This is a genomic window from Pseudomonas sp. TCU-HL1 (genome assembly GCF_001708505.1).
Classification (GTDB): Bacteria; Pseudomonadota; Gammaproteobacteria; order Pseudomonadales; family Pseudomonadaceae; genus Metapseudomonas.
The window spans coordinates 1,359,300-1,583,231 of the sequence record NZ_CP015992.1; the positions used below are offsets into that span (position 1 = coordinate 1,359,300).

Here is a 223,932-nt window from a genome sequence, read left to right on the forward strand (position 1 = left end):
ATCGCGCAGGCGCTTCAACTGGCTCCAGCCAAATGGCGTGGTGCCGAAGTCGGTACGCAGGTCGTATTGGGTCCGGAACAGCCAGTCGCCCTGGCCCTGCACCAGGGTGGTGAAGAAGCTCAGGTACTTGGTGTTGTAGTTGGCCGGATTCTGGGCGACGGCGCAGAGCGGGCCGGTGCGCTGCACGCTGTATTCGGGCGCGGCCTGCGCGCCTTGGGCAGCGGCCAGCAGGGCGGCGGCCAGGGCGGAGGGGGTGAACCACTTGCGGGAGAGTCTGTGCATGAATTGCTACCTCAATCCTGGAGTTCGGCCTGGGTTTCGACGGGGTCGATCAGCACCGCCTGCTTGCGGCGCACCATCAGGTCGAGGATTTCGTCCTGCTTTTCGCCGAGTACGCCGGCGAAGCTGATGCCGGTGGACTTGCTCGGCGCGAGGAGTTCGACGTTGTAGAGCTCGACCGACAGCGGCGAGTCGATGGACAGCGGCGAGGAGCCGTTGCCGGCGAGCTTGCCGCCCACCAGGATCAGCGAGACCTTGGTGTCGAAGGGGTCGAGCTTGATGTTGCGGTCGGTGTTGGAGAGGTCCTTGATGTGGCCGTAGACGCCGGTGAGGCCATTGGCCGCGGAGAGGTTCTCGTAGAGGCGGATGTTCACGCTGTTGCGCACGCGGATGCCGTGGCGCTGGTTGCTGAGGATCTTGTTGCCCCAGAGCAGGTTGTTCGAGCTCTCGTAGAGGGTGATGCCGTCGGAATGGTTCTGATACACCTCGTTCCAGGCCACGAGGTTGTTCACCGAGTTACGGTCGATGACGATGCCGGAGAGCTTGTTGTCGTAGCTCCGGTTGTTGACGATCCAGCTGTCGTCCACCTCACGGGAGATGATGATGCCGTGCTTCTTCCGGGTCCCGTGCACGGTGTTGTCGGCGATCAGCAGGCGGCGCGAACGGTCGTGCGGGTCGATGCCGTAGACGATGTTGTCGCGGTAGGTGTTGCCCTTGATGACCACATCCTCGGCCTCGAAGCAGTAGAAGCCGTACCAGTGGTCGACGAACTCCGAATCCAGCAGCCAGCCGGTGGGCGCCGGACGCTTCAGGCGCTTGGCCTGGCCCGGGGTGTACTGGGTGATGGAGACGCCATAGGACTTGGAGTTGTCGTAGCCGAGGCTGGTGACTTTGCTGTCGACTATGTACAGCTCGCTGCCGCCCCAGGACACCAGGAACGGACGGAACTCCTCGGGCTTGTTGAACCAGGCCGGGGATTTTTTCGATTCACTCCAGGCGGTGAGCCGGGTGCTGGTGATGAACAGCTTGCCGTCGTTGACCAGGAACGCGCCGCGCTCCTGGGACAGGCGGAAATCCTTCGTCTCCTTGCCGATCTGCAGGCTCGCGCCATGAGCCACCACCAGCGGCAGGCGGGCGATGTAGGCGCCCGGTTCGGTCTCGCTGAACTGGCTGTCGGGCAGTGCCCTGGCCAGGTCCGCCGGAGTCACGTAGCCGCCTTCGATGAAGATCGCCTGGGGCATGCCCTGTTGGCGCTTGACCCATTCGCGCAGGCGCTCGTTGCCACCGGTGAAGTCTTTCAACGCATCCTGCTGGAGCATGCGCCTGACTACCACGCGGCCGCGGGTCTGGCGGTCGATCTTCGCCTCCACTGCCTGGGCGGTATAGCCCGACAGTTCCGGCACCTTGGGGGCCTCCAGCTTCAACTGGGATGCGTCGGCGGTGATCACCTTGTAGTTCTTGATTTCCTTGAGCACCTGGACCTGCTCCGCGCCCTGTACCCAGGGCGCGGCGAACTGCAGGGCGCCGAGCATGACGCCACCCGCCAGCAGTGTGGTTCCCATGCCACGTTTCATGGCTGTTCCTCCCTTGCGCCGGATGAGCATCAGAAGCGCCAGATAAAATCGACGAAGGCGCGGTGCATCAGCGAGTCGGTGCCGCTGCCATAGGCATCGCCCGGCTTGAACACGCCGCCACGGAAGCGCACCAGGGCCGAGCGCTCGTCCAGGTGCTCGGCCATGGAGGCCGGCAGCAGGCCCTGCTTGAAGTAGCGGGTGACCACCAGATCCATCTCCTGGCCGATGTCTTTCTCGCCGTCTTCAAGCGGCGCGATGATCCCGCTCTGGCCCACGTCCTGGTTGTCGTCGACCCGCCAGAAGCGGTGGTAAACGACGCTGGCGTCGTAGTCCTCGCCCATCTGCCAGGAAGTGAAGGCAGTGGCCACCTGGAGGTTGCTCAGCTCGCCCCGGAAGGCTTCGCCGAAGCGGTGCATGCGCGCCTCGGTGCCGGTGAAGTTGGAGCGGTTGCTTTCCAGGCCGGTCTGGCGGAACTGCTCGGAGCTGTCGTTATCGCCGCCGCCGCTGCCACGGGCGTAGGCGCCGCCGAGTTTCCACTGGTCGTTGAGGTTCCAGCGCAGGCCGAGGTCCATCGCCCAGGCGTCGACATCGACGTTGCGACTGCCGTTGGCGAGGGTCTGGTTGCCCACGGTCGACTGCTGCAGTTCGTCTACGTCGCCGGTCAGCCAGGTGGCCTGGGCCCAGTAGTTCAGCGGCAGGGTGGAGCGGCGGTCGAAGAAGCCGCCGTCGGCTTCCAGGCCCAGCCAGGTCAGGTCGCCAGTGGTGCGCTTGTCGAGTTCATCCACTTCCTCGCCCACGTTGGGCAGGTCGCCGTTGTCGCGGCTGTGATGCAGCTTGGCGCCGACCCAGTGGCCGGGTCGCCACTGGGTGGAAATGTCGCCGAAGAAATGCTGGCGGTCCTCGTCTTCCGGGGCCAGTTCATCGATATCGGTGCGGTAGTCGCTGAAGCGCTCGGCGACGCCGGCGTGGGCGCGCAGCAGGGTGGTGTCGAAGCTCCAGCGCAGGGCCTCGATGTTGGTGTCCCACCAGGTGCCTTCCTCGCTGCGGACGCGCTGGCGGCCGAAGCGCAGGTGCTCGCCCGGGTAGGCGGTCAGGCCGCCGTAGTCGACCCAGAACTCGCGCATGGCCAGGTAGCTCTTGTCCGGTTCGCGACCGTTGTTGCGCTGGCCGGCGTCGGCTTCGATGTCACCGGATTCCAGGGTGTCGGTTTCGACGATATCGGTGGCGGTGACCGCCTGGCCCATGGCGAAGGCGCTCCAGTCGCCACGCTCGCCGTATACCCAGGGACGCAGGTCGAGGCCGATACCATTGACGTCGCCGCCGTCGCGGGTACCGAGGTCGCGGTCGTCTTCGGATTGGGCGGTGATCTTCACGTCCAGGCCGAAGTTCTTGCCGTCGGGCTCGGCGGCATGGGCGACGCCCGTCGCCAGCAGGGACAGGCCCAGGCCTGCCGTGATCCAGGGATTCTTGTTCATCTTGCTTCCTTCGTTCGCCTTGTTGGGCTTCGCTTCGCTCTGCGCCAACCTGCGGGGGAGCTGCGCACGGATGTTCATAGGCTGCTCATCTGGGTAGCCGGCGCGGGAGCGCCGCGTGTGTCGCGCTCTTCGCGCAGCAGTTGCGCGGCGCGGGCGCGTTCGGCCGGCGGCAGTTGCTGTTCCACGCGTTGCGCCAGTTCCAGGGCCTGCGGGGTGTTCTTGGGCAGGGCCAGTTGGCTGAAGACGTAGGCGTTGACCAGGTTCGGCTGAATGCCCTTGCCCTGGGCGTACATCTGGCCAAGGGCGAAGTCGGCGTTGATCTGGCCGTTGCGGGCGGCACTGAGCAGGTGGTCCAGCGCTTTGTCCGGGGCGATATCGCCCAGGTAGCCGCGCAGGTAGATCTGGCCCAGCAGGTAGTTGGCGGTGGGTTCGGTGGGGGCGGCCTTGAGCAGGTGCTCCTCGGCCTTCTTCGGGTCCAGGGGTACCAGCTTGCCTTCGTAGTAGAGGCGGCCCAGCAGCAGCTCGGCGCGGGGCTGCGAGGCGGCGCGGCCTTTCTCCAGGTAGCCCAGCATCTGCTCGGTGTCGCCCTGGCCCGGGTATTCGTAGATCAGCTTGGCCAGGCTCACCCAGGCGGCCGGGTAAGCGGGCACCAGCGCTTCCAGCAGTTCCTTGGCCTTGTCGTCGTCCGGCTTGCCAATGTCGGCGTCAGCCAGGACCTGGGCCACCGATTCCACGCGCTGGGCGGGGATACGACCGGCACGGTGGCCGGCCATCAGGCCATCCAGCAACTTCTGCTGGGCATCGGCCTTGCCTTGCTTCTGGTAGACGGTGGCCAGTTCGACGTAGCAGACGTCGGCAAGCGACAGGTTGGCGGTACAGATGCGCTCGATCTCGGCCAGGTGCTGATCGTAGGTGCCCTGGGTGCGATAGAAGAGAATCTGCGCCAGCTCCGCCTGTGTGTGGCCCTCGACGCGCCACTGGGCGATGCGCGCCGGCACGTTCACCGACGGGAAGTCCTGCGGGTATTGCAGGTAGAGCATCACCAGCGGCAGCAGGCTGCTTTCTTCACCGGCTTCGAAGGATTCCTCCAGCAGTTGCGCGGTTTCGCGGCGCTCTGCCTGGCTCAGCTCGGTCTTGCGCGCCAGCAGCTTGCCGAGGCGGGCCTTGGCGCGGGGCGACTGGTCCATGGCCTGGCGATAGGTCTGCTCGGCCTTCTGCAACTGCTCGGGGTCGCCGCTGGCCACCTGCAAGTCGGCCAGGCCGACCGCGGCATCGGCATAGCCGAGCTCGGCCAGTTGACGGAAGTTCTGCTCGGCGGTGCTGTTGTCACCGCGTTTCAACGCTTCGCGGGCGAGGCGTTCGTCGGGCAGTCCGGCGCAGCCGGCCAGGGCGATTGCCGCGGCCAGCAGCAGGACGGGAGTGGCGTGATGGGCCATGGCTGTGCCCTCCTCAGAAGCCTGCCGCCAGGGCACGGTCGATCAGCCAGTCGAGGGACGGGCCGCGATCGATGCTGACGTCCACCGGCTGGCCGGCGAGGTTGCTGGGCAGCGGCTCGTCGGGCTGGATGGTGGCGCGGATGTCGGCGGACATGCTGCCGTCATGCAGGTTGCTGCTGAGGATCTTGCCGTGGCGCGCCTGGTCTTCGCCGGCCACCTGGAAGGTGACGCGTGCCCCCGGCTTGGCCTGGGCAATGTTGCGGAAGGGGAAGCGCGCCTGCACGGTGGCGAGGCTGTCCTGGGGCACCAACTCGAAGATCACGTCGCCCTTGCTGGCGAACTGGCCGTCGGCGACGAGCTGACGGGCGATCTTGCAGTTGCAGGGGCTGGTGAGGGTGCCCTTCATCTGCTTGCCGAACAGTTCCTCGACGTTTTTCGGCGTGAGCTGGTCGTCGGTCAGGTGGCCCTTGAGCATCTCCAGCATGGTGGCGCTGAAGGAGGCGATGGGGGCGCCTTTCTCCACGCTCGCATCCGGTCCCACCAGGCTCTGCACGGTGCCTTCTCGGGGCATGGTGACCTGCATGGACGGCACCGCCACCATGGCCGAGTCGGCGTGGGTGACGAAGTAGAGGCCGTAGAGGGAATTGAGAATGTAGGCGAAGGCGCCGACGCCGACGCCGAAGATGCCGGTACTGAAGGTCACGGCCTTCAGGCGGGCCAGGGGGCCCATGCCGCCACCGGCGCCGCCCTTGCGCGGCTTGGTGAAGTTCTCACGTTGCAGGGTATTGAGCAGGTCGCCCGCGCTGACCAGTTCGCCCGAGAGGTGGGCGCTGATCAGGTAGCGCAGGGTGGCGATGTCTCGTGGCTGCAAGCTGTGGAAAACGCAGCCGACGCGTTCGTGGCGAGCATCCACCGCACGCACCTGGAACTCGATGTCCAGGCCCAGGCTGAGGCCGTCGATCTGGAACATCAGGCGGCCCTTGTGATGGTCGCCAACGTTGGCGCTGGAGCGCCCGGCGGTGAAGGCGAAGCCACCGGCGGAGACGTCCAGCAGCGATGCCTCGAAGCGCTCGCCACGGGCGATGTAGCGGATCTTGCCGGGGATTTTCACCCGCGCGTGCTGGCGCTGGGCTTCGGACTCATGCACCACATTGAGATTGACGGCTGTATTCATGGCTTCGATTCCTGTCAGGTTCCTTGTGCTCACACGATCGCCAGCAGCGTGGCGATGAATACGCTGGTTGCGGAAAAGGTCATGGCGCGTGAGGACCAGGTGTTGAACCAGCGCGAGAAGCTGGCGAGGTCACGGTTGAGCTTGGTGTTCTGGCGGGTCCAGGACTGCTGGTCGAGGCGGAAGAAGACGTAGATCTTCACCAGCGCCCCGACGATCTGGTTGTAATAGAGGATCAAGGGATAGGCCGGCCCGATCCGGTGGCCGCTGATGCTCAGGAGCAACGTCAGGACCAGCCGGGTGAGGCCGATCCACAGCAGGTACACCAGCAGGTAGGCGATGCTGTACTTCAGGCTGGCGATGATCGCCACGGCCAGGCCCAGCAGGCAGGTCCACATCGAGGCGCGCTGGTCTGACAGCACCACGGTGGTGAACCAGCCGAGGCGGCGGGGCCCCAGCGCCAGGGCGCGGGAGTTCTGCCGCAGGTTGTTGCCGTACCAGCGGAACATCAGCTTGCGGCTGGCCTTGATGAAGCTCTTCTCCGGTGGGTGCTCGACCGTGTTGATGGCGGCATCCGGCACGTAGAAGGTGTCGTAGCCCAGGCGCATCAGGCTGTACCAGCTGGACTTGTCGTCACCGGTGAGGAACTGGAAACGACCCAGGCGCCAGTGGTCCAGGTGATCGCTTTCCACATCGGCGATGAAGTCCGGGTCGGTTACCACCTGGGCACGAAACACCGACATGCGACCGGTCATGGTCAGCACGCGCTTGCTGAGGGCCATCGAGCACATGTTGAGGTGGCGCTGGGCGAAGCGCAGCTTGTGCCACTCGCTCATGATGTAGCTGCCGCGTACCTCGCAGAACTCGTTGGTGGTGAGGCCGCCGACATTGGGGAACAGTTTGAACCAGGGCACGGTCTTCCTCACCACGCCTTCGGCCAGCACCGTGTCGCCGTCGATCACCGCCACCACCGCGTCAGGCGCCGGCAGGTGCCGGGAAATGGCACGGAAGCCGTAGGCCAGGCCGTCGCGCTTGCCGGTACCGGGAATGCGCACGAAGTCCAGCTTGACCCGCGACGGTGGTGCGAGCTTCGCCCAGAGGTTTTTCACCAGCAGCTCATCGGACAGCTCGACGATGGAGCAGACGACGGTGGTCGGGTAGCCGCAGTCGATCGCTTCCTGGATCACCGAGCGGTAGACCATGGCGGTGGTCAGCGCTTCGATGCGGAAGCTCGTCACCATCAGGAATACGTGGGACGGGTCCGCCGCGTCGCCGAGCCTGGCCAGGCGCCGCTTGTACCAGGGGTAGACGATGTAGAGGAACAGCGTGCCGCGCACGAAGTGCAGGGCACCCATGGAATAGCGCCAAATGCCCACAGCCCCGATCAGCAGCAGGAAGTGCCTCGAATCGGGGTCGAATACGGACTTCGGCAGTGCCAGTGCCAGCAGCATCAGTGCGATGAGGTAGAACAGCCAGCCCGAGGCTTCGAGCAGGCCATGCTTGATCTTGTCCATAGAGTCGTCCTGGGCTCGTTGGGCGTGCCCCCTTCCCGACGGAAGGGGGCAGGGCGCTTACCAGCAGATCCCCTCGGCGTTGCCTTGGGTGCCCTTGGGCATGAAGCCCACCAGGTCGATCACCTGCTTGCCGGCTGGCGCCTGTTGCGCCAGTGGAGCGAACAGTTCGTCACGGTTGCCCAGGACGATGATGTCGGCCTTGTTGACCACCGCGTCGAAGTTGCTGTCCAGCAGCGAGGACACGTGGGGGATCTTCGACTCGATGTAGTCCTTGTTGGCGCCGTGGACGCGGGCGTACTCGACATTGCGGTCGTAGATGCTGAGGTCGAAGCCCTTGCCGATCAGCATTTCGGCCAGCTCCACCAGCGGGCTTTCGCGCAGGTCGTCGGTTCCAGCCTTGAAGGACAGGCCGAGCAGGGCGATCTTGCGTTTGTCGTGGCCGGCGATGATGTCGAAGGCCTTCTGCACCTGGCCGGCGTTGCTGCGCATCAGCGAGCCGATCAGGGGCGAATCCACGTCCAGGGAGGTAGCGCGGTAGTTCAGTGCACGCACGTCCTTGGGCAGGCAGGAGCCGCCGAAGGCGAAGCCCGGACGCATGTAGTACTTGGACAGGTTGAGCTTGTTGTCCTGGCAGACCACATCCATCACTTCACGGCCATCGACGCCAACGGCCTTGGCGATGTTGCCGATCTCGTTGGCGAAGGTGACCTTGGCCGCGTGCCAGACGTTACAGGTGTACTTGATCATCTCGGCCACTTCGATGTCCTTGCGGATGATCGGTGCGTCGAGTTCGCGGTAAAGGGTTTCCAGTACGTCGCCGGCGGCCTTGTCCAGCTCGCCGATGACGGTCATGGGCGGGTAGTCGTAGTCCTTGATCGCGGTGCTCTCGCGCAGGAACTCGGGGTTCACCGCCACGCCGAAGTCCACGCCGGCCTTCTTGCCGGAGCAGTCTTCGATGATCGGGATCACCACGTTCTTCACGGTGCCCGGCAGCACGGTGCTGCGCACGACGACGGTGTGGCGCTCGGCCTTGTCGCGCAGGGCAAAACCGATCTCGCGGCAGACGCCTTCGATGTAGTCCAGCGACAGGTCGCCGTTCTTCTTGCTCGGGGTGCCGACGCAGATGAAGGACACCTGGGTGTTGCGAACGGCACCGGCGACATCGGTGGTGCCACGCAGTCGGCCAGACTTCACGCCTTGCTGTAGAAGTTCTTCCAGACCCGGTTCGACAATGGGCGATTTGCCATTGTTGATCAGGTCGATCTTGGTCTGAGAAACGTCGATACCGACAACTTCATGACCACGAGCAGAGAGGCAGCCGGCGCACACTGCGCCAACATAGCCCAAACCGAAGATGCTGATTTGCATCGTATTTACCTCGTCCATTCAGCACGCTGTTTAATATGTGACGTTAGTGCCACTTCCATTTGCACCGTTATGCCGCAGTTGCAACTTGGCAGTGCACAGGCATGAGTAATACCGGACGCCAAAGTTAGGGCGCCTGAACTGGGCATGTCGCAACGCTTGCCCGGGTAGAGTCCTGAGCTGATCGCCGCAATGGCTCTGGCTCGTTGGTTTTGTCCAGTAGGTCGAGTTTGTTGCGCTTCTCCTTAATAAACTTATTTGGCTTTCGCCAGATAAAAACTACCCCTCGGCCTGGCGCCGATAGTTAATAAGGCAGTTTGAGATCACACCGAAAGGTGGTGTGAAGAATTAAGTCACGGGGGTATGAGTGTCTGGCTTTTCGGATAGTTCCTACCGTTCGTCCCGGATTTTACTTATTGCAGTTTTTTGGCTGCGTGCCGTATCTGGCTGGCGGCACTCTCAGAGTTGGCGTGCTCTGGAAAAGTTCCAGGTTATGCAAATTGCAGGTTTTGAGTGATTGCATTTTGCAAGTTGGCCACTATTAGAGAGTAAGTTGGCCAGTATCAAATTAGAGTTTGTGCCGGCCATTTGATTTTGAAGTGATATTGAAATCCACGATGGCCATTTAATTGCGTGGCGGGACGGGTAGGGTGCGCTGTGCGCACCACCGGGGCTTGCGGGATGCGGGCGTGGTGCGCACGGTGTTCAGCCGGGATAGATGGGTAACGCTTGTCGGGAGACATGGGTAACGGGTTGATGATCATGTCTTGCCCGGTCTCAAGTCGACTTGGCGCAGGGTCTTGTGGATGAACACCACATCGTAGACGCCATCGACGGCGGTGGGGCGGAGAGCGACGCGTTCCCCGTACAGCCCCCCGCCGACGAACAGGCTGCGTCCCTGGAAACTGACCTGGCCGACGCGGCCGACCTTGAGCACCCGGTCGCCCGGTTCGTAGTCCAGTTCAGGCAATTGCTCCGGGTAGCTGCGCCGGCTTGGCTGGTAGCGCGTGATCGGTGGCAGTTGGCCCAGCGCCTCATGCGGGCGGTCGTGGTTGTACTGCTCCCGCCAGTGCGCCATCGCCTGCTGGCAGTGCGCCAAGTCGCGAAACGAGCGCTGCAGTAACTCGCGCTTGAGTGTCTGGTGGAAGCGTTCCAGCTTGCCCTGGGTCTGCGGATGATGAGGGCGGCTGTGGCTGACCTCGATGCCGAGCCGCATCAGCCAGACCTCCAGGGCGGACAGGCCGCCCGCGATGTTCGAGCCCCAGGGCGGACCGTTGTCGGCGGTGATCCGGCGCGGTAGGCCATAGCGGCGAAAGACCTGGATCAGGTGCGGTCGAACCAGTTCGAGGCGCTCGCCCTCGCAGGCCTCCAGGCAGAGGGCAAAGCGTGAGTGATCATCCAACAGCGTCAACGGGTGGCAGCGCGACGAGCGGCCGTCGGCGAGCGGGAAGTGGCCCTTGAAGTCCATCTGCCAGAGCTCGTTCGGCTGGCAGTGCTCGAAGCGCTGCGTGGCCGGAGCTTCGGCCTCCTCGGCGTGGTAGCGCACCCGGCAACCATGGCGGCGGAGGATGGCGTCGAGGGTGCTGTGGTGGGGACGCTCGAACGCGGCCGGCAGCAGGCCGCGCAGCTTGCGGGCGCCCCAATACGGGAAACGGTGGTGCAACTGCACCACCGCCTGTTCCAAGTCCGGGTCGCTGCGCCCAGGGCTGTGCAACGGCCGGCGTGAGCGCTCCTGCAACCCCGCATCGCCGTGCTCGCGGTGGCGCTGTAACCATTTGTAGGCGGTTTTCGGGCTGATGCCGTAGCGCCGACACAGCTCCCGCACGTTGCTCTGCGGTTGTTCGGCCAACCGCACAAACTCGCGTCGAATCGACATGGTGGTGCACTCCTGCCACGGCATCGCTCGAACTCCAGAGTCGAAGGATTCCGTAAGCCTAAATGCGTTACCCATGTCTCCCGACACCCGTTACCTATGTCCCCCGGCTGAACACACGGCGCACCCTACGGATGGGCCTGTGCGCGCCGGAAACGAAAACCCCGCCGTTGCGGCGGGGTTCTGTCATTTCACTCCTGCGGTTCGTCGCGCAGGAACACCAGGCTGTCCGGCTTGGAGTGCTCCACGGAGTAGCGGTAGCCCTGGTAGTTGAAGTCCTTGAGGTCTTCCGGGTCCTGCAGGCGCTCCTTGATCACGTAGCGGGCCATCAGGCCGCGGGCCTTCTTGGCGTAGAAGCTGATGATCTTGTACTGGCCGTTTTTCAGGTCCTTGAATTCGGTGTCGATGATGCGGGCGTTCAGGGCCTTGCGCTTGACCGAGCTGAAGTATTCGTTGGAGGCCAGGTTGAGCAGGATGTTGTCACCCTGGGCCGTCAGGGCTTCGTTCAGCCAGCCGCTGATTCGCTCGCCCCAGAAGGCGTACAGGTCCTTGCCGCGCGCGTTGGCCAGCTTGGTGCCCATTTCCAGGCGGTAAGGTTGCATCAGGTCCAGCGGTCGCAGCAGGCCGTAGAGGCCCGAGAGCATGCGCAGGTGCTGCTGGGCGAAATCGAAGTCATTTTCGCTGAAGTCCTCGGCATTCAGGCCGGTGTAGACGTCGCCCTTGAAGGCCAGCAGGGCCTGCTTGGCGTTGTCCGGGGTGAAGTCCGGGTGCCAGCTGCCGTAGCGGGCAGCGTTGAGGCCGGCGAGCTTGTCGGACAGGTGCATCAGTTCGGCGATCTGCGCGGGGCTGAGTTCGCGCAATTGCTGGATCAGCATCTGGGCGTGGTCGAGGAACTCAGGCTGGGTATGGCGCGAGGTGACCGGCGGGGTGTCGTAGTCCAGGGTCTTGGCGGGGGAAATCACCAGCAGCATCGAATCGTCTCCTTCGGGAATGCGACGATTCTAGGGATTTGCGCGTGCAGGCTCCACCTATCCCACCGATAGGCAGACTGGATGCAGCAGCCGGGACGACCGTCGGGAGCGGGAAAGTCGGGGAGATTCGGGGGAAGCGGACTTTCGACTTTAACGGGCGTTTTCCTACCCGCCAAGGGCTTTCTTTCAGGGTGTGAAAAAAGATCCGAACCATTCAAAAAGTTCTTTTTTCTGTCATCCCAAATGGAGTATTAAAAAACCAGACCGCCGAACCCTGCAGACAGGTGGCGGCCATCGGCCCTCACCTTGTTGGCACCTTCTCCCGCCCGGCTTGAATCGGAACGGGGAGGTCGGCGGCCCTCCGCGGCGGAGCGCCTGCCTGGCATTCCGTCGCCTGGCCCTATAAGAAGGTGACCGAGTATGGATGACCACGGACGCTCCCGCCCTACCGCTCCAACCTTGTATGCGCTCGACACCAACGTCCTGATCCACGATCCCAACGCGCTGTTCAATTTCCAGGAACACCACGTCGCCATCCCGATGACCGTGCTGGAGGAACTGGACAAGCTCAAGACCGGCAAGCAGGGCGTTGCCGCGGAATGCAGGCAGGCCATCCGTAACATCGACAAGATCCTCAGTGGCGCCACGCCCGAGGAAGTGGAGCACGGTGTACCCATCCAGCGCGAGAAGAGCGGCCCTTGCGGCTTCCTCTCGATCCTCATGAGCAAACGCGCAGCCCCGATCACCTGGCTGCCGGAAGACCTCAACGACAACAAGATCATCAACCAACTGGTGGAGCTGAAGAGCCGCAAGCCGGGCATGTCCGTGGTGCTGGTGACCAAGGACATCAACATGCGCCTGAAGGCGCGGGCTTGCGGGATCGACTCGGAGGACTACCACACCGACCAGCTGGTGGACGACGTCTCGCTGCTGTCCCGCGGCTACCACGAAATGCCGGGCTCCTTCTGGGACCGCGTGAGCAAGGTCGAGACCCGTCAGGACCACGGGCGTACCTGGCACCGGGTCCAGCTCACCGACAACCTGCCGGCGGTGCACATCAACGAGTTCATCGTCGACGAGCAGGGTTTCGTTGGCTGGATCAAGGGCATCAAGGCCGATGAACTGCTGATTCTCGATCTGCACCAGGAGCCCCTGCTGCACCAGGAAGCCTGGGGCCTGCGCCCGCGTGATGTGTACCAGGCGCTGGCGCTCTACGCACTGCTGGACCCGGATATCCACCTGGTCAACCTCAGCGGCGCGGCGGGTTCGGGCAAGACCATCCTGGCGCTGGCCGCGGCTATCGAGCAGACCATGGTCAGCAAGCGCTATCGCCGCATCATCGCCACCCGCAGCGTGCAGGGCCTGGATCAGGAGATCGGCTTCCTGCCTGGCACCGAGGCGGAGAAGATGGAACCCTGGCTGGGGGCGATCACCGACAACCTAGAAGCGCTGCATATGGAGGACGAGAACACCCACGGCAGCGTGGACTACATCCTCAGCAAGGTTCCGCTGCAGTTCAAATCCCTGAACTACATCCGTGGCCGTAGCTTCCAGCAGAGCCTGATCATCATCGACGAGTGCCAGAACCTGACGCCGCACCAGATGAAAACCATCATCACCCGTGCCGGCACCGGGTCCAAGGTGATCTGCCTGGGCAACCTGGCGCAGATCGACACCCCTTACCTTTCCGCGCCCAGCTCGGGCCTGACCTACCTGACCGAACGCTTCAAGGACTTCCCCCACGGCGTGCATATCACCCTCCAGGGTGTGCCGCGCTCCGTGCTGGCCGAGTTCGCCGAAGCCCATATGTGACCTTCATCTCCCGCCGGGCGGCAGCTGCCGCCCGGTGTGGGTTTCTGTATACAATCTGTCTCCTGTCCGAGGAGACTTGCAGTGCTTACCCATCTCGATTCCCAGGGGCGCGCCAACATGGTCGACGTCACCGACAAGTCGGTGACGTCCCGTGAGGCGACGGCCGAAGCCCGTGTGCGCATGCGCCCGGAAACCCTCTCCATGATCCAGTCCGGCGGCCACCCCAAGGGCGACGTGTTTGCCGTGGCGCGCATTGCCGGCATCCAGGCGGCGAAAAAAACCTCCGATCTGATCCCCCTGTGCCATCCGCTGATGCTCACCAGCGTCAAGGTGGAGCTGGAAGCGGAAGGGGACGACTGCGTGCGCATCGTTGCCCGCTGCAAGCTGGCCGGGCAGACCGGGGTGGAAATGGAGGCGCTGACCGCCGCCAGTGTCGCCGCCCTGACGATCTACGACATGTGCAAGGCCGTGGACCGCGGCATGACCATCGAAAACGTTCGCCTGCTGGAAAAGCTGGGCGGCAAGAGCGGCCACTACCAGGCCGGGGAGTAATAATGATTCGCGTGCAGTATTTCGCCCGTTACCGTGAAGCGCTCGGCATCGAAGGCGAGCAGCTCAACTGGGACCCGGCGTTCGCGAAGCTGGATGACCTGCGTCAGCACCTGCTGGCCCGTGGCGGCGTGTGGGAGGTGCTCGCCGAGCAGAACCTGATGTGCGCTCGCAACCAGGAACTGTGCAGCCTGGACGAGGCCCTGAGCGACGGTGACGAGGTCGCTTTCTTTCCCACGGTTACCGGAGGCTGAGATGGCCGTTCGCGTGCAGGAAACCGCTTTCGATCCCGGTGTTGAGCTCAATGCACTGCACGCGGCCAATGTCGGCATTGGCGCAGTGGTCGGCTTCGTCGGCTACGTGCGCGATTTCAACGACGGCCAGAACGTGGCGGGCATGTTTCTCGAGCACTATCCGGGCATGACCGAGAAGGCCCTGGAGCAGATCGCGGTCGAGGCCCGTACCCGCTGGCCGCTGCTCAATGTGGATATCCTCCACCGCGTCGGCCGCCTGGAGCCGGGCGAGCCTATCGTCTTCGTCGGCACCGCAAGCGCACACCGCCAGGCGGCATTCGACGCCTGCAATTTCATCATGGACTTCCTCAAGACCCGCGCGCCGTTCTGGAAGAAGGAAGACACCGCCCAGGGCCCGCGCTGGGTGGAAGGGCGCTGCAGCGACAAGGCGGCTGCCGAGCGCTGGGAATGACCCGATTGGGGATAGCTTTTCTGTAGGGGCGAATTTATTCGCCAAGGGCTGCGCAGCAGCCCCATGGGTGTCTGAAGGGCGGACCTTCGGCCCGCTTGGCGAATGAATTCGCCCCTACAAGGTTCTGAGCAAGCCTGGCGATTGCCGGGCTTTTTCATGGGTCATTGACGATCTGTACATTTTAGTCCAGCATGGACTCACAAGTACAAGTTAGCGGCGTCCATTATGATCCACAGCCAGCTACCCACCCCATTCCCATGCCGGCCAGCCCTGGCGGCGTCTTCTTCTGCCTCGCAAACCCATTTCGAACCTGCTCGCCCTGTCGTGTGGCGGGCATCCATCCGTACTGCGGGAGTCGCACCATGAAGAAACTCGTTCTGCTGGGCAGCCTTGCCCTGAGCCTGCTGGCATCCAGCGCATTTGCCGCCGACAAGCCCCTGCGCATTGGCATCGAAGCGGCCTATCCGCCCTTCGCCTTCAAGACGCCAGAGGGGCAGATTGCGGGGTTTGACTATGACATCGGCAATGCCATGTGCGAAGAGATGAAGGTCAAATGCCAGTGGGTCGAGCAGGAGTTCGATGGCCTGATTCCCTCCCTGAAGGTGAAGAAGGTGGATGCCGTGCTCTCGTCCATGACCATCACTGACGAACGCAAGAAGTCCGTGGATTTCACGGGCAAGTACTACTACAGCCCGGCGCGCCTGGTGATGAAGAAGGGCGCCCAGGTCGATCCCGAGTTCAAGAGCCTGGTAGGCAAGGCCATCGGAACCCAGCGCTCCACCACCACCGACCGCTTCGCCACCGAGGTGCTGGAGCCCAAGGGCATCAAGATCGTGCGCTACAGCACCCAGAACGAGATCTACCTGGACGTGCTCTCCGGTCGCCTGGACGGCGTGCTGGCGGACGTCTTCCCGCTCAACGAGGGCTTCCTCAAGACCGATAACGGCAAGGGCTACGAGTTTGTCGGCCCGGTTCTGAATGATCCGAAGTACTTCGGTGAGGGTGCCGGTATCGCCGTGCGCAAGGGCGATAACGAGCTGCGCGAGAAGTTCAACAGCGCCATCAAGACCCTGCGTGAAAATGGCAAGTATCAGGCGATCCAGGCCAAGTACTTCGACTTCGATATCTACGGCGAGTAATCGGTCCGCCAATGGGAAAAAGCCGCGCGAATGCGCGGCTTTTTCCATTCTGGTGATCGGCCAATGCATTCGTCCCGACGGACAAGGATCGTAGATTGGGCTGAGTTCGACGAAGCCCAACGATGCTGGGGTGGAAATGTTGGGCTTCGCTTCGCTCTGCGCCAACCTACGAAAAGCAAGGGGAGCTCGAAGGCTGGCTTTTGTGCATGACGTAGGATGGGTCGGGCGGCGTTCCGCGAGCGGAGCGATACCCATCGATTGCCAGTACAGGTCGATGGAAGCCACGAATGAAAAAGGGAGCCCGAAGGCTCCCTTTCTCGTTGTGGCGAACGGCTGTCAGTGCAGGATCTGCCCTAGGAACAGCTTGGTCCGCTCGTTCTGCGGGTTGTCGAAGAAGGCGTGCGGTTCGTTCTGTTCCACGATTTCGCCCTTGTCCATGAAAATCACCCGGTCGGCCACGGTACGGGCGAAGCCCATTTCGTGGGTCACGCAGAGCATGGTCATGCCGTCATGGGCCAGGCCGATCATGGTGTCGAGCACTTCCTTCACCATTTCCGGGTCGAGTGCCGAGGTGGGCTCGTCGAACAGCATGATCTTCGGCTTCATGCACAGCGCACGGGCAATGGCCACGCGCTGTTGCTGACCGCCGGAGAGTTGACCTGGGAACTTCTTGGCCTGCTCGGGAATGCGCACGCGCTCGAGGAAATGCATGGCGATTTCCTCGGCTTGGCGCTTGGGCATCTTGCGGACCCACATGGGTGCCAGGGTGCAGTTCTGCAGCACGGTAAGGTGCGGGAACAGGTTGAAGTGCTGGAACACCATGCCCACTTCGCTGCGGATCGCCTCGATGTGCTTGAGGTCGTTGGTCAGCTCGGTACCGTCGACGATGATTTGCCCCTGCTGGTGCTCCTCCAGTCGGTTGATGCAGCGGATGGTGGTCGACTTGCCGGATCCCGAGGGGCCGCAGAGCACGATGCGCTCGCCCTGCCGCACGTCGAGGTTGATGTCTTTCAGCACATGGAACTGGCCGTACCACTTGTTCACACCCTGCAGACGGATGATCGGCTCGCCGGCAGTTTTCTTGCTTGCTTCAGTCATGGGATGACTCCTAACGCTTGTGGCCGGTGTCCAGCTTGCGCTCCAGGCTCATGGAGTAGCGGGACATGCCGAAACAGAAGATCCAGAACACCAGGGCGGCGAAGACGTAGCCTTCGGTGGCCATCCCCAGCCAGGCCGGGTCGGTGGTGGCTTGCTTGATGCTGTTGAGCAGGTCGAACAGGCCGATGATGATCACCAGACTGGTGTCCTTGAACAGCGCAATGAAGGTGTTGACGATGCCGGGGATTACCAGCTTCAGGGCTTGCGGCAGGATCACCAGGCCCATCATCCGCCAGTAACCCAGCCCCATCGCGGCAGCCGCTTCGTACTGCCCCTTGGGGATGGCCTGCAGGCCGCCACGTACCACTTCGGCGATGTAGGCCGACTGGAACATGATCACGCCGATCAGCGCCCGCAGCAGCTTGTCGAAGGACAGGCCTTCGGGCAGGAACAGCGGCAGCATCACCGAGGACATGAAGAGCACCGTGATCAGCGGTACGCCGCGCCAGAACTCGATGAAGGTCACGCAGATGACCTTGATCGCTGGCAGGTTCGAGCGCCGGCCCAATGCCAGCAGGATGCCCAGCGGCAGCGCGCCAACGATGCCCACGGCAGCGATCACCAGGGTCAGCATCAGGCCGCCCCACTGGCTGGTGGACACGGTGGACATGCCGAGGAAGCCGCCGTGCAGCAGCCAGTAGGCCACGATCGGGTAGATCACCAGGAACGCCAGGCCGTACTTGGCCTTCTGCTGGAAGCGCGGGACGAACAATGGCGCTGCGCCAATGATTGCAATCCACACCGCCAGATCGACTCGCCAGCGCAGGGCCTCGGGGTAGAAGCCGTACATGAACTGGCTGAAACGGACCTGGATGAAGACCCAGCAGGCGCCTTCGCTGGTGCAGTCGGCGCGGGTGGTGCCGTTCCAGTCGGCCTGGAGAAAGGCCCACTGGATCAGCGGCGGCAGGATCAGCCAGACCAGATAGATGGCGAACAGGGTCAACAGCGTGTTGAACCAGTTGGAGAACAGGTTGGCGCGCAGCCAGCCCAGTACGCCGACGCTCATCCGGGGTGGCGGCTGGTCGGGCTTGAATACGTGTGTCGTCATGGCTCGGACCTCACCGCTCGACTAGCGCAATGCGCTTGTTGTACCAGTTCATCAGCAGGGAAATGCTGATGCTGATGGCCAGGTAGACGCTCATGGTGATCGTGATCACCTCGATCGCCTGGCCGGTTTGGTTCAGCACCGTACCGGCGAACAGCGAGACCATGTCCGGGTAGCCGATGCCGGCCGCCAGGGATGAGTTCTTGGCCAGGTTCAGGTATTGGCTGGTAAGCGGCGGGATGATCACGCGCAGGGCTTGCGGAATGATCACCAGACGCAGGGTTTTGGCGGCGGGCAGGCCCAGGGAGCGCGCGGCCTCGGTCTGGCCGTGGCTGACCGCCTGGATGCCGGAACGTACGTTTTCGGCGATGAAGGCCGCGGTGTACACCGTCAGTGCCAGGGTCAGGGCGATCAGTTCGGGGATCACCACCCAGCCGCCGCGGAAGTTGAACCCCTGCAACACCGGCATGCTCCACTCGAAAGGTGAGCCGAATACCAGGGATACCAGCCCGGGAATCACCGCCAGCAGTACCAGCGACGTGATCAGCACCGGGAAGCGCTGGCCGGTGGCTTCACGCCTGGCCTTGGACCAGCGGGCGAGGGCGATGATCGCCAGCAGCACCAGCACGAGGCTGACCAGGAACGGCCAGAAGCCATCGGCCATGGTCGGCGACGGCATGTACAGGCCGCGGTTGTTGAGGAAGAAGTGCTCGCCGATCGCCATGCTCTGGCGCGGCCCCGGCATGGGCAACATCACCGCGAAGTACCAGAAGAAGATCTGCAGCAGCGGCGGAATGTTGCGGAAGGTCTCGATGTAGACGGTCGCCAGCTTGCTCACCAGCCAGTTCGGCGACAGGCGCGCCACACCCAGGATGAAGCCGAGGATGGTGGCGAAGAAGATTCCGATACCCGAAACCAGCAGGGTGTTGAGCAGACCGATGACGAAAACGCGGCCGTAGCTGTTGCTTTCGTTGTAGTCGATCAGGTGTTGGGATATCCCGAAGCCGGCGCTTTGTTCGAGGAAGTCGAAGCCGGACAGGATGCCGCGCTGTTGCAGGTTGTACTGGGTGTTCTGGAACAGGTACCAGCCCAGTCCCACGACCGCGACGACGGCGATGATCTGGAATAGCCACGCACGTGCCTTGGGATCGGTCCAGACCGAACCTTTCGGGGCACGCGGGGCGTTGGCGGGTTTTTGCATGACAGCCCTCTGGGAACCGCTGGCCGGCCGGATGGGGGGCGGCGGCCAGGGTTCGCGTTGAAACGGAACTCGAACCCGGCAGCCACCTCATGTGGCCGCCGGGCGACGGTCAGCGCACTGGCGGTGCGTACTGCAGACCGCCCTTGTTCCACAGGGCGTTGAGACCACGTTCGATCTTCAGGTCGCTACCGGCACCGATGTTGCGATCGAAGATTTCACCGTAGTTACCGACTTGCTTGACGATTTGCACCGCCCAGTCCTTCGGCAGCTTCAGGTCTTTGCCGAACTCGCCTTCAGTGCCCAGCAGACGGGCAATGTCGGGGTTCTTGGTGGTCTTGGCCTGTTCTTCGACGTTCTTCGAGTCCAGACCCAGTTCCTCGGCGTTCAGCATGGCGAACAGGGACCAGCGCACGATGTCGAACCACTCCTCGTCTCCCTGGCGTACGGCTGGGCCGAGGGGCTCCTTGGAGATCACTTCCGGCAGTACCACGTACTCGCCCGGGGCTGCCAGCTTGATGCGCTGTGCATAGAGCTGGGACTGGTCGGAGGTCAGTACGTCGCAACGACCGGATTCCAGCGACTTGGCGCTCTCGTCGGAGGTGTCGTAGGTGATGGGGGTGTACTTCAGGTTGTTGGCGCGGAAGTAGTCGGACAGGTTCAGCTCGGTGGTGGTGCCGGCCTGGATGCAGACGGTGGCGCCATCGAGTTCCTTGGCGCTGGAGACGCCGAGTTTCTTGTTCACCAGGAAGCCTTGACCGTCGTAGTAGGTCACGCCGGTGAAGTTCAGACCCATGGCGGCGTCACGGGAGCTGGTCCAGGTGCTGTTGCGCGAAAGGACGTCGACTTCGCCGGATTGCAGCGCGGTGAAACGTTCCTTGGCGGTCAGCGGGCTGAACTTGACCTTGCTGGCATCACCGAACACGGCGGCGGCAACAGCGCGGCAGACGTCAACGTCGATGCCTTTGTAGTTGCCCTTACCATCGGCATAAGAGAAGCCCGGAAGGCCGTCACTGATGCCGCATTGCACGAAGCCTTTCTTCTTCACCGCGTCCAGGGTGGCGCCCGCTTGCGCGAAACCGCTGACACCGAGAACGGTTGCCGCGGTCAGCACGGCCAGGGTGGATTTCACCATCTTCATCAAAACCTCCAGTTGCTTTTATTGGTGTTGGAGTCTCGGTCCCACCGCCGTACCCTCGTGAGGCAGGTTCAACCTTTCATGCACTGGAAAAGGTCAACCGGGGTGTCGGACCTAAGGAAGGAGTCTAGTTGGCGCTGCTCCGCTCGCCACCGGACGCTTCCTCGCCCATTGGTCAAATGGGCTGGAGACGGATTGCGCCCACCCTTGCACCATGAATGGCGCCAGGTGATCGCCTGCAAGGTAGCAATCGGAGTTGCTACCCAACCCGTTGCACGCCAAGGCAAGTGTTACCGAGCCTTGGTGCGTGATTCAGTCTGGTGCTGGATAGCAAAGGCCGTACCAGCCAGCTGCCAATAGGCCTATTCCGATAGGTCAATAGGTAAAGTTTTAGCCGTGCGACATCTTTTTCAGTTATCAAACCACCCCTTCTGATACCCATGCCCTGCAACTGTGCAGTTGCACCACAACGGAGCCACACATGAGCGACACACTGATCCTCGAGCCCACACATCGCGCCGACGCCTGCGTTATCTGGCTCCACGGCCTGGGCGCGGATCGCTATGACTTCCTGCCGGTGGCCGAAGCCCTGCAGGATGTCCTGGGCACCACCCGGTTCGTGCTGCCCCAGGCGCCGACCCGCGCGGTAACCATCAACGGTGGCTGGGCCATGCCGTCCTGGTACGACATCCTTGCGATGAGCCCCGAGCGGGCGATCAACGAGAGACAGCTGGAAGAATCGGCCGAGCAGGTGATGGCGCTGGTACAGGCACAACTCGATGCAGGCATCGAGCCGCGCCGTATCTTCCTTGCCGGGTTCTCCCAGGGGGGGGCCGTGGTGCTGCACACCGCATTCCTGCGCTGGCCGGAAGCGTTGGGAGGCGTACTGGCGCTGTCGACCTATGCACCGACCTTCACCGACGAAATGACGCTGCCTGATACAAAACGACAACTGCCGGTACTCTGCTTGCATGGCACCTTCGACGATGTGGTGCTGCCCGCGATGGGGCGCGCTGCACATGATCGCCTGGCGGCTGCCGGGGTTCCTGTGGCATGGCGCGACTATCCGATGGCCCACGAGGTATTGCCGCAGCAGATCCGTGACATTGGCACCTGGCTGGTGGAGCGGCTGCACAGCTGATCACTCAACCCTCAGAACAAGAGTCGACCCTGGCGCCGTTCCCTGTCACCGACCTCTGGGACAAGCTGGTGGGCTTGCGTGGCCGATTGCCGGAGCTGGACGGGCCGCTGAAGGCGCAACGGGAAGCGCGTCTGGTCGGCTACTCGGTGAAGTTCCGCCTGATGGCTTGAGGCCATCTATACTATTTCGCGAGGCCGCCCAAGGGCGGCCTTCTGGTCTCAGCCCTTGATGATGATCTTTGCCGCCTGGCGGAAGCCACCAGGGCGTCGGCTTTGTGCGTCCATGATTTTGTTGCGAAATTGTGGCGAATATCAGGAGTTGTCGCGTTCCTTACCGATATCCGGCCGTCTGTCGGCCAAGCTTTTGGTGGTCATTGCCAGGCAAAAAGTGCGGGAATACTGTCGCGCTGGGTTAACAGCTGACACAGGGATCGCTAGCGGTGTCGTCCGCTTCGACTGCCATCCGAGGCCGTTGCAGCCATGAAGCATGTTCACTGGCAAGAAGACCTGGCGTTGTTGAGCCGACTGCGCCTTTTCCAGAACGTTGCGGCGAGCAATCTCGAACGCTTGCTGAAAGAGTTTCGCGCCTGCGATCTGGAGGCGAGTGAGGTCGTGCTGTCGCCGTTCAATCGCAACCAGTACCTCTACCTGGTGCTGAGCGGGCGGCTGAAGGTGTATCTGGGGTCACTGGACAACAGCCCCGTGAGTACCGTCGAACCGGGCGAATGTGCCGGTGAAATCAGCTTCATCGACAACGATCACCCGTCGGCCTATGTGGTGGCCAGCGAACCCACCACGGCCTTGCGCTTGCACCGGCAGTCCCTGGAAAGCCTCTTCCAGCAGTCCCCACAAGTGATGCGGAACCTGCTGGAGCTGCTTTGCGATCGGGTGCGCCAGGGCAATCGCATCATTCTCGACACCGAACAGAACGCCAAGATCGACACCCTCACCGGGCTCTTCAATCGTCGCTGGATGGAGCATCTCTACCAGCGCGAAAGTACCCGCTGTGCCTTCAACGAGCAGCCGCTGTCGATGCTCATGCTCGATGTCGATCACTTCAAGGCCTACAACGATTGCCATGGCCACCTGGCGGGTGACTACGCGCTGTGCCTGGTAGCGCATACCTTGCGCAACCAGTTGCGCCCCAAGGACAGCATGGCGCGATACGGCGGCGAGGAGTTCGTCATCCTCCTGCCCGAAATGGCCAGTGGCGAGGCCCGTGCAATCGGTGAGCGGCTGCGCAGCAGCCTGGAACTGATTCCTTCCTTTTATTCCCCGCTGGGTGTGCTGCCTGGCGTGACCGTTTCCATCGGCCTGTCCGAAATGCACCACCCCGACAGCCTGCAAGGCATGATTTCACGGGCTGACCTGGCCCTGTACCAGGCCAAGCAGGACGGGCGGAATCGCCTCAACGGGTAGCCGAGCCCCGGTCCGGACTCCTGTTGCAGGGTGCGCTGTGCGCACCAGATCCCTAGCGCCGGCTTATCGGTGCGCGCAGCGCACCCTACGCGTGTTCCCTCGAATGAGGTCGCTCCTACATTTCCCGCCTGCTCAAATGTCTGTTTGCTAGAGTCCGTTCACAACAAGACAGCCGGGAAGCTGGACATGCGAAAACTGCTGATCGCTTTGCTACTGCTGGTGGCCGTTGGCCTGGGGGTTTTCTTCTACCTGCCGGGGTTCCTCGACCGTGAGATGAATACGGTAGCCGCACCGCCGCCATACTCTGCCTCGGATGAAGCCGAGGCCCTGCACAAGACCCTGTTCGTCGCTGACTTGCACGACGATGCCTTGCTGTGGAACCGCAACCTGCTGGAGCGTCATGACTTCGGCCACAGCGACCTGCCGCGCCTGCTCGAAGGCCGCGTCGGCCTGCAGGTGTTCTCCACCGTCACCAAGACCCCGCGCGGACTCAACTACGAACGCAACGGTGCGGATACCGACGACATCACCCTGCTGGTCATGGCCCAGCGCTGGCCCCGCGCGACCTGGACCAGCCTGCTGGAGCGCGCCCTCTACCAGGGCAAGAAACTCGAGGAAGCGGCCGCCGGCAGCCAGGGCAAGCTGAGCCTGGTGCGCAGCCGTGACGATTTCACCAGGTACCTCGCGGCCTGGGAGAAGGCCCCGAACCAGGTGGCCGCCATCCTCGCCACCGAGGGCCTGCACCCGCTGGAAGGCAAGCTGGAGAACGTCGACCGCATGTACGACGCAGGCTTCCGCATCATGGGCCTGACCCATTTCTTCGATAACGAAGTGGGTGGCTCCGCCCATGGGCTGGAGAAGGGCGGCCTGACCCCCTTCGGTCGCCGGGTGATCGCGCTCCTGGAAGAAAAGAAGATGCTGGTGGACCTGGCCCATTCTTCACGTGCGCTGATCGACGACGTGCTGAACATGGCCGAGCGTCCGGTACTGGTGTCCCACACCGGCGTCGAGGGCACCTGCCCGGGTACCCGCAACCTGAGCGACGCCCATATCCAGCGCATCGCCGCCACCGGCGGGGTGATCGGCATCGGCTACTGGGACACCGCCGTTTGTGAAACCTCGGTCAAGGCCATCGTCAAGGCCATCCGCTACGTCGCCGACAAGGTGGGCGTGGCCCATGTGGCACTGGGGTCGGACTTCGATGGCGCGGTGCATACGCCCTTCGATACCAGTGGCCTGGCGCAGCTCACCCAGGGGCTCAAGGAGGCAGGATTCAGCGAAGCGGAGATCGCCGCCATCATGGGGGGAAATGTGCGCAGATTGCTTCTGGAGAGCCTTCCTTAGCCCAAGTCAAGTCCTCAAGTGCCCGCAGCTCTTCGCCCTGCGGGCATCTTGCTTTACACTGGCGGCCGTTCATTCCTTAATCAATCGACGAGATCACCGTGCTCAAAGCACTCAAGAAGATATTCAGCAAGGGTGAAGAGCCGCAGACCGGCGCCACCCCTACCGCTCCAGCCCCCGCCCGTACCGAGAAGGAAGAGCGTCCGGCCAAACCGAAGAAAGCGCCTCGCGAAGCAGGCGAGAAGGCCGAAGGCTCCAGCGAACGCCCGCCCCGTGGTGAGAAGAAACCCCGCAGCGACAAACCCAAGTCCGACAAGCCGCGCCGCGAGCGTCCGGCCAAGGCCGCTGCCCCGGTGGATAACTGGAAGCTCGAAGATTTCGCGGTGGAGCCCCAGGAAGGCAAGACCCGTTTCCACGACTTCAACCTCGATCCGAGTCTGATGCACGCCATCCACGATCTGGGCTTCCCCTACTGCACCCCGATCCAGGCCCAGGTCCTTGGCCACACCCTCAAGGGTCAGGACGCTATCGGTCGCGCCCAGACCGGTACCGGCAAGACCGCCGCCTTCCTCATCTCCACCATCACCCAGCTGCTGCAGACCCCGCCGCCGAAAGAGCGCTACATGGGCGAGCCGCGTGCACTGATCATTGCGCCGACCCGTGAGCTGGTGGTGCAGATCGCCAAGGACGCCCAGGCGCTGACCAAGTACAGCGGCCTCAGCGTGATGAGCTTCGTCGGTGGCATGGACTTCGACAAGCAGCTCAGGCAACTGGAATCGCGCTTCTGCGACATCCTGGTCGCCACGCCTGGCCGTCTGCTGGACTTCAACCAGCGCGGCGAGGTGCACCTGGACATGGTCGAGGTGATGGTGCTCGACGAAGCCGACCGCATGCTGGACATGGGCTTCATCCCGCAGGTTCGTCAGATCATTCGTCAGACGCCGTTCAAGGGTGAGCGCCAGACCCTGCTGTTCTCAGCCACCTTCACCGAAGACGTGATGAACCTGGCCAAGCAATGGACCGTCGATCCGGCCATCGTCGAAATCGAGCCAGAGAACGTAGCCAGCGAGACCGTCGAACAGCATGTCTATGCCGTAGCTGGCAGCGACAAATACAAGCTGCTCTACAACCTGATCGCCCAGAACGACTGGACCCGTGTGATGGTCTTCGCCAACCGCAAGGACGAAGTGCGCCGCATCGAGGAGCGCCTGACCAGGGACGGCATCAGCGCCGCCCAGATGTCCGGCGACGTGCCACAGCACAAGCGCATCAAGACCCTTGAAGGTTTCCGTGAAGGCAAGATCCGCGTTCTGGTGGCCACCGATGTCGCTGGCCGTGGTATCCACATCGACGGCATCAGCCACGTGATCAACTTCACCCTGCCGGAAGACCCGGACGACTACGTCCACCGCATTGGCCGTACCGGCCGCGCGGGCGCTAGCGGCACGTCCATCAGCTTCGCCGGTGAAGACGACGCGTTCGCCCTGCCGCCGATCGAGGAGCTGCTGGGTCGCAAGATCAATTGCGAAATGCCCCCGACCGAACTGCTCAAGCCGGTGCCGCGCAAGCATCACTGAGGTTCGGTCGAATGAGAAAAGGCGAAGCATGTGCTTCGCCTTTTTCGTTTGTGCCGGTGCCGGGCCGTTTCGCGAATGAATTCGCTCGCCACCGATGCAAACCTGGCGACGAACTTGTAGGAGCGAGCTCTGCTCGCGAAAGTTTGTTCGCGAGCAAACCTGGCTCCTACGGGAGACCAGCCTTGGCGTTGCTACGGAGTCGCTACCGACGGCAACGGGAGGAAACCGTAGGGTGCGCTGTGCACACCGCCACGGGTTACAGCGCCCCAGCCTTTTTCCATGCCAGGTAACGGCTCACCAGTTGCGGTCCCAGCTCGCTGGGGCGGGCGTCCAGCACGGGCACACCGTGGGCGGCCAGGCGTTCCTGGAGACTGTTGCGGGCGTTGAGGTAGTCCACCGTGCCGCAATAGGCCAGCGCGTCATCGAAGCTCTGAACCGGCGTATGACGCAGACTGTCGAGGACTTCCTCGCGCAGGCTGACCACCAGGAGGCGGTGGTGGCGGCCGAGGCGCTTCACCGCGTTGAACAGTTCGGCATCGTCCTCATCGCGCAGGTTGCTCACCAGCACCACCAGAGCGCGGCGGCGCTGGCGGACCAACAGGGCATCGGCGGCGGCGCTGTAGTCGGCCGGGCGCTGGGTGCTGTCGAGGTCGTAGACGCCGTTGAGCAGCACGCTCAGCTGGGCAGGCCCCTTGACCGGGGCGACGAAGCGGTCGCGCTCGGCGGCGAAGGTGGACAGGCCGACGGCGTCGCCCTGGCGCAGGGCGACGTAGCTGAGCAGCAGGCTGGCATTGAGGGCGTGGTCGAAATGGGAGAGATCGCCGTCCTGGCTGCGCATGCGGCGACCGCAGTCGAGCAGGAAGATGATCTGCTGATCGCGCTCGTCCTGATATTCGCGGGCAATCGGTGTGCGCTTGCGCGCGGTGGCCTTCCAGTCGATCTGGCGCAGGGTGTCGCCGTCGCGGAACTCGCGCAACTGGTGGAACTCCAGGCCAAGGCCGCGGCGTGGGCGCTGGCGAACGCCGAGTTGGCTGAGCCAGTCGTCCACCGCCTTGAGCTGGGCGCCGTAAAGGCGGGCGAAATCCGGGTAGACCCGCGCTTCCCCAGGCAGTTCGAGGACGCGTTTGTGCCGCCACAGACCAAGCGGGCTGGGCAATTGCACTTCGCAGGTGGGGAACAGGAAATGGCCACGCTTGAGCGGGCGAACCCGGTAGCCGAATTCCGTCGACTCACCGGGGTGCAGGGGCACCCGTTGGGGCAGGGGCTCGAACTCCATGGCCGCCGGCACCTGATCGAATACCTCCAGCTCCAGCGTGCGGTCATAGGGATGGTGCAGTGTCAGGCGCACGTCGCTCCAGCGGCCCAGCGCCAGGTTGCCCGGAAGCGCGCGGGCCAGTCGCGGCGAGGGCTGGCGCCGCAGCCAGAGGGCATCGAACAGCGCGAGCACGAGCAGCGTGCCGAGCAGGCCCCACCAGAGCGGCTCGAGTGGCGCCGGCAAGCCGATACCCAGAACGGGCAGGGCGCCGAGCAACAGCGCCAGGCCGAGGAGCCCGGCTACCAGCGCGAGCAGTGCGCGGGAGGGCTTCATAGACGCGGCGCCGGCACCTGGTCGAGGAGTTGCTGGAGTACCTGGTCGACGGACAGGCCTTCGATATCCAGTTCTGGCGACAGGCGCACGCGGTGGCGCAGGACCGCCAGGGCGCAGCCCTTGATGTCGTCCGGCAGCACGAACTCGCCGCCGCGCAACAGCGCGCGTGCGCGACCACCGCGGACCAGGGCAATGGAGGCGCGTGGGCCGGCGCCCATGGCCAGGCCTGGCCAGGTACGCGTGGCGCGGGCCAGGCGCACGGCGTAATCCAGCACCTGGTTGTCTACCGGCAGCTCGCTGGCGATCTTCTGCAGGGCCAGTACATCGCGGGCTTGCAGCAAGGTGCGCAGCGGCGCGATTTCGAGCATGTCGGCACGGGCCGAGCGCGTGACCTGGCGCACCAGGTTGAGTTCTTCGTCGGCGGCCGGGTAGTCCATGCGCAGCTTGAGCATGAAACGGTCGAGTTCGGCTTCCGGCAGGGGGTAGGTGCCTTCCTGCTCGATGGGGTTCTGGGTGGCAAGCACCAGGAACGGCTGGGGCACTGCGAGCGCACGGCCTTCGAGGGTGACCTGGCGCTCCTGCATCACTTCCAGCAGGGCCGCCTGGGTCTTGGCCGGAGCCCGGTTGATTTCGTCGGCCAGCAGCAGGTTGGTGAAGACCGGACCCTTGCGCAGCTTGAACTGCTCGCTCTGCATGTCATACACGGCATGGCCGGTGACATCGCTGGGCATCAGGTCGGGGGTGAACTGGATGCGCGAGAACTCGCCGCCAAAGCAGCGGGCCAGGGCGCGAACCAGCAGCGTCTTGCCGAGCCCGGGCACACCTTCCACCAGCACGTGCCCGCCGGCAAGCAGGGCGGTGAGCACGTCATCGATCACCGCGACCTGACCGACGACGGCCTTCTGCAGTTCCAGGCGCAAGGCCTGGGCCAGTTGGCTGGCGCGCAGGCGCTGGGTGGCGGCCGAGGGCGCGACGGCGCTTGCGGCTTCGGATTGCGACGGGTCGGAAATCTGTTCGCTCATCAAAGGGCATTCCTGAGGGTTTGCAGGTGGGCGACCTGGCGGGTGAATTCGGCGGCGCTGAGCCGTTGCCTGGGCAGCGGCCGCATGGCTTGGCTGATGGCGGTCGGTGGCAAGCGGGTCAGGCGGCCCAGCACCTGCCATTGCTCGGCCACGGGAAGCCGTTCGAAACCGGGATGACGGTGTCGCGCGCGGCGCTGGATATCCCGTTGCAGGCCTTGCAGCAGGCTGGTCTGGCCGCTGCGGCGGAGCAGGAAATCGGCGCTGCCGCGCAGGTGTTCCTCCAGCTGCCGGCGTGCCCGGCTGGCTGGCGCCTGAAGCGGGCCCTGGCGCTGGCCGACGTGCCACAGCGCGAGCACGATGAGCAGGGCCAGGGCGACCAGCGCTTCGGGGAAGTTCTGACCGAGCAGGGTCGCGATGCCGTCGCGTTCGGCGCGGTAGAGCAGGGTGACGGCGCTGTCCTGGGTGAGGTACCAGAGCAGCCAGGCGTTGTCGTATTCGACGATGTCACGGTTCTGCCAGATCCAGCCGTCGGTGAGCACCGTGACCAGGCCATCGCCATGGTTCAGCTGCAGCATGTGGGTGGCCTTGGCGCTGTTGGCCCAGGCGTGGGCGCGATTCTGACTGTCGTAGAGGTGAAATTCCGGGTCGAAGCTGGCGTAGGCCGGCGCCTGCTCGTTCTCCAGATAGAGCTTGGTCAGTTCGGGGAAGGGGTCTTCCTCGTCCTGGGCCTGCTCGTCTGCACTGGCGGCCGTGTCCATGAGCTGTTCTTCAGTCGGCTCGCCGCCTTCCTGTTCTTCCGGCTTGTCGCTTTCGAGGTCCTTGGCCTCGAACTGCTGGATGCCCAGGCGATCGGCGAGCAGGTCGCCGCTCTTGCCATCCTTTTCGTCATAGAGGCGTTCGGCGATGAACAGCAAGTGGCCGCCCTTGCTCGCCCAGTCGAGCAGACGATCGGCCTGGCGCGGAGTCATGCGCGAGCGGCCGCCGAGCAGCAGCAGGCTGTTCCCGGCGCTGGGCAGGTTGTCGAGCACCTCCAGGCCATCGGCTCGGGTGACATTCAGGCCCTGTTTGCGCAGGAAGTGTTCGGCCGCGAGGTAGGGGTTGCCCAGCACCTCCGGCGCGGGGCCGTGCTCGACGGTGTCCTGGTAGGGGCGTAGCTGCCCGGCGACATAAATGGCCAGCAGGCCCACTAGCAGAAGCAGGCCGGCGCCGATGAGGAAACGCGGACGCAGGTTCATGGCGTGGCGCCCCTGGCGAACTGGCGGCGCCAGGCATCGCAGAGCCCTTGGCGCAGTTCGGCGGCGGGCAGGCGATGGCCGTAGGCGAGGTTTTGCCAGTGGCCGGTGAGGGTCTGGCTGAAGCCTTCCAGTTCGGCATTGTCCAGGCCACCGACCAGCTCCAGGACTTCGCCTTCGGTATGGGATTGTCGGAGCGGCAGGCGGAAGTCATGCAGCAGGCGGCTGAGCAGCGCGCGATAGAGCAGCCCAAGGGCTTCCCGTGGCTGGGTGGCCCAGAGGCGCTCGGCTTCACCGGCGACGTCGTCGGGCAGGCTTTCCGGTGCCAATTCCAGGCCGAAGAGCATGGACGGCGCTTCGCGCGGCCGACGCTGGGGCAGGCCAAGGCGTCCGGCAAAGGCGCTGATCCAGTCGCGGTAACGCCAGAGCAGCAGGGCGATGAGGCTGAACAGCAGGCCCCAGAGCAATGCCTTGATGATCAGTGCGAGGGTATCCAGACTGCGCGCGTAGGCGGCCAGTTCGAACAGGTTGCGGATGAAGTCGGCCCAGCCCTCTGCATCTTCGGGTTTCAGGTCCTGATCGGCGTTCTCCTCGCCGAAGTGCCAGCGGGTGACGGTATCGCGGTTCTGGAAGGGCGGAGCGTCGAGCAGGGCAGTGATGTTGTCCCTGGCGGCCTTGCCGGTCAGCGCCTGGTGGGTGAGGCGTTCTGCGTCCGGGCCGTCGAGGAAGGCCTGGGGCGCAAGGCACAGGGTCGGGGCGTCATCGGCCATGGCCGGCTGGGGCAGTTGGCTGAGCAGCAAGCCCAGGCCCAGTAGCAGGGCGTAGGCGGTGCCGGTCATGCGCTGACGCAGACGACGGAACTGCAGTTCGATGTCCCAGCCCTCCAGCGACGTGCGGCGGTTGAGGTAGAGGGTGAAGCCGCACGCGACGTACACCGGCCCCCAAACCATCAGCACCAGCACATACAGGCTGTTGGAGAGGTGTTCCAGCCAGATCCATTCGCCCGAGGCCATTTCCAGGAGTTTCTGCCAGTCCCAGTCGATCACCACCTGCTGGGGCAGCATGAGGTAGAGCAGGGTGATCAGGCCGAACCAGAGCGCCGACTCCAGGTGCACGCCGATCACGGTCAGCCAGGTCGCGCCGCCTGCGTCGCGCTGGCCCAGTACCACCAGGCGCTGGCTGCGGGCCCGACCCGAGAGACCCTCCAGTTGCAGCACCGGCAAGTCGAAACTGCGGGTAGTGCTCAGGCGGCGCCAGGTCAGGCTCGCGAGCAGCTGTGGCTTGAGCAGGCGCGGGTAGGCGCGCAGCGCTTCCTTGAGGGTTGGCGTGTCGCCAAACAACGCGCGGGACAGTATGTACAGCGGCAGCCTTTCATAGGCCGGCTTGAGCAGCCAGAACAGGACGATGGCCAGGCCCGGGTAATTCCAGCAGAGCAGGGTGAGCAGGCCGTACACCGGCAGCGTGACGAGCGCCCAGCTCGCCATCAGCAGGCTGGCGTGGCGGCGCGCCAGCAGCACGCCGAGGTCCATGGCCTCCCAGGCACTGCGCGGGCGGATGGCGACGCTGGAATCAGTCAGGCGCATGCGCCCTCCTGCCGACCAGCCCGAAGTAGAGTCCCACCAGCAGCCAGAGCCCGGTGCCAACCAGGTATTTCACCTGAGGCTCCACCACCCGGATGGAAGACCAGTAGGCCTCGACGAACGCGGCGATCACCAACAGCAGGATGACCCCCGCCACCAGTTGCACGCTGCGCCCGGCTGCCAGGCGCAGGGCCTCGCCACGGGGCAGGCGCCCGGGGGCGAGCAGTGCCCAGCCCAGTTGCAGGCCCGCGGCACCGGCGAAGGCAATGGCGGTCAGCTCGAAGGCGCCGTGGCCGATGACGAAGGACCAGAAGGTTTCGCCGAAGCCGATCTGCGTCAGGTGCCCCGCCACCGCACCGATGTGCAGGCCGTTGAAGAGCAGGAAGAACAGGCTGCCGACGCCGAACAGCAGGCCGCCGGCGTAGGTCTGAAAGGCGATGCCGATGTTGTTCATGATGTAGTGGCCGAACATCATCCAGTCGTCCCCCGAGTCCCGCTCGCTCATGGGCCCGATGCGCCGGGCGTCCGGGTCGTACATGGACTCCATGGAGGACACCTGCTCCGGGTCCAGCAGGCTGTAGACCAGGTCCGGCCAGTTGTGTACCAGCAGACCCATCAGCAGCAGGCTGCCGTAGAACAGCAGGCTGGCGGCGGCGATGCTGCGCCACTGGCTGCGCACCAGGCGCGGGAAGCCGCCGAGCACGAACCCCAGCAGGCGCGCGCCGAGATGGCTGCGGTGCCGGTAGAACTGCTGATGGCCGCGCATGGCCAGTTGTTGCAGGTGCTCCACCAGGTGGCCGCTGTAGCCGCGCTCCTGGGCCAGGGCGAGCTGTTGGCAGATTTGCCGGTAGTCGGCGGCGAAGGTCTGGCACGCGCGAGCGTCGGCTTTGCCGCGTTCGAGGCGGTCGAGCAGCTCGGCGAAGGTCTTCCAGCCTGCCTGGTTCTGGCGTTCGAACAGGTTCTGTTTCATGTCTGCGCGGACCCCAGCAGGCCACGGGCAATGCCGTTGATCCGAGCTTGGGCCTGTTCCGGCGGCACTTCCAGCGGCTCGGCCAGGATGGCAGCGAGTTCGGCGCGGCGAGCCGCCGAGAGGCTGGACTGGCGCTCGGCAAAGCTGAGCAGGGCACGCTGGTCGGCAAGGCTCAGGGGGAAGGGCGCACGCTCGGGTTCGGCGTCGGGCAGTTCCGGGCGTTGGGATTTTTCGTCGCGGTAGACCACCAGGCTGCCGGCGGCGATGTCGCCCAGGCGTTTGAACGTGGGGTGCATCAGACAGCTGAGGGCGCCCAGGGTGTAGGCGAAGGGCAGCAGATCGATGAAGCGCAGCAGATTGCGCACCAGGGAGGCGGACCAGCCGATGGGGGTGCCATCGTCATGCACCACGCGCAAGCCGATCACCTGCTTACCGGGCGAGCGACCCTGGTTGAGCACCTCGAACAGCACCATGTACCACCAGTTGAGCAGGAACATGAGGATCAGCCCGAGACCGAAGCCGAACTGCCCGAGCAGGGTCAGGGCGAGAAACAGCAGGAGCATGATGGCGCCGCGAATCGCCAGGTCGATGGCATAGGCCAGGGCACGCGGCAACAGGCCGGCCGGACGCAGGATCAGGTCGATGCCTTCGGGTGTTTCCACCTGGTAGCGGGTATCCAGCGGCCGGGCCTGGGCCTGGGCGTCGGCGTGAGGGGAACTGGATCGGGGTACGGACATCGCCTGGGCGCCAAGGGGAAAGCCAGATGCTAGCGAGCGGCCGGTATCCAGGCAACCGGGCAAGACAGTGTCATCCCGCATGCTGTGAAGTGCTTGGGGAAATCGACAGGGCAAGCGAGGCGCAGGCATATGCGCGAAGGGCTGTGGGCGCGGGCATGAGGCAGTCCTTGTCGACGCGATCGTCCAGTGGCGGCGATTCTAGGCCCGCTGCAAATGGCGCAGCAAGCCGGTGGAAGCTGAGGGAGGGCAGGCTGCCCGGTGTTAGACTGCCGGGCTCACGAACAAGGGGGCCGCCGTGACATCCAGCATTTTCTGGCACGACTACGAAACCACCGGCATCAACCCGCGCTGTGACCGGCCGCTGCAGGTGGCCGGTATTCGCACCGACGAGGCGCTCAACGAGATCGGCGAACCGATCAACCTCTATTGCAAGCCCAGCGACGACATTCTTCCCCATCCTGCCGCCTGTCTGGTCACCGGCATCCTGCCCGGAACCCTGGCGGAGAAGGGGTTGGGTGAAGCAGAGTTCATGCACCGGGTGCATGCCGAACTCGCGGCGCCGGGGACCTGTGGCGCCGGGTACAACACCCTGCGCTTCGATGATGAGATCACCCGTTACAGCCTCTACCGCAATTTCTATGACCCCTATGCCCGCGAGTGGCAGGGCGGCAACAGTCGCTGGGACCTGATTGACTTGGTCCGTACCGCGTATGCGCTGCGTCCTGAAGGCATCGAATGGCCACAGCAGGACGGGCGCGTCAGCTTGCGCCTGGAACTGCTCACCGCGGCCAACGGCATCGACCATGGCCAGGCCCACGACGCACTGTCCGACGTACGCGCGACCATTGCCCTGGCGCGCCTGCTGCGGCAGCGCCAGCCGAAGCTGTTCGACTACCTCTACCAACTGCGCAGCAAGCACAAGGTGCAGGAACAGGTGAAACTGCTGCAGCCGCTGGTGCATATTTCCGGGCGCTTTTCCGGCGCGCGTCATTACCTGGCGGTGGTGCTGCCCCTGGTGTGGCACCCGCGCAATCGCAACGCCCTGATCGTGCTGGATCTGCAATCCGATCCGGCGCCGCTGCTGGAACTGGACGCCGAACGCCTGCGCCAGCGTCTGTATACCCGCCGCGATGAACTGGCCGACGGTGAGTTGCCGGTTCCGCTGAAATTGCTGCATATCAACCGTTGCCCGGTGGTGGCTCCGCTTGCGGTGCTGCGCGAACCTGATCGGCTGCGCCTGGGCGTCGATCTGGAACTGTGCCTGCGCCGCGCGACCCTGATCGGCGAGCAGGCCAGGGTCTGGCAGGAAAAGTTGCCGGTTATTTATGCGGAAGAAGCTTTCGCCTCGCAGGAAGATCCGGAGCAGCAGTTGTATGACGGATTCCTGGGCGAGCGTGATCGCCGGCTCTGCGAACAAGTGCGGCGAGCCGATCCGCAGCGCTTGTCCCGCGAGAACTGGCCATTCGACGACCCGCGCTTGCCGGAGTTGTTGTTCCGATACCGCGCTAGAAACTTCCCTGAAACTTTGTCGGAAACGGACCAATCACGCTGGACGGAGTTCTGCAGAAATCGGCTGATGAGCCCGGAATTCGGGGCACCTAATACCTTGGCGAGTTTCTTCCGGGCCCTGGATGAAATTCAGGCCAAGGCTGACCCGAAGGAGGAGGCAGTGTTGCTGGAGTGGCGTCGTTATGCGACGGAACTGGGTAGCCGCTACCAGTTGTGATGGCGGCCCTGGAAACTTTCCGGGGATTTACCGATGCCAATAAAAAACGCCAGCAGATGCTGGCGTTTTTTATTGCCGGAGGCTTAGCCCAGAATGGTGGCCCAGCCTTCAACGGTGTCGGCGCCCCACTTGGCTTTCCACTCTTTCAGAGTCTTGTGGTTGCCACCTTTGGTTTCGATGACTTCGCCGGTGTTCGGGTTCTTGTACTGCTTGACCTTGCGGGCGCGCTTGCTGGTTGCAGCGGCCTTGGCGGCGCGCGGTGCCTTGCTGGAGCGGGCGTCCGGATCGAGCAGGGCAATGATGTCACGCAGGGACTTCTGGTATTCGCCCATCAGCGTGCGCAGTTTGCCTTCGAATTCCAGCTCTTTCTTCAGTTTGTCGTCCTGGGACAGGTTCTTCAGGCGCTCTTGGAGCTCCTTGATGGCTTCTTCCGTTGCCCGGTATTCGTTGATCAGCGACATGTCGGCGTCCCTTGTTGGAATCGTATGGTGACTTGCGATTGCGAAGTGTCAGCAATAATAGACAGCGATTATCTGCAAGTAAATAAGCAGGAAAACTTTTGTACGCATTGTTGGCGCCTTCTATTTCATATTAGTCCCATAGCATCGCAAATGCGTATTTGCATGCTGGCTAGCGCTATAACGCAGCCGCCGGGCGACCCTTAGTTGTGCATCGGGAATTCTTTGCTGACCACTGGCAATCCCTTGCGGGCCAGGAGGTGACTGAAGTTTTTGCGCACATTGGCTAGAATGGCCGCTTTTGCGAAGTCTCTGGAGTGTTCCCCCATGCGCACATTTCGTCTGGTGATTGCCTGTCCGGACGGCGTCGGCATCGTAGCCAAGGTCAGTAACTTCCTGGCTACCTACAACGGCTGGATTACCGAGGCCAGCCATCACTCGGATAATCAGAGCGGCTGGTTCTTCATGCGCCATGAAATCCGTGCTGATTCCCTGCCGTTCGACCTGGACGGTTTCCGTCAGGCGTTCGCGCCTATTGCCCGCGAGTTCTCCATGGACTGGCGTGTGACCGACTCCGAAGTGAAGAAGCGCGTGGTGCTGATGGCCAGCCGCGACTCCCACTGCCTGGCCGACCTGCTGCACCGCTGGCATAGCGGAGAACTCGATTGCGAGATTCCTTGCGTCATCGCCAACCACGACGATCTGCGCAGCATGGTGGAGTGGCACGGTATTCCGTACTTCCATGTGCCAGTGGATCCGAAGAACAAGCAGCCGGCGTTCGACGAGGTTTCCCGCCTGGTGGAAGCGCACAACGCCGATACCGTGGTGCTCGCCCGCTACATGCAGATACTCCCGCCGGAGCTGTGCCAGCGTTACGCGCACCAGGTGATCAACATCCACCACAGCTTCCTGCCGTCCTTCGTCGGCGCCAAGCCTTATCACCAGGCCTCGCTGCGTGGTGTGAAACTCATTGGCGCCACCTGCCACTACGTCACCGAGGAGCTGGATGCCGGCCCCATCATCGAGCAGGATGTGGTGCGGGTGACCCACCGCGACAGCGTCGAGGACATGGTTCGCTTCGGCAAGGACGTGGAGAAGATGGTCCTGTCCCGTGGGCTACGCTATCACCTTGAAGACCGGGTGCTGGTGCACGACAACAAGACCGTCGTGTTCGACTGATGCCGTTGGCGGGCACCTGCGTCGGTTCACCGGCAGAGGAGCCCGCCCATGCTCAAGTCGATCAAGGTGCGCGACTACATGACGCACCATCTGGTGACCTTCCGATCCGATACCGACCTTTTCCTGGCAGCCGACCGTTTGCTCGAGCACCGCATCTCCGGCGCGCCGGTGGTGGACTCCCAGGGCCATCTGATCGGCATGCTCTCCGAGGGCGATTGCCTGCGCGCCATCCTTTCCAGCGCGTATTACGACTCCGCTGGCGGTAGCGTCAGCAGTTTCATGTCGACGCAGGTGGAAACGGTGTCTCCGGAGGCCGACATCATCGAGGTCTGCCAACGCTTCCTGCGGGACAAGCGACGGCGCTTCCCGGTGGTGGAGGAGGGGGTTCTCATCGGCCAGATCAGCCGCCGCGATGTGCTGCGTGCCGTGAAGGCCTTTGCCCAGCACGACGCAGATCAACCACCGGAAGTCTGAGGAGCCTGGCCATGGCCGACCCACGTGAGCGCGCCACGTCCAGCCCGCCACCCACCCTGGGTGAGGGCTGTGTGCGGCGCTACGACCCGGACGAGTTGAGCGAGGAAAATGGCACTGAGTTTCCCGAGGCCGCCGAGTTGTGGCGAAAGCTCCAGGAAGAAGAAAAGAAGAAGGCGCCCTAGGGCGCCTTCTTCTTGTTCGCTGTGGGAGCGAAATCATTCGCGAATGAATTCGCTCCCACATGGCTGCCGTCAGATGCGGAAGCTCCCCACCAACTGCTGCAGGCGCGCGGCCTGCTGATCCAGATCGGCACAGGCGCGCAGGGTGGCCTGGAGGTTTTCCACGCCTTCCTGGTTGAGGGTGTTGATCTCGGTGATGTCCATGTTCAGCGAGTCGACCACGGCGGTCTGTTCCTCGGTGGCGGTGGCCACCGACTGGTTCATGCCGTCGATCTCGCCGATGCGCTGGGTCACGCTGCCCAGGCGCGAGCCTGCCTGGTTGGCGATCTCCACGCTCTGCTCGCTGTAGCGCTGGCTCTCGGTCATGGTGGTGACCGCTTCGCGGGCGCCAACCTGCAGCTCCTCGATCATCTGCTGGATTTCCTGGGCTGACTCCTGGGTGCGGTGAGCCAGGTTGCGCACCTCATCGGCGACCACGGCGAAGCCACGGCCGGCTTCCCCGGCGCGGGCGGCCTCGATGGCGGCGTTGAGGGCCAGCAGGTTGGTCTGTTCGGAGATGCCCTTGATCACTTCGAGGATCTGGCCGATGTTCACGGTCTTGCTGTTCAGCGTCTCGATGTTGCCGCAGGAGGCGCGGATCTTCCCGGACAGTTCGTTCATCGCGGAGATGGTGCGCTCCACCACCTGGCGGCCGTCTTCGGCCAGGGTGCGGGCCGAGGAGGCCTGGTGCGAGGCGTCGGCGGCGTTGCGGGCAATCTCCTGGGCGGCGGCGCCCAGTTCGTTGATCGCCGCGGCCACGCTGTTGGTGCGGTTGGCCTGCTCGTCGGAGTTGCTCATCGAGGAGTTGGAGGCGTTGAGCACCAGCTTGGCGACCTGGTTCACCTGGTTGGTGGCCGAAGACACTTCGCGGATGGAACCGTGGATACGCTCGACGAAACGGTTGAACGCGCTGGCCAGTTCGCCGAACTCGTCCTGGGTGTGGATCGTCAGGCGGCGAGTCAGGTCGCCTTCACCCTGGGCGATGTCCTGCATGGCGCGGCCCATCGTGTGCAGCGGTTGCATCAGCACGCGGATCAGCATACCCAGCAGGGCAATGATGAGCACCACGGCGATCACGGTGGCAATGATGGCCGAGTTGCGGAACTCGCTGAGCATCCCGTAGGCCTTGCCCTTGTCCACCGAGACGCCGATGTACCAGTTCACCGAGGGCAGGCCCTTGATCGGGGCGAAGGTCAGGATGCGGGTGGTGCCGTCCACTTCGACTTCGCTGAAACCGGTGTTGATGGACGGTGTGTTCAGCGGGTAGATGTCCCGCAGGGTCTTCATCACCATGTCCTTGTTCGGGTGCACCAGGACCTTGCCGTCGGCGCTGACCAGGAAGGCGTAGCCCATGCCGTCGAAGTCCAGCGAGTTGACGATCTGCACCAGCGTTTGCAGGCTCAGGTCGCCGCCGGCCACGCCAAGGGACTGCACCGGCGTGGCGATGGTCATGATCAATTCGCTGGTGGCCGCATCCACGTAAGGCTCGGTGAGGGTGGTGCCGCCGGCGCTCTTGGCGCCCTGGTACCAGGGGCGGGTGCGCGGGTCGTAGCCTTCGGGCATGGCGCTGTCCGGGCGCATGGTGAACTGCCCGTCCTGGGTGCCGAAGTAGGTGAAGGCGAAGGTGGAGGTCAGTGCGCGCTGTTGCAGCAGGGCTGGCACCGCTTCAGGCGAAGGGTTGGTGGCCAGGGATTCGGCAACGCTTTCCACCAGCAGAATCCGGCCCGAGAGCCAGTTCTGGATATTGCTGGCGGTGACATCGCCCATTTCCTGCAGATAATTTTCCAAATCGTCTCGGAGCGCATTCCTTTGCAAGTAATCGTTGTACAGGGTGAACAGCGAGAAGGCTGCAATGACCACCAGCGAGGCGGCGAGCAGAATCTTGTGGCTGAACCTGAGGTTTTTGATCATGTTTGCTTGCGTCCGGTTGGGTCAGGCACCAGTCTTTATGGCACGCGAGTGCTGAAAAACTGAGTAGAAACGTCGGTTTATATATCGGCGGGGATCAACGAAAGCTTTAACCCGAGGAAGGCGAAATGCCCGATCAACGTTCCCTGATTCTCGGCGCTGACCCAGAGGGCAATGCCGTCTCCCAGGCCATGAAACTGGCCAACCGTCACGGCCTGATCGCCGGCGCCACCGGCACCGGAAAGACAGTGACGCTGCAGCGCCTGGCCGAAGTGTTCAGCGATGCCGGTGTGGCGGTCTTCGCTGCCGATATAAAAGGTGATCTCTGTGGCCTCGGCGCGGCGGGCAACCCCCAGGGCAAGGTGGCCGAACGCATTGCTTCCATGCCCTGGCTGGGCCATCAACCCCAGGCGTATCCGGTCACCCTCTGGGATGTCGCCGGGCAATCCGGCCACCCCTTGCGCACCACGCTGAGCGAAATGGGCCCGCTGCTGCTGGGCAACCTGCTGGAGCTGACCGACAGCCAGCAGGCCGCACTTTATGCCGCCTTCCAGGTGGCCGACCGCGAAGGTCTGCTGCTGCTCGACCTGAAGGATCTCAAGGCTCTGCTCAACCACCTCAAGGATCACCCTGAACTGCTTGGCGAGGACCGCGCGCTGTTCGCCGGTGCTTCGGCCCAGGCCCTGCTGCGCCGCCTGGCCACCCTGGAGCAGCAAGGTGCCGAAGCGCTGTTCGGCGAACCGGCCCTGCAGCTGGAAGACATCCTCCAGCCGGACCGCGACGGCCGCGGGCGTATTCATCTGCTGGATGCCAGCCGTCTGGTCCACGAATCCCCCAAGGTCTATGCCACCTTCCTGCTCTGGCTGCTGGCCGAACTCTTCGAGCAGTTGCCCGAGCGCGGCGATGCCGACAAGCCGGTGCTGGCGCTGTTCTTCGATGAAGCGCATCTGCTGTTCACGGGCACGCCGAAGGCGTTGCAGGAGCGTCTGGAGCAGGTGGTGCGGTTGATCCGCTCCAAGGGCGTTGGCGTCTACTTCGTCACCCAGTCGCCGAGTGACCTTCCGGACGATGTGCTGGCCCAGCTTGGCCTGCGTATCCAGCATGGCTTGCGTGCCTTCACCGCCAAGGAACAGAAATCCTTGCGTGCCGTGGCCGACGGCTTCCGTCCGAATCCGACATTCGACACCCTATCCGTGCTCACCGAGCTCGGCATTGGCGAGGCCTTGGTAGGCACCCTGGAAGAGAAGGGCACGCCGGCTATGGTCCAGCGCGTGGCGATCGCACCTCCGCAGTCGCGAATCGGTCCGCTGAACGACAGCGAACGCGCCGCGCTGGTGCGTGGCTCGCCGCAGGCCGGCCGGTACGACAAGCCGATCGACCGCGAGTCCGCGTACGAAATCCTCACGGCTCGTGCAGCTCCAGCGCCGGTGAATGAGCCTGAGCAGAAGGCTGGCAAGACTGCGACGGACTCGCCTGGGGTCGGTGATCTCGCTGGCGAGCTGCTGGGCAGTTTCGCCAGCCAGGCAATGAAGACGGCGGTACGCCAGGCGGCCAACCAGTTGGGCCGGCAATTGGTGCGCGGCCTGATGGGCTCTTTGCTGGGTGGCAGCAAGCGTCGTTGAGGGGAAATCATCTGTGGGAGCGAATTCATTCGCGAATGAATTCGCTCCCACAGATGATAAAGATCAGGAACGAAAAAGGGCGCCCGAGGGCGCCCTTTTCCATGCTCGTCCGAATCAGACGATAAAGGTGATGGCCACCCAGAACAGCGCGGCGGAGAGCGCGATCGTGGTGGGCAGGGTCAGGACCCAGGCCATCAGGATATTGCGCACGGTGCCGCCCTGCAGGCCGCTGCGGTTGGCGACCATGGTGCCGGCGACGCCGGAAGACAGTACGTGGGTGGTGGACACCGGCAAGCTGTAGATGTTGGCCATGCCGATGGCGCACGCGGCGGTGATCTGGGCGCTCATGCCCTGGGCATAGGTCATGCCCTGCTTGCCGATCTTCTCGCCGACGGTGCGCACTACGCGCTTCCAGCCAACCATGGTGCCGATGCCAAGGGCCAGGGCGACGGCCAGGATCACCCAGAACGGGGCGTATTCGGTCGTGGCGGTCAGGTCCTTGCGCAGCTTCTCCAGGTCCGCCTTTTCGCGGGCCGGTAGTTCGGAGAGCTTGCCCACCTTCTTGGCGGTGTCGTCCAGGCAGAGCAGGTAGCGGCGGACTTCGACGCGGGTGTCATCACTCAGGTCGTTGTAGTTGGCCACGCCATTGAGCTTCTGCAGCAGGGCGTTGATGGTCGGCTCGGTCTGCTTCGGATCGCAGCGATAGAGTTGCGGCATCTCGCTACCATTGCCTTTGCCCAGGGCCAGCATCTCGCCGAGGGTGTCGGTGTGGCGCTGGTAGAACTGGCTCAGGTGAGTCGCCGCGTCGCGGGTACGCTCGATCTGGTAGGTGGTGCTGTTGAGGTCAAGCACGAACTTGGCCGGGACGATACCGATCAGCACCAGCATGATCAGGCCGATGCCTTTCTGGCCATCGTTGGAGCCATGCACGAAGCTCACGGCCATGGCGGAAAGCACCAGCACCAGGCGGTTCCAGAAGGGCGGATGCTTCTTCTCATCCAGCTCCTTACGGGTTTCCGGGGTCTTGTGCATCTTCGACAGCGGATAAATCCACTTCAGGCCGAGGAGCAGCAGGGCGGCGACCAGGAAGCCGGCGGCCGGGGAGAAGATCAGCGACAGGCCGATGTCGATGGCCTTGCCCCAGTTAACGCCCTCGGCCAGCGGCACTTCGGTGAGCACCGCGTTGGCCAGGCCGACGCCGAGGATGGAGCCGATCAGCGTGTGGGAGCTGGACGCCGGGATGCCGAAGTACCAGGTGCCCAGGTTCCAGGCGATGGCTGCGGTCAGCAGGCTGAACACCATGGCGAGGCCATGGCCGGTATTGACGTTGATCAGCAGCTCCACCGGCAGCAGGTGGACGATGGCATAGGCCACGCCCACGCCGCCCAGCAACACCCCAAGGAAGTTGAAGATCCCCGAGAGGATCACCGCCCGATAGGGCGACATGGCCTTGGTGTAGATGACAGTGGCCACCGCGTTGGCGGTGTCGTGGAAGCCGTTGATGAACTCGAAGGTCAGGACGAATGCCAGGGCGAGACAGAGGCTCAGCACTAGCCAGGCATCAAGCCCGCTGAAGAGATCGAACATGAAGGTTATGTGACTGGCTCATGAAGGGGCCGCGATTATGCCAGAAAACCGGCCGTCGCCCAGACCCGGGTGTCGAGCGGTTTCTGGCATCCCCTGCAGAAGTTGTCGCAAATCAATACGAACGATTCCCCGGCGGGCCGGGTGCGACAATTTGTCAGGGTTCCTGCCCGAGTTCTTTTTCGATCTTTTCCAGCTCTTTCTCGAAACTCTTGTCGAGCAGGCTGGGTTTCTTGCGCCAGGGTTTGCGCTCAGGGTCCCTTTGCGCGGCATAGGTAGTGACCTCGCCGCCGTAAACATCCTTGTAACGTTGCGCCTGGCGCTCGAGTTCGGCGCGCAGTTCGTCTTTCGTCACGTGTTCAATCCGTCTCTTTGATCAATGGTCTTGAGGTGGAACGGGCGATTTAGAGAGCTTCGTCTCCACAGCGTCGGTCGCCCGGTCGAGGCCGTCGCTGCGGCCTTCTTGTAGGACAAAGTTCAGTTGTCGCAATTAAAAGGGACTTTCCTACGCACTACGGAAAGGCCTTGCGAACACTCCGGGAACTGAAGTCGATTTCACTGAGATCCCAGTTGAACGTTGGCAATTATAACAAGCAAACAGGAAAGCTCCATTACAGGATAATCCTTCAAGAGTGAAGGATTTCTGCTCTTCAGCAATCAGGAGTTGCCTAGAAGAGACCGGATAATCCTGCCAAGAGTTTCCATTGCCTGTTCGCTGGAGTTGCTCCAGGGATGACCAAAGTTGAGACGGGCGCAATGGCCGAAACGCCGTGTGGCCGAAAAAATCGGCCCTGGCGCGATGCTGATGCCCTGGGCCAGGGCGAGCTGGAACAGGCGCAGCGAGTCGACCTGTTCGGGGAATTCCAGCCAGAGGAAATAGCCGCCTTCCGGCCGGCTGACGCGGGTTTCCTCCGGGAAGTGGCGGGCCACGGCCGCCAGCATGGCATTGCGTTGGCTCTCCAGGGCGTAACGCAGTTTGCGCAAGTGGCGGTCGTAGCCGCCATGCTGCAGGTAGTCGGCGATTGCGGCTTGCGCCGGTACCGAGGCGGAAATGCTGGTCATCAGCTTCAGCCGTTCGATCTGGCTGGCGAAGCGGCCACCGGCCACCCAGCCCACCCGGTAGCCGGGCGCCAGGCTCTTGGAGAATGAACTGCAGTGCATCACCAGGCCTTCGCTGTCGAAGGCCTTCACCGGCTTGGGCGCGTGCTGGCCGAAGTACAGCTCGGCGTAGACATCGTCCTCGATCATTGGCACCTGGTGTTTGGCCAGCAGTGCGGCGAGTTGGCGCTTCTTGTCTTCCGAGAGGCTGGCCCCCAGCGGGTTCTGGAAATTGCTCATGAACCAGCAGGCTTTGATCGGCAGTCGCTCCAGGCTGTCTTCCAGCACGTGCAGGTCGATGCCATCCCGTGGGTGGACGGGAATTTCCACCGCCTTCAGCTTCAGGCGCTCCAGTACCTGCAGGCTGGCATAGAAAGCCGGTGCCTCGATGGCCACCAGGTCGCCAGGGCGCGCCACCACTTGCAGGCATAGGTTGAGGGCTTCCAGCGCGCCATTGCAGATCACCAGTTCCTCGATGGGCAGCGGCAGGCCGCCGACCATGTAGCGCAGGGCGATCTGCCGACGCAGGGCGTGGTTGCCCGGCGTCATGTCGGCGACCGTGGAGCGCGGGTCCATCTCGCGAACGGCATGGGCCATCGAGCGGGCCAGGCGTTGCAGGGGGAACAGCTCGGGGCTGGGGAAGGCCGAGCCGAAGGGAATGGTGTCCGGGTCCTTGATGGAACTCAGCACGGAGAACACCAGCTCGCTGACATCCACCTCGGTGGTCGCCGCCTCCCGAGGTCCCGGCTGGGGTTCCGGCAGCGGCCGGCGCACATGCTCGCAGACGAAGTAGCCGGAACGCGCGCGGGCCATGATCAGCCCACGGCTTTCCAGCAGGTAGTAAGCCTGGAACACGGTGGAGGCGCTGACGCCGTAGGTGCGGCTGGCATGGCGCACCGAGGGCACCTTCTGCCCCGGGGCCAGTACCCCGGTGCGGATCAGTTCGGCGATGTCGTCGGCGAATTTCTCGTAGCGCTTCATCTTTTCCTGGCTTGGTAGCGGCTCGTCGGCGGTGCCCCACTCTAAGCGCTCGTCGCATGCGCCGCCATGCTCCCGGTCCATGGCTCAGCGCCTCGGGCTGACGAAGGTGCTGCCGGCGCTGGCTTCGCTGTCCGGGCGATCCAGGCTGCGAACCACGAAGCGCAATGGGCGTGAACCGGCCTGCCCATTGTCGTCGACCTGCGCCACCGAGACCGGCAGCGAGAGGATCTCGCCAGCACCGATGCTCACCTCATTCTCGCCCTGCAGACGGAAGCCCGGCGCGCCTTCCAGTTCCACCACGTAGCGTTGGGCCTGCTGGGTCTTGTTGATTAGCTTGAGGTTGTAGATGTTCTCGATCTCGCCGGCGGCGTTCTCGCGGAACATCCCACGATCCTTGATCACATCCACCGACAGCTGCGAACGGGTGGCGCCCAGCCAGACGAGGGCGACGATCATCAGCACCAGCGCAGTGGCATAGCCGATCAGGCGTGGACGCAGCAGGTGGGTCTTGCCACCTTCCAGCGCGCGCTCCGAGCTGTAACCCACCAGGCAACGGGCGTAACCCATGCGGTCCATGATCGAATCGCAGGCGTCGATGCACGCCGCGCAGCCGATGCAGGCGATCTGCAGGCCGTCGCGGATGTCGATGCCGGTGGGGCAGACCTGCACGCACATCTGGCAGTCGATGCAGTCACCCAGGCCCTGGACCTTTGGGTCGCTGCCCTTTTTGCGCGGGCCACGGGATTCGCCGCGCGTGGCGTCGTAGGACACGATCAGCGTGTCCTTGTCGAACATCACGCTCTGGAAGCGCGCGTAGGGACACATGTGGATGCACACCTGCTCGCGCATCCAACCTGCATTTATATAGGTGGCCGCGGCGAAGAAGATCACCCAGAACAGCGCATTGCCACCGACCTCCCAGGTCGCCAGGTTCGCCACCAGTTCGCGCACCGGGGTGAAGTAGCCGACGAAGGTGATGGCCGTGGCCAGGCTGATGGCCAGCCAGAGTCCGTGCTTGATGCCACGGCGCAGCAGCTTGCTGGCGCTCCAGGGGGCGGTGGCCAGCTTGATGCGCTGGTTGCGGTCACCCTCGGTGACCTGCTCGCACCACATGAACATCCAGGTCCACACGCTCTGCGGGCAGGTATAGCCGCACCATACGCGGCCGGCGAACACCGTGATGAAGAACAGGCCGAAGGCGCAGATGATCAGGAGCCCCGACAGCAGGATGAAGTCCTGGGGCCAGAAGGTGGCGCCGAAGATGTAGAACTTGCTGTCCTCCAGGCTCCACAGCACCGCCTGGCGGCCATCCCAGTCGAGCCAGAGGGTGCCGAAGAACATCAGGCACAGCAGTCCCGCGCCCATGCGGCGCAGGTCGCGGTAGAGGCCGGTGAAGCGGCGCGTGTGGATAGGTCCGTTGGAGGCGGAAAGGGGTTTGCTTGCAGCGGGTGGCAGGCTGGGAGTGACCTCGATGACCTGCGCCGGAATTCTTTCGCTCATGATCAGTGCCCATCAGGCTGTTACGGCGAGACGGACTATAGGAAGGCACTGATGGGCAAAACAGATTCAGATCAGCCGCTAAAAACCATATCAGATGGATCGGGTCGGGGCGCCAGGCCGCAAGGCACTTGGATTGTGGCGCAGGCGCGGAAAGCTACGGTGCAAGCGCGGCAATCCGTCGCGGGTCAGAAGCGCATGGGCGGGACGTAACAGGATTGAGTGGACGGGTGGCACTGGTTGAGCCCTGCCAGTTGGGGGGGCAGCGGACGCGCCAGAAGGCTCAGGTAGGCAGCGGCGAAGGCGCAGCCGAGGAAGGTGAGGCACAGCTTGGTTTTTATTGTCATGGTCGTTCCTCGAAAGGGATGACGCTGTTCTTGTTCTGAGCGGCAACCCTAGGCGTTGCTGCGACAACCTGCCTCGTCCAAACGGACTAGTGCCATGAACAAGGCTGCAATCGCCCGGGCTTCGTGCAGCTCGCCGGAGGCCACCAGCGCCGGCACCTGCGTCAGCGGCAGGCGGACCACCTCCAGCGGCTCCGGCTCGTCGCCCAGAGCGCTGCAGGGCTCGAGGTTCTCGGCCAGCACGACCTTGCAGCTATGGCACAGGTGCCCCGGCGCCAGGCTCAGCACACCCAATTCATGCAGGCGACCGGCGCGCAGGCCGACTTCTTCCATCAGTTCACGATTGGCCGCCTCAAGGGTGGTTTCGCCCGACTCCACGCCGCCCTTGGGCAGCCCCAGCACCCGTTGTTCCACGCCGACGGCGTATTCACGTACCAGCAACACGTGCTGCGGATCGGGCAGGGCCACCACTAGCACTGATTGGTAGCCCGAACCGCGCAGGCGTTCGTAGACGCGCTGCTGGCCGTTGGCGAATTCCAGGTGCAGCGCCTCGATCTGGAACCAGTCGCTCCTGGCCAGCAATTCGGTCTTGAGAATGGTGGGCAAGCTGCGCATGGCGTGCTCCCGTGGCGGACCGAATGGAGCGTCGCGCGCATCGGTGGTGAGGGCATCGTCTGGATGGACTAGCGGAGCGCCGTGCAGGGCGTTCGAAGACGCGGACAGGCTTCACCTTTCGCGGTTCACCCGAACTTCGTTGGTGGATGTGAAAAGCGACATCCACCCTTGCCACGGCAGTGCCGGGGCGTGCATTCAAGGGTGGACCACGCTTCACCGGTCCACCGTTCGCGGCTGATCTGGACTCCGCTGGTGGATGTGAAAAGCGACATCAACCTTGCGCGCTTCGGGCCGGGGGAGAGGGTTACCCCAGGGTCGCCACGCTCCGCAGAATCAGCCGCACCAGCATCGTCTGGCGGGTCACGCCGGTCTTGGAGAAGGTGGAACGCAGGTGCGCCCGCGCCGTGTTGCGGCTGATGCCCAGGGCGTCGGAGGCCTCATCCAGGGTCAGGCCGTTGGCCAGCAGCATGGCCAGTTGGGCTTCGGCGGGAGTCAGGTCGAACAGCGCCTTGACGATCTCCTGGGGGGCACTGGATTCCTGCTCCGGGTCGCTGATGAAGATCACCACCGACGGGCACTGCTTGCCTTCGTTCCAGGCCGATAGCGGCACCGAGCGCACGATGATGCCGAGGTCCGCCTTGCCCGATGGCCGCTGCACCCGCAAGGCTTCCACCACCGAGGGCAGGTTGTTCTTCTGCGATTGCAGGGCCTGCTTCACCAGGCGGCGAAACTCCTGGGTATCCCGTGGGTTGCCCACCTGCAAACCGTCGTTGACCAGCTTGAGGCCGTCCTTGTCGTGCAGCAGGCGTTCGGCCACGCGGTTGGTCTGCAGCACCTTGCCGTCCTCGTCGAGGATGATGGTGCCCACGGCGAGCTGGTCCACCGCACCGGCGTACAGGTTGCGCTCGGTCTCGATGCGGTTGAGCTGCATGTGGATCTTGATCGAGCGCTCCAGATGCGGGATGAACTGCGCCACCAGGGCCTTGTCGTCTTCGTTGAAGTCCGGGTCCTCGCGCCCACGGCTGACGCGGATGCGGCACTGGGCGCCGTCGCAGGTGCGGATGTCGGCGCCGAGGATATGGAACACCCCCACCGGCTCCAGGAAGCTCTTGAAGAATTCCGACTCCTCCCATTCCGTGCGGGAGAGAAACTCGCCATTGGTGACCACCTGGCGGTTGGGCAGGTCAACGAAGGGGTCGAGGGCGAAGAAGTGCTTGTTGTAGGACGCTGTGACTTCCGAGGAGCTGCCCGTGGTGTTGACCATCAGGCCTTCGGCGTGCTCGCTCGGCGGGCGCAGGATAAAGGTGACGTACTTGCTCTGCAGGTACTGGTTCAGTTGATTGAGGAAGGTCGCCCAGGGGATGTCTTCCAGCGGTCCCTGGTAGAGGTTGCCGAGCAACCCACTGAATTCATCGAGCGTGAGTCTATGTGCCATGTCTGAACCGCTTTTTATTTTTGTAGGGTGCTTCTTACAGACTAACGGGATAGTTCAGCAAGACAGATCGTCCCCCATTGATCGGGAGACGATCGTCCCAGACCGGAATCAGGCGGTTTCGGTCACGTCCAGTACGACGAAGTAGCGGGGTTCGGCGAGGCTGGCCGGCAGCTCGGCGACATTGGTGTAGAACTGGTCGTACCACTTGCGCAGCTGATACACCGGACCGTCGCCATCGCACAGCAGCGGGTTATCCACACGGGTCTTGCTGTGCCAGATGGCCACGTCCTCGTAGAAGGCATCCTGGGCCTGTTTCACATAGGCCTTGGCCATCTCGCGGTTCTGTTCGTCGCTCAGGCCGGGCACCTTCTTCACCAGCACGCCGTAGCGCAGGGTGAAGCTGTCGAGGTCAATGGGGACGTGGCAGTTGAGCAGGATCGAATGGATCGGCACGCCATCGAAGGCCCCGGTCATCTCGGTGATCTGGTAGGCCGGGCCGTAGTAGGTGGCCACGGTGGCCAGTTCGCTATCGCCGGACAGGCGCGCGCTGCTGCCGCGCATCACCTGTACCGCCATGTGACGCTCGAAGGTGTTGCTGAAGTGGTTGAGATCGGTGCCATGCACCGAGTCGAAGTGCGCCATGTCCGAGATGTTGTCGATCAGCTCGCGGCAGTTGGTGTCGATCTTCAACTCGGCCACTTCCCAGTCGGCCCACTTGTCGTCGAAGCAGGCGTCGATGCGCGGGATGGCTTGCTCGTCGATGGGGGCATTGCCTTCCGGATCGTTCCAGACGAACAACAGCCTGTTCTGTTCGGACACGGGCCATGACTTGATCTTCGCCCGTGGCGGAATGCGCTTGGCGTACGGGATGTCGTCGCACACGCCATCGGCACGCCAGCGCCATTCATGGAAGGGGCAACGAATGGCGTCGCCCTCGACGCAGCCCTGGCTGAGGTCCGCACCCATGTGCGGGCAGTAGCCGTCGAGGATGCGTATCTGGCCGTCTTCTCCGGCGAAGGCCACCAGGCGGGTGCCGAACGCATCCAGGCGGTGGGCCTTGCCGTCACGGTATCGGTCGGCCAGGCCCAGGCAGTGCCAGCCGCGGGCGAAACGGGGTTCCAGCTGCTTGGCTTCGATTCGGTGCAGGGTGCTCATCTTCTTGTTCTCCCTTCGGGGTCCTTGGGGCTGCTTGCGGCTCAGGCAGACCGTTGCAGCGGATGCACTGGCCGGATTCTGCGGTGCCTGCATTTCCCGGCATCGTCTGATCGGACGATGGCCGCCGCCGACGCCAGGGTTCTACTGCCGGCAACAAGAACAAAAGCGATGGGAACCCAGCATGCGAATCGAACGAGGCCAGGTGGCGGTGATTACCGGGGCGGCCGGCGGCATAGGCCGCGGCCTGGCGGAAGAAGCCGGTGCGCGTGGATTGCGCCTGGTGCTGAGCGATGTGGACCCGCAGCGCCTGGCGGCCCTGACCGAAACTCTGCAGGGGCAGGGTGTGGACGTCGCCAGCCAGGTGGCCGACGTTGGTGACCTGGCTCAGGTGGAGCGGTTGCGCGACTTGGCCGTGGCGCGCTTTGGCGGCGTCGACCTGCTGTTCAACAATGCCGGCGTGATGCAGACAGGTTTCAGTTGGGAGATTGAGGCCGAGCGCTGGCAGCGGCTGCTGGCCATCAACCTGGGTGGCGTTGTCAACGGTATCCGGGCCTTCGTGCCCCTGCTGCTCGACCAGCAGCGCCCGGCCCAGGTGGTCAATACCGCGTCGCTGGCCGGGCTGGTCTGCAGCCCGATGCTGGGCCCCTACACCGTCAGCAAGCAGGCGGTGGTCGCGCTCTCTGAAACCCTGCATTACGAACTGGCCACGTTGCAGGCCCAGGTCCGGGTGGCCGTGCTCTGCCCCGGTCCGGTGGCCAGCGACATCATGGCCTCCAACCAGGCCGCCAGTGCCGCCACCGAGCCACTGGATGCCCTGCTCGACAGCAGCATCCGCCAGGGCATGGACCCGCGCGAGCTGGCCCGCGAGGTCTTCGCCGGCATCGAGGCCGAACGCTTCTGGCTGCTCCCCCACAAGAGTTTCAAGCCGGCGTTGGAACGACGCCTGGCCAGCATCCTCGACGAGACCAACCCGGTCTTCCAGATGGCCGACGCATAAGGAAAGCCACCATGTCGCTCGACCCCCAGATCGCCGCCGTGCTCCAGCAGTTCAGCCACATGCCGCAGCCGGACTACAGCCAGCTCGACCCGGTGCAGTACCGCCAGTTCTCCGACAACCTGATGCCGCCGATTCCCGGCGAGCGCCTGTTCGAGGTACGCAACCTGCGTCTGGCCGGCGCCGAGGGCGAGCTGGACGCGCGCCTTTATCGGCCGGAAGACAGTGATCGTCTGCCGTTGCTAGTGTTCTTCCACGGCGGCGGTTTCGTCATCGGCAATCTCGACACCCACGACAACCTCTGCCGCAGCCTGGCGCGCCTGAGCGGTGCGGTGGTGGTGTCGGTGGCCTACCGGCTGGCACCGGAAAGCCGCTTCCCGGCGGCGCCTCATGACTGCTACCGGGCCACCTGCGACCTGGTGGAGCGTGCCCGCGAGCTGGGCTTCGATGCCAGCCGCCTGGCCCTGGCCGGGGACAGCGCCGGTGCCAACCTGGCGATTGCCGTGAGCCGCCTGGCGCAGATTCGCAAGGGGCCGCGCATTGCCTACCAGTGCCTGTTCTATCCGGCCACCGATGCCCGTTGCGACAGTGCTTCCCAAGCCGAATTCGCCGATGGCTACTTCCTAACCCGCGAGCAGATGCGCTGGTTCTGGAGCCAGTACCTGCCGCGCCCGGATCTGATCGACGATGCCCTGGCCTCGCCGCTGCGCGCCGAAGACCTGGTTGGCCTTCCGCCCACCACGCTGCTCAGCGCCGAGTACGACCCATTGCGCGATGAGGGCGAGGCGTTCGCCCGGCGCTTGCAACAGGCCGGGGTGCAGGTCCGCCTGGAGCGTTGCGAAGGGATGATCCACGGCTTCATCAGCATGGCCGCCTTTGTCCAGCGTGCGCAGGCCGCGCTGGAATCCGCCGCTGCCGACCTGCGCCGCGCATTGAACTGAAAGGAGTGTCCATGGACAACCCGCAGCGACTGATCGAAGCCATGGCCAGCGGCGGCATGCTGGTGGTCACCGACGACGAGGGAGATGGCGAGGGTTCGCTGGTGATCGCAGCCGGCCATGCCGATGCCGCCGCCATCAACTTCATGGCCCGCGAAGCGCGCGGGCTGATCTGCCTGGCGCTCACCGAGGAGCGCTGCAAGGCCCTCGGCCTGGAACTGATGGTGCCCAATTCGCGGGCCCGTCACGGCATGGGGTTCACCTTGTCCATCGAGGCGCGCATGGGGGTGTCCACCGGCATCTCCGCCGCTGACCGGGCACGCACCATCGCCGTTGCGGTGGACCCGTCCAGCACGGCCGCCGATCTGGTGCAGCCCGGCCACATCTTCCCCCTGCGCGCACAGCCTGGCGGGGTGATGCAGCGTGCCGGTCATGTGGAGGCCGCCTGCGACCTGGCGCGCCTCGCCGGCCTGATGCCCGCTGCCGTGCTGGTGAGCCTCCTCGACGAGGACGGCGAACCGGCCCGTGGTCAGGCCCTGCGAGATTTTGCACAACGTCACGGCCTGCCACTGGGCAGCGTGGCCGACCTGATCCACTACCGCATCCTCCATGAAGGCACCATCCGCCGTTCCGGCGAATACCCGCTACGGACCCGCCATGGCGAGTTCCGCGTCATCACCTACCTCGACGACTACCAGGGGCAACTGCACCTGGCCCTGGTGCGCGGCGAGGTGCGACGCGACACGTCGACCCTGGTGCGGGTGCAGGCGGCGGAAACCCTGCGAGACCTGCTGGACAGCCACCCCAACCAATGGAACCTCGAACGTTCCCTGGCACGAGTGGCGGAGGAGGGCGCTGGCGTGGTGGTACTGCTGGCGCATCAGGAAACACCGGCCAGCGTGATCGAGCAGCTCCAACGGAGCGCGCAGACGCCGCGACCGCCCCATTTCCCCCAGCGCACCCTGGGCATCGGTGCGCAGATCCTGCGGGATGTCGGTGTGCGCAAGATGCGCCTCCTGAGTTTTCCGGTGAACTACAAGGCGGTGTCCGGTTTCGAGCTGGAAGTCACCGAATTCGTCCCCTTCGGTGCTCGGGAGCCGGCATGAGCCCGCAACTGCATGGCCTGCTGCAACCGGCCCGGCTGGCCGGCCTGGAACTGCGCAACCGCCTGATCAAGACCGCCACCTTCGAAGGCATGTGCCCCGGCGGTGTGCCGGGTGAAGACCTGATCCGCCACCATGCGGCCATGGCCCGTGGTGGCGTCGGCCTGACCACGGTGGCCTACTGTGGCGTTTCCCCGGATGGCCTGACCTTCCCCGACCAGATGTGGATGCACGCCGGTATCTTCCCGCAACTACAGCGGTTGACGGCGGTGGTACATGGCGAAGGCGGGGCCATTTCCGCCCAGCTCGCCCATTGCGGTTACTTCAGCCGCAATCGCCCGCTCAACATTCCACGGCCGCGAGGCCCCAGCGCCTGCATCAATCAGTACGGCCTGTTCTCCGGCATCCCTGTTGGTGGCGCCATGGATGCGTCTGACATCGGCCGGACCGTTGCCGAATATGCCGCAGCGGCCAGCCTGGTCCGCGATGCAGGTTTCGATGCCATCGAAATCCACATGGGGCATGGCTACCTGCTCAGCCAGTTCATCTCGCCCGCGCTGAACCATCGACGCGACGCCTACGGTGGTTCCCTGGATAACCGTATGCGCCTGCCTTTGCAGGTGCTGACCGCTGTTCGCGGGGCGGTTGGCCGCGATTTTCCGTTGCTGGCCAAGCTCAACCTCAGCGATGGCTTCAAGGCTGGCCTGCAGATCGAAGAAGCCTGCCAGGCAGCGCGTCTGCTGGAACAGGCCGGGCTCGATGCCATCGTCATGAGTGGCGGGCTGGTCAGCCGCACGCCGATGTTCCTCTTCCGCGGCGCCAGCCCGCTGAAGCAGATGGTGCCGTTGGAGAAGAATCCGCTGCAGCGCACCGCGATGAAATGGTTCGGCGGCGCCAGCTTTCCCGACCTGCCATTCGAGGAACTCTACTTCCTCGAACTGGCGAGGCAGATGCGCCGCACGGTGGACATGCCCCTGGTGTACCTCGGCGGTGTGGCCAGTGCCGAAGGCATGGCGCAGGTGGCGGATGAAGGTTTCGAGTTCCTCGCCCTGGGGCGTGCGTTGCTCCATGACCCGGAACTGCCAAAACGCCTCCAGCACGAAGGCGAAACCTGGCGCAGCGCCTGCACCCACTGCAACCAGTGCGTGGCCAGCATGGGCCTGCCGGGTGGGATTCGCTGCGTGCTCAACGAGCCGACTGCTTTTGCCTGAAGCGGCACTGCCTTGGTGGGAGCGAATTCATTCGCGAGCAGCCCCGTAGATACCGTCTTGTTTAGCCCCGGGCAAGGGCCAGTTGGGCATCGAATGGCTGGCCGGATTTCAGTACGCCATAGGCGATATGCAACAGCTTGCGCATGGCCGCGCAGACGATCTGCTTTCCGGCCTTACCGCGGGCGCGCAGGCGCTGTGCCAGGGCATTGATCGCGGGGTTGTGGGTCATCGAGGTGATCGCCGGCATGTACAGGCCCGCGCGTAGCCGCGCTGAGCCCACACGGGAAATGCGTACGTGCCCTTTATGCTTACCCGAATCCTGTAGCTTCGGATTCAGCCCGGCAAAGGCAGTGATCGCTCGCGCGCTCTCGAACTGCAGCGGATCACCCAGTTCCGCCAGGAGCAGGGCGGCAGTCTGCTCGCCGATACCATCGATGCTGGTCAGCAGATCGCGTTTACCCCGCAGGTCTGGATCATCATCGATATGGTCGCGGATGGTTTTCAGGGTCTCGGCAATCTGCTCTTCGACACGCTGCAGCACTGAGTGAATCGACTCTTGCACGCTGGCATCGGCCACCCCCAGACGATTGCGCTCCATCTGCTCGATCTCCTTGAGATCCTGCAGGCGCCGCACCAGGGCACGCAGACGGCGGATCGCGGCAGGCTCGGGTTGCCAGGCGCGCAGCTCATCTTGATGGTGCTCGCCGTAGCTGGCAATCAGCTTGGCGTCGACCTGATCCGTCTTGACCCGTTGCAACTGGCTTCGCGCGTAATAGGCAATCTGCGCAGGATTCATCACGCAAATCCGGTAGCCCAGCGCGTAAAAGTGCTCAGCCAGCGCCTCGTGGTAGGTACCCGTCGCCTCCATCACGATCCAGGCCCCAGGTTCGCTGTGCTTGTTCAACCACTCCTGCAACACCTGAAAGCCCTCTGCGGCGTTGATCAGCTTGGCCTTGCTGCGGTACTTGCCGTTGGCCTGCAGGGTGGCGATATCGAAACTGTGCTTGGCAATGTCAATGCCGACGATGCTGGACATGCAACCTCCTCAATCCATCCAGAGTGATCATCACTGCACCCGGCCCGGCCTTGTGAATGCGAGCTCTCACTTGAAGTGGGCTCTAGATACCGTTCGAGCTATCTGAGTGAGTGTGGAGGGCCAGGGCACTATCTACGGGTCGGGCTCGAGGCCTAAGGGTGGACACGGCTTCCTGGCTCTCCCCCGATGATCAGTCGGGGACTATCACCCCTTGAGAGGGTGGTAGTCGAGATACAAGGGTGCGCCGCGCGCACCAGGAGACAGACTCGGTTGTCGTAACCATCGCCTTGGTGCGCATGGCGCACCCTACTGCAAAAAAGAAGAAGCCCCGCGTCGGCGGGGCTTCTTGTTCCATCACTCAAGCCTTACGGCGTCACTCCACCCAGCATCAGCTTCGCCTGCGCCTGGACCAGTGGTGAGGCGGTGTAGTTGCCGTCGATGGGGGTGATTACCGCTTTGCCGAGGGACAGCTGGTAGGCATCACCCTGCTTCTGCTCGGCGGTGGGTGCGGACGGGGCGACGAGGTTGACGCGAACCACGCCGTCAGCGCCCTGCTGGGCTGCGAAGACCACGTTGCCCCAGTCGCTGATCGGGGCGAAGGCCACGCCCTTCACCTCGCCCGATTCCATCGCCGGGTAGTTGATGTTCAGCCCGGTGTTGCCCGGCAGGCCGATCACGTTGGTTTCGCAGTGGGCCTTGGCCTTGCCCTGACTCTGCTCGCAGATGCGCCTGGCCTCGGCGCCGACGGCAGCGGCGCGGTTGATCACGCGGACCGCGAAGCGTGCGGTGTCGTCCATGGCGTTGAGGGTCTTCTGGTAGCCGGCCTGCGGGTTCTGGCTGATCAGTGGCAGGTCGATGGCGGTGGACACGGCCACCGCCGGCACGCCCTTGAACATTGCGCGTACCGCTGCGTTGACCGTGCCGGACATCTGGGTCAACGGGCCGACGTTATCGCCGAAGTTGGTGCCGGAAACCACCAGGTCCGGGCGGTTGTCTTTCAGCAGCAGGTCGAGGCCGACGTTCACCGCGTCCACCGGGGTGCCGATGGCCGAGGTCTTGCCGGCCGGCGGCGTGTAACCCGCGGGCGCGCCGACGCAATACTTGTCCTGGGCGAGCTGGGTGATGGCGACGGCCTGGCCGGGCACCACGACGCTGGCGGCGCCGATGCCGCTGCTGTCGTTCTGCGGGCCCACCAGGGTTACCTGGTGGCCGGCGGCGACCAGCGCCTGGTAGACGGCGCCGATGCCGGGGGCGCGGCAGCCGTCGTCGTTGGTCAGGAAGATGTTCAGGGCACTGGCAGGTTGCGCCAAGGTGACGCCGGCAAGGGTCAGGGAGGCGGCGAGCAGTTTTTTCATTGTTATCTCCATGGGTGAGGACTGCATTGACACTCGGGATGGTTCCCCGCGTGAGAGGGCATCCCGCGTGAACTGGCAGAGGGCTGCGTCGTCATGCGGTGGATTCGGGGAATGCATGCCAGGAAGCGCCAACCGGGCGCGGCCGGTTGGCGTATCGAGAGAGGACCGAAGATCAGCGCGTACCCAGCTTGCGCAGGTTCCCCGGGGTGAAGTCGCTGGCGGAGAAGTTGCTGGCGTTCAGCAGGGCCGGCTTCTGCTCGTCGAGCATGCGGTCGACCATGTAGGAACCGGCGATCAGGTCGTGGTACATGCCCAGGCGCGCATGGAAGCGCTGCAGGTCGTAGGCGTAGATCGAGGTCTGCATATTGGTGCGCCAGAACTGCCCGCGGCTGTCGTAGTTGTCGGCCAGGGCGGCGGCCCAGGTGTCCTCGTCGAGGTAAAGCACGCGCTTGGCGTAGATGTGCCGCGCATTTGGCTTGAGCTTGGCTTCGACTACCCAGACGCGGTGTTTTTCATAGCGCATGTAGTCGGGGTTGAGATGCCCGCTACTGGAGAGCAGTTGCTCGTGGGTCACGCTGGGGTCGTCGATCTTGTAGTTGTGATAGGGGATGAAAATCTCCCGCTTGCCGACGATGGTCCAGTCGTAGCGGTCTGGCGCGCCGTTGAACAGGCGGTCCTCGTCATACACGCGGAAACCACCGGCGCCTGTCGGCGAGTCGTAGCCGACGGTCGGGGCCCGGCGGACCCGGCGTTGGCCAGGGGTGTACTGCCAGGCCTGGCGCGGCTGGCTGACCGGGTTGATGTACTCGTGGCCGACGATGATCTCGCCTTTCTTGCGCACGGGTTCCAGGTTGGTCAGGAGAAAGTGCGACAGCACGCCGCCGGACTTGTCGAGGTCGAACTCGGGCGATGACCAGATCGAATAGATCTTGTAGTTGACCTTCTCGAACACCTTGTTGCCGTCGGCATAGTTGACCACCTGCACGTAGTTAGCTTCTTCCTTGGAAGCGCGGCCCTGCATGGTGTGGTTGAGCATCAGCTCATTGCCATTCTTCGGAATGGGGAATGGCGAGGCGCCCCAGGCGTTGGTGGTGCCATAGCCGTCGCTGGACAGTTCGGCGTTCTGGGCGTTCTGCCGGATGTACGTCTCGACCTGCTCGTCCTGGCGGAAGTCGCGGTGGCTCGGGTAGACCGGCATCCTGAAGGTGTCCGGATAGCGCTTGAGCAGCGCCTTTTCGCCGTCACTGAGGTTGTCGGCGTACTGCTCCATGTTCTGTGCGGTGATGACGAACAGGGGCTTTTCGTCGGCATAGGGGTCCGGGTAGGGCGTGCCGGGGCCGGCGAATTTCACCTGGGGCGGCGTGCCACGCCATTTGCCGGTCCAGGCCGGGATGCTGCCATCGGCGTTGCCGGCCTTTTCTGCGCCCATTGGCGTCAGGTCCTGGCCGAGGCGCGCGGCCTCGGTGCCGCTGACCTTGGCATGGACGGCCAGGCTGCTGCCGAGCAGGGCGGTGGCAAGGGCCGCACGGAAAAGGGTAGGGGTGATCATGGACATGCTGCGCTCCTCCATTGGGGCTTCAGAAGCGGTACTTGAAGGTGAGGGCGATGTTGTCGCGGTCCGCGAGTGACGCGTTGTTGGCATTGCCGAGGTAGGCGCTGTAGAGCGCTTCAACCGAGAAATTGCCGAGGTAGCGCCAGTTGGTGCCGATGCTCATGCGGTCGTCGCCCTGGCCGTCGTTGATCGAGCCAAGCAGGGCGCTGTCGTGTTGCGCAGCGGTGCTGTAGGTGACCGGCACGGTCAGGTCCCAGCCGCTGAAGACGTTGTTGTAGTCGAACGAAGCCTGCACGGTGTATCCCCAGGCGTCGCGGTCCTGGACCAGCGTGTCGGTGCCTGCCAGGCTGAATCCGGGGAAGGGGCTGAAGGGTTCCGACTTGTCGTTGTCGAGCACGGTGTTGTAGACCAGCTCGCCGACCAGGGTGGTGTTGTCTGCGAAGGAGGTCGGGCCTACCACGTGGATCACCGACGTCTGTGCTTGCAGGGTCTCTGCACGCACCGCGCTGCTGAAGGCATTGGCGACCATCACTGGCTGGCCATCCCGGTAGCTCACCTCGCCGGCGAAGCTGGTGTCGCCGAGCACCGTGGCGAAGCTCGCGCCGTACTGGTCGATGTCTTCGAAGTAGCGGGCACGGTAGCTTCCCAGGTCCGTCTGGAAATCGAGCACCGGGGTCTTGGCGTGGAAGCGCGAGTAATAGAGGCCGAACTCGGTGTTGTTCAGCGATTCGGCGGTGTAGGACAGGGCCACGCCGTACTGGCCACTGTCGGACGGTTTGTCGTCGTGCAGCCGGCGCAGGAAACCGCTGGCATCGTTGAAGCCGCCTTCGTCGATGAAGTCGGTGGTGGAGAAGTAGCTGCCGACTCCGAACAGCTCGGTCTTTTCCCATTCGTACTGGTAGTACGCCTGCAGGTTCAGGTCGTCGGTCAGGCTGTACTGGGCGAACACCTGGCCGACCGGCAAGAGGATTTCCTTGACCTCGACGCCGGGGCTGGTCGACTTGGTGGCGTCCACCGGGCTCTGTGCGGAGGAGATGCCCTGGTAGAACAGGCTCTCGCCCCAGCTCACCACCTGGTCGCCGACCCGCAGGTTGAAACTGTGTCCGGCGAGGTCCCAGGTGCCGTAGGCGTAGTAGTCGAGGAAGCGCAGGTCGTCGCGATGCTGGTCGATGGTTTCGTCGGAGAAACGATCGGGACGCGAGCACCGGCCACCGGAGAAGCAGTTGGAGGTGCCGGTGCCGTTGTCGTTGCCCTGGTCGTACACCGCATCGTAGAAGCCGGTGGCGCGCACGAACACACCGAAGTCCTCTCGCCAGGCGGCATTGACTTCGGTGAGGAAGCTGGCGCGGTTGTTGATCAGGCTGCCGCGGTCGAAGGCGTTGTCGCCGTCGTTGCCGTTCGGGTTGCGCGCCTGCTCGCTCAACTGATGGTCGCGATCCTCCAGGCGCCAGGCCAGGCCGTAGCTCAGGGTGGTGTCCCAGTCGACCTTGATGTCGGGGTTCGGGTTGAAGCTCATTGCATGGCTCGGAGTGGCCAGCCCGCCCAGCAGGCCCACCAAAGCGAAATGGATCGCCCGGTCGAGCGGTTTTCGAGTGTTGCCGTTTGTTGTTCTTATCATCGGGTCCCTCTCCGGGGAGTCGTGGCGCAGCCGCACGTGGACCACACCTGGGGGTTGGTTGAATGAGGCGGAGTGACTATGTGGTCAGCGCTGGCGGGCAACATCGTCCGAAGGGACTACGCGGCTTGGGCGAGCCGGTGCCCCGGTTCCGTTAGTCCCATCGGACGATGTTGGCGCTCGAGGGGCTGCCGAGAATCGGCCTGGACTGCGCACACAGAACAACAAGGGAGCAACCCGATGAGCGCGAACAACCTGCAATGGGACGACAGCTGCGACGTGCTGGTGGTGGGATCGGGAGCCGGTGCCATGACGGCCGCGCTGCGGGCCCGCGACCTGGGTTCGACGGTGCTGGTGGTGGAAAAGAGTGACCGCTATGGCGGCACCTCGGCGGTGTCCGGCGGGGGAATCTGGATTCCCTGCAACCACCGCATCGAGGCCCTCGGCGGGCAGGATTCGGCGGAAGAAGCCATCGCCTACATCCGCGCCGTGACCCAGGGTGAAATCGACGACGGGCGCATCGAGGCGTACGTGGAACAGGGGCATCAGGTAGTGCGCTACCTCGAAGCCAACTCCCACGTACGCTTCGAGGCCCAGCCGCGCTACGCCGACTACTACCCGGAAGTGCCCGGCGGCAAGCCCGGCTACCGCTCCATGGACCCGCTGCCCTTCGATGCGCGTCTTCTGGGCGACGAGTTCGCCCGTATGCGTGAGCCTTCACCCGGCACCCTGATGATGGGCCGCATGACCATGACCATGAAGGAAGCCCAGGTGCTGCTCTGTCGCGGCCCCGGCTGGTTAGGCCTGACCCTGAAAATTCTCTGGCGCTACTGGCGGGACCTGCCGGGGCGCGTGCGCTCCAAGCGCGATCGTTTCCTGACCTTGGGCAACGCGCTGGTCGCCGCCCTGCGCCGCTCGTTGCTGGAACGCAATGTGCCGTTCTGGCTGAACTGCCGGCTGGAACGGCTGATCGAACAGGAGGGCAGGGTGGTGGGTGCCGAGGTTGTTCGAGAAGGCCGCCGCCTGCTGATCCAGGCCCGTCGTGGTGTGGTGCTCGGCGCTGGAGGTTTCGAGCGCAACCAGGACATGCGCAGCCAGTATCACCCGCAGCCATCCCGCAGCGCCTGGAGTGCCACTCCGCCGTACAACACCGGCGACGCCATTCGCGCCGGCCAGGCCCTGGGCGCCGCGACTGCGCTGATGGGCCACAGTTGGTGGGCCCCTACCACACACGTGGAGGGCGAAGAGAAGCAGCGCGCGCTCTTCGTCGAGCGCACCCTGCCCGGTTGCATGCTGGTGGATTCGGCCGGGCAGCGTTTCGTCAACGAGGCAGCGCCCTACACCGACATCGTCTACGCCATGTACGCCCACGACGGCAAAGGCGCCACCAGCGTGCCCTGCTGGCTGGTGTTCGACGCCGAATTCCGGCGCAAGTACCCCTGCGGCGCCTTGGTGCCGGGCTACGCCATGCCCGACAACCGCTTGCCGGCGCACCTGCAGGGCTACTTCCACAAGGCTGACAGCTTCGTCGAACTGGCCGGGAAGATCGGCGTCGACCCGACTGGCCTGTTGCGCACCGTGGAACGTTTCAACCCGATGGCCGAAGCCGGCCGGGACGAGGATTTCCACAAGGGCGAATCCCTCTTCGACCGCTACTACGGCGACCCGACGGTACAGCCGAACCCCTGCCTGGCGCCATTGCTGAAGGCGCCGTTCTACGCGGTGAAAGTCGACGCTGGCGACATCGGCACCAAGGGTGGATTGCTTACCGATGTCCATGCCCGTGTGCTGCGCGACGATCGCACCCCCATCGCCGGGCTCTACGCCATTGGTAACAGCGCCGCCTCCATGATGGGCCGCACCTATCCGGGCGCCGGCTCCACTATCGGCCCGGCGATGGTTTTCGGCTTCCTCGCGGCCAGCCATATACATGATGGGGAGCAGAAAGCGGTGGGGGCGAATTCATCCGCGAAACAGGCCGAAGGCCTGCCCAATTGACCCTGTTGGGGCCGCTACGCGGCCCTTTCCTCGCTGCCCCGTAGGGTGCGCTGTGCGCACCGGAACACTTGCACGGGTTTTTTGGTGCGCACGGCGCACCCTACCTATCCAGGAGTACCCATGACTACACGCCAACCCCCTATCGCCCTGGTCACCGGCGCCAGCCGAGGCGTCGGCAAGGGCATCGCCATCGCCCTGGGCGCGGCCGGCATGACCGTCTACCTCAGCGGCCGTTCCAGCACCGAAAGCAACAGCCGCCTGCGCGGCCAACTGTTGCCAGGTAGTCTGGCGGAAACTGCTGAAGCGGTGACCCGCGCCGGCGGAGTGGGCATCGCCGTGCACTGCGACCATCGTGACGACGAGCAGGTGCGCGCACTCTTTGCCCGTATCGAACGGGAGCAGGGCCGTCTGGACCTGCTGGTGAACAACGCGGCCTTCCTTCACGAGAACCTGATCGACCCGGGCCCCTTCTGGGCGAAACCGCTGGAGCTGGTGGACATCCTCGACATCGGCCTGCGCTCGGCCTACGTCGCCAGCTACCACGCGGCGCCTTTGCTGGTGCGCAATGGCAGCGGCCTGATTGCCTTCGTGTCCTCCTATGGCGCCGGTTGCTACATGCATGGCCCGGCCTACGGCGCGCAGAAGAGCGGCGTCGACAAGTTCGCCGCGGACATGGCGGTGGATTTCGAAGGCACGGGCGCCAGCGCCGTTTCCCTCTGGCTGGGACCGCAGCGCACCGAGCGCACCGCCATCGCCGGCCAGGCCCGCGCCGAGCAGTACGAGGCCTTCCTGGCCATGGCGGAGACGCCGGAATTCAACGGCCGCGTCATCCACGCCCTGCTCAACGACCCGCAGCTTCCCAGCCTGTCCGGCCAGACCCTGGTGACCGCGGAACTGGCTCAGGGCTATGGCATCAGCGAAGCCGAGGGCCGCCAGCCTCCGTCCTATCGCGAGATGCTCGGCAGCCCGCGCCAGCAGCACCCGGCGCGGGTGATCTGATTGCCCTATGCTCGGGGGTGATGATCCTGTGGGGGCGAAGTCATTCGCTAAGGGCTGCGTAGCAGTCCCATGCGATTTTGCAGGGCAGGCCAGCGGTCTGTATAGCGAATGAGTTCGTCCCCACCACAAACCGAAAGCGTTGATTCACCCTGCCCGCAACACCCGAATCCCCTTGCTGCGGAGCCTCCTCATGTACCAGAAGACCCTTATCGCCGGTTGAGGCGACATGGACTTCAACTCCCACATGCGCAATACCGCCTACCTCGATAAGTCCGCCGACGTGCGCATGATGTACTTCGCCCACCGTGGATTCCCCATGTCCGAGTTCCGCCGTTTGCGCCTGGGGCCGGTCGTGATGAAGGACGAGATCGAGTACTTCCGCGAATGCCACCTGCTCGCCGCGCTGTCCCACAGCAGCGATTTCGCGGTGGGTTGCTACTGCGAGGACGAAAGCCGCTGCCACCGTTCCTTGTTGCGCCAATTGTTCAGCGAGCGGGGCGCCGTTATCAGGTAACCCTCCGCCGTCGACTTCCCTCTGGCGGCCATTCGACCAAAGGCGCAAAATCGCGCCCCGTCGACGGAAGGCGCTGAGTATTTCAGCGCCTTCATTCCTATACTTTGCAGGTATGGGTCCTACGCTTCATTTCCTCTTTTCTTCTTTTTCGTTACTGGACGCATCGTGAAAATTCGTAGTTCGATCGCCAAGCTGTTCGTCCTTGGTTCCTGCCTGTTCGTCCTTGCAGGTTCGCCAGTCCAAGCCCAGGAACTGCCGTTGCCGGTACGCGATCCGGCGCAACTGCACCTGGCCTCCGGCAGCGTCCTGCTGCTGGACCTCAAGACCGACAAGGTCCTTTATTCCCGCAACTCCGACCGGGTTGCACCCATCGCCTCCGTGACTAAGCTGATGACCGCCATGGTGGTGCTGGAAGCCAGGCAGCCGATGGACGAGATCCTCACCGTGACCATCCGCGACAACCCGGATATGAAAGGGGTGTATTCGCGCGTGCGTGTGGGTAGTCAGGTGAGTCGCCACGAGATGCTGCTGATGACCCTGATGTCGTCCGAAAACCGCGCGGCCACTGCCCTGGCCCACGCCTATCCGGGCGGCTACTCCGCGTTCATCAAGGCGATGAACGCCAAGGCCCGCGCGCTTGGAATGACCAGCACCCGTTACGTCGAGCCCACCGGCCTGTCGCTGCACAACGTCTCCAGCGCCCACGACCTGGTGGTGCTGCTCAAGGAGGCGCGCAAGTACCCGATGCTGAGCCAGCTCAGCACCACTCGGGAAAAGACCGTGACCTTTGTCAAACCGCGCTACAGCCTGGGCTTCCGCAACACCAACAACCTGGTGCGCAAGGCTGACTGGAGCATCCAGCTGACCAAGACCGGTTTCACCGACGAAGCTGGCCACTGCCTGGTGATGCTGACCCACATGAACGGCCGCCCCGTGGCCATGGTGCTGCTGGATGCCTTCGGCAAATACACCCATGTGGCCGACGCCACTCGCATGCGCCGCTGGCTGGAAACCGGCAAGAGCGGTCCGGTACCGGCAGCGGCGAAGAACTACCGCCAGTACAAGGACCGCCAATTGCCCCAGGCGACGGTGCAGAACAGCGCGAATCCCTGATTGGGGCAAACCGGTATCCCGTGAAAAAGCCAGCCGTCACCAGGCTGGCTTTTTCATTTCCGGCTGGTCGGCGCGGGGCGCTATCAGGCCTGCGCCACTGCCTCGCCTGACGGGCTGCCGATGCGTGTACGCACTGCCCGGTGCAGCAGGCTGGAGACCATGAAACCGATCACCGCCAGCACGCTCATGAGCCCGAACACATAGGTGTAGCCCTGCTCGCCCGGGAAGTGGTCGAGGATGGCGCCGTAGATGACATACGCGAACATGCCGGGTGCGTAGCCGATCAGGCAGCCGATGCCGAAGGCGGAGCCTGTGATGCGCGAGGGAATGCCGACCTCGCTCATGGGGGCCCAGAACACGCCACGCATGGTGAAGACGATCAGCGCGAACGACAGGGTGGCGGCCATCCCGGCATAGATGAAGCTTTCCCCTTTGGGAATCGTGAGAATCACCGCCATGACTGGCAGTAGTGCCAGGAATGCCCACTTCAGGTAGCGGCTCGGGCTCTGGAAGCCTTTGTCCGCCATGAAACCACCGGCCGGACCGCCGAGCACCTTGAGGAAATACTGGTTGATGATCCCGTAGGCACCGACCAGCGCGACCGGCAATTGGTACATGTCCTTCAGGTAGGGGATGAAGTAGGTCAGGCCGCAGTAGACGATGTAGACCATGAAGACGTTGAGGCTGACCAGCCAGATGCCCGGTACTCGCACGGCTTCCAGCAGGCCGGTCAGGCCGATGGTTTCTGTGCTGGCGGGACCTTTCCGGCTTTCCTTGAGCAAGAACCAGGTGAGCAGGCCGGCGCCGATATCGATCACCGAGTAGAACAGGATGGCGGACTTCAGGCCGGCTTCGCCGGAGCCCATGGCGACGAACACGCCCAGGGCGGAGAAGGCCACCAGGGTATCGACGACGCCGCGGCCGCCTTCCAGGAAACCGAACATCCGTCCTTGCTCGGTATCGTCGCCCAGGTTGCGAATGGCCTTGAGCAATGCGGGCCAGTAGATGCAGTCGGCGCAGATGGCGAACAGGCTGAACACAATCAGCAACTGGCTGTAGCCGGGGAAGGTCGCCAGGTAAAGACCCAGCGCGCCGGTGCCGATCAGGCCCAGCGGGATCAGTTTGCGGGTGTCGAAGCGATCCGCCAGGAAACCACCGACCACGAACAGGGCGGTGGCGATGATGGCGTTCGCGCTGAGCAGGGTACCGATCTCGGTGTGGCTCAGGCCCATGTGTTCCTGCATGGGCACGTAGAAGGCGTCTTTCAGGTTGGCGAGCTTGTAGATGGTGCCGCCGCCGAGGACGAGGATCAGGAATCTGAGCCACTTGGCCTTAGCCTGTGCTGTCATTTTTGTTCTCCACAGTATCAAGGGTGAATTGCTGCCGGCGGGTCAGGCGCAGGATTGGCCGGCCTCGGTCAGCGTGAGTTCCGCCAGCACGCGCAGCTCGGTGAGCAGCCCGCGGACATGCCGGATCTGGTTGTTCGCCCAACGGTGTTCGTCGGCCATCATGCGGTCGGCGGTGTAGCCGGGCGGCAGGGCGGTTTCGCTCATCTCCCGGTAGGGAATGAACGGGTCTTGCGCCTCGTCCGACTGGCGGAACGACGGGGCGATGTAGTGGTTTTCCTGCTCCAGGATGAAGGCGATCACCTGGGGCGCGTGCTCGCCGAGCATCAACAGTTCGAACAACATCCGCGCGCCGGGCAGGTCATCTTCCGGGCTGCCGTGGAGGACGCCGTAATGGCCGAAGCCGTTCTGTTCGGGGACGATGCGTACACCCTTGAGGTGTACCTGGCGGATGTACGGGGAAAGGTCCTGCAGCGCGGGTAGCGGTTGCTCGCAGGCATTGATCATGTTGCCGAAGTCGAACAGTGCGTTCAGGCGCGGGTTGCCGGCCTGGCGCAGCAGTTGCGCAATTTCGCCGCTCTTGAGCTCCTCGTGCTGCTCGAAGTCGAAGTGCAGGTCGTGCTGGTCGGCCAGTTGGCCGAGGTACTGGAGGTCCGTCTCGATCAGCGCCATCACCCGCGAAAGATGACCTTCATAGCGCGAGTAGACGCGGATGTTGCGAGTGCCTATCGCCTGGGCGACGGCCACCACCTGGTCGACGTCTTCACGGCGCGTGCTGCTGATTTCCAGGTGCACGTCCAGTTCCAGGGCGCGGGCCTTGTCGGCGAAGGCGCGGAGTTGCTCCGGGCTCATCCGCGACAGGCTGTTTTCCTCGCCGTCCAGCAGGTGCAGGCTCAGGCCCTGCAGCTCGTGGCGGTAGGCGAAATCCAGCAGGTCCGCGGGCTTGAGCCGGCCGTGGGTCAGGTTGGTCAGTAGCGGGTAGCCGTGGGCGAACAGACGAAGGCTGTCGAGGCGTTCCAGCAGGCGGGTGGCGAGGTCGGGCGTGAGCAGGGGGGGCGGGGCTTCACTGCTGGCGTTCTGGCGCAGCAGCGCGGCAAAGCGTGCTTGGATAGCGTTCATTCTTGTCATTCCTGAAAAGGCTGCCGGGGTGGCCGGCGCTGCCTTTATCTCTCCGGAATGGCGCTATCGATATAGCCATTATTTTTTAATTGTTATGACCACTTTGGCTGCGCTCGGCTACAGGCGATGCCCGAGTTGTTCCAGGGCTCTTGCCAGCGCCTCGACTTTCTCGGCGGCCTGCTCTTCGGGCGTACCGGCAAAGCCCATCAGCAATCCCGGTGGCAGATAACGCTTGATGCAGTAGTCGCCCAGGCCATAGGTGTAGATCTGATGCCGGGCCAGGCCCTGTGCCACGGCGTTGTCGTCCTCGGCTTCATCCAGCCAGCCGATCAGATGCAGGCCTGCTTCCACGGGGGCGACCCGCATGAACCCGCCCAGACGGTGCTGCAATTGTTCGAGCAGGCGTGCCTGGCGTGCCTGGTAAAGCGCACGCATGCGGCGGATATGGCCGAGGAAGTGGCCCTCGACGATGAAGTCGGCGGTGGTTGCCTGGTGCAGCGTGGAGGGGCTGCGATCCATCACCGCACGGATGGCACAGAAGGGCTCCACCAGGGCCTCGGGCAGGATCACGTAGCCCAGGCGCAGCGAGGGATAGAGCACTTTGCTGAAGGTGCCGACGTAAATGACCTTCTGCCATTGATCCATGGCGAACAGCGCCGGTAGAGGGCGGCCGACGTAGCGGAACTCGCTGTCGCAATCGTCTTCCACTATCCATCCGTGGCCACGGCCGGCCCATTCGATCAGTTCCAGGCGCCGGGCGTAGCTCATGGTGGTGCCGAGGGGATGCTGGCGCGAGGGCGTGGTGAAGGCGAGGCGGGCGTCCGGACAGTCGCGCAGGCCCTGCTGCACGTCCAGGCCCTGGTCGTCGATGCGCAGCGGAACCAGTCGGCAGCCCTGTGCCTGGAAGGCGATGCGCGCGGCGATGTGGCCGGGGTCTTCCATCCACACGCCGTCTTGTGGGTCGAGCAGCAGCATGCCGAGCAGGTTGAAGGCCTGCTGGGCGCCGGATACCACGACCACCTGATCCACGCTGCACTCTATGCCGCGGGCGTCGAAGACGTATTCGACGATGGCTTCGCGCAGGCGCAGCAGGCCCTTTAGTTCGCCGTAGCCAAGCAGGGCCTTGGTGGGGTGACGGAGATGGCGGTTCATCAGGCGCTTCCACACCGGCAGCGGGAAGGCGTCGTAGGCCGGGTGGCTGGGCAGGAAGGAGGTCGGGCACTCGGGGGCCCAGGTGGCGTAGGACACGCCGCCGAAAAGCTCGCTGCGCAGGGAATGCACCGATTGACTCAGGCTCGACAGGCGCGGTGGCTTGCGCGGCTCGTCGGCGCGGGCATCACGGCGTTCCCATTCGTCGCCGACATAGGTTCCGGCGCCGGTGCGCGGTGCCAGGAAGCCTTCGGCGGTCAGTTGGTCGAAGGCGTTGAGGATCGTGATCCGCGACAGTTCGAGTTCCTTGCAGAGCGTGCGGGTCGAGGGCAGCCGCGTGCCGCCTGGCAGCCGGCCGCTGAGGATCTGCTTGCGCACCTGCAGGTAGAGCTGGCGGTAGAGGGGCACGGCGCTGGCGCGGTCCAGCTCGATTCCTGTCAACAGCATGCCGCGGGGGGACTTCATTCTGTGCCTGCCTTGTCGTCTCGGATTCAGTGCGGGTTTCTATTGTGCGTCAGCCTGGCCAGGGAGCGTGTCATGGCGTGTCTCAGTCCAAACGTCCCAGTCTTGCTTCCAGCGCTCTGAGCCGCGCTTGCGCCTGCTCATGGAGAACCTCTGTGGCGGTGTCCACCAGCACGGACGACGGCCGGTACTCGGGCCGGATCAGTTGGACCCGGAACGGAATCGAGGTCTGCAACCGCCGCATCTGCAACCCCCGACCGGCCTCGTCCAGGGCGCTCAGCGGGTTGACGATGGCCAGGCCCAGGCCCTGGCGGACCATGGCGCAGACCGAGGCAGCGGTGCTGGTTTCCACCACCATCCGGCGTTCCACCCCGGCGGCGAGGAAGTGGGCGTCCAGGCTCTGCCGGTAGATATCCAGGCCGGCCAGGCTGATGAAGGGCTGGCCATGGAAATCCGCCAGCGCCAGTTCGGCCTTGGCCAGCAGTTCGTGGCCTTCGGGCAGCACGCAGACCATATCCGCCGCGAATAAGGTCGAGCCTCGGGTGCCGCGGGGCAGCAGGTCGGTTTCCGAGAGCCCCAGGTCATGCCGCTGACCGCTCAGGGACTCTTCCAGCAGGGGGGACTCCTGAGCGCTGATGGCCAGTTGCACGCCGGGGTGGCGTTCGATAAAGGCCTGGCAGAACGCGGGCAGCAGCGTCTGGGCGAACACCGGCAGGCCGGTGATGGCCAGTTGGCCCTGGTCGAAGCGGCGGATCGCCTGCGCGGCCCCCACGATGCGCTCCAGGCCGGCATAGGAACGCTGCACCTCGTCGAACAGCGCCAGGCCCTGCACGGTGGGGGACAGGCGACCACCCTCGCGGTCGAACAGGCGGAACCCCAGTAGGTGCTCGAAACGCGCCAGCTCGCGGCTCACGGTGGGTTGCGAGGTGAACAGCAGGCGCGCGGCGCCCGTGACGCTGCCGGCGGTCATCACTGCGCGGAAGACTTCGATATGGCGGATGGAAAGGTCCATTGGGGCGCTCGGAAAAGGCAGTCAGTCCATATCGATAATGAATGACTGATTCATAAATTGGTATTTTATTGAATTGACAGGCCTCGCCATCATGGCGTCATTCCTTTTCCGGAGGCCGCCATGCGCCCGAACATTCCCGCCGCCACCCTCGCCAACCTCGCCCGTGAACACGGCACCCCGCTCTGGTGTTACGACGCCGCGGTGATCCGCGAACGCATCGCCCAGCTCAAGGGCTTCGACGTGATCCGCTTCGCCCAGAAGGCCTGCTCCAACCTGAGCATCCTGCGCCTGATGCGCGAGGAGGGCGTGCAGGTGGACGCGGTGTCCCTCGGTGAAATCGAGCGCGCGCTGCTGGCCGGTTACTCGCCCAAGGGCGAACCGGCTGGCGTGGTGCTGACCTGCGACCTGCTCGACCGCGCCACCCTCAGGCGCGCCGTTGAATTGGGCATCGAGGTCAACGTCGGCTCCATCGACATGCTCACCCAGCTCGGCCAGGCAAGCCCCGGCCACCGCGTCTGGCTGCGCATCAACCCCGGCTTCGGCCATGGCCACAGCCAGAAGACCAACACGGGCGGCGAGAACAGCAAGCACGGTATCTGGCACAGCCAGTTGGGCGCCGCCATGGCGGTGATCCGCGACTACGGCCTGGTGCTGGTGGGCCTGCACATGCACATCGGCTCCGGCGTGGATTACAGCCACCTGGAAGAAGTCTGCGGCGCCATGGTCGGCGCGGTGCGTGAACTGGGCTGCGACCTGGAAGCCATCTCCGCCGGCGGCGGCCTGTCCATTCCCTACCGCCAGGGCGACCCGGTGGTGGATATCCCGCGCTACGCGGAACTGTGGAACCAGGCCCGCCGCGATATCGAAGGCATCGTGAAACACCCAGTGCGCCTGGAACTGGAGCCGGGCCGCTTCCTGGTGGCCGAGTCCGGCTGTCTGCTCAGTGAAGTGCGCGCGGTGAAGGATGTGGGCGGCAACCACTTCATCCTGGTGGATGCCGGTTTCAACGACCTGATGCGTCCGTCCATGTATGGCAGCTTCCATGACATGAGCTTGCTGGATGACGCCGGCAACCCGGTCACCGCCCCGCCCCGCCAGACGGTAGTGGCTGGCCCGCTGTGCGAGTCCGGTGACGTCTTCACCCAGCACGACGGTGGCCTGGTGGCACCGCGTGCGCTGCCGACGGCCCAGGTCGGCAACCTGCTGCTGATCCATGACACCGGCGCCTACGGTGCCTCCATGTCGTCCAACTACAACAGCCGCCCGTTGCTGCCGGAAGTGCTGGTGGATGGCGATGATGTCCGCCTGATCCGCCGCCGCCAGCCCCTGGCCGACCTGCTGGCGCTGGAGCTGTAGGAACGAATTCATTCGCGAAGGGCCGCACAGCGGCCCATGGTCCGCATCGCGAATGAATTCGCTCCTACACAGGTCGCTTGCCAACCCGCACAATGCGGCGCCATGAACTTCGATTCCCCACTCCTCGCGTACCGCCATGCCCTGGAGCAGGGTGGTTTCCTGCCGGACCCGGCCCAGCGCCACGCCGTCGACTGCCTGCAGGCCTGCCATGAGGCCCTGCACCAGGCCGGCCAGGTTACCGGTGTCTATCTCTGGGGGCCGGTAGGGCGCGGCAAGACCTGGCTGATGGACCGCTTTCACCAGAGCCTCAGGGTTCCGGCGCGGCGTCAGCATTTCCATCACTTCATGCGCTGGGTGCACCAGCGCCTGTTCCAGCTCACCGGCACGCCGGACCCGCTGCAGGCCCTGGCCCGTGAGCTGGGTCGGGATGTGCGGGTGCTGTGTTTCGATGAGCTGTTCGTCAACGATATCGGCGATGCCATGCTGCTCGGCCGCCTGTTGCGGGCGATGTTCGAGGAAGGCGTGGCCATGGTCGCCACCTCCAACCAGCCGCCGCAGCAGCTTTATGCTGATGGTTTCAACCGCGAGCGCTTCGTGCCGGCCATCGAGGCCATCGAGCGGCACATGCAGGTGGTCGCGGTGGATGGCGGCCAGGACCACCGGTTGCACCCCGGTACGGCTCATCAGCGCTACTGGGTGGCTGAACCGGGCCGGCTCAGTGCGCTTGCCGAGGTGTTCAATCGTCTGGCGGCGGGGCAGGGGGCATCCAGTGAGCCGGTGGAGCTGGGTCATCGCCTGGTGCCAGTGGTTCGCCAGTGCGAATCCGCAGCCTGGTTCCGCTATGCCGATCTTTGCGAACAGGCGTTGGCGGCGCTGGACTTCATTGCCCTGTGCGACCGCTTCCCGGCCATCCTCCTCGGCGATGTGCCCAACCTCAGCGCCGCCCGGCGCGAAGGACGTATCGCCCGTGGCACCGAAGACGGTGCCGAGCGGGTGGCGGCCGGGGACCGCGAGTTGCCGCAGCTTTCAGTGCATGACGACGGCGTGCGCCGTTTCATCGCCTTGGTGGACGAATGTTACGACCGCCGGGTGCCGCTTTACCTAGAGGCGGCTGTGGACATGAACCACCTCTATACCGAGGGCTATCTGGAGTTCCCCTTCCGCCGCACCCTGAGCCGGCTGAAGGAGATGCAGCTGGCGCGGTTCTGACCGCCGGATCTACTTGAGCTGATCCTTCACCGCTTCGATGCCGGCGGTAGCGCACTGGTCGTCCAGGTGTCCGCCCGGCGCACCACCCACGCCCACGGCGCCGATCACCTCGTCGCCTACCTTCACCGGTATGCCGCCGCCCACGACCAGGAAACCGTCGATCATCGGCAGGTATTGGGCCGCAGGGTTCTTCTGCACGTTCTCCAGCATCTCGCTGGTGCTGCGCTTGGTGGAGGCGGCGGTGTAGGCCTTGCGCCGGGCGGAGTCGAGGGTATGCGGGCCGGCCTTGTCCGTGCGGAGGATGGCGCGCACATCGCCGGCGCGATCCACCACGGCGGCCGTGACGTTGTAGCCCTTGGCGGTGCAGGCCTGCACCGTGGCATTGGCAATCTCGCTGGCGATCTTGAGGGTCATGTTCTTTTCGCTGGCGACTTCGGCTTGGGCTGTCAGGCAGGCAGCGAGGCTGCCCAGGGCGAGGAACTGGAGTGGTTTCATGGGGCGTTCTCCTGTCGCAGCACGCATGGAGCCTTTGCCTTCGGCCGGAAGACAGGGGCGACGGAACGATGTCGTCGGGTAGGCGCTGGCCGTGGCTTACAAGCCTAGCCAGCCTTCTTAACATTTGTTAATGCCGCCTCCGCGAAGGTCCCCAAGAATCGGCGCACAACAACGCGCAGGTCCAGGAGGCCGCCATGCTTGCCCACGCTCCCAGCACTGTCTACGAACTGCTGCAGGCCTCGTCGGCCCGTTACCCGGAACGGACCGCCCTGACCTTTATCCACAGCCTGGGCACGGAAATCGGCGAGCAGAACTTCAGCTACGCGGCGTTCTTCGCGCAACTCAACCGCAGCGCACGCCTGCTGCTGGACCTTGCGGGCACGCGCAAGCCGGTGATTACCCTGTTGCTGCCGAACATTCCGCAGAGCCAGTGCCTGCTCTGGGCGGCCGCCAGTATTGGTATCGCCAACCCGATCAATCCGCTGTTGAACGAAGAGGCCCTGGCCAGCCTGATGGAAAAGGCCGGTACCGACCTGGTGGTAGCCCTTGGACCGGCGGAGGGTTCCGACCTGTGGCAGCGGGCGCTGGGTGCCGCGCTGCGTCTACCCAACCTGCCGAAGTGCGTTTCCGTACTCACCCAGGCGGGCGAATTCCACTACGACAGCCTGCTGGAGAACTACGACGATGACGCCCTGGAGCTGGCATTGCTGCCCCGGCCGGAGGACATCGCCGCCTACTTCCACACCGGCGGTACGACCGGATTGCCCAAGCTGGCCCGGCAGACCCACGCCAACCAGGTGGCCGCTGCCTATGCCTATCGTGCGCGGATGGCGGCCGGCCCGGAGGATGTCGCGCTGAACGGTCTGCCGATCTTCCACGTGGCCGGCGCCCTGGTGAACAGCCTGGGTGGTCTGGCCAATGGGTTGCGCATGCTGTTGCCGACCCTCGGCGGCTTCCGCAATCCGGAAGTGGTTCGCCAGCACTGGCGCCTGGTGGAGCACTACCGCATTACCCTGAGCGGCGGCATTCCCACCTCCGTGGCGGCGATGCTTGAGGTGCCCATCGGCGGGCACGATATCGGCAGCCTGCGTTACATGCTGTCCGGTGGAGCACCGGTGCCGGCGGCGCTCTGCGAAAAGGTGAAAGCGCTGACCGGACTGGAGCTCTACCAGGCCTACGGCATGACCGAATGCACGGGCGTGATTGCCTTGCCGAACCTGGAGAAGCCGGCGATCCCCGGTAGCGCCGGACATGTGGCTGCGCCCATCGAAGTGAAGATCGACGGCGGGGAAATCTGCGTGCGTGGCCCCACCGTCTTCGCCGGTTATCTGGGGCAGGACGTTCCGCCCCTGGAGGATGGCTGGCTACGCAGCGGCGACCTCGGGCACCTGGACGCGGACGGCAACCTCTTCATCACCGGGCGCGCCAAGGACCTGATCATTCGCAGCGGCCACAACATCGACCCGGCGCTGATCGAAAATTGCCTCGAGAGCCACCCGGCGGTGTCGCTTGCCGCCGCAGTGGGCATGCCGGACGAATACGCCGGCGAGCTTCCGGTGGTCTTCGTGCAGCTCCGTCAGGGACAGACGGCCAGCGTTGACGAGTTGCAGCAGTACGCGTTCGACCATATCGCCGAGCGCCCGGCCTGCCCGAAGCGGGTGTTCCTGGTCGACGCCCTGCCGGTGACGGTGGTGGGCAAGATCTTCAAGCAGCGTCTGCGGGAGATGGCGGCGGCCAGCCTGTATGGCGAACGGGTCGGCGAGCTGTGCCCCGACGTGCATTGTGCGGTGAGCCAGGGGGCCGACGGCGGCTTGTGGATAAGCCTGACGGGCGTGCCCGCCGAGCAGCGGGACTTCTGCCTGGAGCGTGCTGCGGCGCTGGGGCTGCGGGTGCGCGCCGTTCTCAGCCCGCCCGCTTGCGCTTGACCCGCGAGAACGAAACCGGGTCCATGCCCAGGTAGCTGGCCAACTGGTACTGGGGCACCCGGTCCAGCAGCCAGGGTTCGTGCTCCAGCAGCCACTGGTAGCGCTGCTCGCTGTTGCGGGTCAGCAGCAGCGCTTCACGGTCTTCGTTGCGCAGCATGATCTGGCGGATGACCTGGTCCTGCATCTGCAGGAGTTGGGGGAAGCGCTCGCCCTGCTGGACGAGGATGGCCAGGGGCAGGCTGGCGACGCGGCATTTCTCCACTGCCGCGATGTTGTAGGTGCAGGGTTGCTGCTTGAGGTGGGCGCTGAGGGAGCCGATCAACTGGCCCTCGCGGAAGAAGGTCTTGTTCCACTGCCGGCCTTCGGGGGACAGGTAGTAGTAGCGCGCGACGCCCGAGAGGATGGCGTAGAAGTGGGTTGGACGTTCACCCGCGCGGATAATCAGTTGGTCGCGCTCGTAGTCGCGCAGCTTGAGTAGCTGCGTCAGGCATTCCTGTAGCGCCGGGTCGGTCATGCCGTGGGCGGTGAAGATGTCCTGCAACTGGGCCTGGATTTCGGCGGGGATCATGGGGTTCGGCCTGGGGGGAGTGGATTCATCTAAGCACAGGTGTGCAGGTTGCCCTCAATCGAGAATTGCCCGCCGCTCCGGCGTGCCTGACACTAGACTCCTTTTTCAGCCCCAACCAAGAAGGAACACCCACGTGTCCCCACGCGAACAAGACAGCTGGGCCCAGATCTGCCTGGCCGCCGGCCTCGATCCGGAGAAGCGCCTGGCCGCCCGTCAGACCGTGCTTGGCCATGCCGATGCCCTGGATTGCACTCTCTACCGTCCTGACGAGAACGACCTGGACGCCGAAGAGGAAGACCTCGGCGACGCGCGCATTCTCTTCACCGGCCCGTTCCAGGCACCGGTCGAGTGGAGTGCCCAGGACCGTGAGGATTACTTCGGTGATATCGAATCCTCCGCCTTTGTCACCGCGCTGATCGAGTGCCAGGCCGACCCGGCGACCCGCAACTTTTTCATCGCGGATGCCGGTGACTTCGTAGCCGTGGTCACGGCCACCGGCGACGTGCAGATGTTCTACCTGTACGACTGCAACGAAGATGATGACGGCCTGCGTTGCGTCCTGGTGCGGGAGGATGAAGAGGGCTGATCTGCGCGTGTGCCGGAGCGTGTCTTTTCGCGAATGAATTCGCTCCCACAACGGGGATTGCATTCGGGCGTAGGGTGGATGGCGCTCTTTCATCCACCATCGGCGCTGGTCTGGGCTCCGGTTGGTGGACAGAAAAGCGCTGTCCGCCCTACGGGGCCGCTGCGCGGCCCTTCGCGAATGAATTCGCTCCCACGAACAGGGCTTGCGATCAGCGCAGGCTCACATGCCGGCTGATCAATGCCCGCAGCGCGGCGGGTTTCACGGGCTTGGCCAGGTAGTCCAGTCCGGCGGCGTGGACTTCGGCCACCAGTTCGGCGCGACCGTCGGCGCTGATCACCACGCCGGGGAGCGGTTCGCCCAGGCGCGTGCGTAGCCAGGCCATGAGCTCGGTTCCGGTTTCCCCTTCGTCCAGGTGATAGTCCACCAGCGCCAGCTGCGGGCGGACGTCCTCGGCCAGCAGGTGTTCGCATTCCAGGCGGTTGCGTGCGGTCCACACCTGGCAGCCCCAGCGTGACAGCAGGCTGTGCATGCCGGTGAGGATGCTGTCTTCGTTGTCGATGCACAGCACCTGGGTGCCGTTGAGCGCCTGGCCGATGGCCTCGGCCTGCTTTTGAAGACTGGGCGACGGTTGCGGGGTGCGGGCCAGCGGTACGGTCACGCTGAACACGCTGCCTTTGCCGGGCCAGGAGCGCACTTCCAGCGTGTGGCTGAGCACACGGCAGAGGCCGTCGGCGATGGCCAGGCCGAGGCCCAGGCCCTTCTCGGCGCGGGTCTGGTGGCTGTCCAGGCGTTTGAACTCTTCGAATATCACTTTGCGCTTGTCTTCCGGAATGCCCGGGCCTCGGTCCCAGACTTCCAGTCGCAGCTGATCGCCCTCACGGCGGGCGCCCAGCAGCACGCGCCCCCTGGCGTAGCGGAAGGCGTTGGTGAGGAAGTTCTGCAGCACTCGGCGCAGCAGTTTCATGTCGCTTTCCACCCGCAGCTTGCTGCCGCGCAGGCGGAAGTCCATGCCCTGTTCCTGGGCCAGCACCTTGAATTCGGCGCCGAGGGTGTCGAACAGCGAGGCCAGCGGGAAGGCGGTGCGGTCGGGGGTGATGCGACCGCTTTCCAGGCGCGAGATATCCAGCAGGTCGGTGATCAGGTCTTCGGCCGAACGCAACGAGCTGTCCAGGTGATTGACCAGTTCGCGCGCCTCGCGGGGCAGGGCGTCCTGCTGGTGGCCGAGGGCGGCGGAGAACAGCCGCGCGGCGTTCAGCGGTTGCATCAGGTCGTGGCTGACGGCCGCGAGGAAGCGGGTCTTGGACTGGTTCGCGGACTCCGCCGTGCCTTTGGCCTCGATCAGCGCCTGGTTGAGCTGGGACAGCTCGAGGGTTCGTTCGGTGACGCGTTGTTCCAGGCCTTCGTTGGCATCCTTGAGGGCCTGCGCAGCCTGCCGGTAGGCTGTGATGTCGGTGAAGCTCATGACAAAGCCGCCACCGGGCATGGGGTTGCCGATCAGCTCGATCACGCGGCCGTTGGGGAACAGGCGCTCGGAGGTGTGCGGCCTGCCCTGGCGCATCCAGAACAGGCGCCGGGCGACATGGGACTCCACCTCGCCGGGGCCGCAGAGGCCGCGCTCGGCGTTGTAGCGGATGATGTCGGCGATGGGCCGGCCAACGCTGATCAGCCCATCGGGGTAGTCGAAGAGTTCCAGGTAGCGACGGTTCCAGGCCACCAGACGCAGGGACTGGTCCACCACGCTGATGCCCTGGGTGATGTTCTCGATGGCGCCTTGCAGCAGGGCGCGGTTGAACTGCAGCACCTCGGACGCTTCGTCGGCGATGCGCACCACGTCTTCCACCTGCATCTCGCGGCCTTCGATGGCCGCCTTCACTACGGCCCGCGCCGAGGAGGCGCCGAGCACGCCGGCGAGCAGGCGCTCGGTGTGGGTAATCCAGTCCTGGTTGGCATTCTGCGCCGGGTTGAAGCTGATCCCCAGGCGATAGGCGAAGCGGATGAAGCTCTGCCGCGCACGCTCTTCACCGACGAAGCGCGACGCCAGCATCAACAGGTCGTCCACCTGTACGGCCAGTAGCGAACGGGAGCTGGCGCGGGCTGGAGCCTGCTGGCCGACGAAGCGGCCAGCCTGCCAGTGCTCGGAGACGCGGGTACGGGAGAACACCGACACCCAGGCGAAGAGAATCCAGTTGCCGGCCAGCGACAGCACAACCCCCTGGGTCAGGGGCTCGATGGGTAGATCCAGGGGGTTTGCCATCAGCCAGGAAAGGCCCGGGAAGTTCTCCAGCGGCAAGCCGAGGCCTCGGGCCATGACCGGCAGCACTAGGGTGTAAGCCCAGAGCGCGGCGCCGGCGGCGAGCCCGGCGAATACGCCACGGCGGTTGGCTTGTTTCCAGAACAGCGCGCCAATCATGGCCGGGCCGAGCTGTGCGATGGAGGCGAAGGCGATCTGGCCGATGGTCGCCAGGCTCGCGGTGGAGCCCAGCAGGCGGTAGCTGACGTAGCCCAGCAGGATGATCACCACGATGCTGACCCGGCGTACCGAGAGCATCCAGTGGCGGAACACCTCGAACGGGCGCTCGGCGTTCTGCCGGCGCAGCAGCCAGGGCAGCAGCATGTCGTTGGAAACCATGGTCGACAGCGCCACGGCTTCCACGATCACCATGCCGGTGGCGGCCGACGCGCCACCGATGAAGGCCAGCAGTGCCAGGGCCGGATGGGCCTCGGCCAGCGGCAGGCTGATGACGAAGGAGTCCGGCATTACGCCGCCGGGCAGCAGCATCTGGCCGGCGAGGGCGATGGGCACCACGAACAGCGCAGCCAGGGCCAGGTAGATGGGGAAGACCCAGCGCGCCTGGCGCAAGTCGCGTGGCTCGATGTTTTCCACCACCGTGACGTGGAACTGCCGGGGCAGGCAGATGATGGCGAGCATGGCGACGCCGGTCTGCACCAGCAGCGATGACCAGTCCATGGATTGCGACCAGTAGTGTTCCAGTTGTGGAGCGCTGCGGGCGCGGGTGAACAGGTCGTCAAAGCCATCGAACAGGCCGAAGGTGACGTAGGCACCCACCGCGAGGAAGGCCAGAAGCTTGACCAGGGACTCGAAGGCAATGGCTAGCACCATGCCGCGGTGGTGCTCGGTGGCGTCGAGGTTGCGGGTGCCGAAGAGGATGGTGAACAGCGCCAGCACGAGGGAGACGATCAGCGCCGTGTCCTGGGCGCGGGTGCCAGAGGATTCGGCGCCGGAGCCGATCAGCAGGTTCACTCCGAGGACGATGCCCTTGAGCTGCAGGGCGATGTAGGGCAGGACGCTGACCAGGCAGATCAGCGCCACCACCACGGCCAGGGCCTGGGACTTGCCGTAGCGCGCGGCGATGAAGTCGGCGATGGAGGTGATGTTTTCCTGCTTGCTGATCAGCACCATCTTCTGCACCACCCAGGGTGCCACCAGCAGCAGCAGGATGGGGCCGAGGTAGATCGGCAGGAAGTTCCAGACCTGGCCGGCGGCCTGGCCGACCGCGCCGAAGAAGGTCCAGCTGGTGCAGTAGACGGCCAGCGACAGGCTGTAGACCCAGGCGCGCATGCGTGGGGACAGCGGCGCGCTGCGGCGGTCGCCATAGAAGGCGATGGCGAAGAGGACGGCCATGTAGAGGAAGGCGACCGTGGCGATCAGCCCGCTGGACAGCGACATTGCAACTCCGGATGGTGCGGTGGCGGGTGGCGCCCGCCGGAATTCGACTTCCGGCAGTTTCGCACCAAAGCAGGCAATTCGTCAGGCTGCTGCGACCAAGGTCGCAGGCGTGCTTGAGCCCCTGCACGGGGGCTGATAGCGTGCGCTTTCGCCCGCGCAGTTCCGTTCATCTCGCGCGGGGCCCTGCACGTCACTTCCGCTTGACGCGACGTTCTCATCCGGCAGGGTTTTTCACGCCTGAGGAGGGCGCAGATGTTCAATCCACAACCGGTCACCCTGCAGCGCGGCGCCTTGCGCCTCGACCCGCTGCTGGAGGCCGATATCCCGGCGCTGGTAACCCTGGCCGAAGCCAACCGCGACGCACTGGTTTACATGAATGGCCCGCTGCGTCCCGACTGGTATCGCCAGGGGCTGGCGGCCCAACGGGAAGGGCAGGCGGTGGTCTTCGCCATCCGCTTGGGTGACAACCTGATGGGCACCACCCGTTTTGCCGATTTCATTCCCAGCCTGCCGGCTGCCGAGATCGGCTGGACCTGGCTGGCCGCCGGTGAGCACGGCACGGGCCTGAATGCCTCGATCAAGTACCTGATGCTGCGCCATGCCTTCGAGGAGTGGCAGCTGGTGCGGGTGCAACTGAAGACCGCCGCCAGCAACCTGCGCGCCCAGCGTGCCATCGAGAAGCTCGGCGCCCAGCGCGAAGGCCTGCTGCGCAACCATCGGCGCCTCGCGGGCGGCCGCCTCGACGACAGCGTGCTCTACAGCATCACTGACCACGACTGGCCAGAAGTGAAACAACGCCTGGAGGCGCTTTTCAGCGCGTGATGGATATGGCGAGCGGCGAGACTACGCGCTTCTGGCAGGCCCGCGAGCTGGGCGGAGTGGAGCTGCTCCATGCCCGCTACATCGAGCAGCGTTTCGCTCCCCATGTGCATGAAGGCTATGTGTTCACCGTGATCGAGTCCGGTGCGCAGCGCTTCCGTCACCGTGGTAGCGACCACCTGGCGCCGGTGGGCAGCATGGTGCTGATCAATCCCGATGAGTTGCACACCGGTTCCAAGGCTCATGAGCAGGGCTGGCGCTACCGGGGGTTTTACCCGGACCTTGAGCGGGTGACTGAGGTACTGGAGGAACTGGATATCCGGATGAACGGCCTGCCGGGGTTCGCCGATAGCGTTATCCAGGACGCCGAGGTAGTGGCTACCTTCCTGCGGTTGCACCGGATGCTGGAGGGCAGCACCCCCGCGCTTCAAGTCCAGGCGGCCTGGCGCGAGGCGATTCTGCTGCTGTTCCGGCGCCATGCGCGTATCGCCGTACCTCGTGAAGCCGGGGTCGAACCACGCGCCGTGGCTCAGGCACGGGAAATTCTCTCCGCGCATCTGGCCGAGCCGCCATCGCTTGAAGAGCTGGCAGCCGAGGTGGGGTTGTCACCCTTCCATTTCGCCCGGACCTTTCGCCGGGCCACCGGCATGCCTCCCCATGCCTGGCTCAAGCAGCAACGCCTGGACCAGGCCCGCGCCCTGCTCAAGGCCGGTTGTGCGCCGGCCAGCGTGGCGGCACAGCTGGGCTTCTCCGACCAGAGCCACCTGACCCGCCAATTCAAGCAGGCCTACGGCGTTGGGCCGGGCGAATATCGCACCGCCTGCGCAAGATCGTTCAATACCCACTGACCGCCAGGCGCTAGCCTTTCGGGACAAGGAGGCCCCATGTCCCGTATCACTGAGTTCATTCACGGCGCCCGAGACATCGTTCCGATGATCCTGGGCGCCATTCCCTTCGGCATCATCTTCGGCACCCTGGCCGGCGGCGCTGGCCTGTCCGGCTGGCAGGCCATGGGCATGTCACTGCTGGTGTTCGCCGGTTCGGCGCAGTTCATTGCCATTACCTTGCTCGGCGGCGGTGCCGGCGTGGCGGTGGTGTTGCTGACGACCCTGGTGGTCAACCTGCGTCATGCCCTCTATAGCGCCACCTTGCAGCCCTTCGTGCGCCACCTGCCGACCCGCTGGCGGATGCCGCTAGCGTTCTGGCTGACCGATGAGGCCTTCGCGGTGGTGCAGCATCGTTACGCCGAGGAGGACGACTCGCCGCACAAGCACTGGTACTTCTTCGGCGCCGCCCTGGCCATGTACCTGAATTGGCAGCTCTGCACCCTGGTGGGCGTGCTCTTCGGCCAGGCAGTGCCCAACCTGGCGGCCTGGGGCCTGGACTTCGCCATGCTTGCGACGTTCATCGGCATTGTCGTGCCCATGCTGCGCAACAAGCCGCAGGTGGCGGCCGCACTGGTGGCCGCTGCCGTGGCTCTGGCCTGCCAGGGCCTGCCCTACAAACTGGGCCTGATGGCCGCGGCTATCAGTGGCATCGTCGTGGGTGTGGTACTGGAACGACGTTATCGTCTCGATCTGATCCGGGAGGACATCTCATGCAAACCTGGAGCTTGATCCTCGGCATGGCGGCGATCACCTTCGCCATCCGCTACAGCCTGTTCGCCTGGCCCAGCCTGAGCTTTCCGCCGGTGGTACGCCAGGGCCTGCACTACGTGCCGACCGCGGTGCTCACCGCCATCGTGGTGCCGGGGATGCTGATGCCCGACGGGCACAACCTGCACCTGGCCCTGGACAACGCCTACCTGCTGGCGGGGCTGGGCGCCATCCTGATTGCCGCGCTGACGCGCCATCTGTTGGCGACCATTCTCGGCGGCCTGGTGCTGTTCTTCCTGCTGCGCTGGGCGCTGGGGCAGTTGCCGATCTGAGCGGCCCCTGCGGCCCTGTGGGAGCGATTTCAATCGCGAATGAATTCGCTCCCACAGGAAAAGAGGTTCGCGAGCAGAGCTCGCTCCTACGATTCAGGTCCACCTATTCGCACAAACATCTTTCCTGCGAGTGTGGCTTTCGGCCACTGTCCTGCTGTCCAATCAGCGACGTGCAGATTCATGCGCACGGGGCCGTATCCCTGCCAATCACCAGGTACCAAGGAAGATGAGCCAACATTCGCAATTCGCCCTGCTGGGCACGCGGCGCTTCCTGCCGTTTTTTGTGACCCAGCTGCTCGGCGCTTTCAACGACAACATCTTCAAGCAATCGCTGATCCTCGCCATTCTCTACAAGCTCGCCATCTCCGGTGACAAGAGCGTCTTCACCAACCTCTGCGCACTGCTGTTCATCCTGCCGTTCTTCCTGTTCTCCGCGTTGGGCGGACAGTTCGGCGAGAAGTTCGCCAAGGACGCGCTGATCCGCGCCATCAAGCTGGCCGAGGTGGCCATCATGGCGGTGGGCGCCCTGGGCTTCTTCTTCGACAGCCTGCCGCTGCTGTTCCTGGCGCTGTTCGCCATGGGTACCCATTCGGCGTTGTTCGGCCCAGTGAAGTATTCGATCCTGCCGCAGGTGCTGCGCGAGGACGAGTTGGTGGGTGGCAACGCCCTGGTGGAAATGGGCACCTTCCTAGCCATCCTGGCCGGTACTATCAGCGCTGGCATCATGATGTCCGTCGAGCGCTACGAGCCGGTGGTGGCCTGTGCCATCGTGCTGACCGCCAGCCTGGGCTACTTGGCCAGTCGCGGCATTCCGCGCGCGGCGGCGGCATTGCCGGCACTCAAGCTGGACTGGAACATCTTCCGCCAGTCCTGGCAGATCCTGCGCCTGGGGCTCGGCCAGCGGCCGTCGGTGTCGCGTTCGCTGGTGGGCAATTCCTGGTTCTGGTTCCTCGGCGCGGTGTACCTGACCCAGATCCCGGCCTATTCCAAGGAGCTGCTGCACGGCGATGAGAGCGTGGTGACGTTGATCCTCACCGTGTTCTCGGTGGGCATCGCCCTGGGCTCGATGCTGTGCGAGCGGCTGTCGGGGGGCAAGGTCGAGATCGGCCTGGTGCCCTTCGGCTCCATTGGCCTGACCCTCTTCGGCCTGCTGCTCTGGTGGCATTCCGGCGAGTTCCCGCAAGGTGCGGTTCCCCACGACTGGCTGGCGCTGCTGGGCCATGGCCAGTCCTGGCTGATCCTCGCCGACATCCTTGGCATCGGCCTGTTCGGCGGCTTCTACATCGTGCCGCTGTATGCGCTGATCCAGGCGCGCACGGCGGAGAACGAGCGCGCACGGGTGATCGCCGCGAACAACATTCTCAATGCGCTGTTCATGGTGGTGTCGGCCATCGCCTCGATCCTCTTCCTCGGCGTTGCCGGGCTGTCGATCCCCGAGTTGTTCCTGGTGGTGTCGCTGATGAACATCGCCGTGAACAGCTACATCTTCAAGATCGTCCCCGAGTTCACCATGCGCTTTCTGGTCTGGCTTCTTGGCCATTCCATGTACCGCGTGGAGCACAAGGGGCTGGAGGCGATTCCAGAGGAAGGTCCGGCCGTGCTGGTATGCAACCACGTGTCCTTCGTCGACGCGCTGCTGATCGGCGGTGCGGTGCGGCGGCCGGTGCGCTTCGTCATGTACTACAAGATCTACCAGCTGCCGGTGCTGAACTTCATCTTCCGCACCGCCGGCACCGTGCCCATCGCGGCGCGCCACGAGGACCTGCTGGTCTACGATGCAGCCTTCAAGAGAATCGCCGAATACCTGCGCAATGGCGAAGTGGTGTGCATCTTCCCCGAGGGCAAGCTGACCGGCGACGGTGAGCTGAACGAGTTCAAGAGCGGTATAGAACGCATCCTCGAGGAGAACCCGGTGCCGGTGATCCCCATGGCGCTGCAAGGGTTGTGGGGCAGCTTCTTCAGCCGTGATCCGGCCAAGGGCTTCTTCAAGCGCTTCTGGTCGCGCATCCACCTGGTGGCGGGGGCGCCGGTATCGCCTGAGCTGGCCGACCGCCAAAGCTTGCAGTTGCAGGTGGCCGAACTGCGGGGCCATGTCCGCTGAATCAGGCGTTCAGCCATCGCGCTGAAGCCACGGTAGGAGCGAGCTCTGCTCGCGAAGGGGGCGGGTTCGCGAGCAGAGCTCGCTCCTACGAGGGATACCGGCCTCAGATAATCAACTTCTTGATGATGCAAAACCCAAAACGCCGCCCTCCTGCTGAAGGACAAGCGGCGTTTTTTTGATTATCCGGTGGGCTGCTTCATTGCGGGGTTCAGTGGCTGAGCTTGAGGCCGATCAGGCCGCTGACTATCAGGGCGACGCTGAGCAGACGCACCAGCGCCATGGATTCGCCGAACAGGATGACGCCGGCGATGACGGTGCCGACGGCGCCGACGCCGGTCCAGATTGCGTAAGCGGTGCCGAGCGGCAGCTCCTTCATGGCGAGGCCCAGCAGGCCCAGGCTGATGAGCATGGCAATGACGGTGAGGGCGGTGGGCAGCGGTTTGCTGAAGCCGTCGGTGTATTTCAGGCCGACTGCCCAGCCCACCTCGAACAGGCCGGCGAAGAAGAGAATGATCCAGGACATAGTGACCTCCAGAGGACGACAGATTGAGATGGGGCCGTCCCCGGTGATCACTCGCAGAGTGGTAAGGCCGTCCTTACGCTGCGCAATATTTTGCACAACCTGACTGCCTGGGCAAGTCCGCCGGGATCGACGGACCTGCCCAGGCAGGAGAACGCCGGTCGGGACCGGCGCGGCAGGGTCAGACGCCCTGCGGAATTTCTTCGCCGCCGAGGGCTTCGAAGAGCTGCGGGATGAACTCGACCAGGGTCAGCATCATCAAGGTGAAGCTGGCATCGAGCTGGCTGAGGGAGTCGTCGCCGCCATCCTGTTCGGCCTTCTCCTGCAGCAGGTCTTCGAAGCGCAGGCGCTTGATCACCAGCTTGTCGTCGAGGATGAAGGACAGCTTGTCCTGCCAGGCCAGGGACAGCTGCGTCACCAGCTTGCCGGAAGTCAGGTGCAGCTGGATCTCGTCGCTGGTCAGGTCCTGGCGCTTGCAGCGCACTACGCCGCCATCTTCGTCGGTGTCGCGCAGTTCGCACTCGTCGAGCACGTAGAAGTCGGTGGCCGCTTGCTGGGTCTTGACCCACTCGGTGAGGGTGGCGGTGGGGGCGATCTTCACCGAAACCGGGCGGACCGGCAGCGAACCGATGGCTTCACGCAGGGTAGAGAGCAGGTCTTCGGCGCGTTTCGGGCTGGACGCGTCGACCAGGATCAGGCCCTGGGCCGGCGCGATGGCGGCGAAGGTCGCGGACTTGCGGATGAACGCGCGCGGCAGGAAGGTCTGGACGATTTCGTCCTTGAGCTGGTCGCGCTCCTTCTTGTAGACCTTGCGCATCTGCTCGGCTTCGATCTCGTCGACCTTTTCCTTCAGGGCGTCACGCACCACGCTGCCGGGAAGAATGCGTTCTTCCTTGCGCGCGGCGACCAGGAAGAAACCTTCGCTGACGTGGACCAGCGGCGCATCCGCGCCCTTGCCGAAGGGCGCCACGAAACCGTAGGTGGTCAGCTCCTGGCTGGCACAGGGGCGGGCGGGTTTGGTGGCCAGAGCGGCTTCCAGCGCCTCGGCATCGATATTCAGATCCTGGGTGAGGCGATAGACAAGCAGGTTGCGAAACCACATAAGGGAAAACCTCCGGACACAAAGCGCGCATTATTCTCATCGGGAGGCGTCGGGCTCAACCCTGAGCTAAGCCTTTGGAAGGCATGAGGAATTTTTTTTGAATGGGGACTTGCCAGGGTCCGGATACCTCTCTAGAATGCGCCCCACTTCGAGAGTGAAGGGTGATTAGCTCAGCCGGGAGAGCATCTGCCTTACAAGCAGAGGGTCGGCGGTTCGATCCCGTCATCACCCACCATCTCGCAGTTACGCGCAGCGGTAGTTCAGTCGGTTAGAATACCGGCCTGTCACGCCGGGGGTCGCGGGTTCGAGTCCCGTCCGCTGCGCCATATTCAAAAGCCCTCAGGTAGTAATGCCTGAGGGCTTTTAATTTAGATGCGGTCCCTTAGGGGTTGCATTTGGGGTGATTAGCTCAGCCGGGAGAGCATCTGCCTTACAAGCAGAGGGTCGGCGGTTCGATCCCGTCATCACCCACCATTTTCGCGGTTTCGCGCAGCGGTAGTTCAGTCGGTTAGAATACCGGCCTGTCACGCCGGGGGTCGCGGGTTCGAGTCCCGTCCGCTGCGCCACTTTGAAAGCCCTCAGGTAGCAATGCCTGGGGGCTTTTTCTTGCTTGCTCGAAATGTCTTACAAACCCGACAGCAATGCCTACGAGATGCGGGGCAAGTCGCTGAACTAATTGCCAAGCCTCTGTTCTTATTGCCCATAGCCACTTCTCGCGGCGGCCTGATAAGCTCGCCGCTCCATCGTATTGCCATCACGGCGACAGACAAGGATTCAGCATGAAACAACATCGGTTGGCAGCCGCTGTGGCCCTGGTGGGCCTGGTTCTTGCTGGCTGCGATTCGCAGACCAGCGTTGAACTGAAGACTCCGGCCCAGAAAGCCTCTTACGGTATCGGCCTGAACATGGGCAAGAGCCTGGCACAGGAAGGCATGGACGACCTCGATCCCAAGGCCGTCGCCCAGGGTATCGAAGACGCCATCGGCAAGAAGGAGCAGCGCCTGAAAGACGAAGAGCTGGTTGAAGCCTTCGCCTTCCTGCAGAAGCGTGCCGAAGAGCGCATGACTGCTCTGAACGCCGAAAACGCCAAGGCTGGCAAGAAATTCCTCGAAGACAACGGCAAGCGTGACGGCGTGGTGACCACCGCCTCCGGTCTGCAGTACGAAATCGTGAAGAAGGCCGACGGCGCGCAGCCCAAGGCGACCGATGTGGTGACCGTTCACTACGAAGGCAAGCTGACCGATGGCACCGTATTCGACAGCTCCGTCCAGCGCGGAAGCCCCATTGACCTGCCGGTCAATGGCGTGATCCCGGGTTGGGTAGAAGGCCTGCAACTGATGCACGTAGGTGAGAAGGTCAAGCTCTTCATCCCGAGCGAACTGGCCTACGGCGAACAAAGCCCGAGCCCGGCCATTCCGGCCAATTCGGTGCTGGTGTTCGACCTTGAGCTGCTTGGCATCAAGGACCCGACCGCTGCCGACAAGCAGTAATCGGCAACTGTTCGTGTAAACGCCCCGTCTCGACGGGGCGTTTTCGTTTCCGCTTGCAGTCCCATCCGAACCGGAAACCGACCTTCTGGTCACAACGGGAGTGGTGCGGCGATAAAGTGTTACGGTTATGCACATGACCCGGTAACCACGGCTGCATCGGCTGCGACCCACAGCCGCATTGCGGACCGCCTGGTCAAATGCTTGATTTTGCTGGTCTTTTGGCGGTGGGCAAAATTTGCCCGATCTGACGGGAGGCCGCATGAGGTGGGCCTTTTCCTGAGTCTGTGGAAAACTGTTCACAAGGTTATCCACAGATTCCGTGGATAACCGCACGAGGCCCTCTAGGCCAAGCTTCTGCCGAGGAGTACCGATGAAAGCCCCTTGGAATTTCCAGCGTTACCTGACCCTGGCGCAGCGCTTCCTCGCCGGTGGGCGATTGCCATCGCTGCTGCTGGCGGTATCCCGCAAGAGTACGAGCCAGAGCGGCCGGCTCGGTGCGGTAAAGGACGACCTGCGACTGTTACTGTCCCTCGCCAACGCCTGGTTGCGTGGCGAGTACCGCCAGATCAACCCCAAGGCCTTCCTTGCCGTGGTGGGGGCCCTGCTCTATTTCGTCACGCCGCTCGATGCCCTGCCGGACTGGCTGGTGGGGATGGGGTTCGTCGACGATCTCGCGGTGCTGGCCTGGGTGCTCAAGACCTGGGGCGGTGAACTGGACGCGTTCCGTGCCTGGAGAGCGGCGCAGACGCCGGAGGTTCGTGCTGCGCTGGAGCGACTGCCAGCACCGGATGGTCAATGATCCTGGGCGTCGGCTCGATGCTGCTCACCCTGCAGTAACCGCTCCACCTCACCGCTATCCCGCAGGTTTTGCAGTGCGGCATCCAGGCGCTCGGCCGATACCGGCAACTGGTTGCCATAAGCGCAGTGGAGGCGATAGCGCTCCACCACCCAGGGGCTGAACAGCAGCGGGGCCTCCGGGCGGCGGGCCAGTTCGTAGGCGAGGGCACGGCGCATGTCGATAATGGCGTCGAGCCGCTTGCGGCTGAGCAGGTTCAAGCTCATGTCCCTGTCGCGCATATCCTTGCGCTCGACATCACGATTCGCGAAGGCTTCCATCAGCGGCACGCTGTACGCGTAGCCCAGGTAGGTGCCCAGTACCTTGCCCTTGAGGTCGGACAAGCTGGTGATGGCCGGGCTGTCGCGGTGCTGGAGGAGGACGTCTTCCTCCTCCAGCAGTGGCGGTGACCAGTGATAGGCCGTGGCGTCCACCATCCATTCGGGGTTCGCGTTGCAGATGAGGTGGATGCGTCCGCTTTTCAGGGACGCTTCAATGCGCTTGTTGGGCGTTTCGACGAAGTTCACTGGAACCGCCAGGTCCTGGCCGATACGCTCGCCAAGACGCTGGATGAAACCGCCGAGCAAAACGTGGTCGCTCACTTCCACATAGGGCATGCCATCAGCGGGGCCGAAGCCCCAGCGCAGCGCTTCGGCTGATAGCAGGCCGGGCCAGAGTGCGGCGAGCAACCAGAAAACCACATGAAAATGCCGTGTCACGAGCCTTCCCCCGCCTGGTGGACGCAGTATAGTTCACCCTTTGCGGGCGCACGGCCTGATAAGATGGCCGCCTGCACGGAGGTGCTGAAGCAGTCGGCACTGCGTTCCACGGGGAGCTTCAATGAGTGTGCAAGTGATCATGCGTGACGGCCAGGCGGAGTACGCGGTACTGCCTTGGGCCGAATACCAGGCGCTGTTGCGCGCCGCTGGCCAGGCCACTGCGGAGCCAGCCGCCGAAGCCGCCAGAACGGCGCTGGGGCAGTTGAAGTCGCTGCGCGAATCCCAGGGGCAGAGCCAGGAGCAACTGGCCCGCGCAGTCGGTATCAGCCCGCACTACCTCGGTTTGATCGAAAGCGGCGAGCGTAAACCCGATGAAGCCATCAAGCGCGCCCTTGCGCGCGCACTCGGGGTGTCCGGTTGGGAGTCCGGATCTTGAGCCTGCGTATCAGCCGCCAGCATTGGCAAGCCTTGTTGAATGAGCTGGAAGACGCCCGTCGCCAGCGGCATCTGCTGACCTATCGGGCGCTGATCGAACGCCTGCAATTGCCATCCCCGGCCATGCAAACCCTCACCGCCGCCCTGGAGCACCTCGCCGCCCTCGATGCCCGCGCCGAGCGTCCGTTGCGCAGTTCCCTGGTGATCAGCCAGGGCGCCAGCCGCCTGCCGCGTACCGGTTTCTTTGAGTGCGTCGAGCGCCTGGGCCGTTTTGCCGGACCGCCGGATGGCATCGCCGCCGCGTCCTGGCACGCCTCGGAAGTGGTGCGAGTCTTCGAGTTCAGTTATCCCGAGGAGCAGTGATGCTCTGGACGCTGCGTGCGCGAATCGGTTACCTGGTGGCGCGTTGGCTCATGCGTTTTCCCGTGCTCGTGGCGCAACCCCGCGCCTGGCAGTGGATGCAGGGCCAATATGCGCGCATGTCGGCCTTGGGCGACTTGTCGGCGCAAAGCTTCTACGGCCACCTGCTGCTGCACCGCGGCCATGGCTTCGGCGCGCGGGAGGAGGGTATTCGTCTGCTACGCCTTGCGGCCCGGGGCGGTGACGGCAAGTCCGCTTATCAATTGGGCGTGCTGAGTCTGGACGGCGATGCCCGCCAGGCGCCGGATGCTGCAGAGGCCGCACGCTGGTGGTGCCTGGCTGCCGATGCCGGCCACCCTCTGGCCGCGCGCAAACTGGCCGAGCTTTACCGAGACGGTGGCCCGGGTCTGGCACCGGATGGCGAGGCCGCCGACCGTGCGGCGCGTCGTGCCGACGAGCTTGGTCTCTGAGCTGCGGTGAGCAGCATTTCACCGGCCTGTTCCTGAACACGCGTCAAACCACTTCGAGGATGTGCAGGCTGTAGCCGGGCACGGCCTTGGCGTGGCGCTTGGCTTCCGAAGCGAGGCTGGCCAGTTGCGAGGCATCCAGTCTGCCGCAGTCTTCCGGTTTGAGAGGTACCACGCCAATGGACAGAGACAGCAGCGGAAACTCTTCGCGCTGACCGTGGCGGTTGTGGGCGACGAAGCAGCCCGCCTGCAGGTGGTCGTTGCGGTAGAAGCGCCGACACTGCCCCTGGAAGTCTTCCAGCAGTTGATTGAGGCGTATGCGCCAGTCTTCCGACCCCAGTACCAGCATGAAGTCGTCGCCGCCGATATGGCCGACGAAATCCCGCGCCGGGTCCACCCGCTCACCCAGGCATTGCGCCAGGCAGAGCAGGACCTCGTCACCCTTGGCGTAGCCATAGAGGTCGTTGAAGGGTTTGAAACTATCGATGTCCACATAGCAGATCACCGACTGGCGACGCTGCTGCAGCAGGCGGGTCAGGCACTGCTGGATAGGCACGTTACCTGGCAGCAGGGTCAGCGGGTTGGCATGGCGCGCTTGCTGGATCTTCAGTTCGGTAATCAGCTTGAGCACGTCGATCACACGTCCCAGGCCCCGGTAGCGGCCATCGAGAATGATGATGAAGTCCTCTTCGATACGTTGCCGTGCACGGCTGGTGATCAGGCGGCTCACCTGTTGCAACGACTGCCCCATTTCCACGGCTAGGAAGTCCGTGCTCATCAGGCGGTTCACCGACTTGCGCGTGAAGAGGTCGGTGGCGAATGGCTTTAGCAGGGCTTCCGACAACAGGTGGCGATGCACGATGCCCACCGGTCGTTCGTGAGCATCCAGCACGGCGAGGGAGTTGAGGTTGGGTTGGGCGCGGAACGCCTCCAGTACCTCATGGACGGGCGTGTCTTCATGCACAGCCGGCTGCTCATTGAGCAAGGCGGAGAGGTCGCTGCTCTCCTCGCTCATGTTGCCTAGCGATTCCAGTGAGGGCAGCAGGGCGCGTGCATCACGGGAGGGATGTTCCTGGGGGCGCCCTAGCAGGTAGCCCTGCACCAGATCGACCCCCATTTCTGCCAGCACGCCCAACTCTTCCGGAAGCTCGATACCCTCGGCGATGACTTGGGCACGCGAGGCCTTGGCCATTCTCAGGATGGATTCGACAAACTCGCGCTTCACCGTATCCTGGTGGATGCCGTCGATGAAGTGGCGGTCGATCTTCACATAGTCGGGGCGCAACTCGGACCACAACCGCAGGCTCGAATAGCCTGCGCCGAGGTCGTCCAGGGCGATGGAGAATCCCATGGCGCGGTAGTGGTGCAGAGCAGTGTCGAGCAGGTTGAAGTCTTCGGTCGGCGTCTGCTCGGTGAGTTCGATCACCACCTGGCTGGGCGGGATGCCGAAGGCCTGCAGCATTTTCAGGGTGCGGCCCGGCTGGTGTGCCGGGTCCAGCAGGGATTCGGGAGACACGTTGAGAAACAGCATCCCGTCGAGCTTGAGTTCCTTGAAGCGGCGGCATGCACTCTTGCGGCAGGCCATTTCCAGTTCGCTCAGGCGCCCTGCGTGGCGTGCCACGGCGAACAGGGTCATCGGTGGGTGCAGTGGGCTGTTGGACGGGCCGCGGGTCAGGGCTTCATAGCCCAGGATGCGTCGTTCCGACAGCGACAGGATTGGCTGGAACAGGCTGTGCAGGTCGCCGTGAGCGAGGATCTGGCCCAGTGCGCTCAACTGCTCGGTGACGGTCATGCTGTTACTCGTGAAAAAGAAAGGGGCCGCAATTGCGGCCCCTGGATTTCACGACAGTCGCATGACAGCGTTATGACATCATTTCAATGTTTCGCTACCGAGGCATTCAGGCCCAGGTAGTCCAGCAGGATCTGCCCGGTTTCGGTGAGGTAGACGTCTTCTTCCGGTTTGGTCTTCTCGTCTTCCACCGGGAGTGCGTCCTCATCCTCGGTTTTGAGCTCCTTCAGCAGCTCTTCGCCCTTGGCCTTGCGGCGGGTGTTCTCCATCGCCAGCTGCTTGGCCTCGATGTCGGCCTGTTCGGCGCGGCGCTTGGTTTCGTTGAGGCTGACGACGGTGTCCTTCATCAGCTTCTGTGCCAGGGCCAGGCGCTCGCGGCTGTAGACGAAGTCCGGGTCCTGCGAGGTGCGCGCGTCATGGCGGGCCTTCAGTTCGGCCAGGAACGGCTTGAAGGGGTCGACTTCGGGCTTGATCGCCGGGCGGATACTGTCCCACGGCATGGCCTCGGGCAGGGCGCTTTCACCGATCTGCTTGGTGTCCACCACCGACGGGTACTCGATATCCGGCAGTACGCCCTGGTGCTGGGTGCTCTGGCCGGATACGCGGTAGAACTTGGCCAGGGTCAGTTTCAACTCGCCGTGGTTCAGCGGCTGGATGGTCTGCACGGTGCCCTTGCCGAAGGTCTGGCCGCCGATGATCAACGCGCGGTGGTAGTCCTGCATGGCGCCCGCGAAAATCTCCGAGGCCGAAGCGGACAGGCGGTTGACCAGTACGGTCATCGGGCCGGTGTAGTACGCGCCGGTATTCTCGTCGGCCAGTACGTCGACGCGGCCGTCGCTGTTGCGCACCAGTACCGTGGGCCCCTGGTCGATGAACAGGCCGGTCAGTTCGGTAGCCTCCTGCAGGGAGCCGCCGCCGTTGTTGCGCAGGTCGATGACCACGCCGTCGACTTTCTCTTTCTGCAGCTCGCCCAGCAGTTTCTTCACATCACGCGTGGTGCTCTTGTACTCGGGATCGCCCGCACGGAAGGCCTTGAAGTCCAGGTAGAAGGCTGGCACTTCGATCACGCCGAGCTTGAACTTGCTGCCGTCATGCTCGAGGTTGAGGACGGATTTCTTCGCCGCCTGCTCCTCCAGCTTCACCGCTTCACGGGTGATGGCAACTACCTTGCTGGTCTGGTCGTTCGGCGCGTTGCTGGCCGGGATCACCTCCAGGCGCACCACCGAACCTTTCGGGCCGCGGATCAGCTTGACCACTTCATCCAGGCGCCAGCCGATCACGTCGACCATTTCGCCATTACCCTGGGCAACGCCGACGATCTTGTCCGCCGGGGCCACCTGCTTGCTCTTCTCGGCCGGACCGGCCGGAACCAGACGCACCACCTTCACGTACTCGTTATCGCTCTGCAACACGGCACCGATGCCCTCGAGGGACAGGCTCATGTTGATGTCGAAATTCTCCGCGTTATCCGGGGAGAGGTACTGAGTGTGCGGGTCGTAGGTCTGCGCGAAGGCGTTGATGTAGGCCTGGAACACGTCCTCGCCGCGCGTCTGGTCGAGGCGGGAGAGCTGGTTCTTGTAGCGTTTGACCAGCAGTTCCTGGATGGCCTTGGGCTCTTTCTTGGCGATCTTCAGGCGCAGGACCTCATCCTTCACGCGCTTGCGCCAGAGGTCGTCGAGCGCGGCACGATCCTTGGCCCACGGCGCTTTCTCGCGATCGGTCTCCAGGCTTTCGTCGACGCTGAAGTCGATCGTGTCGACGCCCTTGTCGAGCATCGCCAGGGCGAAGTCGAGGCGCTCCTTGAGGCGGTCGAGGTGGCGTTTGTAGATCACGAAGCCGGGCTCCAGGTCGCCGCTCTTGAGCAGGTCGTCGAAGCGCGTGCGCCACTTGTCGAACTCGGCGATATCGGCGGCGGTGAAGTACATCCGTGCCGGATCGAGGAGCTTGAGGTAGCCCTCGTAGATCTTCGCCGAGCGCTCATCGTTGAGCGGCGGCTTGTTGTAGTGATGGCGCTTGAGCAACTCCACTACGTTGAGGCTGGCGATCACCTGTTCACGGTCGGGCTGAATGGAGTCCCAACTGTTCGGGGCGGTGGGGGCGGCATGCAACGGCAGGACGCTGACGCTGAGGGCCAAGGCTAGTGCGGAACTGATCAGGGAGCGCTTCATGCTGATTCGACGTCGGGACAGGTGATAACGCATATTAGGCCGTATTTGAGGGCGCCGGGTTCCATCGGCGCAAAGCGAAGGCCCGGCAGCTCGCCGGGCCTGATCCAAGCTCACTATGGAGGCACCGTGAAGGCATTGCAAGGCGTCGAAGGGCGCGTGGAGTGGGGGGAACGGGCCAGTCCGGCCTGTGATGTCGGACAAGTACGGATTCGCGTGGCCGCCGCCGGCCTGAACCGTGCCGACCTGCTGCAGCGTGCGGGGCTCTACCCGCCGCCACCAGGGGCGAGCGACATCCTCGGCCTGGAAGCTTCCGGGGTCATCACCGAAATTGGCGCCGGCAGTGGCGCCTGGCGGGTGGGCGACCGCGTCTGCTGCCTGTTGGCCGGTGGTGGCATGGCTGAAGAGGTGGTGGTCGATGCGCGTCACGTGCTGCCGGTACCAGAGGGGCTGTCCCTGGCCGAGGCCGCCGCGCTGCCGGAAGTCTATGCCACCGCCTGGCTCAACCTGTTCCAGCTGGCGGCGCTGAGGCCTGGCGAGAAGGTGCTCCTGCATGCCGGTGCCAGTGGCGTTGGCTCGGCGGCCATCCAGCTGTGCAAGGCCTTCGGCAGCCCCTGCTGGGTCAGCGTGGGTTCGGCGGAGCGCCTGGCCTATTGCGAGTCACTTGGTGCCCAGGGCGGCGCGCTGCGTGGCGAGGACCTGGAAGGCCTGCGCGACTTCGCGCCCTTCGATGTGATTCTCGACCCAGTGGGCGGCAACTATGCCAGCCTCAACCTCGCCCTGGCCGCCACCGATGGCCGTTGGGTGAACATAGGCCTGATGGGCGGACGCAAGGCCGAGCTGGACATGGCCCTGCTGCTTGGCAAGCGCGTGCAATTGATCGGTTCCACCCTGCGCAGCCGCGACGAGCAGTTCAAGGCCGATCTCATCAGTGAACTGCGCCAGCACGTATGGCCATTGTTCGAGGAAGGCCGCCTGCAGCCACGCCTGGAACGAGCTTTCGCTGCCAAGGACGCCGAAGCGGCTTTCGAGGCCCTGGCCAGTAACCAGGTAGAAGGAAAACTGGTGCTCGTACTGGACGAAAGCCTGGTCTGACGCCTCTCGCTCCGACGCTCAAGGCCCCATGGCTCGGGGCGTCGGGGAGTTGCATTGAGGTAATCAATCGTTCTGATGGGGTCATTCAATATGATCTTTTTGGAATAACCCAATAGTCTTTGTCGGGTAAATTTCTAACCCAACGAGGACGTTGCGATGTCTCTGATCAACACCGAAGTCAAACCGTTCAAAGCCACCGCCTACCACCACGGCAAGTTTGTCGAACTGACCGAAGCCAACCTGAAGGGCAAGTGGTCCGTGTTCTTCTTCTACCCGGCCGACTTCACCTTCGTTTGCCCTACCGAACTGGGCGACCTGGCTGACAACTACGCCGAGTTCCAGAAGCTGGGCGTGGAAATCTACGGCGTGTCCACCGACACCCACTTCACCCACAAGGCCTGGCACGACACTTCCGACACCATCGGCAAGATCCAGTACCCGCTGGTTGGCGACCCCACCTGGGTTCTGTCCAAGAACTTCGAAGTACTGATCGAAGAAGCTGGCCTGGCTGACCGTGGCACCTTCGTGATCGACCCGGAAGGCAAGATCCAGATCGTTGAAGTCAACGCCGGCGGTATCGGCCGTGACGCTCAGGAACTGCTGCGCAAGGTCAAGGCTGCCCAGTACGTTGCCGCTCACCCGGGCGAAGTCTGCCCGGCCAAGTGGAAGGAAGGTGAAGCCACTCTGGCTCCGTCCCTCGACCTCGTCGGCAAGATCTAAAAACGGTCGGGAAGCTGTTGCGCAGCGCTGATGCTGCGTTGAATACAGGCTCGGGCTGCTCATTTACAGCTCGTAAACTCCGCGCCCTGCGCCTGTATTCGTCTTGCCTGAGCGCTTGCTCTCGACGCTTCCCACTCCGTTTGCACCTGTAAGAAGGCAGGTAGATGGTCCCGCGCCATCCGCCTGCATCACACCCCTCATCCCGTTTCGGGCGGTCGGCGACGACCGTCGAGGGGTGACTCATGCCCGCAAAAAGGAAATCGCACATGTTGGACGCCAATCTTAAAACCCAGTTGAAGGCCTACCTCGAAAAGGTCACCCAGCCGTTCGAGATCGTCGCGTCCCTCGATGACAGCGACAAATCCCGCGAGTTGCTCGGGCTGCTGCAAGACATCGTCGGTCTGACCGACAAGATCACCCTGAAGACCGATGGCAGCGACGCCCGTCGCCCGTCGTTCTCCCTGAATCGCCCTGGCGCCGGTATTTCCTTGCGCTTCGCCGGCATCCCCATGGGCCACGAGTTCACCTCGCTGGTGCTGGCCCTGCTGCAGGTTGGCGGTCACCCGTCCAAGCTGGGTACCGATGTGATCGAGCAGATCAGCTCCATCGAAGGCGAATTCACGTTCGAAACCTATTTCTCGCTGTCCTGCCAGAACTGCCCCGACGTGGTGCAGGCGCTGAACCTGATGGCCGTGCTCAACCCGAACATCCGCCTCGTCGCCATCGACGGCGCGCTGTTCCAGGATGAAGTCGAGCAGCGCCAGATCATGTCGGTGCCCAGCATTTACCTGAACGGCGAGCTGTTCGGCCAGGGCCGCATGGGCGTGGAAGAAATCCTCGCCAGGATCGACACCGGCGCCGCCGCTCGCGACGCCGAGAAGCTCAATGCCAAGGCAGCCTTCGATGTGCTGGTGATCGGCGGTGGACCCGCTGGTGCCTCCGCAGCTATCTATGCCGCGCGCAAGGGCATCCGCACCGGCGTGGCCGCCGAGCGCTTCGGTGGCCAGGTGCTGGACACCATGGCTATCGAGAACTTCATCTCCGTACAGGAAACCGAAGGCCCGAAACTGGCCCGAGCCCTGGAAGAGCACGTGAAGCAGTACGACGTCGACATCATGAACCTGCAGCGCGCTGCGGCGCTGGTTCCGGCCAAGGCCGAGGGCGAGCTGCATGAAGTGCGCTTCGAAAGCGGTGCCTCGCTGAAGGCCAGGACCGTGATCCTCTCCACCGGCGCCCGCTGGCGCGAAATGAATGTGCCCGGCGAGCAGGAATACCGTGGCCGTGGCGTGGCCTACTGCCCGCACTGCGACGGTCCGCTGTTCAAGGGCAAGCGCGTGGCAGTGATCGGCGGCGGTAACTCCGGCGTCGAAGCAGCCATCGACCTGGCGGGTATCGTCGCCCATGTCACCCTGATCGAGTTCGACGACAAGCTGCGTGCTGATGCCGTGTTGCAGAAGAAGCTGGCCAGTCTGCCGAACGTCGCCGTGATCAAGAGCGCGCTGACCACTGAGGTGAAAGGCGATGGCCAGAAGGTCAACGGCCTGGTCTACAAGGACCGCACCACTGACGAGCTGCGCACCCTGGAACTGGAAGGCATCTTCGTGCAGATCGGCCTGCTGCCCAACAGCGAGTGGCTGAAGGGCGTTGTGGAGCTGTCCCCGCGCGGCGAAATCATCGTCGACGCCAAGGGCCAGACCAACATCCCCGGCGTGTTCGCCGCTGGCGACGTGACCACGGTGCCGTACAAACAGATCGTGATCGCCGTGGGCGAGGGTGCCAAGGCATCGCTGAGCGCCTTCGATCACCTGATCCGTACGACCTGATTTACTCAGCGTGGTGTGCTGATGTGGCGGAGGCCTGCAAGGGCTCTCCGCTTTTTTTATGTCCGTACGGGTTCCCTGTATTCTTCGCGCTTTCGTTCTTCAAGCGGCAGGGCTCATCTCGTGAAACAGCAACTTATCGAATTGATTACGGCAATCAGCTCCGGCTGCATGGCCGAGGATGAGATCGACCGCGTCGCCTTTGAGGCGGCCCAGGCTTACGCCGATGCGGATGCGTTTCTCGCCGCCAACCCCGATATCAACTACGACGACAGTTTTCCCATTCCCCTGGGCGAATGGGTGGTGGTGGGCAGCCTGCCCGAAACCGTGCTGTTCCAGGCCGACAGCTATGACCAGCTGTTCCAGCAGGTGGTGGACTCCTTCGGCCCCAGCGTCAATTTCGTGCTCAAGCCCAAGCAACTGGTGAAGGTGGAGCCGCTCAAGGCGCTCAACCGCATCCAGGTGCAGATGGGCAGCCTCTACCCGGAAAAGGGCGGCTACGTGCTGGTGGATTTCAGCGAGCCGCTGGATGACGAACTGCAGTGCGTGCTGGTGTACAAGCACGACCTGGAGAAGGTCATGCAACTGGCCGTGGACGTCGGCATCTACGCCGCACCGGCCTATGAGGCCCTCAAGGCCGCGATAGAGGAGGGCGACGACTGAGTCGGCTTTGGCTCCCTCTCCCGCTTGCGGGAGAGGGCGGGGGGAGAGGGTTCTCCATCAGTCGCGCAGCGCTTCACCGGTCCACCATAGGTGCCCTGGCGGGTCCCAATGGTGGATGGAAAGAGCGCCATCCACCCTACAAATGGCCCCGCCTTACAACTGGTAGCCGTAGGACTTGATCACTTCCGCGGCCTTCGGCCCCTTCAGGTAATCCACCAGCGCCTGGGCCGCCGGGTTGGCTTCACCTTTCTTCAGGATCAGCGCGTCCTGCTTGATCGGCTCGTGCATGTCGGCTGGCACGATCCAGGCGGATCCGCTGGTGATCTTGCCGTCCTTGTATACCTGCGACAGGGCAACGAAGCCCAGTTCGGCATTGCCGCTGGAAACGAACTGCAGCGCCTGGGTGATGTTCTGGCCTTCCACCAGCTTGGGCTTCACGGCGCTGGCCAGGCCCAGCTTGTCCAGCACCTGGGTGGCTGCCAGGCCGTAGGGTGCGGTCTTCGGGTTGGCGATGGACAGGTGCTTGTACTGGCCGGTCTTCAGTACCTCGCCCTTGGTATCCACATAGCCGTCCTGTGCCGACCACAGCACCAGGGTGCCGATGGCGTAGGTGAAGCGCGAACCAGGCACGGCATCGCCTTCCTTCTCCAGTTTGGCCGGGGTGGTGTCGTCGGCGGAGAGGAAGACCTCGAAGGGCGCGCCGTTCTTGATCTGGGTGTAGAACTGGCCGGTGGCGCCATAGACGGCCACCAGTTTGTGGCCGGTGTCCTTCTCGAAGTCCTTGGCGATGGCCTGGATCGGAGCGGTGAAGTTGGCGGCGACGGCCACCTGGACCTCGGCGGCTGTGGCGTTGCCGAGGCTGAAGCAGCTGAGCAGGAAAGCGAGGGGCTGGATAAGGCGATACCGCATGATGGACTCCTGGGGAGATGCTTGTATTCGTTATGTACAAAAATATATAGCGCTCGCCATTCTCTGGAATATCTGACCTCGCCGTCAAGTTGCGCCCGGCACAGATGGTTCAGCTCGGATGGGGAGCTGGAACCCTTTGGCTCTGAGCTACAGGCATACGCCCGCCACTGGCGCGGCCGATGAGCGCCGGATCGCGAAGCGATCGGGCCGGGGCGCAGAGAGGGGCTGGGGTGAGGGCAATCAGCTCCAGTCGAGGATCGGCCAGCCAGCTTCCTCAGCGTGGGCCCGCAGGGTCGGGTCGGGGTTGACCGTGTGCGGGTTGGCAACCCGCGTGAGCAGCGGCAGGTCGTTGCGCGAGTCGGAGTAGAAGTAGGCGCCGTCGAGGCTTTCTGCCTGTTCGTCCATCCAGGCGTTCAGGCGGGTCACCTTGCCTTCGCGGTAGGTCAGCACGCCGCGGGTGCGGCCACTGTAGCAGCTGTGTTGTTCCTCCAGGTCGATGGCCAGGACTTCTTCCACGCCCAGGCGCTCGGCGATGGCGCTGACCAGGAAATGTGCCGAGGCGGAAATGATCAGGATGCGATCACCGGCGGCGCGGTGCCGGGCCAGGCAGCGCATGGCATCGGAGTGGATCAGCGGCTCGACCACATCTTCGACGAAGGGCCCGACCACGAACTCCACCTCTTCAGCGGTGCGACCCACCAGCGGCGACAGGCTGAAGGCCATGTAGTCCTCCATGGCCAGCTTGCCTTCGGCATACAGCGCCATGAGTTCATGGTCCTTGCGGACGAAGGATTCCCCGTCGACCCAGCCCAGTTCGGCCATGTGGGCGCTCCACAGGCTGGCGCAGTCGCCGTCTATCAGGGTGTCGTCAAGGTCGAAGATTGCCAGGGCCATCAGGCCACCTCCCGTATTGCGTGGTCGTCTATGCGCAGACCGATGCGTTGGCCTTTGCGGTGCAGATCTTCGGCGGAGCGGTTGAGTACGTCCACCACCAGTTCCACGCCGCGAGCCTCGACGCGATAGCGCACCACGTTGCCCAGCAGGCTGTGGCTGCGCACTTCGGCCTCGATGCCGCCTTCCTGGCTGAGAGCGATGGCTTCCGGGCGGATGGCAATGCGGCCGTTCACCGGGCGTTGCAGCAGGCGACTGGCGGCGTCGGCCTCGAGCAGGTTGTAGTTGCCGATGAAACCGGCGGCAAAGGCGTCCACCGGCGCGGTGTAGAGGGTTTCCGCGTCGCCGCTCTGAACGATGCGCCCGGCGTTCATCAGGAAGATGCGGTCAGACAGGGTCAGGGCTTCTTCCTGGTCGTGGGTGACGAAGATGGTAGTCAGCCCCAGTTCCTGCTGGATGGCGCGGATCTGCTCACGCAGGTGCTTGCGGATGCGCGCATCCAGCGCCGAGAGCGGCTCGTCCAGCAGTAACAGGCGCGGGCGCGTGACCAACGAGCGGGCCAGGGCCACGCGTTGGCACTGACCGCCTGAGAGCTGGTGCGGGTAGCGCGTGGCGAAGTCCGACAGCTCCACCATGGCCAGCACTTCGTCGACCCGCCGTTTGCTGTCGGCGGCGCTGACTTTCTGCATGCGCAGGCCGAAGGCAATATTCTGCTGCACGTTCATGTTGGGAAACAGCGCGTAGCTCTGGAACACCATGCCGATGCCGCGCTTCTGTGGCGACACGGGCACCAGGTCCTGGCCGTCCAGCAGGATCTGTCCGCCGTTCACCTCGGTCAGGCCGGCGATGCAACGCAGCAACGTGGATTTGCCGCAGCCGGAGGGGCCAAGCAGGGTAACGAATTCGCCCTTGCCGATTTCGCAATGGATGTCGCTGAAGATGGCGGTCTGGCCGTAGTGCTTGTGCAGGCCACGGATGGAAAGAAAACTCATGCGTTGTCCTTGTTCATACGGTTGGCTGCCCAGGTGAACAGCAGCACGAAGAAGAAGTAAGAGATCACCAGGGCGCTGTTGAAGTGGCCACTGCTGTTGCGCATGTTGTTCAGGTAGACCTGCAGGGTCTCGTAGCGGGTGCCCACCAGCAGGTTGGCGAAGACGAACTCGCCGAAGAGGAAAGAGAACGACAGGAACAGCGACACCATCAGGCCCTTGCGCAGGTTGGGCAGCACCACCAGGAAGGCGGCCTTCCAGCTGCTGGCGCCGAGCAACTGGGCGGCGTCCATCAGGTCGCGCAGGTTGATCGCCTGCAGGTTGTTGGTGATGGCGCGGTACATGAAGGGCAGGGCGATAGTGAAGAAGCAGCCGATCAGGATCCAGGGCGTGCCCACCATGGCCAGCGGGCCGGAACCGTAGATCTGCAGCAGCCCCACCGAGGACACCACCGGCGGCACCGCGAAGGGCAGCAGGATGAGGATATTCATCAGGCCGTCGAGCCGGGGGAAGTGGTAGTGCACCACGAACAGCAGCGGCAGGATCAGCACCACCGACAGGGCCAGGGCGCCGAAGCACACCAGCAGCGATTGGCCGAAGGCGGTGAGAAAACGCGTGTCGCTCCACAGCGCCAGGTACCACCTGAGCGTCAGCCCGTCCGGGAGGATGGTCGCCGACCAACTGGTGGACAGCGAGTAGAGCAGGGTGCCGGCCAGCGGCAGCAGCAAGATCAGGAACAGCAGCCAGACCACCGTGCGGTGGTAAAGACCGGCGTTGCGGGATTCAGCGCGCGACATGGTAGCTCCTCTTCAGCAGCCACTGGTGCACCACCGTGATCAGCGCCATCAGCCCCACCAGCACCATCGCCAGGGCGCTGGCCAGGTTGGGGTTGAGCGCGATATCGCCGGCGACCATGGCGGCGATGCGGATGGTCAGCACGTTGAAGTTCCCGGTGGTCAGCGCGTAGACGGTGGCATAGGCGCCCAGGGCGTTGGCCAGCAGGATGACGAAGGTGCCCAGCAGCGCAGGGGTCAGCACCGGCAGGCCGATGTGCCGCCAGAACTGCCAGGGGCTGGCACCCAGCAGGGCGGCCGACTCGCGCCAGTCCTCGCGCAGGGCGTCGAAGGCCGGGTAGAGCAGTAGCACGCCGAGGGGAATCTGGAAGTAGGTGTAGAGCACGATCAGGCCGGTCTTGGAGTAGAGGTTGAAGTCCTCGATCACGCCGGACTGCTTGAGGAGGATGGTCAGCGCACCGTTGAAGCCGAGCAGGATGATGAAGGCAAAAGCCAGCGGCACACCGGCGAAGTTGCTGGTCATGTTCGAGAAGGCCATGACGAAGTCGCGCAGCTTCGAATCCACCTTGCGCAGCGAATAGCTGCCGACCACCGCGATAACGATGCCGATCAGGCTCGACCAGAAGGCGATCTGCAGACTGTGCTTGATGGCCTGCAGGTAGAACTTCGAGCTGAACACCTTGGCGTAGTTGCCCAGGCCCCAGCCTTCCGGCGTGTTCAGGCTGTGGATCGCGACCCAGGCCAGCGGCGCGATCTGGAACAGAATGAAGAACAGGGTGAAGGGCAGCAGGCAGAGCAGCGCCAGCCATTTGCCCCGGTTGGTTGAATTCACTTCAGCAGCTCCCGGCAAATGGCCTTGTCATGGGCAACCCCGAGCAACTCGCAGACGGTGCCGCACAGTTCGGTCTGCTTTGGCTGCGCCGTGGTGTCCAGGCTGAAGGCGTCGCCCAGGACGAACATCGGCACTTCACGCTCCTCGGGGAGCATGCCGTTGTGGGAGCGGTCGTTGTTCATGCCGTGGTCGGCGGTCACCAGTACCTGGTAGCCGGCATCCAGCCAGCGCTGCAGGTACTCGGCCAGCAGGATGTCCGCGACCCGCGCGCTGTTGCGGTACTGGGGTGAGTCGAGACCGTGCTTGTGACCGGCGTCGTCCACGTTCATCGGGTGCACCAGGAGGAAGTCCGGGTTGTGGCGCAAGCGCAGGCTCTCGGCATCCGCGAACAGGTGCGAGTCCGGATAGTGGTCGGCGTAATAGAAGTGGCCATGCTGGATCGGCAACTGCGGGGCCTCGGTGTGGCGGTCGCGTGCGGCGTTGAAAGGCGAGTTGTTGTACAGCTCGCTGACCCAGTGGTACGCGGCGGCGGCGGTGGTCAGCCCGGCGGCACTGGCGTAGTGGAAGATGCTGCGCTCCTTCGACAGGCGCGACACATCGTTGTGAACGATGCCGCTCTGGATCGGTGGAACACCGGTAAGGATGCATTCGTAGAGCGGGCGGGACAGCGCCGGCAGCTCGCACTGGAGCTTGTACAGCACCGCCTTGCCGGCTCCGCACCAGGCCTGCAGGTGGCCCAGCGCGTGCCGGGCCACCTCGTAGTTCAGGCCATCCAGAAGCACGAGGATGACTTTGTTCTTCATCATTCCATCTCGATGATCACGTGCTCTTGCCACAGTTGCGGCAGTGCCTTGGAGGTTTCTTCCCAGGCCTTGGCATCCTTGATCGGCTGGACCTTGGCGTACTGCGCGTTAGGCAGCAGCTTGGCCTGGACCTCGGCTGGCAGGGTCAGATGCTCGGCGCGAATCGGGCGGGCGTTGCCTTTGGCCAGGTTGATCTGGCCGGCGTCGCTGAGGATGTACTCACGCGTCAGCTTCGCCGCGTTGGGGTTCTTCGCGTACTTGTTGATGATGGTGGTGTAGCCGGAGATCACCGAGCCATCGGAGGGGATCAGCACGTCGAATCGGCTGGGGTCGATCTGGTCGCGGTAGGACAGGCCGTTGAAATCCCAGACGATACCCACTTCCACCTCACCCTTTTCCAGGGTCTGGATGGTCGGGTTGGACAGCGACAGGCGGCCCTGTTTGGCGATTTCGGCGAAGAAGTCCAGGCCCGGCTGGATGTTCTTCTCGTTGCCGCCGTTGGCGATGGCGGCGGCCAGTACGCCGTTGACGGCCTGGGCGGCGGCGCTGACGTCACCGATGGCGACCTTGTACTTGCCTTGCTTCAGGTCGGCCCAGGACTTGGGCGCTTCCTTCACCAGTTGCTTGTTGACGATGAAGGCGATGGAGCCGGTATAGGCCAGCATCCAGTGGCCGTCGGCGTCCTTGGCCCAATCGGGGATCTGTGCCCAGGTGCTGGGCTTGTACGGCTGCGTCACGCCCTGCTGGACGGCGATGGGGCCGAAGGCCGCGCCCACGTCGCCGATGTCGGCGGTGGCGTTGTCCTTCTCGGCGGCGAACTTGGCGATTTCCTGGGCCGAGCTCATGTCGGTGTCGACGTGCTTGAGGCCGTACAGTTTGTTGAGGTCGACCCAGGTGTCTTTCCAGTTGGCCCAGCTGTCGGGCATGCCCACGCTGTTCACCGCACCTTCCTTGCGAGCGGCTTGTTCGAGACTCTTCAGATCTGCATCGCTTGCCATCGCCTGGGTTCCCAGGACGATGGCCGTTCCCATCAGTGAAGCCAGCAGCAGGCGTTTCATGTGAAGCTCCTTAGCAGGTTTGGAGGTTGGTCTAGATCAGCAAGACCCAGGCCAAATCTAAAAGCCTTGGATGACGGTTTGATTTCAGGGTCTCCGCCCGGTATGGCGGCGGCAAACGCCTGAAAAGCGTAGACCATGGCTAAGTGACTGATTCGGGAGGCTGTCGCGATTGGCGATGGCATGGCGTGTGCAGGCGTGCCTGACTGTCATCCCGCAGTCATCTAGGCTGCCTAGGATGGCCGGAAAGCCCGGCCATGACGCACCCTTGTGGTGCTGGTCTATTCCAGATTGGAGTTTTTCGATGCGCGACGAGGCGCCCCGCACCCTGACCGCCATCTGCACCGCCCTGCAGGCTCAGATCGAACACGGCCTGCTGCCCCACGGCAGCAAGCTGCCAGCCGAGCGCAAGCTGAGCGAGCTGTTCGATACCACCCGCATTACCCTGCGCGAAGCGCTGGGGCAACTGGAAGCCCAGGGGCTGATCTACCGCGAGGAACGTCGTGGCTGGTTCGTTTCACCGCCCCGAGTCGCCTACAACCCCCTGGTGCGCAGTCACTTCCACGCCATGGTGGCCGAGCAGGGACGCACACCGGCGACCGAGGTGTTGGGCGCGCGACTGATTCCGGCCAGTGTGGAAATCTGCGAACTGCTGGAGCTGCCAGCACTGTCCAGCGTCTACCAGATCCGTCGTGCCCGCCGCATCGACGGGCGCCTGGTGCTCTATGTCGAGCACTACCTCAACCCGGCCTACTTCCCCGGCATCATCGATTTTGACCTGACGCGCTCGCTCACCGAGCTGTACGACAGCCAGTACGGCATCCGCTACGGGCGAGTACGCTTCGACATGGTGCCCACTGCCCTGCATCCGGAGGCGGCGGCGCCGCTGAAGGTGTCAGCCGGCAGCCCGGCCCTGCGCATTACCCGGATCAACCGTGACCAGCACGGCAGGCTGATCGACTGCGACCTGGAGTTCTGGCGGCATGATGCGATTCACGTGAGCGTGGAAGTGCCGGAGTAGGGCGCCTTGTAGGTTGGGTCGGGCGGCGTTCCGCAGAGGAACGAAACCCAACATTCCGTGGCCGATGCCGGGACCGTTGGGCCTCGCTGCGCTCGGAACCAACCTACGGGGCGGCTACGCCGCCCTTTGGCGAATGAATCGCCCCCTACAGGATGAAGGGATTGCCCCTCAGGCGTAGTTTTCTGGCGACAGCTTGCGCTCGACCAGTTCGATCAGGATATGCAGGACCTTGATGTGCAACTCCTGCACGCGGTCGGCGAAGTCGCCGCCGGGGGCGCAGATGCAGACGTCGGCCAGGGCTTCCAGGGCTGAACCGGGCTTGCCGGTCAGGGCCACCACCTTCACGCCGATGGCGCGGGCGGCTTCGGCGGCCTTGATCACGTTGGGGCTCTTGCCGCTGGTGCTGATGGCGATCAGCACGTCGCCCGCACGGCCGTGGGATTCCACGTAGCGGGAGAAGATGTAGTCGTAGCCGAAGTCGTTGGCGACGCAGCTGATGTGGCTGGCGTCGCTGATGGACACGGCGGCGATGCCGGGGCGGTTCTTGCGGTAACGACCGGTCAGCTCCTCGGCGAAGTGCATGGCATCGCACATCGAGCCGCCGTTACCGCAGGAGAACGCCTTGCCCTTGTTCTCGAAGCTTTCGATCAGGAGTTCGGCCGCACGCTCGATGCTCTTCAGGGCCTGCTCATTGGCGATGAAGCGGTCCAGGGCGGTCCTGGCTTCCCCCAGGCTGTTGCGGATATGGCTGAGCATGCGGGCTTCCTTCCTTAGCAGGGCAGGTCGTGGCTGGAGTAGAAGGCGGCCAGCACCTTCACCAGGTGGGCCAGGTCATGGCTGCCGGCCAGTTCGCGAATGGAGTGCATGGCGAAGGTCGGCAAGCCGATGTCCACGGTGCGAACCCCCAGCTGGCTGGCGGTGATCGGACCGATGGTGGAGCCGCAACCCATGTCGCTGCGGGTCACGAAGCTCTGCACCGGCACTTCGTTTTCCAGGCACAGGTGGCGGAAGAAACCGGCGGTTTCGCTGTTGGTGGCGTAGCGCTGGTTGCTGTTGACCTTGATCACCGGGCCGGCGTTGAGTTTCGGGCCGTGGTTGCCGTCGTGCTTGTCGGCGTAGTTCGGGTGCACGCCGTGGGCGTTGTCGGCGGAGACCAGCAGGGAGCGCTGGATGACGCGCGCGAAGGCGTCTCCTTCCGGCAGTACGCGGCGCAGGATCTGTTCCAGCATTGGGCCGTCGGCGCCACAGGCGGAGCAGGAGCCTACTTCCTCGTGGTCGGTGCAGACCAGCACGCAGCTTTCGTCGGCTTCGGCGGCTAGCAGGGCCTGCAGGCCGGCATAGCAGGACAGCAGGTTGTCGAGCCGCGCACCGGCGATGAAGTCGCCGCCCAGGCCAATGACTGCGGCGCTCTGGGTGTCGTAGAAGGACAGCTCGTAATCCAGCACGGCGTCAGCGACGACGCCGTGTTCCAGGGTCAGTTGCTCGGCCAGCAGGTCGCGGAAATCACGGGCTTCACCCGCGGCCAGTTGTGCCAGGATCGGCGGCAGTTCGGTCTGGGCATTGATGGCCCAGCCCTGGTTGGCTTCACGGTTGAGGTGAATGGCCAGGTTAGGGATCACGGCGATAGGGGCCTGGAAATCGACCAGCTGGCTTTCCACCATGCCAGCGGCACGGTAGGTGACGCGGCCGGCCAGGGACAGGTCGCGGTCGAACCAGGGCGCGAGCAGGGCGCCGCCGTAGACTTCCACGCCCAGTTGCCAGAAGCCCTGCTTGTGCAGTTCCGGATTCGGTTTGACCCGCAGGCAAGGGCTGTCGGTATGCGCGCCGACCAGGCGCAGGCCGCCTTCGAGGACGGGGCGCTTGCCGAGCTTGATGGCGACGATGGAGGAGTCGTTGCGGGTGACGTAATAACGCCCGCCGTTTTCGATGCGCCAGGCCTCGCGTTCATCGAGGCGCACGTAGCCGGCGGCCTCAAGGCGCTTGGCCAGGCTGCGGGTGGCGTGGAAGGGGGTGGGCGAGGCCTTGAGGAAATCGATCAGGCCCTGGTTCAACTCTTCGCGCATTGTGGGACTCCGGACAGCAGTGGTCGGGAGTTTATCCCATCGCCCCCGGTGATTAGGAGGGCGACCAGCGGTGAATTTTCGCTAACAGGCCGATAGTGAGGGCTGCCGCCTGTACCTGTGGGAGCGATTTCAATCGCGAATGAATTCGCTCCCACAGGGACGGTGGCTCTGGTCAGAGCCGCCGGGCGACCACCGAGAACAGGTGCCAATGCTTGTTGCGGCCCTTGGCGGTGATGCCGTCTTCTTCCTTTTCTTCCAGCATCAGCACGTCCCAGCCGGTCAGCAGTTCTTCCAGCTGCCGGCGGCGCAGGATGGTGATGCCGTTGTCCGCCCAGTCATCCCGTTCGCCGAACAGGTGCCCGGCGAAGAGGCCGCCCACCGGCAGCGCGTTGCAGATGCCCTGCCACAGGTTGGGAAACGCGGCGGGAGGGCAGAGGGGCAGGGCGAAGCTGGAGTTGACCAGGTTGGCTGGCGGTAACGGCATGGACTCGAAGCGACAGCAGAGGCTTTCCAGCCGCACGCGCTTCTCTTCGTCCAGCTGGGCTTGGAGGCGGGCCAGGGCCTCGGGTTCGGCATCCACGGCCAGTACTCGCCAGCCTCGTCGGAGCAGTTCCAGGGTGTCGCGCCCTGCACCGCAACCCAGGTCCAGCGCATGGCCGGGCGGCCCGCTCCAGTTCTCCAGGGCGGTGAGCAGGGTAAAGCGGGCAGGTTGGCCCTCGGTGGCGTTGTAGAACTCGGTGAAGGCCATGATTTCCCCGAATGCGCGCAAGCCTTTTTCTTGAGCCTAGGTCAGAACGGTGCCGGGCACTCGAATCGCAGGCGCTCGCCCGTCTGCGGATGGGTCAGGCAGAGCAGGCTGGAGTGCAGACAGAGCCGGTCGTGAGCCGCCAGGGCCTCGGGGTTGGCATAGAGGCGGTCGCCCAGCAGCGGATGGCCGATGGACAGCATGTGCACGCGCAACTGGTGCGAGCGGCCGGTAATGGGGGTCAGCTCGACGCGGCAGTAGTGCCCGCAGCGCTCCACCACTTGCCAGAAGGTCAGGGCGTGGCGGCCGTGTTCAAAGTCCACCACATGGCGCGGCTTGGTCGGCGGGTCATACCGCAGGGGCAGCTCGATGCGGCCGCTGTCCAGCTCCGGTTGGCCCCAGCAGAGGGCGGTGTAGGCCTTCTCGGTTTCGCGGTCATGGAACTGGCGGGACAGCTCCCGGTGGCTGTCGGCATCGCGCGCCAGCACAATCAGTCCGGACGTTTCCCAGTCCAGCCGGTGGACGATGCGTGCCTCCGGGTAGCCGTTTTCCTGCAGGCGAGTGATCAGGCAATCCTTGTTGTCGTCGGCGCGGCCGGGCACCGAGAGCAGGAGCGTGGGCTTGTTCACCACCAGCAGGGCGTCGTCCTGGTGGATGAATTCGATCTGGGAAAGCGGCATGGGAGTTCCGGAAACGCCGACGGCGGCCAAGGCCGCCGTCATTGCACAGCTGCGTCGATCAACGATCGGGCAGGGTGATGTTGAGCTCGAGGATGGAGCAGCTGCCCTGGTCCTCCAGTATGACCTGGACTTGTTCCTGGTCGATGTTGACGTACTTGCGAATCACATCCACCAGATCCTTCTGCAGGGCAGGCAGGTAATCCGGTTGGCTACGCTGGCCACGTTCGTGGGCAACGATGATCTGGAGTCGTTCCTTAGCGATCGAAGCGCTGTTCTGCTTCTTCCGCTCGCGAAAGAAGTCGAAAATGTTCATTCACGGCCTCCGAACAGGCGTTGTAAGAGTCCTTTCTTCTGCACGTCGAGGAAGCGGTGAGGCAGTTCCTTGCCGAGCAGGCGGTCGACGGCATCGCTGTACGCCTGGCCGGCGTCGCTCTGGTCGTCGAGGATGACCGGAATACCCTGGTTGGAGGCCTTGAGTACCGCCTGGGATTCCGGAATGACACCGAGCAGGTTGATGGCGAGGATTTCCTCGACGTCTTCGACGCCGAGCATTTCGCCCTTGGTAACGCGCTCGGGGTTGTAGCGGGTCAGGAGCAGGCGCTCCTTGATCGGGTCTTCGCCCTTCTCGGCGCGACGGGACTTGCTGGCCAGCAGGCCGAGCATGCGGTCGGAGTCGCGAACGGAAGAGACTTCCGGGTTGGTCACGACGATCGCCTCGTCGGCGTAGTACATGGCCAGGTGGGCACCTTTCTCGATACCGGCCGGCGAGTCGCAGACCACGTACTCGAAGTTCTGCGCCAGTTCCTCGATGACCTTGCCGACGCCTTCGAGGGTCAGCGCGTCTTTGTCGCGGGTCTGGCTGGCCGCCAGGACGTAGAGGTTTTCCAGGCGCTTGTCTTTGATCAGGGCCTGGGTGAGGGACGCTTCGCCATTGATGACGTTGACGAAGTCGTACACCACGCGGCGTTCGCAACCCATGATCAGGTCCAGGTTACGCAGGCCGACGTCGAAGTCGACGATGACGGTCTTGTGACCGCGCAGTGCGAGACCGGTACCGATGGCGGCGCTGGTGGTGGTTTTACCCACACCACCCTTGCCGGACGTGACAACGAGGATCTTGGCCAAGGTGATTCACCCCAAATGATAAGAAAGTCGGGAAGTTATCGGCCCATCCGAGCCGTCCGTCTTCCCTTTCATGTCCCTGAAAATTCGCGGCAGTATCCGTTAAAGGCGGGTGATGTTCAACACGTCTCCCGACAGGCTGACTTGCACCGGCTGACCCCAGAGCGGATCACGTCGCAGGTCGTCGGCAACCTTGTACTGACCGGCTACCGAAACCAGCTCGGCGGCCAGCTGGCGGCAGAAAATTCGCGCCTTGGCATCGCCCTTGATGCCGGCCAGGGCACGGCCGCGCATGGGACCGTACACATGGATGTTGCCGTCGGCGAGAAGTTCCGCCCCGGGACTGACCGCGGCCAGGACCACCAGGTCGCCGCCGGGCGCATAGATCTGCTGGCCGCCACGCACGGGGGTGGTGATGATCTTGGTGGGTTGCACCTCGGGCTTGGGCGGTTCGGCCGGCTTTTCCGGCTTTTTCTTCACCTCGGGTTCCACCGGGTCGATGAGTCGTTCGCGGGCGCCTGACGGTGGCAGCACCGGGATGTCCAGCGCGTCGGCGGCGGCGATGTGCTCTTCGCGTTGGGCGCGGATGGCCAGCGTGCGCAGGCCGTGACGGCGGCAGGTTTCCAGCAGGGCGGGGAGATCCAGCGGCGGCTCGCCCTCAGGCAGCTTGTCCAGCGCCATCACCAGCGGGGTGTTCTGAAAGAAGTTGGGGGCCTGGGCGACTTTTTCGTCCAGCTGCCGATTGAGGCGTGCGAGGTCGTTGTGGGCCAGTTCCATCACGGTGATGGCGAGCATGCTGCCCTTGAGCTGGAACACAGGTTCTTGGTCGAGAAGGTCGGCTTGGCTCATGGTCTGCCTGCAATCGTGAATGGCGAGGACTTATAGCGAGATCGCCCGGCGCTAGCAAGCCGGAGGGTGCAGCGCATTTGGAGTAGAATGCGCGGTTTTCTCGCTCAAGCGGATTCAGAGATGGATAGACCTCAATTTCGCCCACAGTTCCTCCACCCGCGCTATTGGGCGCTGTGGCTGGGTCTGGGCCTGCTCTGGCTGATCACCCTGTTGCCCTACCGGGTGCAACTGGGCCTGGGGCGCATGCTGGGGGCGTTGATGCTGCGGGTGGCCGGTTCTCGGCGCAAGATTGCCCGGCGCAACCTGGAGTTGTGCTTCCCGGAGTTATCCAGCGTTGAGCGCGACCGGCTGCTTCAGGACAACTTCGCCTCCACCGGCATCGCCTTCTTCGAAATGGCCATGAGCTGGTGGTGGCCCAAGCCGCGGCTGGCCCGGCTTGCCCATATAGAAGGGCTGGAGCACCTGCAGAAGGCCCAGGCGGACGGGCAGGGGGTGATCCTCATGGCCCTGCACTTCACCACTCTGGAAATTGGCGCGGCGCTGCTCGGCCAGGTGCACACCATCGACGGCATGTACCGCGAGCACAAGAATGCGGTGTTCGACTTCATCCAGCGTCGCGGCCGCGAACGCCACAACCTCGACGCCACTGCCGTCGAGCGTGAGGACGTGCGCGCCATGCTCAAGGTGCTGCGCGCGGGACGTGCCATCTGGTACGCGCCGGACCAGGATTACGGCCGCAAGCAGAGCCTGTTCGTGCCGCTGTTCGGCATCGAGGCGGCCACCGTTACCGCCACCACCAAATTCGCCCGCCTGGGGCGCGCCATTGTCCTGCCCTTCACCCAGCGCCGCCTGGACGATGGTTCCGGCTACAAGCTGGTGATCCATCCGCCGCTGGCCGACTTCCCCGGTGAAACGGAAGAGGACGATTGCCTGCGCATCAACCACTGGGTAGAAGGTGCGGTGCGCGAGTGCCCCGAGCAGTACCTCTGGGCCCACCGCCGTTTCAAGACCCGCCCGGAAGGCGCGCCCAAGCTTTACTGAAACCTATACTCGCAACAGACCGCCCGGAGAGTCGTCCATGGAAGCCAGCGCCACCGCCAAGAAGCCCGTGACTGGGCTGATCCTCTCGGGTGGCGGTTCGCGGGCGGCTTATCAGGCGGGCGTGCTCGGCGCCATCGCCGACCTGCTGCCGGATGCTGCCTGCAACCCTTTTCCCGTGATTGTGGGGACTTCTGCCGGGGCGGTGAATGCCGTGGGCCTGGCCTGCGGTGCGATGCATTTCAGCCAGGCGATCCGCCGCCTCAACAGCGTCTGGCAGGGCTTTCATTGCGGGCAGATCTACCGCAGTGACTGGCCTGGCGTGATTCGCCAGAGCTCGCGCTTCTTCGGTCACAGCCTGCTCGGTCTTGGCCGTGACATCCCGGTGGCGCTGCTGGACAACGCCCCGCTACGCGAACTGCTGGCGCGTGAACTGGACTTTACAGGTATCTCCGCCGCCGTCCGTACTCGCCAATTGCGTGCCGTGGCGGTGACCGCCTTCGGCTACGAAACCGGCCAGGCGGTAACTTTCTACCAAGGACGCGCCACCATCGATCCCTGGTTCCGCCATCGCCGCGTCGGCGTACCGACCCGGCTCGGCGTCGAGCACCTGATGGCCAGCGCCGCAATTCCCCTGTTGTTTCCGGCCGAGCGTCTGGGCCGCGAATACTTCGGCGACGGCGCGGTACGCCAGACGGCCCCGATCAGCCCGGCGTTGCACCTTGGCGCCACTCGGATATTGGTGGTAGGTGTGAGCGGCAACCCTTTGGGCATGAATCCCACCCAGGAAATGACGCAGGCCCAAGGGGGGCGTCCGCCAACCCTGGCGCAGATCAGCGGGCATCTGCTGAACAGCACCTTCATCGACAACCTGGAAAGCGATATCGAGTTGCTGGAGCGAATCAATCATATGAGCCGAGCCATTCCGACCGAGGCTCGGCCGCGCAATCTGAGTTCGGAACAGGTGGACGTGCTGGTGATTTCGCCGAGCCGGCCGCTGGACGAAATCGCCGCTCGCCACCGACGCGAGATGCCCCGCGCTATTCGCACCTTCCTGCGTGGGCCGGGAGCGACCCGGGCAAGCGGCGCGGGTGTGCTCAGCTACCTGCTGTTCGAACCGGGGTATTGCAACGAGCTGATCGAACTGGGTTACCAGGATGCCATGGCCAAGCGCGCCGAACTGCAACGCTTCCTCGGCCTGGAGACAGCGCCGGTACACCCGCAGGTGACTCCGGCGCTCTGATCCGGCGCCCGTTACTGGCCGAATCGACCATCGCTGGCCAGGTCCAGTGCACCTTTTTCAGAGAGGCGCACCATCCGTCCCTTGCCGATGGCATGGCCACTGACGTGCCCCCCGCCCTTATAGACGTCGAGCATCACCCGCAGGCTGTCGGCCAGTTTCGGTGCTACCCGGCTGTCGCTTGGCAGGTCGAGGTCGAAGATAGGCGGCTCGCTGTGCTTTTCCTCTGGGGGCAGTCCGTGCGCCGCTTACTCGGCAATCTGCAGCTTGCGCGACTCGGTGTAGACGTAGCGCAGCTTCTCGTACTCGAAGGGCGAATTGAGCTGGCCGTAGCGGAACTGGGTGGTATAGCGCTTATCCACCATGCGCAGCGCGGTGATCTCCGGGTGGTCGCTGCTGACTTCCGGCACATTGAGGAAGTTGATCTGGTAGTCCGCCACGTAGTCCACCACCAGCCCGCCGGTGTCTCGCAGGTTGGATGGACCGAGGATTGGCAGCATCAGGTAGGGGCCTTCATTCACGCCGTAGACGCCCAGGGTCTGGCCGAAGTCTTCGATCTGCTTGGGCAACCCTATGCGCGTGGCCGGGTCCCAGAGGCCGGCCACGCCGATGGTGGTATTGAGCATCAGGCGGCCAGTGATTTCCATGGAGCGCTGGCCCTTGAGCTGCAGCAGGCTGTTGAACAGGTTGGGCACGTCGCCCAGGTTGCTGAAGAAGTTGCTCACCCCGCTGCGCACGAAGCCCGGTGTGACGTAGCGATAGCCGCGCACCACCGGCAGGAACACCCATTCGTCGAAGCGGTAGTTGAAGTGGTAGACACGCCGGTTCCAGGACTCGTAGGGGTCGTAGACGTTCAGCGCGTCCAGGGTTGAGCGCTCGAACTCACGCTGGTCCAGGCCGGGATTGAACTTGAGATCCTTCAGCGGCTGGGTGAAGCCGTCCTGATCGGGTTCCTGGGCCTGGATCAGGCCGCTGGCCAGCAGCAGGGCAAGGAAGAGGGCTTTCTTAGCCACGGAAGAACTCCAGCATGGCGTCGCCGTTGACGCGGTAGTTGAGGTTGCCGCAGTGCCCGCCGTGGGGGTACAGGGTCAGCCGGTCGCCCATTGCGCGGCGCAGGAACCCCAGGTCGCCGGGGCCGAGAATGAGATCGTCGGCGTTATGCATCACGGCTATCTTGCTGCTGACCTTGAGGTAATCCTCCAGCGCGTAGAGGCTGACCTGGTTGATCAGCTGGGCCAGGCTGCCGCCGTTGTAGCGGGCACGCCAGTACGGGATCAGCTGCTCGGTGATGTAACAGTCGAAATCGCACTGCAAGGCGCGCTTGTAGAAAGGCGTCAGGCTGGTGCCTTCGTTGATAGGGTACTTCACCGGGGTGATCAGGCCGCGGCGATTGATCAGGTCCGAGGTGAACGCGATATCCGAGGAAGAGAAGCGGAAGGAGGTGCCGATTAGCATCGCCATCTGCTCCTTGGACAGACGCTGCCTGGATTCCTGGAAGTCGAACAGCAGCGCGTCGTTCAGGTCGATGTAGCCCTTCTGCTGGAAGTAGCGGGTCAGTTTGCCGAGCACCACCTGGTAGAAGGTGGTGGTGTCGTCGACGCCCTTGACGCGGGTCTGCACCAGGCGATCGAGGTTAGTCACCGAGGTGTAGAGGTTCACCGGCGGATTGAGCAGCAGCACGCGTTTGAAGTTGAAGCTTCGGCGGGTCTCGTCCAGATGGCTTACGAAGGCTGCTTCCAGGGCGCCGAGGCTGTAACCGGTGAGGTAGAAGTCGGTGATCGGCAGGGCGGGATGCTGGGCGCGTACGGCCTGCATCACCCGGTAAAGGTCGTCGGCGTCTTCGGCGGTCAGGCCCGGCGTGGCATGGCGCGAGGCGGCTGCCATGAAGTCGTAGCTGGTGGGGGAAGAAAGCTGCACCACATGATAACCAGCGCCATAGAACAGCTTCTTGAGGTTCTCGGCATGGGTGCTGGCGTAGTTGCCGCCGGTGCCGGCGATGATGAACACCAGGGGCGCAGGACCTTTCTGCTGGGCCATTCGATAGCGCATCTTCTTCACGGGCCAGAAGTTGTCCGGCAGCGCGCTTTCCCGTTCCGGGCGCAGTTTGAGGTCGTAGTCCGATTGCGTGATGTCATCGTCCGCCGGCACTTGGCTGCGCAGGTCCGGCGGCGTGGTGGCGATGGTCGCCTCGAAGGGGTTGGTGATCGGAAAGCCGTAGCTGGCCGCGTCCACATCCGCAGCCAGCACGTGCGCGCAGAAGGTCAGGCTGCCCAATAGGACGGCGAGGCGAAGACGGAGCATAGGAAAGGGTTCCTGTTCAGGTTCTGTGGAAGCCAGGCCCTGCCAGGCAGCGTCAGCCGCTCCCTCGGCACGCCGGCGAGGCCGGCAGGCTGCGTTCCTTATAAGTGAACGTGATGAGTGAATACCGAGGCTATGACAACTGCAAGTCCGGCAAGTGCGGGCCATCCATCAGGCCGGTACGACTCGGCAGGTTGCAAGGTCCTTGCATACCACGGGCGTGGGGGTATCCTTGGCGCCGCTTACCCATTCGGAGAGAACCATGCCCAGCCGTTCGTCCCTCATCCTGCTGCTGATCCTGCTGCCACTTTGGCTGGCGGCCAGCTACGGCGTTCGTTTCGCCCTGATGGAGGACGGCCAGTGGGTCGGCCTGTGCGTCGACGAGGCGCAACGCTGGGAGTGCCAGGCGCGCGCCGGCCTCGGCCTGTTGATCCACTTCCGCATCATCGCCTGGATCAGCCTCGGCGCCGCCCTTGTCGCCTTCTTCGTGCCTGGTCGCGCTGGTTGGTTCCTGGCCCTGCTGGCGCTGCTCTTCGCCCTGCCGGCCCTGGTGCTCTATACCGCGAGTCTTGCGGTGTTCGCTTGCGTTATCGCCGGCCTGCGCCTGGTGCGCCGCCAGCCGGAACTGGTTGCGGCCAGCGCCTGAGTTTCCAGCGCACAAACAAAAAGGACGCCTTGAGCGTCCTTTTTTGTTTCCGGTGAAGGAGGAATGTCGTGCCTGTGGGAGCGATTTCAATCGCGAATGAATTCGCTCCCACAGGGGCAGAGCACGTCCCGGATCAACCGCGAACCCGCAGGCAACGCCACAGGGCTGCCAGCAGGAGCGTGCTTACGGCAGCCCAGCCGATGGCCTGGACGTTGCCCAGAGTTTCTTCGTAGAGCTGCGGCACGATGCCGGCGCCGATCAGCACCGCCATCAGGGCGACTTCGCGACGGGGTACGGCTACCGGGCGGAACAGGTAGACCAAAGCCGGCAGCAGCAGGGCGGCGCTGGGGAAGCTGCGGTAGCGGGCGTCGAACACCAGGGCCAGCATCAGCACCGCTCCGGCGAAGCCGGAGGCGGCCAGCCACCAGCCACCACGGGCTTCCAGCCAGTCGAACAGACGGCCACGCCCACCCGCACGAGCGGACAGGGCCAGGGCGCCATGGGCCAGGACAACCAGATTGAGGCCAACCAGGAAGGCGGCCCACAGCCACTCGCCGACGAAGCGGCTGGTGACCCGCGCCATTTCACCCCACAGGCCGATACTGGCGGCGCCCACGGCCGCCAGCAGCGGTAGCACCAGGGCGGCGCGAGTGGAGGCCGGCCGGCCGGCGAGCGCCAGGGTAGCGAGGAAGATCAGGCCGGAAATACCCAGCCACATGGGCCAGTAGGGCAGGTTGGTGACGGGGCCGGCGAGCACGCCTTTCTCCTGGCGGTCGGCGTCGAACAGGCCCCAGTAGCCGCCCACGGCGCCTTCGCTGGCGCGCTTCCAGGGCTGGTCGAAGGCTTCGATCAGGTTGTAGCCCCAGCCGTTCTGTTCGGCCATGGCGACGAAGCCGCGAATGAACCTGGCCTCGTTGACGCGGCTGGGGACGGCGGTTTCGCGCTGGCGGCCTTCGCTGGGCCAGCCGGTTTCGCCGATGAAGATGTCCTTGGGTGCGAACTTGTTGCCGAACACCTGGCGGATTTCGGCGGCATGGCGCAGGGCCTGGTCGATGCCGGCGGGGTCGTCTTCCCAGTACGGCAGCAGGTGGATGGTGAGGAAGTCCACCGCCGGGGCAACTTCCGGGTGACGCAGCCAGAATTCCCAGACGTCCGCGTAGGTTACCGGTTGCTTCACCTGGGCCTTGACCTGCTCGATCAGCCTGGCCAACTGGGCGCCGGTGACTTCCTTGCGCAGCAGGGTTTCGTTGCCCACGATCACCGACTGCACCACATCCGGGTTGGCATTGGCGGCTTTGACCAGGGCGTCGATCTCTTTCTGGGTGTCCACCGGGTTGCCGTTGACCCAGGCGCCCAGCATCAGCTTGAGGCCGTGCTTGCGGGCCAGCTCCGGAATGGCTTCCAGACCGGTCATGGAGTAGGTGCGTACGCAGTGGAAGCGGGTCGCCAGCAGGGCGAGGTCGGCGTCCATGCGCTCGGGGCGCAGCACGAAGGGCTGGTCGAACGGCGACTGGTCCTTGTCGAACGGGCTGTAGGACGCGCACTGCAGCTTGTGGCTGGGGGTGGCGGCGTCCGGCAGGATCACCGGCTTGCCGAGACCGTACCAGAGGCCCGCGAGGGCCAATACGGAGATCAGGAAGGAAAACAGGTAGGGGAGTGCAGGGAAACGGGCGTTCTGACTCATGGTGGGCGTGCTTGCGTGAGGGCAAAGCCGCGCATCTTAGCGGATTAGCCCACCTCGCTCCTACGGCCCGGAACGGGAAATTCCAGACAGCGCATTTCGGCGCCGTGCCCCGTCAGGCGTGGTGGTGCAGCCAGGCGTGCTTTGGCATCGGCGGCTTGTCGCCCTTCTCAAAGCGCTTCCAGATCTTTTCGTGGAAGTAGAAACCTACCGAGTTGCACAGCGGCTCCACCGCCGCTACCAGTCCGCCGACCGTGATGCTGCCGGTGAGGGCATAGGCGACGCTGAACGCGATGCAGAAGTGCATGAGGGTGAAGGTCACGGTCTTGAGCATGGTGCACCCCGGTCATTCGAATGGTTATTCGGTGTGATCAGGCTAGGGCTCATTCGCGATACAAGGAAATGTTCATCGGCGATGGTGTCGATAGTTTTGCCTTATGGATCGTGTACGACCTTGGTCGAGAATGGCCCAATGTTCGACTAAGGTCGTCTGTTGCGCTTGTACGGCCGTTTTATTGTTGATTTCACCAGCAACCCGCGCTGTGGAGGACAACAACAATGAACGACAGCACCTACAAGCGGATTCAGGAGAATCCGCGTTTTCAGGAACTGGTTTCCAAGCGAGAACGCTTCGCCTGGATACTTTCTGCCATCATGCTCGGCCTTTACCTGGCCTTCATTCTCCTGATCGCTTTCGAGCCGCAAGTGCTCGGCACCCGCATCAACCCTGACTCTCCGGTTACCTGGGGTATCCCGATCGGTATCGGTCTGATCCTGTCCGCCTTCGTGCTGACCGGCATCTACGTGCGCCGCGCCAACGGCGAGTTCGACCGCTTGAACCACGAGATCCTCAAGGAGGTCCAGTAATGATCGCGCGCATCCTTGCCGTGCTCGGCCTGATGGCCGTGGCCCCCGCCCTCTGGGCAGCCGGTGCCATCGAGGGCGATGTCCAGCGGCAGCCGCTGAACACCTCGGCCATCGTCATGTTCGTCGCCTTCGTCGGCGCCACCCTGTACATCACCTACTGGGCCTCCAAGCGCAGCAAGTCGGCCTCCGACTTCTACACCGCTGGCGGCAGCATCACCGGTTTCCAGAACGGTCTGGCAATTGCCGGTGACTACATGTCGGCGGCGTCCTTCCTGGGTATTTCCGCCCTGGTATTCACCTCCGGCTATGACGGCCTGATCTACTCCATCGGCTTCCTGGTGGGCTGGCCGGTCATTCTCTTCCTGATCGCTGAACGCCTGCGTAACCTCGGCAAGTACACCTTTGCCGACGTGGCGTCCTACCGCCTCAAGCAGAAGGAAATCCGCACCCTGTCCGCCAGCGGCTCGCTGGTGGTGGTGGCCTTCTACCTGATCGCGCAGATGGTCGGCGCCGGCAAACTGATTGAGTTGCTGTTCGGCCTGAACTACCACGTCGCGGTGGTTCTGGTGGGTATCCTGATGGTCTGCTACGTGCTGTTCGGCGGCATGCTGGCCACCACCTGGGTACAGATCATCAAAGCCGTGCTGCTGCTCTCGGGCGCCTCCTTCATGGCGATCATGGTGCTCAAGCACGTCAACTTCGACATCGCTACCCTGTTCAGCGAGGCCATCAAGGTCCACCCGAAAGGCGAGGCCATCATGAGCCCCGGCGGCCTGGTGAAAGACCCGATCTCCGCCATCTCCCTCGGTCTGGCCCTGATGTTCGGTACCGCTGGCCTACCGCACATCCTGATGCGCTTCTTCACCGTCAGCGACGCCAAGGAAGCCCGCAAGTCGGTGTTCTACGCCACCGGTTTCATCGGCTACTTCTATATCCTGACCTTCATCATCGGCTTCGGCGCCATCCTGCTGGTCAGCACCAACCCGGCCTTCAAGGATGCCAGCGGCCTGCTGTTGGGCGGCAACAACATGGCAGCGGTGCACCTGGCCAACGCCGTGGGCGGCAGCCTGTTCCTCGGCTTCATCTCCGCGGTGGCCTTTGCCACCATCCTGGCGGTGGTCGCTGGCCTGACCCTGGCCGGTGCCTCGGCGGTGTCCCACGACCTTTATGCGTCCGTGGTCAAGAAGGGCAAGGCGAGCGAGAAGGACGAGCTGCGCGTATCGAAGATCACCACCGTGGCCCTGGGCTTCGTGGCGATCGGCCTGGGCATCCTGTTCGAGAAGCAGAACATCGCCTTCATGGTGGGCCTGGCCTTCTCCATCGCCGCCAGCTGCAACTTCCCGGTGCTGATCCTCTCCATGTACTGGAAGAAGCTGACCACCCGTGGCGCCATGATCGGTGGCTGGCTGGGCCTGGTCACCGCGGTTGGCCTGATGATCCTCGGCCCGACCATCTGGGTGCAGATCCTCGGCCATGCAACTCCGGTCTACCCCTACGAGTACCCGGCGCTGTTCTCCATCTTCGTTGCCTTCGTCGGTATCTGGTTCTTCTCCATCACCGACAAGTCGGCCGCCGCGGACGAAGAGCGTGCACGCTTCTACCCGCAGTTCGTGCGCTCCCAGACTGGCCTCGGCGCCAGTGGTGCCGTCGCCCACTGATCCACGTTATCCCTTGCAAGACTTGGGGCAGCCTTCGGGCTGCCCTTTTTGTTGTTTGCGGGGTCTGTTGTGTTCGCTTCGTTGGGCTTCGCTTCGCTCAGCGCCAACCTACAAAAGGAAGGGATCCATGCTCGCCCTGTCTTGCGTGATGCTTGTGTAAGGTTCGCATCAGTTACCGCAATCAACCTTCTACAAGGAGCGACAATGGAAACCATGGATTGCAGCAGCCTCGATGAGGTTCGAGCGCAGATCGATTTGCTCGACCGCCGGATAGTCGCCTTGCTCGCCGAGCGAGGTGCCTATGTGCGGAAGGCAGCTCGGTACAAGCGTGACAAGGCGGAGGTCGAAGCGCCGCAACGGGTGGCTGCCGTCATCGCCAGGGTCAGGGAGCTGGCAGTCGAATCGGGAGGAGACGAGGGCGTGGTCGAAGCCGTCTATCGAGCAATGATCTCGGCCTTCATCGAGGCCGAACTCAGCGAGCATTCCCGGCTTCGCCAGGGCAGTAAGTAGGTTGCTCGGCGTTGACGGCTAGATCATGCCGAACAGCAGGAGCACCACCACTATGACCAGCAGCAACCCAACCATGCTCGACGGGCCATAGCCCCAATTGCGGGAATAGGGGAAGACCGGCAGGCCGCCGATTAGCAGCAGGATCAGGATGATGAGCAGCAGAATGGTGATCATGGGCAATGGCTCCTCGGTAGCTGGGATTGCCAGGGCACGTGGCGTTATCGTTGATGGTAAGTCGACCGTGCCCCTGATTACCGACTGACCTCCATTCGAGATGGTTCAAGGAAAACGACCCTGTGGACGCCCCGCCATGAGTGACCGGATCGCCGCCGACGCGGTACTGCTGCTGCACCTGGCCTTCATCCTGTTCGTGGTGGTGGGTGGGGTGCTGGTGCTGAAGTGGCCGCGCCTGGCCTGGCTGCACCTGCCGGCAGTGGCCTGGGGCGCCACGGCGGAATTCCTTCATCTCGTCTGCCCGCTCACGCCCCTGGAAAACCGTCTGCGCCGCGCGGCGGGGGAGCAGGGCTACAGCGGGGGCTTCATCGAGCACTACCTGGTGCCATTGATCTATCCTGCGGGGCTCACGCCGGGCATCCAGCTCTGGCTCGGGGCCTTCGTGCTGCTGATCAACCTGGTGCCCTATTGCCTGCTGGCGAGGCGTTTGATGACGCGCCGCTAGCGGCGTTTGCCCTCATCATTCAGCACCGTGATTCAAGGGTGGTGCCACTATGGCCTTCGCTACACTGCGGCTCATCTACCGCACAAGCAGAAAGGCACCTCACCATGCAAAATCGCATCATGATCACTGGCGCTGGTTCCGGGCTCGGCCGCGAAATCGCCCTGCGCTGGGCGCGCGAGGGCTGGCAGCTGGCCCTCTCCGACGTCAACGAAGCCGGTCTGGCCGAAACCCTCAAGCTGGTCCGCGAAGCCGGCGGCGATGGTTTCACCCAGCGCTGCGACGTCCGTGACTACAGCCAGCTCACCGCCTTCGCCCAGGCCTGCGAAGAGAAGCTGGGCGGCATCGACATCATCGTCAACAACGCTGGCGTCGCCTCGGGCGGCTTCTTCGAGGAGCTGTCGCTGGAGGATTGGGACTGGCAGATCGCAATCAACCTGATGGGCGTGGTCAAGGGCTGCAAGGCGTTCCTGCCGCTGCTGCAGAAAAGCCATGGCCGGATCATCAACATCGCCTCGATGGCCGCGCTGATGCAGGGGCCGGCGATGAGCAACTACAACGTCGCCAAGGCCGGCGTCGTGGCCTTGTCGGAAAGCCTGCTGATCGAGCTGAAGGAACAGGGCGTGGGCGTGCACGTGGTCTGTCCGTCTTTCTTCCAGACCAACCTGCTGGATTCCTTCCGGGGTCCGACCCCGGCCATGAAGCAGCAAGTGGGCAAGTTGCTGGAAGGCTCGCCGATCAGCGCTGCCGACATCGCCGACTACATCTTCCAGGAAGTGGCCGCTGGCGCCTTCATGATCCTGCCCCACGAGCAGGGCCGCATGGCTTGGGCGGTGAAGCAGAAAAACCCGCAGGCGCTCTACGACGAGATGGCCAGCATGGCGGCGAAGATGCGGGTCAGGCACCACAGCGCTCATTGAATCTGGTTGTCCGATCAGTCAGCTTTTGCTGCGTACGGGGTTGCCCGGCGGTCGGACGGGGGAGTAGGGTTTCTCCCCCGGCCTGACCGCCCATCCGGATGGATCCACCGTGAAACCCTTTTCCCGCGCGTTGCTGATGCTGGCGCTGGTGCTAGCCGCCATCAACCTGCGCCCCGGCATCACCTCGCTTGCGCCCCTGATCGAACGCATTGCCCTTGAGCTCTCCCTCAGTCGAAGCCTGATCAGCCTGACCACGGCGTTGCCGGTACTTTGCATGGGCCTCCTGGCGCCCCTGGCTCCGCGCCTGGCAGTGCGATTCGGTCTGGAACGGGTAATCACCGCCTGCCTCGTATTGATCGGCCTTGCCCTGCTGGCGCGCCTGGGCGGCTATGCCAGTACCGTACTGATTGGCAGCGCCGTGGCCATGGGCGCCGGCATTGCCATTGCCGGGCCGCTGTTGTCCGGATTCATCAAACGTCATTTTCACGACCAAATGGGGCGAGTGGTCGCCTGGTATTCCCTGAGCATGACCATCGGCGGCGCTGGCGGTGCGGTGCTGACCCCGCCGGTGACCCAGTGGCTCGGCGACCGCTGGCATTTCGGCCTGGCCTTCTGGTCTCTGCCAGCGTTGCTGGCGGTGCTGTTCTGGCTGTGCCTACCCAACCGCGCCGAACCCGCCAGTGAGGCGGGGCAGGGTGGCCTGCCCTGGAGGGAAGCCAGGGCTTGGTTGATCACGGCCTTTTTCGCGCTTCAGGCGGGTCTCTTCTATGCCCTGACCACCTGGCTGGTGGCCCGTTACCACGAGGCCGGTCTCAGCCTGCTGCGCAGCAACAGCCTGTTCAGCCTCTTCATGCTGGTGGGACTGCCCAGTGCCTTCATCCTGCCCTGGCTGGCCCAGCGCTTCGGCAACCGCTATCAGTTGCTGCTGGCCTGCGGCCTGGTCAGCTCGATCTGCCTGGGGATGATCGCCTTCCAGCCGACCCTGCTGCCGGAAGTCTGGGCCGCCTTGCTGGGCCTGGGGCTCAGCGGCTCCTTTGCACTGTCCCTGGTGCTGCCGCTCTACGAGGCGCACACGCCCCTGGCGGTAAGCCGCTGGACCGCCATGATGCTGTTTGCCGGCTACGGGCTGGGCAGCCTCACGCCTGTCCTTGCCGGCCTCGGACGCGATCTGGCGGGCAATTACCAGGTGCCGTTCATGGTGATTACCGGGCTGGCGCTGATCATGTGCGTACTTGCCTGGCTCCTCGGCCGCGGCAGGCGTTAAGGACTTCGACGCATTTCCTTTCTCCCTTGGCAGTCCTGTGTTAGAAGGCTGCCACTGTTTTACTGGAGTGCCCGCGTGGAGTCCGAATCCATCGTCTATGGCTGCATCCGTGACTGGCCGTCGCTGGACGACCAGGAGCACCGCATGCGCCGCGAGACCAACCGCCACGTGCTGGACAACCTGCCCAGCGGCGAAGCCTGGCCGTTCCTCGGTCGCGAAATGTTCTCCTGCTGCGAACAACCCGGCGCTGGCCTGTTCCGCACGCAAGTGATCCATTTCGGCGCGAGCTATCCGGCGGTGGAGTACGAGTGGACGCTCTGGGTAAAGGCGTTCGAGTCCCTGCTCAAGCAGCTGTACTGGAGCAGCGCGGTGGTCCATCTGGAAACCGAACTCAACGGCCTTCACACCTTCCGCTGGGAAAGCGAGCAGGGCTTCCACAGCCCCCAGGAAGGCAACCTGCGCGTGCGCTGTGCCTGGGAGCGCGAAGGCGGCGTGCACGGCTGATTCCCTGTCCACACTCCCGACCATCAAGGGATTGATCCGATGCTCAACTACCTCTGGTTCTTCCTGGCCGCCCTGTTCGAGATCGGCGGCTGCTACGCCTTCTGGCTCTGGTTGCGGATGGGCAAGAGCGCCTGGTGGGTCGTTCCGGGCCTGCTCAGCCTGACCCTCTTCGCCCTGCTGCTGACCCGCGTGGAAGCGGCCTACGCTGGCCGCGCCTACGCCGCATATGGCGGTATCTACATTGTCGCCTCGCTGCTCTGGCTGGGTCTGGTGGAACGCACCCGACCGCTGGCCAGTGACTGGCTGGGCGCCGCGCTGTGCGTGATGGGTGCCACCATCATCCTGCTGGGGCCGCGCTTCTCGCCAAGCTGACATCGGCCCTGCCGCGCTGGCTGGCAGTGGCCAATGTGCTCGAGGCCTTGCTGCGCTTCATTCCCGAGAATTGCGTCCTGGCCTGAAGTGCGGCTGCACGGATTACTTCAACCTTTCCCCCCAAGCGCTGTCGAATCGGTCATGGCGGCCTGGAAAGTGGTTTTCAGCACGGCTGATCGTCTTTTCAGGCATCGAACCTCCCCCGCGCAGGAGAGTGCTGGATGAATCTGCCGTCATCAGGGACAGCGGCACGTGTCCTGGTGGCGCTTTATTCATCGCTCCTCCTGGCGTGCACGTCGCTGCCCCGCATCAACCCCGACATGGTCCACTCACCGGTTGCACAGGTGCAGCTGGACGGTGCCCGTGGTCCACTTTCGGATGCGCACAGCAAGGCCATCCTCGATCGCCTCAAGGCATCCGGCATGGAGACCAATATCTTCGACCTCCACCTGGCGATCGAAGAAGCTCTGGTGGGCAGCCCGCTTACCGCCGGCAACAAGGTTGATCTGCTGCAGGACGGCCCGCAGACCTATCAGGCGATGCTCTCGGCTATCGAGTCTGCCCGCGACCACATCAATATGGAGACCTACATCCTCGAAGGCGACGAGGTGGGGCAGCGATTTGCCGAGGCCCTGATCGCCAAGCAGCGCAGCGGTGTGCAGGTGAATCTGATCTACGACAGCGTTGGCACCCTGGGCACGCCACCGGCCTTCTTCGCGCGGCTGCGCAAGTCCGGCATCCGGCTGGTGGAGTTCAACCCGGTCAACCCTGTGACCGCCAAGGCCGGTTGGGAGTTGAACCAGCGCGATCACCGCAAGCTGCTGATTGTCGATGGGCGTATCGCGATCCTGGGCGGGGTGAACATCAGCGGGGTCTACTCCGGGGGCTCGTTCGCTCCCGGTTCCCGGCGCCAGGCGGGCAAGGGCCTGCCCTGGCGGGACACGGATCTGCGCATCGAAGGCCCAGTGGTGGCTGACCTGCAGAAGCTGTTCATCAGCACCTGGGATCGGCAGAAGGGGTGCGAACTGGTTGCGCGGCACTACTTTCCGCCCCTAGAACGCAAGGGCAACGAGGTGGTGCGCGCCATCGGCAGTTCGCCGGACGAACCCTACAGCCAGATCTACGCGACCCTGATCTCCGCCCTGCACAGCGCCCAGAGCGAGATCTGGCTGACCAGCGCCTATTTCGTGCCAGACCCGCAACTGCTCGATGCCCTCAAGGCTGCCGTTGCCCGCGGTGTCGATGTGCGCCTGATGGTGCCTGGCAGCACTGATTCCTGGCTGGTGTTCCATGCCGGACGGGCTTACTACGCCGAGCTGCTTGAAGCCGGAGTGCGACTCTATGAGCGCCGCGACGCGCTACTGCACGTGAAGGCGGGGGTGATAGACGGTGTCTGGTCCACGGTGGGCTCCACCAATCTCGATTGGCGCAGCTTCCTGCACAACCAGGAGGTCAATGTGGTGGTGCTGGGGGCTGATTTCGGTGCACGCATGCGCGAGGCTTTCCTCGGCGACGTTAAGGGGTCGCAGGAAATTACCCTCGCGGCCTGGCAGCGTCGTTCCATTCGCGCCCGGATGAGCGAGCGCATCGGGCGCGTCTGGGAGTACTGGCTGTAGATCGTGGTTCCAGCTCATTTGGACCTGGGACGGTCATGAGTCAGCGGCTCTGCCTGTTACGGCCTCGAGAGATGTGGAAGGCGTGCAAGGAGGATCAGGTATTCCTGTCCACCTGCAGCTGGCGTTCCTCCTCCTGCGCACGGCGGTAGGCCGCCTCATGCAGGGCCTGGGCATCGGCCAGCAGGAGGCCGAGGGCGGAGGCCAACCGGGCGGTTTCCTGGGGCAGTACGTCACCGTGGGCGCCGTTCTCCAGTATTTGCAGCAAGTCACCCAGGGCAGCCATGCGCTGGTTGGCGGCTTCGAACAGATGATTGGCGGGCGCGCGAGCGTTGACGAACAGGACATCGTCGTAGGGCTGGGAGAGCGGGAGAAGGGGCTTGAAGTCAGTCATGAGCCATCTCCTGCGGTAGGAGGTGGTTTGCCTGGAAAAGGGGGGAGTGGTGGCGCATATCCTTGTGTCCTCACGTGGTAGAGGAACCGCCCCGTCCGTTACGACACGATAGGGAGGCGGGCCGTGCAGGGGTCGCAAACCGGTTACGCGAGGAAAACCCGGCAAGGCCTCAGCCTTCCCTGCACGGCCTGCCATGGAGCTTGCCAGCCGTGTCCCAGCGTTAAGTTCGGGTTGCGACACCCGGTCGCGGTTCCAGTCGCGACGGTCCGGACTCTAGCGAGGGCTTTTGTAGGCGCTCAAGGTTGAACTGCTGTACGAAATGTCTTGCCGAGTGATGGGATGTTGCGGGGCGTGTCGGAAGGGGATCTGGGCGGCGGACGCGGGAGATTGCCGGGCGTTGCGGTGAGAGTCCTGATCTAGAGATGTTGCGCGCCAGTTCTCCGAAATTGCCGACGAATGGCCCGTTGTTTTTTTGCGCGCTGTCATCATCTCCTAGCAGAGCTTCTACACTCTGAATTCAGAGTCTATTGGTGCTCTGTGCTTTGTTTGGGTCGCCCCGTGGCGGCCTTTTTTGTCCCGCAGTTTATGCCCGGCCTGTCGCTGGTACGGAATAATCGCCACTTCGTCCGCCCACCATGGGCAACCGCGTTGCCCTTGGCCAATGAATCGCCTCTACGTCTCCAGCCACTCCTTGGGGACATCCAGCTTGAGCATCAGCTGGCACAGCTGGCTGTCAGGGTCGTAGACGATCACCGCCTCACCCTTCTTCAGCGCCCGGCGAACCCGTTCTACGCGCGTTTCCAGTGGTGTGTCGTCGCCGTTGTCGGTGCCTTCGCGGGTGACGAAGTCTTCGATGAGGCGAGTCAGGGTGTCGGCTTCGAGCAGATCAAAGGGGATGAGCATGGGGAAATCTCCGGCGGGGGCGAAATGCTAACGCCGCCGCCGGACGCCGTCACCCGTCGACGCTTTGCCGCAGGATGAAACGCTCCAGGGTCGAGAACAGCAGGGCGCTGTCCAGTGGTTTGCCGAGGAAGTCGTCCATGCCGGCGGCGGCCCCCGCTTGGCGATGCTCTTCGAGGATGTGCGCGGTCAGTGCGACGATGGGCACTGGCGGCCAGTTGCGATTGCGTTCGAGGCGGCGTATCTGCCGGGTGGCCTCGAAGCCGTCCATTTCCGGCATCTCGCAGTCCATCAGGATCAACTGGATGCCTTCCGGATCGCGCTGATACTCGTCCACGGCTGCCACGCCATTGGCGACGGTGCGCACCAGGTAGCCACGTTTCTTCAGGAAGCCCTGGACCACCATCTGGTTCACCGGGTTGTCTTCGGCCACCAGGATGCACGGCGTGGCGCTGACCCGGCGGCGTTCTTCCTGCTGCTGGGTGCGTTCTTCCAGCCGCCTCTCGCGGTAGAGCTCCTGCAGGGTCTCGCGCAAATGCGACAGGGCCATCGGCTGGGCCATGGTGCGCAGGCGCAGGCCGGCACCGGGCGGCAGTTTCTGGCAATGCTCTGGCGGGCAGATCAGCATCACCCGCTGGCTGTGTTCGAGGTGCGGGCGCAGTTTTTCCAGCCAGTGTTGCGGATCGCCGGGCCAGGGCGCCTGCAGCACCAGCAGGGGCGGTACGGCGAAGTCGGCCAGGTGTTTGATCAGCCGTTCCGGGTCCTGGCAGCGTTCGCAGCGCATACCCCAGCGCCCCAACAGGCGGCCCAGCGCATCCAGCCCAAGGGCGTCCTGGCTGGCCAGCAGGGCGGTGCGGCCGTCCAGCAGTTGGGTCAGGTCATCGGTCTTGAATTCGCCGGGCTGCAGGGGAATGTCGAAGCTGAAGCGGGTGCCCTGATTGAGGGTGCTTTGTACTTCGATGCGTCCGTCCATCATTTCCACCAGCTCCTTGCTGATGGCCAGCCCCAGGCCGCTACCCCCGAAACGGCGGGTGGTGCTGGAGTCACCCTGGGCAAAGGAGTCGAACAGTTGTGTCAGGGCTTCCGGGCGAATGCCGATTCCACTGTCGCTGACGCTGAACACCAGGTGCGCGTTGCCGGCGGAATTGCGGCGGACACTGAGGTTGAGGGACACATGGCCGTCGGCGGTGAACTTTACGGCGTTGCCCAGGAGGTTCATCAGCACCTGCTTGAGCCGTGTCGGGTCACCCTTGATGCGTCGCGGCACGCCGGCATCCAGGCTGAGGTGCAGGCCAAGGCGTTTGTCCATGGCCTGCGCGGTGAACAGGCCGAGAGTTTCCGACACCAGGTCTTCCAGGTCGAACTCGATGTGTTCCAGTTCCAGCTTGCCGGACTCGATGCGGGCGAAATCGAGGATGTCGTTGATCACAGCCATCAGCGCCGTGCCAGAGCTGGAAATGGTGTCGACGTAGAATCGCTGGCTGCGGTCCAGCGGGGTGTCCTTGAGCAGCTGCAACATACCCAGCACACCGTTGAGCGGCGTGCGGATCTCATGGCTCATCGTGGCCAGGAAGCGGCTCTTGGCCTGATTCTCGAAATGCGCCTGCTCGGCCGCCTGGCGAGAGCGGTAGCCCTCTTCCTTGAGGCTGTTGATGCGGTCGGCCAGTCCGATGGACAGGGTGATCAGCTCGATGGTGACGCCGATCTTGACCACGGTGGCGCCGAACAATCCCAGCACCTCGATGCCCAGTGAGCCGGTGGTGACCTGGATGAAGGCGAACAACAGTACGCCCCAGGCCAGGGTGTAGTAGGAGCCGTAGCGCAGCCCCTTGCGCCAGACGTAGAGGCCGGTGAGCAGGAGGAAGGCGGAAATGCCCGACACCGTCAGGCTGGCCAGGATGTTCCAGTTCTGCAGGCCGATCAGCGGGAAGGAGATCAGGGCGACCAGGGTGGCGACCATCAGCCCGCGCAGCACCTGGTCCAGCCTCGGGAAGTGCAGGCTGGTGTGCAGGAAATGGCGGCTGAACTGCACAGCGGTCAGGCAATGCAGGTACATGAAAATGTAGATGGCCACCGACTGCAGGCCCACATGGTTGGGCAGCAGCTTGAACAGCATGCCGTCGAAACACGCGGCGAGCAGGCCGACATTGAGGTTGTAGGCCAGGTACCAGAGGTAGGCCGGCTCGCGCAGCGACAGGTAGAGGAACAGGTTGTAGAAGAACATGGCAAAGAGCACGCCATAGAAGGCCCCGTTGAACCCCATGAGGTTTTCCTGGGCGGCGGCGCTGGCGCCGAAGGTGCTGAACACCAACGGCACGAAGATCGTGCTGGTGCTTTCCACCCGCAGGATCAGGGTGCTCTGGCCGGGCTCCACGCGCAGGGGGAACCAGAAGTTGCGCACCTGCACCGGTCGCTGGGCGAAGGCGAAGTGGTCGCCGGTTTCCTGGACCTGCACGCGGCCGTCAGGGCCGATGGTGTAGAGGCGGACATCGTCCAGTAGCGGGTAGTTGGCCTCCAGATAACCTTCCAGGGCTTCGGGGAGACGATTGTCCAGGTGCACCCGGAACCACCAGACGGAGGCGTTCTTGCCCAGGTTGGCCTGCTCGCTGCGAAGGGGGCGGAAGGCCGGCTCTGGAAGTTTGCGCACTTGTTCCAGGCTGAGTTCGCCCTTTGGGTCTTCCAGGTAGCCGACCCAATGGCCAAGGGACAGGCGCAACTGATCCTGGTCGAGCGGCACCGCGTCGAGGGCGAAGGCTGGCCGGCAAAGCCAGAAGAGGAGAAGAGCCAGACCGAGTGCGATCGTTCTCGCACAGCCTGAGAGGTGAAGCATGGGCGACCACCCGTGTTGTCATGCGTCCTTGGGTGGCACTTTGCTCCTAGCTTGAGCGCCCTTCAAGGGCTGCCTTCACCCTTTCCCACAAGACTTTCCACGGTAGGGACACGTGTCTCGCTCTCCATCTGCGCGTCATGCTCCAGCTGGTGGCTGAACGGCTCCAGCGATTGCTGGCGGGTTACCGCGTCGGTCGCGAACACCGGCGGGCTCAGCAAATAGGCGCCAAGGAGGCGGGCCAGGGCCTCCAGGCTGTCGATATGGGTGCGCTCGTAGCCGTAGGTGGCGTCGCAGCCGAAGGCCAGCAGGGCGGTGCGGATGTCGTGCCCGGCAGCGACTGCCGATTGGGCGTCGCTGTGGTAGTAGCGGAACAGGTCGCGGCGCAACGGGATGGCATGGGCCTCGTCCAGCCGCAGCAGGTGCCGCGAAAGGTGGAAGTCATAGGGGCCACCGGAATCCTGCAGGGCAACGGTGACGGTGTTGCCGTTGGGGAGTTCGTGCCCGATGGGCACTAAAGGGTCCGCCCCTGTGCGCTTTTGTGAGTTTTATATCGATTGGTTATAGGGCGTTGTCTGTCAGGAGAGGAGCTTCTGTGCGGCCAGGGACAGGCTGACTGCCACCAGCATCAGGGCGAATAGCCGCTGCAGGGTGGCGCCGCGTAGGCGCGTGGCCAGGTGGTTGCCACAGAGCACGCCGATGGCGCCTCCGGCTGCCAGGCCGCCGAGCAGGGCCATGGGCGGCTGGGCGCCGGTGAGGTAGAGCAGGAAGCCGCCGCCGGACACCACGGCGATCACCGCCATCGAGGTGGCGGTGGCGGCAAGCATGGACAGCGGGGTGAACCAGAGCAGTGCCGGCACCACGAGGAAACCTCCCCCCACACCCATTATCCCGGACAGCACGCCAACGCCGATACCGATGGCCACCAGCGGCGCGCTGCGCAGCGCGCCGGACGTGCTCTGTGGCAGGCCGGCGCCGCGCCACATACGCCAGGCGGACCAGAGCACCAGCAGGCAGAAACCGAGGATCAGCGCGAATTCCGGGATGAAGCGCCCCAGCCACTGGCCGAGCGCGTTCCCCGGTAGGCCGGCGAGGGCGAGCAGCAGCACTGGGCGCCAGGCCACAATGCCCTGGAGGGCGCGGGGGATGGCTCCGATGGCGGCGGACAGGGCGACGGCCCCGAGGCTCACGCCGATGGCGTCGCGCAGGGGCAGGTGCAGGCTGAGCAGCAGGGGCAGGGCCACCAGCGAACCGCCGGCCCCGGTCAGGCCCAGCAGCAGGCCGAGGACGGCGCCGATGCCAAGGGCTTCGAGCAGCAGCAGTTCCATGGTCAGGCGTTCTGGCCGCGGATCAGGCGGCGCAAGGCAAAGCGGTTGGGGTGGCAGGCCTCGGCCACGGTGCGGGGCACTGGCAGCGGCTCGCCGTCCAGCCAGGCGGCCAGCAGCTCGCCGGATAGCGGTGCGGTGATCAGCCCGCGCGAGCCGTGGGCGCTGTTCACATAGAGGCCGTCGTACCAGGGCGCCGGCACCTGCGGCACCTGCCGTGCGTCCTTGGCCAGCACCGCATAGGCTTCGGCGAAGGCTTCGGCATCTGCCAGCGGGCCGACGATCGGCAGGTAGTCCGGGGTGGTGCAGCGGAAGGCCGCGCGCCCTTCGAGACGGGCCGGATCCAGCTCGACGGCGTGCAGGCGGCGGCCGAGGTCGGGGGAAATCTCCTCCAGTAGCTGCAGGTTACCCGCATGTTCGCTGACTGTGGGCGTGAGGTCCGTGCTGTGGAAGTCGAAGCTGGCGCCAAGGGTGTGCTCACCATCGCGCGGCGGCGCCACGTAGCCTTCGGCGCAGAGCACGGTGCCCAGGCCCACGCTTTCAGCGGTGGCCGGCAGGCGGCTGATCTGCCCACGGATGCGCTTGAGCTGCAGCCCGGCCGCCTGGGGAAAACGCAGCACCTCGGCGGCACCGGCCAGCACCGCCACCGGTACAGCGGCCAGGGTGCGCTCACCGTCGCGCGCGCACCACAGGCCGTCTTCGCGACGCAGCTCCAGGGCCTCGCTGTGTGTGATCAGGCGGATATTGGGATGTTTGCTCAGCAACTGGCACAGGGCCGGCGGATGAACCCAGCCGGCCTCGGGATAGAACAGGCCGCCGGCAGGCAGCTCGACACCGGCCAGCGCTTGCGCCTGATGCTGGTCGAGGCTGTGCAGCAGATCAGGGGGAAAGGCCTCGGCCAGCCGCGCCTGACGCTGTGCTTCCTTGGCGTCGAAGGCCAGTTGCAGTACGCCGCAGGCTTGCCACTCGCGGCCTTGCTCCAATCGTTGCAGCAGCCGGCGGGTGTGCCCGAAGCCACTGAGGATCAGCCGCGACAGCGGCGTGCCGTGCGCCGAGAGCTTGAGGTAGAGCACGCCCTGAGGATTGCCGGACGCCTCGCGGGCCGGGGCGTCGTGGCGCTCCAGCAGGGTGACCTGCCAACCACGGGCAGCCAGGCTGGCGGCGCTGGCGCAACCGGCCAGGCCGGCGCCGATGATCAGTGCTTCGCGGCGCTCGGGGGCGAAGTTCGGGCGGGCGTACCAGGGCTTGCTGTCATCGGGGGCCTGGCCTTCGAATCGGCCACGGCTCATTTCCCACTTCTTGCCGAAGCCGGGCGTGCGCTTGATGGCGAAGCCCGCCTCCTTCAGCGCGCGGCGCACGAAGCCGGCGGAGGTGAAGGTGGCGAGCGTGGTTCCAGGTCCGGACAGTCGGGCCAGTTGGGCGAAGAGGGCGGGGCTCCACATGTCGGGGTTCTTCGCCGGGGCGAAGCCGTCGAGAAACCAGGCGTCGAAGCGGGCGTCCAGTTCCGGCAGGCAATCCAGGGCATCGCCCACCAGCAGGGTCAGCAACACCCGGCCGCCGGCCAGGCTGAAGTGTTGGAAACCTGGGTGAACCGCCACGTACTGGTCAAGAAGCTGGGTGGCCAACGGCGCCAATTGCGGCCAGAGCGCCAGGGCGCGCCGGAGGTCGTCACGGGTGAGGGGGAATTTTTCCACGCTGACGAACTGCAGGCGGGCATCGGCCGGTGCGCACTGCTCGAACAGCTGCCAGGCACAGAGGAAGTTCAGCCCGGTGCCGAAGCCGGTTTCACCGATACAGAAACGCCCGCCCGCCGGCAGTTCGGCGAAGCGCCGGGACAGGTCGTTGCCATCGAGGAACACGTGGTGGGTTTCGTCGATGCCCGATGCCGGGGAAAAGTAGACGTCATCGAATTCCCGCGATAGCGGTTGGCCCTGTTCGTCCCAGTCGAGTTGGGCGTGGTGGAAGTCGGACATGGAAGTACCCGTGACAGCGAAGGGCGAATGGTAGCCGATGTGGCCGACGGGGCGGCAGTCAGGAGGGCGAGGAGGCGCCGCATCACCAGCTCCCGTAGGGAATGCCGAAGCGTTGGATGTAGCGCTTGGCTTTCTCGCTGGGCTTGTAGGCATAGCGTCCTTCGTTACGTCCCTGGTCCGGCCCCAGGGGCTCCACCTCGGCCTGGGCGCGGGCCACCTTGACCGATTTGTAGCAGCGGTTGTAGACCCAGACCTGAATGACGCCGCCCGGGGCCAGGCCCAGGTAGAGGGTGGCATCGTAGCGTGACACCCGGTGCGGTTTCTCCGGGCAGCGCCAGGCGACGGAATCGCGCATGATCTGCCGGGCTTCCTCCGGGATGTCCACCCAGGCGCGGTAGGTCTGCGGCTCGACGATGGATTGCCAGCGCACGTAGATGCGCTGGGGCAGGTCGGCGCCCACCACTGCGACCCCGCTGGGCCCCGCCCCGCCGCCCCAACCGCGGGCCGCTTCGGTGCCATCTTCCGGCTCATCGCCGGCCGCACTGCCACCACCGGTATTTCGGAACAGGCGGCCTTGGATATCCACCACCGCGCTGTCCTCGACCCAGACCTTCATGTAGGCGGGCTGGACGAAGCCCAGGCTCCACCAGGGGCTGTGTTCATCCTGGGCGCCGGACAGTGGGTCCATGGCCTGGCAGCCACCGGTCAGTAGCAGGGCCAGAAGGGTGAGGAAATGGCGCATCACCAGCTCCCGTAGGGAATGCCGAAACGCTCGATGTAGCGCTTGGCCTTTTCGCTGGGCTTGTAGGCATAGCGTCCCTCGTTACGTCCCTGATCCGGTCCCAGGGGCTCCACCTCGGCCTGGGCGCGGGCCACCTTGACCGATTTGTAGCAGCGGTTGTAGGCCCAGACCTGGATAATGCCGCCGGGGGCCAGGCCCAGGTAGAGGGTGGCCTTGTAGCTTGACACCCGGTGCGGTTTCTCCGGGCAGCGCCAGGCGACGGAATCGCGCATGATCTGCCGGGCTTCCTCCGGGATGTCCACCCAGGCGCGGTAGGTCTGCGGCTCGACGATGGATTGCCAGCGCACGTAGATGCGCTGGGGCAGGTCGGCGCCCACCACTGCGACCCCGCTGGGCCCCGCCCCGCCGCCCCAACCGCGGGCCGCTTCGGTGCCATCTTCCGGCTCATCGCCGGCCGCACTGCCACCACCGGTATTTCGGAACAGGCGGCCTTGGATATCCACCACCGCGCTGTCCTCGACCCAGACCTTCATGTAGGCAGGTTGGGCGAAACCCAGGCTCCACCAGGGATCATGGGGGTCGTTGGCGCCGGACAGCGGGTCCATGGCCTGGCAGCCGCCGGTCAGCAGCAGGGCCAGGAGGGCGAGGAGGCGATGCATTAGCGCTGGCTCCTGTCCGGGGTATGGGGGTGGCGCACGCGCTGGCCATCGGCGGTGGGGGCGTTGACAAAGGTCAAGGGGATACCGGTGCGCGGCGTCTGACCTTGCAGGCGTGCGGGTGGGTTCCAGTGGGCCGAGCAGTGGATGTAGTGCAGTTGCAGCAGACGCTCTTCGGCGGGGGTGGTGCTGTAATCACCCGTCAGAAAGCGCTCGCAGAGCGGTTGGAGTTCTACCGGCAGCTGGGTATCGGAGCGGTCGGGGATATCGTCGAAGTTCACGCCATACTGCCTAGCTAACCGATGCATTAGCCGCAGATACACCCGCGACAGTTCACCGCGCACCAGGCGCTTCAGCTGCAGAGCGGCATAGACCCGCTTGCGCGGCGGCGCCAGGCGATCCGCGGGATCGGGCGGCAGCGGCCGGGCGTCCGGGGTGACGATGGTCAGCATTTCCGTCGGCCAACCCCTGGCCAGCCAGGCGTCCCTGGCCCGCTCGGCCTCGCGGTGGATGGAGGTGCTGCGCACATCGGTCTGCAAGGGGACGTCCAGCGCCTGCATGGGGCTGACCAGCAGGCACTCCTCGGCCTCGGCCAGGTAGCCGCCGCCCAGGTCGGCATGGACGCCGGGCAGGACCCATTCGCAGTGCGTGGGCGCAGTGCGGTTGAGGGCGAAGTTGGTGCGGTGCTCGTCCCGCGCCACCAGATGCACCACCACCGGGAAGTGCTCGGGCCCCAGGTAGAGCTGGAGGCCCGGGGTGCTGGCGCTGCGCACATTGCCCAGGTTGGCCAGGCCGGCGGTGGAGGCCACGGTGTCGAACAGGCCGATGAAAGCCACCTGCACCCCCTCCCCGTAGCGGCCGGTCAGCTTGGCGCTGAACGTGCCGTTGGCATCGGGGAGCATCCAGCCCAGTGGGCCGTTGCGGCCCTTGGCCGCCTGATTGGCGAAGTGTCGGGCCGCCGCCGCGCCGCGGCTGAAGCCGAAGAGATCGAAGGTCAGCGTAGCGATTTCATGCTCGGGGTTTTCGTCGATGAAGTCGTAGCAAACCCTTCGGATGTACTTGAACGCCTCTCTCACCTTCGCTTCCACGCCAGTGGCACCGCGCCCCGTCATGGCACCGAGCAGGTTGTCCTCCTCGCCCGCGCGGGTGCCGATGCCTTCGATATAGACCCGACGATGGGCCTGCTTGGCTGCGGCGGGCAGCTTCCGCGTATCCGGATACAGGTCGTGGAGCACTTGATATTGGTCACACCATTGCCGTAGCTGCTCTCCGGGTCGCGCATATAGGGTTGGCAACTGGCGTCCAGGTCGTCCTCGGTGATGGGGTGCTGGGCGACGCAGCGCTGGCCCTGGGCGGCGTTGGCGGCATTGTTGTAAGTGCCGTCGAAGAACACGCCGAGGCGCAGGTCGACGCGCAGGCGCGGCGTGGACGTCAGTTGGAGGGGTTTGTACTTGGGCGGGGGCAGGGTGTCGGCGGGTGCGGCCGGCGCTGAAACCGGTGCGCCGAAGAAGGCGAGGTCGGCGCGCTTCCAGGCCTCCAGGGAGTGGAAGGGCGTCTTGGTGACCAGCAGCCATTCCCCGTTGCGAACGCAATCGACGATTCGTTTGCGGTAAGGTTCTTCAAGGCAGTTCTCGCGAGTGGCACCGCACTCGAAGATCAGTTCGCTGAGTCCGTTCGGCCAGAAGTAGGAATGGCGCAGTTCCCAGTCGACCTTGCCTGCGGCGAAGAATGGATTTTCCACCTCCTCTTCATTGATGGGAGCGAAAAACGACCGCTTGACCAGCTTCATCCTGTCCATTGCACCGTGCCTCCTGTAGAGCTCCATGGATGAGGGGGAGGCTTTCACAGGTGCGCAGCCATGTGGCCCCGGCAGCGACTGAAGCGATTGTCGGAACGGGCTGCTCTGGTGTGGGGAAATCTTTTGGGGTTGTAGGCGCTTCGGTGGGGGATGAACCCGGCGAGTCGGTGGGCATGACGAAACTGAACAGACAGCCTCCCCGCCATCCGCTACCTTTCCCCCATCACGCCAAGGAGGTCTGCATGTTCGAATCCGCCGAGATCGGCCATTCCATCGACAAGGAAACCTATGAGAAGGCCGTGCTGGAGTTGCGCGAAGCCTTGCTGGAAGCACAGTTCGAGTTGAAGCAGCAGGCGCGCTTCCCGGTGCTCATCTTGATCAACGGCATCGAGGGCGCCGGCAAGGGCGAGACGATCAAGCTGCTCAACGAGTGGATGGACCCGCGCCTGATCAATGTGGAGAGCTTCCTGCGGCCGACCGACGAAGAGCTCTCGCGGCCGCCGCAGTGGCGCTTCTGGCGCAAGCTGCCGCCCAAGGGGCGTATCGGCATCTTCTTCGGCAACTGGTACAGCCAGATGCTCCACGCCCGGGTTGACGGCGATATCAAGGACGCCCGCCTGGACCAGGCCATCAACGAGGCGGAAGCGTTCGAGCGCATGCTCTGTGACGAGGGTGCGCTGATCTTCAAGTTCTGGATCCACTTGTCCAAGAAGCAGCTCAAGGAACGCCTCAAGGCGCTGGAGAAGGACCCCCAGCGCAGCTGGCAGCTCAACCCCCTGGACTGGAAACAGAGCGAGGTCTACGACCGCTTCGTGCGCTTCGGCGAACGGGTACTGCGCCGCACCAGCCGCGACTACGCGCCCTGGTATGTGATCGAGGGTTTCGACGAGCGTTACCGCAGCCTCAGCGTTGGCCGCATCATTCTCGAAGGGTTGCAGGCCGCCCTCAAGCAGGAGGGCAGACCCAAGCCGCAGCCCCATACGGCGCCGCTGATGTCCAGCCTGGACGAGCGCAGTCTGCTGGACAGCCTCGACCTCAGCCGCACGCTCGACAAGGACGACTACAAGGAACAACTCGCCACCGAGCAGGCACGGCTGAATGGCCTGCTGCGCGACAAGCGCATGCGTGGCCATGCGCTGATGGCAGTGTTCGAGGGAAATGACGCCGCCGGCAAGGGCGGCGCCATCCGACGCGTCACCGGCGCGCTGGACCCTCGGCAGTACCGCACTGTGCCCATCGCTGCACCCACCGAGGAAGAACGCGCCCAGCCCTACCTCTGGCGCTTCTGGCGGCATGTGCCGGGGCGCGGCCAGTTCACCATCTTTGACCGCTCCTGGTACGGCCGTGTGCTGGTCGAACGGGTCGAGGGCTTTTGCTCGGAAGCCGACTGGCTGCGCGCCTATGGCGAGATCAACGACTTCGAGGAGCAGTTGCACAACTATGGCATCGTGCTGGTGAAGTTCTGGTTGTCCATCGACAAGGACACCCAGATGCAGCGCTTCAAGGAGCGCGAACAAGTTGCCTTCAAACGCTACAAGATCACCGAGGAAGACTGGCGTAACCGCGACAAGTGGGACCTCTACGTCAACGCGGTGGACGACATGGTCGACCGTACCAGTACCGAGATTGCGCCCTGGACCCTGGTGGAAGCCAACGACAAGCGCTATGCCCGCGTGAAGATCCTGCGCACCCTCAACGAGGCGCTGGAGGCCGCCTTCAGGAAGGGCTGAACACGGGATGGAGACGCATACGCGGGATGAATGATCGTGGTGGGTGAGTATGGGCCGGAACTATGCTCGTCCCACTTTCCATCCCAACAAGAACGAGGTGCGTCATGCGTGAAGTGGTGATCGTCGACAGCGTGCGGACTGGCCTGGCCAAGTCCTTCCGCGGCAAGTTCAACATGACCCGGCCGGACGACATGGCCGCCCATTGCGTGAACGCCCTGCTGGCACGCAACGACCTCGACCCGGCACTGGTGGACGACTGCGTGGTCGGCGCCGGCTCCAACGAAGGCGCCCAGGGGCACAACATCGGCCGCAATGTGGCGGTGCTGTCGGGCCTGGGCATCGGCGTCGCCGGCATGACCCTCAACCGCTACTGCTCCTCGGGCCTGCAGGCCATCGCCATTGCCGCCAACCAGATCGCTTCGGGTTGCAGCGACGTGATGGTGGCTGGCGGCGTCGAGTCCATCACCCTGACCCTGAAGAGCATCAACCAGGACAACTTCGTCAACCCGCGCCTGAAGCTCGAACACCCCGGCATCTACTTCCCCATGGGGCAGACCGCCGAGATCGTCGCGCGCCGCTACAACGTCAGCCGCGAAGTTCAGGACCTCTATGCCCTGCAGAGCCAGCAGCGCACCGCCCGTGCGCAGGCCGAGGGGCTGTTCGACGATGAAATCGTGCCGATGAGTGTGAAGTACTTCGTCGAAGACAAGGCCTCCGGCGAGAAGAGCATTGTCGAAGGCGTGGTGGACCGCGACGACTGCAACCGCGCCGACACTACCCTGGAAGGCCTCGCGTCGCTGAAACCGGTGTTCTCCGAGGATGGTTCGGTCACCGCCGGCAACTCCTCGCAGCTCTCCGACGGCGCGTCCATGACCCTGCTGATGAGCCTGGACAAGGCGCTGGAGCTGGGTCTGAAGCCCAAGGCGTTCTTCCGTGGTTTTGCCGTTGCCGGTTGCGAGCCGGATGAGATGGGCATCGGCCCGGTATTCTCGGTACCGAAGCTGCTCAAGGCCAAGGGCCTCTCCGTTGACGACATCGACCTGTGGGAACTGAACGAAGCCTTCGCTTCTCAGTGTCTCTACGCCCGCGATCGCCTCGGCATCGACAACGAGAAGTACAACGTCAACGGCGGCTCCATTTCCATCGGCCACCCCTTTGGCATGACCGGCTCGCGCCAGGTCGGTCATCTAGTGCGTGAACTGCAGCGCCGTGGCAAGCGCTACGGCATCGTCACCATGTGCGTGGGCGGCGGCATGGGCGCCACCGGCCTGTTCGAGGCTTATCGCTGAGGCGTGGGGCGGACCTGTGGGAGCGATTTCAATCGCGCTGCATCCTGCAGGGCTGCCGTAGGTTGGGCTAGAAGCGAGGCCGAGCCTTGCATCGTTGGGCTTCGTTCCTCTGCGCCAACCTACGGGGCCGCTTCGCGACCCTTTCGCGATTGAAATCGCTCCCACAGCTTGTCGGGGCGCCAAAAAGGAAAAACCCGCGCCTGGCGCGGGTTCTTTCATTCTGGGGCGCTCATCGGCCCCGAAGCGCAAGTATGGCGTTGGATTGCTGAATGCGGCGAATGTAAAGCGCGATCTCCCGCTCCGCATCCACACGCGTGAAGAAGGGCCCCTCCAGCGTCCCTTCCCGGGTGGAGAAGAAGTACTGACCGTTCACGGCGCTGACACGCTCACTGCGGTAGTGGGTGCCTGACGCCATGTCGCACGCACGTCGACCGAACATCGGACCACCTCCCTCTTTCATTGGCTATTTCAGTCTAATCAGCGCTGGCGTGCTTGCGCCGGGCCTCGACGGGCGGTGTGCCGGGGGCGAGCCCGGTGCGACAGGTACAGTTATGCGGCCGACAGGAGCGAAACTGTTCCTGTGCCCTGGAACCGGGCGCTCCTAGAATGGCGTCTCTCCTATCGCCCGCCGCCAGTCCAGCGGGCTCCTCCTGAGGTTCCCATGCATATCTCCTCCGGCCGTTGGGTCTACGGCCTGTTCCTCGCCCTGGTCACGGCTGTGCTCTGGGGCGTGTTGCCCATCTGGTTGAAGGAAGTGCTGCAAACCATGGACCCGGTGACGGTCACCTGGTACCGGTTGATCGTGGCGGGCTCGCTGCTGTTCCTCTACCTCGGCGCCAATCGCCGCCTCCCAGCCTTCCGCCCGCTGGGCGCGCGCGGTCGCTGGCTGCTGGTGCTGGCCGTTGGAGGGCTTACCGGCAACTACGTGTTCTACCTGATCGGCCTGAACATGCTCAGCCCCGGCACCACGCAACTGGTGATCCAGGTAGCGCCGATTCTCTTCCTGCTGAGCAGCCTGTTTATCTTCAAGGAGAGCTTCAGCCTGGGGCAGGCCTTCGGCCTGGTGGTGACGATCCTGGGGTTCGGCCTGTTCTTCAACCAGCGCCTGGAAGAGCTGCTCACCTCCATGAGCCAATACACCCTGGGCGTACTGGTGATCCTGCTTTCCGCCTTTGTCTGGACCTTCTACGGCCTGGCGCAGAAGCAACTGCTGAGCCACTGGAGTTCGGCGCAGGTGATGATGGTGATCTACCTCGGCTGCGCCGTCCTGCTGACGCCCTGGGCCCATCCGATGGAGCTGTTCAGCCTGAGCCCGCTGCAGGGCTGGCTGCTGCTGGCGTGCTGCCTGAACACTCTGGTGGCCTATGGTGCCTTCGCCGAAGCCCTGGCCCATTGGGAAGCCTCACGGGTCAGCGCCACCCTGGCCATCACTCCGCTGGTGACCTTCGCCAGCGTGGCGCTTTGCGCCAGCCTCTGGCCGGACCATGTCCAGCCGGAAGAAATCAACTGGATCGCCTACGGCGGCGCCGTGTTCGTCGTACTGGGCTCGGCCCTCACCGCCCTGGCGCCCTCGCTGGTGCGCAGCTGGCGCGCGCGTCGTCAGGCGGCATTAGTCGGCGGTGAATAGGTACCTGTGGGAGCGAATTCATTCGTGAATGAAATCGCTCCCACAGAAATGGAGGCACTCCTCACCTAGCAGCGGGCGCCCAGTGTTTCGGCCTTGCGCAGCCAGGTCTGGCGCTGTTCCTCGGAGGAGGGGCGCACCGGGGAGAACTCGGTCAGGCGGCGGGTCTTGATGCCGCAAAAGCCGAGAATGGTGCGCACCATCTGGCGGTGCGCTGGCGCCCCGTAGATCCAGCGGAAGTACCAGGGCGGGGTATCCAGGGTCACCAGCAGGTCGGCGGTGCGGCCGGTCAGCAGTTTGTCCCAGGCCTGGGACTGGCCGCGATAACGGAAGGCGAAGCCCGGCAGGAAGACGCGGTCGAAGAAGCCCTTGAGCAGCGCCGGCAGGCCACCCCACCAGACCGGATAGACGAACACCAGATGCTCGGCCCAGTGGATCTGCCGTTGGGCGTCGAGCAGGTCGGGCTCCAGGTTCTGGCTCTGGTCGTAGCCTTCTCGCAGCACCGGGTCGAACTGCATTTCTCCCAGTTTCAACAGGCGCACCACGTGCCCCTCGCTGCGCGCACCCTGAGCGAACGCGTCACCCAGGGCGTGGCACAGGCTGCCGCCTTTGGGGGTGCCGAGGATCAGCAGGATACGCTTGCCATCGCCTTCCAGCGGTGTGGCGCCATGCTTTGCCGCCTCAGCCATGGTGACCGGCCTCCAGCATACTTTCCGGGCGGACCCAGGCGTCGAACTCCTCCTCGGTCAGGTAACCCAGGGCCAGGGCGGACTCGCGCAGGGTGGTGCCTTCGGCGTAGGCCTTCTTGGCGATCTGCGCAGCCTTGTCGTAGCCGATGTGTGGATTGAGGGCGGTGACCAGCATCAGGCCGCGCTCCAGATGCTCGGCCATGCGCGCTGCATCCGGCTCCAGGCCGGCCACGCAGTGCTGCTGGAAGTTGCGGCAGCCATCGCCGAGCAAGCGGATGGACTGCAACAGGTTGTGCACGATCACCGGCTTGAACACGTTCAGTTGCAGGTGGCCCTGACTGGCGGCGAAGCCGACGGTGGCGTCGTTGCCCATGACCTGGCAGGCCAGCATGGACAGCGCCTCGCACTGGGTCGGGTTGACCTTGCCGGGCATGATCGAGCTGCCCGGCTCGTTGGCCGGCAGCCGCACTTCGGCCAGGCCGCCACGGGGGCCGGAGCCCAGCAGGCGCAGGTCGTTGGCGATCTTCATCAGTGCCACGGCCAGGGTCTTGAGGGCGCCGGAGAGGTTCACCAGCGGTTCATGGCCGGCCAGAGAGGCGAACTTGTTCGGCGCCGAGACGAAATTCAGCCCGGACAGTGCGGCCAGTTCAGCAGCCATGGATTCGGCGAAACCATGCGGCGCGTTGAGACCGGTCCCCACGGCGGTTCCGCCCTGGGCCAGTTGCAGCACCATGGGCAAGGCGCCGCGGATGGCCTTCTCGGCGTAGTCGAGCTGGGCGACAAAGGCGGACAGCTCCTGGCCGAAGGTAATGGGCGTGGCATCCATCATGTGGGTGCGGCCGGTCTTCACCAGATGCGAGTGGCGTGCCGATTGTTCGGCCAGGCCGCCGGAGAGCTCGGCGATGGCCGGCAGCAATTCGTGCTGCACCGCCTGGGCGATGGCGATGTGCATCGCGGTGGGGAAGCAGTCGTTGGAGCTCTGGGCGAAATTCACATGGTCATTGGGGTGGACCGGGCTCTTGCCGCCCCGTTGGCCGGTGGCCAGTTCGTTGGCGCGGCCGGCGATCACCTCGTTGACATTCATGTTGGACTGGGTGCCGCTGCCGGTCTGCCAGACCACCAGGGGGAACTGGTTGTCGTGCTTGCCGGCCAGCACTTCATCGGCGGCCTGCTCGATCAGGCGGGCGACGTCCGGCGGCAGGTCGCCGTCGCGGCCATTGACCCGCGCAGACGCTTTCTTGATCAGCGCCAGGGCATGCACCAGGGCCAGCGGCATGCGCTCGCTGCCGATTGCGAAGTTTTCCAGCGAGCGTTGCGTCTGGGCACCCCAATAGGCGTCGTCGGCGACTTCGACGGGCCCCAGGCTGTCGGTTTCTGTACGGCTCATGTGGATTGGCTCCGGCTATTGATTCCGCAGTTTAGGCCGTATCTCCGGCACTCGGTTCAACCGTTCGGGCAATTACCAGCGCGCGCGGGTGGCCCCCAGCCAGCCAAGGGCGTTGGTCACCGGCACGCATTCTCCGTCAGGGCTGCGCAGGACGCCGTCGAAGCGGCCGAACCACTGGCGCGTATCGGCGAACAGCGGGCCCAGGCGCGGCCTGGCCTGGTGCAATTGGCGTGGGGTGAAGGTGAGCTCGACCCGGCGACAGGCGGTGGATAACTGCCAGGAGGCCAACGGATCGTTCTGCGCCTGTTCGATCAGCACCGGGCGATCCAGCTTGGACAGGAGGCCGCCGAACCACAGGGCGTTCTCGGTCAGGCCGCTGGCGTCGGTCCAGCCGGCGCCGAAATTGCCGGCGATACCGCCCGGTGCGGCGAAGGCGGCACGGGTCCAGTGACTCTGGAAGGGCCAGACGCCGCGGCCGAAATCCAGCGCGGCGAAGCTTTGGCCCGTGGCGCAGAGGTAGTGGCGCTCGCCCAGTTGCACGCCGCCGCTGGCGGGCAGTCCGAGCTGGCGGCTGCTGGCGTGGAAGCAACTGCCGGGCAGGGGGGCCACCAGGTTCACCGATTCCAGATGGGCGGGGCGCTGCACATCCAGGGCCACATGCAACGGCTGTCCACCCAGGTCCGGCGCTTCCACCCGCAGGCTCAGGCGGCCGGGGAACTCCTCCACGCGGATCTTCAGCCGTGGATGAGTGAACTGGTGGTTTTCCAGGGGGGTATCGGGCAGCTCGCAGCCCAGGGCGAACGGGCGCAGCTGTCTATAGGCGACGGCCTGGCCTCTGTCCAGGTCGAGGAAGTAGGCGGCGCCGTAGCCCAGGTAATCGAGGTCCGCGAGAGTCAGCGAGAGCATCCATCGCGGCGTGGTGATGCACCAATGGTTCCAGCGCTTGCGCCGGCCGAAGTGACCTGGGATGGCATAGTTCAGGCGCGGTCGGCTGGACCAGCCGATCGCGCTGGTCGCGAGCTTGCCGCGCGCATCGCAGAGCGCGGGAACCCCCGGCGGCAGGGTGGAAATATGGCTATTCATCGGGCACGTCCATGTGTGAAAAGCCCAGGCATCGCAGGAAACCGGCTACTGCCAAATCGGAAAACCGACTCTGCAGCACGAGAGCATTCCGGGCCGGCACAGCATGCCCAGTGGGGGGAAGCATGAGCAAGTGATGTCACTTTGACAACCGCTGCATGGAGTGCGACATCGCACATTTTCGGCGCGTTGTGGTCGAAAATTGCTCCGCTTGAGCCCGGTATCGGCTTGAGCGCAAAATGATCCGCCTCGGCGCAACTCTCCCTTAATCCGAGCCCAGACAAGGATTCCCAATGACCAAGCTTCGCGTTCTCTGCACCGCCGTACTGCTGGCTTGCGCCAGTGGCCAGGTTCTGGCCGATGCCGCCAGCCACGCCGCCGATGCCGAGCGTTTCCTCAAGCTCGCCCGTGCCGACAAGCTGACCGTTCCGGTCTACGCCCAGGTGCAGCAGATGTTCGAGCAGCGTTTCCAGCAGACCCAGGCGCCGGCGAACAAGAAAGCCACCCTCGAGAGCTACCAGGCCAAGGCCAACGCCGCCCTGGACAAGGCTGTCGGCTGGGACAAACTGAAGCCGGAGCTGGTGAAGATCTACACCAGCAACTTCAGCGAGAGCGAACTCAAGGACCTGATCGCCTTCTATGAGTCCCCCCTGGGCAAGAAAGTGCTGGAGAAGATGCCGGCCCTCACCCAGCAGTCCGCCCAGCTCACCCAGAGCCGCCTGGAAGCCGCCGTACCCGAGGTCAACAAGCTGCTCAGCGACATGACCGGCGAGCTGGCACCCCAGGACAAGAAGAAGCAGTAACCGGAGTAGACGTTCGATGTCCATGCGTGACCGAATCCTCACCGCCCTGGCCGCTCTCGAACCCCAGCACCTGGACGTGCTGGATGAGAGCCACATGCACAGCCGTGGCCAGGAAACTCACTACAAGGCCGTTATCGTCAGCCCGGTGTTTGCCGGGTTGAATGCCGTCAAGCGCCACCAGAAGGTCTATGCCAGCCTGGGCGAGCTGATGGGACAGTTCCATGCACTGGCGTTGCACACCTATACCCCCGAGGAGTGGGCGGCGCAGGGCGCTGCACCAGCGTCACCGACCTGCAAGGGCGGCAGCAAGCTCGGGCATTGAGGGCCTGCAAGCAGGCGCCCGATGCCCTTTCGGCGCCTGAGGCATTCTCACGCAGCCAACGGTCTGCGGCTTTTTGATAGACTTCGCACCGCGCCGGCCCTGCCGGCGCAGTCGTTTCTGTCACCCGGTCCGCCCTTTACGTGGGCGACCACTGGAGGAAGTCACCGCATGACCCAGATCGTTGTTGCGGCGCTGTACAAGTTCGTCACCCTGAAGGACTACGTAGCGCTGCGTGAACCCCTGCTCAAGACCCTGCTGGACAACGGCGTCAAAGGCACCCTGCTTCTGGCCGAAGAAGGCATCAACGGCACCGTGTCCGGCACCCGCGAAGGCATCGATGCGCTGCTCGCCTGGCTCAGGGGCGATCCGCGCCTGGTTGAACTGGATCACAAGGAGTCCTACTGCGACGAGCAGCCGTTCTACCGCACCAAGGTCAAGCTGAAGAAAGAAATCGTCACCCTCGGCGTGCCCGGCGTCGACCCGAACCAGCAAGTCGGCACCTATGTCGAGCCCAGGGACTGGAACGCCCTGATCAGCGATCCCGACGTGCTGCTGATCGATACCCGCAATGACTACGAAGTGGCCATTGGCACCTTCGAAGGGGCGATCGACCCCGAGACCAAGTCGTTCCGCGAGTTTCCCGACTACATCAAGGCCAACTTCGATCCGGCGGTGCACAAGAAGGTCGCGATGTTCTGCACCGGCGGCATCCGCTGCGAGAAGGCCTCCAGCTACATGCTCAACCAGGGCTTCGAAGAGGTGTTCCACCTCAAGGGCGGCATCCTCAAGTACCTGGAAGAGGTGCCCCAGGATGAAACCCGCTGGCGCGGCGACTGCTTCGTCTTCGACAATCGCGTGACCGTGCGCCACGATCTATCGGAAGGCGATTTCGACCAGTGCCACGCCTGCCGTAACCCGATCTCGGTGGAGGATCGCCAGTCGGAGCACTATGCGCCCGGCATCAGTTGCCCGCACTGCTGGGACAGCCTGAGCGAGAAGACCCGCGCCAGTGCCATCGAGCGGCAGAAGCAGATCGAACTGGCCAAGGCTCGCAACCTGCCTCACCCGATCGGCCGCGACCCGCGCCAAGCAATGGAGGACTGAGTGTGTCCAAGGCCCGCCTGCTCTACGTGATGGACCCCATGTGTTCCTGGTGCTGGGGCTTCGCCCCGGTCGTGGAGGCCCTTGCCGGGCAGGCCGCGGCGGCCGGCGTGCCACTGCATCTGGTGGCCGGCGGCCTGCGTACCGGTCAGGGGGCCGCGCTGGATGGCCAGACCAGACGCTACATCCTCGAACACTGGCAGGCGGTCAACCAGGCCACCGGGCAGCCCTTCCGTTTCGACGGTGCGCTGCCCGATGGCTTCGTCTATGACACCGAGCCCGCCTGTCGCGCGCTGGTCGTCGCCCAGGAGCTCGCGCCGGAACTGGCCTGGCCGCTGGTCAGGCTGATCCAGCATGCCTTCTATGCCGAAGGACGGAATGTGACCCAGGCCGCCACCCTGGTGGCGCTGGCCGAGCAGGCGGGGATTCCGCGCATCGAGTTCGCCGAGACCTTCGACAGCGCGGGCGCCCATGAACGGGCCGTGGCTGATTTCACCTGGGTGCAGGACCTCGGCATCGCCGGCTTCCCCACCTTGCTGGCCGAACGCGACGGCCAACTGGCGCTGCTGACCAATGGCTATCAGCCGCTGGACGAACTGGCGCCGCTACTGGGCCGTTGGCTGGAGCGGGGCGCCCATGCCTGATCGCTTGAGCTGGGCGGAGATCCGCCGTCTGGCCTTGCGCCACAAGAAGGCCCTCTGGCTGGCTAACTTCGTTGCCGTACTGGCTACCCTCTGCAGCGTGCCCATTCCGCTGTTGCTGCCCCTGCTGGTGGATGAAGTGCTGCTGAAACAGGGCGATGCGGCACTGCGCTTCATGGACAATTTCCTGCCCCAGCCTTGGGAAAACGCCGTTGGCTACATCGGCCTGATGCTGGTCGTCACCCTGATGCTGCGCGGCATGGCCCTGGTGTTCAACGTGTTGCAGGCGCGCCTCTTCGCGCGGCTGGCCAAGGACATCGTCTACCGCATACGTACCCGCCTGATCGAACGCCTCAAGCGCATCTCCCTGGGCGAATACGAAAGCCTCGGCGGCGGCACCGTCACCGCCCACCTGGTGACCGACCTGGACACCCTGGACAAGTTTGTCGGCGAGACCTTGAGCCGCTTCCTGGTGGCCGTGCTCACCCTCACCGGCACGGCGGCCATCCTGGTCTGGATGCATTGGCAGCTGGCGCTGCTGATCCTGCTCTTCAACCCGCTGGTGATCTACGCCACGGTACAGCTCGGCAAGCGCATCAAACACCTTAAGAAGCTGGAAAACGACAGCACCGCGCGCTTCACCCAGGCGCTGACGGAAACCCTGGAAGCGATTCAGGAAGTACGTACCAGCAACCGCCAGGGTTTCTTCTTCGGCCGTCTCGGCCAGCGTGCCCAGGAAGTCCGCGACTATGCCGTCGCTTCCCAGTGGAAGAGCGACGCGGCGGGGCGCACCAGCGGCCTGCTGTTCCAGTTCGGCATCGATTTCTTCCGCGCTGCGGCCATGCTCACGGTGCTTTTCTCCGACCTGTCCATCGGCCAGATGCTGGCGGTGTTCAGCTACCTCTGGTTCATGATCGGGCCGGTGGAGCAACTGCTCGGCCTGCAGTATTCCTACTATTCAGCCAGTGCTGCCGTCGGTCGCATCAATGAGTTGCTGGCCCGTGCCGACGAGCCCCAGTACACGCCGAGCGTCGATCCGTTCCGCGGCCGCGAGACCGTGGGGATCGAAGTGAAGGGGCTGCGTTTCGCCTACGCAGAGGAACCGGTTCTGGATGGCCTCAACCTGTCCATCGCGCCCGGCGAGAAAGTCGCCATCGTCGGCGCCAGCGGCGGTGGCAAGAGCACCCTGGTGCAACTGCTGCTGGGTCTCTACCAACCCCAGGCCGGGCAGATCCGCTTCGGCGGATGCCGGCTGGAAGAGATCGGCCTGGCCGAGGTGCGCGACAACGTCGCCGTGGTCCTGCAGCATCCTGCCCTGTTCAACGACAGCGTGCGCGCCAACCTGACCATGGGGCGTTCACGCAGTGACGACGCCTGCTGGCACGCCCTGGAAATCGCTCAGTTGGCCGACACCATCCGCAGTCTGCCGCAGGGGCTGGACAGCGTGGTGGGGCGTTCCGGCGTGCGCTTGTCCGGTGGCCAGCGGCAACGCCTGGCCATCGCCCGCATGGTGCTGGCTGAGCCCAAGGTGGTCGTCCTCGACGAAGCCACCTCCGCCCTGGACGCCGCCACCGAATACGCCCTGCACCAGGCGCTGGGTACCTTCCTCAACGGCCGCACCACCCTGATCATCGCCCACCGCCTGTCGGCGGTTAAGCAGGCAGATCGGGTGCTGGTGTTCGACGGCGGCCATATCGCCGAAGACGGCGACCACCAGCAGTTGATCGCCGAAGGCGGCCTTTACGCGAAGCTCTACGGGCATTTGCAGCAGGGGTGACCAAGCGGGGCAGGCGGCACGTTTGTAGGGTGCGCCATGCGCACCGCAGCTCGGTCTGGCTTTGACGAAGTAGCCAATCTGTACGCTGATTTGGTGCGCGTGGCGCACCCTACGAGTAGGGTTCCCCCGTAGGGCCGCCTCTGTCAGCCGTACCGCACCACCTCGAGGAAGACGATGCGCTGGCCGATGTCTTGGAACACCCGCGCCGACGCGATCTCGTTGTAATCGATGCCGTCCAGCAGGCTGAGCATCTGTGCGTCGTGACGGTAGCGTGGACGCCAGTCCAGCAACCTTTCGAGGAAGCCAATGGCGTTGACGCCAGGACGGAAGTTGGCCAGGAGCAGGCGGCCGCCCGGCCGCACGGACTGGAACAGGCGATGGACCAGACGTTCGCAGCGACGGTCGTCGAGCAACTCGGTGACGCCCGCGGAATACACCAGATCGAAGTCCTGCAGCCGGTATTCACCGGCCAGCAACTGTTCCAGGCTGCCCTGTTGGGTATGCACGCCCAGCGCACCGTAACTCTTGCGCACCGTTTCCAGCCGCGCGGTATCGTCATCGAACACTCGCATCTCGCCGAAGCGTCCGTGGCGCAGCTCGCGGGACAGCTCCGCTTCGCGGAAATGCCCGCCGGCGATGCACAGCAGGCGGGCGTTCTTGCCGGCGCGCTGGCAGGTTTCGTCCAGGGCGCGTGCGAGCATGCGTCGGCGGCAGCGCAGGGCGCGGGCCGCTTGCGCGCTGGTGGCGAAATCGAACAGTTGCCGGGTGCGTTCTTCGGGCAGCTCGCGCAGCGCGTCGGACTCCACCCCGTAGAGATAGTCCAGCAGCAGGGCATTGCCGCAGCGCAGGCTGGGGCTGGGCAGTGGTCGGCTGGGGAAGGGCAGGATATTGCTCGGTGCCGGTTCTTCTTCGGCGGGTGGCGCGGGCGCGTCGAGTTTCATGCGCTCACGCTCGGCTTTGATATGCGCCAGCTCCCGCTGGAGTTGCTCTTGCTGCTGAATGTATTTGCTCAGCTCTTCCGGATCGCTGATCTCTTCCACACGGCACCTCCTTTGGCCAGACGTGGATTCCTTGACCCGTCACGCGGGATGAAGGCACTCATTCACTCAGCTAAGAACGTTAGTTGATGGCCATTCGCCTGCCATCATTCAGATGAATGACACGACGCTTCCGGATGGGCGGAGGCCTGCGATTCAGAGCCCCTGCAACCGCGCGAAGAGGCTGATCAGTTCGACCTGGCGCTCGGTTTCCGTCTTGCGCAACAGGGCGCGCAACTGGGTGCGAATGGTGTTGATCGAGACGTTCAGATGCTCCGCGCACGCCTCGGGCGCCAGGCCGCGCACCAGCAACTCGGCCAGGCGCAGCTCCGCCGGGGTGAGCTGGAACAGGTCGGCCAGCAACTGGCTCGGGAGCTGGCTTTCCAGCAGGGCCAGGAGCACCAGCGGCCCCGGATGCCGGGCGGCCAGCGCCGATGCTTCGGGCACCGGCGTCACCAGCAGTTGCACCGGGGGGTCGTAGCTCAATGGCAGCCAGCCGGCGCTGCGTTTGCCATGGCGGCCAGTGGCCTGGCGAATCAGCGCCTGCAGGCGACCATCGATGGTCTTGCCGTGTACCCGCCCCTGGCGACCTTGAAGGGCAAACTGCGGCTGGCTCAGCCGTTGTTCGGCCTGACGGTTGCAGAACAGTACCCGCCCTTCGGCATTCAGCAGCCACAGCGGTGCAGGGTGGCGCTCCAGCAGCAGGTCGCGGTGGGCGGTCTCCAGTTCCAGCGCCTGGAAGCGATCGGCCATTCGCGCTGCGCGCAGCAGGTGCGGGCTGAGGCGCTGCAGCAGATCGCGATGCTCTTTTTCCGGCAGGGTGGCCCCCGTCGCCGTCAGCAACGACAGGTAAATCCCCGAGTCGGTCTGCTCCTGCAGCTTGATGCAGGAAATGCTGCTCATGCCGAAGGGGATGTGGAATTCCTGGTAATAGGGGTCGCGGCGGATGCGTTGCAGCCCCAGGTCTTCGCGGTCGTGGTACCAACTGCCCACGGGGCGTGGCACCAGGACTTCCTTGGCCGGATCGTACTGGTGGTAGTAACTGTTGTAGGCGTCCACCGTGGCCGGATCGCAGAGGTTGATGGAGGTGACGTGCGGCCGCTGCTCCCGCTGGTCGAGGAAGAGCAGGGCACCCATCTGGTGGCCCGTGGCGTCCACCAGTTGCTTCAGTAGCGGCCGCCAGGTGTCTTTGTCGAGTACGCACTCGTAGCAGAGGTTCACCAGGTTGTCGTAGAGCTCATCCAGGCGTGGCATTGCGTGGCGTCCTTGCGGGGTTGGTGGCGCATTGCCGTCATATCGCACAGGCCAGGACCCCTTGCCTATCGCCGCTGGTCGGCCGGGCGGGTTCCGGCCTGGCAGCCTGGCTGAACGGCCTGTCAAGTAAACCTTACGCCGGTGGGGCGCCTGCCGCGTGATATCGACTCGCTCCGGCGGCTGTAAGGAAAACTTTCCGGATTGACCGTCCGGCGCCGCGCCGATGTCCATCACGCGGCTTGTTCGCCAAGCGCTGCCAGAGTGAGATGGCGCAAACAAAAAATCGGCCCGACGCCATGAATACCGAACTCACCCTCTACGGGTACTGGCGCTCCAGCGCTGCGTACCGCGTGCGTATTGCCCTTAACCTCAAGGGCCTGGTTTATCGCCAGGAGGCCGTCCATCTGGTCAAGGACGGCGGCCAGCAGCACCAGGGCACCTATCGCGAACTCAATCCCCAGGGCCTCCTGCCGTTGCTGGTGGACGCCGGCAATGCCGGTGGCGCAGTCCGCATCGCGCAATCCCTGGCCATCCTCGAATACCTCGAAGAAGTCTTCCCCGTACCCGCCCTGCTGCCGGCCGACCCGGCCCAGCGCGCGTTGGTACGTTCCCTGGCCCTGCACATTGCCTGCGACCTGCACCCGCTGAACAACCTGCGGGTGCTGCAGTACCTCAAGGCCGAGCTGGGCGTGGCCGACGAAGCCAAGGACGCCTGGTACCGCCACTGGGTGGCCTTGGGCTTCGGGGCTGTGGAAAAGGGGCTGGAAGCCTTTGGCGGCAAGCTCTCCCTGGGCAGCCGTCCCGGCTACCTGGAGGCCTGCCTGGTCCCCCAGGTCTACAACGCGCGACGCTTCGATTGTGACCTGTCGGCGTATCCGCGCATCCTCGATATCGCTGCGCGCTGCGACGCCCTCGAAGCATTCAGGAATGCTGCTCCGGAGGTACAGCCAGACGCGCAATAAGGTTTACCCGCCTTGCAAACTTCCGCCGGACCACAAGCCCGGCGGGTGAAATCCCGTCACGACAACAACAAAAGGTGACGCAATGAGTGACATGCAACACTCGGGCGAGCTGAAACGCGGCCTGAAGAATCGCCACATCCAGTTGATCGCCCTCGGCGGCGCCATCGGCACCGGTCTCTTCCTCGGTTCGGCCGGGGTCCTCAAGTCCGCCGGCCCGTCGATGATCCTCGGTTACGCCCTCTGCGGTTTCATCGCCTTCCTGATCATGCGCCAGCTCGGCGAGATGATCGTCGAAGAGCCCGTCGCCGGCTCCTTCAGCCACTTCGCCCACAAGTACTGGGGCGGCTTCGCCGGCTTCCTCTCCGGCTGGAACTGCTGGGTGCTCTACATCCTGGTGGGGATGAGCGAACTCACCGCAGTGGGCAAGTACATCCATTTCTGGTGGCCGGAGGTTCCGACCTGGGCCACCGCAGCGGTGTTCTTCCTGGTGGTCAACGCCATCAACCTGGCCAACGTGAAGCTCTTCGGCGAGGCGGAATTCTGGTTCGCCATGATCAAGGTCGTCGCCATCGTCGGGATGATCGTCATCGGCTGCTGGCTGCTGTTCAGCGGCAGTGGTGGTGAACAGGCAACCGTTGCCAACCTCTGGTCCCACGGCGGCTTCTTCCCCAATGGCGTCAGCGGCCTGGTGATGGCGATGGCCTTCATCATGTTCTCTTTCGGCGGGCTGGAAATGCTCGGCTTCACCGCAGCCGAGGCCGACAAGCCGAAGCAGGTGATCCCCAAGGCGATCAACCAGGTGATCTACCGCATCCTGATCTTCTATGTCGGCGCGCTGGTGGTGCTGCTGTCCCTGAGCCCCTGGGACGCGCTGCTGGCGTCGATCAACAGCGCCGGAGACCCCTACAGCGGCAGCCCCTTCGTGAAGATCTTCGCGCTGATCGGCAGCGACACCGCCGCTCACCTGCTGAACTTCGTGGTGCTCACCGCCGCGCTGTCGGTCTACAACAGCGGCACCTACTGCAATGGCCGCATGCTGCTGGGCCTGGCCGAACAGGGCGACGCCCCGCGCGCCCTGGCCAAGGTGGACAAGCGCGGCGTACCGGTGCGCTCGCTGCTGGTGTCGGCTGTGGTGACCTTCCTCGCCGTCATCGTCAACTACGTGGTTCCGCATAACGCGCTGGAACTGTTGATGTCCCTGGTGGTGGCCGCCCTGGTGATCAACTGGGCGATGATCAGCTACTCCCACCTGAAGTTCCGCCAGTGCATGGACAAGGACGGCGTCCGTACGGGCTTCCGCGCCCTCTGGTTCCCCATGGGCAACTACCTGTGCCTGGCCTTCGTGCTGTTCATCCTCGGCATCATGCTGATGATCCCGGGCATCCAGGTGTCCGTGTACGCCATCCCGGTATGGCTGCTGGTGATGTGGGGCTGCTACCGCCTGAAGCTGTCCACCGCCGCCAGCTCCCGCCAGGCCTGCGTCGCCGACTGATCCGTGCAACCTTCGAAGGCCCGGCCTCATGCCGGGCCTTTGCATGTCCGTGGGGCGCTCGGAAGTGGATTGCGCAAAAATCAGATAAATTGTAGTGATATTCGGAAAATTACAGGAAAAGTGTTGACATATTCAGCTTGTTAGTCGGGGGTTTCTCTGTATGGTCGGGGTTCGTTTCCAGGACTCGTACAGGAGAACAGAAGAATGAAACTGGCTCTGCACTTCGATGATTCCGTTGCGATCAACGTCCTGCGCCAGGCGATCCTGGCCGCCGGGGAGAACACGACCATTCACTATTCCGCCGCCCACGAAATGGACGCCAGCAGCCTGCTGTCGGTGCTCAGCGCCGCTGGCAGCGAGAAGAACCTGGTCCTTGGCTTCGAAGGCGCCCGCCTGGATTCCCGCAGCCTGCAACAGGCGGTCAGCTTTGCCGGGGGGCTTACTTCGGTGAACATCAATTCGGCCCAGGCGGTGACCCCGAGCGTCCTGGTCACCGCCATCACGGCCGCCGGCGACGGCAAGTCCCTGCGGGCGGTCTTCAGCGGCAGCGGCGCCACCGAAGAACTGCTGTGCTCGGCGCTGGAGGCCGCCGGCCGGCAGGTGGATATCGGCATTGGCGCGTCCCAGTCCCTGAGCATGGATACCCTGCTGGCCACCCTCGAAGCTGCCGGTGATGAGCGCAACCTCGCGGTGGAAATGGGCGGCGCCCAGCCGGTGGCCAACCTGGCCCAGGCCCTGGAGGCCGCTGGCGCCAGTACCGGCATCGCCATCAACACCGCCCATTGCCTGAGTCAGCACGATCTCTCCTCGCTGATGCTGGGAGCGGGGGACGGCAAGCACCTCAGCCTGTCCTTCAATGGCTCGCAAATCGAAGGTACCAACCTGCCGCAGGTGGTGGCCGCCGCTGGCACCAATACCCTGGTTCGGCTGAACACCGCCGAGGCACTGAGCGCCGCGCGGCTGCTGGCGACCATAGAGGCCACCGGCCATACCCGCCGGCTCAGCGTCGAGTTCAACGGCGTGCGGACCACCGCTGCGGGACTGGTGCAGGCCATCCAGGTGTCCGGTATCAGCACGTCCATTGGTGTTAGCAGCGCCCAGTCGATCAAGGTTACGGACCTGGCCACGGCGCTGGAAGCGGCGGGGAAGACGAAAAAGCTGGACCTGCAGCTCAACGGCGGGCACGTGGCGGCCAATGACCTGAAGCAACTGGTGGAAACCGCCGGCGACCGTTGTTCCCTGTCCGTCACTGGCGCCCAGGCGTTGCAGCTGCCTGCGCTGCTGGAGATGCTGAAGGCGGCGGCCTGACGTTTCCTGGCGGTGAAGGACCATCGAGCCGGCCACGGGCGGCTCGATGCTTTCAGGGCCTCAGATCTGGAACCGCGCCACCGACGACTGCATGGCGCTTGCCACGCGGTCAAGGCGCTCGGCGGCCTGGGCCAGGTCCTGCATGGCCTGGCTGTTGTTCCGTGACATCTGGGCGATGAGCTCGACCCGCTGGGCGACTTCGCTGCTGGCCTTGGACTGCTCGCCGATGGTATGGGAAATCTCCTCCACCACCTCCGCGGCGCGGTGGGCACCGCTGCGAATCTCGCTTATCGACTCGCCGGCCTGCCGGGCCAGGCCAACACCGTCCTGAACCCGCTCCACGCCGGTCTGCATGCTGTCCACCGCCTGCTGCGTGGTTTCCCGGATGCGCTGGATCATCCCGGTGATCTCCTGGGTTGATTGCGCGGTACGCGCTGCGAGGTTGCGCACTTCATCCGCCACCACCGCGAAGCCGCGTCCGGCTTCCCCGGCACGGGCCGCTTCGATGGCGGCGTTCAGCGCCAGCAGGTTGGTCTGCTCGGCAATGCCTTTGATCACCTGGATGATGGAGTGGATTTCCTCAGACGACTGGCCCAGCGCCGTGATGGTGCTGGAGGACTGGTTCACCGCGTCGGCGATGCGGTTCATGCCTTCCACCACGCCGAGGATCACCTTGCCACCGCTGCCGGCAAGGTCTTCCGAATGCGCTGAAATATCCTGTGCATTGCGGGCATGGTCGGCGATCTGGTCGATATTGGCGATCATCTGTTCCATGGCCGCGGCCATGTTGGTGGCGCTGTCGGACTGCTCGCCCGCACCGTCCACGATGCTTTGTGAGGTTTCGCTGAGGCGGTGGGCGGTGCCGCGCAGCTCTTCGCTCTCGCTGCGAATGGTGGCGATCATCTGGCGCAGGTTGCCCTGCATCTCGGCCAGTGCGCGCTGCAGTTGGCCGGCTTCGTCGTCGCTGTCGATGCTGACCTGGGTGAGCAGGTTGCCCTGGGCGATGGCGCGGGCCACTTTCACCGTCTTCTCCAGCGGCCGCAGCACTGCGCGCATCAGTTGGCTGGTGACCAGGCAGAGCAGGCCGATCACCAGCAGGATGCCGCCCACCAGCCAGCTTGCTGCGCGGCTGACTGCGGCCTCGCCATCGGTACGGGTCTTGGCCGCGTGCGCCTCGATCGTGCCGCTCAGGGCTTCGTTCTTCTCTTCCAGCTCGCCGAAACTGCGCTCGAAGGAGGGCAACTCGGCGCGGGCCGCCTGTGGATCGCGAAGGGCGAGGTTGACGATGCGCTCGGCCTCGCCGATATAGGCCTCCAGGGCGGGTTGGGATTCGGCGATGGCGGTGCGGATGTCCGCTGTCAGCGGCAGCTTCGCGTTGTCGCCCAGGGTGCGACGAAACCACTCGCTGTGCTCGCGCAGGTCATTGCGCACCTGGTCGGCCCCGGCCTGGTCGCCCGGCTGCACCAACAGGGCAGCTAGTACGTCCGCGCGCAGGGCGTCGTGCATCATGTCGCCCTCCAGATGATTGCGCAGTGCGCTAACGCTGAGCTGGTTCTCGGCCAGCGCATCGGCCAGCTCCGTCTGTCCCCAGTAGCCGATTCCGCCCAGAAGGGCGGCGGCGATGACGCTGATTGCACCGGAGGCGACCATTTTCTGTCTTATTTTCATGTCCTGTCCCTGCTGGTATGGCCCGATGCTGGCAAGGGTAGTCCAGCAGCAAGTGGCGCTGGAGAGTTTATCGGCCGCCAGTCGGGCCTCATGAGGGCGGAGTAACTCAGCCAGTTCCCTGACCCCTCAGCGTGCCAGTTCGGTGCCATGGGGTAGGCGCTCCAGGCGGGGCGGTCTGGGGGCGAACCCGCTCACCAGCGGCGCTATGCCAGACCTCGAATGGTGGATCGGTGAAGCGTGGTCCACCCGGCTGAAGCCCATCCTTGGGCGTCGGGGGGCCTGTGTGAGCGCATTCGTTTGCGATGGGTGTGTATCGATTCCCTCCGGGCGCCGGACGGGAAGCGCCCGGAGGGTTGGCTTACTTCAAATCAATACTCGTAGCTCACTGGCTGATGGTGGATGCGTGATTTATAGGGGGTTGCGGGTTTCGCGACCGGCTCTGCCACTTCCTGGGCGGTCCATGAGCCGGCCGCCGTTGGTTCGTTCTCGACCAACTGGGCGAAACGCTCGCGATCCTCGTCGGTCGTCTGCACGCGTTGCGCCTGCATCTCCCGATGTTGCAGGAGGCGATCTCCGCCTCCTTCCGCCAGCATCAGGAACGGCTGCTGGGCTGCCGGTTGAAGGGATGCGCTGGACGCCTGCAACGAAGTAAGCGCGACAACAGAAAACAGCAGGCTGGACAAGGCAGTGGTGGTAATTGCGGATTTCATTGCTTCTTCCTCGTGAACCCCCCGATTGACCCCCGAGGCGGGATATTAAGGAAGTTGAGGAAGTTCTCAAGCACTAACTTAAGTTGCCTGACAGATGGTTTGATTGGTGACGATTGGTAGTTTGTAAGATGCTGATTGGCATGCGTTATTCCGATGTTTTTGCTCATTTTAAGGGCATGTAAAGAATTGTATTTTGGTTTGTAATTTCCTGTAGGCGGGATGTTTCTGCAAGGTTTCGTAGAAACACTTCAGAAACATAACTCGTTAATTTCTCGTGCGGCCTGGCCCGACTTTTGTGTCCCTCCGTCGAAGCGGATTCGCGGCCTCCGCGATGTTCCCCGCCACCTTACCCGGAGCAACGCTCCCGCAAGCGCCAGAGCCCCCACCCCTCTGGCCGACCGATTTAATCCCTCTCCATGGAGCCTCGTACCTTGCGTGGGGGGGCCAACGACAGTAACGAGGAGTAACGCAGTGCGCGCGCACGTCAGACGACTTTGTCATAGGTGGGCAGAGGCGAGTTTGAGGTGGCGAACCTAGCCCCTCCAGAATGCTGAGGGGCGATTCAGGGGAATAATTCGACGTGATTCATTTGGGCTTGGGAAACCACGTCTTTAGGACGTGGTAACCGGTTCCGCTTGTTACGACTCAAGTTGTGAGGAATGAGCGAGGGAGCCGCGCAGGTAGGGTGCGCTATGTGCGCCAGTCGCAAGGCATGGCGCCAATCGGTGCACATCGCGCATCCCACGGCAAAAAAGTGTAAGCGTTCTGCTCCGAATACAGGATTGGCTTCCTCCTTGTCAGGAGCAAAGCAAGTCTATGCTCTATGATGGTGGATGTTTACTCGAAGTAAACAAGCAACCCCGAGATGGTGAAGACGCCTATTGCCGCAGAAATTAGCATTGAATGGGATGACTCCCTCTCATAGTTCCCATATCTAGATGCCAGGATATATACGTTGACCGCTATCGGTAGGGCGGCCATAAGTACCGCAACCTTTACTGAGTCGTCCGGCAATCTGAAAATGTATTTACATGAAATAAATACAAGAACCGGCAGTAACACGACTTTGAAAAGGGCGTTAAACAACGGCTCAATTTTTGCCAGGCCGCTTTCCGAATGGGTTGCCAGAGCGGCTCCTAGAGCAACCAGCGCGAGCGGTCCGGTTGCCGTGGTCATCTGATTTGAGAAAATCATGATCGTCTCGGGCAAGGACAACTGGACCTTCACGTAGAAAACCGCGAAAACGACAGAAAAAATCAACGGGTTGGTTGCCACCCCCTTCAAAATGGATAAAAGGACTTCCAATTTTTTCTTTTCAGAGGGTGCGGAGCGCGCTGCAGTCATCTCCATCATCAGAGATCCGCCAGCAAGAATCACTATATTGTCAGCCATAGTGATCATCAGCGTTGGCAAAATTACCGAGTCACCGAATGCCATCACCATGAGCGGAAGACCCATGTAGCCAACAACTCCGGATATTGAGGTTAATCCCCGTAAGAAGAATTTTCGGGAATTTCCTCCCCAGAATAGTGTTCCAAGAAGTGCCGACAGTAAGAATACAATAGTGCATGGCAAATAGTAGGCGACCAGCAAAGTCCAGTTAAGGCCCTCTTCAAATGGTGCGGAGATTGTTTTGGTGAAAATGAAAAACGGTAGGAATAGCCAGAAAACTATTCCTACCAGTCCTTTCACCGTTTCCTTTCCAATCACTCCAAGACGAACCATCAGATATCCACAAAGGATCATCGAGAAGAGCGGAAGCGCAACAGTCAGGACTTTATCCATGTCAGACCCCAAGCATTTCTTTGGCCGAATTCGCTAGGTTTCGACTTGTGTAGACGCAGTCCTTGTAGAACTCCATGAATTGGCGTCTGGCTGTTTTGTAGCGTTGCTCTGTTTCATGGAAGCTTTCGCTCATCTCTTCTTGGATTTTGCTAACTACTTGCCACAATTTTTGCGTGGAAACGGCCGAGATATCTGACTCTGGGTAATGACGGCGAATAGCCATTTTTACCGTGTCCGGGTGCAGGCCGACATAGTTTACAAAGTACCGCTTGTCGTCCCGTGTATCCAGGAAATCAGGGATGTTCAAAACGCCCAAATTGGAGTCGGTCTCGAATATTTCTCCAACTGGTCTGTATACACTTGGGACCTGCAGGAGTTTTTCTTCACAGAGTCGTGCGGCGGCAATGAGTTTGTCGATGTCAACCACGTTCTTGCCTAGGGAAATGTTGTTTACATGGCAAAGCTTCACGATTTGCTCGATGGGCGCGATTCCGGATCTATTGCCATATCCGGCCAAAGCCCCTTCGATCATTTGGAAACCACACTGAATGGAAATCATGGCGTTGGCAACGGCAAGTCCGTTGTCATTATGGGCATGTAAGCAAAAAATGAGATCAGGATAGTCACGTACGAGGTTGGAGCAGAGCCACTCGGTAGTGTTCGGCTGCAAGGACCCTACGGAGTCGTTGATACGAATAATTCCAGCGCCTAGATCGCGGGCCCAGTTTATCTGGCGGCAAATTTCCCGATAGCCACTCTCGGATACGCCCCGCCTGAAATTGTTCAGGACGCTGGCCTTGAATTTTTTCGTCCCTAGTTCTTTGAATGCCTGGACTGCGCGCTCAAAAGTATTTTCCTTCTCTTTGTACGTAATCATTCCAAAGCTGAAAACAGTATCTGCGATCCACTGACTCCCTTTGTACTTCGAGAGATTTCGATATGCCGTTTCCCAGCAATTCAAAAGTACAATAAAGGTTGATTCGACATCCTGCGAAATCTCGCCACTATCACGCGCCTCGTGCAGAGAACGCCAGACATCCGGGCTTTCAGGACCGCAGCCAACCACAAAGTCCCGAATGCCCGCATCAATCATGCTGCGCAAGATATCTACTTTGCTCTCCACGCTTATAGGAAATGCGGTTCGCTCAACACCCTCGCGCAAGGTCTCATCCACCAGATGAGGGATCATAAAGTCCGTGTACTTCTTTTCGATAATCACGTCCATTTGAAAATCCTCTATTTATCACTTTGCGTCCCATCAAGGTGATGGTTGAAACATGAGGCCAGACTTGCTGTAAATGTAGAATGCCAAGAAGTCCTCAATGCAAAATGGAATTATCCGAGAGCAATGGGGGGAGATTCTGCGTAAAACAAGAATGGTAGGAATATTCAAGCAGCCCGAGAGGGACTATCGATGGTTGCACCAGATTTGGCTGGATACCGTAAAAGAGCAGGCGATTACTCTCGGGCTGCAGCCTGAGCCACCTCGCCCTGAGACCCCCGCCGAATAAGCCATCCCGTCTCCGGTGAAAAAACTGTCCCCATCGCACAAGTTTCCCGATGAGGCAGAGGACCTTTGCCTACGCGTACGCCGGCAAGCGCAAGCAGCAAGAGGCTGTTCCTGATCGTATTGGGTCAGGCAATGCAACGCCGGATTGCTTGAGTCTGCCCGCCTGTATTCATCTTCCCGCAAGCGCCGGAACCCCCATTTCACGCGCCTTTCGCGTTAGTCCCATCGGACGATGCCACCCCCCTGGCCGACCGATTTAATCCCTCTCCATGGAGCCCCGCACCCTGCGTGGGGGGCCAACGACAATAACGAGGAGTAACGCATGGATATCCGTGGCCTGGGCTATGTCACCGTAGCCGCGACAGACCTGAACCCATGGCATGACTACGCCACCGGGGTGCTCGGCATGATGGTGGATGCCGGATCGGACGAGCGGCTCTACCTGAAGATGGACGAGCGCCCCTACCGCATCCTCGTGGAGCGCGCCGACCGCGACGGCTATGGCGCCTGCGGTTGGGAGGTGGCGGGCAAGGCGGCCTTCGAACAGGCAATCGCCGAACTGCAGCAGGCCGATGTCGAGGTCCAGCGCGGCAACGCCGCCGATGCAGCCAGCCGCAAGGTGCAGGAGCTCGCGCGTTTCGCCGACCCGGATGGCAACCGCCACGAACTGTTCTGGGGGCCGCTGCAGGACTTCGCGCCCTTCGCCTCGCCGGTGGGTGTCAGCGGCTTCGTCACCAGCGACCTGGGCATGGGCCATGCGGTCCTGCCGGCACCGTCCTTCGACCGCTGCCTGGACTTCTACGAGCGGGTGATGGGCTTCGGCCTTTCCGACCTGATGAAGGTGCGCTTCACGCCGGACCCGGCCGAGCCGGAAAAGCGCATCCACTTCCTCCACTGCAATAACGGCCGCCATCACTCGCTGGCGCTGTTCGAGTGCCCGATCCCGTCGGGCTGCGTGCACCTGATGGTGGAAGTGTGCGAGCTGGACGACGTGGGCCGTGCCCTGGACCGCATGCACGCCAACGGCGTGAAGCTCTCCGCCACCCTCGGGCGCCACACCAATGACGACATGACCAGCTTCTACATGCAGACCCCGGGCGGCTTCGACCTGGAATACGGCTGCGGCGGCAAGGTCATGGACTGGCAGCGCCACACCCCCTTCGAGAGCACCGTGGTCAGCCACTGGGGCCATGACTTCAGCGTCGGCCGTCGATAAGGAGCCGCCCCCATGGACAAACGCATGACTGCCGCCGATATCGTCGGCCAGCTTCACGATGGCATGACAATCGGCATTGGCGGCTGGGGCCCACGGCGCAAGCCCATGGCCCTGGTGCGCGAGATTCTGCGCTCGGACCTCAAGGACCTGACGGTGGTCGCCTACGGTGGCGCCGACGTCGGCATGCTCTGTGCCGCCGGCAAGGTGAAGAAGCTGATCTACGCCTTCGTATCGCTGGATTTCATCCCGCTCGAACCCTACTTCCGCAAGGCCCGCCAGGAGGGTGCGGTCGAGGTGATGGAGATCGACGAAGGCATGCTGCTGCTGGGCCTCAAGGCCGCGGCCATGAATGTGCCCTTCATCCCCACGGCTGTGGGCCTGGGCACCGACGTGCTGCGCCTGAACCCGGAGCTGAAACTGGTCGGCTCGCCCTACGACAGCCGCGACTGGGTCGCCATGCCGGCCCTGAAACTGGACGCCGCGCTGGTCCATGTCGACCGCGCCGATGCCCGTGGCGTCTGCCAGATCGCCGGCCCTGACCATTACATGGACGACCTTTTCGTGCGTGCCGCCGAGAAGGCCTATGTCAGCTGCGACGAACTGGTCGACAGCGACTGGTTCCATGAAGACCCGGCCCGTGCCCGCCAGGTGTTCTGGGAGCGCAACCGCACCAGCGCCGTGGTGCACCTGCCTGGCGGCGCTCACCCGTCGTCCTGCGCGCCGCTCTACGGCTTCGATACTGCGCACTTCAAGGCCTACAACGCCTCGGCTGCCGAGTCGGGTGGCTGGGAAGCCTACGTGGAGCGCTACGTGACCTGCGGGGAAGCGGAATACCTCGCTCGCGTCGGTGGCCTGGATGCCATTCGCCAACTGCCGCTCCCGGTTTTCTGAGGACGCTGAGATGACTGCCACCAAACAACCCTACAGCCTCGCTGAGCTGATGATCTGCGCCGCCTCCGAAACCTTCGCGGGCGACGGTGAAGTGCTCGCCACCGGCATCGGCGTTCTGCAGCGCCTGGCCGCCTCGCTGGCCATGCTCAACAGCAACGCCGAGTTGATGATGACCGACTCCGAAGCCTTCATGGTCGCCGAACCGGTGCCGATTGGCCCGCGCGGCGGCTACCAGCCCAAGTGCGACAGCTGGATGGGCTTCTCGCGCATTTTCGACAACGTCTGGAGCGGCAAACGCCATGCCCTGGTGGGCCCGGTACAGATCGACCGCTTCGGCCAGGCGAACATCTCGTGCATCGGCGACCACGCCAGGCCGAAGTCGCAGATGCTCGGGGTGCGCGGCTTCCCCGGCAACTCCATCAGCCACGCCAACTCCTTCATGGTGCCCAGCCACAACACGCGGGTGTTCGTCGATGGTGAGGTGGATGTGGTGGCCTCGGTTGGCTACAACCCCGAGCGCCTGGCCCGTGGCTGGTCGCTCGACGAGATCGACCTGCGCCTGATCGTCACCGACCTCTGCGTGCTCGACTTCCAGGGGCCGCAGCGGCAGATGCGCATTCGCTCCCTGCACCCCGGTGTCACGGTGGACGACGTACAGGCCGCCACCAGCTTCCCGCTGCATGTGCCGGAAGCGATTCCCACCACGGCCGCGCCGACCCTCGAACAATTGATCCTCATCCAGCAGCTGGACCCGCACAACCTGCGCGCCAGCCAGCTCAAGGACAACCCGCCGGGCGTGCGCGCCCGGGCCATGACCCACTGAGGCGGAATCGCGCAGATGAACCAAGAACAGGCTGAAGAGCAGGTGGTGCAGTACGAAGTGCAGGGCCCGCTGGCCCTGGTCACCCTGCACCGCCCCGAGTACCACAACGCGCAGAACTCGCGCATGACCTACGCCCTGGACGCCGCCTTCCGCCGCGCCTGCGACGACGACAGCGTCAAGGTCATCGTCCTGCGCGGCGCCGGCAAGCACTTCTCCGCCGGCCACGACATCGGCACGCCCGGCCGTGACGTGCAGCAGAGTTTCGAACGCACCAGCCTCTGGTACGACCACGTAAACAAACCGGGTGGCGAATTCCTCTACGCCCGCGAGCAGGAGGTCTACCTCGGCATGTGCCGGCGCTGGCGCGACATGCCCAAGCCGACCATCGCCATGGTGCAGGGTGCCTGCATTGCCGGCGGCCTGATGCTGGCCTGGGTGTGCGACCTGATCATCGCCTCGGAAGACGCCTTCTTTTCCGATCCGGTGGTCCGCATGGGCATTCCCGGCGTCGAATATTTCGCCCATGTGCATGAACTGAATCCGCGCATCGCCAAGGAATTCCTCTTCCTCGGCGAGCGCATGAGCGCCGAGCGTGCATGGCAGATGGGTATGGTCAACAAGGTGGTGCCGCGTGACGTGCTGGAAGACGTGACCCTGGACGTGGCCAGGCGCATCGCGCAGATGCCGCGCCTGGGCCTGCAACTGACCAAGCAGGCGGTGAACAACGCCGAAGACCTGATGGGCAAGCGCGCCACCATGGACATGGTGTTCGGCCTGCACCACTTCGCTCACGCGCACAACGAGCTGGTCAGCGGCGACAAGCTCGGTGGTTACGACGCCCGCGCCATGGCCCAGTCCCAGCGCAACCCGTCGGAGGCGTGATGGCGACCTTCCTCGACACCCGCCTGACTCGCCTGCTGGGCTGCCGCTACCCGATCATCCAGACCGCCATGGGCTGGGTGGCCGACCCGAAACTGGTGGCGGCCACCGGCAACGCCGGCGGTTTCGGCTTCCTGGCCGGCGCCACCATCGAACCGCACCGCATGGAAGCAGCCATCCTCGAAACCAAGGGGCTCACTGACCAGCCGTTCGGCGTCAACTTCCACATGTACCAGGCCAACGCCGGCGAGATCGTCGAACTGGTGCTCAGGCACGGCGTGCGTGCGGTGAGCTACAGCCGCTCGCCGGGCCAGTTGATGATCGCCCGGCTGAAGGATGCCGGTGTCGTCTGCATCCCCACTGTTGGCGCCCTGAAACACGCGGTGAAAGCCGTGGAGATGGGGGCCGACGCGGTGACCGTGCAGGGCGGGGAGGGCGGTGGCCACACCGGCTCGGTGCCCACCTCGATCCTGCTGGGCCAGGTGGTGGATGCCGTGGACGTCCCGGTGGTCGCCGCCGGCGGTTTCAAGGACGGGCACGGACTGCTCGCCGCCCTGTCGCTTGGCGCCGACGGCATCGCCATGGGCACGCGCTTTTTGATGAGCGCCGACAGCCCGGTTCCGCCGGCCACCCTGGAACGCTACCTGAAGGTCCGCGACCCGGCCGCGATCATCGTCAGCCGCGCCATCGACGGCATGCCGCAGCGGATGATCCGCAACGAACTGCTCGACAGCCTGGAGCGTTCCGGCGGCCTCAAGCGCCTGCTGCTGGCCCTGCGCAGCGCCCTGGCCTACCGCCGCCACAGCGGCGCCAGCGTTACCCAGTTGCTGGGCAGCGCATTGAGGCTCGGTGGCAGCGACGGCCTCAGCGCCGCCCAGACCCTGATGGCGGCCAACGCGCCCATGGTGATCCAGAAAGCCATGGTCGACGGCCGTCCGGCCGAGGGCGTGCTGCCCGCCGGACAGATCGCCGCCGCCATCGACAGCCTGCCGGGCTGCGCCGAACTCATCGAATCCATCGTGCAGCAGGCCGAGCAGCGTCTCGCCGAGCTGTGCCGCCGAACGGAGCCTTCGTAGGGTGCGCTGTGCGCACCAGCGGCCGGTGCGCACAGCGCACCCTACGGGCGAAGCATCGAACAACCTTGGGGACAGTCGGATGAGCAATCCATTTCATGTAACGCAGGACAATGGCATCGCCGAGATGGTCTTCGACCATCCGCCGGTGAACGCCTTCGACAGCAAGGGCTGGGCCGCGATCGCTGCCGAGCTGGAACGCCTGGGCGCATTGGACGAGGTGCGCGTCATCCTCATCCGTGCCGAGGGCCGGGGCTTCTGCGCCGGTGTCGACATCAAGGAACTGGCGGCCGACGGCAACCTGATCGTCGCCGTCAACAGGGGCAACTACGACAGCTTCAAGGCCGTCCACCGCAATCCCAAGCCGGTGATCATCGCCGTGCACGGCTTCGTCCTCGGCGGTGGCATCGGCCTGTGTGGCGCAGCAGACATCCTGGTCGCCTCCGACTGCGCGCGCTTCGGCGTGCCCGAGGTGGACCGTGGCGCCATGGGCGGCGGCGCCCACCTGCAGCGCCTGTTCCCGGTGCAGAAGGTGCGCCACATGTACTTCACCGGCGAGATGATCGACGCCGCCGAGGCCTACCGCCTGGGCGCCGTGGAGCGCGTGGTACCCCGCGCCGAACTGCGCGAGGCGGCCCTGGAGATCGCCTGCAAGATCGCCGCCAAGAGCCCGGCCATGATCGCTCTGGCCAAGGAGGCGCTGACCGGCATCGAGGACGGCAACCTCGAAGACAAATACCGCTGGGAGCAGGGCTTCACCCTACAGGCCTACCGTTCGCTGGATTCCCAGGAAGCCCGCGACGCCTTCGTCGACAAGCGCACCGCCACCTTCAAGGGCTGACCCCATGGAACTGACCTACACATCCGAACAGCGGGCCTTCCGTGAGGAGGTCCGCGCCTGGCTGGCGGCCAACGTGCCGGCCGAACCGCTGCGCTCCTTCGACTGCGCGGAAGGCTTCCGCCAGCACCGAGCCTGGGAAGCGAAGCTCAACGAAGGCCGCTGGGGCATGGTGACCTGGCCGAAGGCGCTGGGCGGCCGCGGCTGCGACCTCATCGAGTGGCTGATCTTCGAAGAGGAGTACTACCGCGCCGGCGCCCCGGCACGGGTGAACCAGAACGGCATCTTCCTGCTCGGCCCGACCCTGATGGAGTTCGGTACCGCCGCGCAGCAGGAACGCTTCCTGCCGAAGATGGCCACGGGCGAAGAAATCTGGGCCCAGGGCTGGTCCGAGCCGAATGCCGGCTCGGACATGGCCGCCATCCGCTGCCGTGCCGAGCGCCGGGGCGATGTCTATGTGATCAACGGCCAGAAAACCTGGTCCACCCGCGCCGTCTGGGCCGACTGGTTGTTCGGCCTGTTCCGCAGCGACCCGCAGTCGAGCCGCCACCACGGCCTGACCTTCATTCTCCTGCCGCTGAACAGCCCCGGCATCACCGTGCGGCCCATCCCCCAGCTCAACGGCCTGCCGGGCTTCGCCGAAATCTTCTTCGACGACGTGGAAGTACCGGTGGACAACGTGCTGGGCGAGGAGGGCATGGGTTGGCATGTGGCGATGTCCACCGCCGGCTTCGAACGCGGCCTGATGCTGCGCTCGCCCGCCCGTTTCCAGGAAACCGCGCGGCGTCTGGTGCAGCTCTACCTGGGCAACCGTGAACAGGCGGACCTGGACCCGGCCATCGGTGAAGCGGTGATGCGCGCCTGGATGGACGCCGAGGCCTACACCCTGAACACCTACATGACCGCCTCGCAGTTGGTGAAGGGCGGCAAGATCGGTCCGGAATCCTCCACCAACAAGATCTTCTGGTCCGAGCTGGACCAGCGCATGCACGAGACGGCGCTGTCCATCCTCGGCCTGCGTGGCGAGCTGCTGCCGGAAGCGCCGGATGCCGGCGACGTCGGCCACTGGCTGGACGGCTTCCTGTTCGCCCAGGCCGGGCCCATCTACGCCGGCACCAACGAGATTCAACGCAACATCATCGCCGAGCGCATGCTCGGCATGCCGCGAGCCTGAGGAGCGCGCCATGGACTTCACCTTCAGCGACGACCAACTGCTGTTCCAGGACAACGTACGCGCGTTCCTTACCAACGAAGTGACCCCGGAGCGTATCCGCGAGCTCTGGCAATCCGAGAATGGTCGCAGCGACGAACTCTGGGGCCAGCTCACCGAACTGGGCCTGACCGCGATCACCGTGCCGGACGGCTTCGGCGGCCTGGACATGAACGAACTGGACTTCATCCTGCTGGCCCAGGAATGCGGCTACGCCGGCCTGCCCGAACCCCTGGTGGACACCATGCTGATCGGCGTGCCGCTGCTCGCCGCGTTGCCGAACCAGCTGGACCTGCAAGGCGAATGGCTGACCCGCATCGCCGAAGGCAAGGCCCGTCTTGCCGTGGGCGAGCCGGGTAACCCGCTGGTGGCTGACGCCCATGTGGCGGAGCTGCTCCTGCTGCCCCATGGCGATGAGGTGCATGCCCTGCGCCGCGAAGAGGTGAACCTGACGCGCAATGAATCGGTGGACCCGAGCCGCCAACTGTTCCGCGTCGACTGGACGCCGAGCGCGCAGACGCGCGTGGCTGAAGGCGAGCAGGGCCGGGCGCTGTGGGCCGCCGCGAAGAACCGTGGCGCGCTCGGCACGGCTGCGCAGCTGCTGGGCTTGGCCAAGCGCATGGTGGACCTGGCCGTGGACTACAGCTTCGAGCGTAAGCAGTTCGGCAAGCCGGTGGGCTCCTTCCAGGCGGTGAAGCACCTGATGGCCAACGTCGCGGTGCAGATCGAGTTCGCCAAGGGCCCGTTCTACCGCGCCGCCCATGCCGTCGCCCACGGCCTGCCGGGGCAGGACGTGCAGGTGTCCCACGCCCGCCTTGCCTGCACCGAGGCCGCGCTGCTGGCGGCGAAGAACGCCATCCAGACCCACGGCGCCATGGGATACACCTGGGAAGTGGACCTGCAGCTCTTCATGAAACGCGCCTGGGCCCTGGACAAGGTCTGGGGCGACCGCGGCTGGCACAAGGCACGGATTCGTGAGGCGTTGTTCTCGAGTGCCGTTCAGCCGGGGGCCGGGAATACCTTCTAGTCCGATATCCCTCACCCCAACCCTCTCCCAAGGGGAGAGGGGGCTGTCCGTGCAGCGGTTGAATTCGGCACGGACCGCTTTGCTCCCCTCTCCCTCCGGGAGAGGGGCCGGGGGTGAGGGTAGTCACCCTTCACTCCAATCCTGACCATTCGAGATTGCCATGCCCGAAGCCTACATAGTCGACGCCCTGCGCACGCCCACCGGCCGGCGCAAGGGTGGCCTGAGCCGAATCCACGCCGCTGACCTGGGCGCCCACGTGTTGCGCGAACTGGTCGCCCGCAATCCCATTCCCGACGCCGATTACGACGACGTGATCTTCGGCTGCGTCGACACCATCGGCCCGCTGGCCGGCGACATCGCCCGTACCTGCTGGCTGGCCGCCGGCCTCGACCAGGCCGTGCCCGGCACCACTATCGACCGCCAGTGCGGCTCATCCCAGCAGGCGGTGCACTTCGCCGCCCAGGCCGTGATGAGTGGCACCCAGGACGTGGTGATTGCCGGCGGCGTGCAGACCATGACGCAGATTCCGATTTCCTCGGCCATGACCGCCGCCGAGCCGCTGGGTTTCACCGATCCCTTCTCTGGCTCCGAGGGCTGGGTGAAGCGCTACGGCAAAGTGCCGCCGACCCAGTTCCGTTCCGCACAAATGATCGCGGAGAAGTGGGACCTGTCCCGTGAGGCGCTGGAAGCCTATGCCCTGGAATCCCACCGCCGCGCCCTGCGCGCTATCGAGCAGGGCCGCTTCGCCCGCGAGATCGTGCCGCTGGCCGGCGTCGAGCATGACGAAACCCCGCGCCACACCAGCCTGGACAAGATGGCCGAGCTGGAAACCCTGTTCGGTTGCGACCGCGTCACGGCTGCTGTGTCCAGCCAGACCTGCGACGGCGCCAGCGCGCTGCTGGTGGTCTCCGAGGCGGCGCTCAAACGCTACAACCTCACACCCCGCGCGCGCATTCACCACATCAGCGTGCGCGCTGACGACCCGGTATGGATGCTCACCGCGCCCATCCCCGCCACCGAGTACGCGTTGAAACGCGCCGGGATGAAGCTGGACGACATCGACCGGGTGGAGATCAACGAAGCCTTCGCCTCCGTCGCCATGGCCTGGCTGAAGGAAACCGGCTACCCCCATGAACGCACCAACGTCAACGGCGGCGCCATCGCCCTCGGCCACCCCCTGGGCGCCACCGGCACCCGCCTGATGTGCACGCTGCTGCACGAGCTGGAACGCAGCGGCGGCCGCTTCGGGATGCAGACAATGTGCGAAGGCGGCGGGCAGGCGAACGTGACCATTATCGAAAGGCTCTGAATCCGCTGGCCCTCTCCCCAACCCTCTCCCGCAAGCGGGAGAGGGGGCTGTCCGTGCAGCGGTTGAGTCCGGCACGGGCTGCTTTGCTCCCCTCTCCCTTCAGGGAGAGGGGCCGGGGGAGAGGATTGCCACGCCCAACTCGAACTCACCGGAGAACCCCACATGCCAATTTGCAAAGACCGCTCCGTCATCATCACCGGCGCCGGCGGCGGGCTGGGTCGGGCCTATGCCCTGGCCTTCGCAGCCGAAGGTGCCAAGGTGCTGGTCAACGACATCAACCTGCCGGCCGCCGAAGCTGTGGTCGCACAAATCCGCGCCGCAGGCGGCCAGGCCATCGCCAACAATGGCGACATCACTAACTACGCTGCTGCCGGCGAAATCGTGCGCCAGGCCATCGAGGCCTTCGGCGACCTGCACGTGCTGGTGAACAACGCCGGCATCTGCCGTGACCGCATGTTCGCCAGCCTCACCGAAGCCGACTGGGACGCGGTGATGGCCGTGCACTTGAAGGGCCATTTCTGCCTGGCCAGCCATGCGGTGAAGCACTGGCGCGAACAGGCCAAGGGCGGTGTTGCCGTCAAGGCGCGGATCATCAACACCAGCTCCGGCGCCGGTTTGCAGGGCTCCATCGGCCAGTCCAACTACGCCGCTGCCAAGGGTGGCATCGCCGCGCTGACGCTGGTGCAGGCCGCCGAACTGGCGCGCTACGGCATCACCGCCAACGCACTGGCCCCGGCCGCACGCACCGGCATGACCGAAGACGTGTTCGCCGAGGTGATGAAGAAGCCGGAAGACGGATTCGATCACTTCGCCCCGGAGAACGTCGCCCCATTGGTGGTGTGGCTGGGCTCCGAGGACTCGCAAGCCATCACTGGCCGCATGTTCGAGGTGGAAGGAGGCAAGCTCTCCATCGCCGATGGCTGGCGCCGTGGCCCCGAGCACGACAAGGGCGCGCGCTACCAGCCGGAGGAAGTGGGCGAGGTGGTGGAACGCCTGCTGGCCGAAGCGGTGCCGGCGCAGAAGGTCTACGGCAGCTAACGCTTCCCCGGCTCTGTAGGGGCGAATTCATTCGTCTGGGGCAACCCCATTGCCCCAAACAAATAGGCCCCTCTCCAAACCCGGAAGAGGGGCCAACCCACACCTCAAATCACCTCACGCCCAACGGCAACTCCTCCATCTTCACCAACTGCCAGAAGTCTTCGAGGTTGCTGCGGGACAGATGAATCAACGCATCCACCAGCGCGCTTTCCTTGATGTTGTCCAGATAGGGCCCGGGAATCCCCTCCCGTAGCGCCGCGTTGTCCAGGGCGATCTCGGCAAGCATCTGCACCGTGTGCAGCCGCGAATCCAGGCGGTCCACCAGCCCCCGCAGCCGACGCTCCTCTAAGTCGATGCTCATGCCGACACCTCCTTGCCCGAAGTCATGAAGGCCGGCAAATCCCGCCAGGCCACCCAGACCTCACCCTGCCAGCGCACCACACCAATCCGCCGACCCTCGTAGCTCACGACGTCACGACACGGCGCCGCGTCGGGATGGCCGATCAATCGGGCGAAGTCATGGGTGACGAACCAGGGCTGGTTGTCGACCATCAGGGCGCGCAGGCGGAGGGAATGGCGGTAGAAAACGAGAGGGGTGTATGCGTCGTGCATGGAGGTACTCCTGGACAAGTTAAGGAGCTACCGCCATTCGCTGTCATTCGAAGGGCGGCAGACCGCGCGGGGTTGACAGACCGGGTCCAGAGACCGGCAGATCGCGAGGATCTCCCCACGCGATCTGCCATAGGGCAGTGCAGTTAAAAACTGCATGCGTACCAGGGCCTGCAAAAAACGTCCGCCGTTCTTCGCATGCACCTTGCGGCGCAATCGCGCCTGGACTACGAGCTGTCAAACCCGGCCACGGGATTGACCGTGACGGGGGGGGGCCTAGCCAGGGCGCGTGTAGGGCCTCAAGGCTAACGGGCTGTGGGAAAATTATCTGTAGGGCGCAGAAAAACGCGTCAGAAAATGCTGTAGGAAGTGGCAGTGTGGGCGGCGTGGCCATCGCCCTTGCTTTGCTGCCGGCAGGTTTCATAGCGGGGGCAGTCCATGAAGCGTTTCATCCAGGGCGAATGTCGAGGCCAAAGCAAGCTACTGCCCGAGAGCCTGGATGATTACGTGGCCGATAGCCACACAAGAGCCGCCACAAGTTGCGCAGCGATGCCATTTCAGATCGCCCAGCTCAGTGCTTAGGTCAGCAGCTTCTTTCCGCTGGTTGCGTCCACTGCGGCATCCAGCTCGGCTCCAGCCAAGTGCTGCGCATAGTGGTCTTTCAATTCCGGTTCCCAGGCTGCGACCTCATCCAGAATATCCGCCGCCTCCTCCTGGGACAGCGCAAAGTGCTGGTGGTGACTCAACAGGTTGGCTCGGCTCAACAGGGGCCCTTTCATTCCAACATCCATCGCAAGCCCCTGCGCTGGGCCCTCTCCCAACACTGGAAGTACGTCGTACATGGGCGAGAGCCGCCAAACTCCGTCCTGCCAGATCACCGCGTGGTTGCGGGGATGATCATCACTGTTACCCACCAGGGCGTTGTACGCCATTCGCCGATAGAGCTCTTGCCGATCAGCATCTGGCGCACCTCTGCGGTACAGCTCATCGGCCAGCGCGGCATAAATCCATCCCTTATTGGTTTGCACACGCCAGTCGGCATCAAGCAGGGTCAAACCGCTCATCATTGGGATACGGTGAAATTTCTTCTGATCCGCAGACCACTTCCGGTCAAATCGCTCGACCAGGAGCGTGTTGCCTCTCTCGCTGCGATGTAAGGCTGTACGGGCAACGTTCATTCCCTTGTGAGCCGCAAACGTCATGCAGGCGTACTCGAATGCCGGCAGGTCGTAGTGATCGAACTTATCGCGCGGCTTGGCCAAAATCAGCCTATGGTCGAAACGGTATGTGCGCTTCGGCCTGGCGCCACCGACTGCCGAGCGCTGATCCCGTATTTTCAACGCCTCCAGCTGTTCATGGGTCAGCTGGCTGTCATAGATCGCCGCGCAGACGTCTATGAATTGGTCGAGCCCCTTGGCGTCGAGCATTTTCATGGGCTTCTCGCCTACACCCGGCCTGGGCGTACGCTGCTCGCCGGCCATGATGTTTCCTGCACGATCCTCGTTCGGTGACAACAGCAGGAGTTGAATCGGATCGAGCGCGCCCATCCGGGTGCGCCGTAACAACCGCTCCCCCCAACCGTCAGGCATCGCATCGTCGATGAATCCGGGCACACCGCCATTCTTGAGCACGGTAATCGGGCGACTGGACAGCGGGAACCGAATCGGGTCCGGCACCCAGTACTTGCCCTCAACTGCCTCCGGCGCATAGAGGAATGTGCCGACGCCACCCTCCAAGGTAAGCCTGCCTAAGGTCACTGTCGCGCCCGTGATCGGGCACTCCATGTAGATGTAGGCACTGGGCATCAGAAGTCCTCTGCATTGCTACGCGGTAGTCGTACACGCTTGTTGGTATTGGTTTCCAGAAAATCGGCATCGAATGCGGGGTCATCCAGCAGTGCTTGGAACACCCTGTCAGAAATCCCTACGGTAAACAGCGCCAGCATGAAATCGCGTAATGAAACGCCCTCCGCTTTCCCAGCCTCGATATGCCGAATCGCACGAAGGGAGATCCCGGCTTGTTCTGCAAGGTCAGCCTGTCGTATCCCCATGCGCAGGCGCGCCTCTTTCACCAGTAGGGCTACGCGGTACAGCAGGGATGCGCTTTGTACGGGAAAGTAGTCTTTCATAAGGTTTCACCAGGGGACATCCTATGCTTCATAAGATGTCATTTAGTACACATTAATGGCTAGATGAAAAGCGTATTATGTTTGCTGGATGATCTCTTATAGGTCATAAGATGCAGTTCAGTGGCACTTTAATTTCGTGCCAATCCATTTCTCCGCACGTCGTTTAAATGCCTCGCCTAGGCGCATGCCCGCCAAACAGACCACCAGGCCTCCATCTCCTGCATGGCCCCGTTGGGTTTCGAGTTATTCGCGAAGCGCCGTCCGCCCCCAACCCACGCGGTTCCGACCGTACGTGAACACCCCCCTCTCACCAACACCGGCCCCCTTCCCTGATTCTCCGTCGTCCATCCGGACGATTCCCCGCTGCCGCCAAGCCGCCAGACTCTGCCTCAGCCCAAGAATCACCAGAAGGCAGCCTTATGGAATTCGCGTTCAGCGATGAGCAGGAGATGATCCGCGAGTCCGCCGAGAGCTTTCTCGCGGATGTTTCCCATTCCGCCGCCGTGCGTGCGGCCATGGCCACCGAGTTGGGCCATGACCCCGAACTCTGGCAGCGCCTGTGCGGCGAGATGGTCTGGCCGGCCATCCACATCCCCGAGCAATACGGCGGCCTTGGCCTGGGCTTCGTCGAACTGGCGATCCTGCTGGAGCAGATGGGCCGGCGACTGTTCTGTTCGCCCTTCTTCGCCAGCGCTTGCCTGGCGACTCCCGCGCTGCTGCTGGGCGGGAGCGACGCACAGAAGTCCCGCTGGCTACCGCAACTGGCCGAAGGCAGCCTGACCGCCACCCTTGCCTACGCCAGCAACAACCGAACTGGCCTGGACGCCGTGCAGGCCTGCGTGAAGGAAGAGGGTGAGGGTTTCATACTCGACGGCAGCCTGCGCCAGGTGGTGGACGGCCATAGCGCCGGCTTGCTGATCGTGGCGGCTCGCGGTAGCGAGGGCATCGGCCTGTTCGCCATTCCGGCCGAGACCCCCGGCATCAGCCGCAGGCTGGTTCCGACGCTGGACCAGACGCGCAAGCTGGCCGAGGTCGAACTCAACCATGTTTACGTCGGTACTGATGCCCGTCTGGGAGCGCCAGGGCAGGGCGGCGAGTTGTTGGAGAAAGTCCTGCAACTGGCCTGCGTGGCCCAGGCCGCCGAGCAGACCGGAGGCGCCCAGCAGGCCCTGGACCTGACCCTGGCCTACACCGCCGAACGGCAGCAGTTCGGTCGCGCCATCGCCAGCTTCCAGGCCATCAAGCACCGCGCCGCCGACATGATGCTGGAGGTGGAGTGCGCGCGTTCGGCGGCGTACTACGCCGCTTGCGTGGCCGAAGAGGTCCTGGTGCCCAGCGGCGATGCGGCTGTCGCCGCCGAACTGCCCCTGGCCTCTGCCCTCGCCAAGTCGCGTTGCTCGGAGGCCTTCTTCCATTGCGCGGCGGAGTCCATCCAGCTGCATGGCGGCGTGGGGTTTACCTGGGAATACGACCCGCACCTCTACTTCAAGCGCGCACGGGCCAGCGAGGCCCTGTTCGGCGCGCCGTCCTGGCACCGCGAGCGCATCGCCGTGGCGCTTCTGGGGGAATACGCATGAAGATCAGTTTCAGTGCGGCGGACGAAGCGTTCCGTCGCGAGGTCGCCGGCTGGCTGGCGGACAACCTGTGCGGCGAATTCGAAGTGCTGCGCTTTCGCGGCGGTCCGGGGGACGAGCACAGCTTCCCCGAGGAGCGCAAGGCCTGGGAACGCAAGCTGGCCGCAGGCGGCTGGACCTGCGTGGGCTGGGCGCCGGAGCACGGCGGGCGCGGCCTGTCCATCAGCCAGCAGGTGATCTTTCACGAGGAATACGCCCGCGTCGGCGGCCCCGGCCGCATGGGCCACATCGGCGAAGGCCTGGCCGGCCCGACTATCGCTGCCTTCGGCACGGAAGAGCAGAAGCGCCGCCTGCTGCCGGGCATAGTCGCGGGCACTGAATTCTGGTGTCAGGGCTACTCCGAACCGGGGGCTGGCTCTGACCTGGCCAACGTGAAGACCCGCGCTGTGCTGGAGAACGGCCAGTGGCGCATCAGTGGGCAGAAGGTCTGGACTTCGCTGGCCCATGAATCGCAATGGTGCTTCGTCATCGCCCGCACCGAAGCGGGCAGCGTGGGCCACCAGGGGCTGTCGTTCCTGCTGGTGCCAATGAATCAGCCGGGCGTCACCGTCCGGCCCATCGAGCAGCTCACCGGTACCTCCGAGTTCAATGAGGTGTTCTTCGACGACGCCGTGACTGATGCCGACAACATCCTTGGCGCGCCGGGCGATGGCTGGAAGATCGCCATGGCGCTGCTCGGTTTCGAGCGCGGTGTGTCCACCCTCGGCCAGCAGATGCTGTTCCAGAACGAGCTGGACGAGATCATCCGCATTGCCCGTAGCAATGGTGCTGCCCGCGACCCCTTGCTGCGCCAGCGAATCGCCGAAGCCTGGGGCGGATTGCGCGTCCTGCGCTACAACTCCCTGCGCATGCTCTCCGGGACCCAGGACGGCTCGCTTCGCCGCGAAGCGATGATCTACAAGCTGTGCTGGGCCAACTGGCACGTCGAACTGGGCAAGCTGGCCATGGACGTGCTCGGCCCGGATGCCGAACTGCTGGAGGGCGGGCCGTATGAACTGGGCCGCCTGCAGTCGATGTTCCTTTTCAGCCGCTCCGATTCCATCTACGGCGGCACCAACGAAATCCAACGCAACATCATTGCCGAACGCGCGCTGGGCATGCCCCGCGAGCCGCGCGTGCGCGCCTGATCCGAGGACCTTGCATGAGCATTCCCACCTACGTTCCCGGCCACGGCCTGCTGCGCGGCAAGTCGGTGCTGATTACCGCCGCCGCCGGTGCCGGCATCGGCTTTTCCACCGCCCTGCGCGCCGCCGAGGAAGGCTGCCGCGCGCTGATGATCAGCGACCTTCATGAAGGCCGCCTGCAGGAAGCCGTTACGAAGATCCGCGAGGCCACTGGCCTCGACCAGATCCATGGCCAGGTCTGCAACGTCACCATTGAGGAGCAGGTGCAGGCCCTGGTGGTGGCCGCCGAGCGCGAACTGGACGGCGTCGATGTACTGATCAACAACGCGGGCCTGGGCGGCTCGCGCCTGCTGGTGGAGATGAGCGACGAGGAATGGAATCGCGTCCTCGACGTGACCCTCACCGGCACCATGCGCATGACCCGCGCCATGCTTCCGAAAATGATCGAGCGCCAACGCGGCGTGATCGTCAACAACGCCTCCGTACTCGGCTGGCGCGCGCAGAAGGAACAGAGCCACTACGCCGCGGCCAAGGCCGGCGTGATGGCCCTGACCCGTTGTGCTGCGGTGGAAGCGGCCGAGCACGGCATCCGCATCAACGCCGTCAGCCCGAGCATCGCCCTGCATGACTTCCTGAAGAAATCGGCACCCAAGGAGTTGTTGGACCAGCTCGCCTCCCGCGAGGCCTTCGGCCGCGCTGCGGAAGTCTGGGAAGTGGCCAACGTGATGATGTTCCTGGCCAGCGACTACAGCTCCTACATGACCGGCGAAGTGCTGTCGGTTTCCAGCCAGAGGGCCTGAGCATGACGGCGATCTTCGAAACCCCGGCCGCCTTGCTGGAGCGGGTCGGTGAACACCTGGGCCGGAGTGACTGGATCAGCGTCGAGCAATCGCGCATCGACCAGTTCGCCGAAGCCACCGGCGACCACCAGTGGATTCACGTCGAGCCGGCGCGTGCCGCCAGCGGCCCATTTGGTGCCTGCATCGCCCACGGCTACCTGACCCTCGCCCTGGTCAACCTCTTCCTGCCGCAGATAGTCGAGGTACGCGGCATCTCCATGGGGGTGAACTACGGCTGCGAAAAGGTGCGCTTTCCCAACGTGGTCCGCGCCGGCAGCCGCGTGCGCGGCAGCGCGCAGCTCATCGCCGCCGAGGACGTGAAGGGCGGCATCCAGGCCACCCTCCGCGTCAGTGTGGAGATCGAGGGTGAGGATCGGCCGGGCTGTGTGGTGGACACCATCAGCCGTTACTACCCCGTGTGAGGGCGATTTCCTTGTAGGGGCGAATTCATTCGCCAAGCAGGCCGAAGGTCTGCCCTGCAAGCCTATTGGAGGCAGCTGCGCTGCCCTTGGCGAATGAATTCGCCCCTACAGGAACTGAACAATTCTGGAGTAACCCAATGAAAGAAGCCGTAATCGTCTCCACCGCCCGCACCCCTATCGGCAAGGCCTTCCGCGGTGCCTTCAACGACACCGAGGCGCCGCTGATGGGCGGTCACGTGGTGCGTGAGGCGCTACGCCGTGCCGGCGTGGAGCCGGGCGAGGTGGATGATGTGATCATGGGCGCCGCCGCCCAGCAGGGCACCCAGGCCTACAACCTCGGCCGTCTCTGCGCGATGGCCGCCGGGCTGCCCTCCAGCGTGTCCGGCATGGCGCTGGAACGGCAGTGCTCCTCGGGCCTGATGAGCATCGCCCTGGCGGCCAAGAGCATCATGTGTGACGAGATCGACATCGCCATCGCGGGCGGTCTGGAGTCCATCTCCCTGGTGCAGAACAAGCACAAGAACAGCTACCGCAACCAGTCTGAAGCGGTGCTGGCGCAGGACCCACGCGCCTATATCCCGATGATCGAGACCGCAGAGATTGTCGCCGAGCGCTATGGCATCTCCCGCGAGGCCCAGGACGAATACAGCTACCAGAGCCAGATGCGCACCGCCCTGGCCCAGAGCGCCGGACTCTTCGACGCCGAGCTGGCGCCACTGACCGTACGCAAGCTGGTGACGGACAAGGCCACCGGCGAGAGCCGCCATGAATCCGTGCCCCTCACTCGCGACGAATGCAACCGCGCCGACACCACCCGTGAAAGTCTGCGCGCGCTGGAGCCCGTGTGGCAGGGCGGCCAATGGACCGGTGCCGGGCGCTTCATCACCGCCGGCAACGCCTCGCAGCTTTCCGACGGCGCCAGCGCCTCGGTGCTGATGAGCGCGCGCGAGGCCGAGCGTCGTAGCCTTGAGCCCCTGGGCGTTTATCGCGGCCTGGCCGTGGCCGGCTGCGACGCCGACGAGATGGGCATCGGCCCGGTCTTCGCCATTCCCAAGCTGCTCAAGCGTCACGGCCTGACGATGGATCACATCGGCCTGTGGGAACTGAACGAGGCATTCGCCTGCCAGGTCCTCCATTGCCGCGACACCTTAGGGATTCCGGACGAACGCCTGAACGTCAACGGCGGCGCCATCGCCATCGGCCATCCGTTCGGCATGTCCGGCGCGCGCATGGTCGGCCATGCGTTGATCGAGGGTAAGCGCCGGGGTGTGCGCTACGTGGTGGTGAGCATGTGCATCGGTGGCGGCATGGGTGCCGCTGCCCTGTTCGAAACCCTCTGAGGAGCATCTGATGATCAGTCCGCAACAGGTACAGGAAACCATGGTCCGCTACATCGAGCTGGTGGACGCTTGCGATATCGATGGCATCGTCGCGCTCTACGCCGCCGATGCCACTGTGGAAGACCCGGTGGGCAGCCCGCCCCATGTCGGCATCGAAGCCATCGACCGCTTCTACCGCGAGGGCCTGGGCCGCGCCAACGCGCGCGCGCGCCGCACCGGACCGGTATCGGCCAGCCACGCGGGCAGCGGCGCGGTGCCGTTCTGCGTGGACGTCGACTGGAACGGTCGCGCCTGCTCGATCCAGGTGATCGACGTGATGGAGTTCGATGCCGAAGGTCGCATTCGCTCCATGAAGGCCTTCTGGGGCGAAGCCAACCTTGTGCCAAGGGACGCGTCATGAGCCCCGAGCGGCGCCTAGCCCGATTGGAGTCGCTGGAGGCGATACGCGTGCTCAAGCATCGCTACTTCAATGCCTGCGATCTGAAGGAAGTGGAGACGATCCGCGACTGCTTTGCCGAGGGGCCGATTGCCATCGATTACGGCCCGGTGGGCCGCTTCCGGGAGCGCGACAGCTTTGTCGCGCTCTATCGTGAGATGGCCTGCAACGAACGGGTGATCGACCTGCACCACGGCGCCAACCCGGAGATCGAGCTGCTGGGCGCAGATGAAGCGGTGGGGCGCTGGGCGCTCTACTACTTCAACCTCGACGCCGAAACCGGCGCCACCCGGCAACTGGGTGGGGTTTACCGGGATCGCTATCGCTGCATCAATGGGCAGTGGAAGATCGTCGAGACGGTGTTCAGGGCGCATTCCATGGTGGAGGGGAGTTCCCTCTCCCCCTGCCCCTCTCCCTGAAGGGAGAGGGGAGCTTATTCGTGCCCCAGACAAACGCTGCGTGTCCGGCAAACCGAAGAGTGCCAGGCGCGAGTCACCCCTCTCCTCTTCAGGGAGAGGGGACGGGGGAGAGGGGCGGCGCTATCAGTTTGCGCCCGCCTGCTCCAGAAACGCCGGCTTCTCCCCGCCGCCATGCACGCAGATATCCGCGCCGCTCACATAGCTGGCCAGCTTTGATGCGAGGTACAGGCACGCATCGCCAATGTCCTCCGGGCTGGCCATGCGTTGCAGCGGAATCCCCGCCGCGACCCGCGCCACGCCCTCGGCATCACCGTAATGCAGCTCGGCCTGCTCGGTGAGGATCAGCCCCGCCGTTATGGCATTCACCCGCACCTTCGGCGCCCATTCCACGGCCAGCGAACGGGTGAGGTTGAGCAGCCCGGCCTTGGCCGCGCCATAGGCGGCGGTGCCGGGGGAGGGGCGGGTGGCGCTGACGCTGCAAATGTTGACGATGGCGCCGCCGCCGGGCTGTGCCTGCATCACCCGGTTGGCGAGCTGGCAGAGGTTGAGCGGCGCCAGCAGGTTGAGGCGAATGATGGATTCGGAGAAGCGCGGCGACGCCGTGGCGGCCTCGGCATGGGGCGCGCCGCCGGCATTGTTCACCAGCACGTCGAGACGGCCGAAGCGGTCGACGATGGCATCCACCAACTGTTGAAGCTGCTCGATGTCGCGCACGTCACAGGGCAGGAAGTGGGCGCTGCGGCCGGCGTGCTCAGGCAGGCATTCTGGCGCCTGGCGCCCGCAGATCACCACCTCGGCGCCGCGTTCCAGGAACCGCAGGCTGATACCCCGGCCCACGCCCTTGCCGCCGCCGGTTACCAGCACCACCTTGCCGCTGAAATCCAATGCATCGCCCATGGTCGCGTCCTCTGAAATGTCGATGGGCAGAGGCTAGGGCGAGCAGGGCGGGCCGCCTACGTCCGGGAGGACTAGGGAATCTGCTGTTGGGGCCTACAGGGGCCCGCGCCTGAATTCCGAACACCCCTGCTAGTCCTCTCGGACGATGTTGCCCACCGGAGCGCGCCGAATAATCCCGGCACAACAACAAGCCGAGGAGTGTCCCATGGACGCGCGATTGCCAGGGCGTTTCGTCACGCTGCCCGATGGCCTGCGACTGCATTACATCGAGGCGGGAGAGGGCGAGCCGGTGGTGTTCATCCATGGCAGCGGCCCCGGCGCCAGCGGCCATAGCAATTTCAAGCAGAACTACCGGGTGTTCGCCGATGCCGGCTACCGGGTTATCGTCCCTGACCTGCCCGGCTACGGCGCTTCCGACAAACCGGAAACCACCTACAGCCTGGACTTCTTCGTCGCTGCCCTGAGCGGCTTGCTGGACGCCCTGGATATCCAGCGCTGCGCGCTGGTGGGCAACTCCCTGGGCGGTGCCATCGCCATCAAGCTGGCGCTGGACGCCCCGCGCCGGGTCAGTCGCCTGGTGCTGATGGCCCCCGGCGGGCTGATGGAGAAGGAGCAGTACTACCTGCAGATGGAAGGCATCCAGAAGATGGGCGCCGCCTTCGCCAATGGCGAGCTGAACGACGCCAAAGGCATGCGCCGCCTGCTGTCCCTGCAGCTCTACGACGCCTCGCTGATCAGCGACGAAACGGTCAACGAACGGGTCGCTGTCGTTCAGCAGCAACCGCGTTGCGTACTGAGCACCATGCAGGTGCCGAACATGACGACGCGCCTGTCCGAACTGGCCTGCCCGATCCTTGGTTTCTGGGGCATGAACGACAAGTTCTGCCCGTCCTCCGGCGCGCAGACCCTGCTGGAAGCCTGCCGCAATATCCGTTTCGTGATGCTCAGCGAGTGCGGGCACTGGGTGATGGTGGAGCACCGCGAGCTGTTCAATCGCACCTGCCTGGAGTTTTTCGCGGAGGGCCGGCCATGAGCGAAGTCCGGCAACGCGAGTTTGGCGAAGAGCTCTATCAGGCGCTGCTCGCCGGCCGCACCCTGGCGCCGCTGACCGAGCGCTGGCCAGAGATAACCATCGACGACGCCTACCGCATTTCCCTGTACGCCATCGAGCGCCGCGTGGCAGCGGGCGATGCCATCGTCGGCAAGAAGATCGGCGTCACCTCCGAAGCCGTGCAGCGCATGCTCAACGTGCACCAACCGGATTTCGGCTTCATCACCCGTGACATGTGGTTCGACGACGGCGACGAGATTTCCATCTCCGGAACCCGCCTGATCCAGCCCCGCGCCGAGGGTGAGATCGCCTTCAAGCTCAAGCGCGACCTGATCGGCCCCGGGGTTACCGAACAGGACGTGCTCGACGCCACCGAATACGTGATGCCCTGCTTCGAGATCGTCGATTCGCGCATCCACGACTGGAAGATCCGCATCCAGGACACCGTGGCCGACAACGCCTCCTGCGGTGTCTTCGTGCTTGGCCGCGAGCAGGTGGACCCGCGCGAACTGGACCTGCCCAACCTGCGCATGACGGTGTTCAAGAACGGCACGCAGATCAGCCAGGGCCTGGGCTCGGCGGTACAGGGCAACCCGCTGACGGCGGTGGCCTGGCTGGCCAATACCCTGGGGGCCTTCGGCATCCCGTTCAAGGCCGGGGAGATCATCCTCTCCGGTTCCCTGGTTCCGCTGGAGCCGGCGCGTGCCGGCGACCATTTCGAACTGACCATCGACGGCCTGGGCAGTGCCCGGGTGTCCTTCCGCGACTGACTCCGGGGGAAAGAACATGAGCAAGAAACTCAAGGCGGCCATTATCGGGCCGGGCAATATCGGCACCGACCTGTTGATCAAGATGCGCCGCTCCGAATGGATCGAACCGGTGTGGATGGTGGGCGTGGACCCAACCTCCGAAGGCCTGAAACGAGCCGCCGAATTCGGCCTGAAGACCACCGCAGAGGGCGTCGACGGTCTGCTGCCCCATGTGCTGGACGACGATATCCGCATCGCCTTCGATGCCACCTCGGCCTATGTGCACGCCGAGAACAGCCGCAAGCTCAATGAGCTGGGCGTGATCATGATCGACCTCACCCCGGCGGCCATCGGTCCGTATTGCGTACCGCCGGTGAACCTCAAGGAGCATGCGGAAAAGCTGGCGCTGAATGTCAACATGGTCACCTGCGGCGGCCAGGCCACCATCCCCATGGTGGCGGCGGTATCCCGCGTGCAGCCGGTGGAGTACGGCGAGATCGTCGCCACCGTGTCCTCCCGCTCCGTGGGGCCGGGCACCCGGCAGAACATCGACGAGTTCACCCGCACCACCGCCGGTGCCGTGGAGAAGATCGGCGGCGCCAGGCGCGGCAAGGCCATCATCGTGATCAACCCGGCCGAGCCGCCGCTGATGATGCGCGACACCATCCACTGCCTCACCGAAGGCGAGCCCGACCAGGCGGAAATCCGTGCCTCGGTGCTGCACATGGTCAAGGAAGTACAGCGCTACGTGCCCGGCTACAAGCTGATCAACGGCCCGGTGTTCGATGGCCGCAAGGTGTCGATCTTCATCGAAGTGGAAGGGCTGGGGGACTTCCTGCCCAAGTCCGCCGGCAATCTGGACATCATGACTGCCGCCGGCCTGCGCACCGCCGAGATGTTCGCCGAAGAGGCCCACAAGGGCGCTCTGCAATTGCCCACTCGCTGATTGGAGATACCCACATGAACCTGCAAGGCAAGCGCGTGCGCCTGCACGACATGAGCCTGCGCGATGGCATGCATGCCAAGCGCCACCAGATCAGCCTCGACGAGATGGTCGCGGTGGCCACCGGGCTCGACGCCGCCGGCGTGCCGCTGATCGAGATCACCCACGGCGATGGCCTGGGTGGCAGCTCGCTGAACTACGGCTTCCCGGCCCACTCGGACGAGGAGTACTTCGACGCGGTCATCCCCAAGCTCAAGCAGGCCAAGGTCTCGGCCCTGCTGCTGCCGGGCATCGGCACCATCGACCACCTGAAGATGGCCCATGATTTCGGCGTTTCCACCATTCGCGTCGCCACCCACTGCACCGAGGCGGACGTCTCCGGCCAGCACATCGGCATGGCGGCGAAGATGGGCCTGGACACCGTCGGCTTCCTGATGATGGCGCATAGGGTCAGCGCGGAAAAACTGCTGGATCAGGCCAGGCTGATGGAAAGCTACGGCGCCAACTGCATCTACTGCACCGACTCGGCGGGCTACATGCTGCCGGACGAGGTGACCGAGAAAATCGGCGTGCTGCGTGCTGGACTGAATGCGAACACCGAGATCGGCTTCCACGGCCACCACAACATGGGCATGGCCATCGCCAACTCCCTGGCTGCCATCGAGGCCGGCGCCGTGCGCATCGATGGCTCGGTGGCGGGGCTGGGTGCCGGTGCCGGCAACACGCCGCTGGAAGTGTTCGTCGCGGTGCTGGCACGCATGGGTGTGGACACCGGTATCGACCTCTACCGGATCATGGATGTGGCCGAAGACCTGGTGGTGCCGATGATGGACCAGCCGATCCGCGTCGACCGCGATGCCCTGACCTTGGGCTATGCCGGGGTGTACAGCTCATTCCTGCTGTTCGCCAAGCGCGCCGAGCAGAAGTACGGCATCCAGGCCCGTGAACTGCTGGTGGAACTGGGCCGCCGCGGCACCGTGGGCGGGCAGGAAGACATGATCGAAGACCTCGCCCTGACCCTGGCGCGCCAGCGGGGGGTGTTGCCGACTTGAGGGTTTTCCCTCTCCCCAACCCTCTCCCTGAAGGGAGAGGGAGCTGCCCGTGCAGGATGGGTAGTGAGTGCCAGGCGCGAGTCACCCCTCTCCTCTTCAGGGGCGAAGAGGCACGCTTTCGGAAGCACCGCTTACGGTGCCGATGAGCGACTGAGCGCGAAGCGATCAGGCTGGGGCGCAGGGCGGGGGCCGGGGGAGAGGGTACGAACCCTCACACCCGATTCCCACTCCCCCTTCTCCGCGCCTGCGCCAGCAGCGCAGGCGCAATTTCTTCCAGCGCCAACACGTCCTCCGCCGCGCCAATCTCCGCCGCTTCCCGAGGCATTCCGTACACCACGCAGCTGGCCTCGTCCTGGGCGACGGTGTAGCCGCCGGCTTCGCGGATTTCCAGGAGGCCCCGGGCGCCGTCCTTGCCCATGCCGGTGAGCAGGGCGGCGATGAGATTGCGGCCGGCGCAGCGGGCGGCGCTGTTGAACATCACGTCCACGGCCGGGCGGTGGCCGTTGACCGGGGGTGCCTCGGACAGGCGGGCGACGTAGTTGGCGCCGGAGCGTGCGACTTCCATGTGCAGGCCGCCGGGGGCGAGGAGGGCGGTGCCGGGGAGGATGCGGTCGCCATCGCGGGCTTCGCTGACGCTGATGCGGCAGAGCTTGTCCAGGCGCGCGGCGAAGGAACGGGTGAAACCGGGCGGCATGTGCTGGGTGATGACCACGCCAGGGCTGTCGGCCGGCAGGCCCAGCAGCACTTCCTTGATGGCTTCGGTGCCGCCGGTGGAGGCGCCGATGGCGATGAGCTTCTCGGTGCCGACTATGGGCAGGCCGCGTTCGACCGGCCGTTCAGTGGGTTGAGTGCGGCGGATCATGCGGGCACGTGCGGCGACTTTCAGCTTGGTGCGGATGTCCTCGGCATAGGCCTGCATGCCTTCGGCGATGCCCAGCTTGGGCTTGGCGACGAAGTCGATGGCGCCCAATTCCAGGGCGCGCAGGGTGGCCTCGGAGCCGCGTTCGGTGAGCGAGGAAATCATCACCACGGGGGTCGGACGCCCCTTCATCAGTTTGTCGAGGAAGGTCAGGCCATCCATGCGCGGCATTTCCACGTCGAGGGTGATGACGTCGGGGGAATGTTGCTTGATCAGGTCGCGGGCAACAAAGGCATCGGGTGCCACGCCCACCAGTTGCAGTTCGGCGTCGGCGCGGACGATCTCGCTGAGCAGGCTGCGGATCAGTGCAGAGTCATCGACCACCAGTACCTTGATCGTCACGTGTTCACTCCTTGAACAGGTCGTAGGGGCCCAGCGCTTCGCCGCGCTTGAGGTAGAGCAGGTATTCCAGCTCGCGCTGCAGGATGGTGTCGTTGTGCAGGTTCCGGAGCTTCTTCACCAGCACCTTGCCGGTGGACGGGAAGATGTAGACCTTGCGCGCCTCGGCACCCATCACGTCCTCGGCCAGCAGCGGGATGCCTTCGGTATCGAGGTAGCTGTGGACGAACTCCACGGTGCGCAGGGTGGTGTCATGGCGCAGCAGTTCGTGAGGCAGGTTGCCGGCGCCGAACACCTTGGCTTCCAGCTGGTGCCGGCGGGCGCCTTCACGCAGCAGTTCTTCGCCCAGCTGTTCCATGATGCGCACGCCATGGTGGGCGCTGGCGAGGTCGGGCAGCAGGAACTGGTTCATGCCGCCGATGCCACGCTGGCGGTCGAACAGGCAGACCGCCACGCAACTGCCGAGTACCGACACCAGCACCTGGTCTTCTGCAGTGGCATAGAACTCGCCGGGCAGCACCTTCACCGCCGAGAGCTGGAAGTCCGGGTCGAAGTAGCGGGTGGCGGCGATGGCGCCTGCGGTATCGCCTTTCATGCGAACCCTCCCGGCACGGGTTGATAGACGGTGCGGCAGACCAGCTTCACCGCGTGGCTGGCCTGCACGAAACTTTCCGAATGGCCGGCGAAGAACAGACCGTCGGACCTGAGCAGGCGCACCATGCGTTCCAGAAGGCGCACCTGGGTGGGTTTGTCGAAGTAGATCATCACGTTGCGGCAGAAAATGGCGTCGAAGCCACCGCCGAGGCGCCAGTCCGTGTCCAGCAGGTTGATGCGGCGGAATTCCACCCTCTGGCGGATCTCCGGGGCCACGCGTGCCAGGCCTGCGTTGCTGCCTGTGCCGCGCTGGAAGTAGCGCTTCTTCAAGAGAGGGTCGAGTTGGGCCAGGCGCTCCAGCGGGTAGACGCCATGACGTGCGGTTTCCAGCACGCCGGTGTCGATGTCGGAGGCGATGATCTGCACGTTCTGCGCGCGTTCGCCCAGGGCCTGGTGCAGGGCGATGGCCATGGAGTAGGGCTCTTCGCCGGTGCTGGAGGCGGCGGACCAGAAGCGCAGCGGCCGGCCCCGGCGCTGGGGTTCGCGGGCCAGGGCGACGAGTTGGTCGAAATGGTGCCGCTCGCGGAAGAAGGCGGTGATGTTGGTGGTCAGCGCATTGATGAAGGGTTGCCATTCCTCGGGATGCTGGTCGAGGTAGGCCAGATAGCTGGAAAAGCTGCGCAGTTCAAGTTGGCGCAGGCGCCGCGACAGGCGGCTGTAGACCATTTGCTGCTTGCTGGTGGCCAGGCTGATACCGGCACGCCGATAGAGCCGCTCGCGCACCTGCTCGAAGTCGTGGTCGTTGTAGCCGAACTCGTGTTCGCCTATCACCAGTGCAGTCATTGCATTACCTCGAAAACCCCGGCGCCTGGGCGCCGGGGACATGGTCTGGGACTAGAACTCTTCCCATTCCTCTTCCTTGCTCCGTGCGGCCCGCCCAGCGCGGGCCGGTCGCGCAGCCTGGGGCTGTCGTGCAGTGCTCCGGACCGGAGCGGGCTGGCCGGCATGCGCCGGGTCCAGCTTGAACACGGCCACGGACTGGGCCATCACACCGGCCTGATCCTGCAGGGCTTCGGCCGCGGCGGCGGCCTCTTCCACCAGGGCGGCGTTCTGCTGGGTCATTTCGTCCATCTGGCTGACCGCGCCGTTCACTTCCTCGATGCCACGGCTTTGCTCGGCGGAGGCCGCAGCGATCTCCGCCATGATGTCGGTGACCCGCTTGATCGCGACCACGATGTCGCTCATGGTCTGGCCGGCCTGGGCCACCAGGGTGTTGCCGTTCTCCACCTTGCTCACCGAGTCGGAAATCAGCGTCTTGATCTCCTTGGCCGCTGCCGCCGAGCGTTGCGCCAGGGTGCGGACCTCGGCGGCGACCACCGCGAAGCCGCGTCCCTGCTCGCCGGCGCGGGCGGCCTCTACGGCAGCATTGAGGGCGAGGATGTTGGTCTGGAAGGCGATGCCGTCGATCACGCCGATGATGTCGGAGATCTTGCGCGCCGACTCGTTGATGGCGGTCATGGTGTTGACCACCTTTTGCACCACGTTGCCGCCTTCGGTGGCCACCTCCGAGGCGTTCACCGCCAGGGAGTTGGCCTGGCGCGCGTTCTCGGCGTTGAGTTTCACCGTGCTGGTCAGCTCCTCCATGCTGGAGGCGGTTTCCTCCAGACTGGATGCCTGCTGCTCGGTGCGGGTGGACAGCTCGGCGTTGCCGCTGGCGATCTCGCCGGCGGCGGTGTTGATGGTGTCGGCCGCTTCGCGGATCTGCCCGAGCATGCGCGACAGGCTCTGGGCGGTTTCGTTGGAGTAGTCCTTCAACTCGCCGAAGGTGCCCTGGTAGTCGGCGCTGATGCTTTGCGACAGGTCGCCCTGGGCGAGGGCGCTGAGCATCCGCGCAACGTCCTTGAGGCCCTTGTCGGCGGTATCCACCAGGCTGTTCAGGCCGGTGGCCAGGTTGAGGATGAAGCCGGTCTTGCCCTCTTCGCTGATGCGTCGGGAGAAGTCGCCAGCGGCGGCTGCGCCCACCAGGGCGGCGACCTCACGCTCGACCTGGACTTCCAGCGTGCGGTCGGCCCATTCCACCACCGAGCCGAGGCGTTCGCCGGCATCGCTGATCACCGGGTTGGCCACCAGGCCGAAGGTTCGGCCGCCGACATCGATCTGGGTGCGGAAGGTGCTGGTGAAGGTGGCCAGCAGTCGCTTCTGGTGCTCCGGGTTCTTGTGGAACTGGTCGATGGAACCGCCCAGCAGCTTGCTCACCGAGAAGCTCGGCAGGGCCTTGCGCAGGTCGGCCTCGGCGTTCTGCAGCATCGTGGTGACGGTCTTGTTCATGTAGATGATGTTGCGCTCGCCGTCGGCGATCATCACGTTGGTGCTGCAGTTGTCCAGGGCGCTCTTGATGCGGATGTTCTCGCTGGCGGCTTGGGCCGCGACCTTGAGGCGGTCGCGCACGCCATCGATGGCTTCGGTGATCTGCGCCTTCTTGCCCGGCAGGCGCTCCATATCCTTGCTGAAGTCGCCCCGGCCGTAGGCGGTGACTACGCCCACCACCTGCATTTTCACCGCGATGTGGGCGGCCACCAGTTCATTGACGCCCTTGGCGATGCGCGCCTGGGTGCCCGTGAAGCGTTCCACCGGGATGACCTGGTCGATCCAGCCCTCGCTGTGCTGGCGGGTCATTTCCACCAGGGCCTTGTCCAGCGCCTCGGTCTGGGTGCTTTCCGCCTCCTGCTGGCGCAGATGCTTCTGCAGGCGGGCGAGGCTGTCATAGACCGGCGCCCAGATCAGGTCTTCGCCCTGGCTGATGGACTGGTCGAGGTTGCCGTCGGCCAGGCCCTGGATCAGGCTGGCCAGGTGCTGTGCGCGAAGCTGTGCTTGTGCTTTTCCGTTGAACAGACCCATGGATTTTCCTCTTGCGTGTCAGGCTGCGGCTGCTTCGACCAAGGCCATTTCGCGGCTGGTCATCAGCTTCTCGATATCCACCAGGATCAACATCCGCTCGGCCACGGTGGCCAGGCCAAGCAGGTATTCGGTATCGAAACTGGCGCCGAACTCCGGCGGCGGCTTGACCTCGTCGCCCGCCAGGGCGATCACGTCGGACACCGAATCCACCACCACGCCGACGATGCGCCGGCCGATGTTGAGGATGATGACCACAGTGAACGGGTCGTAGGTGACGTCGGCGAGGTTGAACTTGATGCGCAGGTCGACGATGGGAACGATGGCGCCGCGCAGGTTGATCACCCCCTTGATGAACGCGGGGCTGTTGGCGATGGCGGTCACCTGGTCATAGCCGCGAATTTCCTGCACCCGGAGTATGTCGATGGCGTACTCCTCGCGACCGAGGGTGAAGGTCAGGTACTCCTGGGCCGGTTGCCCGGCCTGTTCCGCACTAGGGGAGTTCATGCAGCACTGCTCCTTGTTGTTGTGCCAGCCCCGGCAGGGCGTCGACATCGAGGATCAGGGCGACGCTGCCGTCGCCCATGATGGTGGCGCCGGCGATCCCCTCGATCCGGCGGAAGTTCTGTTCCAGGCTCTTGATCACCACCTGCTGCTGGCCCACCAGGTCGTCCACCTGCAGGGCGAAGTGGCGCCCGTCGGCTTCGAGGATGACCACGATGGACTGCTCGGCGGGTAACGGCGGCGTGGATTCGCCCAGCAGGTCGTGCAGCGAGAGCAGCGGCAGGTACTCGCCGCGCACGCGGATCACCGCGCCTTCCTCGCCGCCCAGGCCACAGATATCGGCGGCCTTGGGTTGCAGCGATTCGACGATGTAGGTCAGCGGGATCACGTAGTGGGTGTGCGCCACGGCGACGATCAACCCGTCGAGAATGGCCAGGGTCAACGGCAGGCGGATGCTGATGCGGGTACCGAGACCCGCCGCCGAGTCGATGTCGATGCGCCCGCCCATGGCCTGGATGTTGCGCTTGACCACGTCCATGCCGACGCCGCGTCCGGAGAGGTCGGTGACCACTTCGGCGGTGGAGAAGCCGGGCATGAAGATCAGTGGCCAGACCTCGGCATCGCTCATGCCGTCATGCACGGCCAGGTTCTTCTCGCGGGCCTTGGCGAGGATGCGTTCGCGATCGAGCCCACGGCCGTCGTCGCTGATCTCGACGACGATGCTGCCGCCCTGGTGGAAGGCGCCCAGGCGCACGGTGCCGCTGGCCGGCTTGCCGACGGCCAGGCGCGCTTCGGGCTGCTCGATACCGTGGTCGATGCTGTTGCGCACGATATGCGTGAGCGGGTCGCTGAGGCGCTCGATCACGCCCTTGTCCAGCTCCGTGTGCTCGCCCTGCAGCACCAGTTCCACCTGCTTGCCGAGGCGTGCCGAGGTGTCGCGAACCAGGCGCGGGAAGCGGCTGAAGATGAAGCTGATGGGCAACATGCGGATCGACATCACCGATTCCTGCAGGTCGCGCGTGTTGTGCTCCAGCTGCGCCAGGGCCTGGTGGATGCGCTCGTGCTGGCTGGGGTCCAGCGCGCCACCCAACTGGCCGAGCATGGCCTGGGTGATGACCAGCTCACCCACCAGGTTGATCAGGCTGTCGATCTTCTCGACGCTGACGCGAATGGAGCTGGATTCCCCGTCTCCGCTGGCAGGCTTGCCGGCGGCGGGCGGTGGGGCGGCCAGGGTTTTGGGCGGTTCGCTGGTGGCCGGCACCGGCAACCCGGCCGGCGTGCCGGGCGCGTCGTCGAACAGGCCGAAGGCTTCGGCTGCGGCCGGCACGGGCATGCCGGGGGCATCGTCGAAAAAGCCGAAGTCCTCGTCCATTGCCGACTCGGGCGTGCCCGGTGCGTTGTCGAAGAAACCGAATCCGCCGTCGTCGCTGGCCACCGGTGCCTCCACCAGCAGTTCGCGCAGGCGGGCGACGGTTTCCGCCACGGGCACGTCCGGGGCCGGGCGCTGCTGGCGGTGGGCGTCGAGCAGACGCATCAGCACGTCGCGGGCCTGGAGGAAGAGGTCGACCATTGTTCCGTGCAGGGCCATCTGGCCGCTGCGGATGCGGTCGAGCAGGGTTTCCAGTTCGTGGGTCACGGCGGTCAGGTCATCGAAGCCGAACATGCCGGCCGAACCCTTGATGGAGTGGGCGGCGCGGAAGATGCCGTTGAGTTCTTCCGCATCAGGCTGCTGCAGGTCGAGGCCCAGCAGCAGCAGTTCGAGGCTGGCCAGGTGCTCTTCGGTCTCCTCGAAGAACACCTGGAGGAACTGATTCATCCCGTCGCTCATGGGAAGCGCCTTGTGCAGGGGTCAGGGGAGGACCTTGCGGGTGACTTCCAGCAGCTTCGGCGGGTCGAAGGGCTTGACCAGCCAGCCGGTGGCGCCGGCGGATTTGCCTTGCTGCTTCATGGCGTCGCTGGACTCGGTGGTCAGCATCAGGATGGGGGTGGCGCGGTAGCTGGCGAGCCCCCGCAGGTTGCGGATCAGGCTGAGGCCATCCATGTTCGGCATGTTCTGGTCGGTGAAGACCAGGTTGTAGGTCTTGCTCTGGGCCTTGCCCAGGCCGTCCTTGCCATCCACGGCCTCATCCACCAGGTAGCCGGCGGCCTTGAGGGTGAAGCTCAGCATCTGCCTTATGGATGCTGAATCGTCGACTATCAGGATTTGCTTGCTCATCAGTGCCGCTCTCCTTGCCGCTCGTTTTTCTGGGGTGAAGCCTTTGTAGGTTGGTGCTGAGCGAAGCGAAGCCCAACAGGCGAGCTTTCAGGGGCTCGTTGGGCTTCGCTTCGCTCTGCGCCAACCTACGTAAACCTTGTCTTTTCGATTGATGGCTAGTGGCCATGCTTAGGTGTAGATGAGCGCAATATGGGCGTCCAGCTCTTGGCGTCAGTCATTCGTCGTGCGGATGAACGGCACCACTCGGACGATCAACGGTTCAGAAAAGCTCCACCTCGCCGGCATTCACGCTGCTCTGGCTGACGGGGTTGGCGACGGGTTTGCGCAGCTCGCCGGTCTCGTCGTCCACCCGCTGTGCCCAGTGCTCCGGCGCCACTGCGCGCAGGCCACCCAGGCCGGCGGCGAACCCGCCGAGCTTGGCGAAGTGCTTGCGCATCTGCCCCAGCAACTGGCTGCTCATGTCCTGGAACTGCAGGGCGGTGATGGCCTGGTCGACGCCGCCACCCACTTCCAGGGCGATCCGGTCCAGTTCCTGGATCACCTTCAGGGTGTGGCGGTTCATGCTTTCCAGGTCTTCCAGCATGTGGTGCAACTGCTGTTTGGAATCCAGGGCGAAACCCATGTCCTTGTCCGCCAGCTGGGCGATGGCTTTTTCCGCGTCCTGGATTTCGCGATAGACCACGTCCACGTGCTCGCGAATCTGCTCGGAGAAGCCGGTGGAACGCGTGGACAGTGCCCGCACTTCGTCCGCCACCACGGCGAAGCCCCGGCCGCTCTCGCCGGCGCGCGCGGCCTCGATGGCGGCGTTCAGCGCCAGCAGGTTGGTCTGCTTGGCGATGGCGTCCATGTCGTGGGTGGATTTCAGGATATCGGCGATCTTCTGCGTTACCCGGTCCATGCGCTTCACCAGCTCCTGGGAGGTCTGGCTGGTTTCCAGGGTGGCTTCCACGAACAGGCCCAGGGTGTTGCGGGTAGTGGCGATGAACTCCTGGAAGTTCATGCCTTCGTCGTCACTGGATTGATTGCCGTAGCGCTCGATCAGGGAATGGGAATGGGCGCGCTGCTGGTCGATGCGTGCGGCGAGGCTGTGGAAGCTGTCGCCGAGGCGAACGATGGCGTCCTGCAGCAGCCCGTCAATCTGCCCCGCATGGGCCTGGAGGGTGCCGAGGTGCTCATCCACCGCATCCTGCGCTTGTTGCCAATCGGGCGCTGCCACCAGCGGCTGCGCGTTCGCCTGCGCCGTAGCCGGGCGGGCCTCCCGTTGCAGCCAGGCCAGCGACAGGCTGGCCAGCCAGCCACCGCCCAGCACCAGCCACACCGGCACATCGACGGCGACCATGCCGGCGCAGGCCAGCCAGATCAGGGAATGCAGGGCCACGCCCTTGAGCGGGTTGGCGGACGACGGATGCGACATGGAGCACTCCCTTGCCAGGATGGATTGACCGAAAGACGGCCCCAGGCTGTGTGAAAACTACTGTGCCCGGTTGTGCGGTGTTTCCCCGCAGCCTGTGAAAAGGCCATCGGCAACGCTGGATAAAACTAGAGGGTCAATGGGTACTGTCAAATAGCTATCCAGCCTCTTTTTTCGCTATTCATCCTGCTGTTTCCGTCTCGTCCTCCACGAGACTCAGGTAGCGATGGGCGCCGCAGCGCAGGCAACGCTGGCAAATCATGGGCACGGCGCCCACGTCGGTACGAAATCCCTCGGTCCAGTGGCAACCGAGCAGGAAGCAACGAATACGCATGGCTCCTCTCCCGGGGGCGTACCCCCTGGTTCGATCGGGCAGTGGTGGATGGAACTGCACTTGCCTTGTTCTTGTTGGAGGCATGGATCGTGTTCGAGCATCGACCGCGTCCCTAGAACCGGCAACCTAAACGGTCGAACGGTGGCGCCGTTGGTCGGGATGAGCCTCCCGGCGGGCGGATAGCCCTTGGCCGGATGTCCCGGCGGGGGGCGAAATCCTGCGAAGGATTGTGCCGCTCTGCGGGCCGGTGCCGGCATTAGCTGGTCATTTGCCGACTATGCTTGGTTGGCGGTCGAACACAGCGCTTCGGGCGGGTCGATGCTCGTTGCGGTTCGTGCCGGCGCCGTCGATTCGTGGGGTTCGGATGCCGTTTCTGATTCGTGCGTCGGAAGGCATGCTGGAGATCGTGAAATGGATTTTTTCAAGAGCGAGAACGCAGCAGGGCAGGCCATATTCAGCACCCGCTCGCGCCCGGCCCGATGGCACCGCATGTACTTCTTCCTCGCCGGCTTCGACGTGCTGGTCGTCGTACTGAGCGTGCTGCTGAATCACCTGATCGTCGATACCTATCACCGCTCCATCAAGGCCAACCAGTCCTGGGTCCTGCAGTTGTCCAGCTACTCGACGCTGGGCAGCCTGGCCTCGGCCGTCAACGCGCCGGGCAACAACGTGTTCGACACCCACGATGTCGAGGCCGAACACCGGAACATGAGCGAGGCGCTGCGTGCCTTCAACGATCACCTGGCGACGGCACGGCAGCAGTTGCAGGGCCGCATCGAAAACCAGGTCGAACACAGCGCGGATATCCAGGCCTACGCGCTGGCGCTGAAGGATGAAGTCGACGCCGTCGACGTGGCGATGGTCGAGATGGTGAACGAGGCCTTGCTGATCTTTTCGTACTTTCGCGACGGGCAGTCGGACAATGCCGGCAAGCGCATGGCAACCATGGACCGGAAGTATTCCGAGCTGCTCGCCTCGCTTGCCGCCGTGCGGGAGCGCGTCGGGTTGATTCAAAGCAAGCTCCTGGAAGAGGAGCTGGAGTCGGTCGAATTCCTGCGCCGGATCGAGTACGCCATCATGCTGTTCGTGCTGCTGATGGTCAGTGCGGCGATGCTCTACGGGAGCAAGATCCGCCGGGAGATGGAAGCGCACGCCGCCGAGCGGGAGGGCTACCTCACGGTGCTGCGCGAAAGCGAGCGGCAGTTCCGCCAGCAGGCGTCGTTACTGGACAAGGCCCAGGATGCGATCGTGGTTCATGGGATGGACCATCGCATCCTGTACTGGAACAAGAGCGCCGAGCGCCTGTACGGATTGTCGAAGGAGGAGGCCTTGGGCCAATCGGCGCAGGAACTGATCTACCAGGGCCAATCCGCGTTCAACGAAGCAACCGACAGGCTGATCGAAGTGGGGGACTGGGCCGGCGAGGTCACGCTCAAGCGCCGGGACGGCAGCCTGATCACCCTGGAAAGCCACCGCACCCTGGTACGGGACGATGACGGCCAGCCGCAATCCGTCCTGTCGATCAACACCGACATCACCCACCGCAAGACGGCGGAACAGGAGGTCAAGCGACTGGCCTTCTACGACCAGTTGACCGGTCTGGCCAACCGGCGACTTTTGCTGGATCGCTTGCAGCATCTGCTGGCAGTCAGCGCCCGCAGCCTGCATACCAGTGCGGTCATACTCATCGACCTGGACAACTTCAAGGCCCTGAACGACACGCTGGGGCACGACCGCGGGGACATGCTGCTGCAGCAGGTCGCCCATCGCCTTTCCAACTGCATACGCGAAAGTGACACCGTGGCCCGGCTGGGCGGCGACGAATTCGTGGTGCTGCTGGAGAACCTGAATGAGAGCCCTCCGGAAGCGGCCATTCAGGTCAAGGCGATTGGTGAGAAGATCATCGACGCGCTGAACATTTCCTACCCGCTGGATGGCTACGACCATCACAGCACCCCCAGCCTCGGCATTGCCCTGTTCCAGGGCCAGTTGAACACCGTCGACGACATCATGAAGCGCGCGGACCTGGCGATGTACCGCGCCAAGGCGGCGGGTCGCAACACCATGCGGTTCTTCGACCCGGAGATGCAGGCGGTCGCCACGGCACGTGCCCGGCTCGAAGCAGACTTGCGCCAGGGCTGGCAGAACAAGGAACTCGTGCTGCATTTCCAGCCGCAGGTGAACAGCGAAGGGCAGGTGATCGGGGCCGAGGCGCTGATGCGATGGCAGCACCCGGAACGCGGCGCCATCCTGCCCACCGAGTTCGTGCCGTTGGCCGAGGAAACCGGGTTGATCCTGCCGTTGGGGCATTGGGTGCTGCAGAGCGCTTGCGCCCAGCTGACGGCTTGGTCGAAGCATCCGGAAACCGCCCGCCTGGGCATGGCTGTGAATGTCAGCGCACGCCAGTTCCACCACCCTGATTTCGTCGGAGAGGTGCTGGAAGTGCTGAGGTGCACCGGGGCCGATCCGAAGAAGCTGAAGCTGGAACTGACCGAAGGGCTGCTGGTGGAAGACATGGAAAGCACCATTGCCAAGATGATGGAGCTGAAGGAAATCGGCATCGGCCTGTCCCTGGATGACTTTGGCACCGGCTACTCGTCGCTGTCCTACCTGAAGAGCCTGCCGCTGGACCAGCTGAAGATCGATCAGTCGTTCATCCGCGATGTGCTGGTGGACCCCAACGATGCGGCCATTGCCTGCGCGATCGTAAGCCTGAGCCGGATCCTTGGGCTTTCCGTGATTGCCGAAGGCGTCGAGACCGAAGCCCAGCGTGCCTTCCTGTTCAGCCATGGCTGCAAGACCTACCAGGGCTACCTGTTTTCCCCGCCGATGCCGGCCGAGCGGTTCAGGGAGTACGTGCACGCGCGGTCGATGGCCGAGCACTGATTTCCCGGCAAGGTGCTGAACCTTGCCTGGGCGCCGCAGTCATAGCCCGGTCCCGATGTCATCATTCCCCTCTCGCAAGCCCTGTCATGTCCCCGATCATTCGCACCTTTCGCCTGGCTCCGTTGCTCCCCGTCGCCCTGTTGTCCCTGTTCGCCAACCCCGCCCAGGCCGGCGATGAGCGACAGTTGCTGGCCGCCATCAACGACTACCGTACCCACAGCCAACGTTGCGGGTGGCGCACGGTCCAGGGGGCGCCGCCGCTGGTGCTGAAGTCCAGCGTGGCCTTGCCGGTGGAGTATCGGGGGGAGCTGCGAAGGGGGTTGAGCAACGCCGGCTACCAGGCGGGCGAGGTGCGCACCATCCGGCTGTCCGGGGCGCGTGACGCTGGGGCGGCTTTCAAGATGCTCCGCAATGATTACTGCAGCGACCTGCTCGACCGGCAGGTGGCCGATATTGGCATCAGCCGCAATGGCAACCAGTGGCGCGTGGTGCTTGCGCGGCCATTGGCCAGCGCGCAATTGGGCGATGCCCGCTCGGCGGGCCGGACGCTGCTGGCCCAGGTCAACGCCGCGCGGGCCAAACCGCGTCGGTGTGGCAGCAAGCGTTTCGCCGCTGCGCGTCCCCTGACCTGGAGCGCCGCCCTCGGAACCGCCGCCCAGCGGCACAGCCGCTCCATGGCTGAGCGCGATTACTTCTCCCACAACGACCCTAACGGCGATTCGCCGTTCGACCGGGCGCAGGCCGCCGGTTACCGGGGCCGGCAGGTCGGCGAAAACATCGCTGCCGGCCAGGGCTCGCCCCGCGCTGCCATGGACAGCTGGCTGGCTAGCCCCGGCCATTGCGCCAATCTGATGAACCCCCGCTTCACCCACGTCGGCGCGGCCTATGCCTCGCAGATCCGCAGCGAGAACGGCATCTACTGGACGATGATGTTCGGCGCGCCGTGACTCCGGGCTCTCCATTGTGGGAGCGAATTCATTCGCGATGTGTTTGGGGGCCTTGCCACCACTGATGGGTATTGCTTCACTCCAGCGGAGCGCCGCCCGCCACATCCTGCGGAGCTGATGAAGCCAGGTAGGGTGCGCTGTGCGCACCAACGGTTGAACGAGGCGCAAGAGTTGATCCCGCGATCGGTGCACATGGCGCACCCTACGTTGGGGGCTGTGCAGGTCATGCCGCGAAGCCCGACGTCATTGCACACCCTTGTCCTCGATCAGGTCGGCGTCGAACAGGTGCTCCAGTTCCGTGCGGGCTTCGCGGGCGGTCTGGATCATGGCGGCGTCGTCGTTGTAGACCCGGTGCTGGGCGGCGAGCACTTCCTCGTCGTGGCGCTGGAAGCGGCGGATGCGCGCGTTGGCCCGGTCTTCGTCGAGGCCCATGCCGAGCAGGGCCTGGCGGCTCATTTCCAGGGCGGAGTGGAAGGTCTCGCGCACGGGCACGGCGCCGAGGTCGAGCAGGCGATGGACATGCTGGCGGTTGCGCGCGCGGGCGATGATCTTGATGTGCGGGTAGAGGTGTTTCACCCGTTCGGCGGTCTTGAGGTTGGTGTCCGGATCGTCGGTGGCGATGATCAGGAAATCGGCCTTGTCCACCTTGGCCGCGCGGAGGATTTCCGGACGCAGCGGGTCGCCGTAGTAGATGGGCATGCTCCCCAGGCTGCGGCCGTAGTCGATCATTTCCACGGCGGTATCCAGCGCCACGAAGGGCACGCGCTGGGCGCGCAGCACACGGGCGATGATCTGGCCCATGCGGCCCATGCCGGCGACCACCACGCGCGGTTCGTCACTGTCGATACGGGCATATTCCTCCGGCACATCCACCGGCGCCGGCCTGGCCTTGAACAGGCGGAACAGGACCAGCACCAGCAGCGGTGTGATGGCCATGGACAGGGTGATACCGAGTACCAGCAGGTCGTGCAGGCGGTTGTCCAGCAGCTTCTGCTCGAAGGCCAGTTTGAACACCACGAAGGCGAACTCGCCGCCGGCGGCCAGTATGATGCCCAGGCGAATGGCGTGGGCGCGATCCAGTCCGCCACCGTGACGGCCGACGAGATAGAGCAGCGGGAGCTTGATCAGCACCAGCAGAAGGGTCAGGCCGATGACCAGCAGCGGCTCGTTCAGCAGCAGGCCGAAGTCGGCGGTCATGCCCACGCTGATGAAGAACAGGCCGAGCAGCAGGCCCTTGAAGGGTTCGATCTGGGACTCCAGTTCGTGGCGGTATTCCGAGTCCGCCAGCAGCAGGCCGGCGATGAATGCACCGAGGGCCATGGAGACGCCGACCAGCTCCATCAGCCAGGCGGTGCCGATCACCACCAGCAGCGCGGTGGCCGTGGAGACTTCCTGCAGATGGGTCTTGGCGACGATGCGGAACACCGGCCGCAGCAAATAGCGGCCACCGACGATCACCGCGCCAATGCTGCCCACCACCTGCAGCAGGTGGACCAGGGTGTCGCGGTCGGCTTCCAGTTCACCCGCGCCGCTGATGACGGGCAGCAGGGCGATCAGCGGGATGGCGGCGATGTCCTGGAACAGCAGGATGGCGAAGGCCAGGCGGCCGTGGGGGCTGGTCAGTTCCTTGCGCTCGGCAAGGATCTGCAGACCAAACGCGGTGGATGACAGCGCCAGGCCCAGGCCCAGCACGGCGGCGGTGTTCAGCGATTGGGCAAAGCCCAGCCAGGCGATAGCACCGATGACCAGGGAGGTGAGCAGCACCTGGGCCAGGCCAATGCCGAACACCGAGCGGCGCATGACCCAGAGGCGCCTTGGCGAGAGTTCCAGGCCAATGATGAAAAGCAGCAGCACCACACCCAGTTCGGAGAGGCGGGCGACGCTTTCGGTGTCGCTGATCAGGCCCAGCGCAGAGGGACCGATCAGCACCCCGGCGGCGAGGTAACCCAGTACGGCTCCCAGTTGCAGGCGCTTGGCCAAGGGAACCGTGATGACGGTGGCAAGCAGGAAAATCACTGCCGCCTGCAGCAGGCTGCCGTCGTGGGGCATGCGTCACTCCTTCGTTTGGGGCTTGCGGGGGGCGGCATCTTAGAGCAAGGCGCGGTGTTGCGTAGGGTGGACAGCGCTTTTCCTGTCCACCAGGCAGAGTGCGATTTGGCACCAAAGGTGAATAAAAGAGCGTTATCCACCCTGCGACTGTTCGGGGGACCGGGCTGCGCCGAGTCGGCGCAGCCCGGTGCAACTCACTTGGCGGTGAGGGTGCTGTAGCTGGTTATCAGGTTACGGTAGTCGGGGATGTGGTTGGAGAACAGCGCGGCCAGGCCTTCGATGTCGTTGCGCCAGTCGCGGTGCAGCTCGCAGGCCACGCCGAACCAGGTCATCAGCTGGGCGCCGGCGGCCTCCATCCGGCGCCACGCGGCATCGCGGGTGACCTCGTTGAAGGTGCCGGAGGCGTCGGCGACCACGAACACGTCATAGCCTTCCTCCAGGGCCGACAGCGCCGGGAAGGCCACGCAGACCTCGGTCACCACACCGGCGATGATCAGCTGTTTCTTGCCGGTGGCCTTCACCGCCTTGACGAAGTCTTCGTTGTCCCAGGCATTGATGTTGCCGGGGCGGGCGATGTACGGCGCATCGGGGAACTGCGCTTTCAGTTCGGGCACCAGCGGGCCGTTGGGGCCGGTCTCGAAACTGGTGGTGAGGATGGTCGGCAGCTTGAAGTACTTGGCCAGGTCACCCAGGGCCAGCACGTTGTTCTTGAACTTGTCGGGCTCGATATCCCGTACCAGCGACAGCAGGCCAGCCTGGTGATCGACCAGCAACACCGCGGCGTTGTTCTTGTCCAGACGCTTGTATTGGAACGACATGGTGAATCTCCTTGCTTGGGTTTTTGCCCGTCCTCGAGAGGCGGACGGCGTGGGGTCAGCGTTGCGAATCCAGTACTTCGTTGTCCTTGGTCACTTGCTGCGTTTTCAGGTAGCTCTCGATCAGCAATTGATAGTGCGGGAATACATGACTGTAGGCGTCGGCCCACTGGGCTGCATCCGGGCGGTTCCAGGTTCGTTGAACTTCAGAGCAGACGGCTGCGGTGTCCATGGGCACGACGCCGGCCTGGACGATCCGCGCCAGGGTGATGGCCGTCCTGGCCGAAGCGGTTGCCCGCCGGCCCACGAGTCCATCGTGGGGATTGGCCGGACCAGGCGAGCGCCCGGCCCGGCGTGTGACCGTCAGTCGTCCATGTGGCCGAAACGGCCGCTCTGGAAGTCCTGGATCGCCTCGCGTATCTCGGTTTCGCTGTTCATCACGAAGGGGCCGTAACCGACGACCGGCTCGTCAATGGGCTCACCGGAAAGCAGCAGCACCAAAGCCTGGTCATTGGCTTCCAGCAACAGTTCGTCGCTGTCGGATTCAAACAGTGCCAGTTGTCCTTCGCGCACGAGGTCTTCGCCGTTGACCAGCAGGGTGCCGCGTAGCACCACCAGGGCGGTGTTGCGGCCGGGGCGGAAGTCGAGACTGACCGGTTTGCCAGGGTTCAGGCGGATGTCCCAGACGTCCATCTCCGTGAAGGTGCGTGCCGGGCCGTGCTTGCCGTCGAACTCGCCGGCGATCAGGCGCAGGCTGCCGGCCTGCTCTGGCAGGGGCAGGTTGGGGATGTCGGCCTCCAGGATGGTCTGGTAGCCGGGCGCCGCCAGCTTGTCGCGGGCCGGCAGGTTGACCCAGAGCTGGACCATTTCCAGGGTGCCGCCACTGCGGGTGAAGGCTGCGGAGTGGAACTCCTCATGGAGGATGCCCGAGGCCGCCGTCATCCATTGCACGTCACCGGGGCCGATCAGCCCGCCGGCGCCGGTGGAATCCCGGTGCTCCAGTTCGCCCTGATAGACGATGGTCACCGTCTCGAAGCCCCGGTGCGGATGCTGGCCGACGCCGCGTGGACGTTCGGCGGGGGCAAACTCGGCGGGGCCGGCGTAGTCCAGCAGCAGGAACGGGCTGATGTGCTTGCCCAGACTGTCGTAGGAGAACAACGAGCGAACCGGGAAACCGTCGCCCACCCAATGGGGCCGGGGGCTGGTGTAGATGCCGCGAATCTTTTTCATGGTGTGCCTCCTGAAGTGCATGGGGCACATCTTGAAACCGCAACACTGCCTCCGGTAGTCGGGCTAAATTGGCCTCAGAGTCCTATTTGGAGAACGCTGGTGGAAGACCTCAATGACCTCTACTACTTCGCCCAGGTGGTGGAGCACGGCGGCTTCGCCCCGGCCGGCCGGGCGCTGGACATGCCCAAGTCCAAGCTCAGCCGGCGCATCGCCAACCTCGAAGAACGGCTGGGCGTGCGGCTGATCCAGCGTTCGACACGGCATTTCTCGGTTACCGAGATCGGCCAGGAGTACTACCGCCATTGCGTGGCAATGATGGTGGAGGCGGAGGGCGCCGCCGAGGTGATCGAGCGCAACCGCTCGGAACCCCAGGGGGTGGTGCGTATCAGTTGCCCTACGGCGCTGCTGGACTTCTGGGTGGGGCCGATGCTGACCCGCTTCATGGTGGAGTACCCGTTGGTGGCGTTGCACATCGAGAGCACCAACCGCCAGGTGGACCTGATCCAGGACGGCATCGACGTCGCCCTGCGCGTGCGTTTCCCGCCCCTGGAGAGCACCGACCTGGTCATGAAGGTCCTGGCCAACAGCACCCAGAGCCTGGTGGCCAGCCCGCGACTGCTGGAGAACACGCCGCAACCTCTGGTGCCGGCGGATCTGGCGAGCCTGCCGAGCCTGCACTGGGGGACATCGCTGCGCGAGTACATCTGGCAACTGGACGGCCCCGATGGCGCCAGTGCGTCTGTACGCCATCATCCCCGACTGGTCACCGATGATCTGCTGGTGCTGCGTCAGGCAGCCGAGGCGGGCGTAGGGGTGGTGCATATTCCCTGGGTGGTGGTGCGCGAGGAACTGGCCAGCGGCCGATTGGTGCAGGTAACGCCTGACTGGGCGCCGAGGACGGGCATCGTGCATGCCGTGTTCCCGTCCCGGCGTGGACTGCTGCCCTCGGTGCGGACCTTGATCGACTTCCTGGCGGAGGCCTTCAAGGAGAGCGGGATCAGGTGATGGGGGAGTAAGTCTGTGGGAGCGAATGAATTCGCCCCCACAGAAAGAGCACAGCGGAACGACATCGCACGGACAGCCCCCTCTCCCTTCAGGGAGAGGGTTGGGGAGAGGGGGTTAGTCTATTCGCGAATGAATTCGCTCCTTCTACAGAATGGGGGCGCTTCAATGCGCCCCGGCGCCCTTCACCAGGTCGCTTTCGTTCCACTCGGTGTAGACGCAGGCATCCGCCGCCGCCCAGCGCACCATCACCGGGGCGCCCGGTTGCAGGGGGGCGGTGGTGCCAGAGAGCTCTTTCAGGGTCAGGCTAGTGCCACCTGCGGTGACCACGCTGCAGGTCAGGCTTTCGCCGAGGAACACGGTCTCCGCCACTTTCGCCTGGATCTGGTTCCAGCCTGCGGCCAGGTGTTCGCCGGCGGCCTGTTCCGGGGTCAGCACCTGGGCTTTCTCCGGGCGCACCATCAGCACCAGGTCCTGGCCGCTCTGCAGGCCAGCGGTCGGACGGATGGCCAGCGACTGGCCCTCGAAACTGGCGCCGGCGTTGCCCTGGGCCTTCACCTTGAGGAAGTTGGAGTTGCCGAGGAAGGAGGCCACGAAGGCGTTCGGCGGGCTCTGGTAGAGGTCATAGCCGCTGCCCAGGCCGACGATCTTGCCGTGGCTGAAGATGGCGATGCGCTGGGACAGGCGCATGGCTTCTTCCTGGTCGTGGGTGACGTAGACGATGGTGATGCCGAGGCGGCGGTGCAGGTGGCGCAGTTCATCCTGCAGGTCTTCGCGCAGTTTCTTGTCCAGTGCGCCCAGGGGTTCGTCCATCAGCAGGATGCGCGGCTCGTAAACCAGCGCACGGGCAATCGCCACTCGCTGCTGCTGTCCGCCGGAGAGTTGGGCCGGGCGGCGTTGGGCGAACTTGTCCAGCTGCACCAGCTTGAGCATGGCCTCGACGCGGCGCTCGCGTTCGCCAGCGGTCTGTTTGCGGATATCCAGCGGGAAGGCGATGTTGTCGCGCACATTGAGGTGCGGGAACAGCGAGTAGCGCTGGAACACCATGCCGATGTCGCGCTTGTGCGGCGGCACGTTCACCAGGGACTTGCCGTCCACCAGGATCTCGCCGGAGCTGGGCGTCTCGAAGCCGGCCAGCATCGACAGGGTGGTGCTCTTGCCCGAGCCACTGGAGCCGAGGAAGGTGAGGAATTCGCCGTCCTGGATATCCAGGGAGATATTGTCCACGGCGGCGAAGTCGCCGTAGTGCTTGTTCAGGTTGCGCAGGCTGACCAGGGTTTTGTTTTCGCGGGTGTCTTGGATCACGGCACTCATTTTCTTTACCTCGGCGCTCAGGCGCTTGCAGGGTTGCGCCGGCGCAGCACGGCGGCGATCACCATGACCAGTACGGACAGACCGATCAGCAGCGTCGAGGCGACGGCGATCACCGGGGTCAGGTCCTGGCGTAGGGTGGTCCACATTTTCACGGGCAGGGTCTGCAGGGTCGGGCTGGCCATCATCACGCTCAGCACCACTTCATCCCAGGAGACCAGGAAGGCGAACAGGGCGCCGGCCATCATGCCGGGGCGAATCGCCGGGAAGGTCACCTTGACCACCGCCTGCAGCCGCGAGGCGCCGCAGATCACCGCGGCATCCTCGATGGACTGATCGAACAGCTTCAGCGAGTTGATGATCGAGATGATGGTGAAGGGCAGGGCGACGATCACGTGGCTGACCACGAAGGAGAACAGCGTCCCGGTGTAGCCCAGCTTGAGGAACAGCGCGTACACGGCCACGGCGATGATCACCAGCGGCACGATCATCGGCAGGGTGAACAGGCCGTAGAGGAACTCGCGGCCGGGGAACTTGCCGCGCACCAGGGCGAAGGCGGTGGGCAGGCCCAGGGCCACGGAGCAGATCGTGGTCAGCACGGCCACCTTGAGGCTGGCCAGGGCCGATTCCATCCATTCGGCGTTGGAGAAGAACTGTTCGTACCACTTCAGCGTCCAGCCCGGCGGCGGGAACACCAGCCACTGGGAGGAGCCGAACGACAGCAGCACGATGAACAGGATCGGCAGCAGCAGGAAGGCTGCAATCGCTCCGGTGGTGAGGTAGAGGCCGATGCGCAGGCGCAGGCCCATGGCGTTGGGTGACAGCAGCATGGCTTACCTCGCAGTACTCGAAGCGACAGGCGATTCCGGCTGCAGCTTCAGGTAGACGTAGAACAGTGCCAGGGTGATGGCGATCAGCAGCGCGGCGGCGGCGCTGGCCAGGCCCCAATTGAGGAAGGACTGCACCTGCTGGACGATGAACTCCGGCAACATCATGTTCTGCGCGCCACCCAGCAGGGCCGGGGTGACGTAGTAGCCCAGCGACATGACGAAGACCATCAGGCCACCGGAGAACAGGCCCGGACGGCACAGCGGCAGGAACACCTTGGTGAAGTTGGTCCAGGGGCTGGCTCCGCAGATCGAGCCGGCCTGCAGCACCATCGGATCGATGGCCGACATGGTGGCCTGCAGCGGCAGCACGATGAACGGGATCATGATGTAGCTCATGCCGATCACCACGCCGGTGAGGTTGTGCACCATCTCCAGTGGCTGGTCGATGATGCCCAGCGCCATCAGCATCTTGTTGATGACGCCCGAGGCTTGCAGCAGCACCAGCCAGGAGTAAGTGCGTGCCAGCAGGCTGGTCCACATCGACAGCAGCACGATGTTCAGCAACCAGCGGCCCCAGCCACGCGGCACCAGGGTGATCACCCAGGCCAGGGGGAAGCCCAGCAACAGGCTGATCAGGGTCACCAGGCCGCCAACGGCGAAGGTGTTGAACAGCACGCGGGCATAGGCCGAGTTGGCGAACAGCTGCTCGTAGTTGCCGAGCCCCGGCGTGGGTTCGAGTACGCCACGCAGGAGCAGGCCGATCAGTGGTGCGAGGAAGAACAGGCCGAGGAACAGCAGGGCGGGGATCAGGTTGCGGGCACCGCGCCAGCGCAGGGTGGTCTCGTTGACTTGATTCATCGACGCAGCCTTGGAGTCAGTGCCAGCGGAGGCGCGGGCTGCGCCTCCGCTGGCCTTGGCCGGCGAGTGGGGCTGGATGGCAGCCATCTTCACTTGACCAGCCATTCGTTCCACCGCGCGGCGATAGCCGGGCCGTTTTTGGCCCAGTACGCGTAGTCGAGCGTGATCTGTTCTTTAGCGTAGGCAGTGGGGAGGTTGGGGGCGAGGTCTTCCTTGATCTGACCGACGCTGTCGACGTTCACCGGGGCGTAGGCCGTGAGGTTGGCGAAATCGGCCTGGCCCTTGGCGCTGCTGGCGTTGGCCAGGAATTTCATGGCCGCGTCCTTGTTCTTGGCGCCTTTGGGGATGACCAGGAAATCGGCCATGACCAGGTTCTGCTTCCAGCTCACGCCAACCGGGGCGCCGTCCTGCTGCAGGGCATAGACGCGACCGTTCCAGAACTGGCCGAGGGTGGCTTCACCGGAGGCTAGCAGTTGCTGGGACTGGGCGCCGCCGCCCCACCAGACGATGTCTTTCTTGATGGTGTCGAGTTTCTTGAAGGCGCGGTCCAGGTCCAGCGGGTAGAGCTTGTCGGCGGCTACGCCGTCAGCCAGCAGGGCCAGTTCCAGCACGCCGGGGCTCGGCCACTTGTACAGGGCGCGCTTACCCGGGTAGTTGGTGGTGTCGAACAGGGCGGTCCAGTCCTGCGGGGCGTTGGCGCCAACCTTGCCCTGGTTGTAGCCGAGTACGAAGGAGAAGAAGAAGGAGCCGACGCCGTGGTCGGAGACGAAGCGCGGGTCGATCTTGTCGCGCTGGATCACGCCGAAGTCCAGGGGTTCCAGCAGGCCTTCAGCGGCGGCACGCAGGGCGAAGTCGGCCTCGACGTCCACCACATCCCACTGCACGTTGCCGCTCTCGACCATGGCTTTCAGCTTGCCATAGTCGGTGGGGCCGTCCTGCACCACGCGAATACCGCTGGCCTCGCTGAAGGGCTCGGCCCAGGCCTGCTTCTGCGCATCCTGGGTAGTGCCGCCCCAGCTCACGAAGCTGAGATTGTCGGCGGCGATGGCCGCGGTGCCGGTTGCGGTCAGGACTGCTGCGGCGAGTACCGCGATTGCACGTTTTTTGAACACCATCTTGCTTGCCCTCATTGTTGTGTTTGTACGCAAGCGGGCTTCGCTTTCTACCCGCTTATCAGGAGCAGGGGACCCCAGTGGGGCCGTCAAGGGCGGCCGTGTCGAGTGCTCTTGTTCATGCTGGTCCCTGGCGGGTGCACTCGCAATAAATCTCCGGCCTACGGAATGTCATATTATGGTATTCCAAACTTTGTGCAAGTCCTCGGCGTTGCCGATCATCGGCGATGGATAGTTGGGGGCATTTCTGTAGATCCTATGCAAAGGCCGCCCGCACGCCGATTCTTAATCCGGGGGATAGAAGGTTTGGCCCAGAGGAGGAATCGACATGCGAACGGCCTACGTTGAACAGCATAGTGCGAACGAACCGGTCTTGGCAGTGGCGCTGGAGTTGGCCAGGGCCAGTTGGAAAGTGGCGCTGAGTGATGCCCGGCGCGCCCCCCGGCTGAAGACAGTCGACGCACCGCAACCCCTGGCGCGCCTGGAGCAGGTGGTGCAAACGATCGCGGAGACGCGCGCGCTCTGGGCGTTGCCAGCGTCCGCCAGAGTGGTCGTGGTGTATGAAGCGGGCCAGGATGGCTTCTGGCTACAGCGCGCCTTGCAGGCGCGTGCGCTGGAGGTCCTGGTGATCGATCCAGCGAGCCTGCTGATGGCGCGGCGGAGGCGTCTGGCCAAGACTGACCGGCTGGACGCCTTGCGCCTGGTGGAGGCCCTGCTGGCCTGGCTGCGTGGCGAGCAGCGGCGTTTTCAGGTGGTGTGCCCGCCCAGCGTCGAGGACGAGGATCGCCGGCACTGGGGGCGCGAGCGCCAGCAGTTGCAGCGCGAGCTGCAGCAGCACCGCAACCGGATCGAGAAGCTGCTGGCGACGGTGGGCTGCTGGACCCGGCTGGATCGTGCCGGCCGCCAACAACTGGCCGAGGGCACGCTGCAGGACTGGGCTGGCCAGGCGCTGGGGGCGGCGCTGCAGGCCCGCCTGCAGCGGGAGCTGCAACGCTGGCAGGAGGCCCGGACCCAGCTGCGGCGGCTGGAGCACGAACACGCGCAGCGCTTCGGCACCCGCCAGGCCGAACAAGTGGCGCGACTGAGCCAGTTGCGCGGCATCGGCACCGTCGGCGCCCGGCAACTGGTACTCGAGCTGTTCTGGCGGCAGTTTCGCAACCGCCGTCAGTTGGGGGCCTGCGTTGGCCTGGTGCCCTCGCCCTACGACAGCGGCACGCTGCGGGTCGACCAGGGCATCAGCAAGCAGGGTAATCCCCGGGTCCGCGCGCTGCTGGTCGAACAGGCCTGGCTATGGCTGCACTACCAGCCGAACAGCGCCCTCAGCCACTGGTTCGCCAAGAAGGCCGGCGGTGATTGCCGTCGCAGTCGACGGGTAGCGATCGTGGCCCTGGCGCGACGCCTGGTGATCGCCTTGTGGCGCTACCTGGAGCGCGGTGAGCTGCCGGCGGGTGCAACACTGAAAGCCGTGCCCTGACACCACCACTCAGCCAGCGAGCCGCGACGAAAGAGTTACGCAGTCAACACGCCCGTAATTCGCCCGGGTCATCAGCGCGATGACCGATCTTGTAGAAAGGGTGTGGTGCAAAGGGGTATGCCTGAGCGCAACGCGCAAGCAGGATCGTGTTGGTCCTCGTGACCAGCGGATAGAAGGTGGTGAGACGCTAGGTCTCACGAGCAGCATGCCCCGCTGCCTTGATGCGTGCCCCAAGTCATGAATCGGAGGAACAGGCCTTGACACCGAGATCTTCATAGAAGGGGCGAATTCATTCGCCAAGGGCTGCGAAGCAGCCCCCCTGGCCTTGCAGGGCAGACCTCCGGCCTGCTTGGCGAATGAATTCGCCCCTACAGAAGCATGGCCCGGTGCAGGGAGGAGCGGCGGTTCAGGGCCTTGGCTCACCCCTCGAACGGCAGGGTATCCACCACTTCCAGGTCATAGCCGGTCAGGCCCGCGTACTTCAGCGGCGCGCCCAGGTGGCGCAGTTTGCCCACGCCCAGGTCCTGGAGGATCTGCGCGCCGGTGCCGACTTCGGAGTAGATACGCGACTGCGAGCGGCTGAACTGCCGGCGTGGCTGGGTCAGCTGCGGCACGCGTTCCAGCAGGGCCTGGGAGGATTCGTTGTTGGCCAGAACCACCACCACGCCGCGCCCGGCCTCGGCCACTTTCTGCAGGGCGGCCCAGAGGGTCCAGTTCTTCGGCCCGGTGTACTCGGCACCCACCAGGTCGCGCAGGGGGTCGATCACGTGCACCCGCACCAGGGTCGGTTCGTCGCGCTGGATGTCGCCCATCACCATGGCCATGTGTACGCCCCCTTCGATGCGGTCCTCGTAAGTGACCAGGCGGAAGGTGCCATGCACGGTGGGCAGTTCGCGCTCGCCGATGCGGGTGACGGTGTGCTCGGTGCTCAGGCGGTAGTGGATCAGGTCGGCGATGGTGCCGATCTTGATGCCGTGCTTTTCGGCGAAGGTTTCCAGGTCCGGTCGGCGGGCCATGCTGCCGTCGTCGTTCATCACTTCGACGATCACCGCCGCCGGACTGAAGCCGGCCAGGCGTGCCAGGTCGCAGCCGGCTTCGGTGTGGCCGGCACGGGTCAGTACGCCACCTTCACGGGCCCGCAGGGGGAAGATGTGGCCCGGCTGCACCAGATCGTCGGCCTTGGCGCCCGGCGCTACGGCGGTCAGCACGGTGTGGGCGCGGTCGGCGGCGGAGATGCCGGTGGTCACGCCGCTGGCCGCTTCGATGGAGACGGTGAAGGCGGTGGCGAAGGCGCTGCCATTGGCCGGCACCATCTGCTCCAGGCCGAGGCGTTCGCAGTGTTCATCGGTCAGGGTCAGGCAGATCAGGCCTCGGGCTTCGCGGGCCATGAAGTTGATCGCCTCGGGGCTGCACTTCTCCGCCGCCAGCAACAGGTCGCCCTCGTTTTCGCGGTCCTCGTCGTCCACCAGCAGGACCATCTTGCCCTGGCGGAAGTCTTCGATGATTTCTTCGATGCGATTGAACGGCATGGTGCGACACCTGGCTGGATCAATGAGAAAGGTTTCTGGTATACCATAATACCAATTTAACCGGAACTGCAGAGGTCAGCATGAAGGCTTACTGGATCGCCCACGTCGATGTGACGGACCCGGAACGCTACAGCGAATACACCCGCCGCGCCCCGGCAGCGTTTGCCCGATACGGCGGCAAGTTGCTGGCCCGTGGCGGCCGTTCAGAGGCGATGGAAGGCCGTGCTACTCCCCAGCGTAGCGTGGTGATCGAGTTCGAATCCTATGATCAGGCCCTGGCCTGCTACCGCTCGGCGGAATACCAGGAAGCCTGTGGATATCGCCAGGGGGTGGCGAAGGCGGAGGTGATCATTGTGGAAGGGGTGGTGCCTTGACGCGGGGCCTGCCCTCTCCCCCAGCCCCTCTCCCTGAAGGGCGAGGGGAGCTTGACCGCGCGGACTCACCCATCAGTTCTTCGAGATGACTTCGGAGTCTCCTGCTGGCTCGCAAGCATCAGGCTCGAGTCACCCCTCTCCTCTTCAGGGAGAGGGGGCGGGGGAGAGGGTGCTACCGGATGAAGTGAATCTTCCCGGTATCGTCATTGCCCATATAGATGCCGTACACGCCCGCCTGGCGTTCCTCGATGTAGCGCTCGAGGATCTGCCGGATGGCCGGGTAATAGATGGCGTCCCAGGGAATCTCTTCGGGGGCGAAGAAGCGATAGTCCAGGGTCTCCGGGCCGTGCTGGCCGGTCACTTCCAGGGCGGTGGCGCGGAAGATGATGTAGACCTCGCTGATCTTCGGCACGCTGAAGATGGAGTAGGGAGAGACGATTTCGGCGCGCACGCCGCTCTCTTCCCAGACTTCGCGCAGGGCCGCTTCCTCGGTGGTCTCGCCGTTCTCCATGAAGCCGGCTGGAAGCGTCCAGGTGCCGGGGCGCGGCGGGATGGCGCGCTGGCAGAGCAGGTACTTGCCGTCCTGCTCGATGATGCAGCCGGCGATGATCTTCGGGTTTTCGTAGTGGACGTAGCCGCAGTCCGCGCATACCAGCCGTTCGTGGGTGTCCCCGGCGGGACGCTGGCGGCTCAGGCCGCCACTGCCGCAACCGGGACAGAAGCGCGGGGAGGGCATGGTATCAGCGTCCGATGCGCGGCTCTTTCAGGGCGATCGGGCTGGCGATGTCGCGCACGTTGCCCGGTTCGTCCTGCTTGGACTTGAGGTAGTCCAGGGCCACTTTGGCGGCGGCGCGCACGTGGTCCACCGAAGCCTGGTGGGCGGCCAGCGGATCGCCGCTCTTGATGGCTTCGACGATGCGCTCCATTTCCTTGTTGCTGGCGCCGCGACGGTTTTCCTGGGACACCGAGGTCGCGCGCAGGTAGCTGATGCGCGCCTGCAACTGGCGCAGTTGGGTGGCGGCGATGTGGTTGCCGGAGCCTTCCAGCAGCACGTCGTAGAAACCTTGTACGGAGTCCAGCACCTGTTGCAGCTCGCCTTCCTCGAGGGCCTTGCGGTTCTCCTCCAGGGCGCGTTCCAGGGCGCGAATGTCCTTGGCCTTGGCGTTGAGGGTGAAGAGCTGGACGATCAGGCCTTCGAGCACGCAGCGCAGCTCGTAGATGTCGCAGGCGTCTTCCAGGGTGATGATGGCCACGCGCGGACCCTTGGCATCGGCGAACTCCACCAGGCCTTCCGACTCCAGGTGGCGCAGGGCCTCGCGTACCGAGGTGCGGCTGACGCCGAGGCGGTCGCAGAGGTCGCGCTCCACCAGGCGGTCGCCCGGCAGCAGCTGGAAGTTCAGGATGGCACCCCGCAGCTTGTCGAGGACGATCTCGCGCAGGGTGACGGGATTGCGGTTGACCTTGAAGCTGTCGTCGAGGGGCAAGCGTTTCATGTGGTCCGCTCTGGTTATGGCTGTCCGTAGGAAAAACGAAGGAGCACCAGAGGGTGCTCCATCATCGGGTGGCGCCGGCGGTCAACCTTGTGCCTCTGCATCGGCCTCGGCGAAGGCTTCACGGGCGATGCGGAAGCTGTCCACCGCCGCCGGCACACCGCAGTAGATGCCGACTTGCAAGAGAATCTCGCGGATCTGCTCGCGGGACAGGCCGTTACGCAGGGCGCCGCGAACGTGCAGCTTCAGTTCGTGGGGGCGGTTGAGCGCCGAAATCATGGCCAAGTTTATCATGCTGCGTTCTTTCAGCGATAAGCCGTCCCGGCCCCAGACGTGGCCCCAGCAGTACTCGGTGACCAGCTCCTGCAGCGGGCGGGTGAAGTCGTCGGCGTTCTGGATCGACTTGTTCACATAGGCCTCGCCCAGCACCTGGGTACGGATTTCCAGGCCCTTGGTGTACTTGTCGTTGCTCATGGGGTTCTCCTTCGGCAACGCCGGTTGCGAATAAAAAAGGGGCCGCTGTCGAGAGTGGCGACCAGCGGCCCTGAAGGTGACTCAGGAAATCTCCGGCAGGGCGCCCAGCTTGCCCTTGTGGTAGAGCATGGGCGTGACCTCGTCCTTGGGCAGGATCAGGTTCTTCACCGCTCCCACGATGATCGCGTGGTCACCGCCGTCGTACTCGCGCCACAGCTCGCATTCGATGATCGCGGTGGCCTTGGACAGCAGCGGGTTGCCCAGCTCGCTCAGGTGCCAGTCGATGCCCTTGGCCTTGTCCTTGCCCTTCTTGGCGAAGGCGTAGGCTTCGGCCTGCTGGTCGGCACAGAGCAGGTGGATGGCGAACTGCTTGCTGTCACGCAGGATTGGGTAGGTGTCCGAGGCGTAGTTAGGGCAGAACAGCACCAGGGCCGGGTCGATGGATAGGGCGCTGAAAGCGCTGGCGGTGATGCCGACGATCTCGCCCTCGGCATCCAGGGTGGTGACCACTGTGACGCCGGAGGGGAATGAGCCCATCACTTCTTTGTAGATGCCGGGTTCGATCATGGGGATGTCCTCTCAGCGCATCACGAAGGGGTCGGGCATGGGCGCCTGCGAGAGGTTGATCCACACCGTCTTCAGCTCGGTGTAGGCCAGCACCGAATCGATGCCGCTCTCGCGGCCGTAGCCGCTGTTGTGGAAACCGCCGATAGGCGCCATGGCCGAAACCGCGCGGTAGGTGTTGACCCAGATGATCCCGGAGCGCACGTCACGGGCCATGCGATGGGCGCGGCCCAGGTCGCGGGTCCAGATGCCGGCAGCCAGGCCGAACTGGGAGTCGTTGGCGATCGCCAGGGCTTCCGCCTCGTCCTTGAACCGAATGACCGAGGCCACCGGGCCGAAGACTTCTTCTTGCATGATCTTCATCGAGTTGCTGTCGCACTCGAACAGGGTCGGCTCGTAGTACCAGCCCTGTTCGTCGATTGCCGGACGCTTGCCACCCATGCGCAGGCGCGCGCCTTCGGCGAGGGCGTCAGCGACAAGGCCTTCGACCACGGCGAGTTGCTGCGCGGTGGCCATGGGGCCCATCTCGCTGCTCTCGTCCTGCGGGTTGCCGATGCGGATGCGCTGGGCGCGGGCTACCAGGCGCTCGACGAACTCGTCGTAGATTTCGTCCTGCACCAGCAGGCGCGAACCGGCCACGCAGCTCTGCCCGGAGGCGGCGTAGATGCCGGCCACGGCGCCGTTGATGGCGCTGTCCAGGTCGGCGTCGGCAAAGATGATGTTGGGCGACTTGCCACCCAGTTCCAGCGACAGCTTGGCGAAGTTCTCCGCGCTGCTGCGCACCACGTGGCGCGCGGTGGCGGCGCCGCCGGTGAAGGCGATCTTGCGCACCAGTGGATGGCGGGTCAGCGCCGCGCCGGTGCTGGGGCCGAAGCCGGTGACCACGTTGACCACGCCCGCCGGGATACCGGCCTCCAGCGCCAGGCGCGCCAGTTCGAGGATGGTCGCCGAGGCGTGTTCCGAGGGTTTCAGCACGATGGTGTTGCCGGCGGCCAGGGCCGGGGCCAGCTTGATCGCGGTGAGGTAGAGCGGGCTGTTCCAGGGAATGATCCCGGCCACCACGCCCAGCGGCTCATGCACCGTGTAGGCGAACAGCTCGGGCTTATCCAGCGGCAGGGTACCGCCTTCCAGCTTGTCGGCCAGGCCCGCGGTGTAGTGGAAGAATTCGGGCAGGTAGCCGACCTGGCCGCGGGTTTCGCGGATCAGCTTGCCGTTGTCGCGGCTTTCCAGCTGGGCCAGGTGTTCCTTGTTCTCGGCGATCAGGTCGCCCAGGCGGCGCAGCAACTTGCCCCGCGCGGTGGCGGAAAGGCCGCGCCAGGCCGGGTTCATGAAGGCCTTCTGGGCCGCCTGCACGGCACGCTCCACATCCGCCTCGTCGGCATCGGGCAGTTCCGCCCAGGGCGCGGCGAGCGCCGGGTTGAGGCTTTCGAAGGTCTTGCCGGACAGCGCATCGACCCACTGGCCGTCGATGCACATCTGGAAGCGTGCGAGCGTCATGCGACGATCCCCTTTGCTGGGTTCTGTAAGGTCTGCGCGTGCTGGAGGAAATCCAGCAGCACCTGGTTGACCAGGCGCGGCGACTCCACCGGCATCATGTGCCGCTGCTCTTCGAGTACCGCCACCTGGGCACCGGGAATGCGCTCGGCGAGTTGCCGGGCCATTTCGGGCGTCGAGCCCGGATCCAGTTCGCCGGTGGCGACCAGGGTTGGCACCGTGATGCTGCCGAGGTCGTCTACGCGGTACATATCCTGGGTAGCGAACAGCTCATAAGTAGTCAGATAGCCCTGCGGATCGTTGCTGGCAAGGGTTTGGCGAATAGCGGCGATCTGCGCGGGGTTTGCTGCCTGGTACTCGCGGCTGAACCAGCGCGACAGGGCCGCTTCGGCGTTGGCGTCCGGGCCGTGTTCGGCGGCCTGGCGTGTGCGTTCGATCACCCCGGCGCGCTGTTCGGCGCTGCGGTTGAAGACGCTGTTGAGGATCACCAGCCCCTCGATATGCTGCGGGTAGTGCAGGGCGAAGGCCCGTGCCACCAGGCCACCCATGGAGAAGCCGATGACGGTTGCCCGCTCCAGCTTCAGGTGCTCCAGCAATTCACGCAGTTGCTCGGCATAGCCCTGCAGCCCGGTGCCCGCTTCAGGGCGCGGGCTGGCGCCATGGCCAAGCATGTCGTAGGCGATGACCTGGAACTGCGGGGCCAGGCCAACGATCTGGCCGCCCCACATTTCCTTGTTCAGACCGACGCCGTGGATCAGCACCACGGGGTGGCCTTGGCCGGTCGCCAGATAACTGGTGCCGGCCGGTGTGCGTTCAGCGGTGAGCCGAATCATGGATCGCTCCTGCACGGGCCTTGGGATCACTGGGCCTGCTCGGCGGCCAGTTCTTCCAGATCGATGTAGCGGTTGCCGATGCGCGGATGCAGGCGGCCACCGTCGGCGGCGCCCAGCACAACGATGATTTCGTCGGCGCGCGGTGCGTCTTCGATCTGCATTTCAAGGGTGATGTAGTGGGAACGCAGGCCTTCGTCGTCCTTGTGCATCATCGGGATCTGGATCGAGGTGCCCGGGCCACCGCGCTTGTTGGTGAAGCTCAGGTAGCTCTTGGCGTTCACCGCCTGGCGGTAGTGGTTGCCGAAACGCAGGGTGTGGATAACCGCGGAAGCGTGCTCGATTTCGCCGTCGGCGCCGACCACGGCGGCCTTGCCATAGGCCTCGATCTTCGCTGCACCGCCGATGGCGGCGGTCAGGCGCTCGACCATCATGGCGCCGAGGTCGGAGCAGTTGGCCTTGATCTCGGGCTTGAGGTCTTCGACGAAACCACGGCCGAGCCACGGGTTCTTGATCACAACGGCCAGGCCCACCATGGTCACGGGCTTGTCGGTGGCCTTGCCGCCTTCGATGAAGGTCTCTTCCACGTAGCTGACGATCTTGCGGATTTCGAAGCTCATTGGGCTCTCCTGGTTTGGGAAGTCTCTTGCTGTCTGATGGTATACCATAATATTGAATATGCAAGAGTCAGCCGCCGGCAGAGGGTAGGCCTTGGCGACGGAAGGTCATCCGGAAATGGAGAAAGGCCAGGAGCGCCGCGCCATACGGGCGGCCGAAGGGGCGCGAAGGATACGGGAAAAGATGGAATACCGTAATACGAGATTCCAGCGAGATGTGGCGTTTTGACACCGTGTAGGGGCGAATTCATTCGCCAAGGGACGCGCAGCGTCCCCCGGGCTGTGAGCCGAACCTGCGGTCCGGTTGGCGAATGAATTCGCCCCTACAAGGAAGCGGGGGGCGGTCAGACCAAGGAAGGTGCCCCCAACTGCGCCGAGATCAGCGCCTGGGCCTGGCCCAGGGCCTGGAGGAAGGTGGCCTGGGCGTCGGGACCATCCATCACGGCATCGGGGCCGGAGAGGTTGATGGCGGCGACCACTGCACCGCTGTGGTTGCGGATTCCGGTGGCGATGGCGGTGGAGTAGTCGGAACGGTGCAGCACCCAGCCGCGCTCGCGGTCCTGGGCGATCAGCTGCTGCAGCTCCGGCAGGGTGCGCGGTGCTGGCGGCGGGTAGTCGTCGAGGCGCACGTGCTGGTAGAGCTGGCTCAGTTCGATCTCGTCCAGCGCGGTGAGCAGTACGCGACCCAGTGCCGTGCTGTGGCAGGGCAGGCGGGTACCGACTGGGATGTTCACGGTGAGGCGCTGGGGCGCGAAGGCGCGGTACAGGTAAAGGCTGTCCGTCTGTTCGCGGATGCTCAGGTGGCAGGACAGCGAGGTACGGTCGCGCAGGTCGTTGAGAAAGGGCATGGCGACTTCGACTATGTCGCGGCTGGCGAGGTAGGCGAAGCCGTTGGAGATCACCCGCGCGCCCAGCTCGAAGGCATTGCGCCCGGCCTTTTGCAGATACCCCATCTCCACCAGCGTCTGCACGATGCGGTAGACGGCCGAGGGGCTGACCCCCAGGCGCTCGGCCATGTCGTTCATGCCGAGGCTGCGTTCTCGCGCAGTGAACATGCCGAGGATGGTCAGCCCACGCTCCAGGGCGGGCACGCGGTAATCGGTATCCCGTTCCGGGGTTTCGATGGTGGTCATCAGGACTCCTTCGATCAGATACGCTTTTGTAGGTTGGCGCAGAGCGCAGCGAAGCCCAACGGCGGACATGACCAGGAATCGTTGGGTTTCGCTTCGCTCGCGGAACGCCGCCCGACCCAACCTACGAGAGCAGCGTGTCCAACGACATCGGCTCTCCGCCGAACTCCTCCATGGCATCCAGCATGGCGCCGTGGAAGTAGTCGAGCGATGCCCGGTCGCAGAGGATGTGGAAGCGCGGCAACTCGCCCGTTCCGGCGTTGATCACGATGACATTGATCCGCGCCGCCGAAGTCTGCGCCACAGCCCCCACGGGGAAGGCCTCGGGCCGCAGGTCGACGCCACAGACCTTGGCCATCACCTCCGCCACGTGGCGGCCGGAGAGCTGCAACCAGGCGTGGCTGTCCTGGCGCGGCAGCAGGTAGTTGCCGCTGTCGCCGAGTTGCCACCCGGCTTCTTCGGCGGCGATGCGTTCGCCCCGGTCGGCGAGGCTGCCCAGCAGCAGGTACTCGGTCTGCGACAGGCGCGCCACCAGAGAGCCGTCATCCTGCGTCAGCGCCCGGTTGGGCGCCTCCGGCAGCTGGTAGCCGCGTTCGTTCAGAAAGGCGGCGGCGTCGATGCCGCGAAAGCCCACGCGCGGCAGGTCGGTGAGGTCGATGAGCGCGCAGCGCTCGATGGGATTGAGGCTGGTCATGGCTCAGAGCTCCTGGCGCTGGTTGTCGGGATCGAAGAAGGGCAGTTGCACCACGGTGGCCTGGACCACCTGGCCACCCTCGACGCGGATCGGGATCAGAGAGCCCGGTTCGGCCTGGTCGGCACCGGCGTAGGCCAGGCCGATGATCTGGCCGAGGGTGCCGGAGTACTCGCAGGAGGTGACGTTGCCGCTGATGTCCGGGCCGTTCAGCACCAGGTGGCCTTCCAGCGGCTGCGCGCTGCCCTTGGGCAGGGTGAAGCCCACCAGCTTGCGCTTCAGGGGCTGCCTTTCAAGGATTTCGAAGGATCGCTTGCCGACGAAGAAGGCCTTCTTGCGGCCGATGGCCCATTCCATGTCGATCTCGCCCGGATGGGTCATGCCGTCGGTGTCCTGGCTGATGATCACGTGGCCCTTTTCCAGGCGCAGCAGACGCTGGGTCTCGACGCCGAACGGACGGATGCCGAACTCGGTACCGGCGGCCATCAGCGCGTCCCACAACTGGCCACCGTGGCGCGCGGGAACGTGGATCTCGTAACCCAGCTCACCGACGAAGCCGACGCGCATCAGCCGCGCCGGAATGCCGGCCACGGTGCCGGTGCGCACGGCGAGGTAGGGGAAGCCTTCGGCGGACAGGTCGACATCGTCGCAGAGCTTCTCCAGCACCTTGCGCGACAGCGGCCCCGCCAGGTTCACCGCGGCGAGGGCGGCGGTGACATTGGCGATGTCCACGTTGAGGCGCCACTGGGCGTTCCACTTGAGCATCTGCTGGTAGATGCGGTCCACGCCGCTGGTGGTGGCGGTGACATAGAAGTGGTTGTCGGCCAGGCGCGCGCAGACGCCGTCATCGATCACCACGCCGTGCTCGTTGGTCATCAGCGCATAGCGGGTTCGCGCTACCGGCTGCTTCTTGAAGGGCAGGGTGTAGATGCGCTCCAGCAGCTCGGCGGCGTCCGGGCCGCGTACGTCCAAACCGCCCAGGGTGGAGACGTCGATCAGGCCAACCGTCTCGCGCACATGGCGCGCTTCTTCCTGCATGCAGCGTTCGCGATCCTCGGCCTTGCCGTAGAACGCCGGGCGTTGCCAGATGCCCGCCGGCATCAGCTTGGCGCCGGCGGCCACATGCCGGCTGTGCATCGCGGTCTGGCGGTACGGGTCGAAGGCGCGGCCGGCGACGTGGGCAAGCTTCTCCGCCTCGAAGGGCGGGCGCGCGGTGGTCACGCCGGTTTCGCTGATGCTGCGGCGGGTGGCCTGGGCAACCAGGCGTGCGGTGGGTAGCGCCGAGTGACGGCCCTGGGACGGGCCCATGCCGACGGTGGAGAAGCGCTTCACCAGTTGCACGTCGCGGTAGCCGTGGCGGGTGGCATTGACGATGTCGCGCACCTGCAGGTCTTCGTCGAAGTCGACGAAATCCTTGCCCTTGGGGTGCGGGAAGATCGGCCAGTCGAAGTTGACTCGCGCCTCACCGTTCAACTCGGCTTCACCGATGCCAGCATCCAGACTAAGGGCTCTAGCGACGCGCGCGGCGACGCGGGCACCATCCAGCAACACGTTGTCCAGGTTGTGCCGGCCGTTCACCGAGCCGGCGATGGTGAGGCCTTCCGGCAGGCCGCTGATGGCGAACTCGGCGCGCTGCTCGTCGTAGGCCAGCTTGCCGCCGGCCTGGCAGAGCAATTGATACACAGGCATGTAGCCGGCGGACATGCACAGCAGGTCGCAGGAAAGTTGCAGACCCTGCTCACCTACCTGGCCCTGGGCGGTGATGCGGCGGATATCCACGCCGCTGACATGGCGCATGCCCTTCTCGTGCAGCGCCTCATAGACAGTGCTGCCGAGGTGGCAGGGGATGCCCTGTTTCTCCACGGCGATTTTCAGCGTGGCATCGGCAGGCTGCTGGCGCATGTCCACCAGGGCCGCCACCTGCACGCCCTGCTCGGCGAGGTCGAGGGCCGCGAGGTAGCCGTCGTCGTTGCCAGTGAGCACCACGGCGCGTTTTCCGGGCTTCACCGCGTAGAGCTTCATCAGACGCTGGGCGGCGCTGGCGAGCATCACACCGGGCAGATCGTTGTTGCGGAACACCACCGGCTGGTCGAAGGAGCCGGCGCTGACGATGCACTGCTTCGCCCGCACCTTGTACATCCGCCGGCCCTGGATCACCGGCAGGTAGTTTTCGGTGAACCAGGCATTGCAGGTGGCTTCCTTCAGCACCTGGATATTGGCGTGGCCTTCCACGGCGGATACCAGTTCGCGGCGCAGGATGTCGGCACGGCGGCCTGCCACGTCGAAGCGCGCATAGGTGAGTGAGCCGCCGAGCACCGGCTGTTGCTCGATCAGCAGCACCTTGGCGCCGGCATTGGCGGCGGTGAGTGCGGCGGAAAGACCGGCGGGGCCGGCGCCGATGATGGCGACATCCACGAACAGGTAGGCCTTGTCGTAATACTGCGGCTTGAACTTCAGGTCGAGCACGCCGAGGCCGGCTTTCTTGCGGATCAGCGGCTCCCAGACCTTCCACATGCCCTTGGGCTTATAGAAGGAGCGGTAATAGAAGCCCACCGGCATGAACTTGGAGAACGTGCCGAGGTAGGCGTCGCGGTCGTTGTCCAGCGAACCGTTGACGTTCTGCGCGGTAACGCTGAGCCCCGAGCGAATGGCTTGGGCATCGGCCAGCACATTGGGCTCATCCGGCAGTTGCACCAGGGTGTTGGCGTCCTGCCCGGCCATGGTCAGCGGGCCACGCGGGCGGTGGTATTTGAAGGAGCGCGAGAGCAGCCAGCGGCCGTTGGCGAGCAGGGCACTGGCGATGCTGTCGCCGGCAAAGCCCTGGTAGGCGGTGCCGTCGAAATCGAAGGCCAATGGCTGGTCGCGGTCGATCAGCAGGCCCATGGGGGCGGGGAGGCGGCTCATCCGGCGATCTCCTGGGTGTGCGGGGCGAACTCGACCCGCTGGGTGAAGACTTCCTTCGGGTCGAAGGTGCGAATGATCTGGTCGGTCACCGTGTGGCGCTCGGCGAGGAACCAGTAGCTGGAGGCGTTATGCATCCACCACTCGCGGACCACGCCGGCGATGTTGTCGCTGTTGAACACGTAGTCGGCCCATTCGGCGTCGGTGCAGATGGCCGGATCGGGCATCTGCTTGAACTCGCCGCCGTAGGTGAATTCGCTGATGTTTCGGGGACCGTTGAGCGGACAGTTCATGATCTTCATGGGCTTCACTCCTTAGCGAGCAAGGCTGCGGTAATAGGTACTTGTAGGACCGAGCTTTGCTCGCGAAGCTTCTGTTCCGGTTCGCGAGCAGAGCTCGCTCCTACGGCTGAACTCATCAGTGGCTGGCGGCGGTCGCGCCCATTTCGTTGACCTGCTGGAAGGTGCTGAAGCGCTCCAGGGCGAAGGGCTTGATCAGGTCCGGCACCTTGCCGCCGCTGGCCACCAGTTCGGCCATGGTCTTGCCGCAGATGGGCGTGGACTTGAAGCCCCAGGTGCCCCAGCCGGCGTCCAGGTAATAGTTCTGCACTGGCGACAGGCCCATGATCGGGCTGTAGTCGGGGGTCATGTCGGTGATCCCCGCCCACTGGCGCATCAGCTTGGCGTTGGCCATGAAGGGGAACATCTCGATGGCGTGCGCCAGCAGGCTTTCCTTGAGGTCCAGGGTGGAGCGGGTGTTGTACAGCGGGTAAGGGTCGGAGCCGCCGCCGAAGACGATCTCGCCACGGCTGGTCTGCTGCACGTAGCAGTGCAGGGCGGAGGAGCTCACCAGCGGGTCGAGGAAGGGCTTGAACGGCTGAGTCACCATCGCTTGCAGCGGGTAGGTGTGAATCGGCGCGCGGATGCCCGCCTTGGCCAGCATCAGCGAGCTGTGGCCAGCGATGGCCTGCACCGCACAGCCGCATTTCACCGTGCCGCGATTGGTCTTCACGGCGGTGATGCGGCCGTTTTCGATGACCAGGTCCTGCACTTCGGTGAGCTGGTGGATTTCCACCCCGCGCTTGGCCGCCTGCTTGGCGTAGCCCCAGGCCACGGCGTCGTGGCGGGCGGTGGCACCGTCGATGTGCCAGAGGCCGGCGAGTACCGGCAGGTGGCCGGGGTCGAGGTTGAGGGTCGGCACCAGTTCGCGGATCTGCTGGCGGTCGATCATCTCGGTGCGGCCACCGAAGTGCTTGTTCACTTCGGCGCGCTGGCGGAAGGCGCGTACCGTGGCATCCGTGTGGGCCAGGGTGAGCTGGCCGCGCTCGGAATACATGATGTTGAAGTCGAACTCGTTGGAGAGGTTCTGGAACAGCTTCACCGACTCGGCGTAGAAGCGCACGCCTTCGGAGGTGAGGTAGTTGGAACGGATCACCGCCGTGTTGCGCGCGGTGTTGCCGCCGCCGAGGTAGGACTTCTCCAGCACCGCGACATTGGTGATGCCGTGGTACTTCGACAGGTAGTAGGCGGTGGCCAGGCCGTGGCCGCCGCCGCCGATGATGACCACGTCGTAGGACGGCTTGAGTTCGGTGGGCGGCGGCAGGTCCACCTCCACCGGGTATTCGGAGCTCAGGCCGTATTTCAGGAGATTGAAGGGCATGACGCCTCCGGAAGCTGGGCAAGGGTGATGGGGGACGGGTGCTGGAGGCGCGCCGCGGCCAGGGTGTTCTTCATCAGGAAGGCGATGGTCATGGGGCCGACGCCGCCGGGTACTGGGGTGATGGCGGCGGCGCGGGTGAGGGCGGAGTCGAAGTCGACATCACCCACCAGCTTCGAGCGGCCGCCTTCCTCGATGCGGTTGATGCCGACATCGATGACCACGGCGCCGGGCTTCAGCCAGTCGGCATCCACCAGGCGCGGGCGGCCGACGGCGGCGACGACGATGTCGGCCTGGCGGCAGAGTTCGCGCAGGTTGGCGCTTCTCGAATGCACCACGGTCACCGAGCAATGGGCCTTGAGCAGCAGGGCGGCCATGGGCTTGCCGACGATGTTGGAGCGGCCGATCACCACCGCGTGCTTGCCGGACAGGTCGCCGCAGGTGTCCTGCAACAGACGTAGGCAGCCGGCCGGGGTGCAGGGCGTGAGCACGTCGCGGCCCTGGCTGAGGCCGCCAACGTTCTCGGCGTGGAAGCCGTCCACGTCCTTCAGCGGATCGATGGCCTGGAGGACACGGGTTTCATCGATATGCGCCGGCAGCGGCAGCTGCACGAGAATGCCGTGCGCGCCGGCATCGGCATTGAGGCTGTGGATAAGTGCCAGCAGGTCGGCTTCGGCGGTGTCCGCCGGCAGCTTGTGTTCCAGGGAACGGATGCCGCACTCCTCGGCGCGCAGCACCTTGTTGCGCACGTAGACCTGGCTGGCCGGGTCCTGACCGACCAACACCACGGCCAATGCAGGGGCTATTCCGCCCGCTTTCATCGCGCGTACTTCCTCGGCCACCTCGGCCAGCACGCGGGCGGCGGCGGCCTTGCCGTCGATCAGTTGGATGGGGGCTTGTGTGTTCACCGGAAGATCACCGTGCGGTCGCCATTGAGGAAGACCCGGTGCTCCAGGTGGTATTTCACCGCCTTGGACAGGGCCACGGTTTCGGTGTCACGACCCACGGCCACCAGATCGTCAGGCAAGTACGCGTGGTCCACGCGCTGCACTTCCTGCTCGATGATCGGACCTTCGTCGAGGTCGCTGGTGACGTAATGCGCAGTGGCGCCGATCAGCTTCACGCCACGCTCGTAAGCCTGGTGATAGGGCTTGGCACCCTTGAAGCCGGGCAGGAAGGAGTGGTGGATGTTGATCGCGCGGCCCGAGAGTTGCTTGCACAGGTCGTCGGAGAGGATCTGCATGTAACGGGCGAGTACCACGAGATCGGTCTGGGTTTCGTCGACGATCTTCATCAGCGCGGCTTCCTGCTGGGCCTTGGTGTCGCGGGTGACCGGCAGGTAGATGAAGCGGATACCCTCGCGCTCGGCCATCGGCCGCAGGTCCAGGTGGTTGGAAACGATTGCAGTGATCTGCATGTCCATCTCGCCCTTCTGGTGGCGGTAGAGCAGGTCGGACAGGCAATGGTCGTACTTGCTCACCATCAGCAGCACGCGCATGGGCTGGGCAGTGCTGTGCAGGGTCCAGTCCATGTCGAAGCGGCGCGCGACGGCATCGAAGCCCTGCTCGACTTCGTCGATGTCGCCGTCGTACTGGTCGTTGAAGCGGAACACCGCGCGCATGAAGAAACGGCCGCTGGTGTCATCGTCGAACTGCGACATCTCGCTGATGTAGCAACCCTTGTCCGCCAGGTAGGTGGTCACCGCCGCGACGATGCCCGAAACAGCCGGGCAACTGATCTTGAGGATGAAATGGCTGGTGGCGTGTTGCATGTCTGGTCCTCTGTTGGAATGGCGGCAGCTCGGCGCAAGGCGGAAATCTTCAAGGGTGAAGCGAGGTTTTATCGGTGAAGCTGTTTTTACTGGTAGGAATAAAATTTTCCCTTGGCGCTTTTATAGGCGAAGCGAAGGTGCAGGTCTAGCCTGTTGGGAAAATTTTTATCTTGGGAGGAAAGTTTTTGAGCTTTGAACCCCTCTCCCGCTTGCGGGGGAGGGGGTGGGGAGGGGGAGGTGACC

209 protein-coding genes, 4 tRNA genes and 6 pseudogenes (1 of these 219 cut by a window edge) are annotated in these 223,932 nt (G+C 64.4%); 96 read left to right on the forward strand and 123 right to left on the reverse strand.

What is annotated here, in order from left to right:
• The 9 genes from THL1_RS06285 to yaaA form a co-directional block, all read right to left on the reverse strand.
• On the reverse strand, positions 1 to 282 hold the 5' portion of the coding sequence (locus tag THL1_RS06285) for an alginate O-acetyltransferase (RefSeq protein ID WP_069082455.1). The gene continues 1,134 nt to the left of window position 1, outside the view; the window shows 282 of its 1,416 coding nt (coding positions 1-282); its start codon is at positions 280 to 282; its stop codon lies off the left edge, out of view.
• Between the two features lie 11 nt (positions 283 to 293).
• Positions 294 to 1,841, reverse strand: coding sequence for a mannuronan 5-epimerase AlgG (algG, locus tag THL1_RS06290; protein ID WP_069086429.1), 1,548 nt, complete (start codon positions 1,839 to 1,841; stop codon positions 294 to 296).
• A 41-nt stretch (positions 1,842 to 1,882) separates the two neighbouring features.
• On the reverse strand, positions 1,883 to 3,328 hold the full coding sequence (locus THL1_RS06295; RefSeq protein WP_069086430.1) for an alginate export family protein: 1,446 nt from the start codon (positions 3,326 to 3,328) through the stop codon (positions 1,883 to 1,885).
• 74 nt (positions 3,329 to 3,402) lie between these two features.
• Positions 3,403 to 4,764 carry an alginate biosynthesis TPR repeat lipoprotein AlgK gene (algK, locus tag THL1_RS06300; RefSeq protein ID WP_069082456.1) on the reverse strand — a complete coding sequence of 454 codons (1,362 nt, stop codon included), beginning with the start codon at positions 4,762 to 4,764 and terminating at the stop codon, positions 3,403 to 3,405.
• A gap of 13 nt (positions 4,765 to 4,777) precedes the next feature.
• A complete protein-coding gene (locus THL1_RS06305; protein ID WP_069082457.1) occupies positions 4,778 to 5,938 on the reverse strand; it encodes an alginate biosynthesis protein Alg44 in 1,161 nt (386 codons plus the stop codon).
• Positions 5,939 to 5,967: 29 nt separating this feature from the next.
• Complete coding sequence (gene alg8 / locus THL1_RS06310; protein ID WP_069082458.1) at positions 5,968 to 7,449, reverse strand: mannuronan synthase; 1,482 nt, start codon at positions 7,447 to 7,449, stop codon at positions 5,968 to 5,970.
• A 57-nt stretch (positions 7,450 to 7,506) separates the two neighbouring features.
• Complete coding sequence (gene algD / locus THL1_RS06315) at positions 7,507 to 8,817, reverse strand: GDP-mannose 6-dehydrogenase (RefSeq protein WP_069082459.1); 1,311 nt, start codon at positions 8,815 to 8,817, stop codon at positions 7,507 to 7,509.
• Positions 8,818 to 9,574: 757 nt separating this feature from the next.
• Positions 9,575 to 10,714 (reverse strand): IS481 family transposase, encoded by a 1,140-nt coding sequence (locus THL1_RS06320; RefSeq protein WP_069081451.1) that lies wholly within the window; start codon positions 10,712 to 10,714, stop codon positions 9,575 to 9,577.
• Between the two features lie 164 nt (positions 10,715 to 10,878).
• Positions 10,879 to 11,658, reverse strand: a complete 780-nt coding sequence (gene yaaA, locus THL1_RS06325) for a peroxide stress protein YaaA (protein WP_069082460.1) — start codon at positions 11,656 to 11,658, stop codon at positions 10,879 to 10,881.
• Positions 11,659 to 12,078: 420 nt separating this feature from the next.
• Between yaaA and THL1_RS06330 the strand changes: the two genes are divergently transcribed.
• The 5 genes from THL1_RS06330 (at position 12,079) to THL1_RS06350 (ending at position 15,863) form a co-directional block, all read left to right on the forward strand.
• The gene (locus THL1_RS06330; protein ID WP_069082461.1) at positions 12,079 to 13,470 is read left to right on the forward strand and encodes a PhoH family protein; all 1,392 of its coding nucleotides are present in this window, start codon (positions 12,079 to 12,081) and stop codon (positions 13,468 to 13,470) included.
• 81 nt (positions 13,471 to 13,551) lie between these two features.
• Positions 13,552 to 14,022, forward strand: a complete 471-nt coding sequence (gene moaC / locus THL1_RS06335) for a cyclic pyranopterin monophosphate synthase MoaC (protein ID WP_069082462.1) — start codon at positions 13,552 to 13,554, stop codon at positions 14,020 to 14,022.
• Between the two features lie 2 nt (positions 14,023 to 14,024).
• Positions 14,025 to 14,273: a MoaD/ThiS family protein gene (locus THL1_RS06340; RefSeq protein WP_069082463.1), complete on the forward strand. Its 249-nt coding sequence runs from the start codon at positions 14,025 to 14,027 to the stop codon at positions 14,271 to 14,273.
• A gap of 1 nt (position 14,274) precedes the next feature.
• On the forward strand, positions 14,275 to 14,724 hold the full coding sequence (moaE, locus tag THL1_RS06345; protein ID WP_069082464.1) for a molybdopterin synthase catalytic subunit MoaE: 450 nt from the start codon (positions 14,275 to 14,277) through the stop codon (positions 14,722 to 14,724).
• A 362-nt stretch (positions 14,725 to 15,086) separates the two neighbouring features.
• Positions 15,087 to 15,863 carry an ABC transporter substrate-binding protein gene (locus tag THL1_RS06350; protein WP_069082465.1) on the forward strand — a complete coding sequence of 259 codons (777 nt, stop codon included), beginning with the start codon at positions 15,087 to 15,089 and terminating at the stop codon, positions 15,861 to 15,863.
• 336 nt (positions 15,864 to 16,199) lie between these two features.
• On the opposite strand, the gene THL1_RS06355 is transcribed toward THL1_RS06350, so the two are convergent.
• From THL1_RS06355 to THL1_RS06370, 4 genes are all read right to left on the reverse strand, one after another.
• On the reverse strand, positions 16,200 to 16,961 hold the full coding sequence (locus THL1_RS06355) for an amino acid ABC transporter ATP-binding protein (RefSeq protein WP_069082466.1): 762 nt from the start codon (positions 16,959 to 16,961) through the stop codon (positions 16,200 to 16,202).
• 10 nt (positions 16,962 to 16,971) lie between these two features.
• Entirely contained in the window at positions 16,972 to 18,069 is a 1,098-nt protein-coding gene (locus THL1_RS06360; protein WP_069082467.1) for an amino acid ABC transporter permease, read from the reverse strand.
• Positions 18,070 to 18,079: 10 nt separating this feature from the next.
• Positions 18,080 to 19,267 (reverse strand): amino acid ABC transporter permease, encoded by a 1,188-nt coding sequence (locus THL1_RS06365; RefSeq protein ID WP_069082468.1) that lies wholly within the window; start codon positions 19,265 to 19,267, stop codon positions 18,080 to 18,082.
• Positions 19,268 to 19,376: 109 nt separating this feature from the next.
• Entirely contained in the window at positions 19,377 to 20,405 is a 1,029-nt protein-coding gene (locus THL1_RS06370; protein ID WP_069082469.1) for an amino acid ABC transporter substrate-binding protein, read from the reverse strand.
• A 478-nt stretch (positions 20,406 to 20,883) separates the two neighbouring features.
• Between THL1_RS06370 and THL1_RS06375 the strand changes: the two genes are divergently transcribed.
• The 4 genes from THL1_RS06375 to rhlB all read left to right on the forward strand — a co-directional run bounded on the left by THL1_RS06375 (position 20,884) and on the right by rhlB (position 25,879).
• A complete protein-coding gene (locus THL1_RS06375; protein ID WP_069082470.1) occupies positions 20,884 to 21,543 on the forward strand; it encodes an alpha/beta hydrolase in 660 nt (219 codons plus the stop codon).
• Positions 21,544 to 22,022: 479 nt separating this feature from the next.
• The gene (locus tag THL1_RS06380; protein ID WP_069082471.1) at positions 22,023 to 22,961 is read left to right on the forward strand and encodes a GGDEF domain-containing protein; all 939 of its coding nucleotides are present in this window, start codon (positions 22,023 to 22,025) and stop codon (positions 22,959 to 22,961) included.
• A 186-nt stretch (positions 22,962 to 23,147) separates the two neighbouring features.
• Entirely contained in the window at positions 23,148 to 24,305 is a 1,158-nt protein-coding gene (locus tag THL1_RS06385) for a dipeptidase (RefSeq protein WP_069082472.1), read from the forward strand.
• Between the two features lie 98 nt (positions 24,306 to 24,403).
• The gene (gene rhlB / locus THL1_RS06390; protein ID WP_069082473.1) at positions 24,404 to 25,879 is read left to right on the forward strand and encodes an ATP-dependent RNA helicase RhlB; all 1,476 of its coding nucleotides are present in this window, start codon (positions 24,404 to 24,406) and stop codon (positions 25,877 to 25,879) included.
• A 256-nt stretch (positions 25,880 to 26,135) separates the two neighbouring features.
• Here rhlB and THL1_RS06395 read toward each other — a convergent pair whose 3' ends face one another.
• The 6 genes from THL1_RS06395 to THL1_RS06420 are packed head-to-tail and all read right to left on the reverse strand — an operon-like array spanning position 26,136 to position 33,008.
• Positions 26,136 to 27,467 carry a DUF58 domain-containing protein gene (locus THL1_RS06395; RefSeq protein WP_069082474.1) on the reverse strand — a complete coding sequence of 444 codons (1,332 nt, stop codon included), beginning with the start codon at positions 27,465 to 27,467 and terminating at the stop codon, positions 26,136 to 26,138.
• The gene (locus tag THL1_RS06400; protein WP_069082475.1) at positions 27,464 to 28,489 is read right to left on the reverse strand and encodes an AAA family ATPase; all 1,026 of its coding nucleotides are present in this window, start codon (positions 28,487 to 28,489) and stop codon (positions 27,464 to 27,466) included. Before THL1_RS06400 ends, THL1_RS06395 begins: the two co-directional genes overlap by 4 nt.
• Positions 28,489 to 29,724: a DUF4350 domain-containing protein gene (locus THL1_RS06405; RefSeq protein WP_069082476.1), complete on the reverse strand. Its 1,236-nt coding sequence runs from the start codon at positions 29,722 to 29,724 to the stop codon at positions 28,489 to 28,491. The genes THL1_RS06400 and THL1_RS06405 overlap by 1 nt, the downstream gene beginning before the upstream one ends.
• Positions 29,721 to 31,304 (reverse strand): DUF4129 domain-containing protein, encoded by a 1,584-nt coding sequence (locus THL1_RS06410; protein WP_069082477.1) that lies wholly within the window; start codon positions 31,302 to 31,304, stop codon positions 29,721 to 29,723. The genes THL1_RS06405 and THL1_RS06410 overlap by 4 nt, the downstream gene beginning before the upstream one ends.
• The gene (locus THL1_RS06415; protein WP_069082478.1) at positions 31,291 to 32,271 is read right to left on the reverse strand and encodes a stage II sporulation protein M; all 981 of its coding nucleotides are present in this window, start codon (positions 32,269 to 32,271) and stop codon (positions 31,291 to 31,293) included. Before THL1_RS06415 ends, THL1_RS06410 begins: the two co-directional genes overlap by 14 nt.
• Positions 32,268 to 33,008, reverse strand: coding sequence for an RDD family protein (locus THL1_RS06420; RefSeq protein ID WP_069082479.1), 741 nt, complete (start codon positions 33,006 to 33,008; stop codon positions 32,268 to 32,270). Before THL1_RS06420 ends, THL1_RS06415 begins: the two co-directional genes overlap by 4 nt.
• Positions 33,009 to 33,303: 295 nt before the next feature.
• On the opposite strand from THL1_RS06420, the gene sbcB reads away from it, so the two are divergent.
• Positions 33,304 to 34,734, forward strand: a complete 1,431-nt coding sequence (gene sbcB, locus THL1_RS06425; protein WP_069082480.1) for an exodeoxyribonuclease I — start codon at positions 33,304 to 33,306, stop codon at positions 34,732 to 34,734.
• An 83-nt stretch (positions 34,735 to 34,817) separates the two neighbouring features.
• Here the strand turns inward: sbcB and mvaT are convergent, their stop codons facing one another.
• Positions 34,818 to 35,195 (reverse strand): histone-like nucleoid-structuring protein MvaT, encoded by a 378-nt coding sequence (mvaT, locus tag THL1_RS06430; RefSeq protein ID WP_069082481.1) that lies wholly within the window; start codon positions 35,193 to 35,195, stop codon positions 34,818 to 34,820.
• A 324-nt stretch (positions 35,196 to 35,519) separates the two neighbouring features.
• On the opposite strand from mvaT, the gene purU (THL1_RS06435) reads away from it, so the two are divergent.
• Genes purU (THL1_RS06435) through THL1_RS30265 form a run of 3 tightly spaced genes read left to right on the forward strand, consistent with a single transcriptional unit; the run spans position 35,520 to position 37,027 of the window.
• A complete protein-coding gene (gene purU / locus THL1_RS06435) occupies positions 35,520 to 36,371 on the forward strand; it encodes a formyltetrahydrofolate deformylase (RefSeq protein ID WP_069082482.1) in 852 nt (283 codons plus the stop codon).
• Positions 36,372 to 36,419: 48 nt separating this feature from the next.
• Positions 36,420 to 36,845 (forward strand): CBS domain-containing protein, encoded by a 426-nt coding sequence (locus tag THL1_RS06440; RefSeq protein ID WP_069082483.1) that lies wholly within the window; start codon positions 36,420 to 36,422, stop codon positions 36,843 to 36,845.
• Between the two features lie 11 nt (positions 36,846 to 36,856).
• Entirely contained in the window at positions 36,857 to 37,027 is a 171-nt protein-coding gene (locus THL1_RS30265; protein ID WP_177343817.1) for a hypothetical protein, read from the forward strand.
• A 69-nt stretch (positions 37,028 to 37,096) separates the two neighbouring features.
• On the opposite strand, the gene THL1_RS06445 is transcribed toward THL1_RS30265, so the two are convergent.
• Positions 37,097 to 38,974: a methyl-accepting chemotaxis protein gene (locus tag THL1_RS06445; RefSeq protein WP_069082484.1), complete on the reverse strand. Its 1,878-nt coding sequence runs from the start codon at positions 38,972 to 38,974 to the stop codon at positions 37,097 to 37,099.
• A 125-nt stretch (positions 38,975 to 39,099) separates the two neighbouring features.
• On the opposite strand from THL1_RS06445, the gene THL1_RS06450 reads away from it, so the two are divergent.
• Entirely contained in the window at positions 39,100 to 40,593 is a 1,494-nt protein-coding gene (locus THL1_RS06450; RefSeq protein WP_069082485.1) for a helicase HerA-like domain-containing protein, read from the forward strand.
• A 114-nt stretch (positions 40,594 to 40,707) separates the two neighbouring features.
• Here the strand turns inward: THL1_RS06450 and THL1_RS06455 are convergent, their stop codons facing one another.
• The 8 genes from THL1_RS06455 to THL1_RS06485 form a co-directional block, all read right to left on the reverse strand.
• Positions 40,708 to 42,180: an inorganic phosphate transporter gene (locus tag THL1_RS06455; RefSeq protein WP_069082486.1), complete on the reverse strand. Its 1,473-nt coding sequence runs from the start codon at positions 42,178 to 42,180 to the stop codon at positions 40,708 to 40,710.
• A 154-nt stretch (positions 42,181 to 42,334) separates the two neighbouring features.
• Positions 42,335 to 42,532 (reverse strand): hypothetical protein, encoded by a 198-nt coding sequence (locus tag THL1_RS06460; protein ID WP_069082487.1) that lies wholly within the window; start codon positions 42,530 to 42,532, stop codon positions 42,335 to 42,337.
• Between the two features lie 302 nt (positions 42,533 to 42,834).
• Positions 42,835 to 44,256, reverse strand: coding sequence for a GntR family transcriptional regulator MpaR (gene mapR, locus THL1_RS06465; protein WP_069082488.1), 1,422 nt, complete (start codon positions 44,254 to 44,256; stop codon positions 42,835 to 42,837).
• Between the two features lie 84 nt (positions 44,257 to 44,340).
• Positions 44,341 to 45,756, reverse strand: coding sequence for a cytochrome c oxidase accessory protein CcoG (gene ccoG / locus THL1_RS06470; RefSeq protein ID WP_069082489.1), 1,416 nt, complete (start codon positions 45,754 to 45,756; stop codon positions 44,341 to 44,343).
• 185 nt (positions 45,757 to 45,941) lie between these two features.
• Positions 45,942 to 46,100, reverse strand: coding sequence for a hypothetical protein (locus THL1_RS30075; RefSeq protein WP_161490959.1), 159 nt, complete (start codon positions 46,098 to 46,100; stop codon positions 45,942 to 45,944).
• A 48-nt stretch (positions 46,101 to 46,148) separates the two neighbouring features.
• Entirely contained in the window at positions 46,149 to 46,712 is a 564-nt protein-coding gene (gene nudE, locus THL1_RS06475; protein WP_069082490.1) for an ADP compounds hydrolase NudE, read from the reverse strand.
• A 304-nt stretch (positions 46,713 to 47,016) separates the two neighbouring features.
• The gene (locus tag THL1_RS06480; protein ID WP_069082491.1) at positions 47,017 to 48,147 is read right to left on the reverse strand and encodes a LuxR C-terminal-related transcriptional regulator; all 1,131 of its coding nucleotides are present in this window, start codon (positions 48,145 to 48,147) and stop codon (positions 47,017 to 47,019) included.
• A 108-nt stretch (positions 48,148 to 48,255) separates the two neighbouring features.
• Positions 48,256 to 49,302, reverse strand: a complete 1,047-nt coding sequence (locus THL1_RS06485) for a Rieske 2Fe-2S domain-containing protein (protein WP_069082492.1) — start codon at positions 49,300 to 49,302, stop codon at positions 48,256 to 48,258.
• Positions 49,303 to 49,483: 181 nt separating this feature from the next.
• On the opposite strand from THL1_RS06485, the gene THL1_RS06490 reads away from it, so the two are divergent.
• From THL1_RS06490 to THL1_RS06505, 4 genes are read left to right on the forward strand one after another with little or no spacing between them, the layout of a single operon-like run.
• Entirely contained in the window at positions 49,484 to 50,299 is an 816-nt protein-coding gene (locus THL1_RS06490) for an SDR family NAD(P)-dependent oxidoreductase (RefSeq protein WP_069082493.1), read from the forward strand.
• Positions 50,300 to 50,310: 11 nt separating this feature from the next.
• Positions 50,311 to 51,237 (forward strand): alpha/beta hydrolase, encoded by a 927-nt coding sequence (locus THL1_RS06495; protein ID WP_069082494.1) that lies wholly within the window; start codon positions 50,311 to 50,313, stop codon positions 51,235 to 51,237.
• Between the two features lie 11 nt (positions 51,238 to 51,248).
• The gene (ribB, locus tag THL1_RS06500; RefSeq protein WP_069082495.1) at positions 51,249 to 52,340 is read left to right on the forward strand and encodes a 3,4-dihydroxy-2-butanone-4-phosphate synthase; all 1,092 of its coding nucleotides are present in this window, start codon (positions 51,249 to 51,251) and stop codon (positions 52,338 to 52,340) included.
• A complete protein-coding gene (locus THL1_RS06505) occupies positions 52,337 to 53,548 on the forward strand; it encodes an NADH:flavin oxidoreductase (RefSeq protein ID WP_069082496.1) in 1,212 nt (403 codons plus the stop codon). Before ribB ends, THL1_RS06505 begins: the two co-directional genes overlap by 4 nt.
• Before the next feature lie 61 nt (positions 53,549 to 53,609).
• On the opposite strand, the gene THL1_RS06510 is transcribed toward THL1_RS06505, so the two are convergent.
• The 4 genes from THL1_RS06510 to THL1_RS06525 all read right to left on the reverse strand — a co-directional run bounded on the left by THL1_RS06510 (position 53,610) and on the right by THL1_RS06525 (position 59,109).
• Positions 53,610 to 54,584 carry an IS110 family transposase gene (locus THL1_RS06510; protein WP_069081544.1) on the reverse strand — a complete coding sequence of 325 codons (975 nt, stop codon included), beginning with the start codon at positions 54,582 to 54,584 and terminating at the stop codon, positions 53,610 to 53,612.
• A 365-nt stretch (positions 54,585 to 54,949) separates the two neighbouring features.
• Complete coding sequence (gene surE, locus THL1_RS06515; RefSeq protein WP_069082497.1) at positions 54,950 to 55,939, reverse strand: 5'/3'-nucleotidase SurE; 990 nt, start codon at positions 55,937 to 55,939, stop codon at positions 54,950 to 54,952.
• Between the two features lie 172 nt (positions 55,940 to 56,111).
• Entirely contained in the window at positions 56,112 to 57,494 is a 1,383-nt protein-coding gene (locus THL1_RS06520) for a DUF1329 domain-containing protein (RefSeq protein WP_069082498.1), read from the reverse strand.
• Positions 57,495 to 57,516: 22 nt separating this feature from the next.
• Positions 57,517 to 59,109, reverse strand: a complete 1,593-nt coding sequence (locus THL1_RS06525) for a DUF1302 domain-containing protein (RefSeq protein WP_069082499.1) — start codon at positions 59,107 to 59,109, stop codon at positions 57,517 to 57,519.
• 237 nt (positions 59,110 to 59,346) lie between these two features.
• On the opposite strand from THL1_RS06525, the gene THL1_RS06530 reads away from it, so the two are divergent.
• The 5 genes and pseudogenes from THL1_RS06530 (at position 59,347) to pbpG (ending at position 63,730) form a co-directional block, all read left to right on the forward strand.
• A complete protein-coding gene (locus THL1_RS06530) occupies positions 59,347 to 61,104 on the forward strand; it encodes an FAD-dependent oxidoreductase (protein ID WP_069082500.1) in 1,758 nt (585 codons plus the stop codon).
• Positions 61,105 to 61,224: 120 nt separating this feature from the next.
• Positions 61,225 to 62,103, forward strand: a complete 879-nt coding sequence (locus THL1_RS06535; protein WP_069082501.1) for an SDR family NAD(P)-dependent oxidoreductase — start codon at positions 61,225 to 61,227, stop codon at positions 62,101 to 62,103.
• A 244-nt stretch (positions 62,104 to 62,347) separates the two neighbouring features.
• A pseudogene (locus THL1_RS31260) lies at positions 62,348 to 62,449 on the forward strand (thioesterase); the annotation flags it as partial.
• A 45-nt stretch (positions 62,450 to 62,494) separates the two neighbouring features.
• Positions 62,495 to 62,617: pseudogene (locus tag THL1_RS31265) on the forward strand (DUF488 domain-containing protein); the annotation flags it as partial.
• A 165-nt stretch (positions 62,618 to 62,782) separates the two neighbouring features.
• Positions 62,783 to 63,730 (forward strand): D-alanyl-D-alanine endopeptidase, encoded by a 948-nt coding sequence (gene pbpG, locus THL1_RS06545; RefSeq protein WP_069082503.1) that lies wholly within the window; start codon positions 62,783 to 62,785, stop codon positions 63,728 to 63,730.
• Positions 63,731 to 63,813: 83 nt separating this feature from the next.
• Here the strand turns inward: pbpG and THL1_RS06550 are convergent, their stop codons facing one another.
• The 4 genes from THL1_RS06550 to THL1_RS06565 all read right to left on the reverse strand — a co-directional run bounded on the left by THL1_RS06550 (position 63,814) and on the right by THL1_RS06565 (position 68,818).
• Positions 63,814 to 65,079, reverse strand: a complete 1,266-nt coding sequence (locus tag THL1_RS06550) for an MFS transporter (RefSeq protein ID WP_069082504.1) — start codon at positions 65,077 to 65,079, stop codon at positions 63,814 to 63,816.
• Positions 65,080 to 65,121: 42 nt separating this feature from the next.
• Positions 65,122 to 66,195 carry a sugar phosphate isomerase/epimerase family protein gene (locus THL1_RS06555; protein WP_069082505.1) on the reverse strand — a complete coding sequence of 358 codons (1,074 nt, stop codon included), beginning with the start codon at positions 66,193 to 66,195 and terminating at the stop codon, positions 65,122 to 65,124.
• A 117-nt stretch (positions 66,196 to 66,312) separates the two neighbouring features.
• Positions 66,313 to 67,809, reverse strand: a complete 1,497-nt coding sequence (locus THL1_RS06560) for a PLP-dependent aminotransferase family protein (RefSeq protein ID WP_069082506.1) — start codon at positions 67,807 to 67,809, stop codon at positions 66,313 to 66,315.
• 82 nt (positions 67,810 to 67,891) lie between these two features.
• A complete protein-coding gene (locus THL1_RS06565; protein ID WP_069082507.1) occupies positions 67,892 to 68,818 on the reverse strand; it encodes a LysR family transcriptional regulator in 927 nt (308 codons plus the stop codon).
• A gap of 120 nt (positions 68,819 to 68,938) precedes the next feature.
• Here THL1_RS06565 and lysA point away from each other — a divergent pair, with 120 nt between their 5' ends.
• Both lysA and zapE read left to right on the forward strand, forming a co-directional pair.
• Entirely contained in the window at positions 68,939 to 70,174 is a 1,236-nt protein-coding gene (gene lysA / locus THL1_RS06570) for a diaminopimelate decarboxylase (RefSeq protein ID WP_069082508.1), read from the forward strand.
• 102 nt (positions 70,175 to 70,276) lie between these two features.
• Complete coding sequence (gene zapE, locus THL1_RS06575) at positions 70,277 to 71,383, forward strand: cell division protein ZapE (RefSeq protein ID WP_069082509.1); 1,107 nt, start codon at positions 70,277 to 70,279, stop codon at positions 71,381 to 71,383.
• Between the two features lie 9 nt (positions 71,384 to 71,392).
• On the opposite strand, the gene THL1_RS06580 is transcribed toward zapE, so the two are convergent.
• Entirely contained in the window at positions 71,393 to 71,878 is a 486-nt protein-coding gene (locus tag THL1_RS06580; protein ID WP_083245838.1) for a GlcG/HbpS family heme-binding protein, read from the reverse strand.
• Between the two features lie 194 nt (positions 71,879 to 72,072).
• Between THL1_RS06580 and THL1_RS06585 the strand changes: the two genes are divergently transcribed.
• Positions 72,073 to 73,803 (forward strand): AMP-binding protein, encoded by a 1,731-nt coding sequence (locus THL1_RS06585; protein ID WP_069082511.1) that lies wholly within the window; start codon positions 72,073 to 72,075, stop codon positions 73,801 to 73,803.
• Here the strand turns inward: THL1_RS06585 and THL1_RS06590 are convergent.
• Positions 73,781 to 74,371: a Crp/Fnr family transcriptional regulator gene (locus THL1_RS06590; RefSeq protein ID WP_069082512.1), complete on the reverse strand. Its 591-nt coding sequence runs from the start codon at positions 74,369 to 74,371 to the stop codon at positions 73,781 to 73,783. The genes THL1_RS06585 and THL1_RS06590 overlap by 23 nt on opposite strands.
• Positions 74,372 to 74,537: 166 nt before the next feature.
• Here THL1_RS06590 and THL1_RS06595 point away from each other — a divergent pair, with 166 nt between their 5' ends.
• Positions 74,538 to 74,957, forward strand: coding sequence for a hypothetical protein (locus tag THL1_RS06595; RefSeq protein WP_069086431.1), 420 nt, complete (start codon positions 74,538 to 74,540; stop codon positions 74,955 to 74,957).
• Between the two features lie 208 nt (positions 74,958 to 75,165).
• Here the strand turns inward: THL1_RS06595 and THL1_RS06600 are convergent, their stop codons facing one another.
• Positions 75,166 to 78,645 (reverse strand): hybrid sensor histidine kinase/response regulator, encoded by a 3,480-nt coding sequence (locus THL1_RS06600; RefSeq protein WP_069082513.1) that lies wholly within the window; start codon positions 78,643 to 78,645, stop codon positions 75,166 to 75,168.
• 252 nt (positions 78,646 to 78,897) lie between these two features.
• Here THL1_RS06600 and THL1_RS06605 point away from each other — a divergent pair, with 252 nt between their 5' ends.
• From THL1_RS06605 to THL1_RS06625, 5 genes are all read left to right on the forward strand, one after another.
• Positions 78,898 to 79,467 carry a GNAT family N-acetyltransferase gene (locus THL1_RS06605; protein ID WP_069082514.1) on the forward strand — a complete coding sequence of 190 codons (570 nt, stop codon included), beginning with the start codon at positions 78,898 to 78,900 and terminating at the stop codon, positions 79,465 to 79,467.
• Between the two features lie 5 nt (positions 79,468 to 79,472).
• Positions 79,473 to 80,312, forward strand: a complete 840-nt coding sequence (locus tag THL1_RS06610) for an AraC family transcriptional regulator (protein ID WP_193791643.1) — start codon at positions 79,473 to 79,475, stop codon at positions 80,310 to 80,312.
• Positions 80,313 to 80,348: 36 nt separating this feature from the next.
• Entirely contained in the window at positions 80,349 to 81,080 is a 732-nt protein-coding gene (locus THL1_RS06615) for an AzlC family ABC transporter permease (protein ID WP_069082516.1), read from the forward strand.
• A complete protein-coding gene (locus tag THL1_RS06620; RefSeq protein WP_069082517.1) occupies positions 81,062 to 81,391 on the forward strand; it encodes an AzlD domain-containing protein in 330 nt (109 codons plus the stop codon). Before THL1_RS06615 ends, THL1_RS06620 begins: the two co-directional genes overlap by 19 nt.
• Positions 81,392 to 81,617: 226 nt before the next feature.
• On the forward strand, positions 81,618 to 83,492 hold the full coding sequence (locus THL1_RS06625) for an MFS transporter (protein ID WP_069082518.1): 1,875 nt from the start codon (positions 81,618 to 81,620) through the stop codon (positions 83,490 to 83,492).
• Between the two features lie 208 nt (positions 83,493 to 83,700).
• Here the strand turns inward: THL1_RS06625 and sugE are convergent, their stop codons facing one another.
• Both sugE and rdgC read right to left on the reverse strand, forming a co-directional pair.
• Positions 83,701 to 84,015, reverse strand: coding sequence for a quaternary ammonium compound efflux SMR transporter SugE (gene sugE / locus THL1_RS06630; RefSeq protein WP_069082519.1), 315 nt, complete (start codon positions 84,013 to 84,015; stop codon positions 83,701 to 83,703).
• 178 nt (positions 84,016 to 84,193) lie between these two features.
• Positions 84,194 to 85,114, reverse strand: coding sequence for a recombination-associated protein RdgC (gene rdgC / locus THL1_RS06635; protein WP_069082520.1), 921 nt, complete (start codon positions 85,112 to 85,114; stop codon positions 84,194 to 84,196).
• Positions 85,115 to 85,273: 159 nt separating this feature from the next.
• Here rdgC and THL1_RS06640 point away from each other — a divergent pair.
• From THL1_RS06640 to THL1_RS06665, 6 genes are all read left to right on the forward strand, one after another.
• Positions 85,274 to 85,349: transfer RNA gene (locus tag THL1_RS06640), tRNA-Val, on the forward strand.
• A gap of 14 nt (positions 85,350 to 85,363) precedes the next feature.
• Positions 85,364 to 85,440 (forward strand) — tRNA-Asp (locus THL1_RS06645).
• A gap of 72 nt (positions 85,441 to 85,512) precedes the next feature.
• Positions 85,513 to 85,588: transfer RNA gene (locus THL1_RS06650), tRNA-Val, on the forward strand.
• Between the two features lie 15 nt (positions 85,589 to 85,603).
• Positions 85,604 to 85,680 (forward strand) — tRNA-Asp (locus THL1_RS06655).
• A 213-nt stretch (positions 85,681 to 85,893) separates the two neighbouring features.
• The gene (locus tag THL1_RS06660) at positions 85,894 to 86,604 is read left to right on the forward strand and encodes an FKBP-type peptidyl-prolyl cis-trans isomerase (RefSeq protein WP_069082521.1); all 711 of its coding nucleotides are present in this window, start codon (positions 85,894 to 85,896) and stop codon (positions 86,602 to 86,604) included.
• Positions 86,605 to 86,974: 370 nt separating this feature from the next.
• Complete coding sequence (locus THL1_RS06665; RefSeq protein ID WP_069082522.1) at positions 86,975 to 87,403, forward strand: YkvA family protein; 429 nt, start codon at positions 86,975 to 86,977, stop codon at positions 87,401 to 87,403.
• Here THL1_RS06665 and THL1_RS06670 read toward each other — a convergent pair.
• The gene (locus THL1_RS06670; RefSeq protein ID WP_083245840.1) at positions 87,397 to 88,158 is read right to left on the reverse strand and encodes a substrate-binding periplasmic protein; all 762 of its coding nucleotides are present in this window, start codon (positions 88,156 to 88,158) and stop codon (positions 87,397 to 87,399) included. The genes THL1_RS06665 and THL1_RS06670 overlap by 7 nt on opposite strands.
• A gap of 121 nt (positions 88,159 to 88,279) precedes the next feature.
• Here THL1_RS06670 and THL1_RS06675 point away from each other — a divergent pair, with 121 nt between their 5' ends.
• The 3 genes from THL1_RS06675 to THL1_RS06685 are packed head-to-tail and all read left to right on the forward strand — an operon-like array spanning position 88,280 to position 89,423.
• A complete protein-coding gene (locus THL1_RS06675; protein WP_069082523.1) occupies positions 88,280 to 88,594 on the forward strand; it encodes a helix-turn-helix transcriptional regulator in 315 nt (104 codons plus the stop codon).
• Positions 88,591 to 88,956 carry a hypothetical protein gene (locus THL1_RS06680; protein ID WP_069082524.1) on the forward strand — a complete coding sequence of 122 codons (366 nt, stop codon included), beginning with the start codon at positions 88,591 to 88,593 and terminating at the stop codon, positions 88,954 to 88,956. Before THL1_RS06675 ends, THL1_RS06680 begins: the two co-directional genes overlap by 4 nt.
• Positions 88,956 to 89,423: a sel1 repeat family protein gene (locus tag THL1_RS06685; protein ID WP_069082525.1), complete on the forward strand. Its 468-nt coding sequence runs from the start codon at positions 88,956 to 88,958 to the stop codon at positions 89,421 to 89,423. Before THL1_RS06680 ends, THL1_RS06685 begins: the two co-directional genes overlap by 1 nt.
• A gap of 43 nt (positions 89,424 to 89,466) precedes the next feature.
• Here the strand turns inward: THL1_RS06685 and THL1_RS06690 are convergent, their stop codons facing one another.
• Complete coding sequence (locus THL1_RS06690) at positions 89,467 to 91,212, reverse strand: bifunctional diguanylate cyclase/phosphodiesterase (protein WP_069082526.1); 1,746 nt, start codon at positions 91,210 to 91,212, stop codon at positions 89,467 to 89,469.
• 83 nt (positions 91,213 to 91,295) lie between these two features.
• A complete protein-coding gene (locus THL1_RS06695; protein ID WP_069086433.1) occupies positions 91,296 to 93,377 on the reverse strand; it encodes a carboxy terminal-processing peptidase in 2,082 nt (693 codons plus the stop codon).
• A gap of 126 nt (positions 93,378 to 93,503) precedes the next feature.
• On the opposite strand from THL1_RS06695, the gene THL1_RS06700 reads away from it, so the two are divergent.
• The 4 genes from THL1_RS06700 (at position 93,504) to THL1_RS06715 (ending at position 97,672) form a co-directional block, all read left to right on the forward strand.
• Positions 93,504 to 94,469 carry an NAD(P)H-quinone oxidoreductase gene (locus THL1_RS06700; RefSeq protein WP_069082527.1) on the forward strand — a complete coding sequence of 322 codons (966 nt, stop codon included), beginning with the start codon at positions 93,504 to 93,506 and terminating at the stop codon, positions 94,467 to 94,469.
• 156 nt (positions 94,470 to 94,625) lie between these two features.
• Entirely contained in the window at positions 94,626 to 95,189 is a 564-nt protein-coding gene (gene ahpC / locus THL1_RS06705) for an alkyl hydroperoxide reductase subunit C (protein ID WP_069082528.1), read from the forward strand.
• A gap of 266 nt (positions 95,190 to 95,455) precedes the next feature.
• Entirely contained in the window at positions 95,456 to 97,012 is a 1,557-nt protein-coding gene (gene ahpF / locus THL1_RS06710) for an alkyl hydroperoxide reductase subunit F (protein WP_069082529.1), read from the forward strand.
• Positions 97,013 to 97,132: 120 nt separating this feature from the next.
• On the forward strand, positions 97,133 to 97,672 hold the full coding sequence (locus THL1_RS06715) for a hypothetical protein (RefSeq protein WP_069082530.1): 540 nt from the start codon (positions 97,133 to 97,135) through the stop codon (positions 97,670 to 97,672).
• Positions 97,673 to 97,825: 153 nt separating this feature from the next.
• On the opposite strand, the gene modA is transcribed toward THL1_RS06715, so the two are convergent.
• From modA to THL1_RS06750, 7 genes are all read right to left on the reverse strand, one after another.
• Positions 97,826 to 98,581 (reverse strand): molybdate ABC transporter substrate-binding protein, encoded by a 756-nt coding sequence (modA, locus tag THL1_RS06720; protein WP_069082531.1) that lies wholly within the window; start codon positions 98,579 to 98,581, stop codon positions 97,826 to 97,828.
• Between the two features lie 240 nt (positions 98,582 to 98,821).
• Positions 98,822 to 99,475 carry an HAD family hydrolase gene (locus tag THL1_RS06725; protein ID WP_069082532.1) on the reverse strand — a complete coding sequence of 218 codons (654 nt, stop codon included), beginning with the start codon at positions 99,473 to 99,475 and terminating at the stop codon, positions 98,822 to 98,824.
• Complete coding sequence (locus THL1_RS06730; protein WP_069082533.1) at positions 99,475 to 100,464, reverse strand: ABC transporter ATP-binding protein; 990 nt, start codon at positions 100,462 to 100,464, stop codon at positions 99,475 to 99,477. The genes THL1_RS06725 and THL1_RS06730 overlap by 1 nt, the downstream gene beginning before the upstream one ends.
• Positions 100,461 to 101,258: an ABC transporter permease gene (locus THL1_RS06735; RefSeq protein ID WP_069082534.1), complete on the reverse strand. Its 798-nt coding sequence runs from the start codon at positions 101,256 to 101,258 to the stop codon at positions 100,461 to 100,463. The genes THL1_RS06730 and THL1_RS06735 overlap by 4 nt, the downstream gene beginning before the upstream one ends.
• A complete protein-coding gene (locus tag THL1_RS06740; protein WP_069082535.1) occupies positions 101,245 to 102,087 on the reverse strand; it encodes an ABC transporter permease in 843 nt (280 codons plus the stop codon). The genes THL1_RS06735 and THL1_RS06740 overlap by 14 nt, the downstream gene beginning before the upstream one ends.
• A complete protein-coding gene (locus THL1_RS06745; RefSeq protein ID WP_069082536.1) occupies positions 102,084 to 102,890 on the reverse strand; it encodes an alkaline phosphatase family protein in 807 nt (268 codons plus the stop codon). Before THL1_RS06745 ends, THL1_RS06740 begins: the two co-directional genes overlap by 4 nt.
• On the reverse strand, positions 102,890 to 103,948 hold the full coding sequence (locus THL1_RS06750) for an ABC transporter substrate-binding protein (protein WP_069082537.1): 1,059 nt from the start codon (positions 103,946 to 103,948) through the stop codon (positions 102,890 to 102,892). The genes THL1_RS06745 and THL1_RS06750 overlap by 1 nt, the downstream gene beginning before the upstream one ends.
• A 301-nt stretch (positions 103,949 to 104,249) precedes the next feature.
• On the opposite strand from THL1_RS06750, the gene THL1_RS06755 reads away from it, so the two are divergent.
• On the forward strand, positions 104,250 to 104,966 hold the full coding sequence (locus THL1_RS06755) for a UTRA domain-containing protein (protein ID WP_069082538.1): 717 nt from the start codon (positions 104,250 to 104,252) through the stop codon (positions 104,964 to 104,966).
• A 168-nt stretch (positions 104,967 to 105,134) separates the two neighbouring features.
• Here the strand turns inward: THL1_RS06755 and lpcA are convergent, their stop codons facing one another.
• The 7 genes from lpcA to minC all read right to left on the reverse strand — a co-directional run bounded on the left by lpcA (position 105,135) and on the right by minC (position 110,425).
• Positions 105,135 to 105,722, reverse strand: a complete 588-nt coding sequence (gene lpcA / locus THL1_RS06760) for a D-sedoheptulose 7-phosphate isomerase (protein WP_069082539.1) — start codon at positions 105,720 to 105,722, stop codon at positions 105,135 to 105,137.
• A gap of 14 nt (positions 105,723 to 105,736) precedes the next feature.
• Positions 105,737 to 107,029 (reverse strand): M18 family aminopeptidase, encoded by a 1,293-nt coding sequence (locus tag THL1_RS06765; RefSeq protein ID WP_069082540.1) that lies wholly within the window; start codon positions 107,027 to 107,029, stop codon positions 105,737 to 105,739.
• A 172-nt stretch (positions 107,030 to 107,201) separates the two neighbouring features.
• Positions 107,202 to 107,798: a class I SAM-dependent methyltransferase gene (locus THL1_RS06770; RefSeq protein ID WP_335721490.1), complete on the reverse strand. Its 597-nt coding sequence runs from the start codon at positions 107,796 to 107,798 to the stop codon at positions 107,202 to 107,204.
• Positions 107,799 to 107,818: 20 nt separating this feature from the next.
• Positions 107,819 to 108,454: a pseudouridine synthase gene (locus THL1_RS06775; protein ID WP_069082541.1), complete on the reverse strand. Its 636-nt coding sequence runs from the start codon at positions 108,452 to 108,454 to the stop codon at positions 107,819 to 107,821.
• A 58-nt stretch (positions 108,455 to 108,512) separates the two neighbouring features.
• Complete coding sequence (gene minE / locus THL1_RS06780) at positions 108,513 to 108,767, reverse strand: cell division topological specificity factor MinE (RefSeq protein ID WP_069082542.1); 255 nt, start codon at positions 108,765 to 108,767, stop codon at positions 108,513 to 108,515.
• A complete protein-coding gene (gene minD / locus THL1_RS06785) occupies positions 108,764 to 109,579 on the reverse strand; it encodes a septum site-determining protein MinD (RefSeq protein ID WP_069082543.1) in 816 nt (271 codons plus the stop codon). The genes minE and minD overlap by 4 nt, the downstream gene beginning before the upstream one ends.
• Positions 109,580 to 109,678: 99 nt before the next feature.
• Positions 109,679 to 110,425 (reverse strand): septum site-determining protein MinC, encoded by a 747-nt coding sequence (minC, locus tag THL1_RS06790; RefSeq protein WP_069082544.1) that lies wholly within the window; start codon positions 110,423 to 110,425, stop codon positions 109,679 to 109,681.
• Positions 110,426 to 110,545: 120 nt separating this feature from the next.
• Between minC and THL1_RS06795 the strand changes: the two genes are divergently transcribed.
• Positions 110,546 to 111,466 carry a lipid A biosynthesis lauroyl acyltransferase gene (locus THL1_RS06795; RefSeq protein WP_069082545.1) on the forward strand — a complete coding sequence of 307 codons (921 nt, stop codon included), beginning with the start codon at positions 110,546 to 110,548 and terminating at the stop codon, positions 111,464 to 111,466.
• A gap of 37 nt (positions 111,467 to 111,503) precedes the next feature.
• Positions 111,504 to 112,706, forward strand: a complete 1,203-nt coding sequence (locus THL1_RS06800; RefSeq protein WP_069082546.1) for a patatin-like phospholipase family protein — start codon at positions 111,504 to 111,506, stop codon at positions 112,704 to 112,706.
• A gap of 11 nt (positions 112,707 to 112,717) precedes the next feature.
• Here the strand turns inward: THL1_RS06800 and THL1_RS30965 are convergent, their stop codons facing one another.
• The 3 genes from THL1_RS30965 to THL1_RS06810 form a co-directional block, all read right to left on the reverse strand.
• Positions 112,718 to 112,840 carry a hypothetical protein gene (locus tag THL1_RS30965; protein ID WP_257785015.1) on the reverse strand — a complete coding sequence of 41 codons (123 nt, stop codon included), beginning with the start codon at positions 112,838 to 112,840 and terminating at the stop codon, positions 112,718 to 112,720.
• A 111-nt stretch (positions 112,841 to 112,951) separates the two neighbouring features.
• On the reverse strand, positions 112,952 to 113,716 hold the full coding sequence (locus tag THL1_RS06805; RefSeq protein ID WP_083245841.1) for an MlaA family lipoprotein: 765 nt from the start codon (positions 113,714 to 113,716) through the stop codon (positions 112,952 to 112,954).
• Positions 113,709 to 115,004 (reverse strand): serine/threonine protein kinase, encoded by a 1,296-nt coding sequence (locus THL1_RS06810; protein WP_069082547.1) that lies wholly within the window; start codon positions 115,002 to 115,004, stop codon positions 113,709 to 113,711. The genes THL1_RS06805 and THL1_RS06810 overlap by 8 nt, the downstream gene beginning before the upstream one ends.
• A gap of 259 nt (positions 115,005 to 115,263) precedes the next feature.
• Here THL1_RS06810 and THL1_RS06815 point away from each other — a divergent pair, with 259 nt between their 5' ends.
• Positions 115,264 to 115,647: a hypothetical protein gene (locus THL1_RS06815; RefSeq protein WP_069082548.1), complete on the forward strand. Its 384-nt coding sequence runs from the start codon at positions 115,264 to 115,266 to the stop codon at positions 115,645 to 115,647.
• A gap of 133 nt (positions 115,648 to 115,780) precedes the next feature.
• Here the strand turns inward: THL1_RS06815 and THL1_RS06820 are convergent, their stop codons facing one another.
• Both THL1_RS06820 and THL1_RS06825 read right to left on the reverse strand, forming a co-directional pair.
• Entirely contained in the window at positions 115,781 to 117,331 is a 1,551-nt protein-coding gene (locus THL1_RS06820) for a beta (1-6) glucans synthase (RefSeq protein WP_069082549.1), read from the reverse strand.
• 112 nt (positions 117,332 to 117,443) lie between these two features.
• Positions 117,444 to 117,662, reverse strand: coding sequence for a DUF2061 domain-containing protein (locus THL1_RS06825; RefSeq protein ID WP_069082550.1), 219 nt, complete (start codon positions 117,660 to 117,662; stop codon positions 117,444 to 117,446).
• A 224-nt stretch (positions 117,663 to 117,886) separates the two neighbouring features.
• Between THL1_RS06825 and THL1_RS06830 the strand changes: the two genes are divergently transcribed.
• The 3 genes from THL1_RS06830 to THL1_RS06840 all read left to right on the forward strand — a co-directional run bounded on the left by THL1_RS06830 (position 117,887) and on the right by THL1_RS06840 (position 120,363).
• The gene (locus THL1_RS06830; protein WP_069082551.1) at positions 117,887 to 118,195 is read left to right on the forward strand and encodes a DUF485 domain-containing protein; all 309 of its coding nucleotides are present in this window, start codon (positions 117,887 to 117,889) and stop codon (positions 118,193 to 118,195) included.
• The gene (locus THL1_RS06835) at positions 118,195 to 119,853 is read left to right on the forward strand and encodes a cation acetate symporter (protein ID WP_069082552.1); all 1,659 of its coding nucleotides are present in this window, start codon (positions 118,195 to 118,197) and stop codon (positions 119,851 to 119,853) included. Before THL1_RS06830 ends, THL1_RS06835 begins: the two co-directional genes overlap by 1 nt.
• A 204-nt stretch (positions 119,854 to 120,057) precedes the next feature.
• Positions 120,058 to 120,363 carry a chorismate mutase gene (locus THL1_RS06840; RefSeq protein WP_069082553.1) on the forward strand — a complete coding sequence of 102 codons (306 nt, stop codon included), beginning with the start codon at positions 120,058 to 120,060 and terminating at the stop codon, positions 120,361 to 120,363.
• Positions 120,364 to 120,381: 18 nt separating this feature from the next.
• On the opposite strand, the gene THL1_RS06845 is transcribed toward THL1_RS06840, so the two are convergent.
• On the reverse strand, positions 120,382 to 120,537 hold the full coding sequence (locus THL1_RS06845; protein ID WP_145928268.1) for a DUF3309 family protein: 156 nt from the start codon (positions 120,535 to 120,537) through the stop codon (positions 120,382 to 120,384).
• A 136-nt stretch (positions 120,538 to 120,673) separates the two neighbouring features.
• Between THL1_RS06845 and THL1_RS06850 the strand changes: the two genes are divergently transcribed.
• From THL1_RS06850 to cls, 6 genes are all read left to right on the forward strand, one after another.
• The gene (locus THL1_RS06850) at positions 120,674 to 121,042 is read left to right on the forward strand and encodes a DUF2784 domain-containing protein (protein ID WP_069082554.1); all 369 of its coding nucleotides are present in this window, start codon (positions 120,674 to 120,676) and stop codon (positions 121,040 to 121,042) included.
• A gap of 104 nt (positions 121,043 to 121,146) precedes the next feature.
• On the forward strand, positions 121,147 to 121,959 hold the full coding sequence (locus THL1_RS06855) for an SDR family oxidoreductase (protein ID WP_069082555.1): 813 nt from the start codon (positions 121,147 to 121,149) through the stop codon (positions 121,957 to 121,959).
• A 109-nt stretch (positions 121,960 to 122,068) separates the two neighbouring features.
• A complete protein-coding gene (locus THL1_RS06860) occupies positions 122,069 to 123,223 on the forward strand; it encodes a CynX/NimT family MFS transporter (protein ID WP_069082556.1) in 1,155 nt (384 codons plus the stop codon).
• A gap of 75 nt (positions 123,224 to 123,298) precedes the next feature.
• Positions 123,299 to 123,727, forward strand: coding sequence for a hypothetical protein (locus tag THL1_RS06865; protein WP_069082557.1), 429 nt, complete (start codon positions 123,299 to 123,301; stop codon positions 123,725 to 123,727).
• Between the two features lie 39 nt (positions 123,728 to 123,766).
• Positions 123,767 to 124,099: a YnfA family protein gene (locus THL1_RS06870; RefSeq protein ID WP_069082558.1), complete on the forward strand. Its 333-nt coding sequence runs from the start codon at positions 123,767 to 123,769 to the stop codon at positions 124,097 to 124,099.
• Between the two features lie 221 nt (positions 124,100 to 124,320).
• A complete protein-coding gene (gene cls / locus THL1_RS06875; RefSeq protein ID WP_069082559.1) occupies positions 124,321 to 125,715 on the forward strand; it encodes a cardiolipin synthase in 1,395 nt (464 codons plus the stop codon).
• 94 nt (positions 125,716 to 125,809) lie between these two features.
• On the opposite strand, the gene THL1_RS06880 is transcribed toward cls, so the two are convergent.
• From THL1_RS06880 to THL1_RS30550, 10 genes and pseudogenes are all read right to left on the reverse strand, one after another.
• Complete coding sequence (locus THL1_RS06880; protein ID WP_069082560.1) at positions 125,810 to 126,106, reverse strand: hypothetical protein; 297 nt, start codon at positions 126,104 to 126,106, stop codon at positions 125,810 to 125,812.
• A gap of 672 nt (positions 126,107 to 126,778) precedes the next feature.
• On the reverse strand, positions 126,779 to 127,009 hold the full coding sequence (locus THL1_RS06885; RefSeq protein ID WP_069082561.1) for a YheU family protein: 231 nt from the start codon (positions 127,007 to 127,009) through the stop codon (positions 126,779 to 126,781).
• Positions 127,010 to 127,058: 49 nt separating this feature from the next.
• Entirely contained in the window at positions 127,059 to 129,836 is a 2,778-nt protein-coding gene (locus THL1_RS06890; protein WP_069082562.1) for a hybrid sensor histidine kinase/response regulator, read from the reverse strand.
• Between the two features lie 62 nt (positions 129,837 to 129,898).
• A pseudogene (locus THL1_RS06895) lies at positions 129,899 to 130,324 on the reverse strand (osmoprotectant NAGGN system M42 family peptidase); the annotation flags it as partial.
• A gap of 87 nt (positions 130,325 to 130,411) precedes the next feature.
• On the reverse strand, positions 130,412 to 131,161 hold the full coding sequence (locus THL1_RS06900; protein ID WP_069082563.1) for a sulfite exporter TauE/SafE family protein: 750 nt from the start codon (positions 131,159 to 131,161) through the stop codon (positions 130,412 to 130,414).
• 2 nt (positions 131,162 to 131,163) lie between these two features.
• Positions 131,164 to 133,131 (reverse strand): bifunctional tRNA (5-methylaminomethyl-2-thiouridine)(34)-methyltransferase MnmD/FAD-dependent 5-carboxymethylaminomethyl-2-thiouridine(34) oxidoreductase MnmC, encoded by a 1,968-nt coding sequence (gene mnmC, locus THL1_RS06905; protein WP_069082564.1) that lies wholly within the window; start codon positions 133,129 to 133,131, stop codon positions 131,164 to 131,166.
• Positions 133,132 to 133,213: 82 nt separating this feature from the next.
• Positions 133,214 to 133,873: a DUF2931 family protein gene (locus THL1_RS06910; protein ID WP_069082565.1), complete on the reverse strand. Its 660-nt coding sequence runs from the start codon at positions 133,871 to 133,873 to the stop codon at positions 133,214 to 133,216.
• Positions 133,873 to 134,532 carry a DUF2931 family protein gene (locus THL1_RS06915; RefSeq protein ID WP_069082566.1) on the reverse strand — a complete coding sequence of 220 codons (660 nt, stop codon included), beginning with the start codon at positions 134,530 to 134,532 and terminating at the stop codon, positions 133,873 to 133,875. Before THL1_RS06915 ends, THL1_RS06910 begins: the two co-directional genes overlap by 1 nt.
• On the reverse strand, positions 134,532 to 135,641 hold the full coding sequence (locus THL1_RS06920; RefSeq protein ID WP_069082567.1) for a T6SS phospholipase effector Tle1-like catalytic domain-containing protein: 1,110 nt from the start codon (positions 135,639 to 135,641) through the stop codon (positions 134,532 to 134,534). The genes THL1_RS06915 and THL1_RS06920 overlap by 1 nt, the downstream gene beginning before the upstream one ends.
• Positions 135,638 to 136,327, reverse strand: coding sequence for a hypothetical protein (locus THL1_RS30550; RefSeq protein WP_069082568.1), 690 nt, complete (start codon positions 136,325 to 136,327; stop codon positions 135,638 to 135,640). Before THL1_RS30550 ends, THL1_RS06920 begins: the two co-directional genes overlap by 4 nt.
• 242 nt (positions 136,328 to 136,569) lie before the next feature.
• On the opposite strand from THL1_RS30550, the gene pap reads away from it, so the two are divergent.
• On the forward strand, positions 136,570 to 138,057 hold the full coding sequence (gene pap / locus THL1_RS06930) for a polyphosphate:AMP phosphotransferase (RefSeq protein WP_069082569.1): 1,488 nt from the start codon (positions 136,570 to 136,572) through the stop codon (positions 138,055 to 138,057).
• A gap of 104 nt (positions 138,058 to 138,161) precedes the next feature.
• Positions 138,162 to 139,346, forward strand: a complete 1,185-nt coding sequence (locus THL1_RS06935; RefSeq protein ID WP_069082570.1) for a thiolase family protein — start codon at positions 138,162 to 138,164, stop codon at positions 139,344 to 139,346.
• A gap of 229 nt (positions 139,347 to 139,575) precedes the next feature.
• On the opposite strand, the gene THL1_RS06940 is transcribed toward THL1_RS06935, so the two are convergent.
• Positions 139,576 to 139,785 (reverse strand): DUF6316 family protein, encoded by a 210-nt coding sequence (locus THL1_RS06940; RefSeq protein ID WP_069082571.1) that lies wholly within the window; start codon positions 139,783 to 139,785, stop codon positions 139,576 to 139,578.
• 222 nt (positions 139,786 to 140,007) lie between these two features.
• Here THL1_RS06940 and THL1_RS06945 point away from each other — a divergent pair, with 222 nt between their 5' ends.
• A complete protein-coding gene (locus tag THL1_RS06945; protein ID WP_069082572.1) occupies positions 140,008 to 140,973 on the forward strand; it encodes a DMT family transporter in 966 nt (321 codons plus the stop codon).
• Positions 140,974 to 141,038: 65 nt separating this feature from the next.
• On the opposite strand, the gene THL1_RS06950 is transcribed toward THL1_RS06945, so the two are convergent.
• The 3 genes from THL1_RS06950 to THL1_RS06960 form a co-directional block, all read right to left on the reverse strand.
• Entirely contained in the window at positions 141,039 to 141,659 is a 621-nt protein-coding gene (locus THL1_RS06950) for an NAD(P)H-dependent oxidoreductase (protein ID WP_069082573.1), read from the reverse strand.
• The gene (locus tag THL1_RS06955) at positions 141,652 to 143,046 is read right to left on the reverse strand and encodes a class II fumarate hydratase (RefSeq protein WP_069082574.1); all 1,395 of its coding nucleotides are present in this window, start codon (positions 143,044 to 143,046) and stop codon (positions 141,652 to 141,654) included. The genes THL1_RS06950 and THL1_RS06955 overlap by 8 nt, the downstream gene beginning before the upstream one ends.
• 72 nt (positions 143,047 to 143,118) lie before the next feature.
• The gene (locus tag THL1_RS06960) at positions 143,119 to 144,129 is read right to left on the reverse strand and encodes a DUF2804 domain-containing protein (RefSeq protein WP_069082575.1); all 1,011 of its coding nucleotides are present in this window, start codon (positions 144,127 to 144,129) and stop codon (positions 143,119 to 143,121) included.
• Between the two features lie 290 nt (positions 144,130 to 144,419).
• On the opposite strand from THL1_RS06960, the gene THL1_RS06965 reads away from it, so the two are divergent.
• The 5 genes from THL1_RS06965 to THL1_RS06985 all read left to right on the forward strand — a co-directional run bounded on the left by THL1_RS06965 (position 144,420) and on the right by THL1_RS06985 (position 148,770).
• Positions 144,420 to 144,929 (forward strand): DUF2059 domain-containing protein, encoded by a 510-nt coding sequence (locus THL1_RS06965; RefSeq protein WP_069082576.1) that lies wholly within the window; start codon positions 144,420 to 144,422, stop codon positions 144,927 to 144,929.
• Positions 144,930 to 144,945: 16 nt separating this feature from the next.
• A complete protein-coding gene (locus THL1_RS06970) occupies positions 144,946 to 145,251 on the forward strand; it encodes a BolA family protein (RefSeq protein ID WP_069082577.1) in 306 nt (101 codons plus the stop codon).
• 168 nt (positions 145,252 to 145,419) lie between these two features.
• The gene (locus THL1_RS06975) at positions 145,420 to 146,355 is read left to right on the forward strand and encodes a rhodanese-related sulfurtransferase (RefSeq protein WP_069082578.1); all 936 of its coding nucleotides are present in this window, start codon (positions 145,420 to 145,422) and stop codon (positions 146,353 to 146,355) included.
• Between the two features lie 38 nt (positions 146,356 to 146,393).
• Positions 146,394 to 146,996: a DsbA family protein gene (locus THL1_RS06980; RefSeq protein WP_162493747.1), complete on the forward strand. Its 603-nt coding sequence runs from the start codon at positions 146,394 to 146,396 to the stop codon at positions 146,994 to 146,996.
• Positions 146,989 to 148,770, forward strand: coding sequence for an ABC transporter ATP-binding protein (locus tag THL1_RS06985; RefSeq protein ID WP_069082579.1), 1,782 nt, complete (start codon positions 146,989 to 146,991; stop codon positions 148,768 to 148,770). The genes THL1_RS06980 and THL1_RS06985 overlap by 8 nt, the downstream gene beginning before the upstream one ends.
• A 143-nt stretch (positions 148,771 to 148,913) precedes the next feature.
• Here the strand turns inward: THL1_RS06985 and THL1_RS06990 are convergent, their stop codons facing one another.
• A complete protein-coding gene (locus THL1_RS06990) occupies positions 148,914 to 149,810 on the reverse strand; it encodes a class I SAM-dependent methyltransferase (RefSeq protein WP_069082580.1) in 897 nt (298 codons plus the stop codon).
• Positions 149,811 to 149,963: 153 nt separating this feature from the next.
• Positions 149,964 to 151,061, reverse strand: a complete 1,098-nt coding sequence (locus THL1_RS06995) for a helix-turn-helix transcriptional regulator (RefSeq protein WP_069082581.1) — start codon at positions 151,059 to 151,061, stop codon at positions 149,964 to 149,966.
• A 296-nt stretch (positions 151,062 to 151,357) separates the two neighbouring features.
• On the opposite strand from THL1_RS06995, the gene maiA reads away from it, so the two are divergent.
• The 3 genes from maiA (at position 151,358) to THL1_RS07010 (ending at position 154,823) form a co-directional block, all read left to right on the forward strand.
• A complete protein-coding gene (maiA, locus tag THL1_RS07000) occupies positions 151,358 to 152,023 on the forward strand; it encodes a maleylacetoacetate isomerase (protein ID WP_069082582.1) in 666 nt (221 codons plus the stop codon).
• 82 nt (positions 152,024 to 152,105) lie between these two features.
• A complete protein-coding gene (locus tag THL1_RS07005; protein WP_069082583.1) occupies positions 152,106 to 153,515 on the forward strand; it encodes an amino acid permease in 1,410 nt (469 codons plus the stop codon).
• 204 nt (positions 153,516 to 153,719) lie between these two features.
• Positions 153,720 to 154,823 carry a hypothetical protein gene (locus THL1_RS07010; protein ID WP_069082584.1) on the forward strand — a complete coding sequence of 368 codons (1,104 nt, stop codon included), beginning with the start codon at positions 153,720 to 153,722 and terminating at the stop codon, positions 154,821 to 154,823.
• 60 nt (positions 154,824 to 154,883) lie between these two features.
• On the opposite strand, the gene THL1_RS31270 is transcribed toward THL1_RS07010, so the two are convergent.
• The 5 genes and pseudogenes from THL1_RS31270 to THL1_RS07030 all read right to left on the reverse strand — a co-directional run bounded on the left by THL1_RS31270 (position 154,884) and on the right by THL1_RS07030 (position 160,211).
• Entirely contained in the window at positions 154,884 to 155,747 is an 864-nt protein-coding gene (locus THL1_RS31270; RefSeq protein ID WP_414703744.1) for a methyl-accepting chemotaxis protein, read from the reverse strand.
• Positions 155,739 to 156,491 (reverse strand): annotated as a pseudogene (locus THL1_RS31275) (HAMP domain-containing protein); the annotation flags it as partial. The pseudogene THL1_RS31275 and the gene THL1_RS31270, both read right to left, overlap by 9 nt.
• Before the next feature lie 368 nt (positions 156,492 to 156,859).
• Positions 156,860 to 157,201, reverse strand: coding sequence for a hypothetical protein (locus tag THL1_RS07020; protein ID WP_069082586.1), 342 nt, complete (start codon positions 157,199 to 157,201; stop codon positions 156,860 to 156,862).
• 837 nt (positions 157,202 to 158,038) lie between these two features.
• Complete coding sequence (locus THL1_RS07025) at positions 158,039 to 158,986, reverse strand: AEC family transporter (protein WP_069082587.1); 948 nt, start codon at positions 158,984 to 158,986, stop codon at positions 158,039 to 158,041.
• A 1-nt stretch (position 158,987) separates the two neighbouring features.
• Complete coding sequence (locus THL1_RS07030; RefSeq protein WP_237234774.1) at positions 158,988 to 160,211, reverse strand: pyruvate carboxyltransferase; 1,224 nt, start codon at positions 160,209 to 160,211, stop codon at positions 158,988 to 158,990.
• Between the two features lie 607 nt (positions 160,212 to 160,818).
• On the opposite strand from THL1_RS07030, the gene THL1_RS07040 reads away from it, so the two are divergent.
• The 10 genes from THL1_RS07040 (at position 160,819) to THL1_RS07085 (ending at position 170,800) form a co-directional block, all read left to right on the forward strand.
• Positions 160,819 to 161,712, forward strand: coding sequence for a VOC family protein (locus THL1_RS07040; RefSeq protein WP_069082589.1), 894 nt, complete (start codon positions 160,819 to 160,821; stop codon positions 161,710 to 161,712).
• A 12-nt stretch (positions 161,713 to 161,724) separates the two neighbouring features.
• Positions 161,725 to 162,603: a CoA transferase subunit A gene (locus tag THL1_RS07045; RefSeq protein WP_069082590.1), complete on the forward strand. Its 879-nt coding sequence runs from the start codon at positions 161,725 to 161,727 to the stop codon at positions 162,601 to 162,603.
• A gap of 10 nt (positions 162,604 to 162,613) precedes the next feature.
• Complete coding sequence (locus THL1_RS07050; protein ID WP_069082591.1) at positions 162,614 to 163,426, forward strand: CoA-transferase subunit beta; 813 nt, start codon at positions 162,614 to 162,616, stop codon at positions 163,424 to 163,426.
• A gap of 15 nt (positions 163,427 to 163,441) precedes the next feature.
• A complete protein-coding gene (locus THL1_RS07055; protein ID WP_414703727.1) occupies positions 163,442 to 164,308 on the forward strand; it encodes an enoyl-CoA hydratase in 867 nt (288 codons plus the stop codon).
• Positions 164,308 to 165,381, forward strand: coding sequence for an NAD(P)H-dependent flavin oxidoreductase (locus THL1_RS07060; RefSeq protein WP_069082593.1), 1,074 nt, complete (start codon positions 164,308 to 164,310; stop codon positions 165,379 to 165,381). The genes THL1_RS07055 and THL1_RS07060 overlap by 1 nt, the downstream gene beginning before the upstream one ends.
• 79 nt (positions 165,382 to 165,460) lie before the next feature.
• On the forward strand, positions 165,461 to 166,219 hold the full coding sequence (locus THL1_RS07065) for an enoyl-CoA hydratase family protein (protein ID WP_069082594.1): 759 nt from the start codon (positions 165,461 to 165,463) through the stop codon (positions 166,217 to 166,219).
• A gap of 4 nt (positions 166,220 to 166,223) precedes the next feature.
• Entirely contained in the window at positions 166,224 to 167,390 is a 1,167-nt protein-coding gene (locus tag THL1_RS07070; protein ID WP_069082595.1) for an acyl-CoA dehydrogenase family protein, read from the forward strand.
• A 10-nt stretch (positions 167,391 to 167,400) separates the two neighbouring features.
• Complete coding sequence (locus tag THL1_RS07075) at positions 167,401 to 168,453, forward strand: acyl-CoA dehydrogenase family protein (protein ID WP_069082596.1); 1,053 nt, start codon at positions 167,401 to 167,403, stop codon at positions 168,451 to 168,453.
• 160 nt (positions 168,454 to 168,613) lie between these two features.
• Positions 168,614 to 169,762 (forward strand): acetyl-CoA C-acetyltransferase, encoded by a 1,149-nt coding sequence (locus tag THL1_RS07080; RefSeq protein WP_069082597.1) that lies wholly within the window; start codon positions 168,614 to 168,616, stop codon positions 169,760 to 169,762.
• Positions 169,763 to 169,924: 162 nt separating this feature from the next.
• Complete coding sequence (locus THL1_RS07085) at positions 169,925 to 170,800, forward strand: SDR family oxidoreductase (protein WP_069082598.1); 876 nt, start codon at positions 169,925 to 169,927, stop codon at positions 170,798 to 170,800.
• Between the two features lie 109 nt (positions 170,801 to 170,909).
• Here THL1_RS07085 and THL1_RS07090 read toward each other — a convergent pair whose 3' ends face one another.
• Entirely contained in the window at positions 170,910 to 171,161 is a 252-nt protein-coding gene (locus THL1_RS07090) for a hypothetical protein (protein ID WP_069082599.1), read from the reverse strand.
• Positions 171,158 to 171,412 (reverse strand): hypothetical protein, encoded by a 255-nt coding sequence (locus THL1_RS07095; protein WP_069082600.1) that lies wholly within the window; start codon positions 171,410 to 171,412, stop codon positions 171,158 to 171,160. Before THL1_RS07095 ends, THL1_RS07090 begins: the two co-directional genes overlap by 4 nt.
• A gap of 435 nt (positions 171,413 to 171,847) precedes the next feature.
• On the opposite strand from THL1_RS07095, the pseudogene THL1_RS30555 reads away from it, so the two are divergent.
• Positions 171,848 to 171,931: pseudogene (locus tag THL1_RS30555) on the forward strand (hypothetical protein); the annotation flags it as partial.
• Between the two features lie 56 nt (positions 171,932 to 171,987).
• Here THL1_RS30555 and THL1_RS07100 read toward each other — a convergent pair.
• Entirely contained in the window at positions 171,988 to 173,214 is a 1,227-nt protein-coding gene (locus THL1_RS07100) for a type II toxin-antitoxin system HipA family toxin (RefSeq protein ID WP_069082601.1), read from the reverse strand.
• Positions 173,214 to 173,537 carry a helix-turn-helix domain-containing protein gene (locus THL1_RS07105; protein ID WP_069082602.1) on the reverse strand — a complete coding sequence of 108 codons (324 nt, stop codon included), beginning with the start codon at positions 173,535 to 173,537 and terminating at the stop codon, positions 173,214 to 173,216. The genes THL1_RS07100 and THL1_RS07105 overlap by 1 nt, the downstream gene beginning before the upstream one ends.
• A gap of 419 nt (positions 173,538 to 173,956) precedes the next feature.
• On the opposite strand from THL1_RS07105, the gene THL1_RS07110 reads away from it, so the two are divergent.
• The 7 genes from THL1_RS07110 (at position 173,957) to THL1_RS07140 (ending at position 179,751) form a co-directional block, all read left to right on the forward strand.
• The gene (locus THL1_RS07110; RefSeq protein WP_069082603.1) at positions 173,957 to 175,114 is read left to right on the forward strand and encodes an acyl-CoA dehydrogenase family protein; all 1,158 of its coding nucleotides are present in this window, start codon (positions 173,957 to 173,959) and stop codon (positions 175,112 to 175,114) included.
• Positions 175,111 to 176,298: an acyl-CoA dehydrogenase family protein gene (locus THL1_RS07115; RefSeq protein WP_069082604.1), complete on the forward strand. Its 1,188-nt coding sequence runs from the start codon at positions 175,111 to 175,113 to the stop codon at positions 176,296 to 176,298. The genes THL1_RS07110 and THL1_RS07115 overlap by 4 nt, the downstream gene beginning before the upstream one ends.
• A 14-nt stretch (positions 176,299 to 176,312) precedes the next feature.
• Positions 176,313 to 177,095, forward strand: a complete 783-nt coding sequence (locus THL1_RS07120; protein ID WP_069082605.1) for an SDR family oxidoreductase — start codon at positions 176,313 to 176,315, stop codon at positions 177,093 to 177,095.
• A 2-nt stretch (positions 177,096 to 177,097) separates the two neighbouring features.
• Positions 177,098 to 177,556 carry a MaoC family dehydratase gene (locus THL1_RS07125; protein ID WP_069082606.1) on the forward strand — a complete coding sequence of 153 codons (459 nt, stop codon included), beginning with the start codon at positions 177,098 to 177,100 and terminating at the stop codon, positions 177,554 to 177,556.
• 137 nt (positions 177,557 to 177,693) lie between these two features.
• Entirely contained in the window at positions 177,694 to 178,896 is a 1,203-nt protein-coding gene (locus tag THL1_RS07130; protein ID WP_069082607.1) for an acetyl-CoA C-acyltransferase, read from the forward strand.
• Between the two features lie 10 nt (positions 178,897 to 178,906).
• Positions 178,907 to 179,296 (forward strand): nuclear transport factor 2 family protein, encoded by a 390-nt coding sequence (locus tag THL1_RS07135; protein ID WP_069082608.1) that lies wholly within the window; start codon positions 178,907 to 178,909, stop codon positions 179,294 to 179,296.
• The gene (locus tag THL1_RS07140; protein ID WP_069082609.1) at positions 179,293 to 179,751 is read left to right on the forward strand and encodes a nuclear transport factor 2 family protein; all 459 of its coding nucleotides are present in this window, start codon (positions 179,293 to 179,295) and stop codon (positions 179,749 to 179,751) included. Before THL1_RS07135 ends, THL1_RS07140 begins: the two co-directional genes overlap by 4 nt.
• A gap of 123 nt (positions 179,752 to 179,874) precedes the next feature.
• On the opposite strand, the gene THL1_RS07145 is transcribed toward THL1_RS07140, so the two are convergent.
• Positions 179,875 to 180,648, reverse strand: coding sequence for an SDR family oxidoreductase (locus THL1_RS07145; RefSeq protein WP_069082610.1), 774 nt, complete (start codon positions 180,646 to 180,648; stop codon positions 179,875 to 179,877).
• A 205-nt stretch (positions 180,649 to 180,853) separates the two neighbouring features.
• Between THL1_RS07145 and THL1_RS07150 the strand changes: the two genes are divergently transcribed.
• Genes THL1_RS07150 through dmpG form a run of 4 tightly spaced genes read left to right on the forward strand, consistent with a single transcriptional unit; the run spans position 180,854 to position 184,443 of the window.
• Positions 180,854 to 181,681, forward strand: coding sequence for an alpha/beta fold hydrolase (locus tag THL1_RS07150; protein WP_069082611.1), 828 nt, complete (start codon positions 180,854 to 180,856; stop codon positions 181,679 to 181,681).
• On the forward strand, positions 181,678 to 182,469 hold the full coding sequence (locus THL1_RS07155; RefSeq protein ID WP_069082612.1) for a fumarylacetoacetate hydrolase family protein: 792 nt from the start codon (positions 181,678 to 181,680) through the stop codon (positions 182,467 to 182,469). Before THL1_RS07150 ends, THL1_RS07155 begins: the two co-directional genes overlap by 4 nt.
• A gap of 16 nt (positions 182,470 to 182,485) precedes the next feature.
• The gene (locus THL1_RS07160) at positions 182,486 to 183,394 is read left to right on the forward strand and encodes an acetaldehyde dehydrogenase (acetylating) (protein ID WP_069082613.1); all 909 of its coding nucleotides are present in this window, start codon (positions 182,486 to 182,488) and stop codon (positions 183,392 to 183,394) included.
• Positions 183,395 to 183,408: 14 nt separating this feature from the next.
• Positions 183,409 to 184,443, forward strand: coding sequence for a 4-hydroxy-2-oxovalerate aldolase (gene dmpG, locus THL1_RS07165; RefSeq protein WP_069082614.1), 1,035 nt, complete (start codon positions 183,409 to 183,411; stop codon positions 184,441 to 184,443).
• Positions 184,444 to 184,654: 211 nt separating this feature from the next.
• On the opposite strand, the gene THL1_RS07170 is transcribed toward dmpG, so the two are convergent.
• From THL1_RS07170 to THL1_RS30270, 9 genes are all read right to left on the reverse strand, one after another.
• Positions 184,655 to 185,704, reverse strand: coding sequence for a protein-glutamate methylesterase/protein-glutamine glutaminase (locus tag THL1_RS07170; protein WP_069082615.1), 1,050 nt, complete (start codon positions 185,702 to 185,704; stop codon positions 184,655 to 184,657).
• A gap of 4 nt (positions 185,705 to 185,708) precedes the next feature.
• A complete protein-coding gene (locus tag THL1_RS07175) occupies positions 185,709 to 186,296 on the reverse strand; it encodes a chemotaxis protein CheD (protein ID WP_069082616.1) in 588 nt (195 codons plus the stop codon).
• A complete protein-coding gene (locus tag THL1_RS07180; protein ID WP_069082617.1) occupies positions 186,293 to 187,138 on the reverse strand; it encodes a CheR family methyltransferase in 846 nt (281 codons plus the stop codon). Before THL1_RS07180 ends, THL1_RS07175 begins: the two co-directional genes overlap by 4 nt.
• 51 nt (positions 187,139 to 187,189) lie before the next feature.
• Positions 187,190 to 189,193: a methyl-accepting chemotaxis protein gene (locus THL1_RS07185; RefSeq protein WP_069082618.1), complete on the reverse strand. Its 2,004-nt coding sequence runs from the start codon at positions 189,191 to 189,193 to the stop codon at positions 187,190 to 187,192.
• Between the two features lie 18 nt (positions 189,194 to 189,211).
• A complete protein-coding gene (locus tag THL1_RS07190; protein ID WP_069082619.1) occupies positions 189,212 to 189,697 on the reverse strand; it encodes a chemotaxis protein CheW in 486 nt (161 codons plus the stop codon).
• Complete coding sequence (locus THL1_RS07195) at positions 189,684 to 191,522, reverse strand: chemotaxis protein CheA (RefSeq protein WP_069082620.1); 1,839 nt, start codon at positions 191,520 to 191,522, stop codon at positions 189,684 to 189,686. The genes THL1_RS07190 and THL1_RS07195 overlap by 14 nt, the downstream gene beginning before the upstream one ends.
• 21 nt (positions 191,523 to 191,543) lie before the next feature.
• Positions 191,544 to 191,909: a response regulator gene (locus tag THL1_RS07200; protein WP_069082621.1), complete on the reverse strand. Its 366-nt coding sequence runs from the start codon at positions 191,907 to 191,909 to the stop codon at positions 191,544 to 191,546.
• Between the two features lie 259 nt (positions 191,910 to 192,168).
• Entirely contained in the window at positions 192,169 to 193,323 is a 1,155-nt protein-coding gene (locus THL1_RS07205) for a methyl-accepting chemotaxis protein (protein WP_069082622.1), read from the reverse strand.
• A 178-nt stretch (positions 193,324 to 193,501) separates the two neighbouring features.
• The gene (locus THL1_RS30270) at positions 193,502 to 193,654 is read right to left on the reverse strand and encodes a PSPA7_2676 family Cys-rich small protein (protein ID WP_177343818.1); all 153 of its coding nucleotides are present in this window, start codon (positions 193,652 to 193,654) and stop codon (positions 193,502 to 193,504) included.
• 411 nt (positions 193,655 to 194,065) lie between these two features.
• Here THL1_RS30270 and THL1_RS07210 point away from each other — a divergent pair, with 411 nt between their 5' ends.
• Positions 194,066 to 196,540, forward strand: coding sequence for a putative bifunctional diguanylate cyclase/phosphodiesterase (locus THL1_RS07210; protein ID WP_069082623.1), 2,475 nt, complete (start codon positions 194,066 to 194,068; stop codon positions 196,538 to 196,540).
• Positions 196,541 to 196,626: 86 nt separating this feature from the next.
• The gene (locus tag THL1_RS07215; protein WP_069082624.1) at positions 196,627 to 197,487 is read left to right on the forward strand and encodes a CAP domain-containing protein; all 861 of its coding nucleotides are present in this window, start codon (positions 196,627 to 196,629) and stop codon (positions 197,485 to 197,487) included.
• Between the two features lie 243 nt (positions 197,488 to 197,730).
• Here THL1_RS07215 and THL1_RS07220 read toward each other — a convergent pair whose 3' ends face one another.
• From THL1_RS07220 to THL1_RS07235, 4 genes and pseudogenes are all read right to left on the reverse strand, one after another.
• Entirely contained in the window at positions 197,731 to 199,536 is a 1,806-nt protein-coding gene (locus THL1_RS07220; protein WP_069082625.1) for a monovalent cation:proton antiporter-2 (CPA2) family protein, read from the reverse strand.
• A gap of 194 nt (positions 199,537 to 199,730) precedes the next feature.
• Positions 199,731 to 200,354: an isochorismate family cysteine hydrolase YcaC gene (ycaC, locus tag THL1_RS07225; RefSeq protein WP_069082626.1), complete on the reverse strand. Its 624-nt coding sequence runs from the start codon at positions 200,352 to 200,354 to the stop codon at positions 199,731 to 199,733.
• 55 nt (positions 200,355 to 200,409) lie between these two features.
• Positions 200,410 to 200,628 (reverse strand): annotated as a pseudogene (locus THL1_RS07230) (hydrolase); the annotation flags it as partial.
• A gap of 86 nt (positions 200,629 to 200,714) precedes the next feature.
• On the reverse strand, positions 200,715 to 201,581 hold the full coding sequence (locus THL1_RS07235) for a pirin family protein (protein ID WP_069082627.1): 867 nt from the start codon (positions 201,579 to 201,581) through the stop codon (positions 200,715 to 200,717).
• Positions 201,582 to 201,677: 96 nt separating this feature from the next.
• On the opposite strand from THL1_RS07235, the gene THL1_RS07240 reads away from it, so the two are divergent.
• On the forward strand, positions 201,678 to 202,586 hold the full coding sequence (locus THL1_RS07240) for a LysR family transcriptional regulator (RefSeq protein WP_069086439.1): 909 nt from the start codon (positions 201,678 to 201,680) through the stop codon (positions 202,584 to 202,586).
• A gap of 162 nt (positions 202,587 to 202,748) precedes the next feature.
• On the opposite strand, the gene THL1_RS07245 is transcribed toward THL1_RS07240, so the two are convergent.
• From THL1_RS07245 to THL1_RS07260, 4 genes are read right to left on the reverse strand one after another with little or no spacing between them, the layout of a single operon-like run.
• A complete protein-coding gene (locus THL1_RS07245; RefSeq protein WP_069082628.1) occupies positions 202,749 to 203,897 on the reverse strand; it encodes an ABC transporter ATP-binding protein in 1,149 nt (382 codons plus the stop codon).
• Positions 203,898 to 203,914: 17 nt separating this feature from the next.
• Positions 203,915 to 204,724: an ABC transporter permease gene (locus THL1_RS07250; protein ID WP_069082629.1), complete on the reverse strand. Its 810-nt coding sequence runs from the start codon at positions 204,722 to 204,724 to the stop codon at positions 203,915 to 203,917.
• Positions 204,725 to 204,727: 3 nt separating this feature from the next.
• A complete protein-coding gene (locus THL1_RS07255; RefSeq protein ID WP_145928269.1) occupies positions 204,728 to 205,687 on the reverse strand; it encodes an ABC transporter permease in 960 nt (319 codons plus the stop codon).
• Positions 205,672 to 206,697, reverse strand: coding sequence for an ABC transporter substrate-binding protein (locus THL1_RS07260; RefSeq protein WP_069082630.1), 1,026 nt, complete (start codon positions 206,695 to 206,697; stop codon positions 205,672 to 205,674). Before THL1_RS07260 ends, THL1_RS07255 begins: the two co-directional genes overlap by 16 nt.
• 325 nt (positions 206,698 to 207,022) lie before the next feature.
• Between THL1_RS07260 and THL1_RS07265 the strand changes: the two genes are divergently transcribed.
• The gene (locus THL1_RS07265) at positions 207,023 to 208,168 is read left to right on the forward strand and encodes an IS110 family transposase (RefSeq protein ID WP_069082015.1); all 1,146 of its coding nucleotides are present in this window, start codon (positions 207,023 to 207,025) and stop codon (positions 208,166 to 208,168) included.
• A 419-nt stretch (positions 208,169 to 208,587) separates the two neighbouring features.
• On the opposite strand, the gene ribBA is transcribed toward THL1_RS07265, so the two are convergent.
• Complete coding sequence (gene ribBA / locus THL1_RS07270) at positions 208,588 to 209,697, reverse strand: bifunctional 3,4-dihydroxy-2-butanone-4-phosphate synthase/GTP cyclohydrolase II (RefSeq protein ID WP_069082631.1); 1,110 nt, start codon at positions 209,695 to 209,697, stop codon at positions 208,588 to 208,590.
• Positions 209,698 to 209,777: 80 nt separating this feature from the next.
• On the opposite strand from ribBA, the gene THL1_RS07275 reads away from it, so the two are divergent.
• Positions 209,778 to 210,071 carry a DUF1330 domain-containing protein gene (locus THL1_RS07275; protein ID WP_069082632.1) on the forward strand — a complete coding sequence of 98 codons (294 nt, stop codon included), beginning with the start codon at positions 209,778 to 209,780 and terminating at the stop codon, positions 210,069 to 210,071.
• Positions 210,072 to 210,243: 172 nt separating this feature from the next.
• Here the strand turns inward: THL1_RS07275 and THL1_RS07280 are convergent, their stop codons facing one another.
• From THL1_RS07280 to purU (THL1_RS07345), 14 genes are all read right to left on the reverse strand, one after another.
• Complete coding sequence (locus tag THL1_RS07280; RefSeq protein WP_069082633.1) at positions 210,244 to 210,807, reverse strand: NUDIX hydrolase; 564 nt, start codon at positions 210,805 to 210,807, stop codon at positions 210,244 to 210,246.
• A gap of 4 nt (positions 210,808 to 210,811) precedes the next feature.
• Positions 210,812 to 211,564, reverse strand: a complete 753-nt coding sequence (locus THL1_RS07285) for a GntR family transcriptional regulator (RefSeq protein ID WP_069082634.1) — start codon at positions 211,562 to 211,564, stop codon at positions 210,812 to 210,814.
• Positions 211,565 to 211,645: 81 nt separating this feature from the next.
• Positions 211,646 to 212,035, reverse strand: coding sequence for a carboxymuconolactone decarboxylase family protein (locus THL1_RS07290; protein WP_069082635.1), 390 nt, complete (start codon positions 212,033 to 212,035; stop codon positions 211,646 to 211,648).
• 81 nt (positions 212,036 to 212,116) lie between these two features.
• The gene (locus THL1_RS07295; protein WP_069082636.1) at positions 212,117 to 212,602 is read right to left on the reverse strand and encodes a flavin reductase family protein; all 486 of its coding nucleotides are present in this window, start codon (positions 212,600 to 212,602) and stop codon (positions 212,117 to 212,119) included.
• Positions 212,603 to 212,614: 12 nt separating this feature from the next.
• The gene (locus THL1_RS07300) at positions 212,615 to 214,096 is read right to left on the reverse strand and encodes an aldehyde dehydrogenase (RefSeq protein WP_069082637.1); all 1,482 of its coding nucleotides are present in this window, start codon (positions 214,094 to 214,096) and stop codon (positions 212,615 to 212,617) included.
• Positions 214,093 to 214,926: an alpha/beta fold hydrolase gene (locus THL1_RS07305; protein ID WP_069082638.1), complete on the reverse strand. Its 834-nt coding sequence runs from the start codon at positions 214,924 to 214,926 to the stop codon at positions 214,093 to 214,095. Before THL1_RS07305 ends, THL1_RS07300 begins: the two co-directional genes overlap by 4 nt.
• A 26-nt stretch (positions 214,927 to 214,952) precedes the next feature.
• Positions 214,953 to 215,543, reverse strand: a complete 591-nt coding sequence (locus tag THL1_RS07310; RefSeq protein ID WP_069082639.1) for an amino acid synthesis family protein — start codon at positions 215,541 to 215,543, stop codon at positions 214,953 to 214,955.
• 341 nt (positions 215,544 to 215,884) lie between these two features.
• Positions 215,885 to 216,673 carry an IclR family transcriptional regulator gene (locus THL1_RS07315; RefSeq protein ID WP_069082640.1) on the reverse strand — a complete coding sequence of 263 codons (789 nt, stop codon included), beginning with the start codon at positions 216,671 to 216,673 and terminating at the stop codon, positions 215,885 to 215,887.
• A 121-nt stretch (positions 216,674 to 216,794) separates the two neighbouring features.
• The gene (locus THL1_RS07320; RefSeq protein ID WP_069082641.1) at positions 216,795 to 217,364 is read right to left on the reverse strand and encodes a sarcosine oxidase subunit gamma; all 570 of its coding nucleotides are present in this window, start codon (positions 217,362 to 217,364) and stop codon (positions 216,795 to 216,797) included.
• A gap of 3 nt (positions 217,365 to 217,367) precedes the next feature.
• On the reverse strand, positions 217,368 to 220,265 hold the full coding sequence (locus THL1_RS07325; protein WP_069082642.1) for an FAD-dependent oxidoreductase: 2,898 nt from the start codon (positions 220,263 to 220,265) through the stop codon (positions 217,368 to 217,370).
• Entirely contained in the window at positions 220,262 to 220,564 is a 303-nt protein-coding gene (locus THL1_RS07330) for a sarcosine oxidase subunit delta (RefSeq protein ID WP_069082643.1), read from the reverse strand. Before THL1_RS07330 ends, THL1_RS07325 begins: the two co-directional genes overlap by 4 nt.
• 115 nt (positions 220,565 to 220,679) lie before the next feature.
• On the reverse strand, positions 220,680 to 221,921 hold the full coding sequence (locus THL1_RS07335) for an FAD-dependent oxidoreductase (protein ID WP_069082644.1): 1,242 nt from the start codon (positions 221,919 to 221,921) through the stop codon (positions 220,680 to 220,682).
• Positions 221,903 to 222,826 (reverse strand): bifunctional methylenetetrahydrofolate dehydrogenase/methenyltetrahydrofolate cyclohydrolase FolD, encoded by a 924-nt coding sequence (gene folD / locus THL1_RS07340; protein WP_069082645.1) that lies wholly within the window; start codon positions 222,824 to 222,826, stop codon positions 221,903 to 221,905. Before folD ends, THL1_RS07335 begins: the two co-directional genes overlap by 19 nt.
• On the reverse strand, positions 222,823 to 223,689 hold the full coding sequence (gene purU / locus THL1_RS07345) for a formyltetrahydrofolate deformylase (protein ID WP_069082646.1): 867 nt from the start codon (positions 223,687 to 223,689) through the stop codon (positions 222,823 to 222,825). The genes folD and purU (THL1_RS07345) overlap by 4 nt, the downstream gene beginning before the upstream one ends.
• Positions 223,690 to 223,932: the final 243 nt, after the last annotated feature.

Excerpts from the sequence above, each read along its gene's own strand:
- algG (WP_069086429.1), bottom strand. The coding sequence starts at position 1,841 with ATGGGAACCACACTGCTGGCGGGTGGCGTCATGCTCGGCGCCCTGCAG.
- THL1_RS06295 (WP_069086430.1), bottom strand. The coding sequence starts at position 3,328 with ATGAACAAGAATCCCTGGATCACGGCAGGCCTGGGCCTGTCCCTGCTG.
- algK (WP_069082456.1), bottom strand. The coding sequence starts at position 4,764 with ATGGCCCATCACGCCACTCCCGTCCTGCTGCTGGCCGCGGCAATCGCC.
- THL1_RS06305 (WP_069082457.1), bottom strand. The coding sequence starts at position 5,938 with ATGAATACAGCCGTCAATCTCAATGTGGTGCATGAGTCCGAAGCCCAG.
- alg8 (WP_069082458.1), bottom strand. The coding sequence starts at position 7,449 with ATGGACAAGATCAAGCATGGCCTGCTCGAAGCCTCGGGCTGGCTGTTC.
- algD (WP_069082459.1), bottom strand. The coding sequence starts at position 8,817 with ATGCAAATCAGCATCTTCGGTTTGGGCTATGTTGGCGCAGTGTGCGCC.
- THL1_RS06320 (WP_069081451.1), bottom strand. The coding sequence starts at position 10,714 with ATGCCGTGGCAGGAGTGCACCACCATGTCGATTCGACGCGAGTTTGTG.
- yaaA (WP_069082460.1), bottom strand. The coding sequence starts at position 11,658 with ATGCTGCTGGTGATTTCCCCCGCCAAGACCCTGGACTACGACACCCCG.
- THL1_RS06330 (WP_069082461.1), top strand. The coding sequence starts at position 12,079 with ATGGATGACCACGGACGCTCCCGCCCTACCGCTCCAACCTTGTATGCG.
- THL1_RS06340 (WP_069082463.1), top strand. The coding sequence starts at position 14,025 with ATGATTCGCGTGCAGTATTTCGCCCGTTACCGTGAAGCGCTCGGCATC.
- moaE (WP_069082464.1), top strand. The coding sequence starts at position 14,275 with ATGGCCGTTCGCGTGCAGGAAACCGCTTTCGATCCCGGTGTTGAGCTC.
- THL1_RS06350 (WP_069082465.1), top strand. The coding sequence starts at position 15,087 with ATGAAGAAACTCGTTCTGCTGGGCAGCCTTGCCCTGAGCCTGCTGGCA.
- THL1_RS06355 (WP_069082466.1), bottom strand. The coding sequence starts at position 16,961 with ATGACTGAAGCAAGCAAGAAAACTGCCGGCGAGCCGATCATCCGTCTG.
- THL1_RS06360 (WP_069082467.1), bottom strand. The coding sequence starts at position 18,069 with ATGACGACACACGTATTCAAGCCCGACCAGCCGCCACCCCGGATGAGC.
- THL1_RS06365 (WP_069082468.1), bottom strand. The coding sequence starts at position 19,267 with ATGCAAAAACCCGCCAACGCCCCGCGTGCCCCGAAAGGTTCGGTCTGG.
- THL1_RS06370 (WP_069082469.1), bottom strand. The coding sequence starts at position 20,405 with ATGAAGATGGTGAAATCCACCCTGGCCGTGCTGACCGCGGCAACCGTT.
- THL1_RS06375 (WP_069082470.1), top strand. The coding sequence starts at position 20,884 with ATGAGCGACACACTGATCCTCGAGCCCACACATCGCGCCGACGCCTGC.
- THL1_RS06380 (WP_069082471.1), top strand. The coding sequence starts at position 22,023 with ATGAAGCATGTTCACTGGCAAGAAGACCTGGCGTTGTTGAGCCGACTG.
- THL1_RS06385 (WP_069082472.1), top strand. The coding sequence starts at position 23,148 with ATGCGAAAACTGCTGATCGCTTTGCTACTGCTGGTGGCCGTTGGCCTG.
- THL1_RS06395 (WP_069082474.1), bottom strand. The coding sequence starts at position 27,467 with ATGAAGCCCTCCCGCGCACTGCTCGCGCTGGTAGCCGGGCTCCTCGGC.
- THL1_RS06400 (WP_069082475.1), bottom strand. The coding sequence starts at position 28,489 with ATGAGCGAACAGATTTCCGACCCGTCGCAATCCGAAGCCGCAAGCGCC.
- THL1_RS06405 (WP_069082476.1), bottom strand. The coding sequence starts at position 29,724 with ATGAACCTGCGTCCGCGTTTCCTCATCGGCGCCGGCCTGCTTCTGCTA.
- THL1_RS06410 (WP_069082477.1), bottom strand. The coding sequence starts at position 31,304 with ATGCGCCTGACTGATTCCAGCGTCGCCATCCGCCCGCGCAGTGCCTGG.
- THL1_RS06415 (WP_069082478.1), bottom strand. The coding sequence starts at position 32,271 with ATGAAACAGAACCTGTTCGAACGCCAGAACCAGGCAGGCTGGAAGACC.
- THL1_RS06420 (WP_069082479.1), bottom strand. The coding sequence starts at position 33,008 with ATGTCCGTACCCCGATCCAGTTCCCCTCACGCCGACGCCCAGGCCCAG.
- mvaT (WP_069082481.1), bottom strand. The coding sequence starts at position 35,195 with ATGTCGCTGATCAACGAATACCGGGCAACGGAAGAAGCCATCAAGGAG.
- purU (WP_069082482.1), top strand. The coding sequence starts at position 35,520 with ATGCGCACATTTCGTCTGGTGATTGCCTGTCCGGACGGCGTCGGCATC.
- THL1_RS06440 (WP_069082483.1), top strand. The coding sequence starts at position 36,420 with ATGCTCAAGTCGATCAAGGTGCGCGACTACATGACGCACCATCTGGTG.
- THL1_RS30265 (WP_177343817.1), top strand. The coding sequence starts at position 36,857 with ATGGCCGACCCACGTGAGCGCGCCACGTCCAGCCCGCCACCCACCCTG.
- THL1_RS06445 (WP_069082484.1), bottom strand. The coding sequence starts at position 38,974 with ATGATCAAAAACCTCAGGTTCAGCCACAAGATTCTGCTCGCCGCCTCG.
- THL1_RS06450 (WP_069082485.1), top strand. The coding sequence starts at position 39,100 with ATGCCCGATCAACGTTCCCTGATTCTCGGCGCTGACCCAGAGGGCAAT.
- THL1_RS06455 (WP_069082486.1), bottom strand. The coding sequence starts at position 42,180 with ATGTTCGATCTCTTCAGCGGGCTTGATGCCTGGCTAGTGCTGAGCCTC.
- mapR (WP_069082488.1), bottom strand. The coding sequence starts at position 44,256 with ATGAAGCGCTACGAGAAATTCGCCGACGACATCGCCGAACTGATCCGC.
- ccoG (WP_069082489.1), bottom strand. The coding sequence starts at position 45,756 with ATGAGCGAAAGAATTCCGGCGCAGGTCATCGAGGTCACTCCCAGCCTG.
- THL1_RS30075 (WP_161490959.1), bottom strand. The coding sequence starts at position 46,100 with ATGACAATAAAAACCAAGCTGTGCCTCACCTTCCTCGGCTGCGCCTTC.
- nudE (WP_069082490.1), bottom strand. The coding sequence starts at position 46,712 with ATGCGCAGCTTGCCCACCATTCTCAAGACCGAATTGCTGGCCAGGAGC.
- THL1_RS06480 (WP_069082491.1), bottom strand. The coding sequence starts at position 48,147 with ATGGCACATAGACTCACGCTCGATGAATTCAGTGGGTTGCTCGGCAAC.
- THL1_RS06485 (WP_069082492.1), bottom strand. The coding sequence starts at position 49,302 with ATGAGCACCCTGCACCGAATCGAAGCCAAGCAGCTGGAACCCCGTTTC.
- THL1_RS06490 (WP_069082493.1), top strand. The coding sequence starts at position 49,484 with ATGCGAATCGAACGAGGCCAGGTGGCGGTGATTACCGGGGCGGCCGGC.
- THL1_RS06495 (WP_069082494.1), top strand. The coding sequence starts at position 50,311 with ATGTCGCTCGACCCCCAGATCGCCGCCGTGCTCCAGCAGTTCAGCCAC.
- ribB (WP_069082495.1), top strand. The coding sequence starts at position 51,249 with ATGGACAACCCGCAGCGACTGATCGAAGCCATGGCCAGCGGCGGCATG.
- THL1_RS06505 (WP_069082496.1), top strand. The coding sequence starts at position 52,337 with ATGAGCCCGCAACTGCATGGCCTGCTGCAACCGGCCCGGCTGGCCGGC.
- THL1_RS06510 (WP_069081544.1), bottom strand. The coding sequence starts at position 54,584 with ATGTCCAGCATCGTCGGCATTGACATTGCCAAGCACAGTTTCGATATC.
- surE (WP_069082497.1), bottom strand. The coding sequence starts at position 55,939 with ATGAAAAAACTGCTCGCCGCCTCCCTGACCCTTGCCGGCGTCACCTTG.
- THL1_RS06520 (WP_069082498.1), bottom strand. The coding sequence starts at position 57,494 with ATGTCCATGATCACCCCTACCCTTTTCCGTGCGGCCCTTGCCACCGCC.
- THL1_RS06525 (WP_069082499.1), bottom strand. The coding sequence starts at position 59,109 with ATGATAAGAACAACAAACGGCAACACTCGAAAACCGCTCGACCGGGCG.
- THL1_RS06530 (WP_069082500.1), top strand. The coding sequence starts at position 59,347 with ATGAGCGCGAACAACCTGCAATGGGACGACAGCTGCGACGTGCTGGTG.
- THL1_RS06535 (WP_069082501.1), top strand. The coding sequence starts at position 61,225 with ATGACTACACGCCAACCCCCTATCGCCCTGGTCACCGGCGCCAGCCGA.
- THL1_RS06550 (WP_069082504.1), bottom strand. The coding sequence starts at position 65,079 with ATGACAGCACAGGCTAAGGCCAAGTGGCTCAGATTCCTGATCCTCGTC.
- THL1_RS06555 (WP_069082505.1), bottom strand. The coding sequence starts at position 66,195 with ATGAACGCTATCCAAGCACGCTTTGCCGCGCTGCTGCGCCAGAACGCC.
- THL1_RS06560 (WP_069082506.1), bottom strand. The coding sequence starts at position 67,809 with ATGAAGTCCCCCCGCGGCATGCTGTTGACAGGAATCGAGCTGGACCGC.
- THL1_RS06565 (WP_069082507.1), bottom strand. The coding sequence starts at position 68,818 with ATGGACCTTTCCATCCGCCATATCGAAGTCTTCCGCGCAGTGATGACC.
- lysA (WP_069082508.1), top strand. The coding sequence starts at position 68,939 with ATGCGCCCGAACATTCCCGCCGCCACCCTCGCCAACCTCGCCCGTGAA.
- zapE (WP_069082509.1), top strand. The coding sequence starts at position 70,277 with ATGAACTTCGATTCCCCACTCCTCGCGTACCGCCATGCCCTGGAGCAG.
- THL1_RS06580 (WP_083245838.1), bottom strand. The coding sequence starts at position 71,878 with ATGAAACCACTCCAGTTCCTCGCCCTGGGCAGCCTCGCTGCCTGCCTG.
- THL1_RS06585 (WP_069082511.1), top strand. The coding sequence starts at position 72,073 with ATGCTTGCCCACGCTCCCAGCACTGTCTACGAACTGCTGCAGGCCTCG.
- THL1_RS06590 (WP_069082512.1), bottom strand. The coding sequence starts at position 74,371 with ATGATCCCCGCCGAAATCCAGGCCCAGTTGCAGGACATCTTCACCGCC.
- THL1_RS06600 (WP_069082513.1), bottom strand. The coding sequence starts at position 78,645 with ATGTCGCTGTCCAGCGGGCTGATCGCCACGGTCGCCTTCCTCTACATG.
- THL1_RS06605 (WP_069082514.1), top strand. The coding sequence starts at position 78,898 with ATGTTCAATCCACAACCGGTCACCCTGCAGCGCGGCGCCTTGCGCCTC.
- THL1_RS06610 (WP_193791643.1), top strand. The coding sequence starts at position 79,473 with ATGGCGAGCGGCGAGACTACGCGCTTCTGGCAGGCCCGCGAGCTGGGC.
- THL1_RS06615 (WP_069082516.1), top strand. The coding sequence starts at position 80,349 with ATGTCCCGTATCACTGAGTTCATTCACGGCGCCCGAGACATCGTTCCG.
- THL1_RS06620 (WP_069082517.1), top strand. The coding sequence starts at position 81,062 with ATGCAAACCTGGAGCTTGATCCTCGGCATGGCGGCGATCACCTTCGCC.
- THL1_RS06625 (WP_069082518.1), top strand. The coding sequence starts at position 81,618 with ATGAGCCAACATTCGCAATTCGCCCTGCTGGGCACGCGGCGCTTCCTG.
- sugE (WP_069082519.1), bottom strand. The coding sequence starts at position 84,015 with ATGTCCTGGATCATTCTCTTCTTCGCCGGCCTGTTCGAGGTGGGCTGG.
- rdgC (WP_069082520.1), bottom strand. The coding sequence starts at position 85,114 with ATGTGGTTTCGCAACCTGCTTGTCTATCGCCTCACCCAGGATCTGAAT.
- THL1_RS06660 (WP_069082521.1), top strand. The coding sequence starts at position 85,894 with ATGAAACAACATCGGTTGGCAGCCGCTGTGGCCCTGGTGGGCCTGGTT.
- THL1_RS06665 (WP_069082522.1), top strand. The coding sequence starts at position 86,975 with ATGAAAGCCCCTTGGAATTTCCAGCGTTACCTGACCCTGGCGCAGCGC.
- THL1_RS06675 (WP_069082523.1), top strand. The coding sequence starts at position 88,280 with ATGAGTGTGCAAGTGATCATGCGTGACGGCCAGGCGGAGTACGCGGTA.
- THL1_RS06685 (WP_069082525.1), top strand. The coding sequence starts at position 88,956 with ATGCTCTGGACGCTGCGTGCGCGAATCGGTTACCTGGTGGCGCGTTGG.
- THL1_RS06690 (WP_069082526.1), bottom strand. The coding sequence starts at position 91,212 with ATGACCGTCACCGAGCAGTTGAGCGCACTGGGCCAGATCCTCGCTCAC.
- THL1_RS06695 (WP_069086433.1), bottom strand. The coding sequence starts at position 93,377 with ATGAAGCGCTCCCTGATCAGTTCCGCACTAGCCTTGGCCCTCAGCGTC.
- ahpC (WP_069082528.1), top strand. The coding sequence starts at position 94,626 with ATGTCTCTGATCAACACCGAAGTCAAACCGTTCAAAGCCACCGCCTAC.
- ahpF (WP_069082529.1), top strand. The coding sequence starts at position 95,456 with ATGTTGGACGCCAATCTTAAAACCCAGTTGAAGGCCTACCTCGAAAAG.
- modA (WP_069082531.1), bottom strand. The coding sequence starts at position 98,581 with ATGCGGTATCGCCTTATCCAGCCCCTCGCTTTCCTGCTCAGCTGCTTC.
- THL1_RS06725 (WP_069082532.1), bottom strand. The coding sequence starts at position 99,475 with ATGGCCCTGGCAATCTTCGACCTTGACGACACCCTGATAGACGGCGAC.
- THL1_RS06730 (WP_069082533.1), bottom strand. The coding sequence starts at position 100,464 with ATGAGTTTTCTTTCCATCCGTGGCCTGCACAAGCACTACGGCCAGACC.
- THL1_RS06735 (WP_069082534.1), bottom strand. The coding sequence starts at position 101,258 with ATGTCGCGCGCTGAATCCCGCAACGCCGGTCTTTACCACCGCACGGTG.
- THL1_RS06745 (WP_069082536.1), bottom strand. The coding sequence starts at position 102,890 with ATGAAGAACAAAGTCATCCTCGTGCTTCTGGATGGCCTGAACTACGAG.
- THL1_RS06750 (WP_069082537.1), bottom strand. The coding sequence starts at position 103,948 with ATGAAACGCCTGCTGCTGGCTTCACTGATGGGAACGGCCATCGTCCTG.
- THL1_RS06755 (WP_069082538.1), top strand. The coding sequence starts at position 104,250 with ATGCGCGACGAGGCGCCCCGCACCCTGACCGCCATCTGCACCGCCCTG.
- lpcA (WP_069082539.1), bottom strand. The coding sequence starts at position 105,722 with ATGCTCAGCCATATCCGCAACAGCCTGGGGGAAGCCAGGACCGCCCTG.
- THL1_RS06765 (WP_069082540.1), bottom strand. The coding sequence starts at position 107,029 with ATGCGCGAAGAGTTGAACCAGGGCCTGATCGATTTCCTCAAGGCCTCG.
- THL1_RS06775 (WP_069082541.1), bottom strand. The coding sequence starts at position 108,454 with ATGCCGCTTTCCCAGATCGAATTCATCCACCAGGACGACGCCCTGCTG.
- minE (WP_069082542.1), bottom strand. The coding sequence starts at position 108,767 with ATGAACATTTTCGACTTCTTTCGCGAGCGGAAGAAGCAGAACAGCGCT.
- minC (WP_069082544.1), bottom strand. The coding sequence starts at position 110,425 with ATGAGCCAAGCCGACCTTCTCGACCAAGAACCTGTGTTCCAGCTCAAG.
- THL1_RS06795 (WP_069082545.1), top strand. The coding sequence starts at position 110,546 with ATGGATAGACCTCAATTTCGCCCACAGTTCCTCCACCCGCGCTATTGG.
- THL1_RS06800 (WP_069082546.1), top strand. The coding sequence starts at position 111,504 with ATGGAAGCCAGCGCCACCGCCAAGAAGCCCGTGACTGGGCTGATCCTC.
- THL1_RS30965 (WP_257785015.1), bottom strand. The coding sequence starts at position 112,840 with ATGCTCGACGTCTATAAGGGCGGGGGGCACGTCAGTGGCCATGCCATC.
- THL1_RS06810 (WP_069082547.1), bottom strand. The coding sequence starts at position 115,004 with ATGCTCCGTCTTCGCCTCGCCGTCCTATTGGGCAGCCTGACCTTCTGC.
- THL1_RS06815 (WP_069082548.1), top strand. The coding sequence starts at position 115,264 with ATGCCCAGCCGTTCGTCCCTCATCCTGCTGCTGATCCTGCTGCCACTT.
- THL1_RS06820 (WP_069082549.1), bottom strand. The coding sequence starts at position 117,331 with ATGAGTCAGAACGCCCGTTTCCCTGCACTCCCCTACCTGTTTTCCTTC.
- THL1_RS06825 (WP_069082550.1), bottom strand. The coding sequence starts at position 117,662 with ATGCTCAAGACCGTGACCTTCACCCTCATGCACTTCTGCATCGCGTTC.
- THL1_RS06830 (WP_069082551.1), top strand. The coding sequence starts at position 117,887 with ATGAACGACAGCACCTACAAGCGGATTCAGGAGAATCCGCGTTTTCAG.
- THL1_RS06835 (WP_069082552.1), top strand. The coding sequence starts at position 118,195 with ATGATCGCGCGCATCCTTGCCGTGCTCGGCCTGATGGCCGTGGCCCCC.
- THL1_RS06840 (WP_069082553.1), top strand. The coding sequence starts at position 120,058 with ATGGAAACCATGGATTGCAGCAGCCTCGATGAGGTTCGAGCGCAGATC.
- THL1_RS06845 (WP_145928268.1), bottom strand. The coding sequence starts at position 120,537 with ATGATCACCATTCTGCTGCTCATCATCCTGATCCTGCTGCTAATCGGC.
- THL1_RS06850 (WP_069082554.1), top strand. The coding sequence starts at position 120,674 with ATGAGTGACCGGATCGCCGCCGACGCGGTACTGCTGCTGCACCTGGCC.
- THL1_RS06855 (WP_069082555.1), top strand. The coding sequence starts at position 121,147 with ATGCAAAATCGCATCATGATCACTGGCGCTGGTTCCGGGCTCGGCCGC.
- THL1_RS06870 (WP_069082558.1), top strand. The coding sequence starts at position 123,767 with ATGCTCAACTACCTCTGGTTCTTCCTGGCCGCCCTGTTCGAGATCGGC.
- cls (WP_069082559.1), top strand. The coding sequence starts at position 124,321 with ATGAATCTGCCGTCATCAGGGACAGCGGCACGTGTCCTGGTGGCGCTT.
- THL1_RS06880 (WP_069082560.1), bottom strand. The coding sequence starts at position 126,106 with ATGACTGACTTCAAGCCCCTTCTCCCGCTCTCCCAGCCCTACGACGAT.
- THL1_RS06885 (WP_069082561.1), bottom strand. The coding sequence starts at position 127,009 with ATGCTCATCCCCTTTGATCTGCTCGAAGCCGACACCCTGACTCGCCTC.
- THL1_RS06890 (WP_069082562.1), bottom strand. The coding sequence starts at position 129,836 with ATGCTTCACCTCTCAGGCTGTGCGAGAACGATCGCACTCGGTCTGGCT.
- THL1_RS06900 (WP_069082563.1), bottom strand. The coding sequence starts at position 131,161 with ATGGAACTGCTGCTGCTCGAAGCCCTTGGCATCGGCGCCGTCCTCGGC.
- mnmC (WP_069082564.1), bottom strand. The coding sequence starts at position 133,131 with ATGTCCGACTTCCACCACGCCCAACTCGACTGGGACGAACAGGGCCAA.
- THL1_RS06910 (WP_069082565.1), bottom strand. The coding sequence starts at position 133,873 with ATGCGCCATTTCCTCACCCTTCTGGCCCTGCTACTGACCGGTGGCTGC.
- THL1_RS06915 (WP_069082566.1), bottom strand. The coding sequence starts at position 134,532 with ATGCATCGCCTCCTCGCCCTCCTGGCCCTGCTGCTGACCGGCGGCTGC.
- THL1_RS06920 (WP_069082567.1), bottom strand. The coding sequence starts at position 135,641 with ATGACGGGGCGCGGTGCCACTGGCGTGGAAGCGAAGGTGAGAGAGGCG.
- THL1_RS30550 (WP_069082568.1), bottom strand. The coding sequence starts at position 136,327 with ATGGACAGGATGAAGCTGGTCAAGCGGTCGTTTTTCGCTCCCATCAAT.
- pap (WP_069082569.1), top strand. The coding sequence starts at position 136,570 with ATGTTCGAATCCGCCGAGATCGGCCATTCCATCGACAAGGAAACCTAT.
- THL1_RS06935 (WP_069082570.1), top strand. The coding sequence starts at position 138,162 with ATGCGTGAAGTGGTGATCGTCGACAGCGTGCGGACTGGCCTGGCCAAG.
- THL1_RS06940 (WP_069082571.1), bottom strand. The coding sequence starts at position 139,785 with ATGTTCGGTCGACGTGCGTGCGACATGGCGTCAGGCACCCACTACCGC.
- THL1_RS06945 (WP_069082572.1), top strand. The coding sequence starts at position 140,008 with ATGCATATCTCCTCCGGCCGTTGGGTCTACGGCCTGTTCCTCGCCCTG.
- THL1_RS06950 (WP_069082573.1), bottom strand. The coding sequence starts at position 141,659 with ATGGCTGAGGCGGCAAAGCATGGCGCCACACCGCTGGAAGGCGATGGC.
- THL1_RS06955 (WP_069082574.1), bottom strand. The coding sequence starts at position 143,046 with ATGAGCCGTACAGAAACCGACAGCCTGGGGCCCGTCGAAGTCGCCGAC.
- THL1_RS06960 (WP_069082575.1), bottom strand. The coding sequence starts at position 144,129 with ATGAATAGCCATATTTCCACCCTGCCGCCGGGGGTTCCCGCGCTCTGC.
- THL1_RS06965 (WP_069082576.1), top strand. The coding sequence starts at position 144,420 with ATGACCAAGCTTCGCGTTCTCTGCACCGCCGTACTGCTGGCTTGCGCC.
- THL1_RS06970 (WP_069082577.1), top strand. The coding sequence starts at position 144,946 with ATGTCCATGCGTGACCGAATCCTCACCGCCCTGGCCGCTCTCGAACCC.
- THL1_RS06975 (WP_069082578.1), top strand. The coding sequence starts at position 145,420 with ATGACCCAGATCGTTGTTGCGGCGCTGTACAAGTTCGTCACCCTGAAG.
- THL1_RS06980 (WP_162493747.1), top strand. The coding sequence starts at position 146,394 with ATGTGTTCCTGGTGCTGGGGCTTCGCCCCGGTCGTGGAGGCCCTTGCC.
- THL1_RS06985 (WP_069082579.1), top strand. The coding sequence starts at position 146,989 with ATGCCTGATCGCTTGAGCTGGGCGGAGATCCGCCGTCTGGCCTTGCGC.
- THL1_RS06995 (WP_069082581.1), bottom strand. The coding sequence starts at position 151,061 with ATGCCACGCCTGGATGAGCTCTACGACAACCTGGTGAACCTCTGCTAC.
- maiA (WP_069082582.1), top strand. The coding sequence starts at position 151,358 with ATGAATACCGAACTCACCCTCTACGGGTACTGGCGCTCCAGCGCTGCG.
- THL1_RS07005 (WP_069082583.1), top strand. The coding sequence starts at position 152,106 with ATGAGTGACATGCAACACTCGGGCGAGCTGAAACGCGGCCTGAAGAAT.
- THL1_RS07010 (WP_069082584.1), top strand. The coding sequence starts at position 153,720 with ATGAAACTGGCTCTGCACTTCGATGATTCCGTTGCGATCAACGTCCTG.
- THL1_RS31270 (WP_414703744.1), bottom strand. The coding sequence starts at position 155,747 with ATGCAGGGCAACCTGCGCCAGATGATCGCCACCATTCGCAGCGAGAGC.
- THL1_RS07020 (WP_069082586.1), bottom strand. The coding sequence starts at position 157,201 with ATGAAATCCGCAATTACCACCACTGCCTTGTCCAGCCTGCTGTTTTCT.
- THL1_RS07025 (WP_069082587.1), bottom strand. The coding sequence starts at position 158,986 with ATGGATAAAGTCCTGACTGTTGCGCTTCCGCTCTTCTCGATGATCCTT.
- THL1_RS07030 (WP_237234774.1), bottom strand. The coding sequence starts at position 160,211 with ATGGACGTGATTATCGAAAAGAAGTACACGGACTTTATGATCCCTCAT.
- THL1_RS07040 (WP_069082589.1), top strand. The coding sequence starts at position 160,819 with ATGGATATCCGTGGCCTGGGCTATGTCACCGTAGCCGCGACAGACCTG.
- THL1_RS07045 (WP_069082590.1), top strand. The coding sequence starts at position 161,725 with ATGGACAAACGCATGACTGCCGCCGATATCGTCGGCCAGCTTCACGAT.
- THL1_RS07050 (WP_069082591.1), top strand. The coding sequence starts at position 162,614 with ATGACTGCCACCAAACAACCCTACAGCCTCGCTGAGCTGATGATCTGC.
- THL1_RS07055 (WP_414703727.1), top strand. The coding sequence starts at position 163,442 with ATGAACCAAGAACAGGCTGAAGAGCAGGTGGTGCAGTACGAAGTGCAG.
- THL1_RS07060 (WP_069082593.1), top strand. The coding sequence starts at position 164,308 with ATGGCGACCTTCCTCGACACCCGCCTGACTCGCCTGCTGGGCTGCCGC.
- THL1_RS07065 (WP_069082594.1), top strand. The coding sequence starts at position 165,461 with ATGAGCAATCCATTTCATGTAACGCAGGACAATGGCATCGCCGAGATG.
- THL1_RS07070 (WP_069082595.1), top strand. The coding sequence starts at position 166,224 with ATGGAACTGACCTACACATCCGAACAGCGGGCCTTCCGTGAGGAGGTC.
- THL1_RS07075 (WP_069082596.1), top strand. The coding sequence starts at position 167,401 with ATGGACTTCACCTTCAGCGACGACCAACTGCTGTTCCAGGACAACGTA.
- THL1_RS07080 (WP_069082597.1), top strand. The coding sequence starts at position 168,614 with ATGCCCGAAGCCTACATAGTCGACGCCCTGCGCACGCCCACCGGCCGG.
- THL1_RS07085 (WP_069082598.1), top strand. The coding sequence starts at position 169,925 with ATGCCAATTTGCAAAGACCGCTCCGTCATCATCACCGGCGCCGGCGGC.
- THL1_RS07090 (WP_069082599.1), bottom strand. The coding sequence starts at position 171,161 with ATGAGCATCGACTTAGAGGAGCGTCGGCTGCGGGGGCTGGTGGACCGC.
- THL1_RS07095 (WP_069082600.1), bottom strand. The coding sequence starts at position 171,412 with ATGCACGACGCATACACCCCTCTCGTTTTCTACCGCCATTCCCTCCGC.
- THL1_RS07100 (WP_069082601.1), bottom strand. The coding sequence starts at position 173,214 with ATGCCCAGTGCCTACATCTACATGGAGTGCCCGATCACGGGCGCGACA.
- THL1_RS07105 (WP_069082602.1), bottom strand. The coding sequence starts at position 173,537 with ATGAAAGACTACTTTCCCGTACAAAGCGCATCCCTGCTGTACCGCGTA.
- THL1_RS07110 (WP_069082603.1), top strand. The coding sequence starts at position 173,957 with ATGGAATTCGCGTTCAGCGATGAGCAGGAGATGATCCGCGAGTCCGCC.
- THL1_RS07115 (WP_069082604.1), top strand. The coding sequence starts at position 175,111 with ATGAAGATCAGTTTCAGTGCGGCGGACGAAGCGTTCCGTCGCGAGGTC.
- THL1_RS07120 (WP_069082605.1), top strand. The coding sequence starts at position 176,313 with ATGAGCATTCCCACCTACGTTCCCGGCCACGGCCTGCTGCGCGGCAAG.
- THL1_RS07125 (WP_069082606.1), top strand. The coding sequence starts at position 177,098 with ATGACGGCGATCTTCGAAACCCCGGCCGCCTTGCTGGAGCGGGTCGGT.
- THL1_RS07130 (WP_069082607.1), top strand. The coding sequence starts at position 177,694 with ATGAAAGAAGCCGTAATCGTCTCCACCGCCCGCACCCCTATCGGCAAG.
- THL1_RS07135 (WP_069082608.1), top strand. The coding sequence starts at position 178,907 with ATGATCAGTCCGCAACAGGTACAGGAAACCATGGTCCGCTACATCGAG.
- THL1_RS07140 (WP_069082609.1), top strand. The coding sequence starts at position 179,293 with ATGAGCCCCGAGCGGCGCCTAGCCCGATTGGAGTCGCTGGAGGCGATA.
- THL1_RS07145 (WP_069082610.1), bottom strand. The coding sequence starts at position 180,648 with ATGGGCGATGCATTGGATTTCAGCGGCAAGGTGGTGCTGGTAACCGGC.
- THL1_RS07150 (WP_069082611.1), top strand. The coding sequence starts at position 180,854 with ATGGACGCGCGATTGCCAGGGCGTTTCGTCACGCTGCCCGATGGCCTG.
- THL1_RS07155 (WP_069082612.1), top strand. The coding sequence starts at position 181,678 with ATGAGCGAAGTCCGGCAACGCGAGTTTGGCGAAGAGCTCTATCAGGCG.
- THL1_RS07160 (WP_069082613.1), top strand. The coding sequence starts at position 182,486 with ATGAGCAAGAAACTCAAGGCGGCCATTATCGGGCCGGGCAATATCGGC.
- dmpG (WP_069082614.1), top strand. The coding sequence starts at position 183,409 with ATGAACCTGCAAGGCAAGCGCGTGCGCCTGCACGACATGAGCCTGCGC.
- THL1_RS07175 (WP_069082616.1), bottom strand. The coding sequence starts at position 186,296 with ATGAAAGGCGATACCGCAGGCGCCATCGCCGCCACCCGCTACTTCGAC.
- THL1_RS07180 (WP_069082617.1), bottom strand. The coding sequence starts at position 187,138 with ATGACTGCACTGGTGATAGGCGAACACGAGTTCGGCTACAACGACCAC.
- THL1_RS07185 (WP_069082618.1), bottom strand. The coding sequence starts at position 189,193 with ATGGGTCTGTTCAACGGAAAAGCACAAGCACAGCTTCGCGCACAGCAC.
- THL1_RS07190 (WP_069082619.1), bottom strand. The coding sequence starts at position 189,697 with ATGAACTCCCCTAGTGCGGAACAGGCCGGGCAACCGGCCCAGGAGTAC.
- THL1_RS07195 (WP_069082620.1), bottom strand. The coding sequence starts at position 191,522 with ATGAGCGACGGGATGAATCAGTTCCTCCAGGTGTTCTTCGAGGAGACC.
- THL1_RS07200 (WP_069082621.1), bottom strand. The coding sequence starts at position 191,909 with ATGAGCAAGCAAATCCTGATAGTCGACGATTCAGCATCCATAAGGCAG.
- THL1_RS07205 (WP_069082622.1), bottom strand. The coding sequence starts at position 193,323 with ATGTCGCATCCGTCGTCCGCCAACCCGCTCAAGGGCGTGGCCCTGCAT.
- THL1_RS30270 (WP_177343818.1), bottom strand. The coding sequence starts at position 193,654 with ATGCGTATTCGTTGCTTCCTGCTCGGTTGCCACTGGACCGAGGGATTT.
- THL1_RS07210 (WP_069082623.1), top strand. The coding sequence starts at position 194,066 with ATGGATTTTTTCAAGAGCGAGAACGCAGCAGGGCAGGCCATATTCAGC.
- THL1_RS07215 (WP_069082624.1), top strand. The coding sequence starts at position 196,627 with ATGTCCCCGATCATTCGCACCTTTCGCCTGGCTCCGTTGCTCCCCGTC.
- THL1_RS07220 (WP_069082625.1), bottom strand. The coding sequence starts at position 199,536 with ATGCCCCACGACGGCAGCCTGCTGCAGGCGGCAGTGATTTTCCTGCTT.
- ycaC (WP_069082626.1), bottom strand. The coding sequence starts at position 200,354 with ATGTCGTTCCAATACAAGCGTCTGGACAAGAACAACGCCGCGGTGTTG.
- THL1_RS07235 (WP_069082627.1), bottom strand. The coding sequence starts at position 201,581 with ATGAAAAAGATTCGCGGCATCTACACCAGCCCCCGGCCCCATTGGGTG.
- THL1_RS07245 (WP_069082628.1), bottom strand. The coding sequence starts at position 203,897 with ATGAGTGCCGTGATCCAAGACACCCGCGAAAACAAAACCCTGGTCAGC.
- THL1_RS07250 (WP_069082629.1), bottom strand. The coding sequence starts at position 204,724 with ATGCTGCTGTCACCCAACGCCATGGGCCTGCGCCTGCGCATCGGCCTC.
- THL1_RS07255 (WP_145928269.1), bottom strand. The coding sequence starts at position 205,687 with ATGGCTGGTCAAGTGAAGATGGCTGCCATCCAGCCCCACTCGCCGGCC.
- THL1_RS07260 (WP_069082630.1), bottom strand. The coding sequence starts at position 206,697 with ATGGTGTTCAAAAAACGTGCAATCGCGGTACTCGCCGCAGCAGTCCTG.
- THL1_RS07265 (WP_069082015.1), top strand. The coding sequence starts at position 207,023 with ATGCGAACGGCCTACGTTGAACAGCATAGTGCGAACGAACCGGTCTTG.
- ribBA (WP_069082631.1), bottom strand. The coding sequence starts at position 209,697 with ATGCCGTTCAATCGCATCGAAGAAATCATCGAAGACTTCCGCCAGGGC.
- THL1_RS07275 (WP_069082632.1), top strand. The coding sequence starts at position 209,778 with ATGAAGGCTTACTGGATCGCCCACGTCGATGTGACGGACCCGGAACGC.
- THL1_RS07280 (WP_069082633.1), bottom strand. The coding sequence starts at position 210,807 with ATGCCCTCCCCGCGCTTCTGTCCCGGTTGCGGCAGTGGCGGCCTGAGC.
- THL1_RS07285 (WP_069082634.1), bottom strand. The coding sequence starts at position 211,564 with ATGAAACGCTTGCCCCTCGACGACAGCTTCAAGGTCAACCGCAATCCC.
- THL1_RS07290 (WP_069082635.1), bottom strand. The coding sequence starts at position 212,035 with ATGAGCAACGACAAGTACACCAAGGGCCTGGAAATCCGTACCCAGGTG.
- THL1_RS07295 (WP_069082636.1), bottom strand. The coding sequence starts at position 212,602 with ATGATCGAACCCGGCATCTACAAAGAAGTGATGGGCTCATTCCCCTCC.
- THL1_RS07300 (WP_069082637.1), bottom strand. The coding sequence starts at position 214,096 with ATGACGCTCGCACGCTTCCAGATGTGCATCGACGGCCAGTGGGTCGAT.
- THL1_RS07305 (WP_069082638.1), bottom strand. The coding sequence starts at position 214,926 with ATGATTCGGCTCACCGCTGAACGCACACCGGCCGGCACCAGTTATCTG.
- THL1_RS07310 (WP_069082639.1), bottom strand. The coding sequence starts at position 215,543 with ATGAGCTTCGAAATCCGCAAGATCGTCAGCTACGTGGAAGAGACCTTC.
- THL1_RS07315 (WP_069082640.1), bottom strand. The coding sequence starts at position 216,673 with ATGACCACCATCGAAACCCCGGAACGGGATACCGATTACCGCGTGCCC.
- THL1_RS07320 (WP_069082641.1), bottom strand. The coding sequence starts at position 217,364 with ATGACCAGCCTCAATCCCATCGAGCGCTGCGCGCTCATCGACCTCACC.
- THL1_RS07325 (WP_069082642.1), bottom strand. The coding sequence starts at position 220,265 with ATGAGCCGCCTCCCCGCCCCCATGGGCCTGCTGATCGACCGCGACCAG.
- THL1_RS07330 (WP_069082643.1), bottom strand. The coding sequence starts at position 220,564 with ATGAAGATCATGAACTGTCCGCTCAACGGTCCCCGAAACATCAGCGAA.
- THL1_RS07335 (WP_069082644.1), bottom strand. The coding sequence starts at position 221,921 with ATGCCCTTCAATCTCCTGAAATACGGCCTGAGCTCCGAATACCCGGTG.
- purU (WP_069082646.1), bottom strand. The coding sequence starts at position 223,689 with ATGCAACACGCCACCAGCCATTTCATCCTCAAGATCAGTTGCCCGGCT.